This window comes from Microbulbifer agarilyticus (assembly GCF_001999945.1).
Taxonomy (GTDB): Bacteria; Pseudomonadota; Gammaproteobacteria; order Pseudomonadales; family Cellvibrionaceae; genus Microbulbifer; species Microbulbifer agarilyticus_A.
Map to the genome: position 1 here is coordinate 57,672 of NZ_CP019650.1, position 230,686 is coordinate 288,357.

The following is a 230,686-nucleotide window of genomic DNA, read 5'->3' on the forward strand; positions in this document are numbered from 1 at the left end:
TGTGAAATAACTGGTCTGAACGGCAAAACCGGCGGTCGCTACGAAGCGGTGCCGGCGGCGGTCGACACAGAGCGCACGGTCAAAGTGCAGTTTGTGGCGAGTAATAACGAAAACATGCCGTGGGAGTTTAAACCCGGCATGGTCGAAATACGTGTGCACCCCGGTGAGGCAGTGGATACCGTATTTCACGCGCGCAATCCCACCGATCGCGAAATGATCGGCCAGGCCATCCCCAGCTTGGTGCCATTCAAGGCCGCTAACTATTTTCACAAGACCGAGTGCTTCTGCTTCAACCAGCAATCACTCGCCGCCGGCGAAACCGCGGAATTGGGACTGCGCTTTATCGTCGACCCCGATCTGCCCGTCGGCGTGAACACCATTACGCTTTCCTACACGCTGTTTGATGTCACGGAAAGATTTGCCAAACAAGCGAACAACAAAAATACCGACTCCGAGCGAGAGGGATAAAAACTATGGCCACTGAAAGCAGCTACTATGTGCCCGAGCAGTCCCGGCTGCCCATCTTCGCCACCATCGGCATATTCCTGATGGCGTTTGGCGCCGCTACCTGGATCAATGGCGGCAGCTCCTATATTTTCTTTGCCGGCAGCCTGGCGATGGCCACCGTGTTGTGGTTCTGGTTTGCCGCGGTAATTAAAGAAAACATGCAGGGGCTCAACAGTGATCAGCTCAAGCGCTCTTACGTGTGGGGCATGGGTTGGTTTATTTTTTCCGAGGTCATGTTCTTTGCCGCCTTCTTTGGTGCGCTGTACTACATCCGCACCTTTTCCCTGCCGTGGCTTGGTGGCGAAGGTGATCGCGGCTCTTCGAACATGCTGTGGGAAGGCTTCCAGAATACCTGGCCATTGATGGTGACTCCGGAGCAGGCGGTGAGTGGTGAAGCCGCAAAAGTGGTTGGCCCCAAGGGCATCATCGACCCCTGGCACCTGCCATTGATTAACACCGTGCTGCTGCTCGCTTCCAGTGTCACCGTGCATATCGCGCACGTGTATCTGAAAAAGGGTAACCGCAAAGGCTTTAATTGGTGGCTTACTGCAACTGTTGCCTTGGGTGGCGCCTTTCTGTTCTTCCAGGTTGAAGAATACCTGGAAGCCTACCAGCATCTTGGTCTGACTCTGGAATCCGGAATTTACGGTACGACCTTCTTTATGCTCACCGGATTCCACGGTATGCATGTAACACTTGGCACCGTTATGCTGCTGATTATGTTATTGCGTTCGGTGATTGCGAATCACTTCAAGCCGGACGATCACTTTGGCTTTGAAGCGGCTAGCTGGTACTGGCACTTCGTAGATGTGGTTTGGGTAGGTCTGTTTATCTTCGTTTACGTACTGGGCGCCTAACGAAAAATTAGGGGTGGATACCTTTGGGTGCCCACCCCTTCACTGAATCAGTATTTGTTTGCCCAGGGTGCGGTGTTGGAAAGTATGCCGCTGTCGAAGCCATACCAGATGGCCACAAGTAGCAGAGCTGCCAGAGAAACTCGAATACCTAATGCATAGAGGGAACGTTTTGATTCTGGCGCGCCCATGTCGCGCAACAGAAAAAAGAGTGCACTGGTCAGGCTGGCCAGTACCGCGAGAAACAACAACACAATTATTGCTTTAAGCCACATAACAAACGCCACTTATTGAAGTATTTATTGGCATGATAGCTCCCAAAAAATCGCAGCACCAACGCGATCAGGCAGTACAGACTGGGAACTCCGCCCATTCCGCGCAATTGGCAAAAGGCCAGGATCATTTAGCGCGGGAGGCCAGTGTAGCATTTATCCGCAACTGGCCACTGACCGTTCTGAGTTTATGTTTTTTCCCCCTGTTGTTAGGGCTGGGTAACTGGCAGCTACAACGGGCGGCGGAAAAAGAAGGTATCCAGCAGCAGGTTGACGCACGTCTTAGTGCACAGCCCATCAAAATTTCCGATCTAAAAGTCCCCGCGACCTATACCCCGCTACGCCTGCTGGGGTTTTATACCGATGAATATTTTCTCCTGGATAACCGCACCCGCCACGGTCGTGTCGGTTATGAGGTTCTGCAGGTATTTGAAACCGGCAGCGGCAGCGCAGAAAAGTCGCGCTGGTTGATCAATCGTGGATGGGTGCCGGCAAACAGTCACCGTGACCAGTTGCCGGAAGTGTCCTATCCATTAGCGGCCAAGGTAATCACCGGCTTTCTCTACCCGAATGGCGATTCGATCGCGGACGCCGCTGCTTTGCCGGCCGTTGCTGTCCACGGCCGCATCCAGTCACTGGCACAGTTGCGCGCGCATACCAGCGGGTTGCAACAACCGGACTGGCATATTCGCCTGAGTGCAGATTCCGATACCGCTCTGCTAACCGATTGGAAATTGTTGACCACCAGTCCGGCCAAGCACACGGGTTATGCGGTGCAATGGTTCACCATGGCTTTCGCCCTGCTGGTGATGTGGCTGCTGGCTGCGACTAACCTGCGACAAATAGTGCGAGAAAAGTGGTTTAAATAAACACCAAAACAGACATAATCAACTCATAACAATAACGAGCACTCAATTGGACCTGCGTCCGGGTATGAGTGTGATAGCGAGGTACTCACGTGACTGAGCAAACCCAGATCGAATCTGAAGTACAGACTGACTCTCGGCAGGAGTCTTCATCACCTGCGCCGCGCGGAGGTTTGAGTCGCCTGGCCGGCATGAGTGTGGTCGCGTCTGTGGCTTTACCGATGCTTGCGGCCTACATCATTTTTTACACCGGTGTAGGCATGCCTACGGATACGGTGAATCAGGGCGAGCTGCTCACGCCAGCCCAGGACCTCGCTGAAATAAATCTACTGGCTGACGATGGCAATGCGGTTGATCTTGCGGCGCAGGAGCCGAAATGGCGCTACCTGATTGTGGCGGGAGAAAACTGCGCAGGTGAGTGCGAAAAGCTCCTCTATACAACGCGTCAGGTACACATCCGCCTGGGTGAGAAATCTCTCCGTGTGGAGCGCCTGCTGGTTACCGGCGCGCCACTCACGGAGCTCCGTCATAGTATTCTTGCCGATCAGCACCCGAAGCTGCGCTTTACCACCACCGACCAGAAAAAACTGGATGAGTGGTTGGCGGATAGTGACCACGCGGAATTGAAACGCCCCAGTGCGCTGCTGGTCGATCAACAGGGCTACGCCATGATGGTGTACGACAATACCCACAACGGCAATCAGCTACTTAAGGATATCAAGCGACTGCTGAAGTACTCCTACGAGAAGTAACGGGAACAGGAGAAAGCAATGGATGTGGAATCAGACATCACCGAGCTGAGAAAAAACTACAAGCAGGATTGGCGGTTTCGCCTTGCCTTAATTGGCACCGGGCTTGCGGTAGTCGTAGTGGTGCTCGGCGCATTTACCCGTCTTGCCGATGCCGGATTGGGTTGTCCGGACTGGCCGGGCTGCTACGGTCACCTGCTGTGGCCGGATAACCAGAGTGAAATCGCCGCGGCCAACGCCGCCTTCCCGGATACCCCGGTAGAGTCCGACAAGACCTGGCCGGAAATGGTGCATCGCTATTTCGCCGGTATCTTGATGTTGTTGGTGGCCGGTCTTACCTATTTGTTCTGGCGCCGTCGCGGCCATCGCGGCTTTATCCAAAGTCACATCCTGCTTGGCCTGATCACTCTGCAAGCCGCATTCGGTATGTGGACCGTGACGCTCAAGCTGTGGCCACAGGTAGTGACCCTGCACCTGCTTGGCGGTATGGCGACCCTGTCGGTGTTGTGGATGTTGTCCGAGCGTTTGCGCTATCGCAAACGACTGATTCCCGCCCACGAATTTACCGCATTGCAACGGCTGCGCCCGTTGGCGATTGCTGCTGTGGTGGTGGTTGGGTTACAGATTGCACTGGGTGGCTGGACCAGCTCCAACTATGCGGCGCTTGCTTGCCCAGACTTTCCCAAGTGCCACGACCAGTGGTGGCCCGCGGCAGACTTTGCCGAGGGGTTCAATATTGCCCAGCAAATCGGGCCCAACTACCTCGGCGGTGCAATGGAGAACGATGCGCGCACCGCTATTCACCTGACCCATCGCATTGGAGCGATTATCGTCACCCTGATCGTTAGCTTGCTGGCGGTACTCGCATGGCGCGCCGGCTCGCCGCGCTGGGGGCAGGGTTTACTGGCCGTACTGGGCTTGCAGGTGGCGCTGGGCATCGCCAATGTGGTGATGTTCCTGCCGCTCCCCATTGCCGTGGCACACAACGCCGGAGCCGCACTGCTGCTGTTGAGCCTGCTGACCTTCTGTTACCGCATTAATACGGTGCAGCCGGCGATAAAGCAGTATCCGTAGAGATTATTGGAAGAGGATTGAGAAGAGGATTAAGTAGTACCTCTCGGTTGAATTGGTTGAACGAAGGGAAGCCCCGATCGGCTTTCCCTGCCAACGGGCAAACCTTGCCCGTTGGTAACGCTTGCTCGATAGCGACCTTTGCGCTGCGCCCATACAAGCCAGACGCAAGTGGCCGCCTATAACAACGACAACGAGGTGGTAACCATGAGTACCCAGGCAGTACCCGTCCAACGCGCCAGCTGGCGCGATTACTATGAGCTCACCAAACCCCGTGTGGTGATGCTGATGATTCTCACCTCGGTGATAGGCATGTTGCTGGCGGTACCAGGCATGGTGCCTCTGGACATACTGATACTGGGTAATCTGGGTATCGCCCTGTGCGCCGGTGGCGCCGCTGCGGTAAACCACCTGGTGGACCGTCAAATTGATATCAAAATGGCGCGCACCACTAACCGGCCGGTGGCACGCGGTCGCGTCGAGCCACAGAAGGCGCTGTTGTTTGCCATGATTCTCGGTTGCGCGGGCATGGCAATTCTACTCATGTTTGTGAACGCGCTTACCGCCTGGTTAACGCTGCTGTCTCTGCTGGGTTACGCGGTGGTCTACACCATGTTTCTCAAGCGCGCGACGCCGCAAAATATTGTAATTGGTGGCCTCGCCGGCGCGGCGCCACCGTTACTGGGGTGGGTTGCCGTCACCGGTGAAGTGCATGGTCACGGCCTACTGCTTGCGCTGATTATTTTTGCCTGGACACCACCGCACTTCTGGGCGCTTGCCGTACATCGCCGCGATGATTACGCCAAGGCGGAAATTCCCATGCTGCCGATTACCCATGGGGTGCAATACACCAAAATCCATATTTTGCTGTACACGTTTATTTTGTTTGCGGTTTCGCTGCTGCCATTTGCCACAGCCATGCTCGGCTGGTTGTATCTGCTGGGCGCCGTGGTATTGGGTATTGGCTTCCTGTATTGGGCGGTGGAAATGCTACGCGACCGCAATCCCAACGCGGGCATGGAAACGTTCAAGTACTCGATCATCTATTTGATGGCTCTGTTCTGCATTATGTTGCTGGATCATTATCTGGTGGCGCTACCAACCAGTGGGGTCTGAGATGGGTGAGAATTCGCAGCACACCGCCACGCAAAAGCGGGGAATACTTTTAACCGTCGGCGTTCTGGTTCTGTTCATGGTTGCGGTGATGGCCGGCTTCCTCAATAAAATGAATCAGCCGCGGGTAATCAGCGATGCCGAGCTGCGCCTCAATGGCGCAATCAAGCTGGAGCGCCCGCGTATTCTCGACGAATTCGATTTAATTGCGGATACCGGTAATGCCTTCAAAACCACTCAGCTGGAAGGACGTTGGACGCTGGTGTTTTTCGGCTTCACCCATTGCCCCGACGTATGCCCGACCACCATGGCGACGCTGAACAACTTTTATCAGACACTGGATGAAGAAACCCAGAAAACCACGGATATTTTACTGGTTTCTGTCGATCCAACGCGGGACACACCAGAACAACTGCACGACTATGTGCGCTACTTTAATCCGGAGTTTGCCGGGGTCACCGGTGAGTTTCTGAGCCTGAAGCGCTTTGCTAACCAGTTGAATGTCCCCTTTAACAAGGTGCCCCTGGACGATGGTAATTACACTGTCGACCACGGTTCGCAAGTAGTATTAATAAATCCACGCGGTCACTATCATGGCTTTTTCAAAGCGCCACTGGATCCGGCCAAAATGAAACTGACCTACCGCTCAATGAGAGCCACGTTCACCGGCTGAGGGGACGGGGTTCACTGAAGTGATCAACCACAGGCGCTATGATGGCGCCTGTTCCCATTCGACCTATTGAAAATGGATTTTCTATGTTTTCTCTAAGTGTTCGGCGGGGAGCGCCGGAAATTGCTGCGCGTGAACCGTTCGACGGCAAATCTCTCTGGCTGCCCGCCGCTTTCCTGTGTTTTCTGATTATTCCCTTCGGCTGGATTGGTGTGTTTGCGCCGGCGATCTGGCTCGGCCTGGTGGCGATGGAGAGTGCCCAGGGTTGGAAAAAAGCCACCAGCTTTTTCATTACCGGCTTGTTGATGTTGCTGGTCAACAGTGGCTTGATTCCCGGTAACGAACATATATTGCTGATGGAACCCTACCGGGATCCCTCGGCCAACCTGATTTACCCGAGCTTCCGCCCCGCCAAGTCAGTTATTGCGCTGACCGTCGTGCTGTTTATGTTGGTGCGGCCGCAACCGCTGAAACGCAAAGATTTGCCGTGGATAGCCGTGATGGTTGCGGCACCCATTGCGCTGGGCGGTATGGTCCTGGATTTCCATCCGAAACTGACCGCTACGATTGCACTCGCCGCACTGCTCAACTTTGTTGTGGTGTGCATCGCCGAAGAGGGTTTTTTCCGTTGGGTGCTGCAGCGCGGTCTCGGCCTGTGGCTTAAGCGCTTGCCCTGGATCGCCACTGCACTGGTGACGCTATTGTTTGTCTCCCTGCATACCGGCTGGGCGGCATCGCCGACCATGCTGGCACTGGTGGGCGTGGCCGGTTTTGGTTACGCGCTGCTGTGGCAGTTGCGCGGTAGCTTCTGGGCCTGTGTGCTCGCCCACTGGGGGGTTAACCTGCTGCATATGACGCTGCTCGCCTATCCTGGGTGAGAGTCCAGGGTAAGAATCGTCGAGGTGCGCAAGCTGCGCGCTTGAACTAATCTGAAAAGACCGGTTTTTGGCGCGTAAGTCTGTGAAGCTGAACCTGAGCACTGGCACACATGCGGTTTAAATGGCCGCCCTTTGGAAGGCGCCTGCTGGGGTACCTTGGCCTTGCCATGGTAGTGCCATGGGTGATCTGGTTTATTGTCGGCCTGCTGGGGTGGGAGCCTTCGTTGATTACCACCTTCGGCGTTCCCGGCTTGCGTATTCCGGCATCCTTCGCCATTGGCGGCCTGCTTATTGCCGCGATCGGCTTCTGGCAAGACTAAACTTTTGGGGCAAACTGCTATTAGGTGCCGCAAATGTTTCGGTTGTCCGACCTGTTTATTTTTCTCGCCGTGGCGATTTCATTCGCCCTGTCCAGTTATCTCTGGTTCAACGGCTACCGCGAGCAGGGCGTGTTTACCGCCCTCTGGGTGCCGAGCATTCTCGCTTTTGGTATCTACGTAAAAGTGTCGGCGCTGCTGGCGCGCAGCGAGTAGCCATGTCTGACCAACTGATTTTTTACGTCGGCCTGGCGGTTTTTGTGTTGATGCTGATTGGTATTGGCTTGACGGTGTTTGCCTTTCACCGCGCGGGAAGTGAGCCGGTCACGCCGGCGCGCAAGGGCCAGCGGCGAGGACCGCGTTAAGGCGGCCAGTTAGATAGGACGACGAGTCGCCGCATACGACTACGCGCGCGCCGCGCGCAAATGCCCCAGCAGAAAGAACAGGCCCGCCGCGAGCACAATGGATGGCCCCGCGGGGCTGTCCCACACGATCGACATAGTCAGGCCGACCACCACCGATACGCAGCCGATTAGCGACGCGAAGCCCGCCATCTGCTCCGGCGTCGCCGACAGGCGGCGCGCGGTTGCCGCCGGAATAATCAGCAGTGCGGTGATTAGCAGCACGCCGACGACTTTCATGGCGATGGCGATCAATAGCGCCAGCATCAACATCAACGCCAGGCGGATTTTATCCACCGGGACCCCTTCCACAGCGGCGAGCTCCTCGTGCAGGGTAAACGCCAGCAGTTTTGGCCACAGGTACCACAGCAGGCCGGCAATGATGACCGCCGCCACCGCCATCAGAATCAGATCCTGTGACGAAACCGCCAGCAGGTCGCCGAGCAATAACGACAGTAAATCGACATTGATCTTCAGTAGGCTCATGGTGACGATACCCAGCGCCAGCATGCTGTGCGAAAGAATCCCGAGCAGGGTATCGACGGAAAGATGCTGGCGGCGCTGTAAGTACACCAGCAACAATGCCAGCACACAGCTGCTTGCGACCACCGCCAGCGTGGGCTGTATATGCAGCACAAACCCGAGGGTGACCCCGAGTAGGGCTGAGTGCGCCAGCGTATCGCCGAAATAGGCCATACGCCGCCATACCGCGAAGCAACCCAGTGGCCCACTGACCACTGCCACCAGCAGGCCGGCGGCCAATGCATACCAGAGGAATGTGGAGCTCAGTAGCTGCGACCAGTCCATTATTCGCGTCCCTCCGGGCCCTGCGATTGCCCGGACGTTTTTGCATTTGCGCGGGAGGGCGCAGGCGTTAATGCGTGCGGGTGGTCGTGGTCACAACACTCATCCACGATATCGCCACTCAAGTCGTGGTGATGATTGTGGTGGTGCGTATACAGGGCGAGTTTGTCGCCAAACATTTCAAGGTACACCGGATCTTTACTTACCTGCTCCGGGTGGCCGTGGCAGCAAATGTGTTGATTGAGGCATAACACCCGATCGGTCGCCGCCATCACCAGGTGCAAATCGTGCGACACAAGCAACACGCCGCACTGCAGTTCGTCGCGCAGCTGCGCGATTAACTGGTACACCTCGCTCTGCCCGCCGACATCGACCCCCTGGGTGGGCTCGTCCAGTACCAGCAGCTGCGGTTTGCGCGCCGCCGCGCGAGCCAGTAAAACGCGTTGCATTTCGCCGCCGGAAAGATCGGTGAGGCGAGCGTTCGCCAGGTGCGTGGCTGCCACACGATTGAGGGCTTCGGCGACACTGACATCGTCGATACCGAGCTGTAAAAAGCGCGAGACCGTCATCGGCATACTGGAGTCGATCTGCAGGCGCTGAGGCATATAGCCCAGTCGCAGTGCCGGGCGCCGTTCGATGGTGCCGGAGGTGGGTTTGGTCAATCCAAGCAACAGCCGCAGCAGGGTCGTCTTGCCCGCACCATTGGGGCCGATCAAGGTGACGATCTCTGCGGGTCGCAGCTCCAGCGTAATATCCCGCAACAGCTGACGGCCGCCAATATTCAGGCCGAGGTCGTGGGCGCGGATGAGCGGGGTGGATGAACTCAGGGGAGACTCCAGACTGGTTAAAGAGGGATTTTGCCTCTGCAGAATTGCGATCGTTGATAAAACGGCTGGCGAGTGTAAGCCGCGTATGATTATATCGCACCCCTTTATTCGGTGTTGGTGAGTGTTCGTCGGCAATCGCGGTTGATACCGGCCGTTGGGTATATCCTTGCCACCTGTGTTCGGTCTGTTGTTTGGTCTGTTGGTTCGTTTGCATATGTTCGAAAAGCCATTGGGTGTTGTTGTCGCGCTCGGGTTGATTTTTGCGTCACTGGTGAGTGCTGGTTGCGGCACAAAGTCCCCGGATGCCAAGCGTCCCGAAAAACTGATGGTTGTAGCGAGCATTGCGCCGCTGGCGATGCTCGCGCGCGAAGTCGCTGGGGACGCGGCCGAGGTCCATCAGTTGGTGCAGGGTAGCGATCCGCATCACTACGCGCCGTCGGTTAATGACCGCCTTACCATCGAGGCCGCACCGCTGGTGGTGTGGATGGGGCCCGCGCTGGAATCGGTACTCGCCCGGCAGATGGCGCTGGTTACTGAGGAGCGCCAGCTGGAGTTGCTTGACGATACCGGCTTGTTTGAATTCGACGGCTCGGACCCTACCGATCCTCACCTGTGGCTGCGCCCACGCAATGCCGCGGCAATCGCTGCGCAAATCGCCGAGCGACTCAGCACTCTGGATCCGCAACAGGCCCAAGGCTACCGTCAGCGCGCCCGGGATTTTTCGCGCGCCATGGCCAATCTGCAAAAAGTGCAGGACCGTGCGCTGTGGGCCTATAAAGATGTACCCATCGTCTCTACACACAAGGCTTACAGCCAGTTTTTCGGTCCCGCCGGTGTGGCGGTGGAGAGTCTCAGCGGTGGATCAAAGCAGGCCCATGGCGCGCGCACCATGTTGGATAAGATTCGTAGTGAAGAGGTTGCTGGGCCGGCGGGTTGCCTGTTTGGTGAGGTGCCCGCGAACGACCGCGATCGGCAGACTGCCAGTCATCTGAATTTGGGCTATCAGGCCCTGGACCCTCTGGGAAGTACGCTGCCGCAAGATGCGGGTTATCGTACCCTGATGGAAAAGCTGCTGGCGGATGCTCGCCGCTGCCTGAGTACTATTCCTGATCGTAGCGCCTAATCTAACCTTTGCGCCTGATCGCGGCCTTTGATTGCGGGTGTTGATGGGCGTACGCGCAAACGGGTCAGCTGGGTTCCTGCTCCGAGGTGTTTTCCTGCTCCTGTTCCAGTTGTATTTCGTTAGCGGGTGTTTCCCGGTCGGCTTCCTGCTCCGGCAATACGGCGGGGGTAAGCGATGTTTCGCGCGACCCCTCTGACGAATCGGACACCGACTGAGTGAGCGCCCCTGCGGGCGCTTGCTCAGTGGTTGCGGCGTCGGCCGCGGATGTTTCCAACTCTTCCTGCGTCGGCATTTCCTGCGGCGCCTGTTGCTGCGCCAGCTGCTCCTCCGCCGCCCGCATTAAGGCTTCAACCTGCTGTTGCTGCGTGCTGCGTACATTGTTGAGCAGGGCCTCCCGGTTTGGATCGCGCAGCATTTCCTGCCGGTACTGCTCGCGGTGCTGCTCCTGAATCAGGTATTTGTTGTCGCTCACTTCCTCTTCAGCGATCAACTGCGGTACCGGATACGCAGTCGCCTCAACGTGCTCCATGGTTTCCGCCGCGTAGGCTGAGCCGCTTGCGGTTTCTTCTACTGCGGCCGGTGCCTGATCTTGCGCGATTACCGTACCGGCCAGCCCCCAAACCACCGCTAGGTGGATCAATATGCGGGATTTCATTTTTTCGTGCCCTCTCTGCAACTTCCCTATTGCAAGCCTAGAAGCTGTTGCCTGAGTGGGGGTGACACTGCGATGACTCGCGCGGCGGCATCGACAAATGGAGTCGGTCGAGGCAACTTCCGCCGCCGCTGTACGAGCGAAAATTTCTCAAGGCAGGTATCCTGTCGCCCTGCGCAAACTGCGCCACACCGCATTCATCTATCTGTCATCGCCAACCGAATTTCTATTTGTCTATGAGCAACGATAAGACCTCTTCTGCGCCACTGATTCTGGTGGACGGCTCTTCCTACCTTTACCGCGCTTTCCACGCCCTGCCGCCGCTGGCGACCAGCACTGGCCAGCCAACCGGCGCCGTGCGCGGGGTGATCTCCATGCTGCGCAAGCACCTTAAGGAGCACCCGGACAGCCCGGTAGTGGTGGTTTTCGACGCCAAAGGCAAAACCTTCCGCGATGAAATGTTTGCGGAGTACAAAGCACAGCGCCCGCCAATGCCGGACGACCTGCGCGCGCAGATTCAGCCGATTCACGACATCATCGACGCCATGGGCCTGCCGCGGCTGGTCATCGACGGGGTTGAGGCAGACGACGTCATTGGCACCCTGGCGCTGCAGGGCGCAGAGCAGGGCATGGACGTCATCATCTCCACCGGCGACAAGGATATGGCCCAGCTGGTGCGCCCCGGCGTAACCCTGGTGAACACCATGTCCAATACCGTGATGGATGTAGAAGGGGTGAAAGCCAAGTTCGGGGTGGGCCCGGAGCTGATCATCGACTTCCTCGCATTGATGGGCGACAAGGTAGACAACATTCCCGGCGTTCCCGGTGTGGGTGCGAAAACCGCCCTCGCACTGCTGCAGGGGCTCGGTAGCCTCAAGGATATTTACGCCAATCTTGATGCCATCGCACCGCTCGGCTTCCGCGGCTCAAAAACCCTGGCCAAGAAGATGGAAGAGCACAAGGACGCGGCGGATATGTCTTATGTGCTGGCCACCATCAAGACCGACGTAGAGATGGACTACCAGCCGCAGACCCTCGCCAACAGCGAACCGGACACCGACAAACTGCGCGAACTGTTTTCCGAAATGGAGTTTCGCAGTTGGGTCGACGAACTGGGTGGCGACAGCGAGGCATCGTCCGCGGCGGCCGCCGCGATAGAGCGCAACTACAGCATCATCCTCGACGAAAAAGAGCTGGATACCTGGCTGGAAAAGCTGAAGCAGGCAGACCTGTTTGCCTTCGATACCGAAACCACCAGCCTCAATTACATGCAGGCCAAGCTGGTGGGGGTGAGCTTTGCGGTGGAGGCCGGCGAGGCCGTCTACCTCCCCCTGGCCCACGATTACATGGGCGCACCGGCACAAATCGATTTTGAGCGGGCGCTGGCCAAGCTGAAACCCATTCTCGAAAGTGACGAATACAAAAAGGTCGGCCAGAACCTCAAGTACGACAGCCATATTCTCGCCAACTACGATATCGAGCTGCGCGGTATTGCCCGCGACACCATGCTCGAATCTTACGTGCTCAACAGCACCGGCAGCCGCCACGATATGGACAGCCTCGCGCAGAAATACCTGGGCGAAACCACGATCAAGTTCGAAGATATTGCCGGCAAGGGTGCCAAGCAGCTCACCTTCAACCAGATCGAGCTGGACAAGGCCGGCCCCTATGCGGCGGAAGATGCGGACATTACCCTGCGTTTGCACCAGGAGCTGAGCGGTCGCCTGGCGCAAGAGCCGAGTCTGGAAAAGGTGCTCGACGAAATTGAAATGCCGCTGGTGCCGGTGCTGACACACATCGAGCGCAACGGTGCCTATATCGATGCGGCGATGCTGAAGCAGCAGTCTGACGAGCTGGATAAGAAAATGCGTGCGCTCGAACAGCAGGCGTACGATGAGGCGGGCGAGGAGTTCAATCTCGGTTCCACCAAGCAGCTGGGTGCCATCCTGTTTGAAAAGCTGGAAATTCCGGTGATCAAAAAGACTCCGAAAGGGGCACCGTCGACCGCTGAGCCGGTACTGCAGGAACTGGCACTTTCGCACAAGCTGCCGGCGCTGATTATGCAGTACCGCGGCATGGCCAAGCTGAAGAACACCTATACCGACAAGCTGCCACAGATGATCGACCCGGCCACTGGGCGGGTGCACACTTCTTATCATCAGGCGGTGGCGGCCACCGGGCGCCTGTCCTCCTCGGATCCCAACCTGCAGAACATCCCGATCCGCACCGAAGAGGGCCGTCGTATTCGCCAGGCGTTTGTCGCCGACCCGCGCATCAATGGTGGCAGTGCGATTGTGGCTGCGGATTACTCGCAGATTGAATTGCGCATCATGGCGCACCTGTCCGGCGACAAGGGGCTGCTGGATGCCTTCGCCCACGGAGCCGATATTCACCGCGCGACCGCCGCGGAGGTGTTCGAGGTGCCGGTGGAAGAGGTGAGCGATGAACAGCGCCGCCGTGCCAAGGCGATTAACTTTGGTTTGATCTACGGCATGAGCGCGTTTGGTTTGGCCAAGCAGCTGGATATCCCGCGCGCGGACGCCCAGACCTATATCGACCGCTATTTCGAGCGCTACCCGGGCGTGCTCGCGTATATGGAAAACACGCGCAAGCAGGCCGCCGACAAGGGCTACGTCGAGACCTTGTTCGGCCGCCGCCTGTACCTGCCGGAAATCAATTCCCGCAACGGCATGCAGCGCCAGGCTGCGGAGCGCACCGCGATCAACGCGCCCATGCAGGGTACTGCAGCAGACATTATCAAACGCGCAATGATTAGCGTGGATGCCTGGCTGCGCGACGAACAGCTGAAAACCCGGTTGATCATGCAGGTGCACGATGAACTGGTACTGGAAGTACCGGCAGATGAACGTGAGCTTGTGGTGAAGCGGATTCCGGAATTGATGCAGGCTGCAGCAGAATTGGATGTACCGCTAATTGCCGACCTCGGTGAAGGAGCCAACTGGGACGAGGCGCACTGAGCCGGCCAGCGGTTTTTTTAAATTTTTGCGATTTTTTTAATTTTCGCGGAACTACTCATTAAGGGGCCCCTCTAACTAAGCAAGATCGTTGGATTGCAACATCATCCCCAAAGCTTAGTCAGAAGCCCCTCGCCCCGAAGATACCCCCATCGGGGCTTTTTTTTGCCCGAATTTTGCTCTCTCAGGATTGAAAGGACCCGCTGAGTCACTCGGTGTGCGGCAAAAGGGCCTGTTTATTAAATAAACGGAAATAGAGTTTTTTGACGCGCGGCGAGGAATAAAGTCTCAGAAACAGAATTTTTTGCCCGCAAAACGGCAATGGGTGGGATACAGTTGCGACGTCCGAGCCGCGAAAAAAGAGTGGGGAACCTTTCACACCGAGCATAGTCTTTGGACTATAGGATTTGGTTTGAAGGCATCGCAAAGGATGCAGTGGAATTTGGGTGAGAACCCAAGGTCGCACCCGTCCCCCTGGGTGCGGCTCCCAAGTGCCCCTCCCCAAGGGCACTGACCCCTAGCCGGCAGCTGCAATCTGCCGGCTTTTTTTTTGCCCCCAAGTTCTTGAAAGCGCTTATCGGGCCAGTGAGGCCCGGGAAAACATCCTGTGAGCTGCTCAGCGTCTTTTGTTCTGTGCCTTCTGCTCAGCGTCGTTAGAGTCTTTAAGAGCCTCTAGCGCCCTGCGAATTGAACAAAAAACGAGCGGCTTACAAGTGAGTTTAGACGAAATTTGGCGGTGCAATTCACGCGTCTGCCTGCTCTGCCCCGGTGTCCTCCTGCGGTACCGCCAGCCACTGGTTCAGCTGACGCTCCAGCTTGTCCAGACCCTTGCGCTTGGGGGCGGAAAAAATCTGTACCGTAACGTTGTGGTCCAGTTCCAGCGCCTTCAATTCCTTCTCTACGGCAAAGCGCGTGTTGTTGGCGGGGCCATTCTTCAGTTTGTCGGCCTTGGTCAGCAGGATATGTGCGGGCAGGCCGGACTTGACCGCCCAGTTCAACATCTGCAAATCAAACTCTTTCAGCGGCTGGCGAATGTCCATTAACAGTACCAGCCCCTTAAGGCATTGGCGGTTCTCCAGATAAAACGCCAGATTGCGTTGCCATTCGTCCTTCATCGCGCGCGCCACCTTGGCGTAGCCATAGCCTGGCAGGTCGACCAGGCGCTGGGACTCGCTCAGTTGGAAGAAGTTGATCAGTTGGGTGCGCCCGGGCGTCTTGGAGGTCCGCGCCAACTTGTTGTTGTCGGTTAGTGCGTTGATCGCACTGGACTTGCCGGCATTGGAGCGGCCGGCGAAGGCCACTTCGGCGCCAGAATCCACCGGGCATTCCGCCAGTGTGGGTGCGCTGATCAGAAATTCAGCGTGGCGGAAATTGATTCGTTTAACATTGGCTTCAGACATGGGACTTCCCGGTACACTCAGATGGCGCGCAAGTATATAATGCCGCGGTTTTATCGTCGCTGATGGTTTTAGGGCGTTTGGGTGCCGCCAGCAGCGAAGATGGGTGCAAAACTTCAGCGCGCAACAGGACGACGTATGAACAGCATTATAAAGAAGGCCGCTCTGGCTTTGGGGATGATCGCTTTTGCCCAGATGGGACACGCTGCCGGTGACGCCAGTGCAGGGCAGGCCAAGGCCGCTGCCTGCGTAGCCTGCCACGGTGCGGACGGCAATAGCCCGGCGCCGACCTTCCCGAAAATCGCCGGCCTCGGCGACAAGTACCTGCTCAAGCAGTTGCGTGACGTGAAGAGCGGCGCGCGGTCCATTCCAGAAATGACCGGCCAGCTCGACAACATGAGCGATCAGGATCTGCAGGATATCGCCGCCTTTTACGCGTCGCAGAACATCCAGATTTCCGGCTCCACTGCCTTCTCCGTGATGCTGAACAATGGCGATAACGTGGACGGCCTGGCGCTGGGTCGCGAGATCTACCGCGCTGGCAACAGCGAAACCGGTGTCCCCGCATGCATGGGTTGTCACTCACCGACCGGTCTGGGCAACGCGCCTGCGGCTTATCCGCGCCTGTCCGGCCAGTACGCAGAATACGTGGAGAAGCAGCTGAAGGCTTTCCGCGAAGGCACCCGTGCCAACGACGGTGATACCCGCACCATGCGCACCGTGGCTCGCCAGCTGTCCGACGCCGAAATCAAGGCGGTTGCGAACTACGTAGCAGGCCTGACCGAGTAATTGGTAGGCAGTTGCGAAAAAGGCCGGTCATTGACCGGCCTTTTTGTTTCCGCCTGCCGAACCCAGCTTGCGCCGACCGTCGGGAACTTCAATAATTTCCGCGGTCTATATTCAGCCAGGAGTCAGCTGAGCCCGAGCATAATGGGGCCATGCTGATACAGGCACACAGAATAAATTTTTGGAGTAACCCTTTATGAAAGCCGTCGTCGCACTCTTTACCATGCTGCTGAGCCTGGCAGCCTGCGCCCAGGAAGCCCCGGGCAAATTCAAGGCCGGCCAGCACTACGAAGTTCTGCCGCAGGCCGTTGCCCAGGATGACGACAGCAAGATCGAAGTGACCGAGCTCTTCTGGTACGGCTGTGGCCACTGCTATCACTTTGAGTCTCCGCTGAAAAAGTGGCAGAAAACCATGCCCGCCGATGTGGCGCTGAAGAAGATTCCGGCCATCTGGCAGCCGGTAATGGAGATCCACGCGCGCATGTTCTACGTGGCGGACGCCATGGGTGTACTGGACAAGGTACATGAGCCGATTTTTAGCGCCATCGCCCAGCAGCGCAAAATGTTCGCTACCCGCGACGGTCGTGACTGGAAAGCCGATGATGCCGCCATTGAAGCGCTGTTCAACGACGCCGGTGCCGACGGCGCCAAAGCGGTGAAACTGATGAACGGCTTTGCGATCAACAGCAAGGTCAAGCAGGGCCAGGCGAAACAGCGTGCCTACAAACTGACGGGTACCCCGGAAATGGTTGTGGCCGGTAAATACCGCATCAGCACCTCGCTGCCGGGCCTCAAGGGCAAGTCCAATGGTCAGCAGATGATGCTGGACGTGGTGGACTTCCTGGTAGAAAAAGAGCGCGCCGAGAAGGGTTGATAGGACCCGCTTGCACCGCGCACAAAACCCCGCGCCTTTTTAGGTCGCGGGGTTTTTTATTGCCTGAAAGTCCCTGCGTGGCCTCACTGCTAGGCTAACAATGGGTATCGCCACCAATTTCACCAGTGTCAGAATGCGCAATTTGCCCTCGCCAGTAATGATTTTTCTGCTGATAAGCCTCTGCGGCGGCTGGCTGAAGGCCGTGGCGCAGATACCTGAAGAGCAAGCGATTGAACAGCAGCTGCCCGAACAGCAGACACCCGTGGATGTTGCGGCGCGCGCAGTGAGCCTGCTGTCGTTTGTCGCGGTGGATTATCCCGAGGCGGTCTCCGAGGGCAGTGTGCAGGACCGCGGGCTCTTTCGGCAGACCCGCGAAAATGCGGAATTGGCTAGCCAGCTGGTAGCGGGGCTACCGGACAGGCCCGGGCGTGCCCAGCTGCTCAATACGCTGGAATCGCTGCAGGCATCTATTTCCGGCAAAGAAGCCGCTGATCTGGTGCGGCGCCGCGCCAATACTGCTGCCGACCGCTTGGCGGCCCTCTATCAATTACCCCGCTCTCCGGCAGAACCGCTGCCTGCGGCGAGTGAGGCAAACACCCTGTATCGCGATCGCTGCCAGCATTGTCATGGGGAAAATGGCGTTGCCGAGCAACCGGAGCGCGCCCTGAATGATCCTGCGCGCATGGTGAACCTGAGTCTGTACGACTTTTACAACGTGCTGGAACCCACCCGCAACGATGCCCACGACGAGGCCGTGGACGGCGACCTCAGCAGTCGTCAGCGCTGGGCGCTGGCGGTCAAGGTGGCCAGCTTCAGTGCGCCACAGGTGGCGCCATCGCGCAAACTCGCCGAGCAGTACCCGGCACTGGTCGGCCTTCCCGGTATGGCGGTGTTGCGTCCGTCAGAGCTTCCCGAACCGGCGCGCGCATCGCTGATGTGGTGGCGCGCCCACCCGGAGCAGACCCGTGCACTGCAACACCCGCTGGCCCGGGCGGCGGGCCTGATCTATTTGGCGCAGATTGCCTATCGCGGTGGTGACCCGGCGGGTGCTTATCACAAACTGATGTTGGCGCTGCGCAGTGGCTACCTGCCGGCGCGCGAAGAATTGACCGAACGGGATCCGGCGCTTGCAACCCAGCTCGACCAACAGTGGCAGGCGTTGCGCGAGGCAATTCTCGCGCGCGCACCGGCCAATGAGGTGATTGAGCAGTTTCAGCGCTTACTCGCCAGTGTGGTGAAAGGCAGGGAATTACTGCAGCCCACCAGCAGCCGTGTAATCTATGTGTGGGCAGGGATTCTGTTTATTACCGCGCTGGCGCTGGGTGTGCTGTTGTGGTTTGGCCTGCGTCGCCGCAAAACATAGGTTGGAAACTCAGATACTTCCGCTTGCTGTCGGTGTAGCCTCTTAGGCTGACGTGTCGCGAAAACAAAGAAAATTGTCGCATTCGCTGCCACTGTTGAGATTTACGACTAGGCTTTTAATTAGGTTGTGCAAATAACCGCCAGTCGTTGAACCCAACAGAGAAGAGTGCCGCATGAAGTTGTTGCGTCAGTTGTCCTTCCGTCCCGTTCTCGTATCCCTGCTGCAATCCTACGCCCTGACCTTTGCAGTGTTCCTGATTCTCCCCGTATTCGCCTCCGCACAGGAGCAGACCGGCAACCAGGCTGCGGCCAAAAGTTGGGTCGGCAACTGGCTGGTGGTGGGGCAGGGGGATGAGCAGCTGGTGTGGCAGCTCCACGCCGATGGCACCGGCTTTGCGCACGGTTTCCGTGCCGACGGTCAGCTTACCCATGGCTTTGCGATTTCCTGGCGCATCAACGGCGACACGGTGCGTATCCGTACCGGCGGCACCCTGCACTGCAACAGCGGCATGGTGTACGCGCAATTTACCGGTTGGAGCGCGGTCACCCTAGACTTCAACGTGATCGACGGTCGTCATTGGCGCCAGCACAACGGCGGTATTCTCGCCTTCCAGCGTCGCCTTGCTGATTGGGAGACGCCCAACCACGGTGCCGAGTGTCCCAACCTGTACGATCGCGAGCAGAAAGAGACCCCCCAGACCGCCTCGGCCGGCAATTGAAGCCAGAGCGCTCAGCGCAGTGCTCATCAAACAAACCAGTGCGCTGGCAAAGAAGACGTCCAGCCTGCGGCCGGGGAAGGAAGCCCCCCGCCGGGGTCTTAAGGACTGGCATTTATCTCAGGGAAGAATAAAGCGCACGCGGAGTCTGGCAGTCATGCAGCAACGCTTTATTCACAAACTACTGGTCACGAGCAAACAAACGCTGATTTCGGTGGGCGTCATTTTGTTGTCGTCGACTGGGACGGTTTGGGCACAAGATTCCGCTTCTGATTCATCTTCCGCTCCTGGCCCTTCCAAAGAGCAGCAGCCCAAAGAGTCACAGCAGAGTAACAAACGCGAGCAAGCCGGCCAGTATCCTGGCTGGGAAGTGGAGTCGCGCTTGCAGGCCGAACAGTGGGTAGGCAATTGGCTGATCTCCCGCGACGGCGAAGCGCAACACGTGTGGAGCCTGAACAAAGACGGTACCGGCCGCTCCTATGCGTTCAATCGCCATGGCGATGAAATGAAGTTTGCCTATGGCTACGACATAAGCTGGTATTTCGATCCGCATACCCAGATGGCCAATATCAAAACCGAGCGCCGTATTGTGTGCCGGGGTGGCCGCATCTATCCGTACTTTCTCACGCTCAAGTCCTACGAAAGCGATTATGCAGTAAAAGGCAAATTTGCCTGGCAGACCACCTGGACCGAAGCCAGCATCGGTCGCAACTACCTGCACAAATCCCTGGTGGTTTTCGTTGCGCCGCTATCCGCTTGGCACAACCCGGAAAAAAATGCCCCCTGTCCGATTTTCCCGCGCATGGATGTGGAAAAAGATATCGACCTGGCGCTGGACCGCTGGGAACAGGAAGCGCAACAGAGCGAACACGAACAACTGGTCGATACCACTCCAGTAGAAGGGGAGCCCGAATTTACCGGTGAAGATTTTGGCCCGGCGGTGGCTGAGCCCAAGGGCGAAGTGCCAGGCCAGAAAGCATCGTCAAAAAGTAAATCCGCCAAGGCGCGGGTGAAAGACAAATCCAGGAGAGATCGCCGATGAACGCTCAGGTAAAAATCGACCAGCTGCTATTGCGGTTGACCCCGATTCTCGATCGCGAAGTACTTGGTTTGTGTGTATTGGATGAGTCCCAGCTGAAGGAACACTTGGCCCATTGTCGGTGTATTTTTCGCGAGCGCGAAGGTATCAGCGCATTGCTGCCCAGGCATATTGCCGAGCAGGAGCAGCTATCCGTCAGTGACGACTACCGACAGATAACCCTGCAATTTGTCGACGGGGTAGAAGCGCCCGGGCTCACCGCCACAATCTTGCGTGAACTCGCCGATGCTGGGATCCAGGCCAACGTGGTTTCTGCGCGCTATCACGAACATATTCTGGTGCGCGCGCGCGACGCCACTCGTGCGATGCAGATTCTCTATGGCATCAGCAACCGACTGCAGTACTCCTAGGAAGTAGAGCCCTTTTCTATTCTCGGTCCAGACTTGTAGGTCTGGGCGGGGTTCGCCGATGGCAGGGAGCGCGCCTGAGAATTCTTTAAAGAGGAGTGCGCTGCCGAACATGCATATCGCCTATCCGCCGCCACTGCCCCACGGCCCAATCCGCCAGTTACTGCCGGATTTTTTTGTGGTGCGTGGCCAGGCCCGGGTTGCGCCGGGGGTGCTGGTCAATCGCAATATGGGGATTGTGCGCAGCGGCGACGACTTGTTGCTGGTCAATCCCATACGTCTCACCCGCTTGCAGGAAGAGCGCCTGTGCGATCTCGGCAATGTGCGCCAGGCCGTGCGTCTCGGATATTTCTTTGGCTGCGATGACCTCTACTACCGCGATCGCTTCAATGTATTTTTCTGGCGGCAACACCACTCCGACTACTATCCGGTACCCGCCGCCGACGAATTCCTGGAAGAGGGTGGCAGTTGCCCGGTGCCGGATGGCCAGGTATTTGAATTCAGCCACAGCGAGATTCCCGAGGCGGCATTGTATGTCCCCAATTCCGGTGGGCTGCTGCTTACTGGGGACTCCCTGCAATACTGGAGCAGCTGGACGGCCTGCAACTGGGCCGGGCGCTGGGCGCTGCGCCTCAGCGGTATGCATCGGGGCATGCAGGTATCGCCGGCCTGGTGCCGCCGCGCCACCCCGGACGGGGAGAACAGTCAGCGCTGGCTCGCCACCGACTTTGAGCGACTGCTCGATCTGCCGTTTCAGCATATGCTCGCCGGCCATGGCGATTTCTGTGCGGACCGCGCCCACGAACTCGCCGAGCGCGCCGTAGCCGCGAGTTTTTCCGCACCTCTCAGTACAAGTCATACACGCAATACGCGGCATTGATCGCAAAACCTGTGCTGAGCAATCACCGGTGTCGCCCGCGACGTCGTGATAAGCTGTTGGCGTATCGAGTATTAGAACGAGCCCAGCATGCCCCGCTTCAGTGCCAACCCCGCGACCGCCCGAAAAGCGCCACAACCCTTCCGTCCAATATCCCGGTTTGCTCTTCTTCTGCTTGTGGGGTTACTGAGTGCCTGTGTGGGTCTCACGCAGCTAGCCGAGACCCCTCGTGCAGACATGGAGCGCATGCGCATGGATGTGGAATTTCTGGCGGACGACCGTTTACAGGGACGGCAAACCGGTTCTGCCGGTTACCAGCAGGCGGCAGATTATGTAGCTGCGCGCTTTGCAGATCTCGGGCTCGAATCCATCACCGGCGATGATTACTTCCAGCAGGTACCCCTGAGCAGGGCACTTTGGGGTGAAGGTAAGGCGACACTGGTACTGCATAGCCGCGAAGGTGACATCACTTTTGACCTGGGGGTGGATTTTCTCGCCGCCCCCTCGACCGCGCATACCGATAGCGCGACCACCGCCGGCCTCGTATTTGTCGGCTATGGTATCGACGCGCCCGCCTATGATATCGACGACTATGCCGGGCTGGACGTGCACGGAAAGATTGTCGTGTACCTTTCCGGGCGCCCGCGGTACCTGCCAAATGAGGTGGGCGCCCACTTCGCCTCCAACCGCACCAAACAGCAGACGGCCGCCCGCCGTGGTGCAGTTGGCACCATTAGCCTGAATACCCCCGTGCGCGAGTTGCGTCGCGCGTTTACCGCTTCCGCCGAGCATCTGCAGGACCCGCGCTGGGACTGGCTGCGCGCCGACGAGTCACCGGGCAATAGCATTCAGCACCTGCAACCTGGCGTAATGCTCGATATTCCGGCGGCCAAGCAGTTGTTTATGGGCGCCGCGCGCAGCCTCGACACCATCTACACCGAAATTGAAAACGGATTGGTCCCGCAGGGCTTTGCGCTGCCCTATACCGCTACTCTCACCAGTCGCGCCAAGCACCAGCGCATCTCCAGCCCCAATGTTGTCGGCTTGCTGCCGGGGCGTGACCCCAAGCTCAAACACGAGTACATCATCTTTTCCGCGCACCTGGATCACATCGGTATTGAGCCCGGCACAGGTCTTGTTAACAACGGCGCACAGGATAATGCCGCCGGCATCGCCGTGATGTTGGAAGTTGCGCGGCTGTTTACCGCATCGGAACGCGCGCCCAAGCGTTCCATCCTGTTTGTCGCGGTAACTGCGGAGGAAGAGGGCCTGCTCGGCTCCGACTATTTTGCCCAGCACCCGCCGGTCGCCCCCCAATCCATGGTGGCGAATATCAACCTCGATATGCCGATGCTGCTGTATCCGTTCCGCGATGTGATCGCGTTTGGTGCCGAGCATTCCAGCCTCGGTAAAACTGCCGCACGCGCCGCGCGCCGCACTGGTCTCAAGCTCAGTCCAGACCCCATGCCCGAACAGGTCATCTTTGTGCGCAGCGACCACTACAGTTTCGTGCGCCAGGGCATCCCGGCGATTTACCTGATCACTGGGCGCGAGGCCATCGACAGCGAAGTCGATGGTAGCCGCGCGCAGATCGAGTTCCTGCGCAACCACTACCACAGTCCCAGTGACACAGCAGATGCTGGGATTAACTACGTGGCGGCGCAGCAGTTTGCCGAAGTGAATTACGCTATCGCGCGGGATGTGGCGGATTCCGCACAAAAACCGCGCTGGAATCGCGGTGATTTTTTTGGCGAGCTATTCGCTAAAGAGTAAGAAATAAGTTCTGGTTGAAATGTGAGCAGTGCTTGCCTGTAATGACATGTAATAGCTATTTGGGACTCACTTACCAGATTTCATGATAGCCTTGCCGACCGCTGGCGGAGCATTCGTCCAGCAAATAGATAAACAACAATATTGTTAAGGCTTCATCATGCTTAAGAAAATTACTTTAGTGGCGGCAATTGCGGGTCTCGGGCTGGTATCTGGTTGTGCGAGCATCCTCAGTGACAGTAATTACCCGGTAACCATCAACAGCAACCCGGCGGGTGCCAACTTTGTTGTTGTGAATGAAGCCGGCTTCGATGTTCACACCGGCGTTACCCCGGACACCATCACCCTGTCTGCCTCCGACGGTTTCTTCTCCTCCGCGAGCTACGTGGTGAAGTTCCAGATGGCCGGCTTTGAAGAGCAGAGCTTCCAGCTACGCGCCGGCATGGACGGCTGGTACATCGGCAACATCCTGTTCGGCGGCCTGATCGGTATGCTGATTGTTGACCCGGCCACTGGCGCTATGTGGAAGCTGCCGGAATCCGCCAATGTTTCCCTGGCTCCTGTAACTGCGGCTACCGGTCTTGAGACCCTGTCCATCGCTTCCGTTCACCAGCTGACCGACGAAGCCAAAGCGCAGCTGATTCCGCTGAACTAAGTTCGTTTGGTTAATATGCCAACTAACCTAGCGGAAAAGATCGGGGAATAATCCCGGTTTTTGGTGCACGCAGTGCCATGGCTTGAGTCCTAGCCTGTGTACCAGCGCAAAGCGAGTCTCCTTGGAGGCTCGCTTTTTAGTTTTTGCTCAAAATACCATTCGTTTAATAACTCTGAACAGAATTATGTGAAGGGTCACAGTTTCATCGCATTATTTGAGAATTAAAATCCCCGTTATTTCGTATTCCATAAATATTCTTACTTCTATTGTTAAGAGTTCAGTGAAACTGATCCGGTATGCGTTGGAATTGCCACTATTACGAGTTTAGTCTGACCTCTCAGACTAAAATCCCATTGATATCATCACCAGAATATTGCGCTCGCTAGCTGTATCGCGCACATATTGATACCTCTAGGGAGAGGGAGTTTAAGATGGCTTATAAAATCACCAAAACGTTCAAGCTGGACATGGGCCACCGTACTTGGAGCCAGGATATGCGTAAGGGGAGGGGGAAAGAGTTTTACACGGACGATATGCCCTACCCGTACAACAAGTGCGCGAATCTCCACGGGCACTCATTACTGGTTAGTGTCACCTTGACCAGCGATACGGTAGACCAACAGAACTTTGTCATGGATACCGACTTATTCAAGGCGCCGTTTCAAAAAATCATCGATCAAATGGACCACTCATTTATCATCGATAAGCATGATCCGCTTTTTCCGGACATCAAGAATATTGTAGAAAAAGATAACCTTCGATTGTATGTCGTCGACTTTTCACCGAGCTTCGAAGGACTATCCAAATATTTTTTTGAGTGTATGTGTGAAATTATCGGTCGCACAGAGCACGCTGAAGACATCGAAGTAAGTGAGGTCACAGTCACCGGTGAGCATATGGCAGTGGAGGCTCGATATAACGCTGCATGATCAGAAGTAAATAGCTACTGACAAGACTCAAAGCTTCGTTCAGTATCGGTTTTAATCTGGAAAGGGTGTCTGTAAGTTTTCGTAGCCTAAATGGAAATTTTCTAATAGGTAAAATGTGGCCTGAACATAATCGGTATCGTCACCGCTGTTGTTCTGGCTATACATCCCAGCCTTACAATATTGATACTGATCATCGACGTCGTAGCCACTAGCGCTCACATTCAAAACTTGTACTACATAATCATTTTCGTCACGGATAATGGTCTCGATTAGCGTATTGATCTGCTACCTTTATTTCATAACTGAATAATTCATCGAGTGCGATTTCGTCATCAGGGGCCGCTTCGTCGTTTGCGCGGATACCAATCATTTCAAACCAGATATCCTAGCCACCTCTTATTTAAATGTGTTCGAACCTCGATTGAGACTCGATTCCTATTTTTGGATGGCGCCACACCGGTTTAGTTAGGGTAGATCACATTGATATCATTTCAATAATCCAAAATCACTGGTAACTCAATTCTTCAATAACGACCCGGCTTTCCTTCTCGACCACCAAAATAATTGATTTATCTGATCCGGGTGTGCTGCTACCCATGTCGCCAAGATTTCCTACTTTAATTAATATCTCGCCATTGTTATCAGAAATAAACTCCAGATAATACTCTTCTTTATGCCAATTTTTGCTTGCAATAAGTACTTCTTGGCCATGCTGTACGATAAATCATAATTTAATTCGCCTTCAATTGAATATGAGTTTCTTGAGTATGCGGTGCATAAAATAACTATGCTGATCAAACAGCTTATGCAAATTTTAATAATATGTTTTGGAATTTTATTTAAATTCATAATTTTTATGGCTATTCTCTAATGCGTAAAAAGTGGCCTGAACATGATCCGTATCGTCACCGCTGTTGTTCGGGTCATACACTCCAGTCTTTACTATTTTGAAGAGGGTGAGAAGTCGGAGCAGGTGCGAGCTGCCTATCTGGAACACATCGCCAAAATGTTGACGCTTACTGGTTCGGCAGCGCTGAGTCCAGCAGTCAACTGGCGCAGCTTATTTACGATCTTGAATTAACGCTCGCCGCGCAGCATATGAAAAAGGAAAAAACCCGGGACATGGTTGCGCTCTACAACCCGGGAGCCCTAGCTGAGTTGCCGGAATTAATGCCCAATTTTAACTGGCAGGGGTTTGTTGCAACTACAGGTATTACTGAGCTGGAAAATCTGGTGGTAACTCAGCTCGATTATATGCGAGAGCTAGATCCATTATCAGCGAGACCAGTATTGACGCCTGGAAGCCATATCTGAAGTGGAGTGCCGCACGCCATGCCGCACCTTATCTTGATGAGGCCATCTATGCTCAGCACATCGATTTCAACAGCCGCACTTTGTATGGTGTGGAAGAGCCGCGCCAGCTGTGGCGTCGTGGTGTGAATCTAGTGAACCAGCACTTGGATGAAGTCGTCGGTATGGTGTACGTGAAGGAGCACTTCCCACCGGAAGCCAAAGCGCGTATGCAGGAGCTGGTTGCGAATCTGATTAAAGCCTATGAGGTTAGCATCAAGGAACTCGACTGGATGGGCGAAGCGACCAAGCAGGAAGCCCTCGACAAGCTTTCCAAATTCACCCCGAAAATCGGCTATCCGGATAAATGGCGAGACTATTCTGCGCTGACCATCAGTGGCGACGATCTGTATGGCAATATGCAGCGGTCCGCACTATTCAACTACGCCGAAATGCTGGAGAAGCAAAAAGGCCCGGTCGCTAAGCATGAGTCGGCCATGACGCCTCAGACTGTAAACGCTTACTACAATCCACCTCTAAACGAAATCGTATTTCCTGCCGCAATTCTGCAGCCACCATTTTTCAATATGGAAGCCGACGATGCAGTGAACTATGGCGGTATCGGCGCAGTGATTGGCCACGAAATCGTCCATGGCTTTGATGATTCCGGTAGCACCTTCGACGGTGACGGTGTACTGCGTAACTGGTGGACGGAAGAAGATAAATCCGAATTCAAAGCCCGCACTGCACAGCTGATTGATCAGTACAGTGCTTTCGCACCCTTTGAGGATCTGCACATCAATGGCGAGTTTACCCTCGGTGAGAATATTGGTGACCTGGGTGGCCTGAGTATTGGACTTCTGGCGTATAAGATGTCCCTTGATGGAAAAGAAGCGCCGGTGCTCGATGGGTTCACCGGTGAGCAACGTGTGTTCCTGGGCTATGGGCAGATTTTCCAGGGTAAATATCGTGAGGAGGCAATGCGGAATCTGATTAATACAGATCCCCATGCGCCGTCCGAATTTCGCATCAATGGTGCAGTTCGCAACGTGCCGGAGTTTTATAGTGCGTTTGGTGTCAAGGAAGGAGATGCTCTTTACCTAAAGCCGGATCAGCGCGTGAAAATTTGGTAAATGAGCCCTTTGGGCAAGTGTCCTTATAAATACTTTCGAGCCTCAGCTGAGGCTCGATTTCTATTTTTGGATGACGTCACGCCGGTTTAGTTAGGGCAGCTCACACTGGTATCATTTCAACAATTCAAAAAATTACTGGTAGCTCAATTCTTCAACAACGATCCCGCCTTCCTTCTCAACCACCAAAATAATTGATTTACCTGCCCCAGGTGTGTTGTTACCTATATCGCCAAGATTTCCTGCTTTAATTAATATTTCGCCATTGTTATCAGAAATAAACTCCAGATAATATTCTTCTTCATGCCAATTTTTTTCTTGCAATAGGTACTCCTTGGCTATTCTGTACCATAAATCACAATTTGATTCGCTTTCAATTGAATAAGAGTTTCTTGAGCATGCGGTGCTAAAACAAATAACTATACTAATCAAACAGTTGATACAAATTTTAATAATATGTTTTGAAAGTTTATTAAAATTCATAACCTTCGTGGCTATTTTCTAATGCGTAAAAAGTGGCCTGAACATAATCGGTATCGTCGCCGCTGTTGTTTTGGTTATACACTCCAGCCTTAAAGTATTGATACTGATCATCGACGTCGTAGCCACTGCTGCTCATATCCACCACTTGTACCACATCATCTTGTCCGTCACGGATGATGGTCACAGTAAGCGTATTGCTGACTACCTGAATCTCATAACTGAATAATTCATCCAGTGCGATCCCGTCTTCGGGGTTTGCTGCGTCGTTAGCGCGGCTACCGATCATTTCGAACCAGATATCCTCGCCCCCCTTTATTTCATGGGCAATATAAATGGCGCCTTTGGTGTTTTGTGGAAGTTTGCGGTAATAAAGCCGCACCGGATCATCGTCGTTGGCATGGATCTGGCCGACGATTACGCGGCCGATCTGATAGGCCTCACCTGTGGTGGTGACATGGTTTACTGCGAGTGTCGCGCGCAATGTGCCGTCGACGCCACCTGCGGCGTTACGTGCACTCTCTGGCGCTGACCCGAATACCCAGTTGTTCTTGTTTACACCCTGGGTTTTTATGTTGGTATTGCCACGGCGTAGCATCTACCGCAGCTCTGTGCGGGTATAGGAGGTATTCGTGGAGGTTTTGAATCCGGCAACCGGGCAGCGAAACACCATGCCGCCATCGTCTCCGGTAAAGAAATAGTCGCTATTGCCGTATCCGCTAGTCAGTTCATTTTCGCTAATGGAGTCGGACTTTCCGTTGCCGTCATTATCACTGGGTACGCTGAGATACCAGTCGGCGAGATCAAAATTACTGGAAGGTGGTAAGAGGGGATCTAGATTACCGTATGGGTTGGAATCGGCACCGGAGCTGCCACCAGAGCTGCTCGAGCTACTGGAACCGCCGCTGGAACTGGAGCTTGAACTCGAGCTTGAACTCGAAGAATTAGAGTTATTGCCATCGGTATCTCCACCACCACTACAACCGGTCAATGCTAGTGTGAAGATAGACAGGCCAAGGAGTTGCTTCCAAGCAGCAAGAAGAATCCTCAACGACATTCTTTATAGGCCTCTTGGCTTCCCAAAATTAAAAAGCCCGGAGCGGCGGGGAAGTGGCGATCACCTGCTCCGGGAAGCTTCTGCTGGGCGGCCGTTCGATGCTTGGGGCTGGCCGCCCATTTCACGCGATTTAGAAAGGCTGCTTTGGATTAGTTGTGAGACTGTTCCAAAGCATAAAAGGTTGCCTGTACGTAATCGCTGCCGTTACCAGTATTGTTCTGGTTGTAAACACCGGCTTTGAAGTACTGATATTGTTCGGATACGTCGTAACCACTGTTGCTCATATCCACAACCTGTACCACATCTGCTTTGCCTTCACGGGAGACGGTGACGGTCAGGGTGTTACCGACGACCTTCACTTCGTAACTCCACTTCTCGCCCAGTGCAATACCGTCGGCAGGGTCGGAAGCGCTGCTGGAGCGGCTACCAATCATGTCGTACCAGCTGTCGCTGCCGCCGTTCGGCTCATGCGCCATATACACGGAACCTTTGCTGTTGCCAGGCAGTTTGCGGTAGTAGAGACGCAGGGGTTCGTCGTTGTTGGCATGGATCTGACCAACGATTACACGGCCAACCTGGCCGCTGTCGCCGGTCGTGGTGACATGATCAACAGACAGGGTTGCACGCAGTACGCCGTCAACACCACCAGCTGCGTTGCGGGCTGCTGACGGGGCTGAACCGAATACCCAGTTGTTACCGTTCACGCCCTGAGTAGCGATGCTGGTATCTCCGCGGCGCAACATTTCACGCAGCTCGGTGCGGGTATAAGACGTGTTGGTGGAGGTTTTGTAGCCGTCCACCGGGCAGCGGAACACCATGCCGCCATCGGCTGCAGTGTAGAAGTAGGTACCGTCGGCGTAGCCAGCGTTCAGTGCGTTTTCCTTGATATCGTCGGACTTGCCGTTGCCATCGTTGTCGGTCGGTACACTCAGGTACCAGGCGCTCAGGTCAAAGTTGCTGGATGGGGGCAAGTTCGGATCCAGGCCACCACCGGAACCGGAGCCGCCACTGGAGCTGCCGCCTGAACTGCTAGAGCTTGAGGAGCTGGAACTGGAGCTCGAAGAACCGCCGCCGGAACTACTGCTAGAGCTGCCGCCATCGGTACAACCGATCACATCCATCTCCAGAATACTGTTCCAGTTGTTGGCGGTGTTGCCGCTGCCGGTAACGCGAACGTAGCGCGCGCTGGAATCTGCCACATCGTAGCTTTCCAGGTCCGCGCTGTTGCCGCTGGATTGTCCACCGGACAGGACTACGGTCCAATTGCTGTTGTCGGTCGAGGTTTCGACTTCGAAGAAGCTCGTGCGCTGATTGCCTTTGTACCAAGCAATATCGATTTCTTTCACAGTCTGCGCAGCGCCGAGATCAAGTGTTATCCACTTGATGCCTTGTGAGGACCAACGTGTAGCAAGACTGCCGTCAATCACGTTTGCCGGGCCATTGCCATCGTTACTGCCATCGTCAGAGGCAGAAGCCACCGACAGATTGCTGCCGGAGGTACAGCTGCCACCGCCAGAGCTCGAGGAGCTACTGGACGAGCTTGACGAACTTGAAGAGCTGGAGCCAGAGCCCAGATTTTCGAGCGCGAAGTCATCGAAGCGACCTTCGCTACCGTTGTAGGCACCGAATACAGTAATGCTGCTGGCGCTACCGGAATTGAAGTCCACGGATACTTGTTGCCAATCGGAATTACTGGCGTTGCTATCGAAGGTGCTGCCGTTTACTTGTGCCCCGATGGTGCCGGAACCACGCACATAAGCCGTCAATCGGTAATTCGTGTTTGCACTGACAGGAACATCCTGTTCAACGCGACCACCACTGCCGGAAATCTTCGCGGACTTGCTGCCACTATTGGCAACGCCGGAGAGGGCAGAGGGATCGGTGTCAGCCCAGTTGTCCCAGCTACTTTCGAAGCCGGGGTTTTGAATGGATGCGTTGGCGCTGGCAATACAGGTCGACAGCACGGCGGCACAACTGAGTTTCATCGCTAAAGATGTTGGTTTCATGTGACCCTCTTTATGTATTTTTGTAGGGTTTTCTAATTTGCAGCGTAAAAACCACCGCTGCGTCGTTTACCGAGTTTTCTAACCACGACAATGGCTCCGGTTGTGTCCGGTGCTCCCTGCTGTGCGCGGAAAAATAGCGAAAAAGAGCGGTAAATCTGGTCAACGTATGCAGCCGGCGGTGTGAAACCGCCGGCTGCAAAATCACTACCGTATTTCAGTAGCTTTATCGTGTTCGTCCTAAATTAGAACTTCGCACGTACGCCCAGTACGTAACGGCGGTCGGTTTCCATAATCTGGAAAGCGGTACCGTTGGAACCGGTGTTGATGGTGGGCTCTGCAGTCAGGTTGGTGATGTTGGCGATTACAGTGATGTCACCGGTCACATCGTAGCTGGCAGAGAGATCCAGTTGCGAAAGGTCTTCGCGATAGTTGTTACCCAGGGTTGGATCGTCGGAACCAGCACCCAGAACGAGTTCGCCCAGTGGCAAGACACGCTTGGTTTGAGCTTCGTCGAGGAAACGATCGCGATAGGTATACGCTAAACGAATTCCGAGGCCTTCATACTCGTAGTAGAACTGCGTGTTGAAGGTGTTTTTGGAGATATCTTCCAGTGGCGTGCCGTTGGGATCTTCACTATCTGCATAGGTGTAGTTGGCGCTCATACCCAGGCCAGACCAGCGACCGGGCAGGAAGTCGAAGGCTTGCTGGTAACCCAGCTCCAGGCCCTGAATCTTGCCGTTTTCACCATTGGTGATGAAGTCGGTGAGAATACCCATGTCGGAAATAGGCGTGTTCTCGTTGGCGTACTGAATACCATTGGCCTGCCACAGACAGATCTTGTCGTAGTCAGAGGTATTGGTCAGCGTGCTGACAACTTCTGGCTGGTTTTCGCACTCGAACGTCTGGGTCAGGAAGGATTCAACATCCTTATAAAACAGGGTTGCTGAGACCATGTTGCTGTCCCAGTAGTGCTCGGCGGCGATGTCATACTGGGTCGCACGGTAAGGTTCCAGCTCCGGGTTACCGCGGCTGGCAGCGATGTACGCATCGCGATAGTTGTAGGCCGGGCTCAGCTCGTTAAAGTCCGCACGGCGCATTACCTTGGCGGCAGCAAAGCGCAGCTGGGTATCGTCGGTCAGGCTCCAGGTTACGTTCAGGCTGGGCAGGAAGTCGTCATAGCTTGCGCCATCGGAAACAACCTCACCCTCTTGATAGGCACTGGAACTGATATCGGTTGATACGTAGCGGCCACCGACGATCGCACGCACATCACCGAAGTCGAGGTTTGCCTGGATATAGGCCGCGGAGGTCTCCTCGTTCACTTCGGAATAGCTGCCTTCCTGATACTCGAGGTTGTCTGCGAGGCTACCGCTGATTTCCATATTGGTGCCGGCCAGCAGCTGCTGCACGATGTCAAAGGTTGCCTGCTGGTTCTGCAAAAGACCCACATCGTATGCGGTCACTTTCGCCAGGTCGTAGGCACCGCTTCTGCCGGTGTGCTCGAAAGCATCGCCACTGAAGTCGTAGTCTTTGATGACATCCGGGAATTGGGCGGCGATGTCTTCCATCCAGATGATGTCAGGATTGCCGTCAGCATCTTCCAGGTTCTTAAAGATATTGGTGATACGGAACTGATAGCGATTCTGCTCGAAATCGCGAGAAGTCACACGTACGCCACTCTTAACTGATGATACCCAATCGAGGCCAAATGGCTCGGCGTATTCCACATCAAATTTGAACGCGCTTTCTTCGTTATTGATATAGGTACGAGTATCTTCGTAACGACGGAACGCCTGATTTTGCTGATCGGTAAATACATAGCCGTCGGCAAAGTCGATTGTTGGTGCGCTGCTGTTGCTGTTCTCGAAGGTAACCGGAACCAGCCACTTGTTTTCGCCTTCTGCGCCTTGACCTTCCAGCGCGCGATCAATACCGCGGAAGCGGAATTCGGAGAAGGGGGTGTAGCTGTCGGCTTCGGCGTAGGAAAACTCACCGCTTACGGTTAGCTTATCGGTGAAGTCCCACTCACCACCGAACGCATGGCTGAACGAGTCGCTGTTGCGGAAGCTGGAACCCGCAGTTTGCAAAGGCTGCACTTCATCGTACATAAAGTTTTGCAGCTGACCGTTTCCATCTTCATAGGTTTCGCCCGGGATAACGGTCGGCGTGTCGAGGATGTGCAGCAGTGAGAAGGTTTCCTGGCTGCCAGCGCGTTCAACGGAGTTCAAGTCCAGATAGAACTGACCCTGTTCGGAGGCGGGTGCCCACTGGAAAGAAAGGTTAATTGCGGTGCGCTCGCGTTCTTCGGTACGTGGGTTGAAGGTGTGCTCGCGACCGTATACGTAGTTGCCACTGGGTGTGTTTTGTGCCGGCGCAAGGCCGTCCACTTCACCTACCTGTAACTGCAGCAGGGATTCGTCGCGGCGCAGTTCGCGGTCCTGATAGGCCAGAGACGCGATAACGCCAAAAGTACCAGCATCACCCAGGTCCCAGGTATTACCGACGCCTGAGCTCATGATGGGCGCCAGGTTATCCGCTTTATCGGCGTACTCACCCTGCACGGATATGGCGGCCAGTGGTCCATCGAGATCCAGTGGGCGTGCCATTTTAAGGCTGATGGTGCCGCCCAGTGCGCCCTCGGTCATGTCGGGGGTTGGTGACTTAATCACTTCCACTTTTTGGAGGAAGGCGGCGGGGAAATCCTGGAAGTCGACGCCGCTACGGGTGTCACCTAGTACGGAGCGGCCATTTACTTCCACACGGTTCTGGGTGAGGCCGCGGATAGAAACCTCAGAGCCCACACCAAAATCGCGGTTAATGGAAACACCAGTAACGCGCTGCAGGGCTTCGGCGATGTTGTTATCAGGGAGCTTACCGATGTCTTCGGCGACAACGGCGTCAACCACACGGGCATCGTCGCGCTTGGCATCGGCAGCGGCTTCCAGACTGTGACGGATACCGGTTGTGACAACCTCTTCCATTACAGTGGATTCGCCCGATTGGGCGAAGGTCATGGGCGCAAACGCCATCGCGGAGGCGGAGAGCATTAATACGCTGAGGTCCCGCACAGCGCTCTGCTTATCGAACTTCTTAAACTTCTTATAGTTATCCATCTAACAGTTTCCTCTCATTGTAAGAACGATTTTATTTTTATTAACTCGCAGTAGACGGAGTTAAACCAATTCAAGAAAACCTGTCAATCATATTGGTTTCCGTATTGGTAAGACAGGTTGGTAGGGATTTACCATAAGACATTGTTTTATAAATATTTTTTCTTAATAACTGGAAACTACGATAAATAATAATTATTTCTATGTTTGTGGTATGGCTCTTAAAAACGGAAAAGGGTCAAACCAATTGTCTTGATAGGTGTGCTGTGCTGCTAATGGGTGCATGCGCGCCTGAGAAACTTCGAGGCATAAAAAAAGCGGCTTAAAAGCCGCTTTTTCGAGCACGGAAACCGCAAAATATTTATGCAGGGTCCGCCTCAGTAACAGGCATTGTCGGCATCGCGCTTTGCGCGATGATCGCACCGCGATGCTGGATTACCGTGCCCGCAAGCTTGTGCCCGCAGAGGGCCGCTTCTTCGGCGTTGTTGCCGTCGAGACGGCTGGCAAGGTAGCCCGCATTAAACGAGTCGCCCGCGGCCGTAGTATCGATTGGTGTTACCTTATTGGCCGGGACCAGCTTCGGGTCGCGGTGTGGCTGAACGATCAGGCATCCTTCGGCACCCAATTTCAACACTACCTCTTTTACACCGTACTCCTGGAAACGCGCCAAAGCGGTATCGGTATCACTATCGGCGAACAACAGCTGCTCGTCTTCAAAGGTGGGTAGAGCAATGTCCGTCAAACGCAGTATCTGCTCATACGCCTTGCGCGTGAGTGTCTCACTGCCCCATAGCCGCGGCCGGTAATTTCCGTCAAAAATGACTTGCCCACCACCCTGGCGGAATTCCGCCAGGAACTCGAACAGACATTCACGTCCATATGGAGAAAGAATCGCAAGAGAAATACCGGAAAGGTATACCGCATCGAAATCCTTTAACTCCGCAAAGAGTTGCTTGGCAGCCTGTGGATTGTCCAGTAGACGCTTGGCGGGTGCGCGATCTCTCCAGTAGTGGAAAGTGCGCTCCCCACTGGCGTCAGTCTCGATCAGGTAAAGCCCGGGCGTACCGTTCGCCTCACGCTTCACCAGATCGCAGCCGATGCCTTCGGCTTGCCACTGGCGGATCATCCAATCGCTCAGGTGATCATCACCGAGCGCTGTCACATATTCGACGCTGGCGCCGAGCCTGGACATATACAAGGCTGTATTTAGCGTGTCGCCACCAAAAGCGAGTCCCGCGCTTAGGCGCGACTCACTGTGATGGCTGCGACAATCGTCGCCGAGGTTCATTTCGAGCATACACTCGCCGATGACCGCTATGCGCTTGTGCATGGTGTTCCGCCTGTTTACCGCAATACTCTATTCGACTGTTCTTCCCGCTTAGGAGAAGAACAGGCCACCGTTGATGTCGATGTTGGTACCGGTGATGAAAGAAGCTTCGTCAGACGCCAGGTAGGCAACTGCGTCGGCAACTTCCGGTGCTTTACCTTCACGCTTCAGCGGAGTGGCATTCGCAACGTTGGTACGTACGGCATCTTTGGTGAAGACGTCGTGGAAAGTCGTGCTGATCATACCCGGGCACAGAGAGTTAACGCGGATGTTCTGCGGACCCAGCTCTTTCGCCATAGCGCGGGTGAAGGTCATTACCGCACCTTTGGAAGTCGCGTAGGCAGAAGCACCGGGGCCACCGCCGTCACGGCCAGCCTGGGACGCCAGGTTTACGATAGCGCCGCCGTCCATGTGCGGAACAACCGCTTTGGTCAGCAGGAAGGTGCTGTTCAGGTTCAGGGCGATCACTTTGTTGAAGAAGTCTTCGTCCATTTCGCCGAGGGTTTTACGCTCAACCAGACCGCCAGCAACGTTTACCAGAACGTCGATGTTGGAGCCGTAAGCTTCCTGTGCTGCAGCAACCACTGCGTCAACATCCGCCTGCTTGGTCATATCGCCTTGAGCGATGATGGCTTCGCCGCCGGCCGCTTTGATTTCGGCCAGGGTTTCTTCTGCAGTCTGGCTATTGCTGAAGTAGTTCACGACTACTTTCGCGCCCTCTGCCGCCAGCTTCAAAGACACCGCCTTGCCGATGTCTCGTGCCCCACCGCTGACGATGGCTACTTTGCCTTGAAGTTTCATAGTTACTCCTAACTGTATTTTTTTCGTCCGAATATGTTTCGAAGAGTGATCAACGTTTGTCTTAGCTCGCTGCTTCAGCGAGTTGCTTCTTTTCCTGCTTGCTGCGCACCGGTGCGATACGCCCCCCAACAAACAGGACAGAAATCAACATCAGGGGCACCAGTGATGCGCCGAGAATGAAGAAGGGTGGGTAATAGGTGCCATCGTTAGTGATGATCGGAACCATCTGGATGGCGGTGATTACACTGATAACACCGACCGCGCCGCTGATACCGGCGAGGCTGGCTACGCTCTTACCAGAGAAGTAGTCGCTTGGCAGTGTCTGGATATTGTTGATCGCTGCCTGGAAGCCAAACAGGATCACTGTGATCAGCGCGAGTGCTGCCGCGGGTGTTGCTGCAACAGTTGTCGCCAGCAGTGCAGGCAACATGCAACAGCCACCTAGAACAACGGCGAACTTACGGGATTTGTTTACGCTCCAGCCGCTGCTGATCAGCTTACCGGACAGCCAGCCGCCAAAGATCGCGCCAGCCGCGGCACCGCAGTATGGAATCCATGCGGAAGCACCGATTGCCTTAACGTCAAAACCGAATTTGTCGTTCAAGTACAGTGGCAGCCAGGCCACGAACAGCCACCAGATTGGCTCAATAAAGAAACGTGCTGAAATAACGCTCCAGCTCTGACGGTGAGACAGGAGCTCGCGCAGCGTCGGCACGTACTCATCTTCGTTTTTCTCGGGTGCAATCTGGCCAGAAAGGATCAGCTGACGTTCTTCTTCGGTAATCCAAGGGTGCGCATCCGGACCACTCTTGTAAATGATCATCCAGGGCACCAGCCAGATGAAGCCGAGTAGCGCGATGACAACAAAAGTCGCCTGCCAGCCAAGGAATGCGTACAGGAAGGCAACCAGTGGGGGGGCGATAATGCTGCCCGCAGAGGCACCTGCGCCGAAAATACCCTGCGCAAGCGCACGCTCTTTGGCTGGGAACCATTCGGCGTTGGCCTTGGTTGCACCCGGCCAGTTACCCGCTTCACCGAACCCAAGCAGCGTACGGAAAATGCTGAAGGACGCCACGGAAGTCGCCAGCGCATGCATGGCAATCGCCACCGACCATACGATAATAGAAAGCATAAAACCGAGACGTGTACCGATCGCATCAAAGACGCGACCAAACACGGCCTGACCGATTGCGTAGGCAATCAGGAATACGCTCATGATGTTCGCGTAGTCGTGGCTGTCCATACCGAGGTCGTCGGCAATACCGGGCCACATAACGGAAAGCGCGGTGCGGTCGATGTAGTTAATGATGGTGGCTAGTGCCACCAGGGACACAATGGTCCAGCGTAAGTTCTTCATTATTATTATCCTGATTAGTTATTCAGAAAATCTTCCCGGTACGGGCTGAAGGTGTCGAGCAATACACCGGCTTTTTTACACACCGCACCGTGTTCCAGGTGAGGCGCGATGTAAAAACTATCTCCTGCGGAAAGCAGCTTCTTCTCGCCATCGACCTGCACCTCAAACTCACCACTTTCCACATAGCTAACCTGTGTGTGTGGGTGTTTGTGTACGTAGCCAATGCTTCCTTCCTCAAACCAAACACGGACAATCATCAGGTTGTCATCGTGGCCGAGGATCTGCCGCTTGATGCCACCACCGAGGTCTTCGACCTCGACATCCTGGGCTTGGACAAATGCGTCAGTTGCGGGCATATCGTTCTCCGCTAAATCCGTTAGTTAGTGATTTGGAAAAGTTTGGCGCGGCCGCTAAATGCGTAGCGATTACCGCGGAATTCAAATTGGTTCTTGCTCTCACTGCTGGCCGAGGCACTGCGGTTAAACGCCAGTAGTTGGGTGCTGCCGTTCTTGTTCTCGATGGCCACCAGTTCAATTTCGCCAACTTGCTTATGCGACAGCCCCTGGATGTCACTCGCTGCTCCGAGGGTAAATTCTTTGGCCGGATTGTATTCACCGTGCGGCTCAAGCACGCTCACGAACGTGTGTGTCTGAGAGTGCTCCCGGCGAGCGATAAACGATTTTTCCGAGCGCAAATTGAAGTCGGGATCGTTGGCACCGAGTTCGGTGAATAACAGCTGGGTATCGCCATCTACCAAACTCGACTGGGTGTAGAAGCGACCGTTGTCATTCAGCCAGGTTATCTGGGCCAGACCAGCACTGGGCTTGGCAGCGGCTTTCAGCCACAGGTGTTGATATCCGTTGTTCTTGCCCAGTGCCGAAATTCCATCGGTAAAGCCGCGCAGCGCGAAGTTGGTATCGACCAGTTGGCCACTGTAATGCACGGGCAAATCAATCTGATGGATCTTCCCGGATGTCACCTCAAACAAGTCAATCGCATAACTGGATTGATTTTCAGGGCTGTTCACCAGCGCCAAGGTGCGGATGAGCGTGACACCGGGATACGCGGAATCAATTTCTGCTGCGCTGATTTTTACCTGATCATCCGCGTGGAAGAACTTCAGTGTCGGGTAGTGCTGATTGGCAAACTGCAGGTTGTTGTCAAAGTGAGACGTTTCATCCAGCACAACGGTATTGTGTGCAATGGTTTGCTTTGCCCAAGTCTCATTTTCCGGTAGGTAGCGGCCGCCATTTTTCGCTTCAACATTTAGGAAGCGCGCGGCGCCGTAATCGGTGACAATTTCCGCGCCGCGGTCATAAAACTGCCAGCTCAATTTGTCGAAGTGGCCGTGGCCCAGGCCCTGCGCGGCGGGTTTGAATACCAGTGCCTGATCGCCATTAGCCTGCTGGCGCATCACCACCAGCGCACCTTCGTCACCATCCTTTCCGTCGCGGAACGCGGTGGACTTAAACTGATACGGCTCTTGTTTCCCTGCGTCGAGGGCTTGCGCCACTGCCAGGCCATCGCCGGTAAGCAAAATCTGGTTTTGCTGGGCAGCAATATCGAGCAATTGCGGGTTCGCAGATTCCCCGTGGGCGATGGTTACACCGAGGACCAATTCAGAGGTATCGATACCTTTGCTTTTAATGGCGTCGTTCAATGGGAAGAACAGCCCGTTGTAGCTCAGCTGGATGGTGGTATCAATGGCCTTCATGACGATACCGTCGCGGTATTCGAAAATACCTCGCTCCGGCTCGTTGTTTTCAATAGCTTTAGCGAAGGTCACGAATGGCATCAGCGCGTAGCGCTGGTAGTAGGGGCCCTCGTTATAGTAACCGTCGGGGGAGAACAGAGTATTCAGCTGGCGCAGGAACCCGCCCTTGCCAGATTTGTCCAGATCAAGCAGTGCCTGCTCTACCCACTCGGGTTCATCCAGTACGTAGCCCGCCATTCCCACGCCGGCGGTTAACCATGTGCCGTGGTTGTGCACCTTATTAAAGGTGGCCGGAGAGTCTACCGACAAAAATTTGACGACCGGGCGCAGCGCACCCTGTTCGATCTTTTCCGCTTCCTCATCATTGAGTGCCGGGCGGATTAAATCGTAGGCCTGGATGGTGTAGACCAGCCAGACCGCCTCGTTCAGGCTCTGCCAGAAAAGCTTGCCGGGGTTATCGGCATCGGGGCGGCGTTTCGGATGCAGAGGCAGTGTCGGGTACAAATCCGCATAGGCCAGCAACATGTCGCGTACGCGTTCCGCGTACTTTGGATCCTGTGTGATCTGAAAGAGCACCCCGGCGTTGTACATCAGCTGGTAGTTTTTCTTGTGCTGCTCGTGCGTATAGCCACCACCGGCATCTGCGGGTACCGGTACGATAAATGGTTGTTGCAACCCTGCGTCTACAGAGGATTGCGTCGACAAAAATGCGTTACGGAAGCGCCCGGGAACCTTAATCGCACCCTGCATGGCATCGACGTCGGCTGCATCGATCACCAGATTTGGGTGGGAAGCGGCAAATGCCGATAGCGGATATACGCTAAGTGCCGCCGCAGAGACACCGCCCGCCAGCGCGATGCAGGCGGCCAGGGCTTTTGGCTTTTTGAAAACGGATTGAGCAAACATGGGAATACTTTGACTCTTATCAGTTTTTAGCTTCGTTATTCGCAAGAATCGCGGTGTGCGGGCCTTCCGCGACCAGTTCCTTCACGTCCGGCAGCGGTGCCTTGAAAAACTGGTTATTGGCGATGCGTGTCACCGGTTCACCTACCGTGTGTTCGACAACAATGCCGGCACTATTTTCAATACGGTTGTCACGCACATCGGACACCTGCACGCCATGCAGCTTAAGTAGCGCCCTAGCTTTATTGCGTTTGCCTTGAGAGGACTCGGCTACCACGTTGTTGCTGAAATCGAGATGCGGACCGAAAGTACTCTCGTCGGTGCCACCGCGGTACAAATCGACCAGAGCACCCTGCACCTGAGTAAACGTATTACCAGTGACGGTCACATACTCGGCGTTGTAGATACCCAGGTCATCTTTCTCTTTATTTAGCTTGAGCAGATCACCGGTAATATTTTCGAAGTGATTGTTCACCAGGGTGATGGTGTCTGCGAAAGCGCGATGGCCGGAGTCGAAAAAGTGATACGAGTGGTTGATATCCAGGCTTTCTACGCGGCTATTGGTCATGGAAAAACGATAGTTCTTCAACATGCCCCAGGGCGCGGTGCGGATAAGGATATTGCCTGCGTTGTCCGGGCTGTTTGCGCCAGAGATTACCAGCCCATCCAGTGCCAGGCTGCCGCCGTCCTGAATCTCAAACATTACTGGGCGTTCTCCGGTGATTGTCACCTTGCCCTGTTTCTTTGCCTTGATGGTCAGTGTTTTGTTCACGGACAGGCGCTTGCGCGTATTGTAGCTACCGCTCTCCAGCACCAGGGTGTCGCCATCTTCGGCGCGCTCGATGGCATCGAACAGTGCATCTTCGCCGGGGCTAACGCGCGTGGTTTTACCACTATTGAACGGCGTAACCGGCTCTGATTTCGGGTACCAGGATACGCCAGTCAACTCTTTGGTGGTGACTGCGAGGTCCCGACTCGCGCCTTTTTCGGCAGCGGATGCGTTTTGTGGATAGAGAAGCCCATTGGCTGCGCGGCGCAGCTTGCCCACTCCGCTTTCGATACCCTGGTGAATCTTCTGGTCGACAAACCCGTTGGACACATTGTTTGCAAAAGTAATCCCGGAAATGTCATCAAATACGGAGAAGGGTGATTTTCCATTCTCGCTATAGAAAATATTTTCGGAAATCGTTGAGTCTTGCGGTGTCGCGCTGCGTTCCTGGTCAGCGCCTGCGGCCAGATGAATGTGGTCCACATTGATAAAGCTATTGTTTTCAATGTTCGCGTTGACCACACGGTGGTAACGGTTGATGGGAGAGTTGGGAACACCGTTCATTACGGTGAACCCGCTCCCAAATCGATAGCCTGTGAGACCTTCGAGATAGTTGTTGCGCACTTGCTGGTCCGCATTAATCACGCGGATACCGCCGGTGTGATCTACGCCATTGCCGAGAAACACGTTGCCTTCAATCAGATTGCCGTTGCCGTGACGCATGGTCAGGGTGCCACGTGATTCGAAAAAGGTGTTGTTGCGTAGAATATTTTTGCCGGATTTGACGGAGATGATTTCCACCTCGCCGTCACAGCGGTCAAAGTAATTGTTTTCGACCACGGTGAAAGAGTCGGTCAGAGAATAGTGGCTGGTGCCGATGCGCAGGGTTTCGCCGCCGTTGGAGCCCAGGACCGGGCGCGGGCCGAAATAATTGTGATCGATCCGGTGGTGGTTTTCCTGGCTGGCTTCGCTGTTCAGGCGCACGGCCATGGTCACACCCTTGTTGCGCTTGCCGGCAAGGTGGTTGTGATCAAAGCGATTGTTCTTACCGTAAATGCTCACCCAGTAATCCGACTCCATGCGCTCTGGCTTGCTGAAGTCTTCGATCACGATTTCGGTCACCCGGGAATTATTCGCCAGGTGTTCCTTGTTGCGACGGAATGCCACCACTTCGCTGCTTGGTGTGTAGCCGTCCTTAAATACCAGCCCCGATACCACCAGATGCTCACCGGCGAGGCGCAGGTTCGACTGGCCACTAATGAAGACCTTACCTTTTTCCTGCGCGGTCAGCGTAATTGGATTCCCTTCTTCGCCATTTCCGGTGAACAAAATTTCAAAATCGCTCCAAACACCATTCGCCAGTACTACGGTATCGCCCGCTTCGAGGTTTTTAGCCACTTTTGCGTACGCGTCTTGATCGCGCACCAAGTACTCCTCGGCAGAAGCCTGAACACAAAACAGGGATGCCTGCCCGCAAGTCAGCAGTGCGGCGGCCAGCAATGGTTTGATTCCTGAAGCTCTCATGATCACCTGAATTGTTTTTCTGGGTTTGGTTAGCCGCGATTGTTTCGCTTTCCGCACCAATAAAGGGCGTTTACTGACGTCGCGGAGTTATTATGGGGCCAGACTAAATTGGTAAAAAATAATTGTCAACCAATTGGGTTAACCAGTTGTTGTCAGAATTTTGTGCGGTTTTGGTGCGTTCCGCAGAATATTCCGATAAAGTGCACAAAAAGTGCACAGGGGTCAGTCCAAAATGTGAAGTTTTTCTGAAAATTGGTTGACTAGGGTGTAGGTGGGTGAGAATTTGTGCATGCCAGATCGCGGGCAGCCCTCCAATAAGAGGTTGTTACTGGTCGATAGGCTGATAAAAAAAACCGCGAGATGAGCGATGAAGAAGGCGCCATAACAGGGCGCCCTTGTTACTATCAACGAACGCAGACATCCTTGGGGGTAATCATGCGTGATAATAATAAAGACGCGAGAGATGTAATGGCTAACGAGAAAAATTTTAAGAAGTCGCTTCTTGTAAGCGCTATTGCCGCAGTCACCTATGTTGGTTATGCAGGTGCTGTTCACGGTCAGGAAGCAGCATCTTCTGACCAGGCTCTGGAAGAAGTAGTAGTTACCGGTTCCCGCGCTACTATCCAGTCCACCATCGACATCAAGCGCAATTCCGTAACTATCGTAGACGGCCTGTCCGCCACCGAAATCGGTGAGCTGCCGGCACTGTCTATCGGTGAAGCGCTGGAATCTGTTACTGGTGCCTCTTCCCACCGCGAAAACGGTGGTGCAACCGAAATCTCCATCCGGGGTATGGGCCCTTACCTGAGCGCTACTACCTTTAATGGTCGTGAAGCCAGTAACGGTAGCGGTGACCGCTCAGTAAACTTCTCCCAGTTCCCTTCTGAGCTGATGAGCAAAGTTGCGATTCGCAAGACTCAGGATGCCAGCCTGATTGAAGGTGGTGTAGCGGGTCTGATCGAGCTGGAAACTCTGAAGCCGCTGGAATACGGCGAGCAGCGCATCCAGATTGATGCCAAAGCGAACATTAACCCGAATCAAGCGAACATCGACGATCCGATGGCCGGCGATACTGGCTTCCGCGGTACCGCGAGCTACGTAGACCAGTTTGAATTTGATAACGGCATGGCACTCGGTGTATCTCTGGGCGTACAGAGCAGCGATATTTCCCAGCCTGAATCCGAAATGCGCTCTTCCAGCCCGACTGGCTCCTCTCGTTACGCGTGTTTGAATGATCCCAGCGTAACCAATGAAGGCTACTACCGTACTTCCAGCGGTGACTGTGAAGACCAGATCGGTGGCTCTTCTAACCAGGGCTACCAAACTGATGTAGATCCTGACACTGGCCTTGCAGAAAGCGATGGTATTCCTTACGCGTTCGCTTCCAGCTCCAACGGCTACCGTCAGAACGATACCCGCGATGAGCGTGATTCCGTTTTCGTTGCGCTGCAATTCCAGCCCAATGACAAAACCGATATCAATTTCGATCTGCAGCAGTCTGAACGTGTGCAATCTGAACAACGCCACGACCTGAACTTCGCCAACATGAAGCGTGTAACCCCGGGTGTTACCGCAGAATCCCTGGTCGTTACCGACAGCGGTACCGTACTGAACTGGGAAGGCGAAACTGCGCTCGAATCCAACAGCGAGCTGTACGAGCGCGCGGAAGATTACACCGGTTACGGCTTGAATGTGTCCTACGCGTTTACCGACAACCTGACCGTGACCGCGGACTACTCTTTCTCTGAGACTACCCGTACCGAAAACCAGATCTTGCTGCGTACCCAGTCCGACAGCCGTGATGTGTTCGGTGAATCTACCGACGGTGGCTATCGTCCGTTGGTTCAGTGGGACATGGACTCCGAGATCCGTCAGTACACCATCACTGACTTCGACGTTACTGATCACACTTTGTTCTCTGATGAATACCGTATCCGCGTGGATAACGATGTAGATCGTCGCAACACCAACGAAGCTTTCCGCGCTGATTTCGATCTGCGTCTCGACGGTGAGCTTGTGACTGCCGTACGCGGCGGTATGCGCTTCTCCGAGTTGGAGTATGTAGATCTCGGCAGCGCCCGTGACACCTACGAGATCGACCGCGGTGATGACGAGAGCGAAGCGGCTCTGTTGGCAATCAACGAAGCATGTTCAATCGCTTTCCCAGAAAGCGACTTCATGAACACTGAGAGCACCGGCAGCCTGATCACCATGCTGGACGGAAACGGCAACCAAACCGGCACGTCCAACTCCTGGGCGACTTTCGATACCCAATGTGTAGCCGACATGGTTCTGTCGCACCTGGGTGAAGATTTCGCCTATCCTGAATTGGAAGACAAGAGTGCAAGCGTTACCGACGTCACCGAGACCACGACTGCAGCCTATGTAATGGCTGATTTCAGCAGCTCTCTGGCGGGCACCCCGATCAATGGTAACGTTGGTGTACGTGTAGTTCAGACCGAAGTAGAGTCTGTTGGCTACCGTACCCCGTACACCATTATTACCAACGCCGATGGCACCTACGCCATGGAAGAGGTGGACGGTGCGGACCTCGAGCGTGTAACTGCCGGTGGCGACTACACCGAATTACTGCCAAGCCTGAACGTTGTGGCTGATGTACGCGAAGACGTCCTGGTGCGTGGTGCGATTTACCGCGGACTGTCCCGCCCGGATCCTTCTGACCTTGGCTACCGTCGTTCCTTCGACACTAATGGTTCCGATGACATCGTCGATGTGGCGGACCTGCTGGACGGTGTGAATGGCGATGGCAACCCGAACATGCAACCGCTGACCTCCTGGAACTTCGATACTGCGATCGAATGGTACCCGAACGAAGACACCATGCTGGCGTTTGGTGTTTACCACAAGCGCTTCCAGGGTGGCTTCGAGACCGCGCAAATTGTTGAAACCTTTGAAGTTGATGGTGAAACTCTGGCTGCGGACTTCAACATCACCCGTACCGACGATGACACCAGCTCTTTGACTGGTTTCGAAGTGACTGGTACTCACCGCTTCTCTTACCTGCCGGGTTACTGGAGTGGTCTTGGTGTGAAAGCCAGCTACAACTATGCCGATTCCAACTTCGAATTCGAAGACAGCAACTACGGTGATTCCGTGGTGCTGGATCAGAGCGGCAACGTTGTTTCTGAGAATATCGGCATCATCGCTCCGGGTAACATCCCAGGCTTCTCCGAGAACGTATTCTCCGGTCAGCTGTACTACCAGGTCGGTGATTTCGACACCAGCCTGATCTACAAGTACCGCAGCGAGTACTTCCAGCCTTACACCAGCAATGGCACGCGTCTGCGTTTCGTTGGTGACGTAGGTGTATGGGAAGCGAAAGCGTCTTACCAGGTTACCGACAATGTGAAGCTGAGCCTCGAAGCCATCAACCTGTTTGATGAGCCGAAGAAGCAGTACTTCTACACCCGCGATAACCTGGGTGAGCTGAATAGCTACGGACCGCGTGTATTCCTTGGCCTGAAAGCCAAGTTCTAAGCGCTATCCAAGGCATAGGAAGCCTGCAGTCTAATACCCCGGTAGAGGGCTGCAGGTTTCGGTTTGTTTGATTGGTTGTCTCTTCTCCATCCGACTAGGTGCCGCCTGTCGGAGATGATTCGCCCGCCTTGTGCGGGCTTTTTTGTGTCTGGCATTTGAGTATTTATTTTGGGTTGAGAAACTATACGCAATAAAAAAGGCCATACCGCAAAGCGGTATGGCCTTTTGAAAAGCGTTCTGTAACTGATTAGTTGGCAGACTCGCCCAGGCGATCGATGGAGAAACGCTTGCGGCGTTCAGAGACTTCGCGGCGCACTACCTCAACGGCTTTTGCTTCAGATGCATCGTGCAGTGCATTCAAGGAGCGGTTGAAGTGCAGGCGCATAGCCTTGCGTGCCGCATTGGGGTCGTGATTTTCCAGTGCCTGCAGAATCGCTTTGTGTTCTGCCAGGCGTTTTTGTCCGTCTTTTTTACACACAGACTTGTGCACGGTTTGGATTTCCGGAGAGTGCCCCTGGATATCCCAAAGCTTGTCGATAGTGCTCATTAATACCCGGTTATTGGTTGCCCGGGAAATCACTTCGTGGAATTTTCGGTCGGCGCGCTCAGATGTGAGGTTGCCTTCCTCGTTCTCGCGCACCATATCGCGGTAGGCAAGACGCAGGTCCTCCAGTTGTTCTTCGGTGATCATGGTCGCCGCAAGCGCTGCCAGTTCACCCTCAATAAGAACCCGTGCTTCGGTCAGTTCAAACGGACTGAAATCCTTTGAGTCAGAAAACGAATTAACCGGTTCGATGACGTAAACCCCGGAACCGGTGCGCACAGCGACACGGCCCATTACTTCCAGCGCAATAATCGCTTCGCGAATACTGGGGCGGCTTACTTCGAACATCTCTGACAGCTCTCGTTCGGATGGCAAGCGCACGCCGGGCGGGTACTCACCACTGTCGAGAAGAGTCAACATTTTTTCTACCACCTGCTGATAGATGCGGCGGGAATTTCCAGAAAAATCGCTTTTCATAGCACGTAAATTCTATCGTTATCTTGCTGGCCCAATAGGCCTAAATACGTCTCTGAGTCTATCACAATTGGTCTTACAGGCAATGTTTATTGGCCAGATGGGTGGGGTTGATAGCTGTGCTCCTGGCGCGTGTAGCGAAAGGCTCTTCTGCCAAATTACAGTGCATTTATTGCACCTGCTGGCAGAGCTCGAGCCAGCGCTCAATGCCGGCGCTGCGGTACTTTTGTCGGTGCAGTACAAAGTAAAATTCACGGCTGAAATCTCGCTGCGGCACGGGCAATTCCACCAGTGCGCCGCGACGAAACGCGTCGGTTAAGGAAACTCGCGAAAGGCAGCTAATACCGAGCCCTGCTTCTACCGCGCGCTTGATTGCTTCGGTGTGTTGCAGCTCCAGACGAATGTTGAGTTCCGGTAACAGCCCGGCGAGCGCGCGCTCGAAGGTCTGGCGGGTTCCGGAACCTGTTTCGCGTAGAATCCAGGTGGCCCCGCGCAAATCTTCGTCACTTAATTGTGCGCGCTGTGCCAGTGGATGGTCTGGTGCGCAGAACACCACCTGCTCGTCTTCCCGCCACGGGATCATTTCCAGGTCCGGATGATTCAGCTCGCCTTCGATCAAACCCAGGTCGAGTTCAAAGTTCACTACGCCCTGGGCAATCGCCGCGGTGTTGGCAACCTCCAGTTCTACCCGGGCCTCGGGCTGTTCTTCCATATAGCGGGCCATAATGCCTGCAGCCAGGTAGTTGCCGATGGTAAGGGTTGCCCCGATCTTAAGTCGGCCCAGGTCGCTGTGTACCATCAGGGTCGCTTCGAGTTCGCGCGCACGCTCCAGTAGCTCCTCCGCCCGCGGCCACAATTGTCGTCCCAGTTCATTTAATCGCAAACGCTTGCCGGTGCGTTCGAACAGGCGCAGGTCGAACTGTTGTTCAAACTCCTTTAGCGCAGTGGAGGCTGCAGACTGCGACATGTTCAGGCTTTCTGCGGCGCGGCTGACATTTTCGTGATGGGCACAGGCCAGAAATACTTCCAGTTGGCGCAGGGAATAGCGCATAAATGCCAGTCTCCAAGTATCGATAAATTAGATAACGAGTATCAATATATCCCATTTTGCCAATACGTTTGCCAGCATTAGAATGCACCGAGAAATTGAGGAATAAGCGGTTCTATTGTTATGTCTAATTTGAATAAAGAAACGGTGCTTGAGGTCCATCACTGGAACGACACCCTGTTCAGCTTCAAAACCAGTCGTGACCCCGGTTTCCGCTTCGAAAACGGCCACTTCACCATGATCGGCCTGGAGCAGCCCAATGGGCGCCCGCTGTTGCGCGCCTATTCCATTGCCAGTGCCAACTACGAGGACGAGCTGGAGTTCTTTAGTATCAAGGTGCCCGATGGCCCGCTGACCTCGCAGCTGCAGAAAATTAAGCCCGGTGACGAAATTTTTGTCAGCCGCAAGCCCACCGGGACCCTGGTTGCCGACCACCTGCTGCCCGGCAAGCGCCTGTGGCTGCTGTCTACCGGTACCGGTCTGGCACCATTTATGAGCATCATTAAGGATCCGGACGTATATGAGCGCTTCGACCAGGTGATCCTCACCCACGGTGTGCGCTTCAAGTCTGAGCTGGCGTATCAGGATTACATCGAGAAGGAGCTGCCGGCGCACGAGTACTTCGGTGAGATGGTGCAGAGCGGCCTCCTGTATTACCCCACGGTGACCCGCGAGCCTTACCGTAACAATGGCCGCCTCACCGACCTGATGGTGTCCGGCAAAATGTTCAGCGACCTCGGTCTGCCCACGCCAAATGTGGAAGAGGATCGCTTTATGCTGTGCGGTTCCCCGGCCATGCTCAAGGATCTGACCAATATTCTCGACGATTGGGGCTTCAGTGAAACCCGCGCCGGTATCCCGCGCGAATACGTGATCGAGCGCGCGTTCGTCGAAAAATAAACCGAAGTAAGTATTTGCTGACGGGGCAGGGCAGCGGTGTCGGTACTTAGGAGTGATTGCGTGATGGATTGCGCAAGGACAGAAAAGGTTTTCTCCACTCCCAAGTGTCGACCCCGGTGCCCTGCGGAAGAATCGGCAGCACCACACCAGTGAAAGGGTTTTACCCTGTTTGACAACCACCTTCGGGTGGTTTTTTTGTGCCTAAAACACAGTCTGGTGCCACATAACACTCCTAGTTTCGCGTCGCTTAGTCCAGCCGTGAGGAAAATTTACCCGCCAAAGTTCCCCCTGTAACCGGATGTAATTGACCGTCACAAAATTCGTGTGTACTTTTGTATACATTGCAAGTCAGGGAATGCCATGCTCAATAAAAACCAATCCATTTCGGCGCGTCTATCTGCGGAAGACTATGCCTACCTCATGTCCATTGATCGCAATGGTGCTGTTACGCAAAGCGAAAAAATTCGCGAGTTGATTGCCATGGCACGAGAGTCGGTGGGCGTAGAGAGTTATGTGCGCGCTTATCTCGCATCCGGTGAAACCATGCTGCCGGTGAAAGCAAAGTATACCGATGAGCCACAGCGCAGTTTGTTGGTTGAAGCGTTGCTGGAACTGATCACGGAAGGAGCTGCTGCCATTCAAGTGTGTGCAAACCAGGACCCCATAGCACCCGCACTAGAGCAAAAGGCATTGCCAGCGGTAGAAGCATTTCTCGAAAAAATGTTACTGGTGGCACTGGATAGTGAGCCCCGTCTGGCAAACACCGATACAGCAGCAAGAATTCAACAGCGCGTAAAAAACCTGATTGAACGCTAACCATCGAAGTGCTTGATTAACAGGAAGGAAGAAGGAAAAGACAATGAAAGAAGGACTGATTAAACGTATTTCCAGAATTATCTCTGCCTCTGCCAACGCGGTTGTGGATTCGGTGGAAAATGCGACCCCGAAACTGATACTCGAACAGGCTATTCGCGAAATTGATGAAGCGATTGTGGAGGTTCGTGACCAGCTGGGTAAGGCCGAAGCGGCAAAGTATCTCAGCAGCAAAACCCTGAATGAAGAGAACACTCGTCACACCAGCCTGGGTGAACAAATCGAGGTCGCTGTACAGCAGGGACGTGATGATCTCGCAGAGGCGGCTATTGCCAAACAGATGGACATCGAAGCACAAATCCCTGTTCTGGAAAAAACCATTGCGAACACCGATCAAGAAATTAGCGAGCTGAACTCCTACATTTCTGCCCTGCAAGGTAAAAAGCGTGAAATGCGCGAGCAATTGCGGGAGTTCGTCAAGGCCAACGAGCATGTCGCGAATGGCGCTACCGGTGAACAGCAGGGCAGCAGCCGTGCAACAGCCGATAAGGTCGAGCAGGCTACCGGTGCCTTCAACCGCATTATGGAAGGTGCCGGCGTACCCACCTCCGAGTCCAATGCCGACGCCACCAAGTTGGCAGAGCTGGAAGAACTCGCACGCAATAATCGGATCAAGGAGCGTCTGGCGAAAATCAAAACCCAGACGGAAGCCTGATGGGATTCTTCCTGCAGGACGGCAATCAGTTATTCACCGGTGCTCTGGTACTGATGCTGATGATTGCCGTGCTCGAGGGCGCAATGCTGCTGATTGGCGTCGGTATTTCCGACATGCTGGATAACCTGCTGCCGGATATGGATGTGGACCTAGATGCGCCCGATACCGAAGCGGGTGGTGTGCTCACCAAGGTCCTTGGCTGGTTGCGCTTTGGTGAGGTGCCGGCACTGATTTTATTGGTGGCATTTCTGGTCAGCTTTGGTGTTACCGGACTGCTGATCCAGATGTTTAGCGAATCGCTACTCGGACTGCTAATACCTGGTTGGCTGCTAACCATTCCAGTATTTTTACTGGCGCTTCCTCAAGTGCGTTTCGTGGGCAATTTATTGCGCAGGTTTGCGGTCGGTGACGAAACCGAAGCCGTTGGGCGTAAATCCTTTATTGGGCGCGTTGCGGTGATCACTATTGGTGAAGCAGCCTCTGGTTCACCAGCAGAAGCGCGATTTAGTGATGAATTTGGCACTACCCATTACGTAATGGTAGAGCCGGATAATGGTGAAACGTTTTCACAGGGAGAGCAGGTGCTGTTGGTGGAAGAGCGCGGGGCAAACTTTCGGGTCATCCGGCCAACCAACGAACACCTGCTGCATAACAATTAAATTGGAGAATTATCAGTGATTCAGAATCTTTCCAACATCGCCATTATGGCGGGGGCCGTGCTCGTCGGCCTGATTGTCATCGGTACCATTTTCGCGCGCCTGTATACCCGCGCGTCCAAGGAGCGCTCCTTTGTGCGCACTGGTATGGGTGGTCAAAAAGTCATCATGAATGGTGGCGCACTGGTACTGCCGGTCTTGCATGAAATCATTCCAGTAAACATGAACACCTTGCGCCTTGCCGTTTCACGCAAGGAACAGCATGCGCTGATTACCAAAGATAGAATGCGCGTAGATGTGCTTGCCGAATTCTACCTGCGAGTGAAGCCTGATACCGATGCCATTGCCAATGCGGCGCAGACACTTGGTATACGTACACTCGACCCCGAAGCATTGAAAGAAATGATTGAGGGTAAGTTCGTCGATGCTTTGCGTTCCGTGGCCGCAGAAATGGAAATGGCCGAGTTACATGAACAGCGCAGTCAGTTTGTACAAAAAGTACAGCAAGTTGTTTCCGAAGACCTGTTAAAGAATGGTTTGGAACTGGAGTCGGTATCACTCACCGGCCTGGACCAAACCCACAAGGAATTCTTCAACCAAGACAATATATTCGATGCCGAAGGACTGGCCAGTATGACTCGCTCTATTGAAGCGCGTCGTAAAGAGGTGAACGATGTAGAGCAGGAAACTCGGGTTCAAATTGAAACCAAAAACCTGGAAGCGGAACGCCAGCGTCTGGAGATTGAAAAGGAAAAGCGTTATGCCCATCTGGAGCAGCAACGCGAGCTGGAAAATCGTGAGGCTGCACAAAAAGCCGATATTGCACGCGAGACCGCGTCGCAAGAACGGGCAGCACGCCAGGCGGAAATTGAGGCGGGCCGTGAAGTTGATCAATCGCGGATTGGTGCCGAACAGGCCACTCGCCTTCTCGAAATCGAAAAGGAAAAGCGCCTGCAGGAGCAGGAAATTGAACGCGAGCGCATCCTCGATGAACAGCGTATTTCCAAGCAGAAGTCTGTGGAAATCGCTGAGCAAGAGCGCGCTATTGCGGTAGCGGAGAAGTCCAAAGAGCAGTCTGTTGCCGACCAACAGGCCAACGTGGCGCGCGCCGACGCGATTAAAGCGGAAGAGCAGGTGCGTACCGCACAAGATGTAGAAGTTGCCGAGCGTGACAAGCGCATCGAAATCATCGAAGCGCAGAAAGAAGCGGAGCGTCAGGCTACGTCGATCAAAGTCGCAGCGGAAGCGGAAAAAGCCGCCGCAGAAGACAAGGCTGAGGCCTTGCGCTTACAAGCCGCTGCAGAAGCGGAAGCGGTCCGTATCAAGGTCGAAGCCGATCGCGAGAAGTATGCGGTGGATGCTGAAGGACAGCGCTTGATGAACGAAGCTATGAACAGCCTGAGCGAAGCGCAGATAGCACTCAAGCGGGTGCTGAGTCTCCACGAAAATCTACCTGCCATTGTGCGCGAGAGCGTAAGACCCTTGGAAAAGATCGACGGTATGAAGATTATTTCAGTCGATGGCTTGAATGGTGTAGGCGGAAGCTCCGCACGCGGGGTTGTTGAAGGCGAAGGTGAGGCCCATAGCCAAAGCCTCCCCGAGGCGCTGGTGGGTAGTGCGCTTAAGCACCGTGCCATGGCGCCATTGGTCGATTCCCTATTGAAAGAGGCTGGTGTGAATGACTTGGCCAAGGTAGTCGAGCCCGAGCTTTAATTCTTTCCACAGGGGCTTCCGGGCGGCAACGCGCGGGAGCCCGCTTGGTCCCCTCCCTTCTTAGCTTCATTTCTTTTTTATTTTTCTCCACGGGATAGTTCACAGCCGTCTGCATGACCCATATGGCGCACAAATCATTATTTGATGTTAATTTTTGAAATGTCATGAATTCTTGGTAAAGTGTGACCCGCATCTCGTATTGGAGAACCTTTCAGCACCGGCGACAGGGGAAAGTGCACGGTATTAATGCTGCTGCGCTCGGGTACACCGGATTTAAATTTCTGAAAGGTAGCTACTTGGCCGGAGAGGAAGGCCAATTTAAGCAATACACCAGTTACTAGTGAATGGAATGGACTGGCACGCACTTTGCGAGTCCAAGATCACTCGTCGTTGCAATAACTAAAATGGAATTTCGGTCATTTCCTTGCGAAGTGGTCTCTCACATAGAAGCAGACAATGGAAAGTCGCGCTCCCTTAGTCCTTGCGGTAGTCATCGTTAATTACCGTACACCTGATCTCGTCGTAGATTGCCTGGAAAGCTTGGTACCACAGCTGCCGAGCCGTGCCGGCGTGGCCGTCGTTGATAATGCCTCTGGCGATCACTCTATCGAAACACTCCAGGCCTGGCTCGACGGCACTGACGCGGCTACCGCTGAAAAAGTACATTTACTTGCATCTCCCACCAATGGAGGGTTTTCGGCAGGCAATAATCTCGGGATCAAGCATCTGCGTGCGGATTTCTATTTGCTGCTAAATAGTGACACGATCGTTCGTCCTGGTGCTATTTCTCTCCTGCTGGGTCGCATTCAACGAGACGCACAAATCGCAGCAGTTGGCCCACGACTTGAGTATTTGGACGGCAGGCCGCAGGTCAGCCGCTTCCGGCGCCGTGGTGTAACCAGTGAGTTTATACGCGGTGCGCAAATTCAAGGCATTTCTCGAATTTTGCGTCGAAAAAATACGTCTATAGAGCTTGATGAACCCGAGCAAAAAATTGACTGGGTGAGCTTTGCATGTGTCCTGCTGAGAGCAGAAGTCATCAAGAAAATCGGCTTGATGGATGAGCAATTCTTCATGTATTTCGAAGACATTGAATACTGTCTACGAATACAAAAAGCAGGATATACCATCGAACAGGCGTTGGAGGCTCGCGTGGTGCATCTGCGTGGCGGTACTTCGAGTGTCAAGAAAAATAGCGATAAGAAAAAACGTATACCAGCGTATTTCTATCAATCGCGAACTCGATATTTCACCCTGTTAGGCGGAAAAACACGCCTTATTTCGGCGAACCTCGCTTGGTATTTGGGGCGTGCAATTCGTCTGTTGAAATGTCTGCGCGGCAAAACCGCTGGCTCTAGGATACCTGGAGAATGGCGTGATATCTGGAAGGATTTTCTTATAGTCCAGCCGCCTCAATTCACTTCAACAGATGAAATATCACGTAGAGCGGCAGACCTATGACATCCCAGAAAAAAGCATTACCTGATTTCGTCATCATCGGCGCTATGAAGTCGGCGACAACGACTATCTACGAGCAGCTGCGTGGGCTCGATGGTTTGTATATGCCCGAGCTGAAGGAGCCAAATTTCTTTAGCGATGATGCACAGTATGCCCGGGGTGCAGACTGGTACAAAGGATTGTTCGAGAGCGCCGAAAGCGACGATATTCTTGGTGAAGCTAGTACCCACTATACCAAGCTTCCCACTTACCCAAAGACCGTTGAAAGACTCTATGAGTCATTGCCCAACGCAAAGCTCATCTATGTAATGCGCCATCCGATTGAGCGGCTGATATCGCAATATATCCACGAATGGAGCTGTAACAATATAAAGGTCGATATTAACCAGGCAATTGAGCAACATTCGGAGCTGGTCAACTATAGCTGTTATGCAGGCCAGTTGGCCCCATTTATTGAGCGCTATGGCCGGAACAAGATACTGCCGGTATTTTTCGAGCGGTTGAGAGCACACCCACAGTCTGAACTAGAGAGAATTGCGCAATTTATCGGCTATACCGGTAAAGTGACCTGGCAAGATGACCAGTCTAAAACCAATGTTTCCTCTGAGCGACTTCGCACCAATGGTGTAACGAGATTCCTGATTGGAAATCCGATTCTAACCTTCCTACGCAGAGTTCTTGTTCCACGAGCACTCCGCAACGCAGTCAAATCACGTCTGCAGATGAAGAAACGCCCTATTTTATCTGAAGCATCGCTTCAAAATATTCAACACATATTAAATCGTGATTTGGAAGAACTAGGTTACCTACTGGGTACTGAAATTACAGTAGACAACTATAGAGAGCGCGTTTTAGAAAACACTTTGAACTGGAGCACGCAGCAAAAAGATACCGCTGTGGGGGGCGAGTATGTCTACTCATAATAATGATGCATACAAGATTAGCGAACCAACTCTTGGATTTGTCATCATCGGCAGGAATGAGGGAGACCGACTGCGCCGTTGTATAGGGTCAATACTTGAGCAGCGCCAGTCTATCAGCCCCAAAATTGATGCGCATAAAAACGACAATACTCACGATCACGACGTGGACTTGCCACCAGTTGTGTATGTTGACTCGGGTTCAACAGACGGCAGTGTCGAGTATGTGAAAAGCGTAGACTGTGACGTTGTGCGACTCGATATGACCACGCGTTTTACAGCCGCGCGCGCGCGTAATACTGGGTTAGCCTATCTGTTGGAAAAACACCCGAATATCGAATACATCCAGTTCATTGACGGCGATTGCGCCATACAACCTGGGTGGTTAGTGAAAGCGATTTCCTTTTTGTCTGTTAATCCACATGTGGCTATCACATGTGGGAGAAGAAGAGAGGTTTATCCACAAAGAACTATTTACAACGCCTTGTGTGATATGGAGTGGGATACCCCAATAGGCGATACCAAATCCTGCGGCGGCGACTTTCTTGCGAGAAAGGACGCAATAATCGCGGTAGGCGGCTTTAACCCTGAAATGATCGCGGGTGAAGAGCCTGAAATGTGCTTCCGACTGAGAAAAAAGAACTGGAAAATTTGGCGAATCGCAGAGGAAATGACTTCGCATGACGCAGCAATGACCAGCTTCCGGCAATTCTGGCTGCGAAATAAGCGCGCAGGATTTGCTTATGCTGCGCGCAGTGCGTTACACGCCACCAAGCAAAATCCGTATTGTGTTAGAGAAGTCGTAAGTATTTGTTTCTGGGCGTGTGTATTTCCAATTGTCATTGCAAGTATATACCCGTTCTCTCCACCGATCGCACTCTTTCTAATTCTTGCCTACCCAGCAATGGCGTTCCGCATATTTATACGAAAAATACGGCGTAGAAACTCGTTTCGGCGTTCTCTGGTCTACGGAGTGCTAACACAAATTGGAAAGGTCCCGCAGTTCTTTGGGGTGACGAAATTCGCCATGGGACAGTTCTCCGGGCGTAAAACTGCGATTATTGAATATAAATAGAGATTACTAATGCCTGACATTCATTCTGTCGATATTGGACTTTGCCGCATTGATACGGCGAGCATGGACAGTGCTATTGACCATATTCGTCAAATGCAGAGAAACAAGCATGCGGGATACATTGTGACCCCGAATGTTGATCATCTGGCCCGGCTCGCCAGAAAAGATGATTCGGGAAGCCTTCAGCATATCTATCGCAATGCGAGTTTGTCGCTTTGTGACAGTCGCATTCTAGAAGCTCTACTCAATCGACATGGTACCAAGATCCCACAGGTCGTGACTGGCAGTGATCTAACGCGGCGTCTATTCGAAAGCGAACTAAGCAGTAAGGACCGTATATATATTCTTGGCGGCGAGGATGAGGTCATCAACATCGTTCGAGATAGATTTCCCTATCTGGACATAACCCATCATAACCCGACGATGGGATTTATAACCAAGAGCGATGAAGTAAAAAAGGTTATCGATAAAATTCTAAGTGCACAGTCAGATTTCGTGTTCCTTGCGGTCGGCTCCCCCCAACAGGAGAAACTCGCCCTGATGCTAAAACAGCAGGCTCGATTCCACGGTATTGCGCTATGTATTGGAGCGTCGATACTTTTCCTCGCCGACAAGGAAAAAAGGGCACCGAAGTGGATGCAGCGCTCACGCCTCGAATGGCTTTATCGCTTGTTGCAGAATCCTACAAGGCTCACGAAACGCTATATTCAAAATGCGCTCGTTCTACCAAGAATTAATCGTATGCTGGCCCAGAGTGTTGCTGAACCCGCAACAAACTGAATTTAATTTATTCAAGGGAATGTTCAAGTGCAGAATAGAGATTACGTCATAATCTCGCCGTGTCGCGATGAAGTAGAATATATGCAGCGAACGCTGGACAGCGTTGTGGCGCAGACAGCACCGCCAAAGCTCTGGGTCATTGTCGATGACGGGTCCACTGATGGCTCGAGTGAAATTCTCGCTGGGTATGCGAATAAGTACTCATTCATCCGTATTTTAAAACGCGAGAACCGTGGGTATCGCAATGTCGGCCCAGGGGTTGTCGATACTTTCTATGCTGGCCTAAAAACCATTGACCGCGGGAAGTACAGCTATCTCTGTAAATTGGACCTGGATCTCGAATTACCCGCCAGATATTTCGAACGCTTGATGGAAAAAATGGAGGCGGACCCGCGAATTGGTACTTGCAGTGGCAAACCCTATAACGAGCGAGACGGCAAACTGGTCAGCGAACGCCGCGGTGACGAGATGTCAGCAGGTATGACGAAGTTCTATCGTATCCAATGCTTTGAACAGATTGGTGGGTTTGTGCGGGAGGTCATGTGGGATGCGATTGATTGTCACAAATGTAGAGAGATGGGGTGGCGTGCGTCGAGCTGGGATGAGCCAGACCTCAATTTCACGCATCTTCGTGTGATGGGTTCCAGCCAACACGGTATCCTGACAGGCCGCGCCCGTCACGGCTTTGGCCAGTATTTTATGGGGACCGGCTGGATATACATGCTCGCGACCTGTGTGTTCAGGGCTATTGAATACCCGTTCATCATCGGCGGCATCGCGATGTACTACGGCTATCTAAAGGCGTTATTTAGACAAGACAAGCAGCTTGATGATCCAGCTTTGATCAGAGAAATCCGCTGGTATCAATCCCGCTCTCTACTTATGGGAAGACATAGGGCGGTGGAGAGTCTTGAAGCTACCAATGAGTCCCGCTGGAATCCGGATGCAAATGCCGGGGGAATTGCATTGTTGCAAGCGCGGATGAATGCCGAAAGCACAAGTACTAACGATGTAGCCAAGTCCGCTACTGACAAATCCCTGCTACGAGGAGCATGAGAAGGATCCTCATGGCACAGATAGAAAATAGTGGGCGCGTTGCCTACATCGCTCCCGAAATACCTGGTAAGTCTAGTACCTTTGTCTACAACGAGATTATCGAGCTGGAAAAGCTGGGGAAAACCGTTCTCCCATTTTCACTACATTCGGTGGAGGCTGGTGGTACAGATGAACAGATTGTACGAATAGCAGAAAATTGCCACTACCTGTATGAGAAGAAACTGAACCATGTATTAGTTGAGAACCTTAAGTTCCTGGCGAAGCATCCGCTAACCTACGTTAAGAGCGTGGTACGTTGTCTAGGGGATACCCTGCTCTGCATTAAAGACCCAAAGCTTGCGTTAGGCCAGATATATCGTTTTCTGGTGGCTGGTTATCTCTCCAACAGATTGCTCATGGAGAATATTGATCATATTCATTGCCATTTTTCGCATATCGCAACCGACATTGGAATGTATACCAGCATGCTGCTGGGCACACCCTTTAGCTTTACCGCTCATGCAAATGACATTTTTCAACGTGCGTACCTGATGCGGCAGAAGGGGGAGCGCGCGAAATTCGTTGCAACAATTTCCACCTTCAACATGCAGGTGCTTAAGTCCCAGGGCATTCCTGCGGACAAAATGGTGCTGGTTCGATGTGGCGTTGACTCCGACCAATTCTCTCCTCGGGATCAATCCAAAGAGGAACGTGGCGAGATCACTCTTGGTTTTTTAGGTCGACTCGTTGAGAAGAAAGGTGTGGATATATTGGTCAATGCGTTGGCAAAACTGTCGCCACATCAACCCAATATTAAGCTCGAGATCATGGGCGATGGGCCGCTGCAGCAAAGTCTTAAAGCTCTCGTTGAAAGTCACGGACTGACAGAAAATGTCTCTTTCGGCGGTGCACTGCCTCACGATCTTGTTTCCAGTTGGTATGAAAAGATTGATTACTTCGTGTTTCCCGGAAAAGTGGACTCCAACGGCGATATGGATGGCATTCCGGTGGTATTAATGGAGGCGATGATGCGTGGAGTCCCCGTAATTGCAACTTCAGTATCGGGAATTCCTGAACTGGTAATAGATGATATTACAGGAAGCTTGTCTGAACCTGATGCAAGTGCGTTGGCCGCTTCTATCCAAAAAGTCGTAAGTGAGACGCAAGAAAACAGCGTAAGAAAAATCAATAATGCGATATCGAAGATAGAGTCCGAATTTAATCTCGCAAGTAATACGAGAATTTTACGCGACAGTTTCGATAATAATCTCCAGCTTGAACCATGCCAAATACAATAGCTTTATTGGCTGTTCTAGTATGGCCAGTTCTATCCTTACTTCTATACAGAAAATATAGTGCCCTAACGGCCACGTTCTGGACGATTTTTGGGGCATATATGTTTCTGCCTCTGAAGGTCGCATTTGTGCTACCTATCTTACCTAATATAGACAAGCAAAATGTTGCTGCGTACAGCGCACTCATCGGCTGCTTTCTTATTAAAAAGGTAAAGTTTCGCTTTCCGCCAACGCTCGGTAGCAAGCTATTACTTTTTACCGGTCTGCTAATTTCAAGTCTGACGGTACTTACAAATCTCGATCCTGTATTTACGGGAGTACGGGTGAAACCTGCACTATCACCTAAAGACCTGATCTCGATGACATTTCAGGTCGCATTTGCACTTGTCCCCTTTATCCTCGCGGCAATTCTTGTCAAAGACATAAAAGATGGCATTAAGGTCCTACGGCTGGTCGCAATTGCTGGTGTTCTCTACTCGCCATTAATGATTATCGAAGTGCTACTGAGCCCGCAGCTCCACACATGGATCTATGGCTTTTTCCCCCATGCGTTTAACCAGCAGATTCGGTTTGGGGGTTATCGGCCGGTCGTATTTATGGGGCACGGACTATTGGTTGCAAACTTTTCCGTTGTTGTCTTACTCGCAATGACCGGACTATGGAAGGCGAAACAAAAGATTTTCATCTTGCCAAATATCTTCTTTGTACTGTATGGACTATTTATCCTATTGATATGTAAGTCTGTTGGGGCGTGGCTCCTGGGTACGCTTGGCTTCCTTATGCTTGCGTTCTTGCCTTCAAGGCTATCGACATTGGCCGCGTACATACTTGCCTCCGCTGTATTTTTCTATCCAATTTTAGCCATGTTCAATTACATCCCTCATGACAAACTATTGGAGCTGGCTGCTGTTTTTGGGCCTGATAAGGTTGGCTCGCTTGGGTTCCGGTTTGAACATGAAGAAATCATGCTTGCACATGGCCAGGAGAAAATGCTGTTTGGTTGGGGGGGATGGGACCGCAACCGTATTGATGGCGTGGTCACAGACGGATATTGGATTATCAAGTTTACCCAGTTTGGCCTGCTTGGCTACCTGGTGTTCCTTGGGCTACCGATGTTAGCAGTAAAAAATGGCAAAGCGTTTTTGAGTAAGATTCGTGATCCGCAACACGCCCAGGTATGTGCGACTTTTTGTGTCATCATAGCAATGCTGATGGTTGATCAGATTCCAAATGCGTCACAGCACAACTGGGTGTTCTTTATGTATGGCGTTGCCATCGGCATGTGTGCGAATCATAAGTTTCGAAAATCGCGTCGACGTGAATCTGCGGATCGGGAACCCATAATTGGAAAGGTACCTGTGCAAGTTCCAGTCCAATAAAGTCTTCAGAGAAATTGTTAAAAGATCTTGGATATGTTTAGAAGTCTGATAAATGCCATAGGTAAACACTTAGTGCCTTTTACAAATCCACGTGTGGTGTGCCCGCCTGGGATAATCCCCAGGAGTATTGGTAAGCCAATTATAGTGGCCTCTGTTATGCGCTCTGGAACACACTTGGCGATCGACTTGCTGTTAAATAACTTCCCGGATCTGGCTAAAAAGCCTTTATATGTGGATGCTGACCAGCTATTTAGAAGCCAGGTAAATCGGGAACAATATATCAATAGTGGCTTGCAAATCGGAAGGTGTGTCGTCAAAACACATTTTCCCCAGGCTGCGCCTGAAAATATGCGAGCGACTATCGAGAAGCTTGTAACTGAGTCACATGTGATTCTATTACGTAGGCCGGTAGAGCAAACGCTTCGATCAACTCAGTCTTGGGGGCTGGTAAATGATGTTGACTTGTATAAAGAAAAGGTAGACGAATTTTTTGACTATTGGAGTGGCGTTTCGAATGATGTTTTGGAAATAAATTTTGATGAGCTGACAGATCGCGAAAAATTCCCCACCATTGTTCAAAATATATCCAGGTTGACAGGGCTTAAAGCCACAGCCAAGACACGTTATCCCGTTAATCCGAAAAAAATTGTCACTATGATAACAACGAAGTTGGCTACGCGAATGTTCGGGAAACGAGCGCCTATAATAAATACCGGAATACGTAGTGGAATGACTCAGCACTAGGCCAACGAAAAATGAAAATTAAAGTACTGTTGGTAATTGAGAGTTGTAATCCGGAGCTAAGCTCCGTTCCGCTGGTTGGATACAATTTTTATAAGGTAATAAATAAGTTCGCTGACGTTCATTTGGTAACACATTGTCGGAATAAGGACGCACTTGCTCGTGCAGGACATACGAGCGACATTACCTATTATGAGCAATCACGTACAGAGGTTGTCTACTACAAACTAATCGCATTTCTCACAACTTTTCGTGGTCGGACTGTTTGGCCACTACGCCACCTGTTGCAGTTCCCAATTTATTTTTTCTTTAACCGTTTCGTTGATCAAGCATTTTCAGAAAGTGTCGGCAACGGTGATTATGAGATCGTTCATGCGTTGACGCCGATTATGCCGCGATATCCGTATTCCATTGCGGCGGCGTGTCGTAAATCTGAGCGAAAAGCGAAATTTATTCTCGGGCCCGTAAACGGCGGGGTACCCTATCCAGAAGCCTTTCGCAACATTGGAAGACAGGAGTTTAGTTACTTCAATTGGATCCGCAGTGTCGGTACATGGCTGGTACCCAGCTATCGGTCGACATACAAGCATGCTGATGTAATTTTAACTGGCTCGTCATACACTGACTCTTGGTTAAAAAAGGTTTTCCCATCACAGTCTGCGAAAATGCATTTGATGTATGAAAATGCCGCTAACGAAATGTTCTATACATCCGATATGAAAATTGGAGAAGGGGCGGAGAGAGGTAGTTTCACCAATGGAACGTCCACCAATCCCAGCTCGACATTTAAGCTTTTGTTTCTCGGTCGACTGGAGCCGTATAAGGGTTGTGACATGGTTTTGGAGGCGCTAGCGAAACTTTCCAACAGGGATAAGGAAAATTTACAGTTTACTATCGTTGGTGAAGGTTCCCAGCGAAAACAATTAACGGATTATGTGGCAAATAACAAGTTAACGGCTCTGGTGAATTTTAAGGGCTGGATTCCGCACTCAGATGTACCGGCCGAGTGCAAAGATGCAGATCTTTTTTGCTTTCCGTCGGTACGTGAATTTGGCGGAGCAGTTGTGATGGAATCTATGGCAGCAGGGACACCATGTATCGTCGTAAACAATGGCGGAATCGGTGAATACGTGACGGAAAATAGTGGTTTTAAAATAGAGCCAATATCGCGAGAGCACGTTGTTCAGCAGTTGACTGAGAAAATCAGCTTTTTGAAAAACAACCCTAAGAGACTTTTCGAAATGGCATTGGTGGCAAGGAAGCAAGCCGAGCTATATTCATGGAAAAATAAAGGCTCGGCGCTCGAAAAAATATATATGCAAGCAATTACGTCGAGTGAGGCCGAACCTATCGAGCAGGTTACGCTGGGATGATATGTTGTGCCAGTCGGTTTGCAACACGCCGGTGGCAAAACTTTTCTTCTGCTGTGGCACGGGCATTTTCAGAGATTACTTTTATTTGCGCGCTATTTTCCAAAAGGAATAGAATAGCCCGTTTAATATCTTCAACATCTTTTTGCCGAACAAGCATGCCGTCGTGCTCGTCCGTAATCATGTCTCTTGTCCCGCCTATAATTGAGCATACGGTAGCAACACCGCATGCCATTGCCTCCATAATTGCTACAGGTGCAGCTTCCCCGAAGCCAAAACTTGTTAATACAAAAATATCTGTTGTTTTTAAAATCTTGTTAACTTCCTGCTCTTTTTTGAAGCCCAGGAATGCGACCTTGTCGGTGAGTCCAAGTTCACTTACTTCCTGTTCGAGCTTCTCTCGCATTTCACCGTCACCGACGATCTGATAAATGAAGTTCAGATTTTCTGGGAGTTGTGCTAACGCTTGAAGTGTATAAGTGTGTCCTTTGACATGCGCCAATCGACTTATGGAGGTCAAGACGATTGGCTTGGTACCGAATTCCACGTAAGTGCGAGGCAAAAATTTGCTCAGATTAACACCCATTGGTACAACATGTACTTGATCTTCAGGGTAGTTCGGAAGCGCGTCCACAATTTCACTACGCAGTGGTTCTGTCACAGTGATAATTGCAGAAGCACCTGACAACTTTTCTAGATGGTTTTGACCATACTGATTGAGATTGCCATGAATACAGACACTGTATGTAAATTTACCCGACAGTGCACCCATGGCTACTATATGTGATGCATCTGCAGATGAGTGGACATGAATATGCCCTATCTCTTTTGCTTTGCAATACAACTGAAGATTTACTGCAAGCGGAATAAACAATAGGGTGCGCAACTTCTCAGAAAAATTGGCCCGTAGCCGAAAGCAATATAATACTGAACGCATCAACCAAGGAAGATTTAGCAGTATGTGCGCAATCAGCCCTATGATTGGAATCTTCGTAAGATAGTAGGTGTCACTAACCTGTGAAAAGAATTCGTGAAAATTCTTTGCGCGAGGTTTGCGCGTGGATATGATTTCGACATGGTTACCCGCTTCGCGGAGTGCTTGAATTTCACGCCAAAAGAAAATATGTGTTTGCCCGGGGAATTCTGGGATAAGAACTGCCATTCGTCTGCAGTCACGCATCTTAACATCCTTGTTTGATAATCAATTTTTGCCTGCTATCGCATTGCGTATAAAACACGCGATAGCACTAAAACCACGATACTCCTGAGATGCGTCCTTCTCGGGAGTGGAATGAAGGTGATTTTCTATTAAGGCGATCCTTATGGGTCGGTGAAAACTAAATGTCTCGTGTAGCCCGAATCGATATAAACGTTGGATGGGATAATACCATAACGCCGAGTAGATCATTGATACCGTCGGCAGTTGATAGCGTAAGTGCGCATCATTATTGGGCATTCTCGCGGAGTGCATGTAGCTAGTTTTCGCTATGGTGTTGTCGGATGGGTTACACCGTTGTCAGCCCGCCCAAAGCAAGCATCGAATTTTAACGAGCTTGTGCGCATAGGCGTCTAAACCACGACGGATGACACATTGTCAGGTGATACGGAGGTAAACGTTTGAAATATTTTGACGGTTTGCTCGTTATGCAAGCTAGTAGTTTGTTCTTATAGAATAGAAAATGGTGTGACCGATTAGTAAATCGTTTCACAAAAAGTGTAAATCGAAGCAAATATTCTCGTCCGAATCTGGCAAAGAAAAGCGGCTAACCCATACTTTTTCTGCTTTTTGTACTGCGAGAGACGAGGTAACGAATGTCCAGGTATTCAATGTACGTTTTGATAATGCTCATTTGTACAGGGTGTGGTGGCTGGAATCCACCGGATCCGGGAGATGAAGACACCAACAGCCCGCCCGTGATTCGCCTGATTGGTGCTAACAATGTCCAGCTGCACCACGGTGAAGCGTACGATGATACGGGTGCCACTGCGAACGATAATGAAGATGGGGATCTGACCGATCAAATAGTCGTTTCCGGCTTACCAATTACTTCAAATGTACCGGGTAACTACGTCATTGGATATCGGGTTACCGACTCCGACGGTGAATCCGCATCCATCGAACGGCTCGTAAATGTCGCCGAAAACAACGTGCCTACGATCAATTTGAACGGGGCCGCCTCACTAGAGGTAGAGCAGAATACAGAATTTTCGGATCCGGGTGCGACAGCGAACGATACAGAGGACGGAAACCTTAGTGCGCAAATTGGTGTCACTGGAGAGGTTGATACCACTAAGGCAGGTACCTATGAACTGAATTACAGTGTCGTAGATTCCGCCGGTGCAACGGCAGAAACGACGCGAATGGTAACCGTTGCACAAGCCAGCTCACCTTTCTCACACATACCTATCACCATTGAAAAGGCGGGCTTTACCACAATTTTACCCGCATCTGATTCCCGGCTTATCTATGTAAGCAGCAGTACCGGAGATAATGCAAACGACGGGCTGACTCCTGAAACAGCAGTTAATAGCATTACCCGTGGGAAGGATTTGCTGAGAGACGGAAGCCCCGACTGGCTATTGCTTAAGATTGGTGACGAATGGCAAGAGGGCCTGGGCAAGTGGCTAAAAAGCGGACGCTCCGAATCTGAGCCGATGGTTGTGACTGCCTACGGGGAAGGCACAAAAAGACCGCTGCTGATGAGCGGGACCAAAGATGGCTTACGCGCATCCGGTGGAGGCGGCTCGCCGCAGATCATCGATAACCTTATTTTTAGCGGGCTTCATCTTTATTCCGAAACACGCGATCCCGACTCACCCAGCTTTACCCAGGTATCGACGAATCGCGGTATCAACTGGTATCGAGGCTGCAGCTATCTGTTGTTCGAAGATAATTATATTGAGCACTACAAAGAGGGGATTCAGATTCATGATCTGGATAATCTTGATATCAGCGGCGTGATAATTCGTAGAAATGTAATCGTTGATTCTTATGCTACCAGCGCGCACTCTCAAGGTATCTACGTATCGCAGGCTGAGGGAGTTCTTATTGAAGAGAACATCTTTGATCACAACGGCTGGCACGCGACTTATCCAGGTGCGGTTGCTACTAAATTCAACCATTCGATCTACATCCAGAGTGACAACACGGATATCGATATAAAAAATAACATTATTTCACGCAGCTCAAGCCATGGTATGCAGCTACGGCCGGGCGGGATTATCGAGGGAAATTTCCTGGTTAGGAATCCAATTTCCATATTACTGGGTCGCGCCACCAATGCACCGAGCGATGGTCAGATCATAAATAATGTGGTGATTAATGGTAATGATATCGGTCCCGGTGATCTCCGTCGGGGTTGGGGAATTGATTTCAACCCGCAGAATAATGGGCTGGTGAAGAATAATATTGTTGCGCATGTGATGAGTGATGCGAGTAATCGTTTTGCGATCAGGGAGTCGGCAAATGCGACATACGTCAACAACATTGTGTATAAATGGGAAGAGGGTACGGATGACCCTGGAAATTACATAGATCCAGAACGCACAATCGAAGAATTCGATCAGCTTATGGGCGGTGCCGGTACCTATGATTCGTTCATTGACAACATCCGCGCGCAATCGAGATTAACCTGGAATCCTGATTACTCGGTCGCGCAAATAAGACAGTTCTTTATTGATGGATTTAGTGAGCAATAGCTCATCGAGTTGGGCATAAAACGGCCGTCTGGAATACCAGATGGCCGTTTTTATATCTGATGCGAATGTTTACGGAGCGGGCGAAAACGCCTCTTTAAAGTATTGACGGATCTCTTCTACATCATAATTTGGATTAGGGGAGCGCTGCGAGTGAGCGCGGATATTATTATAAAAGGAGTCCATGGTGCCGTTCCCACCGGCATGCGTATCAAAATCACTGATTGTCAACGCGGCGTTTACGAAATCACTCGCGGGCTGCGACTGATCACCCCAGTTGTACACTGCGTTACCAGAGGTTGTAGATAAATTACTTTCGCGAATTGCGATAGGGTTCTCTGAGAGTGAGTTTTCATGAGCCACAATATTGTCGGTGATTTCCGCCGAGACAATCCCCGGCGTTAGATCGATACCCCAGCCTCTTGGTTCGTCTGCAGCGATATCACTGCCATGCAGAACAACGTTGTCTGTGATCACGCCGGGATCACCCAGGGCTTGATCTCCCCCAAGCATCAATCCAATCGCATTTTGTACCAGAATATTGCCCTCCATCAGCCCACCTGGCCTTAGCTGAATACCATGGCTAGAGCTCCGGGCGATGATATTGTCAATGATTTCAATATCACGATTAGTGGTTTGAACATAAATAGCGTGGTTGAACTTGGTCTTCTCGGCACCGGCAACCGAATCGTTCCATCCGATGTGGTCGAATACGTTGCGTTCTATGCGTACATTGTCTGTTTTATCGAGATAAATACCCTGGGCATGACTGCCGGTCACATTATATGAGTCGATAAATACATTGTTCTTGATCAGTACATTCCTGATATCGAAACCATCGGTTTCCTCGAGAGTAATGGCTTCTTTATAAAGCTCAAACATATTGTCTTCAATAAGGAGACCGTTGGTTCCGCGAAACCAGGTAATACCCCGGTTATCCGATACACCGGTAAAGTCGCTCCCGGCGTTTGGATCGCGAGAAATCGCGTAAAAGTGCAGGCCGTGGATTACCAGGAAATCCACATACTCCGGACTGCCGCCACCCCCTTGGTAGCGGAATGCGGTTTCATCACGTGTGCGTAATAGGGGGCGGCTATCGCCAATCCCGTAGCTGGTAATCACCATAGGCTCAGATGCACTGCGACCGGACTTGATCCAGCCACCGATACCAGTTTCCCATGTATCGCCACTCTTCAGCGCGAGCCAATCGGGATGGCCGTCACGTAATAGGCTGGCCCCATGCTGGATGCTTTGCACCGGTGTACTGGAGGAAAGGCCGTCATTTCCATCGTCGCCTTCCTGGCTACTTACATAGATAACCCGAGTATCATCCGATGGCAGGATCTGGGTGTAGTGTTCCACCACCTGTGTAATGGGAAGATAGTCGAGGACCAGAATATGGGCGATATCGGAGTCAGTTCCTCCGTTTTCACTGGTCACGACTAGTGTGACTTCATAACTGCCCACAGACGCAGAGCTGAGTACGGGGGTGGCACTATTAGGCTCAGAAAGTATTGCCGTAGAATCACTTGGGCCTGATGTGATCGACCAGCTATAGGTTAGCGACTCACCGGAGGGTCCGGTGCTGGCACGCCCATCAAGTGTAATATCTTCACCCTCGGGCCCGGAATAGCCGGCCCCGGCATTGGCTACAAGCGCGGAACTATCTTCCACTATGACTATACTCACGGAATCCGTATCGGAAACCGTGCCATCGTTTACGGTCAGGCGGATTTCATAGGTACCGGCGATATCCGCCGAAAAATTGGTTTCCACACTGGTCGAAGCAGAAAAGCTAGTTTCTGCTCCTGATGGTGCCTGCACAACACTCCATTGGTAGCTCAATGTATCGCCGTCTGGATCCGAGCTATCCGCACCGTTCAAGATCACTGATTGCCCCGGCATGGTGCTTTGGTTACTGCCGGCTTCCGCTACTGGTGCGCGATTCTCCACGGGGGGATTATCATTGCCGCCGTCCGATCCACTGCCACCTCCGCAACCGACGAGCAATAGACAAATCACGCAATGAATAAAAAAGTACTTCATGAAAGATAATCCCTAATTTAGATAAAAGCTCGAATACATAAATCCATATTGCATTCGATTCTCGAGAGAGAAATTTCGGTCTGGTGCGAACTGTCGAAAACTACAAACCGACGGACGAACAGTTCGTAACGGATTCACGGTGCGATGGAAGCAGTGCCGGAGCGATATGAATGGTACTACCTGAGTGCTTCAAAAAAATGTGACGAACGCGCGAAATTTAAAACCGCGATAAGAAAACATCATTGTCCTCCCATCATTTACACATACCGACCAGGGGCGATAAAATTAGCAGTGGACCACAAGGCGAAATCACGGATGAATATTACTTTCGCATTTCCGGTACCCTCACTCAGTGGTGGGTGCCGCGTCGTTGCTATCTATGCTCAGGCTCTGTCAGATGCAGGCCACAAAGTTACCATAGTCTGCCCAAAATATAAGTACGGTGGGTTCTCAAATGGCCTAAAGCGGCTTATAAAAAGGCGCTTTTTCAAGAATCGGCCTATTGAACATTCTCATTTTTCCCGGTTACGCGGTGTCAATATCATTACTTTGTCACCTGACCAGATGTCCAACTCCGATCGCTACCCATCTGCTGATGTGCTAATTGCCACCTGGTGGAAAACCGTGGAGTGGACGCAGCACTTCCCAGTTGAAAAGGGCGCCAAATGCTATTTCGTGCAGCATTATGAGGTCCATGATGAAATGCCAGTGGCAAGGGTTAAGAAAACATACGAGACTAATTTTCCAAAAATAGTCATCGCTGAGTGGTTAGCGCATGTGATGGCGACTCAATATGGTGACAACGATACATTTCTCGTGCCGAACGCCGTGGATCATGAGGAATTTTATCGTCCGGAAAATATAACGATGTCACCGTTTACTGTGTGTGGCATGTATTCAGAGTCAAAATTTAAAGGCATTGATGTCACGCTCGCGGCCTTTTCCAGGGCAAGACAGATTGTTCCGCAGGCGAGACTGGTTTTGTTTGGAGCAAGCGCTCCCAGCCCTTCAATTGAATTCCCCGACGGTGTTGAGTTTGTCCTATCCCCAGATCGAGGAGAGTTGCGGGCAATATACTCGCGTTCACGAGGCTATGTTTTCAGTAGCCGAAGCGAGGGGTTCGGGCTCCCAATATTGGAAGCCTTGGCCTGTGGGTGTCCGGTAATTGCGACCCGTAGTGGGTGCGCACCTGATTATATTCGCGATGGCATTAATGGCTATCTCAACGGTATTGACGATATTTCAGCACAGGCAGAATCAATCGTCCAGGCACTGACGTTGGATGATAGCGAATGGAATTTGATGTCCGACGCGGCCAGCCACTCAGTCAAGGAAAGCAGCTGGATGACTTCTGCCACGTTATTTGAACGGACGCTCGTGCGAATTAGTGAGTGCAAAGCGCAAGAAATCACTGCGGTGTACGTATGAGTAGCCCAGTGGCTGAAGCACCTGCTAGTACTGGACAAGGGTTTAACCGCTATGTGATTCGCAGCGCGGCATTTTGGGTATTTGGTGGCTACGCATTTAGTCAAATATTTCGTTTGGCTAGTAACCTCATCATGACGAGACTACTCGCCCCCGAGATGTTCGGGATCATGGCGCTTGCCAATGTCGTGATTGCGGGGATACAGATGGTCACTGATGTCGGCATCCAAAAAAGTATTATTCAGAGTAAGGCCGGTACACAGAGAGATTTCCTTGACACCGCGTGGATACTGCAAATATTTCGCGGAATTTCCCTGGCTGCGATTATCTTCGGAATAGCAATTGCGCTTTGGGTGGCGAGTTCATCTTTACCGGCAGAAAGCGTCTATGCTGATCCGGATTTGCCCGCAGTACTCGCGATTCTCGCATTTAGCCTTGTAGTTAGCGGCTTCCGCTCGACCAAGTCCGCCACTTCGAATCGCGAACTCCGATTGGCGAGAGTCACTTCCATTGAGCTTGCGTCACAACTTTTATCGATCATAACGATGGTCACCTGGGCTACATACTCCCCTACAATTTGGGCGTTAGTTGCGGGGACCATCGTAGCAAATATTGCCAAAGTTCTTGCCGAGTATATCTTGCTACCGGGACATAACAATCGTTGGAAATGGCAGTGGGATCATGCTCGCGAGATCTTTCATTTCGGGAAGTGGATTTTCGCCACGTCATTGCTTGGTTACTGGGTGCTCAATGGCGACAGGATAATATTGGCTTTCGACATTACTGCAGCGGAAATGGGCATATATTCCATTGCAATTTTTATCGTTGGGTCAGTCAGGGGGGCACTAAATAGCATAATGCAGAAAGTGATGTACCCGGCGCTAAGCAGAGCAGTGCGTGAAGGCGAAAACTGTTCAAATGTATATTACCGATTTCGGCTACCGTTGGACCTCATCATTTGCGGATTCTGTGGATTCCTATTTGTGAGTGGCTCCACAGTAATTGAAGTGCTATACGATGACCGGTATAGCCAGGCGGGTCCATTTCTTGCAGTGTTAGCCATAGGCCTGTTTCCGGATCGCTACCGTGGTTTGGGTCTGTATTACCAAGCAACGGGCAAACCCAAGAAGATGTTACCCATTGCATTATCGAGGGCGATTATTCTGACTGTTGGCCTACCTTTCTTCCTGTATGAATATGGCTTTTATGCTGCTGTCGTGTTCCTCGGCATATATCCATTGTTCGTTGTGCCACTTCAGCTTTACCTGAAATGGCATGCAGGCTTGATGAGCATTACACGTGAAATTATCTATACCGCATTCCTATTACCGGGTGCGATTACAGGCTACCTGTTTGTGGTATTCACAAAAAACTACATTGGATAGGACGATACATTGGAATCAGCAGTAACCGCGACGGCCAGTACAGCGCCAGTTTTTATTGTAGGGCCGCCACGGTCTGGTACCTCTTTGCTGTCTGCAATTATCGGCAGTCATAGTCGAATTGCCTGTGGTCCCGAGACGGACCTGTTCAGGGCGTTGCCGATCAAACGCGCAAGGTCGCTGGCGCAAAGTAACAACAGGATTGCGAAGACAATAGAGCAGCTTGACGAAATCCGATATCCAGATGGTCGAAGCCTTGCGAGTCATTTTGGCCTCAGCAATAAACATTTGCGTAAGCAACTCGATACGCGGACGGATTTTGTAAAGGCAGTTTACGCAGCAATACCTGAAGCTTTTGCGGAGTTGCAAAGTAAACAACGCTGGGCTGAGAAGACACCTCGCCACTTATTCTACGTCGACACCATTAGAGCTCTTTTCCCGGATGCGAAGATTATCCGTATTATTCGTGATCCGCGTGATTCAATACCATCGGTAATTAAAAATATTGGGCTATCCACGTCCTATATCGCTGAGTTTTACCGGTGGATGGGCGTGTATATGAAAAGTTCGAAGTTCTTTGCGCAAGATGCAAACAGCATAACCGTTCGCTACGAAGATCTTGTCACTGATCCGGAGAAAAAGGTCTCAGAGATCTGCCAGTTTATCGGCGAAGAATTTGAACCACAAATGCTTGAGCGAAAAGGAGCTGAGCTCGTCAGGGTGGCTTCAGAGACCTGGAAAAGCGATATTGACAAAAAAATTTCGGCTGACAACATCTACGGCTGGAAGTCTAAGATGGATCCAGATGTGGCAATAGCGGCCTCCCTGATCTGTAGCGAAGCACTGTCAGAACTAGGATACCCAAATTCTAGGTTGCCCGAGCGAGAGTTGATGGTTTATCCATTGGGTGAAAACTTCGGCGCTGCAAATGAACAGCATATCCTTGAGTGCGCGAAGCGAGGACTTCGGTATCGCCCTTACGATGACACCTACCCAGAGTCAATTAGTGAGACATTTAAAGTGATACCTGACGTTGTACTCGGAGATATACCGCTCGGAAAGAAAACTTCAGTGCGTATTCTTCATGCTCTGTCGGCAAGCGTGCAGATAGTATTCAGATTCTTGACGGCCCGCCCGGTCCGTGTAGACCCTGATGTGGATCTAGGTATCGGGTCACTTAACCGTTGTATTGGCAAGCTCGCCCTATTACTTGGAAAACAGCAAAGGCTGGCGCCGTAGGGTCATAACAGGATTTAATGAGAAAAGGCGACTGAAAATTTCAGAGATTATGCGTCGTACCTGCCGCATAGCGAACGAGGATCTTCTCCTAGGTGAGATATTGTCAATTCAGTACGTAATTTAATGCCCTTAGCATTTAGGTGGTATTCAGTGTCGAAAAAAAGGTCTATCGGTAGTAAATAGTTGCTCGGGTGGCCGGCAAAAGGCACATCGTTACTCGCATAAAAATCGAGAACAACTTTAAAAAACTGATCGAAACGCGCTGAATGATATTCGGGATCATCTAGCAGGTTAGGAGGTCCGCCAATAACACAAATATTATGTTTGCGTGCCCAGGCGAAGTATTCGGACAGGACTCGTTGCGAATGACTGGTAAGATTGCCGTCAGAAATATCTTTGGCCTTGAGAGTGGCTAACTGCCCACGGTTGGACATTTGCGGGCTGACGGACTGCTGAAGCTGATTTCCAGATTCGTCCACATTTGCCACATTATATAGTTTCGCTGATTGGCCTTGATAGCGATCGCTACCTCCTTGCAGACCTTCAACAATTCTTGATATGGGAAGGCTTGTATATCCTAGAATCCTTTCTCGTATAGGTAGCGTGCGAAAATAATGCGGATCCCGTGCGATTAAAAAATCCATAAGTTGTGGCGACGGAATTTCTGAATCTTGATACAGCGCATACTCAAGTGGCAGATAAACGATGTCGCCGCTATTTAGGGCTCGCTTGCTTCGGTCGAGTATGTAACGTAAGCCAAGCCCTGCATGTACACCAAAATTCGTTGTGGGTACACCATAGGCATTTTCTAGTGCTGGTGTATAGATTCCGAAAAGGCTATTAGATCCAGAAAGGATGAGTAGCTTTTCTGTACTATATTTCTTTGCGTGACGTTCCTTGAGTTGGTACAGATCAGCTGCCCACTTGGAACTGGATGTAGGCACCCCTTCCTGGACATGGATCATTAAGATCTGTGCCGCGGCACAAAGAAGTACGCCAGCAAAAAATGTGAATAGATATCGCATTTGTCAAAAATTAAAGTATAAAAATTCGCTACTCTGCGTGAACGCCAGCGTCTTTAAGCAGAGGGTGATCGCAATGCCCGCACATATCATCCATGCATATGCCAATATGCTGCGTCGCTCAATTACTGTGCCAGATTCTTCTGTGGGAAAACATCGGCTGCAAATCTGATTTGAATTCGGTGTAAGAAAGGCAATTGCCATTGCAATGGCAATAAGCAAGAATCCCTTCAAGTGCGGAAATACTCCCAATGCATCACCGCGATTCGATTCTGTAAAATCACTGAATAGTACTGGCGCTATATGCGTAATTTTTTCTGGCAGAAGAATTCCATTAAATCCGTAAAATCCTTGCAGGATTGAGAGGGCGCCCTGCAAAGTTTCTGCACGAAAAAATGCCCACGCCGAGCATACAGCCAAGAATGTAATTACCATGCCGGGAAGGCAGCTAAACTTTATCCATATCCGAGATGGGCGTCTTGTGGCACTCCGCTCTGTATCATTACCTGCATTGATGGAGTCGGATGAAACTGCGACACCTGCCGTCGTATGTAACTGGTATCCCTCTGCGTAACCTCGACTGGAAATGGCGTTGCGGATAAGGATCCATTGGTGGTTAATCATCAAGAATAAGCCATGCAGGCCGCCCCAAATAATAAAATTCCAGCCAGCTCCATGCCATAAACCACCGAGTAGCATCGTAGTAACCAGGTTTGCGCTGCGGGATCCCTTGCGGTTGCCTCCTAATGGAATATATAGGTAGTCACGTAAAAAATTCGAAAGCGTTATATGCCAGCGGCGCCAAAACTCAATAATACTCGTCGCCTGATATGGCGAGTTAAAATTCTTTGGCAAGTTAATGCCAAACATTTTTGCAATCCCAAGCGCCATATCGGCATAACCACTAAAATCAAAATAAAGTTGAAACGTATATGCGAGTAATCCGCCCCATGATTCCAGTAGTGTGATTTCCGAACCCTGGTCCGCTGAGGCGAACACTGGTGTAGCGTAGGGTGCGAGTTGATCTGCAATTAGCACTTTCTTGGCAAGGCCGATACTGAATAGTAGTAAACCTGCACTTATCTGGTTTAGTGGTATTCGACGGGATTCAAGAAGTTCGAATTGAGATGCGACGTCACTGTGTTTCACGATCGGCCCCGCAATTAACTGGGGAAAGAACGTGACAAAAAGTAGATAACGGTCGAACCGTTTTTCGGCGCTTCCCGTACGAAAGGTGTCAACCAGATAAGCGATTTGCTGGAAGGTAAAGAACGATATCGCGAGAGGAAGTATGATCGCTGGTAAGTCTAGAGTGGCCCCAGTGATGCTTGAAGCTATTGAAGCGAAGAAGCCAAGATATTTATATAGCGCAATAATACATAGATTAGTGCTGATTCCTAGAACTAGAAAAATATATCTTAGGTGGTGTTTTGCAAGTAATTTTCCTAGAAAAAAATTGAATAGGATGGATCCAGCAAGCAGCGGTAGATATTTTGGGTTCCACCAAGCGTAAAAAAATAGGGAGGAAATTGATAACCATAGCAAGGCAGCTCGGAACATAGTGACATTCCGAAGGATATAGTACCCAGCGATTACGAAGGGTAGGAATACCAGTATGAATTCGATTGAGTTGAATAGCACGTGTGCCTAGCCTTATGCAAGAACGTCGATATTCTCGTTATATTATTTTTTCGATGATTCTGGCGACGTTCGGCGCGTTCTCCTCATTGAGCATTGAGTGGTGTTCGCCGGGGACTTCATGTATTACCAGTTTCCTCGCATATTTTCCCCACCCAAGATCTTTTTGTGGACGTTCACCGTAAAGAAATTTGCGATCGCTCGCCTTGATGAGGGTGAGTGGCATTTCGATACTATCTAATCGCGTTGATAGAATGGCGGTTTTTCTAGTCTTGTGCCTTATACGGATATTATCTGTCTCACTATCCTTACTAGACGCACCATCTTCCCCTGAAGAGCTCTTCCTGGTTACTAGTCTTTGTTTGATCTTTCCGAGTAGATACGCAGGTCCTTCATCCGCTGTACGTCGCAAGTGTTCACCAAGCCTGAATGACAGTTTTTTATGCGCCGTGAATGTGTCGGGAACAATCGTATCCAATAGGCCGATGAGATCTACAGTTTCGCCGCTTTTGACGAGGGCACGACTCACTTCAATTGCGATAATACCGCCGAAGGATTTTCCAACCAGCAGGTAAGGTCCATTTGGTTGTACTTTCTTTATCAGAGATAGATATAGTCGGGATACACCATCAATCGAACTAGTGCTTTCGACTGCATCGGAAGTGGCTCCCTTGAGTATTAAATCAACCTCTTCCGGCAAAAACAGTGCATATATTGGGCGATTGGAACCTATTGACTTGGCTAAATGGAGGTATTCAACAACGCCATTGATTAGCAATAGCGGCGATAAACTTGGATCCCCATGTCTTAGCGGTATACAACCATCTGGCAGTAGGGGGGTAGTGGCCGCTTTACGGTCAGTATTGGATTGTTGCTGGGAAATTCGGTTTCCCATTTTTCTGACGGTGGTGTTCTCTACGATATCGGAGATTGTCAACTGGCAGCGGTACGTATCTGCCAGCCTCGCGACCGCACGGACTGCCGCGATTGAATCGCCGCCAGTTTCGAAGAAATCCGTGTGTGCATGGATGCTGTCAACCTTTAGAAGATCGTGCCAGATTGCCGCGATTCGGTGTTCAATTTCACCCGCAAGCGGTTCTCGTTGTCTTGACTGCAAGATCGTGCAAATTGCTGGATCGGGCAGGTTAATCCGGTCAATTTTGCCGTTGTGATTCGTCGGTATTTGCTCAACCGCCAGGTACATTGACGGGACCATATAGGCCGGTAGTTGTGAGGAAAGAAATGATTTGATTTCACTGACGCCTGGCGACTGATCCTGTTCCAGGATTACATAAGCGACTAGGGTTTTTGAGCTTCCCTCACTTTGCAATTGCTTCGCGGCAACAACACAATTTTTTATACCCTTTGCCCGCTTTACAGCGGCTTCGACTTCCAATAACTCAATGCGGTTGCCATTGAGCTGGATCTGGAAGTCTTCACGTCCTAGCATCTCAAAAGTGCCATCTTCGTGTGCACGCACGATATCCCCGGAAGCAAAATATCGTATACCCTCATGGCGATAGAATTTTTCGAAGTTCAGGTCTTCCCTGTGCAGGTAGCCCGTGATAACCCCCGGACTTGCTACAAATAACTCTCCAGCCTCCCCTATTGGAACCGGACGACGATTGCTATCCAGGACTTGCAGCTGAACATTTTGCTGGGGAAAACCGATTTTCGTTTTGTTTGGCTTCGGCTGCTCCACGGGCCAGTATGTAACCATGCAATTTGTTTCACTGGCGCCGTAGTTCACGTACAGATTTACTTCTGGCAAGAGGTTGCGAATCCTTGCGAGGAGATCTGGTGGCACGTTGTCACCGCCGGTGAGGATGCATTTCAAATTCGACAGCAGGCCCGCCCTATCCGGGGCGCGCTCGACGTGATCAATAATTCTTGCAAGCAGGGTTGGTACAAAATGCCAAACCTCTACCGTGCGTGCCAACTGGAAGAGGCGACTAATGTCGAGAATGTCATGGCGCCGCGCTATTACCGTGTGGCCACCGCAGGCCAGCATTGCCAGCAGCTCGAAGGTACTAATACTGAACGAAGCACCTGCGACCGATAGTATGCTCATCTCCGGTTTGAGCCCGAAGCATCGGATGGATGAGAACATTCCGTGCGCTAAATTTTGATGCGTTGAAACCGCGCCTTTGGGGCGGCCGGTTGTTCCTGAGGTGAAAAATATATGGGATTCGTCATCTAACGAAATTTCTGTAGGCCGGGAAAATTCGGGGTCGAGTCCATCATGTTCTTCAAGTTGGGTAATATCTAAAAGGCGATTGGAAAAGGTCGACCCAAATGTAGAACCTGGTGCTGAGTAATGGTTAGGATCGAAGATGATGACGGAAGGGGCGACATCCTCGAAGATCATGTCAATTCTGGTCTTCGGGAACGTCGGGTCGATCGGGACGTAGGTACAGCCGCTGAAATGAATCGCGAGCAAACCACATACCAAGGTATAACCCGGCTGCATAAGTACAGCGATTCGGTCACCAGGGGTAACACCGCGTGCTTTAAGTACTTCTCCGATTCGCGCCGCGGCCAGAACCAGTTCGCGATAACTATGTTCTTGGCCATCGAAGATAATTGCAGTTTTATTTGGAGATAGCCGCGAGTTCTCGAGTATGCGATGCGGCACGGTCATGCCGCCGTCGATCAAGGACACTTGCTCGGAGTTTGTTGCAGAACTCTGGGTGTCGAGGCTATTGCTCGCGTTTTTTGCCGTCAGTTCGGCTTCACGCTTTTCCACACGGATTTCATCCCTGGCAGGTGCCAATCATCTCCATAATGGTCTAGTCACCGCGTGACATTAAGGAACACAGATACTTACTGTATCCGGAAATTGATTAGCAGTAGTCCGTAGCTAATATTTAGCTACACAATAAGGCAGTGGGCCAGCTGTTAGGCTGGCTCAGCGGTTTCCTCACTTGTGTGCGTGGTGCTGGCCGTAGACGCACGTTGTGGAGGGAGGCTCTTACCAGGTGCCCAATTTTCTGGCATCAGAGAAAAGTCTATTAGGGTGGAGGTGTCCCCGGAATTGCGTGCATCTTCTATACGCTGATAGAAATTCTTGCCGGTATTCTGGGGAACACTGGTACTCATGCTGGCCCCTTGTTTTGGGCGCTCGACATATTCCGGGAAAGACATGAGTGCCGCGTTTTGCTCTGAATAGCCCTTTCCGAACAGTTGCTTCAGATCACCAAAACCGTCGTTACTGACTAGCTGTTGTCCACGCAGGTTTACACCTTTGGAAATGGCGTGCGTGACGAAATCTTCGAGGTTGGTCGTGTCAAAAGCGATATGCTGGACACTGTGGTCACCGTGGCATTCTGCGAATGCAGATACCTGGCTTTTTTTCTTACGGTCGATTCCTTCGACCAGTACAACACCAAAGCTTTCGAAATCGATACACCAGAGCTTCATGCTGCTGTCGGGATCATCGGGGCGAACATCGTCAACCCGTTTGGTAAGCTTGCCGCCTTCGATCTCGATATGATACCAGGCCCATTTTTCGATCATGCCTGATGCTACTGCATAGGCGATATGGTCAACTCTGTTGACTCTAGACATTCCGTGTCCCCCCAAAATGAGAAAATAGCTTCCCTGTCGCAAACCCTGCGACTAGCGCCGCCTAATATGGCAGCGCGAAAAATAATGTCAACAAATAAAGTTCCGAGAACTGGTACACAAAATTACACGCTCCCAAATTTATGTTTCGAAATTGTGCGTAATGCACGTTTTGAAAATCATTTTAGGGCAGTGCCGGCATGTATGGCGCGTATATCCTCTGAATATTTCACTTCTGTTTCATTTGCTGTGTTTTGTGCCAACTTGCGCCTTTTTTTGCTTCACGTTGATTATTACGACAAGAATAGTTGAGTTGCATCACACTTTTTTATGATAATCGCGCCCCGCAGTATCCGGCGGTATGGCGAGGCAAGACGAAAAACCATTCGTTCTTCGATTGCGAGATTTCGGCCCGGATTGTGCAGGGAAGGATTTGAGGTTGGTGTGATTGGAGATGTAACAAGCTCTCGGTAGCTTCCAACCAACCGTACTGCTGCTTTCGGCATGGTTGCTGAAAATAAGCAGGTATTACAAGGAACGTGGAGATCGATTGATCTCACCTCAGGGGGTTCTCGTGGAACAAGGATGGGTCCGCAGTCGGCAGAGTGGAATCATAGCGCTCTATCGACTTTTCGATGTATTGCTGATTCAGGGTGTGCTTTATGCGTGCCTGGCATACTTTAATGTTACGCCGGACAAAGACTGGTTGATCGCCGGGCTTCTGGCATCGGTTAGCTTCGCGTTTATTGCTGAATCGGTGGAATTGTATCGGTCTTGGCGTGGCGAAACGTACGTACGTATTCTGGGTACGGTGACTGTTGCGTGGGTAGCAGTCTGTATATTCCTTATTATCCTCGCGTATTCCTTCAACGCATTCGCGGCTGATTTTCTGCGTCCGGCGGTCGCTGCGTGGTTGGTGTTTACATTGTTCGGCCTTGCCTTCTGGCGTTTTTGCCTCCGTCAATTGCTCTTCTTTATTCGCGTTCGCGGCAGAAATACCCGCAACGCTGTCATCATTGGCTGTACTGATTCGGGCTATAAGCTCGCCAAAGACCTCTCGGCAAATCCTCAGCACGGCATCCGCGTGAGTGGGTTCTATCAGGTAACTGAAGCGCACGATCTAGCGTCGCGACGTGTAATGGACTCAGAGTTTAATGTACTGGGTAGCGTCGATGACGCCGTTGCAAAAGGCCGTGCTGGCGAATTGGATGTTGTATTTATTGCATTGCCGATGCGCGCAGAAGATCTCATCAGTGAGATCTTGGACAAATTTTCAGATACCACCGCGACCGTACATATTCTGCCAAATTTCTTTGTGGCGAAAATGCTGCATGCGCGCTGGCATCAGGTGGGCGGGAGCAGCCTGCTAAGTGTATTTGACACACCGATCCAGGGTTTTGACGGGTGGCTTAAGAGACTTGAAGATCTAGTACTCGCCACCATGATCCTTGTCGCGATCTCGCCATTAATGCTCTTGATTGCCCTCGCAGTAAAGTGCTCGTCACCCGGGCCAGTAATATTCAAACAGAGACGATATGGTCTTGATGGACGTACCATCTATGTTTGGAAGTTCCGTAGCATGACAACCATGGACGATGGTGAAAAAGTCATGCAGGCCAAAAGCGGGGATCAGAGAATTACGGCGGTTGGGCGAATCTTGCGGCGCACATCACTCGACGAATTACCGCAGTTCTTCAACGTATTGCGTGGCACTATGTCCATTGTTGGCCCCAGACCGCATGCCGTCGCACACAATGAAGAGTATCGCAACCTTGTGAATGGTTACATGCTGCGGCACAAGGTAAAGCCGGGTATTACAGGTCTCGCCCAAATTAAAGGATTCCGCGGAGAGACAGATACGCTGGATAAGATGAGCCGTCGCGTAGAGTACGATCTGGAATATATTCGTCGCTGGTCAATCATTCTCGATTTGCGGATCGTTTTTCTGACCGTATATCGCGGTTTTTATCATAAGAACGCCTATTAAGTGACTTGTCGATCGCGACATTTCACTTCCAAGGAAGGGCTCGGAATACAATGCAATCGTTACGCTTCGCCCAAATCGAGAAAAATTTATCGCGGCGGAAGATCTCTGGTGTGGCGGTATGTTTGCTCGGTTTCTGCGCACCTATTTTGACGCATGATGCGCATGGCATCACGGTGGCTCTGCCAGCGGGCATTGAGATGACCAGTAGCCTGCTCCTGGAGCGTGAATATGATGACAATGTATTCCTCACGGTAGATAACCCGCAAGATGACTGGATAACAAGAGTTTCACCCAAGGTACGATGGACTCGCGAGACTGATATCACCAGCCTCGAACTGGATGTGGTGAGTACGCACGGTGTATATCAGAGTGATACACGGCAGGAATATACAGACTACATCGCTGATCTGGGCTGGCAATGGCGTGCGGCATCTTTTCTGGGCGTGAGCGTATCTGCTGGTTATGTCGACGTAGCGCAGTCTTTGGGTCGTGCGCCGGATGCCGGTCTCGCGCCGATTTTGGTTGAAGCAGAGAGAGTAAGGCGGCCCAGTGCAGATATTGCCTTACAGCTCGGTCGGCAGAACGGATTATTGCAGACGCAGGTTACACATGGTTTCCAGGAGAGCGAATTTGAAGATTCATCGCGCGACTTTACGGATACCTATAACTTGTTGGATAGCGACTATGCGTTAACAGAGCAGTGGTCTGTTGGTGTGCAAGTCATCGATCGCGAGCTCGACTATGTCGAGGTCGATGACATCGTTTCGAGAGACAGTAAAGAGCGATCCATCATGGGTAGCATTACCTATGGACTGCCGAAAACCAGCATCCAAGTTCGCATGGGTGAGTTGCAGCGCTCTTTTGCCGCGGCCGAGCGTCCGGATTTTACCGGACCGCGCTGGGACATTACGGCGTCGTGGCGCCCACGCACTTACAGCACTCTGTCGATAACTGTTGGTCAAAACGCTCAGGAAGCAGCTGGTGTCGCCGATTTCGTCGATGTAGACAGCCGTGTGTTCTCTTGGTCACATCAGTGGTCGGGAAGTTTTAGCAGCGATATGTCCTTCAGTAAGTCTGAAGGTGAGTTTGTAGGAATAGAGCGTATGGATGTGGTTTCCCGATCACGGTTTTCTCTGCGTTATCAGCCGTTGGAGTGGCTTCAGGTACAAATGGGGCTGATTGATCTGAAAAATGAGACGGAGCAGGTTCCTGCGAGCCTGCAAAATACCCGGTATTTTGTTGGTATTGAGGCTCCACTTTGAAGGGCGGACCCATGAAGCATCGCACCACTTTTAAGTATCTATTCAGATCGTTACAAGCAACGATCGCTATTTTCCTTGGCCTTATACTCCAGGCCTCTCTGGTGTCAGCTGCTACACCCGAATATCGCATTGATGCAGGAGACAGCATTTCAATCCGTGTCTACGGTGAGAGCGACCTGAGTGTTGATGTGATGCTGGGGGAGTCGGGTGTTGTCAATTATCCGTTTTTAGGTGAGTTAAAAGTAAGCGGGCTTACCCCTGCGGAGCTTGAGAACGTGATTCTGCAAGGCCTGAAAGGGGACTACTTGATCAACCCGAGTGTGACTGTCTCGGTTACCGAGTATCGGCAGGTATTTATCTATGGCGAAGTCCAGGCGCCCGGTGGTTACAGTTATCAGCCCGGTCTAACCGTCGGCAAGGCGGCTGCGCTTGCCCAGGGTATGACGGAAAGAGGGTCTGAGAAAAGAATTTTTCTTACCCGCGAGGGTATGTCTGAAAATCAGAAAGTCCGGGCAGACATGTCGACAAAACTTCAGCCGGGTGATGTCATCACTATCGAACAGGGATTCTTTTAGATAGCTATATGGAGAAGTATACGAACAACTCGGAAGAAGGAGAGTCCTCACAGGTTGGTAATATTGACCTGGTCGCTCTGTTTTTTGCTGTATATGAGCGAAAATGGTTCATCATAGCCTTTGCTATCCTAATGACCGTAGTTGCTTACTTTTCGGTTCAGAATATTCGTGATCGCTATCAGGCAACGGCTACGCTGTTGCTCGGTGGCAATCAGGCTAATCTTGTGTCCATTCGGGATGTTTATGAGGCTGGTGCGCAGCGTCGAGAATTTCTGATGACGCAAGTGGAGATGTTACGTTCTCGTGGTATCGCTGAGCGAGTGGTGGATGACTTAGACCTAGTCAATCACGAAATTTTTAATCAAGCACCAAAGCCCTCTTTAAAATCTAACATTAAGTCTCTGATCGGGATTGAAACCTCTATCCAGAACGCTGATCCAGCGGAAAAAGCACGCATCCAGCGTGAGCGAATCATCAACATTATTGCGAAAAATATTAAAGTTTCGCCGGTTCGTAATACCAAGTTAATTAAGCTTTCCTATGAGAGCTACTCGCCATCGCTCGCGGCCGCAATTCCCAATGCAGTGGCACGAGCCTATATTGCAGAGCAACAGACGGTTCGCAGCGACGTCACTGAAAAAGCGACGAGCTGGTTGAGTGAGCGCCTTGAAAGTCTCCGTGACAGATTGGAACAATCCGAGCATGCATTGAATCAATTCCAGCAGCAAGCGGATCTCGTCGATCTGCAAGGGGTAAGAGGATTAGCCTCGCAAGAATTGAACGAGACGATGCAGCAATTGCTTGAAGCCAAGCGTGAGTTGAAAGACGTCAGGTTGTTGTATAACCAGGTGCGGCAGAAGGACGTGCCAGAAGAGACCTTTTTGAGCCAGCCTGAGGTACTGAATCACCCGCTAATTCAGGCAGCCAGTCAGTCAGTGACAAATGCTCAGCTAGGGGTCACAGAGTTGGCGCGTCGTTACGGCCCGAAACATCCGACCATGCTTGCAGCCCAAGATGAGCTGGAGAGTGCGCGTGCACAGGTAAGAACTGAAATTCGCAAGCTGGTTGCAAGTATCGAAGTGGATTATGAGCAGGCCTCGCAAAAAGTATACGCACTGGAGGCCGAACTCTCAGGTGCCAAATCGAGCTTGCAAAATGTTGCGCAAAAGGAAATCCGTTACGACGAACTGAAGCGCGAAGTAGAGGTTAACCGGCAGCTTTACAATACATTCCTAACACGATTTAAAGAGACCCGAGAGGTTTCTGACTATGAAACTGCAGCCGCTCGCGTGGCGGACCCTGCGGTAATTCCGCGTCGACCACTCGCATCGAAAAAGCAGCTGCTTATTCTATTTGCGCTTTTTGCCAGTGCGGGCCTTGGCGCAGGCATAGTAATTTTATTGGACTTATTAAAAAGCGGTATTCGCGATCCGCAGGATGTGGGCCGGAAAATTGGTCTGCCTCTTTTGGGGATGGTACCGGAGCTTTCCTTAAAGAAGGATGAGCGGCTCGATTTATACACGTACTTTGACTCCAGCCAGCCTCAGTTTTCTGAAGCTATTCGGTCTTTACGTACGGGTGTTGTTTTGTCGCGAATGGATGATAAAGCTGATGTAATTTGCGTTACCTCATCTGCACCATCAGAAGGCAAAACGACAATCTCGACCAATCTCTCCTTCTCTCTTGGTCAATTGGAAAAGGTGCTGCTCATTGATGCTGATATGCGGCGGCCCTCCGTAGGTCGAAGGTTTTCTGTCGCGCCGAGCCGTCCGGGTCTCGCGGATATTTTATCGGGTCGCTTTACCGTCAATGAATGCGTGGTGAAAGACGAAAGAAGCGGTATCGATATCATTCCTGCGGGAATTCGACCGGAAGATCCGCAGCGACTGCTTGGCTCCTCTCAGTTCCAAAAACTGATTAAGGAGCTCCGTGGAAAATATGACCGTATTATTATTGATACTCCACCGGTACAGGCCGTAAGTGATGTATTGGTTATCTCGAAAATAGTCTGTTCTGTGCTTTATGTGGTGCGGGCCGAAGACACGAGGATCGGTGTTATCCGTGCCGGTATCTCGCGTCTACTTAACCTTGGGGTTAAACCAGAAGGGGTGATCTTAAATAGCGTAGTTATGAAACGCCGCGGGGCCTATTCAGACCAATATTATGGGCATTATCCCGACTACGCACATTAGGTAGAGTCAGAGTTTTGGCTGCAGGGGCGCTATCCGACAGCGCACCTCGGTATCTCTCCTTGGCAATTCATCTTGGTAACTCTTCTCGGTAATTCGCCCTGGGTTCTGGTTCTGGTTCTGGTTCTTTTATAGGTGAGCAGTTACCTGACTATTGTTTTTACGATCTGCATGCATTAAATGCGGTAGTATTCTCGCATGATAGATCTTCATCACCATTTTCTGCCTGGCATAGATGACGGCCCTCGTACGTTCGAACACAGCATGCGTCTGGTTCGTGCCGCGGCAGCAAATGGCATCACTCATATGGTCGCAACGCCGCATATTCACCCTGGGCGTTACCCCAATACGGTGAACTCGATTGGCAATGCCTTTCGCCAGTTTCTCGACCAGCTCCCTACTGATGAAGATCTTGGCGTTAAATTCGCTCTGGCAGCAGAGATACGAGTATCAGAGGACCTGATCAATCTTGCCTCTTCTGGTCAGTTACCCGCGCTCGGTCACTGGGAAGGTGACCCCATCATCTTGTTAGAAATGCCGCATAGCCATATTCCTGCGGGTATTACGAATTTGGTCGGCTGGCTGGCTCGTCAAAATATCCGCGCTATGATCGCGCACCCGGAGCGGAACAAAGAGATTTTGCGCGATCTTGGTCGAATAAAGCCTCTCGTAGATGCGGGTTGTTTGTTTCAGGTTACTGCAGGTGCTCTGGTGGGGCAGTTTGGGGTGACGGCGCAGGTGCGCGCGAAGCAAATTCTCAAGCAAGGTTTGGTCACCGTATTGGCTACTGACGCGCACCATATAATTCGGCGCCCTCCAAATCTGGCGGAAGGCCGCAAAGTTGCTGAAGAGATTGTTGGCGAATCACTCGCCTGGCAGCTGGTCAGAGACAACCCGGAAAAAATTGTCCGTGAGCGGACTTTCCTGCCCTGAGTACACTTTGCAGTGTCCCTATTTGACTCCATCCAGCCCGGTATTCAGCTATTGTTCGCCAGAGCTTTACGGAAAATGACAGCTGTGTGCCCGGCAGGTAATTGATCTAACTTCATCCGTTGTATGGTCAATTCCACATTTAGACTAAAACCGCCCCGTTAGTCACTTATTTCTCCCCCAAACCCCCATTCTGGATCTATCAATAGATGGGCTGCGTCATCTACCTATTGACATTAGTTACACGCGTAACTAAATTCGTTGCACCTGAAACCAAGTGGACCCAGCGGCCACAAGCCGCATCCCTGGTCCTAATAACGAATCCTGAATAACGGAGGATCACATGGCCGATTTGTTTGAGAACCCCATGGGCCTGGATGGCTTTGAATTCGTCGAGTTCACAGCCCCTGAGAAAGGCATTCTGGAAACCGTGTTCGAGGCCATGGGCTTCACCAAGGTAGCCCGTCACCGCACCAAAGAGGTGGAGCTGTGGCGTCAGGGTGATATCAACTTTATTACCAACTATGAGCCGGGCAGCCACGCATACTACTATGCCCAAGAACATGGTCCATCTGCTTGTGGTCTGGCATTCCGCGTCAAAGACGCGACGCTTGCCTACAACGAAGCCCTGAAGAAGGGTGCCCAGCCGGTCAATATTGAAACCGGCCCCATGGAGCTGCGCCTGCCGGCGATCAAGGGCATCGGCGGTGCCACCCTGTACCTGATTGACCGCTATAAAGAAGGCGAGTCCATTTACGATATCGACTTCATTTGGCTCGAAGGTGTTGATCGTCATCCGGAAGGCTGCGGTTTCCACACCCTCGACCACCTGACCCACAACGTATACCGCGGCCGCATGGACTACTGGGCCAAGTACTACGAAGACCTATTCAACTTCCGTGAGATCCGCTACTTCGACATCAAGGGCGAATACACCGGTCTGCTATCCAAAGCCATGACCGCGCCGGACGGCAAGATCCGCATCCCCCTGAACGAAGAAGCCGCCGGTGGTGGTGGCCAGATCGAAGAGTTCCTGATGAAGTACAACGGCGAAGGCATCCAGCACATCGCCTTTGCCTGTGATGACCTTCTCGCTTGCTGGGACCGCCTCAAGGCCCAGGGCATGGAATTCATGACCGCGCCGCCGAATACCTACTACGACATGCTGGAAGAGCGCCTGCCGGGTCACGGTGAGCCTACCGAAGAGTTCAAGTCCCGCGGCATCCTGCTGGACGGTACCACCGAGGGCGGCCAGCCACGCCTGTTGCTGCAGATTTTCTCCGCCAACATGCTTGGCCCGGTGTTCTTCGAGTTTATCCAACGTAAAGAAGACGAAGGTTTCGGCGAGGGTAACTTCAAGGCCCTGTTCGAATCCATCGAGCGCGACCAGCTTGAGCGTGGTGTGATCGGTAACGAAGACAAGCCGGCGGCCTAAGCGCCCCGGTTCCACTCTGGATAACTTGGATAAATAGCTATGGCGATTCAACGAATCCACCACGTGGCCTATCGCTGTAAAGATGCCAAGGAGACCGTGGAGTTTTACCGCGATCTCCTGGGTATGGAATTCCAGCTCGCGATCGCCGAAGACAAGGTGCCCTCCACCGGGGCACCTGACCCTTACATGCACGTGTTCCTCGATGCAGGGCAGGGCAATGTACTGGCGTTTTTCGAACTGCCGAATTCTCCGGATATGGGCCGCGATAAAAATACCCCGCAATGGGTACAGCACATCGCGATGGAAGTGGAGAGCATGGACGAGCTGCTGTCGATGAAGCAGAAGCTCGAAGATGCCGGCATTGATGTGCTCGGCCCCACTGACCACACGATTTTTAAATCCATCTATTTCTTCGATCCAAACGGCCACCGCATCGAACTTGCTGCGAATACCGCCAAGCCCGGTATGCACAAGGAGTTAAAGCGTGTCGCCGAAGATATGCTGGAAGAGTGGTCGCAAACCAAGAAGGCACCGCGACACGCGGCCTGGATGCATGGTGAAGAAGAGTTCAAGGCTCTCGACCCCTAAATCAATCAATTATTAAGAGGACGGCACAGTGAAGTTAGCCAGCCTGAAAAGTGGCCGCGACGGCAAGCTCGTCGTAGTGAGCGATGATTTGACCCGCATGGCGGATGCCAGCGAAATCGCACCCACACTGCAAAGCGCCCTGGATGATTGGGCAACTGTTTCCACCCAGCTGGAAGCACTGCAAAGCAAACTGAACAGCGGTGAGGTCGCGGGCGAGGCCTTCGACCAGGCCATGTGTCATTCACCCCTGCCGCGCGCCTACCACTGGGCCGATGGCAGCGCCTATGTGAATCACGTAGAGCTGGTGCGCAAGGCGCGCAATGCAGAAATGCCGGACAGCTTCTGGACCGACCCACTGATGTACCAGGGCGGTTCCGATACTTTCCTCGCCCCCCGTGCGCCGGTAGTAATGCCGCAGAGCGAAGGCTTCGGCATCGACTTTGAAGCGGAGATTGCCGTCATCACCGACGACGTGCCCATGGGCGTTTCCCCCGAAGGTGCGCTCAAGCACATCAAGCTGGTGATGCTGGTAAATGACGTCTCCTTGCGTGGCCTGATCCCGAATGAACTGGGCAAAGGCTTTGGCTTCTACCAGTCCAAGCCGTCCAGTGCATTCTCCCCGGTGTGCGTAACCCCGGAACAGCTTGGCGATGCCTGGCAACAGGGCAAACTGCACCTGCCACTGGTATCCCATTTGAACGGCGGCAAGTTCGGTGAGCCGAACGCCGGTGTGGATATGACTTTCCACTTCGGTCAGTTAATCGCCCACGCGGCGAAGACTCGCCCGCTGGGCGCCGGCACCATCATCGGGTCCGGTACCGTATCCAACAAACTTGACGGCGGCCCCGGCAAGCCGGTGAAAGAGGGTGGTGTTGGTTACAGCTGTATTGCGGAAATTCGCATGATTGAAACCATCCAGGACGGCAAGCCCACCACGCCGTTTATGCAGTTCGGTGACAGCATCGCCATCGAGATGTTGGATGACAAAGGCCAGTCGATTTTTGGTCGTATTGAGCAGGTGGTAGAGCAGCAGTAAGCCGCTGTTCTTATACAAAAAGGCCACCCTTGGGTGGCCTTTTTTATGCGCAGACGTTTCTCAAGCTTGAAAGCAGCCAGAACCGGCCATCCTAATCTTGTGAACCCCAGGGAGCCGGTGGCGTAGCTACCGGTTTCTGCAAATCAAACTCCACGCGGAATTTGCGGCCGCTTGGACGGGTAAGCTCATAGGCAAATTTTTCCCCCGGGTGTATCTCCATCGCCCAGGTATTTTCAACCGATGCGGTTAATCCTTCTTTTTTGAACATCGCAATGGATTCTGCATCTACAGGAAATTCCTGGCGCGCTTCGGTACCGGCGGTTTCGCTATCACCGCCATACATGGTGACAGCATCGTCGCTGCCATCTTTATGCCGGTGATCGTGTTTCAGCCTCAACCCATTCTCGGTGCGTGTGAGTATCCAGGTACGGGAATGGTCATCACCAACATGGAAGGGAATCTTGATTTGCGTACCGGGTTGGTCACAGCCCCGCACATGCATGATCAGCTGCTTGCCTTCAAAAGGATCGGGCGTATCCGTTTTTGGCTCATTGGCGACAATCTTGCCGGCAAACGCCTTGCCGCAATAGGTAGAGATATTTTTCAGGAAAGTGTCGGCGGGAATTGTTGCGGTATTCTTTTGCTGGCAGCCTTGCAGCAGGCCGGTCAAGCCCACAAGGCATCCAGCGGTTACCATGGATAAGCGCATCATAGTTGCTCTCTATAGTTACTATCTACTTAGATCAAAATTGCGATACGACGGGTATCAAGCCGTATGTTTGTCATCAATTATGCGCTGCAGTTGCGCTTCGAAGGTTGTTACTTCCTGAGCGCCACTTAACGCGTATTGCGCATTAAACACAAATAGCGGCACACCGCGCACACCCTTGCTGGCGATTCCCTGTTCCAGCTGACGCACATCATTGGCATAGGTCTGCTGCGCCAGTACATCTCGTGCGGCGAAACTATTTAAACCTACACTTTCCGCTGCAGCAATCAATATATCGAATGCACTAACATCTCTTCGATGGCTGAAGAAGTCAGCAAAGAGCTGCAGGCTCAGGGCATGCTGCTTGCCCTCACTTACCGCCCAGTGCAATAACTGATGGGCATGGAAGGTGTTTACCATGCGCATTTCATCGAAGTAATCAAAGGGGAAGCCCACATCCGCACCCAGCTTGGTGAGGCGCTCGCGTGCGGCAATGCTTTCCTCGGGACTGGTACCGTATTTTTCAGCGATGTGTTCGCGCAGGTTTTGCCCCTCACTGGGCATATCCGGATTCAGCTCGAACGGTAACCAATTAATCGTGGGATCAATGGCCTGGTCAAAATTATCCAGGGCCTGCTGCAGTCGGTAGTACCCGATAACACACCAGGGGCAAACCACATCGGAAACGATGTCGATTCGCAGGGGAAGCTTCTGCATAACGATTTGTCTTGTGTTGTGGGTTGTGCATGGCGCCGAGGGCGATAAGCCCGCATTTGCCCAACTTGAATCTGCCCAAGAAATTGCGCGGGCGCGCATAGTGTAGTCCCGCGGGCATTGAACGGCACCTTTTTGATCCAAAACAAACCGAAACTACCATGGGGGAATTTATTGGGAGGTAAACCATGGACCTGCAATTAAACGGCCGCCTGGCATTTATCAGTGGTTCTACCAAGGGCATAGGGCGCGCTATTGCCGTTACCCTGCTACGGGAAGGTGCCCGGGTAATCGTCAACGGTCGCTCCGGCAGTGCGGATGCGGCGGCGGAACTCGCACAATTTGGGGAAGCGATTGGCATCGATGGTGACTTGGCGGACGCAGGTGATGCTGAAAGAGTTTGTGGCGAGATCGACAAGCATGGTGTGCTTGAAATTCTTGTGAACAATATGGGCATTTTTAACCCGAAACCCTTTGCGGAAATTTCCGATGAAGAGTGGCGCAACTTCCTCGATGTCAATGTGATGAGTACCGTGCGACTGTCGCGCTACTACTTCCCGAAGATGCTGGAGCAGGATTTCGGTCGTGTGATCAACATTTCCAGCGAGGCGGGTATGCGGGGCCTGGAGAGCATGGTGCACTACTCGGTTACTAAAGGGGCGCAAATTGTCATGGGGCGCGGGATGGCAAATTTGACCCGCGGTTGCGGCCGTAATATCACCGTCAATTCTGTACTGCCGGGCCCGACGCTTACCTCGGGCGTTGAAACCTGGCTCAAGGAGAGTGCGGAAGTGCAAGGCAAATCGGAAGAGGATTTTGTGCGTGACTTCTTTCAGGAGACCGAGCCGACATCACTGTTGCAGCGCTTTATCAATCCGGAAGAAATTGCCGCGGTGGTGGCTTTTGTCGCCTCACCGCTGAGTATCGCCATCAACGGCTCGAGCATCAAAGCGGAAGGCGGGTTGATCAAGAGTATTGCTTAATAAGGAACCCGTCTCGATGAATGGGTCAACTTGTATGGGGCGGCGTGACTAGACCAATGTGACTAGGCCAATGTGAATAGGCCAATGTGAATAGGCCAATGTGAATAGGACAACAAAGCGTCCGGTGGACATGGTATGTTTACGACCGACTAGGTACAGAACCGGAGAATCACATGTCGGTCATGTTTTCCCCCTCTCGCAGCCTGCCACGGTTATTGGTTGCGGTTGCACTTTTTATCTTCAGCGCCAGCGCTCTAGCTGACAACGCTGCTCAGCAGCTACAGCAAGTTATCGACGACCACTGGCAGTACTACCTTGAAGAGAACCCGACGGCGGCCAGCCGCATGGGTGACAAGCGCTATAACGACCGCTTACCCCGCGTCGCCGATGACGATCGTGCGCGTCGCTTGCAGGCAGAAAAAGCGTTTGTAGAGCGCCTGGAGAAGATTGACTCCGAGAAGCTGTCGCGGGATCAACAGGTCAACCGCGACCTGCTGCTGTGGGTGCTGAATAATTCCATCGATTCAAACGAACTCTATCTGGACCGCACCCCGATCAATACCTTCTACAGCTTCTGGAATACCGCCCTCAGCGCCAGTCGCGGCTTGAATATGCCGCAGGTATCGGACTACGAGGATTACATCAAACGTCTCGAGGATACCGGTCGCTTCTTTGATGAAAGTATTGCGAATATGCGCGCGGGCATCAAAGACGGTTTCGTGTTGCCGAAAATCGTGATTGAGGGCATTGCACCGACGGTACGTGCCCAGGTCTACCAGGATCCGACCAAGAGTAGTCTTTACGAGCCATTCAAAAAGTTTCCCGAGAGCTTTTCAGACAAAGACAAACAGCGCCTGCAGGAGCAGGGCAAGCAGGCCATTCTTGAATACGCCATGCCTGCGTTTGATCGCGTGGCTACCTTTCTCGAAGGCGATTACCTGAACGCGGCCAGCGACAGCCTCGGTGCCGAGCAGTTGCCCGGCGGCAAAGACTACTACCGCCATGCTATTCGCACCTATGTGACCCTGGATATGGACCCGGATGCCATCCACAAGATTGGACTGGCGGAAGTGAAGCGTATCCGTGGAGAAATGAATCAGCTGATTGAAGACAGCGGATTTGACGGCAGCTTTGAGGAGTTCACCGAGTTCCTGCGTACCGATCCCCAATTCTATGCGGAAACACCGCAGGAGCTACTAAAGGAAGCCGCGTACATCGCCAAGAACATCGATTACCGCCTGCCGGAATTCTTCGGCAAGTTGCCGCGCCTGCCCTACGGCGTGGTACCGGTGCCCGATGAAATCGCCCCCAATTACACCACCGCGTCCTACAATCCCGCAGCGATCGGCGGCACCCGCGGCGGCGCCTACTGGCTGAATACCTATGCACTGGACCAGCGCCCGCTCTACGAACTGGTCGCACTGACCCTGCACGAAGCAGTACCAGGGCACCACCTACAGGGCGCGCTGTCACTGGAATTGGAAGACGTCCCCGCATTCCGCAAGAACCTGTACTTGAGCGCCTTTGGCGAGGGCTGGGCACTGTATACCGAGCGACTGGGTGAAGAGATGGGGGTATACGATACCCCTTACCAGAGTTTCGGGCGCCTGAGTTATGAAATGTGGCGCGCCGCGCGTCTGGTGATCGACACCGGTATCCACTCCCAGGGCTGGAGCCGTCAGCAGGCTCTGGACTTCCTCGCCGACAATACCTCCTTATCTGAAGGCAATGTGCGCGCGGAAGTAGACCGCTACATTTCCTGGCCGGGACAGGCACTGTCTTACAAGATGGGTGAGATCAAGATTCGCGAGTTGCGTGAAAAAGCCGAACGGGAATTGGGCGATCAATTTGATCTGCGCGCATTCCACGATGCGCTGCTTGCCAACGGCGCGGTGCCCATGGAGATGCTGGAAGCGCAGATGAACCAGTTTATTGCTGACCAGCGCGCCGCAAGCTCGCGCCCAGCACAGTGAAGTAATCCGTGAAGGCAAGATTGATCCGCGTGCGCTGCGCGTCCTGTGGATACAGCCCCAATCTTGCCTCTTCCGTTGCTTTGGTGCCGGCCACCAGGAAATTGTTGGAGATGGTCGCGTCCTGCACAAAGGCTTCGAAGGCTCGCGCGCACATCTCTGCTGGTGACGCGTAGTAGACGCAGCCATTCGCTTTGTCCGCCGCTTTTGATGCGCGGAACATGTCACTGGGGTGCTCCCCACTCTCATCCAGCATAATCGCGCGGAAACAGGCAAATAGCCGGTCATTGATGGGATGGGGCACCGGTGTGGCTTCGCGCAGCCAGGCTTCCGAGGCGAACATGTTTCCCGGTGCATCGCTAAACGCTTTGCCGGCGAGGTAGTGGTCCAGCGCGTGGAACCACTCGTGGGCAATGGAGCCGGGGCCGGCGTTTTTTGCCAGGGCAAAGGTACGGGTTCCGGGTTCATAGTGGGCACAAATACCCGGGCGGCCGCCGGTACCGTACTGGAAGGCGAGGGTGCCGCGCAAGGAGATGAGCAATTCCGGCCCCTGCAGAATAGTCATCAGGTCTTCCAGCGCGCCGTAAAACAATCCCGCCGCGCGGGTTTTTTCCGCCTCGGTGACCCAGCGCCCAATAGCGATGGAGCGGAAGTCGAAGCGTTTACGCACATCGTTAAAGCCCACAGTTTCCTGTGCACCCGATTGGGGGCTGAGGTGTGGGTTGAGATGCGGGCTGCGTCGGTAAAACTTGCGATCTAAAACCATGCGTGCAGAAAATTATTCGTTCCAGAACCTTGCCAGTGCGTCGGACAGCGCCTGACCGTTGCGGCAGCTGTGTGGTTGCCAGTGTTGTGGGTAAAGGGCCCGATAAAATGGGTCGGCGAAGCGGTAGTCTGCCAGAATCACCACGCCGCGGTCGCTCTCTGTGCGTATTACCCGCCCGGCGGTTTGCAATACCCGGGTGAGTCCGGGGTAGCGATAGGCGATATCGAAGCCATTTTGCCCTTGCTGCTCCCAGGTTGCTCGCAACAGTTCCTGCTCTTCATTGACCTGCGGCAGTCCGGTGCCGACCACAATGGTACCGATCAGCTGTTCGCCCACATAGTCGATCCCCTCGCCAAAGATCCCCCCCATGATGGCAAACCCCAGAGTGCGGTTACCCGACTGAAACTGCTGCAGGAATTCTGCGCGCTGTTGGTCGGAGCTGCCCGATTCCTGTAGCAGCAGCGGGACCTCCGGGTAGGTACTGGTAAAGCGCTCGGCCACCTGCTGGAGGAAGCGATAGGAGGGGAAGAACACCAGGTAGTTACCCGGGCGGCTTTGATAGGTGCGCGCGATCAGCTCCACCAGGTGCTCGCCGGCACGGTCCCGTGCACGGTAGCGGGTATCCACGTATGGGCACAGGAAAAGTCCCAGCTGCTCGCTGCGAAATGGTGAGGGCAGGGCGAGGTAAGGCGCATCTTGTTGCCAGCCGAGCTGCTGGTAGATGTAGCCGGGTGGGCGGAGGGTGGCGGAAAACCCGATGACAGCATGGAAGGCTTGGTATGCCTGCTGTAAATACATGGCGGCATTCAGGCAAAGTAATTCGACTTCCTGCTCCCGCCAGCGACTGTCGGGGTTGGTGGCGCTTTGGGCGCGGGTAACACAGCGATGCTGTTCCGCCACCAACTGCTCGATTACCTGATAGCGAAACAGCGACCGCAGCCAGTCATTGATGTCCTCTGGGGGTAGCTGGCCTTGCTCCCACAATTGGTTCACAACCAGCAGCACTTTTTGCACCGCGGCACTGATCTTTTGCGGTGTGCCGTCCGCCAGTGAAGTTATCCACAACTCGCGATTGTTTGCTTCCTCGGTGGGAAAATTTGCCGCTGTGGATATCTCGGCAGTGTTCTCTGCCGGACATCCCGCACTGCCGCGCTGCTCCTCTACCCATTTGTCCAGTGCTCTGACCAGCGACTGGATAGCACGGTGCAGGTTCGGGTGGGAGCCTTTACTGGCGGCTGCGGCGCGGCGGCTGTCGCTGCGCTTGAGGATTGCGCTGAACATGCCACGGGCGCGATCTCCCAGATTGTGGGCTTCATCGATTAACAGTGCGCGTTGCCGGCTCGTATCCCGCAATCGATGTATTTGTACCAGCGGGTCGAACACGTAATTGAAATCGCATACCACCAAATCCACCCACGGGCGCATCTGCAGTGACAGTTCGAACGGACACAGCTGCAGGCGGTCCGCTTCTTCGGCAATGACTTCTGGGGTCAGCAACGGCTTGCCCAGGAGGTTGATACGGGCTTCCGGCAGGCGGTCGAAGAAGTCGCGGGTGCGTGGGCAAATGCCGGCGTCGTCGCGGCTGCACAGGCCCAGGCTGCACGCACAGGTTTTGTCCCGCGCCTGAATCTCCAGCATCGACAGTGTTAGTCCACGATCATGTAAGCGTGTGGCCGTTTCTCGCACTACCTGACGGCCAGAATTTTTTGCAGTCAGGTAGACCAGCTGATCGAGCGGGGTCTCTCCCATCGCCTTGATGGCAGGGAACAGCGTGCTGATGGTCTTGCCGATACCGGTGGGTGCCTCCACCACCAGCTCGCCACCGTCGCGCAGGCAGCGGTAGGCGGCCACAGCCAGTTCGCGCTGGCCGGCGCGGTAGTCTGGAAAAGGAAATGCCAGTGCGCGAGCCGACGCGCGCACGGCATGCCGGTGCGCCTGCCAGCGCCGATGCCATTCTATGTAGGTGGTGAGCGCTTCGCGGGTAAAGGCCTCAAGTTCTCCCCAGCGGAACTCGCGGGATTCGGGGTAGGTTTTCTTGTCCTTGAGGTTGTGCCAGAGCATTTTCAGGGCCACCGGTGTATCTGCCGTGAACTGGTGCTGCAGACCGTAGCAGAAGCCGTAGATTTTCAGCTGTGCCCAGTGCAGGGCGCGTGCGGATTCCCCGAGCACTTCCGGTGGTACATAGGTGGTTTTGATCTCGTCGAGTTGGACTGGGGTATGCAGGTCCACCTGGGGGTGCAGTATGTCAACGCGTCCATTGAGCGCCACTGCCTGACCGTCCTGCTCCAGTTCTACCTGCAGGCGATATTCCGCCTCGCTGCCTTTCGGGCGTTTGCGTTGCAGGCGCTGGTGCGCGCGGATGCCTTCCGCGGCTGTAGGCCCGCCGTGCCTGTGCTCGCTAATCAGGTCGCCACTGCGACAGGCAAACTCCACCAGTTCCCCTACCGAGAGTCGCAGAACATCTTCCGTTTTGGAGCGGCACTCAGCGCTGTCTAGAGGCGCGTTCGCGGTGCCAGTCACAAAGTGCCCCACTCAACATGCAATACCTGGTGCGGTATCCGGTGCTGGGCGAAATAAGCCAGCCAGCGCTGCTGGTTCTGCTGCAGGCGGTCTCCCGGCCCTTTGATTTCTACCAACTCATAGCCGCCGCCAGTGGGGAACAGAATCAGGTCCGGAAAGCCGCTGCGGTGATGGGCAATGTCATTCAGCAGCCGGCGAAACAGTGCCAGCCAGTGCCCGGTGGGAATCTGTGACAGTGCCAGTTCCAGCAGTGGCTCTGAAAGTCCGTCCCAGTGCACCAGCGGGTTGGCGATGCCGCGCTTCTCGCGATAGTGGTGCCATACCCATTTACCGAGCCCGGTTTCCTGCAGTTCCCCCAGCCTCTGGGTGAATGCCGCCTGCCGCTGTGGATAAAAATCTGCGCTGCGAAAATCGCTCGGCGCAACCTGAAACGGATTGAAGAAAGCACCGGGAATTGGCGCGAACACGATATCCCATATGGCCAGGCCCAATACGCCGTTGATCAGGGTGTTTTCCACATAAAAGCATTGATTGCCGGCAGCGGTGTCAGCGAGATATTGTGCAGCCCGGACTTCCACCCGCTCATCGGTTTGTACGAGGGTGACAGTATGCGTCGGTGCCCGATAACGCTTTGGTGCAGGCCAGTTGTCGCAGTGTGGGGTTTTCTTGGCGGTGCGGTGGCCGAAGCTCGCAGCGAATTCGCGCTCCTGCGCATTCTCCGGCTGCCCGAGTATCTGTGCACAGACAGCCAGGGCTGCGTCGGTATCCCCTTGAGTGGCGGCGATACGGGCGCGGCGCTCGCGCGCCGGCGGGCGCTGGCATTGGTGGTACAGTGTATTGGCCGCTTCCAATGCCTGCAGTCGCTCCAGTTGGCGCGCCAGTGCCAGGCGCAGGCGATCCAGTCGCCGTTGCAGCGTGGTATCACCTTGCGCATTTTCTGGCAGTTCGGCGGCGAGGGTGGTGATGGCTTGCGCATCTTCGCTGAGTACCTGCTCGGCTTGTGCAAGACACGCGTAATAGTGCAGGTAGCGCTCGACCTGGGAGCGGCTTTTAAATGGCAGTTGCGACTGCTCCAACGGATAATTTTCGTAGCGGAATAGTCCAAGGTCCCGCAGTACGTAATCAGTAAGGTCCTGATTCAGGTTACCGAAGAACAATAGCTTGAAGGTTTCGAAGTGTGCCGCCGCCTGTACCGCGAGCAGAGGTTCATCAAGGGTGAGCCGCGCGCGAAGAGCGTCGTGGTCCTGCGCGAGGAGTGCCTGCTCCAGTGCCGGGCGCTTGAGTGTCTTGGGTAGCGGTTCGGCACTGCTGGCAAGCAGTTCGGTTTTGGTGAACAGCGGCAGAATTTCTGTCAGGTCCGGTGCAGGGTTGCGCAGGAACAGGCCGGTCGTCACCAGGGTCTCCGCCGCTTGCGGCAGGTTGTTAATTTCCTGGTACGCCAGTTTGGATTGCCGAAAGAGTGCGCCAAAGGAAGAGGGCACGCCCTTGCGTGACAGCAGGCGTACATAGAGTCGCTGGCTGTCGGTATCGAGTGCACAGAAGCACTGGTGGAAACTCCGCTCTTCGTCAGACAGTAGCGCGTCGTAGCGCGTTACCACAAATTCCACAAGGGCGTGGAAATTGCTTAGGTAATAGTCTGGTGCCAGTTCGACAGGCTCGGCCATGGGAGTTTACTAGGGAAATCAATTTTGGTTGAAGGGTATGGGCGCCATCCGGGGCCTGTATGGTTATACAGCATGTCTGGAAGTGGGACAAACTTCACATCGACCGGCGAGCCATGCAAGGTTCACTGGCACTTGACCCCGGAATATCGTTACTCTCATATGCCGATCCAGGGACGCTTTGGCACTGGTTGCGCGTAGGATCTGGAAAATAAAACTAAGGAATTAAAAATGGAGCAAACCCGGCACGTATGGCGTACACACAAGGCCGGTGCGATCAGTAATCTACGGCTGCTAGAAGAGCCACTTTCGTCCCTTGCTAGTGGCCAGGTACGCGTGGCGGTGAAATCCGTCGGGCTTAATTTCGCGGATATTTTTGCACTGACCGGTTTGTACTCCGCGACACCGGAAGGGAGTTTTATTCCCGGGCTGGAATTTGCCGGGGTGGTGAGTGAAGTAGCCGCAGATACGCCAACGGATCTAAAGGTGGGCGACCGTGTGTACGGTTGTACCCGTTTTGGTGGCTATGCCTCCGTTATCGACGTACCCGTGCAGCATTGCCGCAAGATTCCCGACGCCTGGAGTTTTGCCGAGGGTGCTGCCTTTCCCGCCCAGAGCCTTACCGCTTACTATGCGCTGACCAATCTCGCGGCGGTAAAGCCGGGGCAACAGGTGTTGATTCAAAGTGCGGCGGGTGGTGTCGGCCTGCAAGCGATGCGTATGGCTGAGCAAATGGGCGCCATTCCCATTGGTACTGTGAGTTCGGAAAAGAAACGTGACTTTCTCGCCGCGCAGGGTTTTTCTGATGTGATTGTCCGCGGCGAACATTTTGCCGATCAGTTAAAACTGCAACTGGGCGGGCAGCCACTGCATGCCATTCTCGATGGGATTGGCGGCAAGCTCCAGCAGCAGTGTTTCGCGGCGCTTGCGCCGACCGGGCGTCTGGTAGTATTTGGTGCGGCGGAGTTTACTCCGGGTGATAAACCCAACTGGCTGAAAGCGGCCTGGTTGTACCTGAAGCGTCCGCGCTACGATGTGATGGATATGATCAGCACCAACAAATCCGTGCTGGCCTTTAACCTGATCTGGTTATGGCAGGAACAGGCATTGTTTGATGAATTGTTGAGTGGCTGCGCGAACCTGAATTTGCCCGCGCCCCACGTTGGTCATGAATACGACTTTGCGCGAGCCCACGATGCCATCGAGTGCCTGCGCAGCGGCAATTCCATTGGCAAGGTAGTGCTCAACATCCCCAGCTAAGTTTTGCGGTTATAGGCTTTCGCTGCATGGCGTCGCCTGCGTTACTTCCCACACCTGCGTTACGGCCCACGCCTAGTGGGAGTGGCGCCCTACAGGATGCTCGTCGAGAATCCGCACGTATTCCTCTTCGGTTTCCAGCACTGCGCCCGTATCCAGTTGGCTGACCGAATTGCGATAGATTTCCTGCCACGGGGTTTGGTTCACCAGTGGCTGCACCTGCAGTGCATTCCGGCGCTCCGCCAGCTCCGCGTCCGAGACCAGTACATCCACCCGGTGGTTGGCGATATCTACACGAATCCGGTCGCCGGTTTTCAGCAGTGCGATGCCGCCGCCAGCGGCTGCTTCCGGTGCAATATGCAAAATAGACGGGCTGCCGGAGGTGCCACTCTGGCGGCCATCACCCAGTGTCGGCAGGCAGGTGATGCCCTGCTTAACCAATCGCTTGGGCGGCAACATATTGACCACTTCGGCGGAACCCGGGTAGCCGATCGGGCCGACGTTTCGGATTGCGAGTATGCACTGCTCGTCGATATCCAGGGTGGGGTCATCGATGCGGGCTCGGTAGTCTTCCGGGCCGTCGAATACGATGGCGCGTGCGGTAAAGCACTGGGGGTGATCCGGGTGCGACAGGTATTTCTCGCGAAAAGCGTCGGTGATCACCGATTTCTTCATTAATCCGGAGTCGAAGAAGTTGCCGCGCATAATCGCGAAACCGGCTTTTTCCATCAGTGGTTTTTCGGTGGGGAAAATCACATCGCGGTTGCGAACCTGGAAGCCTTCACAGTTGTGTGCGATGGACTGGCCGGTGACGGTATTCTGGCTGCCATCAATCAGGTCATCGGCAATTAACTGTTGGAGCAGTGCCGGTACACCACCGGCGCGGTAGAACTCCTCGCCAAGGTATTTACCGGCGGGCATACAGTTCACCAGCAATGGAATATCTTCGCCATACTGCTGCCAGTCGTCCATGCTCAGCTCCACACCCTTGAGAGTGCGCGCCAGCGCCAGCAAGTGCACCAGTGCATTGGTAGAACCGCCGAGCGCACTGCACGCGACCACCGCATTGATAAACGACTGACGGGTGAGAATGTCTGACGGTTTCAGGTCCTCGAATGCCATCTCTACGATGCGGCGACCGGTGTGGTAGCCCATCTGTGAACGCTCTTTATAGGGTGCGGGAATGGCTGCACAACCGGGCAGAGACATACCCAGTACTTCCGCCAGGGAATTCATGGAAAGCGCGGTGCCCATGGTGTTGCAGTGGCCAACACTGGGTACGGATTCTGCGGATGCATCCATAAAGCCCGCGTAATCCAACTCACCCTTGGCCAGGCGCTCACGGTTTTGCCAGATCGCGGTACCGGAGCCAACACGCTCTTCGTGTTCCTGTTTTTTGGAATCCGCATCCCCTTCACAGCTTACTGGCTTCCACCCGTTCAGCATGGGGCCACCGGAATACACGATCGCAGGAAGGTCCAGTTGCAGGGCGGCCATCAGGGTGGCCGGGGTGGTCTTGTCACAGCCAGTGGTGAGCACTACCGCATCGATAGGATAACCGTGCAGGGTTTCGATCAACCCAAGTGTCGCCAGGTTGCGATCGAGCGCCGCCGTCGGCCGGCGGCCCTGCTCAAAGATCGGGTGCACCGGAAATTCCATGGGAATACCGCCGGCATCGCGGATACCGTCCTTTACGCGCTGTGCGAGATCCTTGTGGTGCCGATTACATGGGGTCAGGTCACTACCGGTCTGGGCAATACCGATGATGGGTTTCCCCGATTGCAGCTCTTCCCGGGTCAAGCCGAAGTTAAAATAGCGCTCCAGGTACAGTGCCGTGTGGTCGGCGTGTGCCTTGTCATCAAACCAGCGGGCACTGCGAAACGGACGGACGGATTTTTTGGTGGAATCGCTCATAGTTGGATCGGCTTGTTAGTTATTGCTGAGCACAAAGCGGCGTTCAAATTCATCCGGGTAGCGCACGCTGTTATTGGCCACCGGTGGGGTGGCCGGGCGTGTCGAACCTGACAAATTCCGACGCGGGTTAGCTTGCCTTGTTAATAAGACGTTTTTCGTGTCGTTTACTGAACCGGCCGGAATTTGCATTTTCATATTGGCTATCTCCGTTGGCGATAAACGCCGCTCGCAGCCCTGTTACGCAAGGGTGTAAGCGGTTTTTACAGTGGTGTAAAACTCACGCGCATAGCTACCCTGTTCGCGGGCGCCATAACTGGAACCTTTGCGACCGCCGAATGGTACATGGTAATCCACGCCGGCAGTGGGCACGTTCACCATAACCATACCCGCTTGTGAGTGACGCTTGAAGTGCGTCGAGTTTTTCAATGACTGGGTAACGATACCCGCGGAGAGGCCAAACTCGGTGTCATTAGCCAGTTCCAGTGCATGCTCATAGTCGCGTGCCTTGATCACGGTAGCCACAGGGCCAAACACTTCTTCGCGGTTAATGCGCATGTCTGAAGTGGTGTCCACGAACAGGGCCGGCTGCTGGAAGAATCCCTCGGTTTCCAGTTGCAGTTGTTCGCCGCCGAAAATCAGTTTTGCACCTTCTTCCTTGGCGATTTCCACATAGTTCAGGTTTTGCTGCAGCTGGCGCTCATCAACGACCGGGCCGATATGGGTGGCGGCATCGAGTGGGTTGCCGACTTTCAGGGTCTTCAGGCGGTCCACCATGGCTTCAACAAAATGGTCGTGGATACCTTCGGTTACGATTAGGCGGCTGGAAGCGGTACAACGCTGGCCGGTCGAGAAGAAGGCGCCGTTGATCGCGCACTCCACTGCGGTATTCAGGTCCGCATCGTCCAGTACCACGAGCGGGTTTTTGCCGCCCATTTCCAGCTGTACTTTTGCCATGCGGCCAACCGCGGCCGCGGCAATATTGCGACCGGTGGCAACGGAACCGGTAAAGCTGATGCCGTCTACCTGGGTGTTGTTGACGATAACATCGCCAACCACACGACCGGGTCCCATCACCAGGTTGAATACGCCACTGGGTACACCGGCTTCAACGATGATTTCTGCCAGTGCATGGGCAGAACCCGGCACCAGTTCGGCGGGCTTGAATACCACGCAGTTGCCATAAGCCAGCGCTGGGGCAATTTTCCACGCGGGGATCGCGATCGGGAAGTTCCAGGGAGTGATCATGCCAATCACGCCCAGTGGCTCGCGAGTGACACTGGCGTCGAGGCCGGGGCGCACGGACGGCTGCAATTCACCGCGCATTTGCAGTACTTCACCGGAGAAGTATTTGAAGATCTGGCCAGCGCGGCCCACTTCACCAACAGCTTCCGGCAGTGATTTGCCTTCTTCACGGGCCAGCAGCTCACCCAACTCCTGTTTGCGATCGAGAATTGCCTGGCCGATACGGTCGAGCAGTTCGCTGCGCTGCTGAATACCCACCTGAGACCAGGCCGGGAAAGCAGCGCGTGCTGCGTCGACTGCGGCTTTGGTTTGCTCTGCGTCTGCGGTCGCGTATTCCGCAATGATGTCACTGGTATCGGCTGGGTTGACGTTGCGTGTGGTGCTGACGCCTTCGACCCATTCGCCGGCGATGTAATTCTTTTTGATGGTCATGATGAGGTCCTGAGATTTTCGTTTGATTCAGCGCGAGCGGATTACAGCAATCCGCGTTCGCTTAAATTTTTAATCAGTGCAGAAATACCGAATTCCCACTGCGGTGCCCGATTGGTATGAGTGACGGTGTTTACCAGCGCGCCCAGTTTAGGTGTGGCAATGGTCACTGCATCGCCGAGCTTGTGGGTAAAACCCTGGCCGGGATGATCGCGATCCTGTGTCGGTGCGAAGAGGGTACCGGTAAACAGGGCGATACCGTCCGGGTACTGGTGATTTTCGTTAAAGGTCTGGCCCACCAGATCCAGTACGTCGCGGCTGATGGCAGTCATGGGGCTGACTTCATTCAATTCGAACCCATCTTCGCCGCGAATATTCAATTGAACGTCTGCCTTGCGCACATCTTCAATGGAGAAGGTGTTGTCAAACAGGCGCACCAGTGGACCAATGGCGCAGGAGGCATTGTTGTCCTTGGCTTTACCCAGCAGCAGTGCGCTGCGCCCTTCGATATCTCGCAAGTTAACGTCATTGCCAAGCGTGGCGCCAACGACCTGTGCCTGGTTGTTTACCAGCAGTACGATTTCCGGCTCCGGATTGTTCCACTCGGAAAATGGCAATATGCCCACATCGTCGCCGCTGCCCACGCTGGAAAGCACTTGTGCCTTGGTGAACACTTCGGCATAGGGGCCGATTCCCACTTCCAAATACTGCGACCAGAGATCTTCTTTTTGCAGTACGGCTTTTAATGCTTCTGCATCTTTGGAGCCGGGTTTGATATCGGAAATGCTGCCTTCAATGACAGAGGAAAGTTGTGTACGAATTTGTGCAGCACGCGCGCTGTCACCGCCGGCCCGCTCTTCGATAATCCGTTCCAGCATGCTGCACATGAATGTCACGCCACAGGCTTTAACCGCCTGCAGATCTACCGGTGCGAGCAAATGCGGCAGTGCCGGGTCACGGGATTCGCTATGGCTGTTTTCCAGCAAATCTTCGGTGCTGCATAGGTAGCGGATTTTATCGGTATCAATATTGCTGCGATTAAAGCCCGCATTAATCAGTGTGGAAAACGTGGGCGCGATCTGGCTGAGGTCGAAAACGCCATCCTCCGCCACCAGGATTGGACTGGGGCCGGCAACGTTATTTTGGCTGCGTGCGGCGGGGATCCAGGCCCGGCCAACCAGTGTGCCGGCGGTGCCATCGGCCGGAAGGATATCTTCCGCGAGAATGCGCTTTTGCATAGTTAAGTTCCGAAGCGTTAAGTTTGGGATCGTTGCGTAGACGAGTTCAAGACGGGAACTCAGCCGGAAAATATTCCCGGCGCCAGGCCGCGGACTTTAGGTTCGTAGCGAAACAGACCACCTGCCAGAGGCTGCGCCAACAGCTGTTCCTCGGTTAGCCCCTTACGTGCGGTGGTGATGTACAGTGTTTCCAGGCGATCACCGGCGAAAGTACAGCTGGTGACGTTGGAAACGGGCAGCTTCAGACGACCAACGATATTGCCCTTTGGCGATATGCGGGTGATTCCCCAGCCAAAGAAATGGCACACCCACAGGCAGCCTTCTTCATCTACCGTCATGCCATCGGGGAAACCGCTGGATTCGTCGAATTGGAAAAACACGCGCTTGTTGCCGACCCGGCCATCACCGGTTACATCAAATGCGTAAATCGTGCGGGCCAGAGTATCTGTGTGATACAGCGTGTGCCCGTCCGGGCTAAAGGTAGGGCCGTTGGTGATGATGTAATTGTCATCGATATGTTGCCAGCTGCAGTCGCCGTCGAGACGATAAAGTGAGCCGGTGGGTTTGGTTTCATCGTCGTCCATGCTGCCCGCCCAGAAGCGCCCCTTGGCATCGACCTTGCCATCGTTAAAGCGATTGCCGGCGGCTTCCTGTTCCGGCGTGCCGAGTCTTTTAATGTGTACCCGGTCGCCAAGTTGGGGAATTTCCAGCAGCGCAAAACCATCGCGCAGGGTGCCGATGAAACCGCCGTTTCGGCGCGGTGCCAGCGCGGTGAGCTGGTCGGGGATATGCCAGCTGCGACGCTGGTCGGTGACCGTGCACAGCCGGTGCAACTGATACTGTTTGATATCCACCCAGTAGATGGCCTGTTCCCGCGCCACCCAGCAGGGGCCTTCGCCGAGTGTGGCCTTGGCGTCCCATACACAGTGCACAGGGCTCTTTTCCGCGGTTGTGCGCGCGGCAGTATCAATGTTGCTCATGGTCGCTATCGAGGTTGGGTGCCCGGTGGGCCCGCTGGTTTTATGAGTTATACAGGCAGACTAATGTAAACGTTTACATTATGCAATGCTGAAGTATCGGGTACATCGCGTCGAGATAAGGGGACACCCGGCAATTGGTTTGCCGGGCGCGGGCAAGAAAGCCACCGGGGTAGGCGGCAGAGGTTAGCGGGGTGCGGTGCCGGTGGACTTACGTACGATCAGTTTGTGCGGCACGATTTCCGGTTCCGCATCTGTATCGGTGCCATCGATGGCCTGGCACAGCCGGCGCATGGTGCGCTCGCCGATTTCCTCCGCGGGCTGGGCAATCGTGGTCAGTGGTGGGTCCATGATTTCCGCGTAGCGGATATCGTCGAAGCCAATAACCGAAATATCCTGCGGAATTTTCAGGCCCGCGTTTTTGATTTCATGGATGGCGCCCAGTGCCATTTCATCATTAGCGCAGAAAATCGCGGTCGGACGCTGCTTGTGTGTCAGCAGTCGGCGCGCTGCGCGGCGCGCTCCTTCGAGTGTCTGCTCGCCCTCGACTACCCAGCCGCTATCGACGGACAGCTTGGCCTTGCGCATGGCTTTGCGGAAGCCTTTTTCCCGGTCATGGGTCAGCAGCGAGTTGCGCTTGCCGGCGATAAACCCAATGCGGTGGTGCCCCAACTGGATCAGGTAATCCGTGCCGTCCGCGGCCGCAGCCACGTTGTCCACACGCACACTCGGGAATTGATTCAGTTCAGCGGTGACACTCTCCAGCCCCAACACAATGGGAGGGTGTACCTTGTTGCTGGACTTCCTATCGGTAGGTTCTTCGAACGGGGAAATACTGGCCAGCAGCAAAATACCATCCGCCTGTTTGGAGAACACCATATCGGTGTATTCATCAAACTCATGGGAGTTGGATTGCGTGTCGCGAATCAGAATGGAATAGCCCAGTTCATCGGCAACGCGCCAGATTCCGCGCATTACATTGTCCAGGAAGGGGTCACCCACCGTCGGTAAGACCACCACAATCAGGCTGGTGCGGCCGCGGCGGAAGTTCCTCGCCAGCGTGTTGGGTGCGTAGCCGGTTTCGTCGATGGCGGCCTGAACTTTGCGGCGGGTATGTTCTTTCACCTGCTCCGGGTTATTCAGGTAGCGGGAGACGGTTGCCGTGGATACGCCAGCAAGTTGCGCGACTTTTTTAATGGACACCGGAGTACCTGTTATTGCTCTTCTGTTGCTCTCTGCGCGGGGCTGCGCAATGGTCTGAGTGGCGCGATACGCGCGCGATCAGGTAACGAACGAGCGCCGAATGGTAACGTTTACGCAAGAAAATTGGTATCGCTTGCCCGCCCTGAGATATTTCTGCCGGTCATGAATAACGCTTGCACAGCACAATGTAAACGTTTACATTAAGTTGCAGATGTGCCACATTCCAAATTGCTGTGGCGCAAGCAAGATGGAAGAAAAATAATGCATTGCGATGGTAAGTTGGCCGTAGTCACCGGTGGCTCGGCGGGTATTGGGCGTGAGATCACCCTGCAACTCGCCGCTGAAGGCTGGGATGTTGCGGTGTGCAACCTGCACGAAGATGAACACGCAATTTCACTGGTCAAGGAAGTGGAAGCGTTGGGCCGACGCTGCCTGTTCACTGCCTGTGATGTAGGTGATAAATCGCAGCTGCAAGACTTTTACCAGCAGGTGGTTACCGATTTCGACTGTGCACCGAGACTGATTGTGAATAATGCCGGTGTGCAGACCTGGGCTCCTTTGTTGGAGTTGCAGGAAGAGGATTGGGACCGCGTTATTCGCACTAACCTCAAAGGCGCCTTCCTGAATATTCAGCTCGCCGCACGCCTGATGGTCGAGCGCAAAACCCCCGGTAGCATCGTCAATATTGGCAGTGGCTGTAACAAGCTGGCATTCCCGAATCTCGTGGATTATGCGGCTTCCAAGGGTGGCATTGAGATGCTGACCAAATCTGCCGCAGTAGAGCTTGGGCAGCACGGCATCCGCGTTAACTGTGTGGCGCCGGGCGGTATCCTGATCGATCGCACCCGCGAAGAGGCGCCGGACTACGCCGACGTTTGGGGCAATATTGCTCCGCTGGGGCGCGTGGGTATGCCGGAAGATATCGCCAACGCGGTGAGCTATCTCGCGGATGAAAAGGCATCCTTCGTGACTGGCCAGACCCTGTGGGTAGATGGTGGGGTATTTACCAAGGCCAACTGGCCTTATTGAGACTTGGGTACCTGGTCTCTAGCTGGGGAGCAATCTCGGATTTCTAAATTCGGAATTTTTTGCCGGGTAACCAGCGGGCAAAAAATTTATGCAAAGCGCGCGTTTTTCTGCGCTTGAGTCAATATTTTTATGGGTGTTGTTGCGATTTATCGAATGTAAAATTTTTTCCGCCATTTGCTTGTAAACGTTTACATCTAGGCGTAGTTTTTAAATGGCCGGTAATCATTAACGCGGTGGATCTGTTTTTTTCGGCTTTGCCGAAATTGCTCTCAGGATGGTTTTTTCGTCGATTGCGGCATTCCGGGTTTTCCCGGATGCCGCTTTTTTTTGCGAACGCCGGCCAGTTCAAAACAATAATTTTTTACGGCAAGTGAGAGAAAGATGAAGACAACCCTTGCCCGGGCTCGTCGCCCGGCAGCGTGCAATTCTGTGCGCGCTGAAAAAACTTCCAGAAGAATTTTCAAAAATACGTTTAAAACTTCTCTGTATCGTTTCGTGCGCTCTACCGGCAGTAAGCTGGTGGGTGTGGCTTTACTTGGCTGCCTGCCAATGGTGGCGTGTGCCGCTTCCGGTATCCACGCTACCAGTTCTACCGAAGGTGTCATTTATTTTGATGACCAGGGTTGGAGCGGGAGCTGGAACTACGTCTGCCTGGGTACAAATTGCGTGCCGGGCTCGTTACAGGATGGCCAATGGCAGCGCCCAATTGGTGGGCTCGTCGATGGCAATACCTATGAAATCCAATTGAAGGTACAGGACAATGCCACTGGTCAATATATTTCGCCGATGGAAAGTGTACTGTTCAGCACCTCGGCCTCTTCTAGTTCAAGCAGTTCGAGCAGTTCAAGCTCCAGCTCGTCGAGTTCCAGTTCTTCCAGCTCGAGTTCCTCCAGTTCAAGTTCTGGCGGTTCATCCGGTACTGGTTCCTCCAGTTCCGGTTCCAGTTCAAGCTCCGGTGCGGGTAACCTGCCGCCCAATGTGACTCTAGCCGAGCCTGCCGGTGACCTGGTTGCCGGCGGCAGCATGACAGTTTCCGCTATGGCGGACGACGTTGATGGCAACGTCAGCTATCTCGAACTGTTCTATTCCGAACCTGGCAGCGGTAATGAAGTTTCCGCGGGCATGGTTTCCAATACGCCGTACAGCTGGACTTTGGAATCTTTGCTGGAAGGTACTTACGGCTTACGCGTGGTCGCTACCGATGACGATAATGACACCGCTGAAAACAGCCGCTTTGTTGACGTGGTCGCTGCGGACAGCGGTAGCGGCGACGATTTTGCGGTGATCGCGACGGGTGCGAACTCTGCAATCTTCTCCTTCAAGGCACAGCCAGAATGGCCCACCGGTGGCACCTTCTACAGCTGTAAAGACCTGGAAGTGGATTGTTATCCTGCTGCACTACTCGATGGCCGTTGGGATCGCGAGCATAACAACCTGAGTAACGGGCAAACTTACACTGCACAGCTGAAGGTGCCGGGTATGTCCGCGGACAATTTCCCGCGTTACACCTTTGCTTGGGACGGAAACGGAGCCGGTAACCCCGGTGACGGCGGTAATCCGGACGAACCCGGTGATCCCGATTTCGCACATCTGGACTGGACCAGCAATTCCCTGACCAATGGGCGGGTAGGCCCGGCGCCGCGCGCGAATCCCCCCGCTGCATTGCGCACGCCGATCAATGGTGCAGCGCCGACGTCGCACGGCTTTGCTTTTGATATCAATGGCAACCAGCTGAGCTGGCGTTGGGGCCCGCAAATCGTCAAAGGTGGCGGTGATTCCGGGCTGGAAATGCATTGTTCAGACGATGGCAACATGACCTTCAAGAGCGTTGCCGTAAGCGGTGGATCCGCGGCGATTCCTTGTAGTGGCGATTACAATTACTTCTTCCGCTACTTGCACCCCAGCCATTCGTTGAACAACAACCCGGCACACCAGTGGATTTGGACTGGTTTGTTCACCACCGCAGGCAGCCGTGTGGATCCGAACAACTACCCATCCTTCACCGACGGTTCGGCCAACTGGATGCGCTTCCGCCACCCGGTTTCCCACGACGGTACTACCGCTGCGATTCTGGATGCGCAACACAACAATGACCTGCTGCGAAACCTGGATCGTTACAACATCTGGGTAGACGACTCACCGGGCAATGTGCAGATCGGTTTCGATGTGGACGGCAATGTGATCCGCAACGAATCCATGCGCAACACCGCCGGTGGCCCGAACGGACAGCAGTTCTTCGCGCTGACGCAGAATCCGGGTTTCGGCAATGTGTTCAGCTATGGCCAGGTGATTCAGTTCGAGGTGTCCGCCGTGGCCGGTAATACCGGGGCGCAAACCTACAACGATTTCTCCTACTACACCGTGGGCTTGGGTTGGGGTAACTATGGCGATCCGCGTTTGAACCCAGCGGGCAAGGCCAGCACCACCATGATCCTGTCCGACAACGGCACCTACTCCCACTTGGAGTACAACGCGATCTTCACCCAGCCGGTGACCACGGTGCACTCGGAGGACATGGTCGATGATTTCCTGCTGGGCCACCACCTGTTCCACGGTATCGATCCGAACAAGCAGGGCTCTACCGACTTTGATGAGGTGAAAATTGGTGATCGCAGTTGTGGCGACTGCCACTTCCGTGACGGTCGAGGCTCTGAAATTATTCAGACTGCGAAGGGTCCACGCCTGCCACCGCCCACGTATGGTGTGAAACTGCTGGAAGTGATCGAGGGCCGCGAAGCTGGCTTTAGCTGGGATGGCTCTGCCAATACTGTTGCCGAGCAGGTACGCAATGCACTGGTACTCGACCACGGTGTTGACCCGGATGCATTGCCTGGTCGAGTGCTCGAGCTGCTGACTACCTACACCGAGGTGCTCACGGTTCCAGCGCGTAACCCAGGTAGCTATGACCTGCCGGGTGTGGCCGAGGGCGATGTGCTGTTCAATGACATTGGCTGTGCCGGCTGCCATACCCCGGTGCAGAAAACCCGCAGCGACGCACCGACCCATTTGCGTGACCTGACACTGCGTCCTTACACGGATATGAAGACCTGGGATCTCGGCGAAGGTGACTTCCGTACACCACCGCTGTGGGGCCTTGGCCACAATATCCGTATGCTGGAGAAGAACAGCCGTGCACTGCTTTATATGCACGATGGTGGCTCTACCAGCCTGGAAGATGCGATTCAGCGTCACGGTGGTGATGCCGCGGGTGTACGCAGCAACTACAACAGCCTGAGTGGTTCACAGCAGGATGCCGTGAAGGCGTTTGTCGAGACCCTCTGATGTGGCGAGACTAGTAACCGCAGTGACGATATCTGTGGTGTCGGTAGAATTCAGGGCTGCTTGATCGAGCGTCCGCAAGGCGCCACACATACGTCTGCAAAGGCCCCGGGAAGCGACTTCCCGGGGCCTTTTTGCATTGTTGCGGCAAGTTGCGAGTGGCAGTTGACGCGGGAAGCTCGGATTGGCGCGGAATATCGAGGGAAGCCGGGTGATAAAAATATACTGCGAAAAATATTTTTCCCGGTATGCAGGGCGATTTTCACAGAAAAAGCAGCAACAAATTTATGCTCTCACCGCAAACGGGTTCACACCAAGCAACAGGATACTATCGACAAAACGCGGTGTTTCCAGGCACTCAAAAATCCCAGCAAATCATGTTGTAAACGTTTACATTCTTGGATAGTCTAAATTTGACGCTCGAATACGGGCGCGTAATAAAAAAATAAAAGCGATGGCCACCTGGCCTGTGGGAGAAGACTATGCGTAACCTCGCCCTGCAGTACCTGCGAATCTCTACCAAGAACACCATGGTCGACACCCGTTTGGGGGCCTGAACGGCCAACGTCCGGCGGGCGGCCGATGTGTTCTCTAACACCCCGGCAGCAACACTCCCCCGGATCCTACCCATAAAAATGTAAACGTTTTCAATTTGGCACAGATTGCCCCCTAAATCAGGGGTGTTACTCTAAAACGATAAAGCCTATTCGGGAGGCATAATAATGATGAGAAAGACAACTTTGGGCCTGAAGCCCCTGGTAATCTCAATTGCGATGGTTAACTCCGGTGCTGTACTTGCCCAGGAAAGCACGGAAGCGCTGGAAGAAGTTACCGTAACCGGTATTCGCGGTTCACTGGAAAAAGCGGCCGACATCAAGCGCGATGCTAACGGCGTGGTAGACGCGATCTCTGCAGAAGATATCGGTAAGTTCCCAGACACCAACCTGGCGGAATCTCTGCAGCGTATCAGTGGTGTTTCTATCGACCGTAAGAACGGTGAAGGTAACCAGATCACCGTGCGTGGCTTCGGTCCGGACTTCAACCTGGTAACCCTGAACGGTCGTAACATGCCGTTCGCTGACTCTCCGAAGCAAGAAGGTGCTGGCGGTACCCAGAACCGTAGCTTCAACTTCGAGCAAATCGCTCCTGAATCTGTCGTCGGCGTTGATGTATATAAAACCGCGCGCGCTGAGCAGGCTTCCGGTGGTATTGGTGCTACCGTAAACGTTCGCACCGCTAAGCCGTTTGACTACGATGGTTTCAAATCTGCATTCAGCGTAAAGACCACCAACGACACTACCAATGTTCAGGGTGATGACTTCACCCCTGAAGTTTCTGGCATGTTCTCCAATCAGCTGTTTGATGGTCAGTTGGGTCTGTTGGTAGCTCTGTCCCACTCTGCGCGTGACAGCTCTCAAGAAATCATCGCAACCGATGGATGGTTACGTCAGACCGCAGGTAACTGTGAGCTGGGCTTTAGCACTTCTACCGATGCGTGTGGCGGTGGCGGTATCGACGACTCTGCGATTGATGCCAGCAAGAATCCAGGTGGTACTATCTGGATGCCTCAGAACTTCAACATGGACCAGAGCCATCACGAGCGCACACGTGATAATGCGCAGCTAGTTGTCCAGTACGCAGTAAATGACAGCGCGGTAGCTACTCTTGACTATTTCTATTCCAAGTATGAAGACGACATTGAGCGTTACCAGACTGCTCATTGGTTCGGTAACTGGGTAAGCGGTACTACCGATGAAAACGGCTCAATTGCACAGATTGTTAACGGTGCTGGCGGCACTGACTTTATTGGTTACATCGATGAGCTGGAAACCGAAAACGAATCTATCGGTTTTAACCTTGAATGGGATCTGAGCGATAACCTGACGGCGAAGTTTGATATTCATCACTCTACTTCCCACGCGCAGCCAAAAGGAAACCTCTCTGAGAAGTCCATCCTTCTGACTAACGCAGATTTCTACTGCGCTACTTACGAACAGTGCTATGCCGGTCAGTTCACCATTGATTACTCTCAGGGCACCGAACTGCCGATCCTGAATGACCCAGCGTCTATGGCGGCGAACGGTTTTGACGGTCGTGTGAACTATCTGTATGACGGCGGCGACAAGACAGATCAGTGGGATCTTGCCAGCATCGGCGGTAACCTGGTTATCGGTCGCGGTAACGAAGTGCTGAACACCATTGATCAAGTTAAATTCGATTTTGAATGGACCAATGCCAACGACAGCGTTCTCAAGTCTGCACAGTTTGGTATGGGCTACGTTGACTTTGACTTCGACACTACCTGGCGCATGAACATGACCACTCTGGGTCGCGCCTGGAACCCATCTGTTGACCAGTTGTCTTTGGTTGATAGTGCCGGTACCGGAAGCTCCTTCAGTGGTAACGAAGCTCTGTTCCCATATTTTGTGAAGTTCGACGTGAAGTCGATGTACAACCAAATTGGTGAGGAATACGGCTTTACCTTTAACCCTGAGGTCTATAACACCGTTTCTGAGCAAAGCACTGCGATTTATTCCCAGTTCAACTTTGAATCAGAAATCGCACAAATGCCGCTGACGGCAGTTGTTGGTCTGCGTTACGAAGCCACCGATGTGACCGGTGAAACGCGCCAGGTAACTCCATACGCTTTGCGTTACGAATCCCTGACCGAACTCCGTCCTCAGTTCGATAGTGAACTGGTATACGGTGTAACCGAGCTGGATGGCGATTACGCGTACCTGCTGCCGAACCTTGACGTTCGACTGGATATTACCGACGAAGTTGTCGCCCGCGCTTCTATCGGCCGTAGTCTGACTCGTACCGACCTGACAGCGTTGCGTCCTGCTGTGAGCATCGCTAACAGCCGTCCGAATGGTCCCTACCTCGCGTATCAGGGTAATGCCAACCTGAAGCCTTATCTGGCGGACAACCTGGACCTCTCCTTGGAGTGGTACTACGGCGAAGGTAGCTACGTAGCAATCAACCACTTCCAGAAGTTCGTAGATAACTATGTTTCTGCTGATACCACTTCTGGCCTTCTGTACAACGCTGATGGCGTTGCATATACCGATCCTAGTCAGGGCGACCTCGGTAACGGTTGTGGAGCTAACGGTGAAGATATTGCGGCCTGTGACGGTACTGTTGTTGCAAATTCACCGGACATCAACTGGCTGATTACCACTCCGGTAAACAAGGGCGACTCCCACGTAAAAGGTTTCGAATTCGCTGTACAGCACATGTTGGGTGACAGTGGCTTTGGCTTACAGGCGAACGCTACCATCGTTGATGGCGACCTGGAATACGATGTATTCGAAACCACCGAGCAGTTGGCTCTGAACGGCTTGAGCGACTCTTACAACTTGGTTGGCTTCTACGACAAGAACGGCTTCCAAGCCCGTTTGGCCTACAACTGGCGCGCAGATTTCCTGGCGTCTACCGATCAGCTGCGTGCACCAGACGAGCCGGTATTTACTGAAGAGTACGGCCAGTGGGATCTGAGTGCGAGCTACGACGTTACTGACAACATGACTGTCTTCCTCGAAGGTATCAACCTGACCGGTGAAGATTTCCGTCAGCACGGTCGTTTCACCAATCAGCTGATTAGTGCTCAAGAGTTCGGTGCGCGTTACGCACTGGGTCTGCGCGCTAGCTTCTGATCAAGGTGAATTCGGGTGCCCACATTTTGGATTCGTGGGTACTCGAATATCGTCACTTGTTAGTGCTTAAGTGTATTTCATGTTTTTAGTATTCGCGGTAACCCGGCATCGGGTTACCGCTTTTTTTTTGACGAATAAAAAATAGAGTGAGTTCGCTATGTCTCAGGCGCTGCGGTATGCCCTCATAGTTTCACTGGGCGGCTTCGTGTTTGGTTTCGACGCTTCAGTAATTTCTGGGGTAGTCGGCTTTGTTGCCATTGAATTTGGATTGGATGCGTTTGAGCAGGGGATGGTGGTCAGTGCACCCACCCTCGGTGCGATCATCGCCTCTTTCCTGGCCGGACCTATGGCGGACCGTTACGGCCGTCGCACCATTTTGCAATTGATCGCCGCACTCTACGTGGTTTCTGCGATTTGTTCTGCGTTTGCGACCAGTTACAACACGCTCGTATTTGCACGCTTTATTGGTGGCTTGGCATTTGCGTCTCTGCATATCGCGCCAATGTATATTGCCGAAGTCTCCCCCGCGAAAATTCGCGGTCGCATGGTGTCTATCAACCAGCTCAATATTATGTTGGGTTTCTCCGCTGCATATTTCGCTAATTACCTCATCCTCCAACTAAGCGGGAATGACGCGGGACTCGCTGTTGCACTTGGTATCGATGCACATACCTGGCGCTGGATGTTAGGTATGGAAGTATTGCCAGCACTGATGTTCTTACTGCTACTTTTTGCCATTCCTGAGAGCCCACGCTGGTTGCTACTCAATGGCCGTGAAACAGAAGCGCGGAGCATTTTCGCACGCATACTCCCCGCAAAAGATGTAAAGGCAGAGATTGCCTGTATCCAGGAGTCGGTCGCGCAGGGCCGAGTGTCCGTTGTAAAAGCGTTGGGCCGCTTGTTCAGCAAGCCAATGCGACTGGTCCTGGTGCTCGGTCTGATCGTCGGAATTTCGCAGCAAATCACCGGTATCAATGCGGTGTATTTCTACGCTCCAACGATTTTTGAGCAGAGCGGAGTCGGCACTGATGCTGCTTTTGCGCAGGCTATCTGGGTTGGAATCATTAATATTGTATTCACCGTGTTGGCGATGGTATTGATTGATCGTGTAGGTCGTAAGCCATTAATGCTCGCAGGACTTGCGGGCGTTGCGATTAGCATGACAATTTGCGCGGGTAGTTTTCATCAGGCCACCTATCAATTACCGAAGGACAATGAGCAGCAAGTCCAGGAGATCGTAGGGTCCGGCGCACTTGATTCTATGGCCGGTGTGTCTTACGAAAACGACGTGGCATTCAAAAATGCCTTGCAGGAATCACTGACCCACGAAGAGTTCCTCACACACCAAAGCGCGCTGATGCAAATGGCGATTGAAGTAGACGCGCGCATGGTGCTTATCGGAATTCTTGGTTTCGTTGCCTCTTTCGCCTTTTCTCTGGGGCCGGTGATGTGGGTACTTCTGTCTGAGATATTCCCAAATACCATTCGTGGCGTTGCCATTTCCTGCATCGGTGTTGCTAATAGCGCGGTCAGCTATTCAATACAACTGGTGTTCCCCTGGGAATTGGCACATCTCGGCATTGTTACCACTTTTGCAATTTATGGCGGCTTCGCCCTTGTGGGCTTCGTGCTCGTTGCCTGGTTACTTCCGGAGACCAAAGGCAAAACTTTGGAAGATTTGGAAAAACACCTGGGTGGCAAATCACAATCATTCGATGAGCCGGCGCTGCAGTTAAAGCCAACCGCATAATTACCAAATAGAGTTTAAGATTTGGAGAGATGATGAAGAGAGTACGCTGGGGCATTCTTGGGGCAGGGCGCATTGCCAACCAATTCGCCAATGACATTCGCTTTGCACCGAATGCAGAACTTACCGCGGTGGCAGCGCGCAGCGGTGAATCTGCGATAAAGTTCGCCGAAGAATACGGTATTGACCATGCCTATGCTGGTTATGATGCATTGATGGCTTCGTCCGAGATTGATGCGATTTATATTGCCACCCCCCACAACTTGCATATCGACCAGACTAAAAGGGCGATGGCTGCTGGCAAGGCAGTCTTGTGTGAAAAGCCCCTCGTGGTAAATAGCCGAGAATGTGAAGAGCTGGTAGCGTTTGCCCGTGCAGAAGGGCAGTACCTGATGGAGGCAATGTGGACCTGGTTCCTGCCAGCGTTGCGTAAAGCAAAACAGTGGGTGGATGAAGGTCGTATCGGTAAGATCCGCCATGTGAAAGCGGATTTTGGTTATCCAATTCCCTACTCCAATGACCGCCGTGAATATGACAACCGCTTAGCCGGCGGTTGCCTGCTGGAAATGGGTATCTATCCTGTCGCGATCGCGCAGTATTTTCTACAGGATGAACCACAGGATTTATCCGTTCGCGCTCACCTTGCACCCAATGGTGTAGAGGACGATGTAGTGATTACTGCTGACTACGCCCAGGGCGCAGTGGCTTCATTGGCGACTTCATTTCGCTGTAAATTACAGAATTGGGCGTACATCATCGGTGAAGAGGGCTATATCGCGATCCCCGATTTCTGGCGTGCGGACGAATGCAGTTTGTTTAAGTTGGACGAGCGTGTAGATCACTTTAAGGATGATCGACCCGGTCTCGGGTTCGAGTTTGAAATAATTGCGGCTAGTGCAGATATCCTTGCACGAAAAGCTCAATCCGATATTGTCTCTCATGAGGCCTCACTGGCCTTCCAAAGAGTGATGGAAAGAATAAAAAAGCACTTCATGTAGGTTTGCATTGATGGACCATCGTCTTGAGCGCGGCAACGACGGCGCGCTCAGACCACGCAAACCTGTATGAAAATAGAGGTTTGATAGTGATGAAAGCGCTGTTCTATGCGTTGGGTCAGGCGGTATTCAACAGTTATGACGTGTTGATGCTGGTCATATTCGTTGAATCGGTCCTGTTCTCGATTTTTTACTGGCTACACAGCCGGGTATTGATATCTTTCTACGGTGGTGTTGCCGAAGAGTCCACAGAAAAATTACAACGTCGTCGCCATAGCGCAATGCTAATGGCATTTTTCCTGCTGCTGGTGGGCCTCTCGGAGATTGTTTTTCTTCTGACCTACAATATTTTTCTGTCTGACTGGGTGCGCAATACTGTTGGGGCCTGGTTCTTCGTTGCTATTACCCTAATATTCTTTCTTCCCGGTGCGATGCTATTTCGCTATGTCAGTACCTTACTTGACCGAAATGCCGCCCAAAATCGGTTTTTCCTGACTCCGCTGGTTGTTTTTGTTACCAGTATCCTAGTTGCGTACTCTGGCCTGTGGGAAATGATACTGCAGCCGGTGTTCTGGGAGCCCTACATTTTTGTTGCCAGTGTCGCTTTTGCGTTAAACACCGTCTTTGCACTATTGACGTTACGTTTTTTGCATCGTTATCAGCAGCAGGTGCAGGACTATTTCGGCAATATAGATGCGGTAGACGTGCGTTGGCTCACGGTGGTTACTTCGGGATTCTGTGTGATCTGGAGCATGGCGTTGATCCCACCGTTTATGTCGGAAGAAAAACTTCCTATTTTGCGTGAGCTTATTATTCACTTGCCAAGCGTGTTGCAGATTGTATTGCTTACCGCTGCGGTACTGTTTGGCCTCTCACAGGGGGTGCGTATCATTCAAGTACTTCCTGAAAAATTATTTGCGCAGCAGTCAGATGCTGTCGCAGAAAGCAGTCAAGAGCCGCAAGTAAGTGAGGCCTTACTTATTCAGTTGCGCACGCTGATGGAAGGCGATTACTGGTACCGCCGTCCAGATATCACTTTGGACCAGTTCGCCAATGCGGCCGGCCAGTCGCCAAAGTTGGTTTCTCATGCGATTAATCGTCATTTTGAAAAGAATTTCTACGAGTTTGTAAACGCTTACCGCATAGAGGAAATCAAGCAGCGGCTTAAAGAAGAGGAACCCAACCAGGTTTCAATTCAGAGTATTTATGAGGCCGCAGGATTCCGCAGTAAGTCTTCTTTTAATACTTTGTTTAGAAAATGGGTCGGGATGACGCCCTCCCAATATCGGAAAAAATTTGGACGTGCGACCAATCCGCTGATTCCATTGGCGAAGTAGGTCGGATAGGTATTTTTTTCTGGGTGTTTTTGGTTTGAATAGACGAATTCAGTAGGGTTTTTTTATTCGAACCTGAAAAAAACCTTATCCGAACCTTGCCTGTCGCCGAAATACTCCTGGCCCGAAGCCCACGTGATACGTGGGTTTCCCACTATTCTCTGGGGTATGAATAACCCCATACATTGGTCGAGTCCGCACTTCTCATGTGGTTACTCGAACACAAAAATTCCCCGCCAGTATTCACTTGAATTCCAGCTTTCTAACGGCTTTCCTACAAGGCGGATTAATTAGTTTGCTTAAATCACCACGCGTTTATACGCAGACCCTTAGCAGGCCATATTGCTTAAGTTTGTGGTGACGCATAACCCAGTTGCACTGAGCGAAATAGTGTAATCCCACGATGAGAGAAGCACGTATGCGCGTGCCCTTTTATAAGATCAATAATTTCAGGGTGTATCATGAACAAATACGCACAAGTGCGGTCCCCCGAAGGGGCCCACTTAAGTCCTGTCTCGTCGGCAGGTGCGACCAGCGCACCGCCGCAGCGCCGCTCCCGCTTACGGTTGGCAATCGCACTGGCTGGCTTTGCCTCTGTTGCGGCAATGCCAGCATTTGGTGCTGAGGTTTGTACCGACGATAACAAGCTGGTTTTCAACGATGAGAACATCACCGCGAATGGTGGTGTCTGGGTTGGTGGCTACAACAATGGTTCGTGGATGTGGACCTCTGAGTTGAGCTGTACCGCTGGCCAATGTATCTCCAGCATTGATTACAGCGGTGGTTCCGTAGAGTTTCGTTTGGAAGGCCCGGGTGTTGAGGGTTACTACTCTCCTTACCCTCAGAGCAGCATGCATGCGGCGATGGTACCGGCTGCGTGTGACGGCTCTTCCGCGCCGACTCCTACGCCAACTCCTACCCCGACCCCTACACCAACTCCGACTCCTACGCCAAGCCCGACTCCGACACCAAGCGGTTCGCAGGTAGAAGCTGAGTCTGCGGCGCTGTTGGGCGATGCTGAAATTTATAGCGATGGCAGTGCTTCCGGTGGCCAGGGTGTGGCTTACATCTACACCGATGGTTCTGGTTTCCGTATTGCCAACGCGCCGGCGGCCAATGGTCTGGTGGTGCACTATGCATCGGAAAACAGCGGCACCCTGACCGTGCGTGTGAACGGCGCGGATGCGGGTGACCTTACGTTCTCCTCTACTGGTGCCTGGGTAGGTAATTACAACACCGCAAGTTTGAATGTGGTGATTGCGGCAGGCGATACCGTCGAAGTGCTGTTCGAGAATAGCGATGCGGCCATGAACGTGGACTTTGTCGAATTCGTGACTGACGCTACTCCGACTCCGACTCCGACTCCGACTCCGACTCCGACTCCGACTCCGACTCCGACTCCGACTCCGACTCCGACTCCGACTCCGACTCCGACTCCGACTCCGACTCCGACTCCGACACCGAGCTGTGACGCTCCGACCGGTGATCCCGCGGCCGAATTTGGCGAAGGTTTTGAAGCTGGTCTCACCACTTCAGGTATTGCGTATCACTCCGAGCAGCCGGGCGCGAGCCGTGGCTTCGCAATCTGGGGCCTGCAGGGCGCAGCGCCCAACCAGGCGGGCAATCAGGTGATCTTCACCGACTCCCAGGGCAACAGCTACTACCGTTATGAGACGGATCTGGGCGCGGTAGACGTGAACACGACCTACACCTTGGAAATGCGTCTGCAGGGTGGTGAATTCCCGGGCGGACAATGTATTTCCGAGATCACTGTGCGACCAGGTGAAGGTGTAACCGATGCAGTGTGTTATACCCCGGGTACTGGCGGCGGCGAGACCCCGGCACCAGAAGCGCCCAAGCCTACCGTAGGCATGGTGGTTACCGATGGTGCTACCGGGCAAGCGCGCCTGATCGGTGGTGAAGCCACTGGTAAAGCGGGCTTCGCCCTGTATACCTTCCTGAACGACGGTGACAATGTCAGCAACTGCTCCGGCGGCTGTGAAGACAACTGGCCGAAAGTGATCGTGGCCGACCCTGCTGATGTAGTGGGTGCCGGTGGTGTGACTGGTGACTTCGGCGCTATCCCGCGCACTTACGAAACCACCAACGACTGTGGCGATACGGTTGAGGTTACCGACTATCACGTGACCTATAACGGCGAGCCGCTGTACTTCTACGCAGGTGACACCAGTGCCGACGATACCAACGGTATTGCGTTCAGCACCTGGGAGCTGGCCGACGCATCGCTGATTCCCCAGCTGCCGCTGGTTAAGCACCCCGCCCCTGCATTGAAGACCGCGATCAACGGACTGGTTCCGCGCGAAATGGGTATGGCAATCGATATCGAAGGCCGCACCCTGACCTGGCGCCCGGGCTCCAACTCCAGCCTGACCGGTGGTCTGATTGCACAGTTCTCACCTTACGGTGGTGAAGGTGCACCGCGCAGCGCCAAGGACCCGAACCTGGAGCTCTGGTGTTCCAACAATCAGATCCAGTTCCACAAGGCGGACCTGCCGGGTACGTTGACTGGCCCTTACTCCGCGGAAATTCCGGGAGCCTGTTACGGTCAGTTCTACTACTTCCTGCGCTACCGCATCTTTGGCACCGTGAATAACGAGCCGGAAGATAACTGGGTGTACACCGCGCTGTTCGAGTACGACGAGAACAACCCGGATGACCGTATCGACCCACGTAACCGTCCGACCGTGACTTACACCAGCGCCAACTGGCAGCGCCATGGTCACCCGCACTCGCGTGACCGTCCAGAAGAGTTCGTATCCTTCGATGCGGCGCCGTACAACAACTCGCTGACGTCTGGTCTCGAGCGTTACACCACCACCTTTATCGACGGTGAAGGCGAGTTCGCCATTCAGCCCAACGCGAGCACTGCGCCGCTGCGGATTGAAGCCTTCGAGTGGGGTGCCGGTAACTGTCAGGGACCGCAGTACATCATCAACAGCTTCCCGCTGCCGGCGAATGCGTTCGACTATGGCCAGATTGTTAGTTGGGAAGCCACCTTCCCGACGGCCCAGAACAACTTCCCGAACGGAACCTCAATCAGTTCGCAGGTGTACAACACCATGCAGAACACCACCATTGGTCAGGGCTTTACCACCGCAACCGGTGACCCGCGCCTGAACCTGGCAGGTCCTGCTGGTGTGCGTATGGTGCACTCCAACGGTTGTAACCCGGTTGAAGATGAAGAGCGCAACGCGCGCTTCACCCAGCAGGTCACTACCGTACAAAGTGCCGAACAGGTGGATCAGTTCATCTGGGGTCACCATGCGTTCCACGGTCTTCCGCAGGTTTCTGGCGGTCGCCCGAATCAGGAAGGCTTTACCGATGCTGTTGCCATCACTGATGTGGATGGCAATGTGATCAAGGATGCCGGTCAGGGTTCTTGTGGTGACTGTCACTTCCGCGATGGCCGCTCTGACTTTGTAGTGAACACCGCGAAAGGCCCGCTGTTGGCACCGCCAACCTTTGGTATCGGCCTGCTGCAGTGGATCGAAGGTGCTGAGACTGGTCTGACCTGGGATGGCTCTGTCGCTACAGTTCGTGAACAGGCAGAAGGTGCATTGCTGGCCGATCTGGGTCTGACCCCGGCCGATATCGGTGAGACGGTCTTCAACCAGATCGTGACTTACACCGAGACCCTGCACGTGCCGGTGCGCGATTACGACACTTACGTCGATCCGCAGGTTGCCGAAGGCGAAGTGGCGTTCTTCGAAGCCGGCTGTGCTGATTGTCACCAGCCGACCCAGAAGACCCGCAGCGATGCGCCGGATTGGGCGCGCGATCTTGCGATCCGCCCATACACCGACATGAAACTGTGGGATGTAGGTACCGGTGGTGACTTCCGTACCCCGGCACTGTGGGCCATTGGCCAGAACGTTGAGCTGCTCGAGCGCAACGGCAAGGCCACCCTGTTTATGCACGACGGTCGCGCGAATTCACTCGAGGCGGCAATCGATGCACACGGCAATGGTTCCGTACCGGCGCTGACCACTGACGAAAAGGCAGACATCGTTCGCTTCCTGCGTTCGCTGTAATCCTTTTCTCCCGAGGCCCCACGTGTATCCCGCGTGGGGCCTTTTTTCCCTTCTTCGTTTGAAATTACATAAAAATAAGGAAATTGATGATGATGAAAGAAACTCAGCAACTCGCTGGCCAAAGAAAATTGTTGGCTGCGGCTGTAGCAACTGTACTGGTTGGCTGCGGTGCTACCGCACCACAGGCAAAAGCTGCTTCGGTATGTACCGATGCCGGCAAGCTGGTGTTTAACGACCCGAATATCACCGCCAACGGCACTGTGTGGGTTGCCGGCTACAACAACGGCCAGTGGATGTGGAATTCCGACAGCAGTTGTGTTGCCGGCCAATGCGCCAGTAATATGGATTACAGTGGTGGACAGGTAGAGTTCCGCCTGGAAGGCCCCGGCGTTGATGGCTATTACTCGCCAGCGCAGTACGGCGAAATGCATCCAGCGCAGACTCCGGTAGCCTGTAGCGGTGCGCCGACGCCAACTCCCACACCGACCCCGACTCCGACTCCCACCCCGACTCCGACCCCGACTCCGACCCCGACTCCAAGCCCAACTCCAAGCCCAACTCCAAGCCCAACTCCAACTCCGACGCCGACACCTTCGGTGACGAAAGTGGAAGCAGAATCGGGTGCGCTGTCTGGTGTGGCCGAGTTCTACAATGATGGTGCCGCGTCCGGTGGTGCAGGCGTGGCTTACATCTACCAGAACGGTGCGGGCTTTACCCTGAGTGACGTACCAGCATCCGACTCGCTGACCCTGCATTTTGCTTCGCAAAATAGTGGCCGCCTGTCGCTGAAAATTAATGGCAACGATGCGGGCGATATCGAATTTTCCGGTAACAGCGCCTGGACCGGCAATTACACTTCGGTAAACCACGCGGTGGACATTCCGCAGGGCGCGAGCGTGGCGCTGGTGTTTGAAAGCGGTGATGCGGCGATCAATGTCGACTATGTCGAGTTCCACGGTGCTTCCGGTTCGACGCCAACCCCAACACCTACTCCCACCCCAACGCCGACGCCGACACCCACACCGACCCCCACACCTACCCCAAGTGCCGGTAAGCCGGTGGTTCCGGCGGATGGCCAGCGCTACTTTATTGTCGGCCAGGACAAGGCCTCCATTGAAGGGTACATGGCAGAATCCGACTTGCCGCGCCCCGCGGGCTTCACCATGTACACCACACTATCCCGTGGCGAACCCTCCTACGATGGCAGCTACTGCTTTAAAGGCCTTGATGGTTTGAAAAGCGTTGGCAACTACAACTCCAACTCCGCCGATGGCTGTTTTGATAACGGCTATCGTCAGAACCGCTGGGGTTCCGGTGAGATGAACATCGAATGGTTGATCAACACCTATAACCCGCAAGTCGTTTCCATTGGCCTCTGGTGTCCGAGCAATGACCGTATGCCGTCACTGTACAACAGCGGTGCCTACGACGACCTGCTTGGCGAACTTGCGGACTTCTTCCAAGCCAACGGTGATACCCGTTTCTTCTTGCGTACCTGTTACGAATTTAACGGTGATGCGGGCGGATGGTCCGATGTGAACTTCCGGGAAACCTTCAAATATGTGCGTACCTTTATGGACGGTCGCGGTGTGGACAACGTTGCCCACGTTTGGCAGTCCGATTCCTACCACGGTACCGGTCGCACCACTGCTACCCTGGGCAATACCGAGCAGGGTTACTGGCCCGGTAAGCAGTACGTAGACTGGGTAGGGTCCTCGCAGTTTGACTCGGATGCGGGCGAAGAAGCGGCGATTGCCGAAGCGGAAGGCTTGCCGCATTTTATTGCTGAAGCTACACCGCACGGTGCGCTATTCCATCAGTACGACTTCAAACTGCCGTTCAATAGCACCGGTTCCAGCCCCGATGGCAGTGTGACCTTGCACAACGACCTGCAGTGGTTCAACAACAAGCAGGGCGAGATTCAGCGCACTTCCACCAAAGCCTGGCATTACATCAATGCGGACTGGAGCAGCCAGCCGCAGTGGGCCAATGCCCAGGATCAGGCTGGCCAGAACTACTTCAAGTACTCGGATACGCGTGTCCAACTGGACTCAACAGTAAAAGAGCACTTTAAATCACTGGTCACCGAGGAAAATGGGTTTATTCTGTCTGAATAAATGACCCAGCCCGGCCGCCCCCGAGAGGGGGCGGCCGGGTCTCCATTAAAATAAAAACAAAGGGGATTTCAGATGGCAATCACCGAATTCGATACCAGTTGGCGCAGCTGGATCCAAACCAATATTGCCCGCGGTTGTGAAATTGCCGAACTCTACCGAATCCTGGTAGCCAACCAGTTTTGTCCCAACCTTGTCGCGCGCACGCTCAACTACTGGCCGGTAAACCCACAAGTCACGCCGCCCACAAGTCGCACAGACAACCACTGGTCTCCCACTGCGGTGGAGATTGCGGCTGCCGATGCCAAGCCCAGTGGGGCAGCGTCGATTGATACCGATGACAGGTTGCAGCTCTATACGCTTGAACAATTCCTGTCTGTCGAAGAATGCCAGCAGGTTATTGAGCTGGTGCGGCCACATTTGCGCCCATCCACCACCACCAACAAAGCAGACCAGTACCGCGGTTATCGCACCAGCCGTACCTGCGATCTCGGCCTGATGGGGAGTCCGCTAGCCGCCGAACTGGACCAGCGCATCTGTGACACCATGGGTATAAACCCGAGTTACTCGGAATCCATCCAGGCGCAGTGGTATCGGGAAGGGCAGCAATTCAAACAGCATACCGACTACTTCGAGCCGGGTAGTGAAGAATACCGCCGCTTCGCTGGCGAACGCGGACAGCGCACCTGGACGTTTATGATCTACCTCAACGCGGACTGCGAAGGGGGAGAAACCCGCTTTACCGAATTGGATAAGAGCTTTGTGCCGAACACCGGTTGCGCGGTTATCTGGAATAGCTTGGATAAAAACGGCTTGCCGAACCCGGATAGTATGCACTGGGGTATGCCAGTCACCCGTGGCGAAAAAGTGATTATTACCAAGTGGTTCCGTGCACACGGGGAAGGGGAACAGTTTTTTGGCTAAAGGTTATCGCCGTTACACAATTTTCGTGACGGCTTGCATCCAGTTGTCATCCTCTCGCGTCTAAATGGTCTATCCGATCCATTCGCAGTAATTAGAGAGAAAACCGATGATGACCCGAGTTGCGCTTTTGGCCGTTCTATTCACCAGCCTGACGGGCTGTGTGTCGATTAATGTCACCGAAACCGGCCAGAGCGGCTACAGCAAGAGCTGCAAGCGCACCGCCTATCTGGTGCAGAGCGGCTCCCTGCGCAGTGCAGGTGCCCTCGAAAGCTACCGCGCGGCCTATGCCGAGCAGGTGGAAGACTTCGACGGGCAGGTCCTGACCCAACAATCACCCAGCGCAGTCTTGCATAGCAGCCAGTCTGGCGCAGAAGTTCTGATGTTGACGCGCTTCCCCTGTGAGAGCCGCGCAAAAGCCTTCTGGCGCAGTCAGGGCAATGCTGAACTCGCCGTCCTTCGCGAGCAAGCTGGCGACCTGACCGTGGCCGTCTACGAGCGCGGCCTGCACGTTAATTTCTGATCTTTCCCGTAGGCGTCGGGACAGGGATGTTCGGGCGCTGATTCCTCCTTTTCCGTCCTCAGGCATAACTGCCCTGCAGGCGCTTCTATCCTGCACAACTACACTTGAGCAAGGCCCAAAGACCACTTCTGAATAACCCCTATCCCCGTAAATTGTTGGCCATACATAACGCGTCGGGGGCATCTGACACGGAGGTCAACGCATGCAGCAAAGTGCGGAGACGTTAACCAGTACCTGCATCGACCGACGCAAGTTCCTGTCTAGTCTAGGTGCGGCGGGGTTGATGGCGACACTTCCCAGTTACCTCCTCGCCGAAGACAAACCGGCGCCAATCTTGATTCGCGGTGCATCAGTATTTGACGGGGTTTCCAACAAACTCGTCGATGCCGAAGTGCTGATCGAAGAGGGAATGATTAGTGGAATGGGGCAGGGGCTTGCCGTACCGCAGGGCGCAACGGTGATCGATGCGGAGGGGCGCACACTCATCCCCGGACTCACCGATGCCCATACGCACATTATGTGCAATGACACCTTCGAGAAGCTTATTTACAGCGCTCCCCATGAATACGCCGGCGTGATGGCGGCAGAGAGTGCGCGCCGTATGTTGCTGCGTGGCTTTACCACGATCCGCGACGTGGGTGGCCCTGCATTTGGGCTAAAGAGCGCCATAGACGCCGGTGTCATTGCCGGACCGCGTATTCTTCCGTCCGGCTATTTTCTGTCACAAACCGCCGGCCATGGTGACTTCGAACCGCGTCTGTACTACTTATCGCCGCACTTTACCGGGCAGTTGGACCCCGCCTATCTGCGTGGCTGGACGATTATTGCCGACGGCGTGCCCGAGGTACGCAAGGCGGCTCGTGAGGCGCTCCGCTATGGCGCCACACAGTTGAAAATCATGGGCAGTGGCAGCATCACCGGCGCACATGATCCGCTGGATGCCACCGAATACACCCTGGAAGAGCTGACCGCTATCGTCGAAGAGGCGCGCCATTGGGGCACCTACGCCACTATCCATGCCTACACGGATGAATCGATCCAGAACGCGATCAAGGCCGGAGTACGCTCTATTGAGCATGGGCTTTTTGCCTCGGAAAAATCCATGCAACTAATGAAAAAGAACGACATCTTTTTCTCAACCCAGTTTTTGTCTTTCACCATTGGTGCCGAGAAGGCGGGTATGACCGGGCCCGCGATTCCCAAGTATGAGGAAGCCCAGGCTGGTGCTACTGCCGGATACGAACGGGCGAAAAAAATTGGCTTAAAAATGGCGTTTGGTACCGATATTCTGGGCAGCATCGATCTGGGCCCATACCAATCCCTGGAGTTCACTGCGCGCGCAGCCTATTACACACCACTGGAAATTTTGCAGCAGGCCACGTCGCTCAATGCGGAACTGTTCGCCCGCAGCGGCAAGCGGCACCCATACACCGCCGGACCTCTCGGCGTTGTCAAACCCGGTGCCTATGCCGACCTGCTGCTGGTAAACGGCAATCCGCTAGAAGATATCTCCCTGCTGGCCAAGCCCGACGAAAACCTCGCGCTGATTATGAAGGGCGGCCGTATTTTCAAGAACACCCTGTGACGGTAAAGCGGCCAATTACCACCATGAAGTATGCGTCGCACAGCTACTGGGTATTGTTAAGCGGCCTTGCTGCGACCGCGTCCACCTATGCACAAGTAGACGACGCTGCGGATGTCCTCGCCGGGCGCGACTCAGTGCCTGTTCTGCTCGCCACCGATGATGCGGAAAAAGACGATGTACTGAATATCGATACGCAGCAGACATTTGATGATTGGAAAGAAAGTGTAAAGCAGCGCACGGGCTTGGACTTCGGTTTCGATTATACCGGCTTGGGACTGCGCGCGGACGAAAGTCTGGGCAAGGAATCCGCCGGTTCCGGCAGTATCCGATTCTTTGGTTCTTGGGCACTGATCAATACGGAGGGGCCCAACACCGGCAGCCTGGTGTTCAAGGTCGAGAACCGTCACGCCTATGGCAGTGTGACACCGCAGGATTTTGGCACCGAAGTCGGGTATGTAGGCCTGCCGGGCTCTGTGTACACCGATCAGCAGTGGCGCGGTACTCACGTCTATTGGCAGCAGGATTTTTGCAATGGCAGGGGCGTGAGTTATGTGGGTTGGCTAGATATCACCGACTATGCCGACGTTTATGCCATGGCGAGTCCATGGACCGGCTTTGCCAATATCGCGTTCGAGACCGGTTCCGGCACCTACGGTGCTTATCCCGACGGTGCCTTGGGAGTGATGGTTGGTGGCTTCTTTACTGACCATGTCTACGGGATCGCGAGTATCGTTGATGGCAACGGGGACCCAACGGATTTACTCAAGGGCTTTGACAGTTTTTTCGGCGACTTCGACACACTGAAGATTATTGAGCTCGGTTATACCTCTGGTCCCAAGCGTTTGTTCATGGACAACGCGCATATCACCTTATGGCAAATTGACGAGATAGAAAGTGCCAACAATGGCTACGGTGTTTCCGTATCGTTTTCCAAGGCCATTGCCAATGCGTGGATGCCATTCTTCAGGGCTGGTTGGGCGAGGGACGGTGGCAGTTTGTATGAAACTGCAGTGAGTACTGGTATCGGCCATACCACCGACCCCGGCAGGAACCTGCTTGGGGTGGCATTAAACTGGAATCGGCCGAGTGAGGATACGTTCGGGGTAAAACTGGATGATCAGTATCTCGTCGAAGTTTTTCAGCGCTGGCAAATCACCGAGGGTTTGCAACTAACCCCGAGCCTGCAGTTGATGCAAAAGCCTGCGTTAAATCCCGACACCGATTCTATCTGGGTGTTGGGCTTGCGTATGCGGTTTGCGCTTTAGTATGAAGAGCATGGTCAGAATCGAATAGCTCGGCACGTTACATTCAACCAAAAGGTTATGCCAGGAAGGGAACCATGGCGACTTGGAAAATTTGGATAGGCGCTGTCATCTTGTTATGCGCAGCATGCGTCTACGGGGAAGAGTATGATTTGGTGATTCTGGGTGGGCGCGTCATGGACCCGGAAACCATGCTTGATGCTAAATTGAACGTGGGGGTGAAAGACGGAATCATTGCCACGATTACCCCCGATTCTATAACCGGAACAGAAACCATCGATGCCTCCGGCCATGTGGTTGCACCGGGTTTTATCGATACTCATTTCCATGCACTGGATGGCCTGTCCATGAAAATGGCTGCGCGTGATGGAGTCACCACCGGTATGGACTTGGAAATCGGCGCCATCAATATAAATGACTGGTATGCAGCCAAAAAGAATAAATGGCCAGTCAATTATGGTGTGGGAATCAGCCAGGAAGGCGTGCGAATGTTAGTGCACGACCCAGAAGCAAAAATACAAGGTTGGCAGGACGCACCAACTATCCTCGGGCCATTGCAAAAGGCCACCACCGCTGATGGTGTCGCGGGCTGGGCCAGCAAGGTCAGCAACCGTGAGGAAATGAACCAGATCCTGCAACTGTTGGACGAGGGTTTTGCGCAGGGGGCGATTAACCTCGCATCCACAACCGCCTATATGCGCGAAGGCCTGACTGCGCAGGAAATGTATGAATCACAAAAGCTCGCTGCGGATTGGGGGCGTTTTACCGCCTCACATACGCGCTACCACGGTAGTAGCAGTGACCCGGAAGCGGAGCAGGGCGCCAATGAATTAATTGCAAATGCCTTCGTGCTGGATGCGGGCTTACTGATCCTCCACAACAACGATTACGGTTGGGCCCAAATTGAGGAAAAGCTGCAGGCGGGCCGGGCCAAGGGCCTCAATTGGTGGTCTGAATACTATCCCTACGATGCAGCGTCCACTGCCATCGGATCCGGGTTTTTCCAGCCGGAGGTATTTGTCGACAGGATGGGGGGCGATTACGAACGGGACATGTACGACCCCACTCAGGACAAATTCCTCACCAAAGAGGAATACGAAAAAATCGCCAAAAGTGATCCCGGCCGCTTAGTTGTGATATTCAGCCCTGCGCGTAAAAAATGGCTACCGCAGTGGTTGCGAATACCACATATGACGGTCGCGTCTGATGCAATTTTTTCCGGCAAAGGTGTTGATTCCTGGGACCTTGACTGGTCTGAGTACCAGGGACATCCGCGTACCGGTGGTACTCGTGCGAAGGTCATTCGACTGGGGCGGGAGCAGGGCGTGCCACTAATGTTCAGCCTTGCCCAGATGAGTTACTGGCCTGCGTATCATTTGGGAAAAGCTGGGCTCGAATCAATGAAAGTTCGTGGCCGTATGCAAGAAGGCATGGTTGCCGATATCGTAGTGTTTGACCCTTTAAAAACACGGGAAACATCCACCTACAAAGCCGGGGAACAGGGTAATCCGTCAACTGGGATACCCTATGTGATCGTCAACGGCCAGCAAGTGGTGAAGGACAACAAGTTCCTCAAGGTCTGGGCCGGGCAACCCATTCGCTACCCCTCTTCAAACGACTCAAAATTCGAACCAATTAGCGAAGAGGAGTGGCTGGATCGTCATGCTATTCGGACTCACAGCGTCCACGAAAACTTACGCAGCCTGGGTGAGCCTGATGACACCCATTAGCGCGTAAGTAGGGTTTTAGCTGGCCACCAGGCGGTCTTCAATCACTTCACTGGTAGAGAACTGGTAACGCATATTGCGGTACACGCAGATATCGGTGATGTCTTCCGGCGTACCTTGCGAGGCGCAACGGTAGTTAGTAGATACACGGTACTTGCCGGTAACCGGTAACACACGATGCCAGGTGTGGCCGTGCAGCAATACCAGGGTACCTTTGCGCGGGCGCAGCACTACCTGATCGGCAAAGTCTTCATCTACCGGGCCTACCGAAATCGTGCCGCGCTTGTGAGAGCCGGGTACCACCAGTGTCTGGCCTCCAATCTCGTCGGTGATGTCCGCGGTATAAATCAGGCGGTTTACATTGAACAGGGTGGCGTCGTCGGTGCGGCAATCCTGATGCCATGCCTGGCCTTTGGTGCCCTGGCGGGAGAACATCACCATACTGTACTGGGAGTACCAGCCAGCACCGAGAATTTCTTCGGTAATCGCTTTCAGGCGTTCGTCGTTCTCAGCGATATCGAAAACATCGCAACCTTCGCGCTGTGGAAACCAAGGAATCACCTGAGTCGCGGATTTTTCCAGAAACTCATCGTTGTGCACGAACTCCGGGTTTTCGCCGAAGTGCTCGACGATCAGCCCCTGGTACTGGTCCATGAGTTCTGCAGAGAAAAAATCCTCAAGAACCAGAAAACCCTGATCCCAAAATTGTTCCGCTAGTGCCTTGATATCCATCTTCGCTAACCTCGAATTTGTCTCTTATTGTACGAGCTCTGCTACAGCACTTACTGCGCTGTGACTTGCTGTTGTTCTAGTGCATCAGATTTTTTTGAAGGGATTGCGCATGCGCCCATCGCGTGTTGCGAATTTCCTGTAGCCAGAGATCTGTAATCACCGCATTGGTTTCGACCCGGGTATCACCCCAGAAACCGTTGTTGTAGGGAGCGCCCCACATGGGCTGCTCATCCCAGTTACAATTTATATAGGCAACTGCCCGTATCACATCTTGATTCTGATCAATGTATTCGAAGAAGGGCGCAAACCACTGTTGCCAAATATCGGCGCCAGCCACCGCAATTTTTCCTTGAGCGGGCGGGCCGTCGATCATTACGTTAATGTTGGCATTAAATTCCTGTTTCAGGTCGTAGCCCTGGGGGGCGGCTTCAGCGACGAAGACCGGTTTTTGTTTTGCGCGGGAAAACTCGAGGATTTGATCGGCCAGCTCGCGCTGGGTTGCCATTTCCTCTTTTGGGATGTCTGAGTGAATACCGGATTCGTCGATCAACAAAAACCAGGAGAGGCCAATCCAGTCCACATATTCATCGCCCGGATACCAGATGCTGATATCTGCCTCGTATTTACCTTCGATGGCGTCATCGGCCGGTGACGCGGAACCTTGCCAGATAAAGGCCACATTCTCGGGGCCTTTGTCGCCGGTGCCGCCGGCGCGGATACGGGTCACGATATGCTGCCACGCGGCCACATACTCATTGGCTTTTTCATAGCCCTGATTCCACACTCCGTCGAACTCATAGCCAATGCGCAAAAATACCGGAGACTCTACCAGGCGAATGAAATCCGCCAGCTTGTCAATTTCCGCATCAAAATCCCCCGCTGCAATACCGGCCAAACCGCCTTCGCGAAAGGACTCGTTTATATCCAGGCCGATAGCCAGAGCCGAGCCTGGAAAATCCGTTGCCAGCTTCCAGGCATTTGCCGGTCCGCCGCCCCAGTCTGCGGCACGCTCGGTGGGCTGCAGGTCGTTGTCCAGGCCCATGCCACCAAAATATTTGTCTGGATTGCGCAGTTCGTAGATCGGCACAATGTAGGCAGTTACCCCACCCGGCGCTGGAAAGAAGCCGCTGTCTACATAGCTGTCGATGGATTTGCGATCCTGACCGATAAACAACAGCTGACGTTTGTCACTGGGGACAAATGGTGCGGTGAAATCCGCAGCCTGCACTTTTTCTACATCGGTCTCTGCTGCGATGCCGGCCGACGGCTGTTCGCGGTCACAGGCGACGAGTGACAGTAGCGCACCGGCCACCAGGCCGGCACCGAGATGTCGTGCGAGGGTGAACTTGGTGATCATGACGCTGCTTCCAGATCGGCGACTGCCGATACTTGCAACTCATTCGCTTCAGGCGCCTTGGAATCCGCCGACAGTTGCTCATAGGAAAAATGGCTGAAGTCTGCGTGGCGCCCCTGTTCATTTACGTCACAGGCAAAAATACCGACCATGCTACCGGTGAACTTAAAGATCAGGTTGCCATATTCGTCCGAGAGCGGTGTGCTGTTCAGGCGCGGGCCGATGTTGGCCCAGTGGCGCCCGTCGGTGGAGTAACTGAACTGGTACCACTGGGTATCCAGTGTGACCCTGAGGTAGAGCGGGTCATCATTTTCAATAATCGCCGTCTCGCCCTTCTGGCCATCGCCACCGGGTTCGCTGTACACGCCGGCGATGGATGAACACACCTGCACAACCTTATTGTCACTATCGTCGCGGGTGATCTTGAGGAAGTAGTAGTTGCCGTTGTCGTAGTAGACAACCAGTCCCGCCATTTCCATCGGCGATTCCGGGTGATACTCAACCAGTGTCTCTGCGCGCATTTGATGGTGTTCAATGCGGCGCGCCAGCAGGCTTTGATCAAAACGCGAAGATAGATAGTGACGGCCTATCAGGCGCAGGTGACCGGGTTTTTGAGTAAGTGAGCACCACGATTCTTCTGCCGGCTCGCGCAAGGTCTGCCATTGTGAAGAAAGCTGCTTGCTATCGAAGTTGTCGACCTTGTCGGTTGTCGGCCACGGGTGTGCGGGCAGGTCGGGGGCAGGAACCTCCATTTGCGGAGCATTGCCGCCACATGCCAGCCACGGCCAGCCATCGCGCCATTCGACTTTTTGAATGGCCGTTTCACGGCCAAGAATGGAAAAGCCGGTCGCGTATTTCGGGCCAAATGCGTAGGCGTCCGGGTCGTACACCGGGCGGCCGCACAAGTGAGTGAGATACCACTCACCGTTTGGCGTATCCACAAAGAAGCCATGCCCCGAACGCTGCAATGGATTTTCTTCCTGAAAGCGTGAGCTGAGGATATATTTTTGCGGATGTACTTCGTAAGGGCCAAAAAGATCAGTGGAGCGGCAAACAGTCACCGCATGGTTCCACTCGGTACCACCTTCCGCGGTAATCAGATAGTAGTAGCCGTTTTTCTTGAGAATCTGTGGACCCTCGGTGCAGCCCAGTTCGGTGCCGGCAAAAATCGGAACGCGTTTACCTTTCAGCTTGCCCTCGGCTGCGTCGAACTCCTGCACCACAATATCGCCAAACTTGTCGTGACCTGAACGGCCATCCCAAGTCATGTTTACCACCCACTTGCGGCCGTCATCATCGTGAAATAGTGATGGATCAAAACCGCCACCGCCGATGGCGACCGGATCACTCCATGGGCCTTCGATGCTTTCTGCCGTTACCACATAGCAGGGGGTGCTCATCCAAGCTCCGCCACGACTGTTATGGGTACATGAAAAAGTTAGCCAGAATTTTCCATCGGCGTGACTGAGCGCAGGCGCATAGACACCATCGGAATTATTGAAACCGCGCATGTCGAGCTGGTCGCTTCTGGTGAGCACGTGGCCCACCAATCGCCAATTCACCAGATCTCTGGAATGGTGAATGCGAACACCAGGGAACCATTCGAAGGTCGAAGTGGCGATGTAAAAATCATCCCCCACCCGAATGACGCTTGGGTCGGGGTTGAACCCGGGCAGGATGGGGTTCTGAATAACTTGCGACACCGCTATCTCCGTAGACTTTATCGTTGTTTGCAGTATGATATTGATATGAATTACGTATATATGTAATTAAATTACCAATAAATATAAAAATATTGCTCTCGGATGATTTATCCGTTCGAGAAGCATGATAAATAGCGATCGAGAGTGAGGAAGTCTGCGATGAACAGCGCCCTCTTATACGAAAATATCGAGTTGCCCCAGGGCCGCACGGTAAAGTCTGCCTACTATCAGTTCACGCCGGAACAACGGTGTGATATTGCCCCGCACTTCCACATGATGTTTGAGGTCATGTTGTTTGTTAAGGGTGCGGGAAAAATTTTTCTAGACGGTGTCGAGTTTCCTATCGAGGACGGCACGCTGCTGTATTTACCGTCGCTGTCGGTGCACGAGATGGTGATGGAAGATGGCGAGCAGGAATTTTTTCTGCTGCAGTTCGAACCACAGGTAATGGACGAACTGTCGCTCGGTTATACCGCGCAAGATATGCCGAGTGCGGTGTGTCGTTTGCAGGAAAATATGCTGCAGCGCCTTAGCATGATGTTGCACTGGTGTTGTGAGGTGAACACCAATTCGGACCAGCTGCTGATTCGCAATCGTGTGCTGCAGCTGCTGCTGATCCAGATCGAAAAAATCGTGATTCAGGAAGATGCCGCGGATGTTTCCCGCTCTACCGGGCTCGGTCGTCTGGAGCCGGTACTCAAATATTTCCAGGACAGCAGTAAACTTTCCCTCACCCTGGATCAGGCCGCGGACCTCTGCGGTATTTCCCGCAGCCATTTTTCACGGTTGTTTCACGCCACCCTCAATACCCGCTATCAGGACTTTTTGCTGAAGCGCAAGCTGCAGCATGCGGTACAGCTGCTTTCGACGTCCAAGCTGCGCATTGCAGATATCGCATTTCAGTGTGAGTTCAGTGACAGCGCCCATTTCTGTAGCAAATTCAAACGGGTTTTTGGCGTGACGCCTCAGGCATTCCGCAAAGCCACTGTCGATAACCTGTAGTTTTACGTTGAAGAAAAATGACGTTAATCAATAGCACCGCAAAAAACGCACTGAAAATCGAATTAAAGCCAGATTCTCCGTTGATGAACCGGGAATTTATCTTTGGTGCCGCCACCGCGGCGTTTCAAATTGAGGGTGCGTGGGACCGCGACGGACGCGTACCCTGCATTTGGGATACGTTCTGTGCTGAGCCTGGGCGTGTTGCCAATGGCGATAACGGGCACGAGGCGTGTGACAGTTATACGCGCTGGGAAGAGGATCTTGCATTGGTGCAGGAACTCGGTCTCGACGCCTATCGTTTTTCCATCGCCTGGCCGCGGGTGATTACCGATATTCATGGCACTGTTAATCAGAAGGCGATTGATCATTACCGCAAGCAACTGAATTTTCTCAACGAACGTGGCATTAAGCCGTTCGTTACTCTGTATCACTGGGATCTTCCGCAGTACCTCCAGGATCGGGGCGGCTGGTTGAATCGCGAAACGGCGTACGCGTTTGCGCACTACGCCGATGTCGTCAGTCGCGCATTTGGCGATCAGATTGTTTCTTACGCCACACTCAATGAGCCATGGTGCAGTGCGTTTCTCAGCTATCTGCACGGCATTCACGCCCCTGGTGTGCAGGACCGCAAACAGGCCTATCAGGCCGCCCATCACCTGTTGCTCGCACATGGACTGGCAGAGCCGAAAATTCGTGCGAATGCGCCGTTGGCGGATGTCGGCATTGTATTGAACATTTCGCCCTCGGACCCACAGCAGGAAACATTGGCCGATCGCAATGCCTGTGTACTGGCCGACTTGGAAAACCGTGACTTCTTTTTACAGCCATTGCTGGAGGGGAGCTATCCGGAGCCGGTGCTGAATCGACATCCGACTTGTTCGCCGATGGTGTTGCCCGGTGATCTGGAGCTGATCTCTGCAGAGCTCGATTTCATTGGTTTGAATTACTACACCCGCAATCGGGTTGTGGCTGCCGATAACGAGGCGGGCTACGAGGCATTGGTTTATGCGGGGGATGATGCCACGGCAATGGGCTGGGAGATCTATCCCGAAGGGTTGACCCGCACTCTACAACATCTCGCCAGTCTGCCGCGCTGTCCGGCGCTGTATGTGACAGAAAACGGTATGGCCGCTGACGATGATCTACGTGGTGGCGCGGTCGATGATGAAATTCGAGTGGCCTATTTCCAGTCGCATTTACAGGCGGCGGAAGCGGCAATTGCTGCAGGCGTCGATTTGCGTGGCTACTTCGCCTGGAGCCTGTTGGATAACTTCGAATGGGCAGAAGGCTACAACAAGCGGTTTGGCATTGTGTACGTAGACTACGCCACGCAACAGCGCACGCCGAAGGCGAGTGCGCGCGCTCTGGGTGAATTGATGACGCAGCGGCGGCAGCTCGAGCGCGTAGAGCAAGAATCACAATAACGCAGAATAAACCTTCGCATGCAATGCGATACCACATCTAATGCGATAACAACGAAATAGCAATGAGGTGAGCGATGAGTGCAACGGCGCAAACAGCAGGACCTTTAACCATTAGGGAAAAGGTCGGTTACGGCCTGGGGGATACCGCGAGCAATATCGTGTTCCAGGTGGTCATCAATTTCATGATGATCTTCTATACCGATGTATTTGGTATCTCTGCCGCGGCCGTTGGTACCTTGATGCTGGCGGTGCGCCTGTTCGATGCGGTGACTGACCCGCTGATGGGTGGCCTTGCCGACCGCACACGCAGTCGCTGGGGTCGCTATCGCCCCTGGTTGCTGTTTGCTGCGATACCTTACGGTGCTCTCGCGGTACTTGCATTCACGACGCCCGACCTGTCAGAAAACGGCAAGCTGATTTATGCGTATGTTACCTACGCTGCATTGATGACGGTCTACACCATCATCAATATTCCATACTCCGCGCTGGGTGGGGTGATCACCGATGACCCGCGTGAACGTGCTTCGGTACAGTCTTATCGTTTCGCCATGGCGATGGTGGGTGGTGCCATTGTTACTGCATTGACCATGCCGCTGGTGCACTACTTTGCGGGCGGTGTGGATGGTGATATCGCCTGGGGCTACCAGATGACGCTGGGACTGTTGTCGGCAGTCGCAGTGATCTGTTTCATGGTGTGTTTCTGGACTACCCGCGAGCGGGTGCAGGAAGCTCCGAACACGGAGAAGAAAAGTATTGCTGCGGACCTATTTCAGCTACTCGGGAACCGCCAGTGGCTAATCATCGCCGGTGTTGCTTTCTTCCTGCTGGTGCTAGTGGCGGTACGCAGTGCGGTAACACCCTATTACGTAAAGTACTTCCTTGGCCGTGAAGACCTGGTAAGCCAGTTTATTACCGCCGGTATGCTTGCGGCCGTCGCCGGTGCACTTCTCACCAATGTGCTCACCAAATACATGTGCAAGGTGCGGTTGTTCCAGCTCGCCAATGTGGGTGTGATTGTCTTCCACCTACTGCTGTATTTTGTGCCGGCTAATCAGCTGGTACTGGCGTTTGCGGCATTTATGCTGGCGAACTTTTGCCAGATGATCGTAGTACCGCTGATGTTTTCCATGGTGCCGGATGCCGTGGATTATGGTGCACGCAATGGCGGCAAGAAAAATATGGCGATGGCGTTCTCTGCACATCTGCTGGTGATCAAGCTTGGCCTGGCGGTTGGTGGTGCAATGACTGGCTGGCTGCTGGCTTATTACGGGTATGTCGCCAATGAAGAGCAAACCGCTGAGGCACTTGCGGGCATCGTGGTGCTGGTTGCACTGATGCCGGTACTGTGTGCGGTAGCGAATGCGATCATTATGAAATTCTACCGGCTCACCAGTGCGGAGATGCGCGCTATTCATCGCGCCGCCGACGAAGCTGCAGACACAAATACACAACAGCGCACCGCAACCGTACAGGGCGATGGTGCGCCGGCGGCAAGTTAATCCACAGGGGGAACAGGGAATGGTTGGGACGAGCAAGAAACGCCGCAATTTGCTGTTTGCTACGGCGATCAGTGCCGCAGCAATGGCGATTGGTATCGGTGCCAGTGTCGGGGTGAGTTCGGGCGCCTGGGCCTTAATGGAAAAGCCAGCCGTGGCAGCGGAACAAGAACCGTATTCCCGCTATGAGCCGCTCGACGATAAAGTCTTGGTTGTGGCGGGGCAGACCCTGGCCGCAACCCGTGCTTACTACCAGCTTACGGAAAAGGAACTGGTACCGCGACCAGCAGGCTTTACCGATTACATCTCCTATCAGGTAGGCAATAAATACCCGAAGTTTGCCCCGGATTACCCGCAAAGTTATCAGGGCAATGACGGCCTGTTGAATGCGACCAACTGGGGCGGAGGCGAGCAGTGTACAGATTGCTTGTTACACGAGCCGGGCTATGAAGAAGCGGTGATCGCTATCGGTATGTACATCGGCGGCCCACTTGGCGAGAACGGTGAGGTGTGTACCGCCAAGGAACACTGTAATACTGCGCGGATTGCCAATGGTGACCTGGACCATTTGCTGCGGGATTTTGCTGGCTGGCTGAATCAGCTGGGCGAGCGCCCGGTGTTATTGCGTATTGGTTACGAGTTTGACGGTTCCTGGAATGGCTACGACCCACAGCAGTATCAGGCGGCGTTCAAACATATTCGCCGCTTCCTGGAAAAGCAGGGTGTGGATAACGTGGCATACGTGCTGCAGTCGTTCGGCTATGCCAGTTATGAAACCATGCAAAATTTCTATCCGGAGGCGGATCAAGACGGTCCGTACGTAGACTGGATTGGCTATTCCTATTTCACCAATACGAATGCCATTGTAGGAAAACAGGAGCTGCGTTTTGCACGCGAGCGGGGGCACAAAGTTTTTATCGCCGAAGTTACGCCGCATACCGGCGACTGCGCCAAACAGATCGATGTTGTCAAAGCGCCGGCACAAGCAAAGCAGTGGATAGAAACCTTCGACCAGCATGTGCGCGATAATCGCGATGTAGTCCGTGCGATTTCCTATATCAATGCGCGCTGGAATGACAGTGAGTACTCGCCAATGTGGAGCCAGCAGATGGACCATAATTGCCCGGGCTACTTCGCGAATTCCAATGCACGGTTGAACGATAATCTGGATGTGGCGGAGTTCTGGGGCGAGAAAATGGCTGCGCCGATGTACTTGAATGGCGAGGCTAACCTCTACAGTAAGCTGCGTAAGTAATCTTTACACTGGCGTGTGGCGGTTCGCATCAAGCGAATCGTCATGCCCCGGAACCTCTCCTCTTCGTTCGATATACTCCTTCCTTAAGCTCCACAAAATGTCCCTCGCGCTCCAGGTATTTCGTCTGAAAACGGGCGGAGTGTTTGCATTCCTTCTTTGCTAATTCTCAGGCAAAAAAAGGCCCGCAAATGCGGGCCAAACTAGAGTCATCTGACGTTGACGGGAAAATCAATCAAATGTACTGATTGATGAGGTTCTCATAGAGTTCTTGCTTGCCGCTGATCGGACGCGGCTCACCGTTTTCTACGGCCAGGTTGCGCAGGTCGCTGAGATTCAGTTTGCCTTCGGTAAAGGCCTTGCCATTACCCTCGTCGAAGCTGGCGTAGCGCTGTTGCTTCCAGCTCTGGTAAGGGGAATCGTTGATAATCTTGTGGGCGATTTCCAGGCCGCGGGCGAATGCATCCATCCCGCCGATATGGCCAATGAAGATATCTTCCATGTCTACGGATTCGCGGCGAACCTTGGCATCGAAATTCAGGCCGCCGGACTTGAAGCCGCCGTTTTCCAGTACCACCATCATGCCGTGTACTGCGTCGTAGATATCGGTGGGGAACTGGTCGGTGTCCCAACCATTCTGGTAGTCACCGCGGTTGGCATCGATAGAGCCCAGCATGTCCGCGTCGGCACACATCTGTAGCTCGTGTGCGAAGGTGTGGCCGGCAAGGGTCGCGTGGTTGGCTTCGATGTTGAGTTTGAAATCTTTGTCCAGGCCGTGGTGACGCAGGAAGCCGATTACGGTTTGCGCGTCAAAGTCGTACTGGTGCTTGGTCGGTTCCATGGGCTTGGGTTCGATCAGGAAGTCACCCTTGAAGCCAATGGAGCGGCCGTAGTCACGGGCCATAGTGAGGAAGCGCGCGAGGTTTTCCTGCTCACGTTTGGTGTTGGCGTTCTGCAGGCAAATATAGCCTTCACGGCCACCCCAAAATACGTAGTTTTCACCGCCCAAAGCGACGGTCGCATCCAGCGCGGCTTTAACCTGACTGCCGGCATAGGCAACAACATCGAAGTTCGGGTTGGTGGAAGCACCATTCATGTAGCGCGGGTTGGAGAACACGTTGGCGGTACCCCACAGCAGTTTCATGCCGGTCGCTTTCTGACGCTCAGCCGCCAGTTCAACAAGCTTTGCCAGGTTGCTTTCGGTCTCGAGAACGGTGCTGCCCTCCGGTGACATATCGATATCGTGGAAGCAGTAGTAGGGCACCCCGATTTTGGTGAAGAATTCAAACGCGGCGTCCATACGCTGTTGTGCAGCGGTCATTGCATCTGCAGCATCATCCCACGCAAATACCTGGGTGTTCGGACCGAATGGATCCGCACCTTTGCCACAGAAAGTGTGCCAATAGCACGCTGCGAAACGCAGGTGCTCTTCCATGGTTTTGCCACCGATTACCTTTTTGGCATCATAAAATTTGAATGCCAGTGGGTTATCGGATTCACGGCCCTCAAATTGGATCTGGCCAATTTCCGGGAAGTATTCTTTATTGCCAACAAAAAGGTTTCTGCTCATCATGTTCTCCAGAATTATTCGACTTATTGAACGCTCGGATACTGCTGGCTGAGCAGTTCCAGGTAGTTTTGGTAGTGGGTTTGATAGGCACTGGCGGAGTCTGCCTGTGGCTGACAGCCGAGGTTTTCATCCAGTGCAATGTGTTCACTAAGTTGCACGGACGAAGTGTTATCGTCACTGCAGGCCCACAGGGCTTGCAGGGCAGCACCGAAGGCAGCGCCTTCCTGTTGCGCGGGTACTTCAACGGGCAAGTTGAAAACGTCCGCGACCATCTGCCGCCAGTGCGGGCTTTTGGCACCGCCACCAGTGAGGCGAATGGCAGTAAATTCCTGTCCCGCACGGGCGAACGCATCAAGGCCGCGGCGCAGGGTGAAGGTGGCTCCTTCCATCGCGGCGCGATACAGGTTTGCCGGTGTGGCGTTGCTGGCGGTTACACCGTGCAGGCTGGCCTCGGCGTGCGGCAGGTTGGGGACTCTCTCGCCGTTGTAAAACGGCAGGCTGGTTACGCCACCGGCGCCCGCTTGCGATTGCGCCAGTAGTTCTTCGCACTCGGGGATGGATTTTCCCAACGCATTTCGCGTGATTTCGGTTGCCACGGTGCAGTTCATGGTGCACAGCAAAGGTAGCCAACCGCCAGACGAAGAACAGAATGCTGCCAGGTCGCCCTGGGGATCAATGGCGGGCTTGCCACTATAAGCGAACAGCGTGCCGGAGGTGCCAAGGCTCATGGTCAGTACACCGGGGGCAACCGAGCCGGTGCCGAATGCCGCCATCATGTTGTCGCCACCGCCGCTGGAAACCATTACATCACTTGGCAGGCCATAAGCTTGCGCTGCTTCCGCACTCAACGGTGTGGTTGCATTGGCTTCAACAAATGGCGGTAACAGGGGCAGTAGGTCGCGCTCCGGGTCCATGGCGGAGAGCATTTCGCGGTCGTATTCCTGGCGCAGAATATTCAGGTAGCCGGTACCGGAAGCATCACCGTGTTCGGTAAAGATTTCCCCGGTGAGGTGAAAGTTCAGGTAATCGTGCGGCAGCACAATATGTGCAAGCTCGGCGTAGACCTCAGGTTTGTTGTTTTTCAGCCACACGACTTTGGGCGCAGTGTAGCCGGGCAGGATCGGATTACCGACGGCGTCGATACAGCGCTCAGCGCCACCAAAGCGCGCGGTAATTTCTTCGCATTCGGCGATGGTGCTGGTGTCGCACCAGAGTTTCACCGGCGCGATGACTTCACCCTGTTGGTTTAATGGCACAAAGCCGTGCTGCTGTCCGGAAACGCCGATACCGCGTACCCGGCTTTTGATGTCTGCCGGCAGTTCGCTCATGCACTGGCGCAGGGCGTCCAGCCACCACTCGGCGAGTTGCTCGCGCGTGCCGTCCTCATCACTGATTAATTCCAGCGGCGCGGCGCAAACGTGCAGAATCTGTTTGCTGTCACCGTCGTAGGCCAGCAGTTTCAGGCTCTGGGTACCGGCGTCGATACCCAGGAAGACGTTTTTGGAGCTGGCCATTACGCGGTCTCCGCACTCTTGGCGCGGGCTTCCAGCTGGCGCTCCAGGGCGATTTGATCGACCACAAATTTGCGAATGCCCTCGCCAAGCTTTTCGTGCGCCATGGCGTCGTCATTGTGGGCAAAACGGAATTCGCTTTCGCTCATGGCCGCATCGGTTTTGCTGGCGGAGACTGGGGTCAATGCACGGGGCAGTTCGCCGCTATCGTCGGCAAGCTGGGCCAGCAGGTCGGGGCTGATGGTCAGGCTGTCGCAGCCGGCCAGTGCTTCAATCTGCCCGGTGTTGCGGAAGCTCGCACCCATTACGGTGGTGTCGTAGCCGTGCTCCTTGTAGTACTGGTAAATACGGCGCACTGACTGCACACCGGGATCTTCTTCCGGGGCATAGGCCGTGGCATCGGTATTCTGCAGGTACCAGTCGAGAATGCGGCCGACGAAGGGTGAAATCAGGGTGACACCGGCATCGGCGCAGGCGCGTGCCTGGGCGAAGCTAAACAACAGGGTCAGGTTGCAGTGCACACCTTCGCGCTCGAGGACTTCTGCTGCTTTGATGCCTTCCCAGGTGGAGGCAACCTTGATCAGCACGCGCTCAGGCGCTACACCCATCTGCGCGTACAGGTCCATCAGGCGACGTGCGCGCTCGAGGGTGGCAGCGGTGTCGAAAGACAGGCGCGCGTCCACTTCCGTGGAGATGCGGCCCGGGACAATTTGCAGAATTTCGCGGCCGATGCTGGCGGCCAGGTGATCACAACACAGTGCCTTCTGCTCGTCGCTGCTGCCACCCTGGGCACTGGCGAAGGCAATGGCCTGGTCAATCAGGGATGCGTATTCCGTCTGCTGTGCGGCCTTGAGCAGCAGCGAGGGGTTGGTGGTGGCATCCAGCGGGGTAAACTGGCGAATGGCGTTGATATCACCGGTATCGGCTACCACGGCGATCATGGCCCGCAGCTGACTGAGCTTATCCATAGTCGTTTTACTTCCCCATCATCGATCGCGCCGTCACTGGCGTCATTTATGTTGTCGTTCTAGTGTGAAACCTGAAACACATAATGTAAACGTTTACATTTGAGGCTAGTGTGCCTCAGCGGGAGAAAGAATGCCAGTGTTGTATCGTTGGGAATGTAACGGGAGTAAACGATTACATTATGGGCGGCATAATAGCCTGAATGTGGGGTAGGGGATCTGCGGTGGGGGCTGTCGGTCGGGAAGGTGCTGTTTGGGCAGGTTGGGGCCGCGCCGGGGATGGCGCGGCCTATTTAGCCCATTCAGCCCACTTGGCTTGGTACTAACGAGGGTTAGATCACACGGCCTGTAGCGCATCCAGGCGCAGGCAGGCACTCCGGTGATCGGCAGTCCCGCTGAGGCTGGGCACCTGCTCGGCACAGCCTGCGTCCGCATGGGGGCAGCGAGTGCGGAACACGCAGCCACTGGGCGGATTGATGGGGGACGGTAGCTCGCCTTCCAGCAGCTGGATGTCTTTGTCCTTCTCAATATTGGGGTCCGGAATCGGCACCGCCGACATCAGCGCCTGGGTGTACGGGTGCTGGGGATCGGCGAACAGCGCATCCGCGGTTCCCACTTCCACGGCATTACCCAAGTACATCACCACCACGCGGTCGGAGATGTGTTTTACCACCGACAGGTCGTGGGCAATAAAGATCAGCGACAGGTTCATTTCCCGCTGCAACTGCTTGAGCAGGTTGACCACCTGCGCCTGAATGGAAACATCCAGCGCGGATACCGGCTCATCACAGATGATCAGCTTCGGCTCCAGGATCAGTGCACGCGCAATACCGATACGCTGGCACTGGCCGCCGGAGAATTCGTGGGGGTAGCGGTTGACCAGGTTGGGCAGCAGGCCCACCTTCATCATCATCGCTTGTACCCGGTCACTGACTTCCTGCTTGGGAATGTCTGGGCGCAGGGTGCGCAGGGGTTCGGCAATAATGTCGCCGATGGTCATACGCGGGTTCAGGGAAGCCAGCGGATCCTGGAAGATCATCTGGATATCCGAGCGGGTCGCGCGCAGCGCCTTGTCGTCCAGCTCAGTGAGGTCCTGACCCAGCCACAGCACGTTGCCTTCGGTGGCCTTGATCAGGCCGATGATCGCCCGTGCCAGGGTGGACTTTCCACAGCCGGATTCGCCCACCACACCCAGGGTCTCACCCGCATACAGTTGCAGGTCGACTCCGTTCACCGCTTTCAGGTTGGCTGGCTTGGTCCAGGGCCAGGCATTTTCCTTCTTGATCTGGAAATGCACTTTCAGGTCCTGCACATCCAGCAGCAATTCTTTTTCTGCAACAGTCATTAGCTGGCCTCCAGAATCTGATTGGCATCTGCATGGCAGGCACGCAGGCGTTCGGCATCAAAATTGTGCAGTGCCGGCGCCTCGTGGCGGCAGCGGTCCTGCACCCGGTGGCAGCGTTCCTGGAACGGGCAGCCGGTAGGGAGGCTTAACAGGTTAGGTGGGTTGCCGGGAATGGTCGGCAGCTCTTCGCCGACGCTGTCCAGCCGTGGAATGGCTTTGAGTAGGCCTTCGCTATAGGGGTGGGTTGGGCGATAAAAAATATCGTCCGCGCTGCCGTACTCCATGGTGCGGCCGGCGTACATTACCAGCACCTTGTCACAAGCGCCGGCAACAACGCCCAGGTCATGGGTGATCATGATAATGGCGGTGTTGAAGTCGCGCTTCAGTTCGTTCAGCAGCGCCAGGATCTGTGCCTGTACGGTAACGTCCAGAGCCGTGGTCGGCTCGTCGGCAATCAGCAGTTCCGGGCTGCACAACAGCGCCATGGCAATCATCACGCGCTGGCGCATACCACCGGAAAATTCGTGCGGGTACATGTTGAGGCGCTTTTGCGCTTCAGGAATTTTTACCGCATCCAGCATGCGCACTGCTTCCGCGAGTGCTTCTTTCTTGCTCATGCCCTTGTGCTTCACCAGCACCTCGGCCAGCTGATTCCCCACTTTCATATAGGGGTTCAGAGAGGTCATCGGGTCCTGGAAAATCATCGCGATTTGTTCTGCGCGAATCTTGTTGAGTTCGCGCTCCGGCAAGCCGAGGATTTCCTGCCCCTTGAACTTGGCGCTGCCACTGACGATGCCATTCTTTGCCAGCAAACCCATCATGGAAAACACGGTCTGGGTTTTACCCGAGCCGGACTCGCCAACGATGCCCAGGGTTTCACCGGCGTTCAGCGAGAAGTTCAGGTTGTTGACGGCGGTTACCGCCCCTTCCGGCGTGGTGAATTCCACGCGCAGGTCTTTCACATTCAATAAAGTCATGGCGCAGCTCCTTAGCGATCTTTCGGGTCCAGCGCATCGCGCAGGCCGTCGCCGATAAAGTTAAAACAGAACAGGGTGGTGACCATAAATACGGCCGGCACAATCAATTGCCACAGGGCAATTTCCATGGTCTGCGCGCCTTCGTTCAACAGTGAGCCCCAGGAGGTCATCGGCTCCTGTACACCCAGGCCGAGGAAGCTGAGGAAAGATTCAAACAGGATCATCTGCGGGACCAGCAGCGTTGCATACACCGCAACAATACCGAGCACGTTAGGCACGATGTGGCGGGTGATCATCGCCCACTTGGAAACACCGTACACGGTGGCCGCCTCGACAAATTCCTTGCCCTTGATGCTCAGGGTCTGGCCGCGCACGATACGCGCCATATCCAGCCAGCTCACCGCACCAATGGCGATAAAGATCAGCAGGATATTGCGACCGAAGAATGTCACCAGCAGGATGACGAAGAACATAAACGGGAAGGAATAAAGGATTTCCAGGGTACGCATCATCACGCGGTCGGTACGGCCGCCGACAAAACCGGCAGTGGCGCCGTACAGGGTGCCGATCAATACCGCCACCAGTGCACCCATTACGCCGACCATCAGCGAGATACGCCCGCCCATGGCGGTGCGCACAAACAGGTCGCGACCGAGGGAGTCGGTACCGAAGAAATGGCCACTGGCCATTGATGGAGCCGCGTGCATTGCCCCCCAGTCAACATCGTCAAATGCGAATTGGCTGAGCATTGGCCCGGCAAAAACAAACAGAGTAACAAACCCGAGGATCACCAGGCTGGTGAGTGCGGCGCGGTTATTGAAGAAACGACGGCGGGCGTCGTCCCACAAGCTACGGCCCTTGACTTCCAGTTGCCCGGAAAAGTTTTCGACCGCTTCTTTATTGGCTGTTGTGGATAACATCTCGTAAGCCTCTTGTTATGCGTAGCGGATTTTGGGGTCGACCACCGCGTACAGGATGTCGACGATGGCATTAAAGGTAATGGTCAGGGCGCCAACCAGAATGGTCAGCCCGAGCACCATGGAGTAATCGCGGTTCAGCGCGCCGTTTACAAACAGCTGGCCGATACCGGGTAAACCGAAAATGGTTTCGATTACCACCGAGCCGGTAATAATTCCCACCAGCGCTGGGCCGAGGTAGGAAAGTACCGGCAGGATTGCCGGACGCAATGCATGGCGTACGATGATGTAGGGCATCGATAGGCCCTTGGCCTTGGCGGTGCGAATAAAGTTGGAGTTCAGCACCTCGATCATGCTGCCGCGCATAATTCGCGAGATGGAGGCGATGTAGTACAGGGACATACCGATGACAGGCAAGACCACATAAGGGGTCGCGCCGTTATGCCAGCCGCCCGCGGGTAACCAGTCGAGCCCGATGGCGAAAATCAGCACAAGTAGCGGTGCCAGTACAAAACTGGGGATCACCACCCCGGCCATGGCGCCGGTCATAATGGTGTAGTCGAGCCAGGTGTTCTGGCGCAGAGCGGCGATGGTGCCGAAGGTAACCCCGAAGGTAACCGCCACAATAAATGCCAGCAGGCCGATTTTCAGGGAAACCGGAAATGCCTGCGCCACCAGTTCATTTACCGTGAAGTCCTTGTATTTAAACGATGGCCCCAGGTCGCCCTGCAGCAGGCCGCCGAGGTAACTGAAATATTGTTCGTGCACCGGTTTGTCGAAACCGTACTTGGCTTCGATATTTGCCATCACTTCTGGGGTCATGGCGATTTCGGCGGAGAAGGGATTTCCCGGCGCAAAGCGCATCAGGAAAAAAGAGACGGTAATCAGAATAAACAGCGTGGGAATGGCTTCCAGCACGCGCTTGGCGATAAATCTCAACATAAGCGTCTTCTGTTATAGCTTTAGTTTGGAACGTACTTGTTCTGAAGCGCTTCCATACCTCTTGGGAACTTTGGGTTCCCCTGGAATTGAAAAAGCCCGGGAACCACAGCGGGTTCCCGGGCTTTTAATCAATTAGTGCTCGATGATCCACATGTCCTTGGAGTAGTAGTTATCCAGTGGGTCCGGAGCATAGCCACCCACATGGCGTTTAACCATGTGTTGGGTAACGTACTGATAGATGGGGGCGATTGGCATATCTTGGGCAAGAAGCTCCTCGGCTTGCGCGTAGTATTGCGCACGCTTGTTGACATCCAGTTCCTTGGCACTTTTCGCAAACAGCTCATCGTACTTTGGATTGCTGTACTTTGAGTAATTACTGCCGCCGTCGGTCAGCAACAGTTTCAGCATGGTGGACGGCTCGTTGTAGTCGCCGATCCAGCCCGCGCGGGCAATATCAAAGTCGGTATTGGCGCGGGTGTCCAGATAGGTTTTCCACTCCTGGTTTTCCAGAGTGACATCCACATGGCCCAGAGTCTGCTTCCACATGGCGGTGATCGCTACCGCAACCTTCTTGTGGTTGTCGTTAGTGTTATAGAGCACGCTAAACTTGAGCGGGTTTTGTTCGTTGAAGCCGGCTTCCGCCAGCAGTTCTTTGGCCTCGGCAACACGCTCGGCCTGGGATTTCTGGCTCCACGCAGTGGGCGGCGCATCAAAACCAGTTACGATACCCGGGGTCAGGTGGAATGATGGCTTTTCGCCACGGCCCATCACCTTGTTCGCCATGATCTCGCGGTCAATTGCATAGGCCAGAGCGCGGCGTACTCGAGAATCGTTGAACGGCGGTTGGGTGGTGTTGAATTCGTAGTAGTAAGTACCGATATAGGGTGCGGATCTTACCTCGTCACCGCGCTCCTTACGTAGGCGGTTAATGTGCTCGATAGGCACATCGAAAGTAAAGTCAATCTCGCCCGCCTCGTAGCGTTTCAGTTCAGCGTTCGGTGATTGGATCGGAAGGCTGCGCACTTTTTGCAGCTTTACATTGTCAGCATCCCAGTAGTGTTCATTTTTTACATATTCAATGCGTTCATTCACCACCCACTCGGTCAGCCGGAAGGCGCCGTTGCCGACAAAGTTGCCGACGCGGGTCCACTGGTCGCCATATTGCTCAACGGTACCCTTGTGAACCGGCGAGGTGGAGGCGTGCACCAGCATGGAGACGAAGTAGGGAACCGGTGCTTCTAGGGAAACCTTTAAGGTGTTTGCGTCTACCGCCTCTACACCGAGGCTTTCCGGAGGTTGCTTGCCTTCGGTAATGTCCTGGGCATTTTTCACCTTGCCTGCGGCCAGGTACCAGGCGTACTTGGATGCGGTTTTTGGATCGAGGATTCGTTGCCATGAATACACAAAATCTTCTGCGGTGACTGGGTCACCATTGGACCACTTGGCGTCTTCACGGATCTTAAAGAAGTAATGCTGGTTGTCGGTGGTCTCCCAGCTCTCAGCGACACCCGGGCGCACACCGCCATCGGCAGATGCGATTACCAGAGTCTCCATCAGGTCGCGCAAGATAGCTGACTCGGGCGTGCCGGAGATCTTGTGTGGGTCGAGGGTCTCTGGTTCAGAACCACCACCGCGTACCAGGGTCTGGTCAGCGGCAAGCTTGGTTGGGTCTAGTTTGACCGCCGCTTGCTTATTGGTTTCGGTGCCGGAATCGCTGGGCGCGCCGCAACCGCCGAGTGCAAGCAGCGCTGCCAGTAATGGCCCGGTATGCCAGAGACGACTGCGTTTCAGCTGAAGATGGGGAAGCATTGTTCTTTCCTCAACGGTTCCTGTAGGAACCTGTGCTTATTTTGTGATTTTGGTTCGTCGATTTATTAGTTGGTCAGAATTTATACATCAGACCGTCGCAAAAAGTTCCGCGTTACCCACAGAAAATACCGGTCTTGTCATTCAATTGCTAGGTATAGCAAAAGGTGGCGACTCCCGCCGAGCGTATTTCGTGGGTTGGTCGTCCTCCTTCCATGAGGCAGCCAGAAAAACGGACGAATGTGCTACTCGCCTTGTCGTAACAAGCCTTCCTATCACCGCAATTGATTCCCCGGCGCGTCAATAATCCGGTCACGACCCTCTACCCAAAACGTACTTTTCCCGTACACTCGAAGCGGGTGATCTAGTTACGTACCCAAAGCCTATAAAAATACTTTGAACACATACTCAAGGATGTTTTATGTTGCTACGTACCGCTCTCGCCGCATGTCTAGGAATCATTTCTGCATTCGCTCTGGCCGATGACAGCCAGCCCAAAGCGAGCCCCGTGCAGTCCGCGGCGATCTCCTCCGACAAGAATGTCTACTCCCACTTCTTCCGCGACGCGCTCAAGGGCGCCGACGTTGTTGCCTATTACAGCCTCAAGCCTGGTGAAAAGGCGGTAAAAGGTTCCGCCAGCATCACCTATGAATGGGGCGATGTGACCTGGCGCTTCGCCACAAGAGAAAACCGCAATCTGTTTGCCGCAGACCCTGCAAAGTACGTGCCTGCTTACGGCGGTCACTGTGCCTACGCCATGTCCAAGGGTTTTGAAGCGCCGCCGCGCCCGGACAGCTGGGTCATCATCGATGGCAAGCTGTACCTGAACAACAATGCAAAGTCGTTTGAAATCTGGGAAAGGGATACCGCAGGCAATATCAGCAAGGCCGACGAGGCCTGGATGGAAATCAACAGCGAAGAGTGAACCCAATTAAGCAAAACACGGTGCTAAAAGTTAGCGCCGTGTATTTGCGGTAAGAAGGTTTGGTTTCACTGCTAAACGATCGAGATGGCAAGGTTGCTGCGGAAGATCAGCTCCAGTGCAGCTGTACCCTGAGCGGCCCTGTATCGTCCCCGAGTCCACACATTTCTTCGTAGGGCGTGCGCTGCTCCAGCCACACTTCATCGTAGGCGCGGGGGTTCAGGTAATCCTTGATTTCCTCAAGGCAATGAAACTGCATGGGCCTTTTATTGCGGTCCTCCAGCGGATGAACACCGTTCTCATCGATGGTGTTTACCAAGTACGTCTGTCCTTCCAGCGAGATGATCTGCAGATTCATATTGCCTCCCTCGGCGACTCAATCGATATGTTGAGCTGCACTTACACAGTTAAAGCTTAATGTGGTGGTTCAGGCACAAACAGGTCGCCGCAACAGTCACTGTTCGCTGTGTGTTTATGCCTGACTTTTCGGTACTGCAACCTCCTTAAGTTTGTACGGTTACGCTTTGCCAGCGGATGACGCCTGGAAAATTCCGGCGCGCTGTTCGTTGCGGCTCAATCCTTCCTCTGCCGGTTTGCGGCAGGAGTAATAGAGCACCGCAATACCGGCAAACGCTGACAGGAAGGAGCCGAGTAACACGCCCACTTTTACATTTTCCTGATACGCGGGCGGGTACCCTTCAAAGGCCAGGGTGCCGATAAACAGACTCATGGTGAAACCGACACCACACAGCAGTGCGACGCCGTATACATGGAGCCAGTTGGCGCCGGCGGGCAGGCGGGCGAGGCCGCTCTTAACGGTCAGCCACGCGGTGGAAAAGATTCCCACCTGATTGCCGAAAAACAATCCGAGGGCGATGCCAAGGGTCACTGGGTTCAAGAGGCGCTCGAGGGAAAAACCACTCAGGGATACGCCGGCATTGGCGAAGGCAAAAACCGGCAAGATCATTAACGTCACCCACGGCAGCAAGCCGTGTTCCATACGGTGCAGTGGTACGCGCGGCTTGGCACGGTTGACCCGCAGTGGGATAAACCAAGCGGTTAAGAAGCCGGCGAGCGTTGCGTGCACCCCGGATTTCAGTACCGCAATCCAGATGATGATTCCGATTAACACATAGGGGGCCAAGTTGGTCACGCGCGCCCGGTTCAGCATAAACAGCGCCGCAAAGCCTGCGGAGGCCACGCCCAGCGACACCATGGAAAGATCGCTGCTGTAAAACAGCGCGATAATCAGGATGGCGCCGATGTCGTCAAAAATCGCCACCGATAGCAGAAACAGTTTCAGGCTCACCGGAAGGCGTTTGCCGAACAGGGTGAAGACACCGATGGCAAAGGCGATATCCGTTGCCGAGGGTACGGCCCAGCCGCGCATGGTTTCCGGGTTATCAAAATTGATTGCAGTGTAGATAAGGGCCGGGAACGCCATGCCGGCGACTGCCGCCAGGCCGGGCAGTATCACCTGGTCTCTGGAAGACAGGTGGCCCTCCAGTACTTCGCGCTTTATCTCCAATCCGACGAGCAGGAAGAACAGCGCCATCAGTCCATCGTTGACCCACAGCAGCAGCGGCTTCTGGATCGAGAAGTCCCCGAAGATCACCGCGACGGTGGTGTTCAGTCCGTCGAAGTAAAACCCTTGCAGTGCCGAGTTCGCCAGCAGCATGGCGATGAGAGCGGCGGAAACCAGCAGTATCCCGCCGAAAGATTCGTGCTCAATAAATTTTCGTACAGCAGTCATTGCTGTTTGTCCTCCATGATCGCCCCGGGCACGCAAGGCGCTCGGGGCTTAACGCATTTTTTGGAATTGCTTACGCGAACTGCGTGTGAATGTATGTGGCGATCGAGAGATAGATGGGGATGCCGATCAACACGTTGAACGGGAAGGTGATCGCCAGTGATGCGGTCAGTGGCAGGCTCAGGTTGGCTTTCGGCAGGGCGACGCCCAGTGCCGCCGGTGCCGCGATATACGAGGCGCTGGCGCCGAGCGTTGCTAGCAGCGCAACGCCACCGGTGGAGAAGTCCATGCTCACTGCGAGCAGACCACCAACGGCCGCGCCTATTAGCGGCATGACGATGGCAAAGCTGGTGAGGAAGGCGCCGTTGCGCACCACTTCCGGGAAATATCGCGCGGCCTGGCAACCCATATACAGCAGGAATAGAGCCAGCGCACCGTGGAAGGCGGTCTCGAACATCGACATGACCTTCGCGCTCCCCTCGACACCCGCCAGCCAGCCGATCAGCAGGCCGCCCAGCAGCAAGACACAGCCCTGGTTCAGCAACAGGCTGCGCCAGTTAAGTGCCGATGCCTCGGCGCCGCGGCGGCTGGCCAGATAGATGCCAAGGGCGATGGCGGGCACTTCCAGCAGCACGACAAACAGCGGGAAATACGCCTCGTAATCGACACCGCGGCTCTCCAGCAGTGCCACCGCGACGGCGAAGGTCCCAACACTTACGGAGCCGTAATGCGCCGCCGTCGCCGCCGCATCCGTGCGGTCCCACTGCCCAAACTTGCGCAAGATGGGGTAGGCAATAAAAGGTAGCGCCAGCCCCAGCAGGAGTACCACCAACGCCTGGGGTATAAGGCGCGCGCTGGCATGCTCACTCAAGGCGACGCCGCCCTTTAAACCGATCGCCAGAAGCAGGAACAGGGTCAGGCCCTGGTATAGCCCCCGCGGGAATTCAATACGGCCGCCGATCAGCGTGGCGGCCATACCGAACAGGAAGAACGCTACAACAATATCGATGCCCATTTAGCGTGCACCCTCACCGGCTGGCGCTGAACTCGCGAGATAGGGCAGGCGCGCCGGTACGGCGCGGGCCCGTTTGACCGCTGGCACAATCAGGCTCGCGACATTGAGCAGGCACAGGCCCACACCCACCGCCGCCAGCGCCCAGCCGATAATGCCGACCGTGGCGAGTACTGCGCCCAGGCCGAGAACCGTGGCGCCGCAGAAAAGACCAAACATCCGTTGCTGTTTTTGCATATTGCTTACCCTCTTAGTCGTTGTTGCACCCTGTGAGAGGTGTGACCGATGCTGAATTGGCGGTAAGTATGTGATCTGTTATGCATAAACAAAAATAGATATTATCTAAGGGTAAATTAGATAAATGTCTATATATCCAAAGACGAGGAGAGTGGCGCCGATGAGTCGATTACACGCCCGTGTGGGGACCATCCGCCAGCTGGAGATCCTGTGTGCGCTCAAGGATCACGGCAGCGTGATGGCCGCCGCCAAGGCCCTGCACCTGACCCAGCCCACGGTATCCATGCAGCTGCGCAAGCTGTCGGAAGCGGTGGGGATGCCGCTGTATTTCCAGGTGGGCCGGCAGATCCAGCTGACCGATGCGGGCCTTGCGGTGGTCGCCAGTGCGCGGGAAATTCTCTCGTGCTTTGAACGCCTGGATATGAATCTCACCAAGATGCGCGGGCTGACTGCCGGTACCCTGCGCATCGCCGTGGTCACCACCGCCAAGTACTTTATTCCGCACCTGATCGGCGATTTCTGCCAGCTGTATCCGGATATCAACGTGGAGCTGAAGGTGGGTAACCGCGAGCAGATTTCCGCGCGCATGGCCGAGGGCATCGACGATTTCTGTGTGTTCAGCCACCCACCCAAGAAAGCCGAATACCTGCTCACCGAATTCCTGCCCAATAACCTGATGGCCATCGCCCCGCATGGGCATGCCTTAAGCAAGGCCGGCCGTATCCCCCTGCAGGAATTTGCCCGCGCGCCGGTGCTGATGCGCGAACAGGGCTCCGGTACCCGCTATGCCATTGAGCGGCATATGGAAAAACACAACTGCGACCTGAATGTGCGCATGACCATCGAAAGCAACGAGGCGGTCAAGCATATGGTGATGTCGGGCATGGGGGTGTCGATCCTGTCCGAGCACGCCCTGAGCGTGGGTGACTCCTCCGGCCTGGTGGTACTCGATGTGGAAGACATGCCGATCAAAACCAACTGGTTTCTGGTGCGCTCGCGCAGCCGCCCGATTTCCCCGGTGGCCGAGGCGCTGCTGGATTATGTGAAGCAGGAAGATCGCCTTGCACAGCTGACCACAATGCTGCCGGGTGAATGACAACGTATTACGGAATTGGCCAACCCAGCTGATAGAAAGCGGCCATTGCAGCAGGGATTGGCAATGACTAAGGTGGGGGACGAATAACTATAATCAGACAGAGGTCCACTGCCGTGGAAACAACCGTGGAACGCCAGCAACCCGAGACCCAAGAATCTGCCCCCGGGTCCAAAGCCGAATCGACATCCAAGTCGGCGCCCAAGCCCAGCCGCTTGCGAATAGGCCGGCGCTATCGACCCAGTCGCCTGGAGAGCCCCTACGATGCCATCATTATTGGCTCCGGCATTGGTGGGCTGACCACCGGCACACTGCTGAGTGCGACCGGCAAAAAGGTACTTGTACTGGAACAGCATTACACCGCCGGTGGTATGACCCACGCCTATGACCGCAACGGTTACGAATGGGACGTGGGGGTGCACTACATTGGCGATGTGGGCGACCGCCCCTCCATGAGTCGCCACCTCTACGATTTTCTCTCCGCCGGTGCCCTCAAGTGGGCGCCCATGGACCCGGCCTACGACCGGATTATTCACGGCGACAAACAATCCGACCTGGTCGCCGGCCGCGAGGAGTTTATTCAGGAACTGCTCAAGCGTTTTCCCAACGAAGAAACCGCGCTGCGTGAATATCTCAAGCGCCTGGCGGAAGCCAACCGCTTTATGCCGATGCTGGTAACGGAAAAGGTGTTGCCACGCTGGTGCGGGCCAATGATGCGCGCCCTGCGCCGCTGGCGGTTACCCGATTACGTATTTAAAACCACCCGCGAAGTCTTGCTGGAACTCACCGACAACGAAGAGTTGATTGCGGTGTTAACTGGCCAGTGGGGTGACAACGGCATGCCGCCGTCGGAAAGCAGCTTTGTGATTCACGCAATGATTGCCCGCCATTACCTGCACGGTGCCTATTACCCGGTGGGCGGTTCCAGCCGAATTGCCGAAACGATTATTCCGCAAATCCAGTCCACCGGCGGCGAGGTATTTACCTACGCAGAAGTGGAAACCATTCTACTGGACGGCAACCGCGCCCGCGGCGTGCGCATGAAAGACGGTACCGAAATCGAAGCGCCCATCGTTATTTCCGGTGCCGGTGTATTCAACACCTTCGAACAACTGCTGCCGCACAGTGCCTCCGAGCGCGCCGGCTACGACCGTGATCTCAAGTCGGTTGAACCCTCGATGTCACACCTGTGCCTGTATATCGGCCTGCAGCATACCGCCGAAGAGCTGGGGCTACCCAAGACCAACTACTGGGTCTACAGCAGCGCAGAATACGATCGCGACGTAAAAGCCTTTGTGGAAGATATGGAAGCGGATTTCCCCCTCGCCTATATCTCATTCCCCTCAGCAAAAGACCCCGACTTCCTGCGCCGCTACCCCGGGCGCGCCACCATTGAAATCGTCACCCCGGCGCGCTACGAATGGTTCAAGCAATGGGAAGAGGAGACCTGGGGTAAACGCGGTGAAGAATACGAGGCGCTAAAAGAAAAATTCAGCCGACGCATGCTGGAGAAACTTTTCACCCATTTCCCACACCTGCGCGACAAGATCGACTACTACGAACTGTCCACACCGCTATCCACAAAACACTTCTGTGCGTACGGCACCGGCGAGATCTATGGCTTGCAACACGGGCCGTCGCGCTGGCAGCAGAGCTGGTTGCGACCAAAAACACGCATCAAAGGTTTGTATCTTACCGGGCAGGACATTGTTAGCTGTGGCGTTGGCGGCGCCATGTTTGGGGGTGTAATCACTGCCCAGAGTATCCTCGGCTTACGCCGTGGGTTGCCGTTGCTACGCAAGGTTTTTTCCGGGGAAAAAGTAACCTTCCCGAGCACTGCGCCGGTCGCCGCGGAAACCTCAGCGCAGTAACTGCGAGATCGCAACTGGTTCGATAGCGATACGGAGTTCTTCTGATCCTTCACAAGTAAACTGATCTGAAGAGCTCCGTATCTTCTTAGGCTTATAATCTATCTACAGGGCTGAGCACCCCTTTACCACCGCGATTGACTACGTGCGTATAGATCTCCGTTGTCGCAATATCAGAGTGCCCTAGTAACTCCTGAATTGTCCTGAGGTCATAACCAACTTCTAACAGGTGCGTGGCAAAGCTATGCCGAAACGCGTGTGCCCTAGGTGGCTTTTTGACGCCGGCTTCACGTACGGCGCGCCGTAACTGCTTTGCGAGAGCGGAAGGGTGCAAATGGTGCCGCCTGATAACACCGCTACGTGGGCATGGAGCAACCCGCGATGCCGGAAAAAGAAACTGCCACGCAGTGGTGCCAGCCGCAGCGGGGTATTTACGCTCCAACGCATCCGGCATATAAACATCACCATATCCATCTTCAATATCACCGGCATGGATAAGTTCTACATGTTGAATCTGTTTATGGAGTTGAGAGATTAAGCCCTGCGGAAGTATCGTCGTGCGGTCTTTGTTTCCTTTTCCAGCGCGCACGAAGACATTATTACTGCCAAAATCGATGTCCTTGACCCTGAGAGATAGCAATTCAGCACACCTGAGCCCGGAGCCATACATCAATTCCACCTGTAGCCGGTAAACCCCTTTCAGTCTAGAAACGATTGCTTTGATCTCTTCGCGACTATAAACCACCGGCAGGCGTCGATATTGACGCGCTGGTGTGAAGCCGATGTTGGAAGTGTCAACCCCAAGAAATCGCTTGTAGAGATAGACAAGTGCATTGAGCGCTATACGTTGGGTATTAACCGAACAATTGCAATCGACCGATAAATAACTGAGGAAAGCTTCAACTTCGCCGAGGCTAATTTCCTGCGGATGACGCAATTTGTAATAATGAATGAATCGCTTTATCCAATGGATGTATGTTTGCTCTGTGCGATAAGCGAGGCCCGACTCACGTATATGTCGGCGGACACTAGGTATAAATTTATCTGAATTTTGTGGTAAGCGTGGTCTAACGTCATCCATTAAAGCAATCCTTTGCTGTATATACATACAGTACTGAATTGTACTTTATGGCTGTCAAGGCCCGAATTAAAGAGCCGGCGCGCGCATCTAAGAGTATTTTTCTCCAAGTTATTGATTTAATTAGCGCGAAAAACTGATCAAGAGCCAGAGGCTGAAACAGCCGACTTGAGCCAATGGCTCACTTTTACTGGTTGCTATATGATCTAAAACATATAACCTACTGAAAACGACGCATTTTATAATCACAAATTTATCTTGGCTCCAGAAATAGAAGCCAAGCGGATATAGAGCCAGTGGCTCATTAATAAACTGTTATGTTTTTCGGTGGAGTCATGAAGTATTTAGTACCGCTATTCCTGCTTCTGCTTCAAGGGTGTGATCCGTGGCAAAATGACGATGAAGCAATTCTTCATTCGTATGTTGAATTGAATGGGAAATACTACGGCTATTACTCACAGCAGATGTGGGATGGAACAAATCAATTCTTGATCATCACGGAATTCGAGCCCGTTAAGTACGTTAAGCTTTCATTAGGCGAGCCAGAAATTCTTGAAGGGGTAGTTTTGGCGAGAGATTTCAGGCATGGAAGTAGTTTGAGTGAGGGTTCAGTAAGTATCGAAAATGACACGGTAGTCTTTTGTAGCGCTGGTGGATGCCAAAACATAACAAAGCCGGGCAAATAGCTATGGGCCTACGGCCCTCCGCGGGACAGCTTACCTTGTGCACCTTTTGCGCAGGTCGCTGTGCTCCTATTTTCGCGCAAAATGCGCACAAGGTAAGCTGCCCCTGCCGGCGGCGTTATGAGTAAATAAGAGATGAAGAGTTTTCTGCAAAAATTAGTACGAACTAGAAGCTTCGAAGAAGACTTTGTTCACGAGGATATTCTTGAACACTGCTGGAAAGTTGAAATTGATAATCTAGTAGCGGTAGATGGTTGTTTCGAGCAATATTTTGAGAACGCTGAATACTCAGATGTCACGATATATGTTGCAGGTAAAGAAGATGGTCCAAATGCTCTATCTCTTAAAGCAGCTGAAAGTATTCTTTTAAACTTGAGTCACTACTTAGATATTTATGATTCAGCTATTGGCTTTCATTGGAATGATGGGTGGTGGAAATTAGAATCACTTGTATTTCCCTATCAGGTTAAGGGTATATGGTACATGTATCTTTCCTCTGAATATGGTGCTGACTATTGCTATTGTTGGGTAAAAGAAGACGATGTGTTAGAGGAGTACAAGGGAATAGTCGTAGACTGCCCCGGTGATGGCTCAATTGCTCAAGTTCTCCCTACAGTTTGTGCGGTGATAAATAATCTTCGTGAATGCGCACAAGTTACAGCCAAGTTATCTGAAATAGACTTGGCTATTGAGTCAAGAAAAACTATTGGTTTAGATCTAATTAATCCTTTAATGCAAATTACTGAGCAGCACAAAAGCGATATACCAGAATATATGTATAGCCATTTAACGAAGCTCTTAGGTGGTATTAGAAAAAATGCAGAAAACTCATAACAAATATGTCAACAGGACATTTTTTGCTTCGCTCCGTTTTGCGGTGGCTTCGCCACTATACCGCAAAACTCCGCTACACAAAAAATGCCTGTTACATAGGCGTTAATGGACTCCTAAATGCTCATACGAATTACAATTTATTCTCTCGCCCTGATTTTCACTCTTTCAGGTGGTGCAAAATTATTATCATTGCCATTCGAGGTTGAAGCATTTGAGCGTTGGGGTTACTCCCTGCCTTTCATGTATACCATTGGCCTCCTTGAGGTGGCAGGCGCGGTTGGACTACTCGCTCCCCGGGTATCCGCACTTGCTTCACTATGTCTTGCTGTACTCATGCTAGGCGCCATCGCAACACATCTGATTTATGGGGAGTGGCCCATGCTAGTTGTTGCATCAGTTATAGCATTCACTTCTGGGTGGCGTGGTTGGTCTGGTCGCGCAGACATCAAGAAGCTAATAGCTCGCTTTCCTTCGTAAAATCGCATATAGCCACGTGTATCTAAATTCTGTAAGGGCAATTCCAGCCTAATCAATTACTGGACGTAGCGTGCTCGTTTCTTAGATAGGAAATATACAAACAATAGTAACTATACCGAAACAGTGATGTTGCAAATAGCTACGGTAAAAGAAATAGTGATTGGTGGTTTTTCCATTTTTGGTGCTTCTGGTTTCAGTAAAGCGTTGTGGAAATCGCGTGGTATGGAACGCACTTAACCAGCAAATAGCGTCAGAAACCGCGAGCAGTCGGCAAGACTGTCCGCGGTCAACAAAAAACAATCTTCCTTTCCAATTACACTGTTGGTTATTCAGGCGAGTTCAACTCCACCCATGGGGCGCCATTATCCAAGCGTTCCGGACTATAGATTCCAACATAATTTTCCGGCAGCGAGTTATCTAGTGGACTTTTGTTGGCCGCAATACCGTAGCGCGCACGATAGTAGTGGTGGGTCCCATCGGTATCTATCGCATAAACCAGGTTATTTTCATCATAGCCTGTGTCCACCTGCCACTCGATGTAGCCCGGCGCCGGGTGGGGACCTTCATAGGTGCCGTTATCCGGGGTGGTGGCGACAAAATTTAACGGGCTTGTAGTGCTAATAACGATGTTGTCAAAATAACTGTACTGCTGTGAACTTGGCATCCACTCGCTACTGCTGCCACCGAAGAAGGTTTCGAACAGTAGTTTATCGATGCTCACAGATTCGTCGGTGCGCAGGTTAAGGCCTGTCAGCTCCAGAGCCAGCTCGCCGTCGAGGTAGGCGGTGATCTTTCCATCGTTTCCGCCAACCGAATTGAGTTCAACATGGCTGGTAATGGTGTGCCAGCGGCCAACGCTAAAGAAGCGATAGAGGCTGGAGTAGTCACCGCAGTATTCACGCTTGCTGGGGTTGTACAAATACTGGAACACATGCCCGGACTCACGCCACATAAAGCGGCCACTGAAGCCGTCGATTTCGCTGTTCGCAAGGCAACCGGTAGGCTTCTTGATTACATAGCCGCCGAGCCCCGGCAACTTGCCACCCTTTACCCAGGTAAACTGGTCGTCAAACATGACTTGGTATTGCAACCATAAGTTACTGTGTGGCGCATCCGGTATTTGATAAGTAAATACCGAGGCGGAGCTACCACCCACGGCGTTCTCCGTATAGCTCACGCGTAATATGGCGTTATTGCTATCGTAGGGGTCGCTGACAATATTCAGCCGCCCATCGGCGACGCCGGCGGATGTATTCGGACTGAAGCCCCAGTCGCTCTCGAACATGCTTGCTGAATAGGGGCCGACTGGGTGCTTTTGAAAATCGTTGTAATAGACAAAGCCGCTACTGCCACCCGATGAGGAGGACGAGCCCGATGAGTTACTTGAGCCGGAACTGGAGCTTGAGGAGCTAGACGAAGAGCTACTGGACGAGGAGCTGGAACTGGATGACGAGCTTGAAGAGCAAGATCCCTGTAATTCCCACACAGCCGCAGTGTCTGGATTCTCACCTTGGGTCCACCACTTGGCGCGGTACAGGCTCCCGTTATGGCCCACCACGTCACCGCCGGTGTATACCTCAGCGCTATCCCAAGCTGGTTCGCAGCCACCGCCGCCGGAGGAGCTGCCAGAACTGGAAGAGCTGGACGATGATGAACTGCTTGAGCTCGAGGATGAACTAGAACTTGATGAGCTGCTCGAGCTGGAAGAACTGCTAGAGCTAGAGGAAGAACTAGAGGAGGAGCTAGACGAGCCAGAGCCCACAGCACAGCTACCCAGATCGAACCATGCGCTGCTATACGCCCAACCAACACCTGGCTCATAGGGGCCGCCGGTATTACACCAGCCGGCAACGGTGCATTCGAACGCGGCGCCGTTATGCCGGATTTGCTCGCCCGTAGCGACCGCACCGGGACTGTAGTCGGCCATCGCCGAACAATCGACAGCAGCTTGCGCTTGGCTCCCATAAAGGGCGACAAATAAAGAAATTAGCGTGGCACTATTGCGCCACAGAGAAATATGTTTGAACACGGTACGCCTCATATGTATTTGAATTTATTACATATTCTCTCTGGCGTAGGGGCTTGTTATTTATATTAGCGGGCTCTGACGGCTGCTATTGCCAAGTAATTTACCAGTTTATTCGCTTGAAAAGAATCCGCTAACGAGGAATATCGATGAAGATGTGATATCGGTATTATTCGCGTATATGCTGTGTGCCTCTAGTGAAAACTGAAATCCGAATAATTTTAATTAATTTCCGCCTCTTGGCTGCTTTGATAGATATGAAAAGGAAAGATGGAAAAACTAAAATTTTCTGAAGAAGAAAAACGGCAGATTGTCCAAAAAGTAAAGATCTACTTCACTGAGGAGCTGGATCAAGATATTGGAAATTTTGACGCGGAGTTTCTTATCGACTTCTTCGCCGAGGAGATTGGGGCATATTTCTATAATCGCGGTCTCTACGACGCGCAGGCACTGTTCTCCAAGAAGGTGGATGAGTTGGCAGATTCTGTTTATGAGCTGGAGCGGCCGACAGAATTTAGCAAGTAGTGCCTGGCTTTTCACCGAAGGACGAGAATTGTACTTCTTACCTGTGTTACGCATTCAATCGCCACAATACCGTTAAGGCATGCATCGGCGCCGGAACTACAAACTCGTCGCAAAACCTTACCGTCGCACTCGCTTCCTGCTGACACCCACCACCCGTCTCTTTCGATCTGGCCCACTCCCAAAGATCAAAAGCCCAGCTATTCGTATCAAAAATCAACAGTTTGTAAAACTGGCGCACAATTTTCCACAAAACTCCTGTTGCCGCTTGTAATGTAAATAATAATCGTTATCGTTCGCATCCTATCTCAAACCAAGGAGAAGGGTGTGAATAACCATATGAACTCTGGGGCTATACCGACTGGCGAAACGCACAGGCAGTCTGGTCTGGGGATACAGCCGTCATTGTTTAATGACGCAAATCAAGCTTCGTTAAATTCGGCAATCACGGCGGTTACGCAGTTGGTTGGCAAGACACTTGGCAGTGTTGAGCAACCATTTTCAGGAATCTCACCGGCTCAGCTCGCTAAGGAGTTTCGTGCGGTCGACTTGGAGCAGCCGCTGGACGATCTTGGTGCGGTATTGCAGGAAATTTCGCGTTTGTATCTACGCGATGCTGTGTACTTCCATCATCCAGATTACTTGGCACACCTGAACCCGCCGGTACTGATCGAATCCATCGCCGCCGAGTTACTGCAAGCCGCGTTTAACACCGCAGTGGACACTTGGGATCAGAGTGGCGGTGCAACGCTAATCGAACAAAAACTGGTGGACTGGACACTCTCACGCATCGGATTTGAGCCTGGTAAAGCTGATGGTGTATTTACCAGTGGTGGAACACAATCCAACTTGATGGGAATGCTGTTGGCCCGGGACCACTATTGTGAAGCGCACTTCTCAGGGCACCGGGTACAGACACAAGGATTGCCGCTAGAAGCTGCGAAATTCCGTATTTTCACCTCCTCGGTTAGCCACTTCAGTATCCAAAAGTCCGCTGCATTACTTGGCCTTGGCTTCGACGCGGTGATTCCTGTTGCGGTAGATACTCAGTTCCGCATGGATCCCCGCGCACTCGCCGCTGCGTTACTTGCATCAAGAGAGCGAGGTGAAATACCTATAGCGGTGGTGGCGACCATGGGCACCACAGACTTTGGCAGCATTGATCCGATTGAAGATATTTCCGCGCTATGTCGTCAATACCAGCTCTGGTTGCATGCGGATGCCGCTTATGGTTGTGGCCTATTGGTGAGCGAAAAGTACCGTTCGCGTATTGAGGGTATTGATCTCGCTGACTCTGTCACTGTGGACTATCACAAATCATTTTTGCAGCCAGTTGCATGTAGCGCATTCATTGCTCGCAATCACAGTCACCTTGATTGTATTACCTACCATGCAGATTACTTGAACCCCCTTAGTCAAAGCGAAGAGGGTACTCCCAACCTGGTGTGTAAAAGCCTACAAACGACTCGCCGCTTTGATGCGTTGAAACTTTGGTTTTCGCTACGTCGCCACGGTGCCTCCGCGATCGGTGACGCATTCACGCATGTTATTGATATGGCCGCAGCGGTATATCATCGTTTCGCCGAAGAGCAATCTATTGAGTTCGCACAGCCACCCCAGATGAGCACTCTTGTCTTCCGATATACAACGGACAATCCACAAGACATTGAGCAACAAAATCGAATCAATAGCAGCATCCGCAAAACATTGACAAATAGTGGGCGCGCCATGATTGCGTCTACGAAAATCGATGGCTGTGTATATCTCAAATTCACTTTACTGAATCCATCGACAGAGCTAGAAGCAATCAGTTCTGTACTCGAAACGATAATATCCACAGGTGATGCACTGGGGGCGGAAGAGAAGATGCTCAACGCCGTTGGTGCGACATCGCGCGCACAGAGCACGGAGGCTTATTAATATGAATGAATCAATTCCCAATTTAAATTCAGATAAATCTTATAACACACAATCTGTTTACGATTTTATCGGTATTGGTGTTGGCCCATTTAACTTGGGTTTGGCCTGCCTGACACAGGATGTTCCACATTTACGAGGCTTGTTTCTCGAACAGCGGGATTGCTTTGATTGGCATCCCGGGCTGATGCTGGATGGTGTCCACCTACAAACGCCATTTATGTCAGACTTGGTGACACTTGCCGACCCAACCCACCGACTAAGCTTTCTGAATTACATTAAGCAGCTTGGTCAAATCTATTCATTTTATATCCGTGAAGACTTTTTCCTATTACGGCAAGAGTACAATCAGTACTGTCAGTGGGCGGCTCAGCAGTGTAAAAATATTCTGTGGCAGAAGACCGTTACGGAAGTGGTGTATGACGACATCGCTGAACACTATAACGTTTACGTCGGTTCTCTCTCCGCGCCACGTCAGGAGTGCTATCGGGCGAAGAAATTAGTTCTTGGAACCGGTCCAAGCCCAACGATTCCTGAACAGTGCCAGGAAGCCTTTGCCTCCAGCGACAATGTATTACACTCCGGTGAATTCCTGAAACACAAAGCTCGGCTGCAAGATCTGGACAGTATTACTGTTATTGGTAGCGGCCAGAGCGCCGGAGAGATATTTCATGAGTTGCTCGCGCAGATGGATGACCATGCGCATAGCCTGAATTGGATAACCCGTTCACCTCGCTTTTTCCCGCTTGAGTACACCAAGCTGACGCTGGAGATGACTTCCCCGGAATACATCGATTACTTCTATGGTCTGGAATCCGAGCAGCGTGACGCGCTGGGGAAAAGCCAAAAAAATCTATACAAAGGTATTGATGGCGACTTGATTAATGGCATTTTTGAGACGCTCTATGCGCGTCGTGTCCGTCATCAAGGCACTGATGGCGGTGCGCCCGTCAATATTCTGACCAATAGTGCCCTTACCGAACTGCAGTGTTCACCACCTGACTTTCAGCTGACCTTCGAACACCATGAGCAAGCACAGCATTACTCGGTGAATACCTCTGCGGTGGTTCTCGCTACCGGTTATTCCTACCAGGAGCCAGCTTTCCTCGAAGGTATTCGTGATCGTATTGCCTACGACGCGAGTGGACGTTTTGCGGTAACCAGAGACTACGCGATCGATAAACAGGGTGGAGAGATTTATGTACAAAATGCGGAATTGCATACCCATGGGTTTGCAGCGCCGGATCTCGGTATGGCTGCTTACCGAAATTCAATTCTGATTCGGGAACTCGCAGGTAAAGAAATTTATCCGATAGAGCAGAGGATTGCATTTCAGCAATTCGGTGCTTTACAGGGCCTTGCTCAGAAGCCGCCGAAAGATCTCACTGAAGACACTATTGCAAATGCGGCCCGCGACGAATTATCGCGCCCGGTAAAAGCCGTACGAACGCGCGCGGAGGCCAGTAAATGCAGCGCCTGAAGTTTTGTCTGATCGGCCTAACGGTTGTATCGGTCATTGCCGACACCATGCTGTTGCCATTTTATCCAGAATTTTTCTCTAAAGAGTTTGGGGTTGGTGATGCTAGGCATGTGGGTATATATATTGCTGCGTGCTGCTTTACCGTCATGGTGACTTTCCCTCTCTGGGCCAAAGTCGCCACACGTATCCATGAGTTACATTTGTGGGTTTATACCCAGTTTGCCGCAGCGATCATGGGTGCGGCGTGCTTTGTTACCGAATCTCTGGTGTTGTTCTGGGTGTTCTCCCAGCTGATGCTGGTGTTCAAAGCCAGTTACCTGCTTATCTATCCGTATGTGATGCGTCTTGAAGAAAAAGATAAGCATCTTGGTGTGGCCAGCTTGTTTGCTGTGCTGATGCATTTCGGCGCTATCTTTGGGGCATTACTTGGCGGTTCGCTATTGGAGTATGTATCACCGCGAGCGGTTTTCCTGGTGATGCCAGCTTCGGACATATTGCAGATCCTGGTGTGCATTTACTTGATCCGCAGGATGCGGGTACCGCTGCGTATTACTGCCGAATCAGAATCAAAAGCCGGCGTGCCGGATGAAGAGAGTAATTCTGCTGTCACACCGGTTTCCAAAAATATTTCCGGAGTAGTATTCCGTTTTGGCGTGGTATCACTACTATTCTATTTTTCCGCCTTTCTAATTCGCCCATTTTTTGTCGAATACTGGCAATCTTTACATGAAGTGGTGAATACCTTGTTCGCCGGGCTGGTGTATTCCATACCTGCCTGGGTGGCGCTTGCGGGGATTTGGCTGAATCGGCGTTTTCCAAGACCGAATCACTATCAAGTAATTGCTTACGCATTTGGTTGGATCATCGTAGGGGCAAGCCTACAGGGTGTTGGCGAACCATTCTGGATAATTTTGGGTCGCTGTGTTTATGGTTGGGGTCTATTCCAGATTACCGTCCGCCTAGAGGTCTTACTGTTTGACGCCAGTGAGAAAAAAGATTTCGCAAGAAATTTCAGTCGTGTACATCTTTGCCAGAATCTCGGTGTACTTATCTCTTCCTTTGCGGTAGGAGAAATTGTTGCCCGTGTGAATCTCTCGACCCCATTCCTTTTATCGGTTGCTAGCTTTTTCATAACTGCAGTTGTGTTCTATCGATTCTTCGCCGTTGACATAAGGCGTGATCAAAGCGTGAAAGTAAATCAAACGGAGGCCGGCGCATGAAGACTGGAAACGCAATTTTTTCCTGCGCAAGTAATCTTGGCAGTATCGAATTTGAAGTGTTAAACCCGACACGCGATGCTGAATTTATTCATGGGTGGATCTCCAAGCCTTATGCAAAATTTTGGATGATGGGCGGCTATTCGAAAATCCAGGTCGCAGAGTTTTACAAAAAGCACTGGTCTGAGCCAGGCAATGGGGCGTACGTCGGTTGGATGCAGGGGAAGCCTGCATTCATTATAGAAGTGTATGACCCAGGACTTAATGAACTGGCCGAACACTATGAATCTGCGGCCGGTGATATTGGCATGCACATTCTTTTAGCGCCAAACGAATCACCGGTAGCCGGATTCTCCAGTGTAGCGTTCTATGCTGTGCTGAAGTTTCTGTTTGCTGATCCTAAAGTTCACCGTGTCGTCGTAGAGCCCGATGTTCGAAACGAAAAAATTCACCGTCTCAATCGGCGCTTTGGCTTCCAGCATACTGGACCGGTAGATCTGAAAGAAAAGACGGCTCTGCTGGGGGTTTGTACCCGGGAGAATTTTCAAATCGCCTGTGATAACCCATCGCGGGAACCGGTCCAGCGTATTGCTGCATCACCCATTGGGCTGCAGGCGTGGGACAAGGTCAACCGCTTACTGGTCCGAAAGTGCCTTGCTGAATTACTGCACGAACGTGTACTGAAAGCCGAAGTTGTGGCTGAGGGCGCCGATAATGTAGCGATTTTTCACTTGTCTTCGGCGGATGGCACAGTCGACTATGTATTTGCCGGCGAAACCCTGCCGCTGGATCATTATTTGATTGACCTGAATAGTATTCGGCGACGAGTGGATGGTCTGGATGCACCGCTGGACGCACTTGCCTTCACCAGTGAATTCTATCCCCAGATGGGTATACCTGAAGAAAAGCTTAGTGTGTACCTCGAAGAGATTTCAGCGACGCTATACAGTAGCCTGAATAAACACAAGCCAGGTTACCTCTCAGCAGAACAGCTATGCAGCGCAGATTTCCAAGTGCTGGAAGCTGCAATGACCGAAGGGCATCCTGCGTTTATTGCCAATAATGGTCGAATCGGTTTCGATGCGGAGGACTTTCGCAAGTTTGCTCCGGAAACTGGAGCCAGTATGCGCCTCGTATGGATTGCGGCACGCCGTAGCCGTGCAATATTCAGTGTCTCAGCTACCTCATCCTATGAGTCGCTACTGGCGTCGGAGTTTGACCCGAGCGCACTGCAGGATTTCAGGCAGCAATTACGGGCACTTGATCTGTGCATTGATGACTACTGGCTGCTTCCAGTGCATCCCTGGCAGTGGACCAACAAGTTAGTACAGATGTTTGCCGCCGATATCGCGCGTCAGGATATTGTCTATCTCGGTGAAAGTAGTGATTGTTACCAGCCTCAGCAGTCGATACGGACCTTTTTCAATCGGAGCCAACCTGCGCGTCATTATGTGAAGACCGCGCTGTCGGTTCTTAATATGGGCTTTATGCGGGGTCTGTCCGCTGCCTATATGCAGGTCACACCAGCGATTAATGACTGGCTCTACCAATTGGTGGAAAGCGATGATGCTCTGCGCCAGAGTGGTTTCCGTGTTCTACGTGAACTAGCGGCAGTGGGTTACAACAGTCCGGAATATGCACGTTTGCCTGATAACAAAAACCCCTATCGCAAACTGTTGGCAGGCCTTTGGCGTGAAAGCCCTGTAAGCCGCATCGAAGAAGGACAGCAGCTTTCGACGATGGCGGCGTTACTCCACATCGACCCGGAGGGCGATTCACTGGTGCGTTGCTGGATTGAGGCATCCGGGCTGTCGACACAAGCGTGGCTAGAGCGTTATCTCAATGCGTATCTGACCCCACTGCTCCACTGCCTCTATGCCTATCGGCTGGTTTTTATGCCTCATGGAGAAAATGTCATCCTGGTATTGGAAGACCATGTGCCTGTCAGCATTTTCATGAAGGATATTGGCGAGGAAATTTGCCTGCTTAATAGTGAACGGGAGCTTCCGGAGCAGGTCGCACGGATTTCGGTACAGGTGCCGGAGGGTCATATTCCACTATCAATATTCACTGATGTTTTCGATTGCTTTTTTCGCTATCTGAGTGGCATTTTGTATGAACACTGTGCCTTCTCGCCAGACGATTTCTGGCGCTGCGTCGCGCGCTGCATCCAGCGCTATCAGGCGCAGCATCCTGAATATTCTGCGCTCTATGCGCAGTATGATTTGTTCGCGCCGCGGTTCGCGCATTCATGCCTGAATCGTCTACAGCTGCGTGATAACCAGCAGATGATAGACCTCACTGACCCCTCCAAGTTGCTGCAATTCGCTGGAGAATTGGAAAACCCGATTTATCCGTTCCGCGAGGTAACCCGCACTGAATTGGCTAGTGAAATTGAACAAGCGGTGTAGCAAGGAAACTGACATGACACAGAGCACCATGGATGGGCAGCCACGCATTGTTGCGATTGATTTGATGCGCGGTCTCGCCGTAATGATGATGGTATGCGTCCACACATTATGGATGTATGCCGATACCGCGACGCAAAGCAGTTCTTGGCTTGGCCAGGTTGTGCACTTTATGGGTAAGGGTACGGCGGTATTCTTGCTGTGCATGGGTATTTCTATGACGTTGTCGCGCCGCTCAAGCAGTGTTGCACTGCTCAAGCGAGGGCTGCAGGTTTTGGCCCTCGGGTTTGGCATGAACGCCCTGAAGTTCGTGGTGCCAATCAGCGTGTTTGTTACCATGCCCGAAACATTCATTCAGGCCTATGGATGGGAATCTCCTGTTACCTTTGGTCAACTGCGTTATCTGGTACTTACCGGGGACATATTGCAGTTGGCGGGAATGTCTTTACTAATCATTGGGCTGAGCAAGCGGTTACTCAGTGGTATATGGGCGCCCATGCTCGCGGGTCTTATGGTGATTGTTACTTCGAAGGTGGTCGCTGGCTGGCGGCCACCATGGGAGCAGGGGCACTACGTGGCGGATCTGCTGTTCGCAGACCACTTCCATGTGTACTTCCCAGTATTTCCATGGATAAGCTTTATTTTATTCGGCATGGGACTTGGGCGTCTTCTCAACTCAGAGAGAAGCATCCGTAAGTTGACATTGAAGCGGATGCTGCCAGCAGGTGTGTTATTGACGGCTCTGGGTGCCACTTTGTGCGCATATAACTTCGAATACCACTTTGCCGATTTCTTCCATCTTGGTCCGGGTGGCGCCATATACTTGTTAGGCCTTACCTTACTGATGTTCTGGCTTGCTCACCTACTGTGCGAGAAAGTTGATCTATCCAAGGCGATGCCATTGATTCGTTTTTGTAGTCGCCATGTGACATCACTCTACATTATCCAGTGGACATTGGTGTGTTGGGGGATGGGGCTGGTTGGCTTCCAGGCTCTGGGTACTGGGGAGACTGTACTGGCGATGGCAATATTGTTGTGTTTGACATTGTTGAGTCAAAAATTGATGAATCACACAGGTATCCTATGTCGCGAATACCTGCCAAAAATTCTTGAGGTCTTGCGAGGCCGGGTAAAAAGCTCAGGCATATAGACTGAATTACTAATGCTGGCATTTCCTTAGTGTCATAACGAGATGGATGATATGGGATATCTATATTTGGCAATTGCCATTATCGCGGAAGTTGTTGCAACCACTGCGTTGAAGGCATCGGATGAATTCTCCAAGGTTACGCCTAGTATCATCGTGGTTGTTGGCTATGGCGTTGCCTTCTACTTTCTTTCGCTGGTCCTGAAGACGATCCCTGTCGGTGTGGCTTATGCGATTTGGGCTGGCCTGGGGATCGTATTGATTTCGATTGTTGGGCTGGTTGTTTTCGATCAAAAGCTGGATTGGGCGGCAATCGTAGGGATATCGTTCATTATCATCGGCGTGGTAGTGATGAATATGTTTTCAAACACTCTGCGACACTAGGGGTATCTTTGGTTCATCCCCGCTGCATATCTGTCGATATATCCGCCAATTCCGGTATCGCGTAGCTGGCTTGGTAAACCACCCATGTTTAATGAGCTTCCCGTCAGGCATGGCTTAAGCTTAATGTTATGTTGTAACATACGGTTCTTTGTGAATCCTACATTTCAATGTAACTAGCTAGATTGGAGCCTGCTGTGATGGAACGTTTACCCGTAACTGTGCTTTCAGGTTTTCTTGGTGCCGGTAAGACAACCGTGCTTAGTCACATCCTCAATAATCGGCAGGGCAAAAAAGTTGCTGTCATCGTCAACGATATGAGCGAAATCAATATCGATGCAGCGACGGTGAAGAATGAAGTGTCACTCAGTCATCAGGAAGAGAAACTGGTGGAAATGAGCAATGGATGCATCTGTTGCACCTTGCGTGAGGACCTTCTGCTCGAGATTAATAAGTTGGCGCGCGACGGTAAATTCGATTACCTCGTGATTGAATCCACAGGAATCTCCGAGCCGCTGCCGGTTGCCGAAACATTTACCTTTGCCGATGAGGACGGCGTATCGCTATCCGATGTGGCGAGCCTGGATACCATGGTTACGGTGGTAGATGCGGCAAACTTCCTCAAGGACTATGACGAGGCTAAAGACCTGCAAGAAACCGGTGAGTCTTTGGGGGAAGATGATGAGCGTAGCGTGGCGGACCTGCTGATAGATCAGGTTGAGTTTGCCGATGTGTTGTTGGTAAGCAAAACCGATTTGATTGAGCAGTCTGAACTGGAGCGTTTGACGGCGATCCTGAAGGCGTTGAATACCCGCGCCCGCGTTATTCCTATCGAAAATGGCAAGGTGGACGTGAATGATGTGCTCAACACCGGCTTGTTCAATTTCGAGCATGCACAACAGGCACCGGGCTGGCTGAAAGAAATGCGCGGTGAGCATGTGCCTGAAACCAAGGAGTACGGTATCGGGAGTTTCAGCTATCTAGCCCGCCGCCCGTTCCACCCGGAGAAGTTTTATCAACTCCTGCACAACACGGAAACCTACGGCAAACTCATTCGCTCAAAGGGCTATTTTTGGTTGGCGACCCGGCCGGAGTTTGCTGGCCAGTGGAGCCAGGCGGGTGGCATCGCACATTACGGTTACGCGGGTATGTTCTGGAAGGTGGTACCAAAAGAAAACTGGCCAACTGATGAAACCTATCTGGCGTCTATTAAAGAGAACTGGGTGGAGCCCTTTGGTGATATGCGGCAGGAGTTGGTGTTTATTGGGCAGGGTTTGGATCAGCAGGCTATGACCAAAGCGCTGGACGAGTGCTTGTTGAGCGAGGATGAGTTGCTCAGGGGCAAGGAGTATTGGAAGACGTTGAGTGATCCGTTCCCCATGTGGGGAGAGGCTTAGCTTCCTGCGGTCGCTGGTCTCCGGTGGCTTTGCCACCTCCGGCTCGAACCTGGGAATTGGGCGAAGCCCTCGGGTTTGGGACGATATATAAAAAGGCCACCCGTTGGGTGGCCTTTTTATATATGGCCCGCCCGAGAGGATTCGAACCTCTGACCTTCGCCTCCGGAGGGCGACGCTCTATCCAGCTGAGCTACGGGCGGATTGGGGTGACCTTGGTGGTCAAAACGGCGCCAAATCAAGGGTTTACCGACGTCTGGCGCGGACGCGGATTATACAGAAGGCCTATGGCAGGGCAAAGGAAATCCGGGAGATTTGCCCACTTATGGCTCACGGCCCTTCGCAGCGGGCGGCGCAATGCTTATAATGCGCGGCAATTTGGTAGAGGTTTGTGGCGATCGCGCCGGAATCTGCGGGCCGGACTTGGCCTTTAGGGGGAATGGATGAAGGTTGTATTCAATTTTGTAGCGGCCCTGGCCGTAGCGGCGGGCGCAGCAGTAGCGGTAGCTCAGACCCAGTCTGTCGACGAAGAGATTGCCGAGCGCCTGGCGCCTGCTGGCAAGACCTGCATGCAGGGCGATGAGTGTGCGGCGGCAGCACCTGCAGCCAGCGCATCTGCCGGCGGCACCCGCAGCGGCAGCGATGTGTACGGCGCGCACTGCGCAGCGTGTCACATGACCGGCGCAGCTGGTGCACCCAAGTATGAAGATGTCGCTGCCTGGGCGCCGCGCATTGCCAAGGGCATGGATACTCTCTATACCAACGCCATCAGCGGTATCGGCGCGATGCCGGCGAAAGGTCTGTGTATGACCTGCTCCGACGACGAGATCAAGGCTGCCGTTGACTACATGGTAGAAGGTAGCAAGTAAGCGACCGCTTACTTATCCCGCAAAAAGGCCGCTCACTGAGCGGCCTTTTTTGTTGCCCAGGCTATACGTAGAAGGCGCTAATGCGCTCGATGGTCCAGAACATGGCGATGCTGCCAATACTGTAGGCGGCGGCCAGCCGTGCCAGTTGTCGATGGCGCTGCGCCACCCCGAGTGCCAGATAACCAAGGCATACCACCCCGGCCACGAACAGCAGCTGGCCCACCTCCACTCCGGCATTGAACGACAGCAGCGCGAGCGGGATATCCGTCGCCGGCAATCCGATTTCCGTTAGCGCGCCGGCAAAGCCAAACCCGTGCAGCAGGCCAAAGCCAAATGCCACAAGCCATGGACTGCGATGGGTCTGACCGGGCCGTCCGAATTGGGCGCGTACGATTTCTGCGGCCAGCAACAGGATGCTGAGGGCGATCACCGCCTCAACCGGCGCCTGTGGTACCTGGACCAAACCCAGCGACGCTGCGCTGAGGGTGATGCTGTGGGCCACGGTGAATGCGGTGATGGTGGCCAGCAGCCGGCGCCGGCCAATCACGATCAGCAATAGCGCGAACACGAACAGCAGGTGGTCGATGCCGAACAATATGTGTTCGACGCCAAGGGTGAAATAGCTCCACGCAATCGCCCCGGTAGCGGGTGCGGCATCCACGATGGTGCTGTTTTGTCGGGGTGTCAGCCTGACGGTCTGGATGGGCCGGTCTATTCCGGCAATCCGCACCAGGGCATCGGTCATCGAGTGCTGCAGGCCGGCGATGACAATGGGCTGCCCGTCGATACCATCGTCACAGGTCAGTCGCCAGCGATACACCCGTGCGCCGGTGACTTCAAAGCTAACCCGCTCACCCTGTTCGCGGCAGTTTGCCGGCAAGGTGGGTTCCATCGGCGCGGGGATGCCACCCTTGATGGGCATTTTCCACAGCACCTCCCAGACATCGCTCCTGACTTCTTTGAGCTCCAGATACGCGGGCTTTATCTCGTGGGCATGGCTGGGCGTGCTGGTCACAAGCGTGAGCGGCAGTAGGATTCCCAATCCCAGTAGCAGCAATACCTGTCTCATTCGGCCGCGACCTCAACTTTCACCTCAACCGGCGCTAGCAAGTGATGCGCAGCCTCCGGTACCAATACCTGATATTGCGCACGCAGTGATTGGTAGAGTGCCGCTTGTGCCTGCTTGCGCTCTGCCTGTCGCCAGGCCCCTTCCACTGCATCGCGTACCTCGGCCAGCTTGGCATTGCGGCTTGGCTGGTGGCTGGAGATCCGCACCAGGTGCATGCCGTAGCTGGACTGGATGGGACCGTGCCACTGGCCGGTGGGTGCATTGGCCAGTGCAGCGGCAAAGCCCTCGCCAAAGGTGCGGTCGATTGTCTGGCTGTCGGTATCCTCGAGCCGGGCCGGCAGCATGATTGGGTCACTGAACTGGCGGTGATCCACGGCTGCTGCCGCGCGCAATTGCCCAAGTAGTTCCAGTACATTTGCATTGCTGTAGCGGCGAGCGGGATCCAGGTAGACCTGATCGAAGTGGTAGCGCGCTTGCGCGGTAAACGTGGTGGGGTTGCTGTCCAGATAGGTTTGCAGCTCTTCGTCGCTGGGCCGGCGCATTTGTGCGATATCGGCAGAAATGAATTCCATTTTTTGCGCGAGCCGGCGTCGCACTAGTGCGTCATCACGATCCAGCCCGAGTGCCAGCGCCTCCCGGTAGAAGATCTCTTCGCGAATATCATTTTCCAACAGCGCGGAGAGTTCGTTGGCGGTGGGAAGCCGCTGCCATTTGCGCTCGAACAGTGCCACATGCCGCTCAATGTCCTGCGCGGAGACAGCGATCTGCTTTTCCCCAATGACTGTATCGCCCGGTGCCAGCGCATAGAGCGCGAACACCAGCCCGCCGATAACAGCGAAATGCAGCAGTGGCTCTTTGATTATTTTTCTGATCATGGGATGCCCCTGGGATAAATTTTTTTGGGCCGCTAACTCGGGTTGTACCAGATGGGCGAGGTATAGGCGCGTTCCTGCGAAGACAGGCGTGTGCCCTTGGGCATTTTCAGGCCGTAATGTTTTGCATCGTGGGCAAGCCAGGTGGGTGTGGGAATTTCCAGTACGCGAATGTAATAAAATGCTTTTTCTTCCGGATTAAAATCCGGGTCTTTCCAGTGGGCCTGTAAAAAGGGCGCACCGATGGTGTTGGTAAAACTCGCGTCCGCTTCGTTTACGGTATTGCCTACCGCAGTTCTGCAGCGCCCGCTGCTGTCAATTTTCCGGTCACCCGAGACGGCGACGTCGTATATGCGCTCGTGGGTTTTGCCATCCTTGTCGAGCCAACCTTTTACCACCTGAATACGATCCAGGTTGCCGCCCTCGACTTCGCGCATGGCGCGAACCAGGAAGGACGGTGCCTTGCCGTTGGGCGCACTCTGCAAATCACCACCCATGGGTACGCCCTTGTCGTAACCGATTTTTGCAAACTCCGAACTGGCCAAATCGTCTTCGGAAAAATCCCAGCCGCCAAATACCCGTACCTGCAGGCGGGTGCCGCTGGTGCCGTAAGCCTCTTTGCGCTCCATGGCATCAAACAGGGCGGGGCGGGTGTTCTCGTTGGCCCAGACTGCAACCAAGCCGGAGGCCTGCAGGTCCACCGCAGAAATATTCAGGTTCGGATCAACCAGGGATTTGATCAATACATCCTTGTAGCGCTCCGGGCTTGGCTCAACAAAATGCGCCTTGCCGAACCAGTTGTTTTCCGCGGAGGTGGCGAGGCCGGTGTGATTATCCGTGCTGCCAATCAAACCGAATTTAAACGGGTTGGTGCCGTAGGTTTCCTGCAGGGCCAGGCCATCTTTTAATGCTTCCCGCGCGTACTCGTTTGCCAACATGTCGTTGGTTTTGGGTGCGGAGCCCTGCAAGTTGGTTTTATCCAGCAAACCAAAATCGGCAAATTCATCCTTGGGCGAGAGATACGGATGGGCCTCGCCGGTGCCCTTGGCCTGGGTGATTTCTACCAATGGTTCGCGCTTGGCCCGTGCCTCTACATAGTTGCGATCCCATTTGGAACCATCGAATTTCTTCTTCTCAAAGAAGCGGCCGTTGCTGAGGTTGCCGTTGTGGGGGATGGCCAACATGCGCCCGCCAGTCGATTGCTCATAGCGGTCCATATATTTCCACAGCTCTTCCGGTGCTTCCGAGTCATAGGCGGAAAACGGCACTACTTGTTTGGCCTTGTCGCCGTCGTCGCGGAAGATCACCACCCGGTGTAGGTTGTTACCGTCCGGGTGTGAGGTCCATTCGAAACCGATAAATGCGGTAAAGGCGCCCGGCTGATTGTGTTTCTCCGCGGCATCTACGATTTCGCCCCAGGCAGACTTGGTCATCTCCGGGCTGTCGAACGGTTTCTCGGAGCCGAAATTCAGCCACTCGATAAAGGCGTCATAGCCTTTGCCCGCTTTGACCATGTCGTGCCACTTTTTGCCCAGCGGATCATTCAATACGGATGGGTCTGACTTGCGGATAAACGGGGCCAAGCCGAGGAGCTCGGCGTGATCGGCGACGACCAGGAAATCCAGAGGCGCACGCAGTCTCGCCTTCTGCCCGGTCTGCGACTCCACCACCGCACCCTTGGCAAACCGATAGGCTTCTTCTGGGCCGACCTTTTCCTGTCCGGCCATGCCGGCATCGGTGGAGTAGCTGGTGTGCAGATGGGTGTCACCAAAGTAGACCCGGCGCGGAAAGTTCTCCGCAGGGTAGGGTGAATAAATGCGGTCTTTCGGCGCCGGCTCGAATTTAGCGCCCTGCGCGAGCGTTATTGGGCTGGCAAGGACAGCAAGCAGAAGGACACTAAGTGAAGCGGGCAGGGTGAACTGGAGGCGCATGGGCAGGGTGCTCCGATTGGATCAACTGCCCAAATATAGAAGATGGCGAGGCTGTGCTTTGGCGAACACTTAGTTAGGGCGGATTTATCGTCGCGCGTGCTGGTAGCGCCGTAGTGCACGTGAAGCTATAAGATGCTTATCGCGCCATGGGTGCGATCACTTCGTGACACGTGTCTCATTTTCCTTTAGCGTGTTTTTCCTCTTTGTGAGCCAAATTTCAGAAATTTCTGTTTCAGTATTTCAGTTGAAAATAATATCAAAGGAGATTCGAGTGTCTTACGAGTGGAGAAATAACCTGGCCTGTTTGGCTACCTACAAGATCTTGTCCGGCCAGAACAAGATGGACCAGTTTGATTCAGAAGACTATCCGCTTGCGCAGGCTGGTGATCTCAAGCTTAAGAACCTGCGCTTTCGCATCACCAGCACCAGCAATTTTGATGGCTATGAAGCAAAGCCTACCGCGCTGATGTTTTTTCGCGCGCTGCGAGACGATTACAGCCCCAAGAAAGAGCAGCGGGAAATGACCAGTGAGCAATTCTTGGGGGAGTTAATCGAATTGTTTGCCAGTGATGAAAAAACCTTGACCGACCTGGCGTCTACGGTGGATCGCTTCTGCAAGTTTGAGGATGAATTCTGATGCCCATTAGCAAAATACGTTGGGCCCTGGGCTCACTCGCCGCATTAATTCTCACTTTTCCGGCCCACGCAGATGGGCAGGAAGAAAAAAGGTTGGTTTCTCCCATAGTGGTCACTGGTGATTCTGGGGCTGCAGTATTGGGGCTTGCCTATGAATTCAAGCGCAAGTCGTCGCGTGATTTTTCCAATCCCGCCGCTGATGGTGGTGATGATTGGGAGGAAATCGATACCGATAAGCTGGAGTGGGGCTATACCCTGAAAGGTACCATTACGGGTGACCCGGAAAACAATCCGGAGAACTTTATGGAGTTCGACCTTTTCCTGAATTACGTGAAGCTTGCGGACCTTAAGTCAATTAGTGACTGCCAGAGTATGACTTGCGATCCCTGGCAGCACCAATTCGGCGGCGTTTACAAATACGAGGCGGACCAGTCTTTAGATGATAAGCAAACGGTGTTGGGGCTGCGCTACCTGTCCCATTATGGTTTCCGTGTGCCGGGTACCTATAAAACGAGTAGCGACTTGTATCTAAGCGTGGCTTTTGGGGAAGTCACTCCGATAGCGGACGGCGAGCGCCAGCAAATACTCGGTGATGCATTGGAGTCATTTAATCGCTGGGATCTTCAGGTCCTTTACAAGGTTCGGGTGGATCAATTACTTGGGGATTATGCCGAAGACCTGGAGTTGAGTTACCGTTACTTTTCCGAGGTGGACGCACCTCAGGTTATCGAGCAGGCGGAGCTGGACCGGTTTGGTCATGCCAAAGCGGTCCTCAATCTGAAAAACAATATGTTTATTGCTTATACCGATGGCGAGTTGCCATTGGATCGGGCTGCGGATAGTACCTTCAAGCTGGGCTGGAACTGGGACCTGGCGGCACTGGGGTTGTAAGTTCGGTGCCGAGGTGACGGCGGTGCTATCTATGGATAGCACCCTATGTATAGCGCCGCCTGTTTCCACCTAGTCAAACATACTCAGCAACGATCCGAGCGTCTCGTTACCCTTGGCCTGATTCTGCTCCGGCGACGCCTTGCCAAAGCCCTCGAAGATACAGTCCTCTTCGGGTAGCTCCTCGAGGAAGCGGCTCGGCGTAGTGTCCTGATTTTCCCCAAACATTTTGCGCTTGCCGGCCAGGGTCATGGTCAGGGTTTTCTGCGCGCGGGTGATGCCCACGTAGGTGAGGCGGCGCTCTTCCTCGATATTATCGTCTTCGATGCTATTGCGATGCGGCAACAGGTTTTCTTCCATACCGATCATAAATACGTGCGGGTATTCCAGACCTTTGGAGGCGTGCAGGGTCATCAGGCTGACCTTGTCGGTGGCTTCTTCCTCTTCCTGGCGGTCCAGCATGTCGCGCAGGATCAGCTTGGAGATCGCCTGCTCAAGGCGCACATCCTGTTCCAGCTCGTCATCGGTGCCCTCCATGGTTTTCATCAGCGAGTCGAGCAGCCAGTACACATTCTCCATGCGTTTCTCGGCTACCTTCTCGCTACTGGCATTTTGTGACAGCCAGCCGGCGTAATCGATATCGTCGAGCATCTCGCGCAGTGCCGATTCCGCGCTGTTGTTGGCGCAGTTGCGGGACACGCCCTCCAACCACAGAGCGAAGCGATTCAGGCGCTCGTAACCGGCCTCGGAGATGTGCTCTTTAAAGCCGATTTCGGTACAGGCGCTCAGCATGGAAATCTCGCGCCCTTTGGCATAGTTGCCCAGGGCTTCCAGGCTGCTGGTGCCGATCTGGCGGCGCGGGGTGTTGATGATGCGCAGGAAGGCGTTGTCGTCGTCCGGGTTAACCAGCAGGCGCAGGTAGGACATCACGTCCTTGATTTCGGCGCGGGCAAAAAAGCTGGTGCCGCCGGAGAGTTGGTAGGGAATCTGGTTTTCCTGCAGCTTCATTTCGATCAGGCGCGCCTGGTGGTTGCCGCGGTAGAGCACGGCAAAGTCCATGAACTTGCAGCCGCGGCGGGCCTTTTGCAGGAAGATCTCGTTGGCTACGCGCTCGGCTTCCTCGTTTTCGTTGGCCACCTTGAGCACGCGGATTTCGTCACCGAGGCCGCGGTCGGACCACAGTGCCTTGTCGAATTCGTGCGGGTTGTGCGCGATCAGGTGGTTGGCCACCTTGAGGATGCGGCTGGTGGAGCGGTAGTTCTGCTCCAGCTTGATCAGGCGCAGGTTGGGATAGTCCTGCTTGAGCTGGCTCATGTTTTCCGGGCGCGCACCGCGCCACGCGTAGATGGACTGGTCGTCGTCACCAACCACGGTGAGGCCACCGCCGCTGCCCACCAGCATTTTCACCAGCAGGTACTGGGAGCTGTTGGTGTCCTGATATTCGTCCACCAGCAGGTAGCGGATCTTGCGGCGCCAGCGCTGCAGCAGCTCCGGGTCGGTGTCGAACAGTTCCACCGGGATCATGATCAGGTCGTCAAAGTCCACGGAGTTGTAGGCTTTGAGGGCGTCGCAGTAGCGCCCGTAGGCCACCGCCATGGCCTGCTCACCGGCGCTCTGCGCCATTTCCAGCGCCTTGCGCGGGGTGAGCATGTCGTTCTTCCAGTTGGAAATCTGGTTCTGTACCCGGTCCAGCAGGTCGGTATCCAGGTCGCCGTCGCGCAGCATCAGCTCTTTGATCAGGGCGCGGGCGTCCTCGGCGTCGAAGATGGAGAAGCCCGGCTTGAAGCCGGCGGCGCGGTATTCCTTGCGCAGGATGTTCAGGCCCAGGTTGTGGAAGGTGGACACGGTCAGGCCGTGGGAGGCCTTGGATTTCTTGCCATCGGGGCCGGTAATCAGCTTGCCGACCCGCTCCTTCATCTCCCGCGCGGCCTTGTTGGTAAAGGTCAGCGCAGCGATGTTTCGTGCCTGATAGCCGCATTCTTCGATCAGGTAGGCGATTTTTCGCGTAATTACACTGGTCTTGCCGGAGCCGGCACCGGCCAGTACCAGACAGGGGCCGTCGATGTATTTGACGGCTTCCGCCTGGCGTGGATTGAGCTTGGTCATAAGCGAAACAGGATCGAGATACAGCTTGGTTGGGCGACAGAATCTGGCGATTTTACCAGTGCAAGGGCGGCTTGGCTGTGCCTGTGGCGAGGTTTTATTGTGACCAGCAGGCCGCCGCTTTTACCTGCAACAGGATTTTGTCTATAAAGGGCGCCCAAACGAGATGGGGTTGAGCAGCAAGAGGAAGCGCAATGCAACAGCCGATCACCGGCTATCATCGCGATAACGAGGACCACTGGGTGGCGCAGCTGGCCTGTGGCCACAACCAGCATGTACGTCACGACCCGCCGTGGCAAAATCGGCCGTGGGTCACCACCCCGGAGGGGCGAGCCGAGATGCTGGGGTTCAAGCTCCAGTGCAAAAAGTGCGACGAGGGTGCCCCCCTGGATGAACAGCCGCCCTCACAATCGAGAGAGTCCAATTAATGCCGAAGATCTGGGTGGACGCCGATGCCTGTCCCACCGTTATTAAAGAAATCCTGTTTCGCGCCGCCGAGCGCACTGAGACCGAGCTGACGCTGGTGGCCAACCAGTATGTGCGCGTGCCGCCCTCCCAATACATCCGCGCGGTACAGGTAACCTCGGGCTTTGACGTAGCCGATAACGAAATCGTGCAGCGCTGTGCGGAGGGCGACCTGATTATTACGGCGGATATCCCGCTGGCGTCGGAAGTGATCGACAAGGGGGCCACCGCGCTGAACCCGCGCGGTGAAAAATATTCCAAAGCCAATATCCGCGCGCGCCTGAACATGCGCGACTTTATGGAGACCTTGCGCTCCAGCGGTGTGCATACCGGCGGGCCGCCGCCGCTCGGGCAACAGGAGCGCAAGGCGTTTGCCGATCAGCTGGATCGCTGGTTGGTGCAAAGGAGAAAAACCTAGTGCCGTTACGCGAAGCCATACAGGCCGAGCTGGTCTCGTTTACCGCTGATCACATACCGGAATTGATGTCTTGGATTGATAGCGAACAGGCGTGTCGGCAGTGGGCTGGCACCTGGTTTGAGTACCCGTTTGACCAGCACAGTTTTTCGCGCGACTGCCGCTGGCAGGACCTGCCCACCTTCGTGCTGCAAGGGGCGAAGGGTGAAATTCTGGCGTTCGGCCAGTATTACAACCGTCTGGATTGTTGCCATCTGGCGCGCCTGATCGTGTCGCCGATGGTGCGCGGTGCAGGATTGGGCAGGCAGCTGGTAACCCAGCTGGTAGCTCATGGCAGTAAAGAACTACAACTGGAGCGCGCTTCCCTGTTTGTGCTGAAAGACAATCCCCGGGCTCTGGCGCTGTACCAAAAGTTGGGATTTCAGCAGTGCGAGTATCCAGAACCGGAACAGGGACTGGAGATCTGTTATTACATGGTGGCCACGGTTAAAAGTGAAATTGGGGAGAGCGACGATGCAGGATAGTTCCGACCAGATAAAAACGCCGCGCCTGTGTTTGCGCCAGTGGCGCGATAGCGACCGGGCACCATTTGCCGCAATGAACGCTGACCCTGTGGTGATGGAATATTTCCCCAAACTGTTGAGTCATGAAGAGAGTGATGCCGGCGTCGACCGCCAGATTGCGCATATCGAAAAACACGGTTGGGGTTTCTGGGCGGTAGAGACTCTGGCGGAAAAGCAATTTATAGGCTTTGTCGGTATCAAACATGTCACCGACGATATGCCGTTTGCACCGGCGGTGGAAATTGGCTGGCGCCTGGCCCCCGCAGCCTGGGGCAAGGGTTATGCTACCGAAGCCGCGCGTGCGAGTCTCGAGTACGGGTTTACCCGGTTAGGGCTTGAGGAAATTGTCTCGTTTGCCGTAGTTGGCAACCTGCGTTCGCGCGCGGTGATGGAAAAGCTGGGCATGGTGCGGGAAGATAACTTTTTGCATCCGGGATTACCCGCCGGGCACCCGATGCAGGAGCATGTGTTGTACCGGCTATCGCGATCTGCGTGATCGCTGTGCGTGCTTAATTTTGTGCTAATTACCTAACCATAATTTGCGATACAGCTTGTCCGGATCGTAATTTTCCGCCTGCCGCCCGATATTAAATCGCCGGTCGCGCGGGTCGTTGCCTACACCACTGTTGTACATCCAGTTGCCATAGTTACTGTGCACGTCATAGTCGATGAGCTGGCTTTCAAACCAGGCGGCGCCGGCGCGCCAGTCCTGCTGTAACTCCTTTGCCCAGTAGCTCGCCACATTCTGCCGCCCGCGGTTACTCATCCAGCCGGTAGCGGCGAATTCGCGCATATTGGCGTTGACGAAATCGTAGGGTGTGCGGCCATCAATCCATGCAGCGAGTTTTTCCGGATCCAGCTGCCATTGATATTCCCGCGCGCGAATACCACCCAGGGCGAACAGGCGATCGCCGTGCTTGAGTGATATGTATTTGAAGTAGTCGCGCCACAGCAGTTCAAAATGCAGCCAGTAGGTATCCTCGTTGGCCCGTATCTCCCGTTCGAAACGTTTTAGTTCGGCATAGACCTCTCGCGCGGACAGGCTGCCATTAGCCAGCCAGGCGGAGAGCTTGCTGCTGTACTCGGTGCCGATTAATCCGTTGCGGGTGTGTTTGTAGCGGGTAATGTTTTCGCTGCGCCAGAAGTAGTCTTCTATACGTTGCTTGCCCGCGGAACTACCACCTAAAAAGGGGAAAGCACTGCGAGGGTCCGCTGCCGGCTGTTCCAGCCCAAGCGCTTCAAGTGTCGGCAATGGCGAGCTGCCACCCGCCGCGGTGAGATTTCTTGCGAGTCGCGCTTTGGGGGTGGGCAGTGGCGAGCGTATGGGTAATTGTTGCTCAACCACCTGGCGGAACTGGGTAAACACTTCCGGTAACTCTGTGACTTCCGCAAACGGCAGGTCGTCGGGATGGATGAGAAATTGGTCGTAATCGGTGTGGAAGTGCACCGCGTCCATGGCCGGTGCCGCGCGCAGGGACGCCAGCGCAGCGCGTTCATCTCGCGTCCACTCACGTTGCAAAAACAGCTCGGTTACGCCGTGCTCGGCGACAAGCTCTGGAATAATCTGCGCAGGTGCACCCACGCGTATCAGTAGCGGAATATTGAGGTCGGTTAGTTGCTGTTGTAAATCTTCCAGACTCTCCAGGAGAAACTGCGCGCGGAATTTTCCAGTGCGTGGGAATCCGAACGGATCACTGCTGAAAAATTGCGGATCAAAACAGTAGAGGGCGATAACTGGCTCATCACCATGTTCTGCAGCACAGGCTCGAGTCAGTGCCTGATTGTCATGGCTGCGAAGATTATTGAGAAACCAGACCAGCTTCATTTAGCCTCCGCTTCTGCTTTTCGTCGATAGTTTTCGTCTCGCTTCTGCGACGTTGTCGCCGGCAGCGTTCGCTGCAGTAACGCACTTCATGCCAGCAGCGCTTCCATTTCCGGCGCCAGGTGAAGGGGCGCCCGCATACCGGGCAGGTTTTTTCAGGTAGCGCGTTTTTCCGAGTCACTTTCTACTCTAGCGTGAAATAGATGGGATCCTCAGGCGGGGATAACGGTTTTGCGATCAAGGTTGCGGTAGGCTAGAGCCTCGGCGATGTGCGCAGTGCCGACATGCTCCTGCTCACTCAGGTCCGCAAGGGTGCGTGCCACCCTCAGTACACGGTGGTAACTGCGTGCAGACAGCCCGAGTTTTTCTACCGAGGCGCGCAACAGTGCACTCTCAGCTTTCCCCAGGCGACAATGTTCATCCAGTTCGCTGCCCTGTAGCTCGCCGTTAATCTTCCCCTGTCGCTGTATCTGCTGCTTGCGTGCGTTACGCACCCGTTCCCGGACCACTGCCGACGATTCCCCTGCGGGAGAATCCTGCAGCTGGGCCGCGCTCATGCTGGCGACTTCTACCTGCATATCGATGCGGTCCAGTAGTGGGCCGGAGAGCTTGTTGCGATAGCGGTCGATCTGATCTGGGGTGCAGCGGCAGCGGGACTCCCCCAGATAGCCACAGGGGCAAGGGTTCATTGCCGCGACCAGCTGAAATTGAGCGGGGAAGGTGACTTGGGCGCGGGCGCGGGAAATGCGTACCTCGCCGTTCTCCAGCGGCTCGCGCAAAATTTCCAGTGCCGCACGGGGAAATTCCGGCATCTCGTCGAGAAACAGTACGCCGCGGTGGGCGAGGCTGATTTCCCCCGGGCGCGGGTTGCTACCACCGCCCACCAGTGCGGTGGGTGAGGCGGAATGATGTGGTGCACGGAAGGGTCTTTGGCTCTCCCGTGCGAGTCCTGCACTGGAATAGAGCGCGGCGACCTCGATGCGCTCGCGCTCGGTCAATGGCGGCAGTATTCCCGGCAGACGGCTGGCGAGCATGGTTTTACCGGTACCCGGCGGTCCATAAAACAGCAGGTTGTGCGACCCTGCGGCGGCCACCTCGAGAGCGCGCCGCGCTTTTAGCTGTCCGCGCACGTCGGCGAGGTCTGCATACAGTGCTTCTTCTATGGATTCATCGCCGACGGCATCGGGCAAGGGCTCGCGCCCGTGCAATTGTGCACAGACCTGCAGCAGGCTGTTAGCGGATTTGACCGGGGTCTTGATCAGCGCCGCTTCTGGGGCCGACTCGGCCGAAATGACCAGGGTGCGGCCGCTGTCGCCGCAAGCCATGGCCGCCGGCAGCCCCCCGGGTACCGGGCGCAGGCCGCCGGATAGAGCCAGCTCCCCGATAAATTCAAATTGCTCCAGGGTTTCCCCGGGTATCTGGCCGGAGGCGGCCAGTACGCCCAGGGCAATCGCCAGGTCGTAGCGCCCGCCGGCCTTGGGCAGATCCGCGGGCGCCAGATTCACGGTGATGCGCCGCTGGGGGAACTCGAAATGGCTGTTGATAATGGCGCTGCGCACGCGATCGCGGCTTTCGCGCACGGCGGCTTCCGGCAGACCGACAATATTGAATGCGGGCAAACCGTTGGCGAGATGGGTTTCTACGGTGACCAGTGGCGCCGCGACCCCCAGTTGGGCACGGGCATAGGTAATGGATAGGCTCACTTTTCGTCCTGAAAAATTGTCTTCCGTGAAATATTTTGCTCATTGCGAGCGGCTGCGAGCCAATTTAGCCCGCAGCTTTGCGGTGTAACTGGGTATGGCAGTTACTGCGGATCTTGCAGCTGTTGTTCCGCCTGTTGTTCCAAGGCGCTGATCTGCGTTTCCAATTGCGCAAGCTTCTCCTCTGCCCGCGCCAGTTTGGCGGCCTGAATATCGAACTCCTGCTGACTCACCAGCGGGAGTTTGCCTAGCGCAACCGCCAGCGCATCCTTCAGGTCGCTGCTGATGACTGCCCCTTGTTGTTGCAGTTCATTGAGTAACTGTTGCAATTTTTCCGCGGCCAAGCGCAATTCTCCACTACAAAACTCGATATTCGTAGCTGCAAATAGTACCGCAGCCCGGATTTCCTACCAAGGCAATCTCGCGCTGCTCCTATTTAGGTCACGCGCCGGTAAGTCAGCGAAGATTTGCGCCCAATTTAGGTGCAGGGTCCATTTTGGTGCGCACTATTTTTGCGCAGTGGTGTGAGGCGGTCGTGGCGATTTCTGTGAAAAATGTCCAGATATGAATCTAACTTATTGATTTATATAAGCTTTTAAAAGTTGGCACTAACTCTGCAAGTAGTCTCAGCGAATCGCCCTGGTAACGAAGGCAGGGAACAGGTCTTCTTGTGAAGCACCCGGGCGAGAGCGGTAAGTGTCGTCTCCCCGACGTTGTCAGTGCCGCTACATAAAAAATACAAAACAAATATTTCACACAGAGATCTAGGAGAACCTAAAAGTGGGATTCAATAAAAAAGTTGCAGCAATCGTATCCGGTAGCGTTCTGGCGATGGCTATTTCCAGCGCCGCTACTGCCGAAGAATCTGGCCCCAGCTTCAGCGCCAATGTTGGTGTTGTTACCGACTACCGTTTCCGCGGTATCTCTCAGACCGACAGCAACCCTGCTGTTCAGGCTGGTGTAGATCTGGACCTGGGCAACGGTTTTTACGCAGGTACCTGGGCTTCCCAGGTTGACTTCGCTTACGGCGCTGACGAAACCGATTTCGAGCAGGACTTCTACGGCGGTTACGCTGGTGAAACTGCCGGCGGTGTTGGCTACGACGTTGGCTACATCTACTACGCCTACCACGGTAGCGATCAGGACGAAGATTATCAGGAAGTTTACGGTAGCCTGAGCTTCGGCGACGCTTCTGTTGGTTTCGCTTACTCCGACGACTACTGGCTGCAGAGCGGTGCGTTCTACTACCTGAACGCTGGCTACTCTTTCAGCCTGGCCAACGATATTTCCCTGGATCTGAGCGCTGGCCTGAACCTGTTTGACGAAGAAATCTTCCTGAACGGTTCCGATTCTTACATCGACTACTCCGTATCTGTAGGTAAAGAGTTCGGCGGCCTGGCCCTGAGCGCTTCCCTGGTTGGTACCGACGTAAGCGACGAAGAGTGCTTCCTGACCGATTGGTGTGAACCGACCGTTCTGGCTGGTGCTTCTTACAGCTGGTAACAGCAACAAAAATGAGCCCGCTCTTTGAGTGGGCTTAATTATTTAGGGGGGAGACCATGAAACTGGTAACCGCAATTATTAAACCTTTCAAGCTCGACGCAGTGCGCGATTCCCTGGCAGAAGCCGGCGTAAGTGGCATTACCGTGAGTGAAGTAAAAGGTTTTGGGCGGCAGAAAGGACATACCGAGCTCTATCGTGGAGCGGAGTACGTAGTGGATTTTCTGCCCAAAACCATGCTGCAAATTGCCGTTGAAGACAGCCAGGTGGATGCTGTGCTGGAAGCGATTGGTAAAGCAGCGCAAAGCGGCAAGATCGGCGACGGCAAGATCTTTGTTGCAAACCTCGAGCAGGCAATCCGCATTCGTACCGGCGAGTCCGGTGCAGAAGCGATCTAATTAATAGAACAGATTGCCAAAACGATTCTTTGATCAATAGACAACAACTGCCGGGGTAACCCGGACTAGTTTGGGTTAAACGGAGCGAAAAATGGAAAATCAAATTTTTCAGTTGCAGTACGCAATTGATACATTTTATTTCCTCGTGTGTGGTGCACTGGTTATGTGGATGGCAGCGGGCTTTGCCATGCTGGAAGCAGGCCTGGTGCGTTCTAAGAACACCACCGAGATTCTTACTAAAAACGTAGCGTTGTTCGCGATTGCGTGCACCATGTACCTGATCAGCGGTTACGCGATCATGTACGGCGGCGGCTGGCTGCTGAGCGGCATCGAGGCCTTCAGCCTTACCGATGTTCTGACTGCATCTGCTGAGAACGGTTTCGAAGGCGATTCCGTGTACTCCGGTGCTTCCGACTTCTTCTTCCAGGTTGTGTTCGTTGCTACTGCAATGTCCATCGTATCTGGTGCGGTTGCCGAGCGCATGAAGCTGTGGAGCTTCCTGATCTTCGCAGTTGCTCTGACTGGTTTCATCTACCCGCTGGAAGGTAACTGGACCTGGGGCGGTGGCGATGTATTCGGCCTGTACAACCTGGGCGACCTGGGCTTCTCCGACTTCGCCGGTTCCGGCATCGTACACATGGCTGGTGCCGCTGCTGCTCTGGCTGGCGTACTGCTGCTGGGTGCACGTAAAGGCAAATACGGCAAGAACGGCGAAATCTACGCGATTCCTGGCGCCAACCTGCCGCTGGCTACCCTGGGTACCTTCATCCTGTGGATGGGCTGGTTCGGTTTCAACGGCGGTTCCGTACTGAAGCTGGGTGATGCTGCAAGCGCGCACTCTGTTGCATTGGTATTCCTGAACACCAACGCCGCTGCTGCGGGTGGTGCTGTTGCCGCTCTGATTACTGGCCGCATCCTGTTCGGTAAAGCCGACCTGACCATGCTGCTGAACGGCGCACTGGCTGGCCTGGTAGCGATCACCGCTGAACCTTCTACCCCGACTCCTCTGCAGGCGACTCTGTTCGGTGCTCTGGGTGGCATCCTGGTAGTCTTCTCCATCATCACTCTGGACAAGCTGCGCATCGACGATCCTGTTGGCGCCATCTCCGTGCACGGTGTTGTTGGTCTGCTGGGTCTGCTGCTGGTACCGGTTACCAACGATGGCTCTTCCTTCAGCGGTCAGCTGATCGGCGCTGCCACCATCTTTGGCTGGGTATTCTCTGCCTCCTTCGTAGTCTGGTACGCCCTGAAGCTCATCACCGGTATCCGTGTTACCGAAGAAGAAGAGCAACAAGGTGTTGACTTGGCCGAGTGCGGAATGGAAGCTTATCCGGAATTTACTAGCAAGTAATTGCTCTTAAAGAAGGCCGTCGATACTTGGACTTCAAATATCGACGGCAGTAAGGAATCTTCCGGTACCGGTTTTTGGGCCGGTACCCGCAAGAAACATAATTAGGGGATAAGTCATGAAATTGATTACGGCTGTTGTAAAGCCATTCAAACTGGACGACGTGCGCACCGCGCTGTCTGAAGTGGGCGTGCAGGGCATGACCGTGACCGAGGTGAAGGGCTTTGGCCGTCAGAAAGGTCACACCGAGCTCTACCGTGGCGCTGAATACGTCGTAGATTTCCTGCCCAAGGTTAAGCTGGAACTCGCGGTTGGCGACGACATGGTAGATAGCGCTGTAGAAGCCATCACCAAAGCGGCGCAAACCGGCAAGATCGGTGACGGCAAAATCTTTATCACTGCGCTCGAAGAAGTAATCCGTATTCGTACCGGCGAAACCGGCAGCGAAGCGGTCTGATCAAAGAATCGGACACAGTGTTTTATGAGCCCCGCATTGCGGGGCTTTTTTGTGCGTGAAAGAAAAGTTGGGTAGGCGTGTGTTGCCTGGCGGATTAAACGTTTTGCCGCCGTCGGTGACGTCGTAATTGTGGCGTCGAAAAAAGCATAACCAACAGCAATAAATCGGGCAAAAAACGCACAAAAAAACTCTACCGGAAAAGGGAACCTTTTCTGGCAGGCTGCTTGGACACTGCCTATAAATATTTCGCCGCAGGTAATCTTCTGCTTGGCGAGTTTTATTTGCTGTTTTTCCCGCGTGAGTTTTTTACTGGCGGGAGAAAAGGCAAAGTTGCCGCCAAACGATGACGCATGTCGGAGGTGTGCTGTGGCAGCAGGGGTATTCCCTCTGTAACAGGGGTATCAAGTTACAGGGTAATTGACATGAAAGACGACCAGTCCAGCGCTCGAACGAAAGACAATGAGGATTTCGCCGAAGAGCGCACGCTTTCCTCCCGCCAGCGGGCCCGCAGTCAACTGAGTGCCGAAGTCGAGGCATTCCTCGCCAGAGGCGGCGCCATCGATGAGGTGGAGCCGGATGTAACTGCAGACCCACCGCGCAAGCCGCAGCCGAAGTACGGTAGTCGGCCGATCTAAGCGCGCTGGAACAGGAAATACTGGGTGCCGGTTCGGCCGGCAAGACGACAGATTGAAGGGGCTTTCCCACCGATTGAATGCGTCACCCCGGCCCGTGCCGGGGTCCAGTTCTTCACCGAACTCGCCTCTCTCACTTCTCCCCGCGCATATCTCCTCAGTTCACTCGCTTCCCTTCAAATACTTGTTGCGCAGGCCTACAGGCAGCCCTGCGGTTGCGTGGCGTGCGGGTGGCCAAGTGGTTGAAGCTAGGGTTGAAGCTATGAGGGGCTAGCGGGATTAGCTGCGCGCCAGCAGGTCAGGCAGCAGACGCTCGAGAACTTCACCGATATACGACAGGAACAGGGTGCCCAAGCTGGAGCGGTAGTGATTGGGGTCGCTGGAGCCCACGGCGAGGATTCCCAGTTGGCCCGCCAGTGGTACCACCGCCGCCGACGCCACCTTGTCAGACTCATCGCCGAACAGGTAGGCGGTTTCAGAGGGGCGCAGGGTGCCGCACACGGTGCGACCATTGCGCAGAATGGAGCCGATGGAATTTTCCGCACTGACGCGACTGCTGGTGCGTACCTGACCGAGGTGTTTACCGGAACCGGGCAGGGGGCCAAATACGGTTAGTGAGGTGGTTTCTACTTTGAAGTCATCGGCGAAGCTGCGTAGCAGTGCGTCGCCCGCTTCGCCCACGGTGCGCGCTTCCAGCAGTGCCAGCACCAGTTGGCGGCTGTGCATAAACAGCTGGTCATTGTCCCGTGCGGCCTGCAGCAGCTGGTCTAGGCGCTGGCGCATTTCGATATTGCGCTCGCGCAGCAGGTTGGTCTGGTGTGTCATCAGCGACACGGTCTTGCCGGACTCTTTCGGCAGCTGGATGGTCTCCAGCAATTCCATATTCTCGGCAAAAAAGGTGGGGTTCTGGATCAGGTAGCGGGCCACCTGCCGCGACAGCAGCTTTTTGTTGCGCTGGTTTTCGCTGTCGGCCGCTTCCTGTTTGTCCAGGTTGGCTTCGACTTCGCTATCGAGCAGTGGGGCGTCGCTGTGATCGGTCATGTTCGGGTTCGTTATGTTTGCTCGTTGTCGCAGTCACTGCGCCCTAACCGTATGCCGGCTCAGAGAATGATCTGGCCGTGGTACACGGATGCAGTAGGTCCGGTCATGGTAACCGGCTCGCCGGGCCCCGGCCAGTGAATCGTCAGGGTGCCGCCGGGCAGGGTGATCTGTACCTCGTCGTCCACCAGCCCGCGCAGTCGTGCTGACACCATCGCGGCGCAGGCGCCGGTGCCGCACGCGCGGGTCTCGCCGACACCGCGCTCAAACACGCGCAGACGCGCTTTGCCGCGCTCCTCGATCTGCAAAAAGCCTACGTTAACGCGGGCCGGGAAGCGGGGGTGGCTTTCAATGGCAGCCCCGAGGCTGTCGACCGGTGCCTTGGTGACGTCGTCCACCAGCAGCACCGCGTGCGGGTTGCCCATGGAAACGGCGCCGACGTTATAGGTTTCACCATCGACTTCCAGCGGGTACGACTCTGCCTGAATATCCGCCTGAAACGGTACGTCGGAGGGCTCCAGCACCGGCGCGCCCATGTCGACGCTCACCTGGTCCTTTTCCTGCACCTTGAGTTCGAGGATGCCCGCGGCGGTTTCTACCAGGATGTGTTCTTTGCTGGTGAGGCGACGGTCGCGCACGAAACGGGCAAAGCAGCGCGCTCCGTTACCACAGTTTTCCACTTCGCTGCCGTCGGCGTTGTAAATGCGATAGCGGAAATCCACATCCGGATTGCGCGGAGCTTCCACCAGCAACAGCTGATCGCAGCCGATACCGGTGTGCCGGTCAGCGATCTGGCGGACTTTTTCCGGCGACAATTTCACCCGCTGGGTGATGCCGTCGACCATGACAAAGTCATTGCCGAGTCCGTGCATTTTGGTGAATTTGAGCCGCATCTACTGTGTTTCCTGTCCGTCTATTCCGTCTGCTCTAGTTGTTCGCTTACTGGTCGTCTTTGGCCGGCACGGTGGATTCCCCGCGCACCAGGTCCGCCAGAGTTTCGCGCGCGCGCACCAGATAGGTCTTGTCGCCGTCTACCAGTACTTCCGCGGCACGGGTACGCGAGTTGTAGTTGGAGCTCATGGTAAAGCCGTACGCGCCCGCCGACAGCATGGCCAGCAACTGGCCCTCTTCGAGCGCCAGTGGGCGGTGCTTGCCGAGGAAGTCGCCGGTTTCACACACCGGACCAACGATATCCCAGCTCTCGGTGTCGCCGTTGGACGGGGTTACCGCAACGATATCCTGCCACGCCTGGTAAAGCGCCGGGCGCAGGTTGTCGTTCATGGCGGCATCGACGATAGCAAAATTATGCTCTTCGGTGCGCTTAAGGAACTCCACTTTGGTCAGCAGTGCGCCGCCGTTGGCAGCAATGGAGCGCCCGGGTTCCAGTACCAGTTCCAGGTCGCGGCCAGCGAGGCGCTCTTTTACCGCACCGAGGTAATCGCTCACTTGTGGCGGCTCTTCACCACGGTAGCGTACGCCCAGGCCACCGCCCAGGTCCAAATGCTTCAGCTTGGTACCGTCTTCGGCGAGCTCATCGATCAGTACCAGCAGGCGGTCGAGGGCGTCGAGGAAGGGAGCAAGCTCGGTCAGCTGGGAGCCGATATGGCAGTCCACACCCACTGCATTGAGACTTTGTGAATCCGCAATGCGCGCGTAAACCGCGCGTGCGCGCTCGATGGCGATGCCGAATTTGTTTTCTTTCAGGCCGGTGGAAATGTAGGGGTGGGTATTCGCATCCACGTCCGGGTTCACCCGCAGGGAGACCGGCGCCGTCACGCCCATTTCGGCGGCGACTGCTTCCAGGCGGTCCAGCTCGGATTCCGACTCGACGTTAAAGCAGTGCACACCGACCGACAGCGCGCGGCGCATTTCGTCGGCGGTCTTGCCTACTCCGGAGAAAACGACTTTGGCCGGATCGCCGCCGGCCATCAGGACGCGCTCCAGCTCACCGGCAGACACGATGTCAAAACCGGCCCCCAGTTGCGCCAGTACCGACAGAATACCCAGGTTACTGTTGGCCTTGATGGCGTAGCAGATCAGCCCCGGGTGATCACCCAGTGCATCGGCGTAGGCCTGGTACTGGCGCTCGTAGTGCGCGCGGCTGTACACATAGGTGGGAGTGCCAAACTGTTCGGCAATCTGCTCGAGGCTGACGCCCTCGGCCCACAGGCTTCCCTGCTGATAGTGAAAATCGCTCATTTGGATACTGCTTCCGCTTCCGTGTGTTGCTGATGGTTGTCTTGTTCTTGTTGTGCGGAATCGGTTTTGCTCCGCTTCTCCTCACTACTGCTCGCGGGCTGCCCGTGACTATGACCGCCGGTGGTCATCCCGGACGCTCTGGGTGCGCCGGTTGCGCCGGGTGCAGCCGGATCTTGCGGCAGGTAGAGCGGGCCCTTCTGGCCGCAGGCGCCAAGTGTCGCGGAAAGCGCGACGATGGCGGTCAGTGAAATCAGCTGTGTGCGCATTGGGTATACCTGCCGCCGTGACGCGGGACGAGAAGACCAGAAAAGCCTGCTAGTATAGCGACCCTCGCTCTAATGCAACACAGTAACAAAAGTAACCGAATTATGACCCAGGCCGCCTCCCAAGCCAGCTACAACGCCGCCATCGAAGAAACCCTGATTGCGATCGAAGATGCGCTGGATAACTGCGATGTGGATATGGATTACGAGCGCGCGGATGCGGTGCTCACCATTGTGCTCGAAGACAACGGCACCCAGGTGATTCTGTCGCGCCAGAGTGCGGTGCAGGAGTTGTGGGTGGCGGCGCGCTCCGGTGGCTACCACCTGAGTTTCGAAAATCCCGGCTGGAAGTGCACCACCACCGGTGAAGACCTGCCGGCCTTGCTGGACCGGGTATTGACCGAGCAGCAGGGGAGTGCGGTCGCCCTCGGCCTTTGAAGGGCGACACTCTATTTTTAGTGCTGTTTCAGTGTTGTGAAGTGAACTTGGTTTTCGCGTAAGGCCCGATTACCTCAATCTTCTCGACCCACAGCGCACCGCGATAATCCGCGGACAGAAAGTCCAGTTCCTGCGGTTTATAGATTCCATGCATGGCGCGCCCGCGTCCGGCAAAGTCTAATGCCATCACCAGCGCGCCGGCGTCGTCCATACGCTGCATAAAGCGGTTCGGCCAACCCCACAGTGCCCACTCCCAGGTATTCGGAACCACGATGGCACCGTTGCGGCAGGCCGCGGGAATATGCCCGCTCCAGCCGAGCAGTAAATAGCGGTAGCTGCAGGTCTGCACACTCTCGCGACTAAATCCCCAGGCGTCGGGCCGCAGTGCGCGCACTTTTTGCATCACCCTTTCACTACCGTAAACCAGCAGCGGGCCTTTGGGTGGTAACTGGCGTTCGCGCAAATACTTGTCCAGCAATATGACTTCCTGCGGCTGGTTGCTTTTGATGTTCACCAGAAACCGCTTGTCAGGAAATGTGCGATAGACCTCTTCGAGTGTTGGTATCAGGCCCACCCCCTTGCCGCGAAACGGAAATGTTTTGCCACCGTCGGCGGTGTAGCCGTAGCCAATATCCAGCGTTTTCAGGTAGCTCATCGGGTAGTCGCGGGTAGTCCCTTTGCCTTCGGTGCGGCAATCGATGGTCCAGTCGTGGAACACCGCGAACTCACCATCGGTGGTGGGGTGTACATCGATCTCGACAATATTCGCACCGGCTTCGAACGCCGCGCGCATGGAGCGGATGGTGTTTTCCAGGTAATCATGCTCGGGTTCAAACACCCGAATCGCGGTGCAATCGTCGCGGCCCAAATTTTCCTTGCTGTAGGTTTGGTAGACGCCGCGGTGGGAAATCAGTGTGGGATCTCTCGGTGGCGCCTGCGCGAGCCAGGAGGCATTGGTCAGGTAAATGGCGATGGCAAATGCGGCCACGCCAAGCAACAGGATTTTGCGCATAGAAGGACTCTCCTTGTTATTGGAGAGAGTCTAGCTGGTCACGGAAATTGCAAAGTGGCGCAGGGAGGGATGAATTGTGGCAAATGATGGCAGCGGGCCGGGCGGCCCACTGCCAGGCGGGTTAGCGCGTTGCGATCAGTGCGCGGGCGCGTTCACAGGCCGCGCGCACCTGATTCGGCGCGGTACCGCCGATATGATCGCGGGCGGCGACGGAGCCTTCCAGAGTCAGCACGTCGAATACGTCGTCGCCAATCACATCGGAGAACTTCTGCAGTTCGGCGAGGCTGAGATCGGCGAGGTCGCAGTCTTTGTCGATGGCGAAAGCTACGGACTGGCCGACAATTTCGTGGGCATCGCGGAAGGCCACGCCTTTGCGCACCAGGTAATCGGCGAGGTCGGTGGCGGTGGAGAAGCCCTTGCCGGCTGCGGCCAGCATGTTTTGTTTCTTCGGTTTCAGCGCCGGCGCCATATCGGCAAAAGCACGCAGGCAGTCGAGCGCGGTGTCGGCAGCGTCGAACAGCGGCTCTTTGTCTTCCTGGTTGTCCTTGTTGTAGGCCAGCGGCTGGCTTTTCATCAGGGTCAGCAGGGCAATCAGGTGACCGTTTACACGGCCGGTCTTGCCGCGCACCAGCTCCGGCACATCCGGGTTTTTCTTCTGCGGCATGATCGAGGAGCCGGTGCAGAAACGGTCCGGGAGGTCGATAAAGTCGAACTGGCTGGAAGTCCACAGTACCAGCTCTTCACTGGCGCGGGACAGGTGGGTCAGCAGCAGCGCAGAGAAGGCGCAGAATTCGATGGCGAAATCGCGGTCGCTCACGGAATCCAGCGAATTTTCGGTGGGTGCATCAAAGCCCAGCAGCTCGGCGGTGCGCGCGCGGTTAATCGGGTAGCTGGTACCGGCGAGCGCGGCTGCACCCAGCGGTGAGCGGTTCACGCGCTTGCGGCAGTCCATCAGGCGCTCGAAGTCGCGAGTCAGCATTTCGTTCCAGGCCAGCAGGTGGTGGCCAAAGGTTACCGGCTGTGCGGACTGCAAGTGGGTGAAGCCCGGCATAATGGTGTCGGCTTCCTGCTCGGCCAGGTTCACCAGGCCGGTCTGCAGTCGGGTCAGTTCGGCGGCGATCTGGTCGATACGGTTGCGCAGCCACAGGCGGATATCGGTGGCCACCTGGTCGTTGCGCGAGCGGCCGGTGTGCAGCTTCTTGCCGGTGGCACCGATGCGGTCGGTCAGGCGGGCTTCGATGTTCATGTGCACATCTTCCAGCTCCACCGACCAGGGGAAGTCACCGGATTCGATCTCCTCGGCGATATCCTTGAGGCCGCCGGCGATCTGCTGGAATTCATCGGCGGTGAGTACACCTACTTCCGACAGCATCTGCGCATGCGCCAGAGAGCCCTGAATGTCTTCCAGAGCCATACGCTGATCGAACATGACCGAGGCAGTGAAGCGCTCCACGAAAGCATCGGTGGCTTCACTGAAGCGGCCGCCCCAGAGCTTGGCTGCGGGATTGTTGGTGGATGCGTTGTCGTTACTCATGCTGCCTCTGGTCGAATGTGCGTTGGTGTATGGAAGTCGATCCGGGATGGCGGTATCTTCACCACTATAGAGCGAGTCCAGAATAAAGATAACGTGGTATGAAATCTTCCCGGCCCGCGCAAGCGGCGGGCATTATAGCGCAGCAAATTCGTAAAATTGCCCCCAAAGGCAAAGATTCTGCGTGTCTGGATCCTGGCAATTCGGATGCTCCCCAATATCCTCATTTCCTCCCCGACCTGTGCAGTGTGACCGGTGTAACTGCTCTGGTTCTGATGGGCGAGCTGTTGGCTTTGGTGCTGGTGCTCGCCACCGATGGTGTCCACCCGTTTAACTGGCAGCGCCTGGGGCTGGTGTCGCTTACGGTGCAGTGGGTGATCCTGCCTGCCGCCGCCATTCTGTGCCGCCTGCGTCCGTTCCTGGCACAACTTACTCACAAGCTCGCCGCTGCGCTCAGTTACTGCGCGGTGCTTGCGGTGCTGTTGCTGGTGCTGCTTGGCCAGCACTGGTGGGCGGCGGACATGGCGAGTACCTCTATCGATTGGCTGTCGCTACTGGCGAATTTCCTGGTGGGCGCTATCTGCGCGGGAGTGGTGTTGCGCTACGCCTATGTGCAACAGCAGTTGCACAACCAGCAGCAGGCCGAACTCGGCGCGCGTATCGAGGCGTTGCAGTCGCGCATTCGCCCGCACTTCCTGTTTAACAGTATGAACAGCCTCGCCAGCCTGATTGCGGTGGACGCAGAGCGTGCAGAAAAGCTGGTGGAGGATTTGTCCGCGCTGTTTCGCGCATCACTGGCGGACTCGAAAATGGTACCGCTGGAGCAGGAAATTGCGCTGGCAAAACGCTATCTGGAAATTGAGTCCCTGCGCCTCGGGGATCGCCTGCAACAGGAGTGGCAGGTCGATGTTGTGAGTGATGGCCTACAGGTGCCGTCGATGTTGTTGCAGCCGTTACTGGAGAACGCTGTGCTGCACGGTGTAGCGCGCTTGCGCGGTGGCGGTGCGATAAAAATCTCTGTGTGCGAGCAGCAAGGTGCTCGTCAAAATGTCATTGGCAGTGAGGTACGCGAACTGCTATTGTCGATTCATAATCCAGTTGCAGAAGCTAACACTGAGAGTGCACGCAACCGCAATGCCCATCTTGATCCACACGATGGCAACGGTATGGCGATGGAAAATATTCGCCAGCGTCTCAGCGCGTTTTACGGCAATCGCTTCCGCTTTAGCGCGGAGCAGAAAGGTGGCGTCTACCAAGTAGAACTACACCTGCCGATGAACGCGGAAGTGGAAACCAGATCAACTCAGCCAGTGCATGCACCGGCCCGGAGCGAGCGACCTCAAGCTAGCGCTCGAGACGAGGTGGCGTTGTGAATGTCGCCGAACGCCCTCTGGGAGTGCTGATCGTCGATGACGAGCCACTGGCGCGGGCCAGACTGGCCCGACAGTTGCAGAGTATTGATGGTTGCCAACTGCTGGGAGAAGCTGCCGATGGGGAAAGCGCGTTACAACAGCTGGATTCACTCGACCCGGACCTGCTGTTACTGGATATCGAAATGCCCGGAGAAAACGGGCTTCAACTCGCCAACCAAATCTCCAACCGTCCCAATCCACCCGCGATCATATTCTGCACCGCCCACGACGAATTTGCGCTCCCTGCCTTTGCGGTTGCTGCATCGGGTTACCTGCTCAAGCCCGTCAATGTGGAGCAACTTGCACAGGCGATTGCCCAGGCGCGAAGACTGAGCAAGCCGCAACTGCTGGAGCGCACCGCGGAACCCGCGCAAGCAACGGGTGGCCGTCGCCAGATCAAGGCGGTGAGTCGCCGCGGTGTACAGCTGCTCAATATCGAAGACATCCGCTGTTTTGTCGCGGAAGATAAATACGTGATTGCCCACCACAGTGCCGGCGAGACATTGCTGGATGAATCGCTAAAGGAACTGGAAGCGGAATTTGGCCAGCGCTTTGTGCGGGTACACCGCAATACCATTGTCGCCAAGATGCATATCACTGGTCTGCACAAAGAGGGCGACGGCTACCGGGTAACCCTGACGGGCTGTGCCCACCGCCCGGTAGTTTCGCGCCGCTTGCTCGCCAGTATCAAGGCGCTGCTTACGGAAATGGCCTGAATCTGAGATGGTTTGAATGTGAGATGTCTGGAAAGGCTTAGCGCCTGCCGGCAATCCAGGTCTCCAGTACCCGAATATCCCGCCAGTTTTGCGCCGGCGTCTGCAGTGGATTTTTATCCACAATCGCCAGGTCCGCATACTTACCGACTTCCAGCGAACCGATCTCTCGTTCCATCCCCAGTTGCCAAGCGCCGTTGATGGTCATGGACTGCAATGCCTGTAGCGGGGTAATTGCTTCATGGCTACCAATTGGGGTGCCGGCGCGGGACATGCGGGTGATGGCAGTCTGCATCAGGCTAAACGGTTCGGCCGGGAACATCGGGCTGTCCGCGTGCAGGGTTGGGTACATGCCGAAATCAAACGCGGTTTTTACCGGCAGAATTTGTTCGGTGCGCGCGGGGCCCAGCAAACTCTCTTTTAACGCATCGCCGTAATAGTAGAGATGGTTGATATGGAAGCTGGGGGTGATTCCCAGCTTGGCCATTGGTGCGAGCGTTGCGCGGTCGACTAAAAGACCGTGCTCCAGCCGGTGGCGTCTGCCAATAAATGCTGCGCGTTCGCGCGCGTCCAGCGCGTCGAATTCCCGCTGCAGCAGTTGGACAAATTCTTGCGCGGCGCGGTCGCCCTGCACATGGGTGGCGGTTTGCCAGCCGCGGGCATTTTTATCGCGCAGCTGTGTGCGGAAGGACTCTTCGGTAATCACCGCCTCACCGTGACTGCCGTGGCCAATGCCTAACTGCTCGCTCAGCGCGCTATTGCGATAGGGCTGCTCCACCATCATGGTGCCGCTGTAGGGTGAGCCGTCGTACCAGAATTTGGCGCCGAGTACGCGGAAGAAATCGCTGTCGAAATCCGGTTTTCCGTCCAGCTTGGACAGGTTCTCACCGCGATAGTAAAAGAACTGGCGAATACGCGGCGCGAAGTTTTCGCTGGCGGCCCAGCGTGCCAACCATGCCGGAACATTGAAGCCGAGGGAAGCCACGCTGGTGAAACCCGCAGCCCGCAGGTCATCCAGGCGCGCCTGGTATGCCGCCGCGACTCTGAGTGGTTTTTTGTGCACTGCGGTAAACGGCTCCATGGCTTCCTTTTCCACCAGCATGCCATTCAAGCGCCCGTCTTCGTCCCGCCCGAAATAGGAGCCTTCACCGGGCGGCGGTGTGCTTTCATCGATTCCGGCGGCGGTCAGCGCGGCAGAATTTACCCAGGCGGTGTGCAGGTTTGCCGCGAGAATAAATACCGGGTTGTGGGGTGCCAGCGCGTCCAGCTGTGCGCGGTCGGGTGTTTGCAGGTCCGCAAGCAGAATCGGATCCAGCCCCATGGCATAGACCCACTCGCCGCGCGGAGTGTTGGCGACCTCATTCTCGAGAGCTTGCCAGGCTTCTGCTGCCGAGGCATGGGTAAAGCCGCTCATGTCGAGAAAGTTGCGGAACACGGCGCTGATGGCGGGGTGCTCGTGGGCGGCAACAAAGCCGGGAAGTAGTGTTTTGCCTGCGAGGTCGACGGTTTCGGTATCGGTGCTGGCCAGCGCCTGGATTTCTTGGGTGCTGCCGACAGCGAGGATTCGGCCTTCGCTGACCGCAATTGCCTCGGCGATGGTGTTGTTCTCGTCCAGCGTGATCACGGTGCCGTTGACGAAAATGCGGTCGGCTTTATCGGAACTTGAACAGGCACAAATCAATGCGCCGAACATAATAAGCAGAAAGCGTAGAAGATTCGTGTAGTGCATTTTTATTCTTATTGTTACTGCTGTCGTTTAACTCAGTTACCGCGTGCGGCCATCCAGATGCCACTGCCGATTAATGTGGCGCCACCGATATAATTAAATAGCCGGCTTTCAGCGCGGTTTTTCAATATCGCCTGTGCGCGCACCGTGGCCCACGCGTAGGTCAACATAACACCGCCTACCGCCAGGGTAACAACGACGAAAATGATAATGGTGTCTATCACGGTAATTTCCTTGATGGGCAGGAACGCGGGGAAAAAACTCAGGTAAAACAGGATCGCCTTGGGGTTACCCAGCGTCGTCGTCAGGCCCAGCAACCAGCTGGAGGCGAGCGAACTTTGCTTTGGCGTTGCGTTTACTTCCGCCGTGCCGCGTGCGCGCAACAGGCTGAGGCCAAGCCAGATCAGATACGCAGCGCCTACATATTTCAGGATCACAAAGGCATTGCCCATCACATCAGCAATATAGGCAAGGCCGGACAGGCACAGGGCGATAAAGACATAATCGCCGAATACAATACCAATTGTGGTGACCAAGCCATGCAGCATGCCGCCACTGGCCGAACGCGCCATTACCGCAAAGGTACCCGGACCGGGAATCGCCGCCAGCACGATCATGGCGCCGAACAGGGCGAGGGTGTTAACGAATGTCATAAATACTGTTCCTGTTTAGCAGCCGCCGGTCACGTCAACAAAGGTACCGGTGCTATAGGCCGCCTGTTCGCTGAGTAGCCAGGCGATGGCTGCGGCCACTTCTGTATCTTTGCCGCCGCGCCCGAGGGGAATCTGCGGCGCAAGGCGCGCAATACGCTCCGGCTCCCCACCGTCCGCATGCATTTCGGTGTGGATAAAACCCGGACGCACGCCGTTTACCCGAATGCCCTCTTTGGCCACCTCTTTGCTTAGGCCAATGGTGAGAGTGTCCACGGCACCTTTGCTGGCTGCGTAATCGATATATTCATTGGGTGAGCCGCTGCGCGCGGCACCGGAGGAAACATTGACGATGGCGCCGCCGGTGCCGCCGCGCAGTGTGGACATACGGCGCACCGCCTCGCGGCAGCAAAGCAGGGTGCCGATTACATTGGTTTGCAGTATCTGATTGATGCGCGTTGCGGTCATATCTTCCAGTCGCGACTGGGTCAGCAGCATGCCAGCATTGTTTACCAGTGCGCTCAGTCGGCCCAGTTGCTGGTCCACTTCCCGGAACAGCCGTTCAACGTCGGCCTCTAAAGAGATATCGGCCTGAACGGCAATCGCATTTGCACCCAGTGCCCGGCATTTTTCCACGATACGATGCGCGTCCGCTTCACGGATGCGGTAGCTGATGCAGAGGTCGTAGCCCTGCCCGGCAAGTAAAGTGGCGGTGGCTGCACCGATACCGCGGCTGCCACCGGTAACCAGGGCGATGGGTCTCACGAGAGCATCATTCAGTTCCTGGAATTTCACTGTGAACTTCTCGTGAGGTGGAGGAGGGGCGGGAGCCTATTGGATGGCTCCCGCCGGGCATTGAATCAATACAGCTGCGGGCCGCTGTTGTTGTCGTTGTCGCCGGCCAGGCTCAGTTCGTCGGCGGCGCTGTTGAGGTACTCGGCGTCGGACTCCGACTTGAGCTTGATCATCAGGCGCAGGTCGTTCGCGGAGTCGGCGTGAGCGAGGGCGTCTTCGTAGGTGATTTCGCCGCGGTCATACAGTTCGTACAGGGCCTGGTCGAAAGTCTGCATACCCTGTTCGATGGAGCGTTTCATCAGCTCTTTCATTTTGTGTACTTCGCCTTTGCGGATCAGGTCCGACATCAGCGGGGTGTTGATCATGATTTCGAGACAGGCGCGACGACCGTCGCCGTCCGGCGTCGGTACCAGCTGCTGCGCGACCATGGCCTGCAGGTTGAGCGACAGGTCCATCCACAGCTGTTCGTGGCGGTCCGCCGGGAAGAAGTGAATGATCCGGTCCAGCGCCTGGTTGGCGTTGTTGGCGTGCAGGGTACACAGACACAGGTGGCCGGTTTCGGCGAAGGCGATGGCGTGGTCCATGGTTTCCCGCGAACGCACCTCACCAATGAGGATGACGTCGGGGGCCTGACGCAGGGTGTTCTTCAGGGCGGTCTCGAAGGATTCGGTGTCGAGGCCCACTTCGCGCTGGGTAACGATACAGCCACGGTGCTGGTGGATAAATTCGATGGGGTCTTCGATGGAGATGATGTGACCCTTCGAGTTCTCGTTACGGTGGCCGATCATGGAGGCCAGTGAGGTGGATTTACCGGTACCGGTTGCGCCCACAAAGATAATCAGGCCGCGCTTGGTCATGGCGAGCTCTTTGAGCTGCTCGGGCAGGCCGAGTCCGTCGATGGTGGGAATCTTGGTTTCGATTCGACGCAGTACCATGCCGACGAGGTTGCGCTGGAAGAAGGCGGATACCCGGAAGCGGCCGACGTTGCGCAGGGAGATGGCGAAGTTGAGTTCTTTGTTTTCGATGAACTCTTTTTTCTGCCGGTCGTTCATGATGCCGATAACCATTTCCCGGGCTTTTTCCGGAGACAGCGGTGAGGTGGTGACGGGAACGATTTTGCCGTGCAGTTTGATGGAGGCGGGTACGCCGGCGGTGATGAACAGGTCGGATGCGCCTTTTTCGCTCACCAGTTGTAGGAGTCGTTCGATTTCCATTTTTATTTACCGCTTGGGGTGTTCGTTCTTAACTTTATTCGGTGGCGGCGAGGCACCGGGCAGGGATTTTCAGGACCGCTGTAAACCCATCCCTGGGCGCTGCGGCGCAAACATCCTGTCTGCGACGCTCCTGAAAATCCCTACCCGGCACCTCGCCTTCAATTCTTATTTCAGTGCTTCGTAAGCGCTCGTTTAATCAGTAACGCAAGCGCTATTTAGAAATTCTCCGGCATCTTCGCTTTTTCACGCGCGACTTCGCGAGTGATGATGCGTTTCTCAAGCAGGTCCTGCAGGCACTGGTCCATGGTCTGCATGCCTACGTTGGCACCGGTCTGGATGGCGGAGTACATCTGCGCGATCTTGTCTTCGCGGATCAGGTTCCGGATCGCCGGGGTGCCGCGCATGATTTCGTGGGCCGCCACTCGGCCGCCGCCGTTGCGCTTGAGCAGGGTCTGGGAGATTACTGCCTGCAACGATTCCGAGAGCATGGAGCGCACCATGGCCTTTTCTTCCGCGGGGAATACATCGACGACACGGTCGATGGTCTTGGCGGCGGAGGTGGTGTGCAGGGTGCCGAATACCAGGTGACCGGTTTCCGCGGCGGTCAGTGCCAGGCGGATGGTTTCCAGGTCTCGCATCTCACCAACCAGAATGATGTCCGGGTCTTCACGCAGTGCGGAGCGCAGTGCTTCGGAGAAGCCGTGGGTATCGCGGTGCACTTCCCGCTGGTTGACCAGGCACTTCTTGGATTCGTGTACGAATTCGATCGGGTCCTCTACGGTGAGGATGTGCTCGTATTTGTTGTCGTTGATGTAGTCGATCATCGCCGCCAGCGAGGTGGACTTACCGGAACCGGTAGGGCCGGTCACCAGTACCAGGCCGCGCGGGGTGTCGGAGATCTGCTTGAACACTTGGCCCATCCCCAGGTCTTCCATGGTGAGTACCTTGGAGGGAATGGTCCGGAATACGGCGCCGGCACCGCGGTTGTGGTTGAACGCGTTCACACGGAAGCGGGCCACACCGGGGACTTCGAAGGAGAAGTCGGTTTCCAGGAACTCTTCGAAGTCCTTGCGCTGCTTGTCGTTCATGATCTCGTAGATCAGACCGTGGACCTGTTTGTGCTCCATAGGCGGCAGGTTGATGCGCCTAACATCGCCATCTACCCGGATCATGGGGGGCAGGCCGGCGGAGAGGTGCAAATCCGAGGCGTTCTGCTTGGCGCTGAAGGCGAGGAGTTCTGTAATGTCCATACTGCTACCTTTATTCTTCTATTACATTCACTGGTCGATATGACGCGGGGGCCGCAAGCACATAGAATGCCCGCCGAGCAAAAGTTGGGTCCCAGTATATGCGCAAAGGGTCGATCCCCGAAAACCTGAATTCCGTGGCTGAGCGAATCGTCACAGCTTGTCGTAGTTGTGACCGGCGAGCCGAGGATGTCACGCTGCTGGCGGTGTCCAAAACCCGCCCGGCGGCGGACCTGCGGGAGGCCTATGGGGCAGGCCAGCGCCATTTTGGCGAGAACTACCTGCAGGAGGCGCTGGATAAACAGGCCGAGCTGGCCGATTGCGCCATCACCTGGCACTTCATTGGCCCGCTGCAGTCGAACAAAACCCGCGATGTGGCGGGGCATTTTCACTGGATGCACACGGTTGAGCGGTTAAAAATTGCGCGCCGCCTGTCGGAACAGCGCCCGGCGGATATGCCGCCGTTGAATGTGTGCCTGCAGGTCAATATCGATGGAGAGGATAGCAAGTCCGGGGTGAGTCCGGAGGATCTGCCGGAATTGGCCGCGGCGGTGGCGGCGCTGCCCAACCTGCAGTTGCGTGGCCTGATGGCGATCCCGGCACCACGCGGGGCATCGGAAGACCAGCGCACGCCGTTTATTCAGCTGGCGACATTGCTGGATGCGCTCAAGTCCCAGCTGCCGGATCAGCCGCTGGATACGCTGTCGATGGGGATGTCGGGGGATATGGAGGCGGCGATATTCAGCGGCGCGACCATCGTGCGCATCGGCACGGATATCTTCGGCCGCCGGGATTAGCCTGGGCGCATGCCGCGACCAGGCTAATCAGGGGCTAGGGTGCGAGAGTTGAGTACGAGAGTTTAGTGCGAAAAAGGGAGCGGGATTAACGCTCGGCCCGCATCTCTTCGCTGGTCTCAGTCTGCCAGCTGGACACCGGCTTCTCGAGCAAGTGCTCTGAGAAGAACATTGCGGTCACCTGTGAGTAGATATCGCGGTTTTCCTTCTTGCGGTAGCCGTGCCCCTCGTTCAGGGCGTTCATGTACCACACCGGCTTGCCGCCTTCGCGCAGCGCCGCCACAATCTGTTCCGCCTCGGTTACTGGCACCCGCGGGTCGTTTTCACCCTGTACCACGAACATCGGTACCTGAATCTTTTCCACATTGTTGCTCGGGCTGATGCGTTCCAGGAAGGCGCGCATATCCGGGTTGCGCTCATCACCGTATTCCACCCGGCGCAGGTCGCGGCGGTAGTCGCGGGTATTGGTCAGGAAGGTGACGAAGTTGGAGATGCCTACGATATCCACCGCGGCGCGCAGTCGGTCGCTGTAGTGCATGGCGCTGGCCAGGACCATATAGCCGCCGTAGCTGCCACCGAATACCGCAACGCGGTCCGCATCGAGATCGGGCTGGGTTTCGATCCAGTCCAGCAGGGCGCCGATATCGCGTACCGAATCTTCGCGCTTGAAGCCGTTATCCAGTGCCACGTAGGTTTTGCCGTAGCCGGCGGAACCGCGCACATTTGGTGCAATCACCGCCGCCCCCAGCTTTTCCAGCCACAACTGGTAAGTACTGCTGAAGTAGGGGCGGTACTGGGCCTCCGGGCCGCCGTGGATGGAGATGATTACCGGCGCCGGGCCTCCTGTGTTGCGCGGGCGGTATACAAACGCGGGGATCTTGCGCGGCTCGCCATTCACCTCGTCAAAGGTTGGGTAGTGCACCAGCTCTGGCTCGACGAACTTGTCGGTATCCAGGCCGCCCACTTCGCTGAAGGTCCAGCGCTGCAGCCCGGCGGAGCGCAATGGGTTGCTGCGCAGGTTCAGGACAAAAGTATCGGTAGGGGTTTTGGGGGTGTTGATGGACAGGGCGAGCTGATCGCCGTCGTCATTAAAGGCCAGGCCGCCAATGACCCCGATCGGCATATCCTCGACCTTGCGGTAGCGCATGGAGCGCGGGTCCATGAGGTACAGCTGGTCCATACCGTTTTCATTCACGGTGAAGGCAGCGCGGCGACGGTCCTCGCTGAACGCCACCGAGGCGACGTCCCAGGCAATATCGTCGGTGATTACGCGCTCTTCCCCGTTGCTGAGGTCGTGGAATACCAACTCGGCAAATTCGCCGCGGCGGTCGGATACAAAGAAGAGGCCGTTGCCGTTGGCGGTGAAGTCCGCCGCGTAGTTGCGCGATTGCTTGTCTTTGTTGCCGGCGATCAAGCGCAAATCACCGCTTTCCAGATCCAGTACATGCACCAGCGAATTGGTGGAGGAGATGTACTGCTGCACCAGCAAACGGCGGTTGTCAGCGCTGAAGGATACCGGCCCCCACCAGCTGCCATCGGGTGATTCGAGGGCGAGGGTGCTGGTCTCGCCATTTTCTTCAATGCGGGTTATCCACAAGTCGTTGGCGCGGCCGTCGCGGCGGGTGCTCTGGTAGGCGAGCAAGGAGCCATCCGGGCTCCAGGCGATGGCGCTATTGCGGGATTCGCCATCGGAGAGCATGCGGCTCTCGCCAGTGGCCGCGTCGAACAGGAAGATCTGCGCATCCTCGCTGCCGCCGGCGTCCATGGTAAATGCCAGTTCATTGGATCCCGGGCGCGGTTCCACCTGCCCAACCGGCTCCTTGAAGAAGGTCAGCTGTTGGCGTGCGCCGCCGGGCTGATTTATCCGGTGGATCTGGTTTACGTCGCCGAAGCGGGTGGAAACATAGAGGGATTCGCCTTCCTCGGTCCAGCCCAGTACCGCAGCGGAGCGCACATTCTGGTAGCGATTCAGGTCTGCAGCGACCTTCTCGGGAAGGGCGGGAATATCTTCAAGAACGAGATTGCCGTTATTGAGGGTGCGGGTTTCCACGGCTGCGGAGACAACCGCAGACCAGGCAATCCCCGACGCGAGCAATAGCGATGCAAACATACGGTGTTTGTTCATGGGCTTTCCTTATTGCTTGTATCTTTATTATTTGAATCTTTGGTTTGTACTGTCTCCGCCATGGTATCCAACTCACTATTGGATACCACCGCTAGCGAGCGTATTTGCGGTGAGCCGACGCAGGCTGGCGAGGATTTCAATTGACGGGCTGAGTGTCCATAATTCGCGGCAGGAAAAGTAGCCAACAACGCTGGCTAGCAAAAGCCGCTGCAGGTGGTCATAGCAGGTGGCCATAGGCAGCAGCCAGCAAAGAGGAGCAAAAGGTGTCAGGACAGCAGCATTCAGCGATGGTGTTTATCGGCGGTGCCGGCAATATGGCGGGCGCGGTAATTGGTGGCATGGTGGCCAACGGTTACCCGGCGGATAAGATCGTTGCTACCGGGCGTGACGAGCAGAAACTCAAGGCATTTTGTGATCGTACCGGTGTGCACGGGCGTACCGATAATCTGGCGGCGGTGAAAGAGGCCGATGTGGTGGTGCTTTCGGTGAAGCCGCAGGTCATGCAGGCACTGTGCGAAACCATTGCCCCGGAAGTAAGTGCCAACAAACCTCTGGTGATTACGCTCGCTGCCGGTATTCCCCTGTCGGCTTACCAGCGCTGGCTCGGTGCCGGTGTGCCCATTGTGCGCGCGATGCCTAACACTCCGGCACTGGTGGGTACTGGAGTCACCGGTCTTTATGCGGGCGAAGGTGTCACCGATGAGCACAAATCCGTAGCCACGCAGATGGCGCAGGCGGTGGGGATTGCGCAGTGGGTGGCGGAGGAATCCGGCATAGATGAAATCATCGCGGTATCCGGTTCCGGCCCCGCGTACTACTTTCAATTTATGGAATCCATGATCGACGCAGCCGAGAAGGCGGGCATGGATCGCGCGGACGCAGAGCGCCTCACCTTGCAAACCGCTCTGGGCGCGGCGAAACTTGCGGTGGCCGCGGATGTGGATGTGGCGCAACTGAAGCGCAATGTGATGTCGCCCAATGGCACTACCGAAAGGGCGATCAAGCGCTTTCAGGAAGGCGGCCTGCCGCAACTGGTAGAGCAGGCGATGACAGACTGCGCTGCGCGCGCGGCGGAAATGGCGCAAGAACTGGATAAGTAAAAAGGAAGCTTAATGGCCAACACCTTTAGCAATATTGGCGTATTCATTCTCGCCACCGTCGGGATTCTGTTTCTGTTTGCGGTGCTGTTGCGCTTTATGCTGCAGCTGGCGCGGGCGGATTTCTACAACCCGATCTCGCAGGGCATCGTCAAGGTGACCAACCCGCTGTTGCGTCCGCTGCGTAAAATTGTGCCCGGCGTGTTCGGTATCGATATGGCTTCCCTGGTGCTCGCACTACTGGTGGGCTGGGTGATGATCATGGGCGCAGGGTTTCTCGCCGGCGCCGGCATGCTCAACCCGCTGAGCGCACTGTTGTGGTCATTCTTGGGTGTGCTGATGACGCTGATCGCCATCCTGTTTGTAGGCATGCTGATCTCTATTGTGGTCAGCTGGATAGCACCGCAAAGCTCACACCCGGCGCTGATGCTGCTTCGTCAGCTGCTGGAGCCGGTATATGCGCCGGTGCGCAAGATCATTCCACCGCTGGGGGTGATCGATATCAGCCCGATTTTCGTGTTCATCCTGCTGACGGTGGCGGACAAGCTGCTGGTGGGTTTTGCCCAGAGCGCCAGCATGCCGCAGCTGGTATACAACCTGTTCTGGCATATCCCTTTCTGAGGGTCGTTAGAAAGCTTCTGCGCGGGGCTGTCGACGCCCCGCTCGCTGTGTTTTAAGCGCCCCTCCCGGTCTATTAGAGCTGTCATAACTGTCAGCTCTCGTTTTCTCCCTCCGCATTTCACTTTCCTTACGCTATCCAGTTCGCGAAATCCCGGTGCCAGGGTTTAACTCCGGGCGCGCATGCTGGAGAATGCCCGGTGAAATTGTAAATTCGTCCAAGTAGTAAGATTAAGAACTCCCAAACATGGAAGATGTGACCTTGCGCCAGCACATAGCCGACTACGATCTCTGGAAGAAGGGGTTGGATACGCAGTTCGATCAGTTTAGTCAGTGGTTGGAAGAGCACTTCCCCAACTCTGCCGGTGCCCGTCAGGTGGTGCAGCAGGCGCGCCAGCTGTTGGTGGATGACCAGTTCACCGTCGCGCTTGTAGGCGAGTTCTCCCGCGGTAAGACCGAGCTGATCAACGCGCTGCTGTCACACACCTATGGCAAGCGGTTGCTGCCCTCGCGCCCCGGCCGCACCACCATGTGCCCTACCGAAATTTACAGCGATGGCACCGAACAGGCGTCTGTTCGCCTGCTGCCAATCGAGACCCTGGCCACCAATACCAGCCTGGAAAGCTTCCGTCGCATCCCGCAGAAGTGGGTCAATTTCGACTTTGACCCGGACGATGCCGCTGCCACTCGCGAAGCGTTGATGAAAGTCGCTGCCACCAAAGCGGTGACGCCGGAAGAGGCCGCGCGCTACGGCTTCGATCGCCGCCATCTGGATGGCACTGGCAACCTGGTGCAGATCCCGGCGTGGCGCTACGCGCTGATCTCCCTGCCGCACCCGCTGCTGGCCCAGGGCCTGCGCATTATCGACACCCCCGGGTTGAATGCCCTGGGTAACGAACCGGAATTGACCCTGTCCACCCTGCCGAGTGCGCAGGCGGTGGCGTTCCTGCTCTCCGCCGATGCCGGCGTCAGCGGCACCGACCTGAATATGTGGGAAACCCACCTGGTGCCGCTCAAGGAGCATCGCGGTACTGCGGTGATGGCACTGCTGAACAAGATTGACGTGCTGTGGGACGACCCGGACGAAGATCCGGACCAGATGCTGCGCAAGATGCGCGGTGAGGTAAGCAAGCTGCTGTCGCTGCCGCAGGAAAACGTGGTTGGCGTCTCCGCGAAAAAAGCCCTGCTGGCACGTGCCGAGCGCGACCCGATGCTGCTGCAGCAAAGTTGCTTTGGCGATTTTGAAAAGCTGCTGGTGCAGCGATTGATGGAACACCGTGACAAGGTGGCCAACCACCGCTCACTGCATCAGGCGCTGACCCTGATGGCGGACACCCGCGACCTGCTCAAGAACCGTCTAAATAGTGGCCGTGCGACGCTGGACCACCTGAAGCGCCGCGGCTCCGCCAGCCCGGAACAGTTTGAGGAACTGAAGCAGCTGCACGCTACCGCCAAGGAGCAGCACAAGTACTGTCACCAGGAACTGCTGACGCTGAAATCCAGCCAGCGCATGCTTGCCCGCCAGCGTGCCTCCCTGCTGGCACCGGTGTCCAGCCAGCAGCTACAGCAGTTGATCGACGAAACCCGCAAGGCATTGAACGAGCGCTGGTCGCCGCTGGGACTGGCGCGCGCCATCGATGGCTTTATGGGCGGTGTGGAATATCAGCTGTCCAATCTCGAGCGGGAAGTGGACCAGACCAACCGTCTCGTGGACGCCATTTACGATCGCTCCACGTTGAACAACATTATTTCTACCGAGCAGCACTTTGATATCGGCGGTTTCCGTGCAGCGCTGCGCGGCCTGCACCGCCAGGCGGCACAATTGCGCCGTTCACCGCAGCTACTGCTGGCGCGACGCAATCGCCTGACCGAGCGCTTTGTGGCAACCCTCGCCAACGAGGTGGGCCGCATGTACAGCCAGATGATCTCCTCCGTGGATGGCTGGCTGGAGCAGGTACTCGAGCCGCTGAAGCAGCATGTGCAGTACCAGAAGCACCTGTTGAATCGCCACATGATCAAGCTCACCGAACTGAAGCAGAAAACCCAGAGTAAGCGCACCGACCTGCGCGCTTTGGAAGAAGAACTGGTGCGCAATCACAGCGCGTTGGGTGGGTTGGAAGATCTGCTCAAGTACACCAAGGCGGCGCCACAGCCAATTGCACCGGCACCGGTTGCGGACAATGTTACGCCACTGAAGGCGCCCGCGACTTCCTAGCTTGTAGGCAAGTTTCGCGGCTAGCTGTGCCCCCAGGGGCACAGCGGCGAGTTGCCACAACAAGCTAACCGGTGTACTCCAGTCCCCAGCTTTCGTAAACTTGGCGCCCCGCCCAGTAAGTAAATGCGAAAAATTTTGACCACGGAAGCGCAATCTCACCAATCAGGAAAACCGGCAGGGCTGCCCGCCAACTCCGTCGGTATTGTCGAGCCAAAAAGCCACACATTTCCCGGCCCATTCAAGTTGGCCTGTGGCCGCGTGCTGGACGAATACACTCTGGTCTACGAAACCTACGGGCAACTGAACGCCGATAAAAGCAACGGCGTGCTTATCTGCCATGCGCTTTCCGGCCATCACCACGCCGCCGGCTACCACAGTGCCAGCGATAAACGCCCGGGCTGGTGGGACCACTATATCGGCCCCGGCAAACCCATCGACACCAACAAGTTTTTCGTGGTTGCCCTGAACAACCTCGGCGGTTGCCACGGCTCCACCGGGCCAACCTCCATCAATCCGGAAACCGGCAAGCCTTGGGGTGCAGACTTCCCGCCGCTACGCGCGCGCGACTGGGTGCACAGCCAGGCCCAGCTGGCCGACCTGCTGGGTATCCAGCAGTGGGCGGCGGTGGTTGGCGGCAGTCTCGGTGGTATGCAGGCCATGCGCTGGTCGCTGGAATACCCGGAGCGTTTGCGCCACTGCGTGGTGATCGCCTCGGCAATGAAGCTGTCTGCGCAAAATATCGCGTTTAATGAGACTGCCCGCCAGGCCATTACCTCGGACCCGGATTTCCGCGATGGCCGTTATCTCGAAGAAGATACGTTGCCGCGCCATGGCCTCGCCGTTGCGCGCATGATCGGGCATATCACCTATTTGTCGGATGATGGGCTGGGCAAGAAATTCGGCCGCGAACTGCGTTCCGGCACCTTTGAGCAAGGTGTGGAAGAGTTGGTGGAGTTCCAGGTGCAAAGCTATCTGCGCTACCAGGGCGATTCCTTCTCCGGCAGTTTTGACCCGAATACCTATATCCTGATGACCCGCGCTCTGGATTATTTCGATCTGGCGCGGGAGTACGGTGACGACCCGGTGACGGCATTCTCCCATGCGCGCAGTAAATTCCTGTTGGTGTCGTTTACCTCCGACTGGCGCTTTGCCCCGGAGCGCTCCCGCGAAATCGCCGATGCCTTGATGCATGCCAATGTCCCGGTCACCTACGCGGAAGTGGAATCGCCCATGGGGCACGATGCCTTCCTGTTGCCGAATGCGCGCTACGAAAATATTTTCGCCGCATACATGAATAATGTTGCCCGCGAACTGGCGGACAGCGTGCGCAGCGAGGTGGCCCAATGATGCGTAAGGATCTCGATATCATCCACAACTGGGTGCCGGCGCAATCGCGGGTGCTCGACCTGGGTTGTGGTGACGGGGCGCTGCTTGAGCGACTGGCCAGTGAGAAGCAGGTCAGTGGTTACGGCGTTGAAATCGATCCGGAAGAAATTCAGAAATGCGTCGAGCGCGGTGTCAACGTGGTGGAGCAGAACCTGGATAACGGCCTGAAAAACTTCGCCGACCAAAGTTTCGATACCGTTCTAATGACTCAGGCCCTGCAAACCTTGCGCTTTCCGCACCTGGTGGTAGAGGAAATGCTGCGGGTCGGGCGCGAATGCATTATTACCTTCCCTAATTTCGGGCAGTGGAAAGCGCGCTGGCACCTGGCCTTTTCCGGCCGAATGCCGGTATCGGATTTATTACCGTACGAATGGTACGACACGCCCAATATTCACTTTTGTACTTTCAAAGACTTTGAGGTGCTGTGCCGGGAGCACAACTGGAAGATTCTGCACCGCCAGGCGGTATCGGAGTCCCCGGTTTCCGGCGTGTTGAAGGACTTTTTGCCGAATTTATTCGGCGAGACAGCGATTTACCATCTGACTCGCTAATATTATCTGTAGTGGGTCGTTTTATCCGCCATGCGGACAGGCCGCGACAAGCCTGATTTCGCACGGAAACCTGACAGGAGGACGCCGTGAAACGTTATTTTGCTGCTTTTATTTCTGTGGCCTTGCTGCTGTGGGCCGCAGCGGCCGCGGCGCAACAAGCCAAAATCATCGAGAACCATCAGGATTTCGGCGATTATCGTGTGAGTTATTCGGTATTTAACAGCGACTTTATTACTCCGGAAATCGCGCGCGAATACAATCTCGTGCGTGCCCGTGACCGCGCCTTTGTAAATATTTCCGTAGGTAAAAAAGACGGCACCAAAGGCGAGAGCGCCGATGTTTCCGGCAATGCGATGAACCTGATTCAACAGTCGCGCCCCCTAGTATTTCAGGAAGTGCGCGATGGCGATGCGGTGTACTACCTGGCGCCGTTCCGCTTCGAGAACGAAGAAAGCCTGACCTTCAAAATCGATTTGGTAATGCCCGACGGCAGCAAGCAGCAGCTGACCTTCCGTCGCCAGTTGCACAAGAACTGAATCGTATCCCGCCACCCTTTAACTATCTGACTAACAGCGAACGCACCGCGTTCGCTGTTTTTCGTTGAACGGAAGTCGCCTCCCATGGAAAAAATCGTCCTCGCTAGCGGCAACGCGGGCAAACTGAAAGAGTTTTCCCAGCTGTTTTCCGGCTGGCAGATTGCGGTGTTGCCACAGTCCGAATTTTTGCAGGATGAGGCGGAAGAAACCGGCCTCAGTTTTATCGAGAACGCACTGATCAAGGCACGGCATGCAAGCCGCGCCAGCGGCTTGCCCGCACTGGCGGATGACTCGGGATTGGCGGTGGATGCGCTCGGCGGTGCACCGGGAATCTATTCTGCGCGTTACGCCGGTGCCGGCGCGAGCGATGCAGAGAACAATCAGAAGCTGCTGCAAGCTCTTAAAGACGTGCCTGCAGAAAAACGCGGTGCCAGCTTTCACTGTGCGCTGGCCTTTGTGCGCACCGCGGACGACCCCGTCCCTTTGGTATGCACCGCGCGCTGGAGTGGGGTGATTCTCGCTGCTCCCGCCGGTGACCAGGGTTTCGGCTACGACCCGTTGTTTTATGTTCCCTCCGAACAGCTCACTTCGGCGCAGTTGCCACGAGAAGTGAAAAATCGTCTCAGCCACCGGGCGCATGCGGTGAAGAAATTCGAACAGCTGTGGCATGAGGAAATGGTGATGCCGGAGCAGCAGGCCCACAGCGCAACCGGCACGAAGTTTTTCTAGATGACAGTTCAGGTTACCGGCCGCTCGCTGTTGGCGTTGCCGCCGCTCAGTCTTTACGTACATATCCCCTGGTGTGTGCGCAAGTGCCCGTATTGCGATTTCAACTCCCATGAATTTGTCGCCGGCACGCTGGAGCATGCGCAAGGCAGCCCGGCCGGTGAACGCCACCTGCCGGAAGCGGACTATGTGGATCAGTTGGAGCGGGACCTGCGCAGCCAGTTGCCGTGGGTCCAGGGGCGCAAGTTTGGGTCCATTTTCTTTGGCGGTGGTACGCCCAGCCTGTTTTCGCCGCTGGCCATTGGCCGCATTCTCGACCTTGCCGAGTCACTGGTGGGCTTTGCCGATGACATCGAGATCACCCTGGAGGCGAACCCAGGTACGTTTGAACAGGCGAAGTTTGCCGGCTATCGCCACGCCGGCGTCAATCGCCTGTCGATCGGCGTGCAGAGCTTTGACCCACTGCAACTGCAGAACCTCGGCCGTATCCACTCGGGTCCCGAGGCGCTCACCGCGGCGACCCAGGCACGCACGGCGGGTTTCGACAACATCAATATTGACCTGATGCACGGCCTGCCTGGTCAGGGTGAGGTCGAAGCGCTGCAGGATCTGGCGCAGGCGGTTGATCTGGGTGCTGAACATATCTCCTGGTACCAGCTCACCATCGAGCCCAATACCGCCTTTTATTCCGCCCCTCCGGTTACCCCCGGCTCCGAGCAAATCGCCGCGATCCAAAAGGCCGGCCGGGCGTATTTGGCAGAGCAAGGCTATGACCGGTATGAGGTGTCGGCCTATAGCCGCGCCGGGCTCGCTTCCCGGCACAACCTCAATTACTGGTCCTTTGCCGATTATCTGGGGATTGGTGCCGGTGCCCATGGCAAGGTGACCCTGCCGCAAACCAGGAGAATTCTGCGCACCCAGCGTACTCGCGCGCCGAAACACTATCTGGCGCTGGGGTGTGAAACCGGCGCGGGTGGCGTGGAGTTTCCGCAGCCCAAGCTACAAGAAGTAGTTCAAGATGAGCGTCCTCTGGAGTTCCTGATGAATGCCTTGCGGCTCGAAGCCGGGGTGCCCGCGGAGAGTTTTGAACAATACACGGGCCTGCCGCTCGATACCTTGCGCCGGGAATGGCGGCGCCTCGAGGCGATGGAGCTGGTACGCCCGTTAGGCCCCACCGTTGGCACCACCCGGTTTGGGTATGACTATATAGACGAGATATTGCAGCGTTATCTGGCGGAAAGCTGAACTGCTGCGGCCATTCCACAGGTTCGCCCTTGAAAACGCCAAATCGGGCCGCATATAGGGCAAAACGCCATGAATGGTGAAAGCAATTGCCTTGCGGGGGCTGCAGACCCTACTTATTATGTCTGCCAGTCCGAGCAGCGGCCTGACGAAACAGAACCACAGGAAAGCACTATGAGCGCGAACATCGTAAACGTAACCGATGCAGAGTTTGAAGCCGAAGTACTGAAGGCCGAAGGCCCGGTATTGGTAGACTTCTGGGCACAGTGGTGTGGCCCCTGCAAGATGATCGCTCCGGTTCTGGAAGATCTTTCCGGTCACTACGGCGAGAAGCTGAAAATCGTCAAAGTGGACGTAGATGCGAACAAAGAGGCTGCGGCCAAGTACAACGTGCGCGGCATCCCGACTCTGCTGCTGTTCAAAGGCGGCAACGTAGAAGGCACCAAGGTTGGCGCCCTGTCCCGAGCTCAGCTGACCGAGTTTATCGACAGCCAGATTTGATTGATCTCGCAGGGCGCCATTGGCGCCCTGCGTCGTTTTGGGGCATTGTCCCCCGTTCGCGGCAGGATAAAAGAGGGTTGCAGCCCCCGGGTAATGGCGCCCCAAGCTTGCGAAATAGGCCTTGCAGGATGCCGAACTGCGGTTATACTGGCTAGTAATCAAATTAACTGTTCAGTCCAAACCTGAGCCAAGTCGCCAACCCCGCTGCTGACGCGGCCTCTCCGGCGCAAACTCCTCAAGTTGAACATCTCCTACTGGCACCTCCGCCGCAGCCATATTGGCAATCTGGTAATCGTGCCGTGGTAAGTAGGTATTCGTTTTGTCTGAGCCGTTGTTATCGATTAGGGCTCGAGATCGAATGTGAATAACTTGAATGAGCGTTGCTTCGGTCAGTAATCCAGCCAGCATGTCGAACCAGGCATTATCACCATCGAAACTTCAACTCCCTCCGCAGAAACGTCCAGCGCGTCCGCGCGAACCGACAGAAGAAACCGTAATAAAGCAATTGGTATGAACCTTTCTGAATTAAAAACCAAACCCATTGAAGAGCTGATTGAAATTGCCAAGGGCATGGGGCTCGAAAACCTCGCCCGTTCGCGTAAACAGGACATTATTTTCAATATCCTGAAGCGCCACGCCAAAAGCGGTGAAGACATCTACGGCGAAGGTGTATTGGAAATCCTTCAGGATGGATTTGGCTTCCTGCGCTCCGCAGACTCTTCATACCTCGCAGGCCCGGACGACATTTATGTTTCCCCGAGCCAGATTCGCCGCTTCAATCTGCGCACCGGCGACTCCATCTCCGGCAAAATTCGTCCCCCCAAAGAAGGTGAACGCTACTTCGCCCTGCTGAAAGTCAGCGACATCAACTTCGACAAGCCGGAAAACGCGCGCAACAAGATTCTGTTCGAGAACCTCACGCCGCTGTTCCCGAATGATCGGCTGGGGCTGGAATGTGGTAATGGCTCCTCTGAAGATCTGATCGGCCGTATCATCGACCTGGTAGCCCCAATCGGTAAAGGTCAGCGTGGCCTGATCGTGGCACCGCCCAAGGCCGGTAAAACCATCATGTTGCAGAACATGGCCCAGGCGATTACCCGCAACAATCCGGAATGCCACCTGATTGTTCTGCTGATCGACGAACGGCCGGAAGAAGTAACTGAAATGCAGCGCTCGGTGCGCGGTGAAGTGGTTGCCTCTACCTTCGACGAGCCGCCTGCGCGTCACGTACAGGTTGCTGAGATGGTGATTGAGAAAGCCAAACGCCTGGTAGAGCACAAAAAAGATGTGGTGATCCTGCTGGACTCCATCACGCGTTTGGCACGTGCGTACAACACCACTGTGCCGAGCTCCGGTAAGGTTCTCACCGGTGGTGTGGATGCGCACGCACTGGAGCGCCCGAAGCGCTTCTTTGGTGCGGCGCGTAACATCGAAGAGGGCGGTAGCCTGTCGATTATCGCCACCGCACTTGTGGATACCGGCTCCAAAATGGACGAAGTGATCTTTGAGGAATTCAAAGGTACCGGCAACATGGAACTGCAGCTGGATCGCAAGATCGCTGAAAAACGCGTATATCCCGCAATTAACGTGCGCCGCTCCGGTACTCGCCGCGAAGAACTGCTAATGCCGGAAGGCGAGCTGCAGCGGGTTTGGATTCTGCGCAAGTTGCTTCACGATATGGAAGATTTGGCCGCCACCGAATTCCTTATCGATAAGCTCAAAGACTTTAAAACGAATGACGAATTCTTCCTTTCCATGAAACGGAAATAATTCTCTTTTAGTATGAAGGCCGGCATTAAATGCCGGCCTTTTTCGTGTAATGCAGATGAAATTTGCAATACGTTGAATGAGGCGTGAAATTACGTCGAATTAAGTTGAAAACCCTCGGTGTTAGGCATATAAAGGCTTCCACCAATGTGTTGTGCGGTTTTTCAACACTTACCGAATTGGTTCCAGATAACTGGGAAGTTGTCTGACTCCGGACCAAACTCAAGTGGATAACGTGGTGGTGCTGGTTATCCGTTTGTGAATGCACGACAGCCCACTTACTCATGTGAGACTTTTTTGTGAATATCTATATTGGAAATCTGGCCTACGGCGTAACCTCTGACGAACTGCACGAAGCTTTTGGTGCATTCGGTGAAATCTCCCGGGCTACTGTAATCACTGACCGGGAAACTGGCCGTTCTAAAGGTTTTGGTTTCGTAGAAATGCCGAACGACGACGAAGCGCGTAAGGCAATCGAAGAAATGAATGATCAGCCGCTGTCTGGCCGTAACATCCGTGTTAACGAAGCCAAGCCGCGCGAAGACCGTCCGCGTCGTCCCCGCTTCTAAGATCTCTTAGAAGTTCGGCAGCCCGCAGTCCTGTACTGCGGGTTGTTCTCCCCTCTCAAAATCCCCCCCAACTCTGTCGAATTGGCAGCGTTCATTCCCTATTTTGTGCTGACTGTTTTACACTGGCCGGTGAATTTCCCGTCGACCAATAAAGCATGAAATACAAAGATCTGCGCGACTTTATCAAGCTGCTGGAAAAGCGCGGCCTGCTGAAGCGTATTACCCACCCGGTAAGTCCCTATCTGGAAATGACAGAAATCGCCGACCGCGTCCTGCGCGCCGGTGGCCCGGCGTTGCTGTTTGAAAACCCCACCGGCTACGATACCCCGGTGCTCGCCAATCTATTTGGTACGCCCGAGCGTGTCGCCCTCGGTATGGGTAAAGAGTCCATCTCCGAGCTGCGCCAGGTCGGTGAGCTACTGGCCTTCCTCAAGGAACCGCAGCCGCCAGAGGGTTTCAAGGACGCCTGGCAGAAGCTCCCCATATTCAAGCAAGTCATGAATATGGGGCCCAAGGTCGTGAGTAAGGCCGACTCCCAGCAGATCGAAATCGAAACTGGCGACATCGACCTCACCAAATTGCCGATTCAGACCTGCTGGCCCGGCGACGCCGCACCGCTGGTCACCTGGCCGCTGGTGATTACCCGCGGACCGGAGAAGAAGCGCCAGAATCTGGGCATCTACCGCATGCAGCTGATCGGCAAGAACCGCCTGATCATGCGCTGGCTGTCTCATCGCGGCGGTGCCCTGGACTTCCGCGAGTGGCAGCAGGAATTCCCCGGTGAGCCCTTTCCTGTGGCCGTCGCGCTCGGCGCCGACCCCGCCACCATCCTCGGCGCCGTCACCCCCGTACCAGATACCCTGTCGGAATACGCGTTCGCCGGCCTGTTGCGCGGCAGCAAGACCGAAGTGGCCGAGGCCAAGCTCAGCAACCTGCAAGTCCCGGCGAGCGCCGAGTACGTGCTCGAGGGGTATATCTACCCCGAAGACATGGCAGACGAGGGTCCCTATGGAGACCACACCGGCTACTACAACGAGGTCGATAGCTTCCCGGTCTTCACCGTCGAGAAAATTACCCACCGTAAAGATCCCATTTACCACAGCACCTACACCGGCCGCCCACCGGATGAGCCAGCGGTACTCGGCGAGGCGCTGAACGAAGTCTTCGTGCCCATACTGCGGAAGCAGTTCCCGGAAATCGTCGACTTCTACCTGCCCCCGGAAGGCTGTTCCTACCGCCTGGCCGTGGTCACCATGAAGAAGCAGTACCCCGGCCACGCCAAGCGCGTGATGATGGGTGTCTGGTCCTTCCTGCGGCAGTTTATGTATACCAAGTTCGTTATCGTCGCCGACGACGATGTGAACGCCCGCGATTGGAAGGATGTGATCTGGGCCATGACCACCCGGATGGACCCCGCACGGGACACCGTTATGGTCGAAAACACACCTATCGATTACCTGGACTTCGCCTCACCGGTATCGGGCCTCGGGTCCAAAATCGGGTTTGACGCTACCAACAAGTGGGAGGGTGAAACCACCCGCGAATGGGGGCGTCCAATTGTGAAAGATCCCGAAGTAACACAGAGAGTCGACGAGATCTGGGAAGAACTCGGACTGTAAATAAGCCACCGCAACGCCAGGGAGGGCGTATGGAAATCATAAAAACCATCAGGCCAGGCCACGACGGCAGTAAGCGCTACCAAGAAAAATACGGCGAGCAACTTTGCGCCGTGCGATACCGCCGCTCGCCGTGCAAAAAAACCGTTTATACCACGGTGGAAATTGTTGTCGCGCAAAGAGAGGCCTATGTACAAAAAAGGCCCCAGCCAACTCCTCAGCCGATTAATGAAAACGACTGGGTGGCAATAAAAATCGCCTTTGAAGAAATCGAGCTGCGCAACGAAGTACGAAGGATGGGGGGCCGCTGGAGCCGCGTTGCCAAAGCTTGGGTAGCCAAACGCTCAGTTGCAAAACGCATGGATATTGAGTATCGCATAGTTGAAGGCTTGATCGATCAGTGCCTAGATGTAGACATATAAGCGCTGATCGCCACATGGCTACATTTAGCAATAATTCCTAGATATAGCCATGTCATGCCCAGATATGGCAATTATGTCTATATCTGGGGCTTATGAATAAAACTGTTATGCCCTAAGGGAAGATCGTGAATAGTTTCAATAGTCGGGAAGTACTCAGAACTATTATGAAGGGAGATTTAATCTCTCTTGAGGAATACTTTGCTAAAGGTTTGAGTTCTGACCAACAGACAGAAAATGAGAGATGGAATCTACTTCATCAAGCCACGGTGCTTATCGGCAAGCCTGCAAATGTAAAATCAGTAGAGTTTTTGCTTTCTAAAGGCGTATCTCCAAACAATAAAGATATGTACGGTAATTTGCCAATTCACTATTCCGTAAGAAATAATGATATTGCTACAGTAAAGATACTTATCGGCTTTGGCAGCGAGATCAATGTCCTAAACAATGAAGCTATTAGTCCATTGCATCAGGCAGTGCTCAATTCAAACATTAGTATCGAGCTAGTGCAGTTACTACTATCAAACGGTGCCAACACACAAATGGGCACCGTAAATGACTTTGTAAATTCTATTAATAACAGCACTATAACAGAGATGTTTTCTCAACATGGCAGCTAGGCATAACAAGGCCAGGCAATCGGACAGTCAAACCTGTCACTTGTTGTGCAAAAACCGCACAACAACCGCCAGCTTCGCCTGCCGCTGCTGGCGGCGTTAGGCGGAATGAAATGTTTGAGCTTCTTCGCAATATTTTTAAGCCCAAGAAAAGAAGAACGATAGAGCATCCAGTCCTTGGCGAACTTCAGCTTGAACAAGGTTCGAAAGGTACGTTCTGGCTACGTGAAGCATATTTCGATGGCGAGTTAACTATTTGTGTCGACACCGTTGGTGAGGCTTTGCCGTCTGATGCTCAGGTGAAATTTTACCAATGGGTAATGAGTAGTATTGAATCTATCTATAAAACGGTCGCTGTAGAATTAGAGTCACTGCACCACAATATGCAGAGTAAGGCAGTAGATGCTGAGTGGAAAAAGAGCTTCCGACTAGCAGGCTTCGATGTACCTCTTGAAGGAAATAGAAACCTTTCGTGGGAGCTTACATTTGAATGCCTTACGGATAACTCCGGACACCTCTATACGTGCCATTTCGAGAATGGAACGCTAGCCGATGTTTCTATTGACACATAGGTATTTCGGGACTCGAGCGTCACGCCTAACAAGGCCGGGCAATTTGCTCCGGGCCTGTGGCCCTCCGCGGGACAGCTTACCTTGTGCACCTTTTGCGCAGGTCGCTATGCTCCCAGTTTTGCGCAAAATGCGCACAAGGTAAGCTGCCCCTGCCGGCGGCGTTAGATTTGGTCGGGGGCGGAGTACTTGGCCTTTTAATGATAAAGTATTTTTCGAGCTGTATGTAAATACAGTATGGAAATAATAACTAAACATATACAGTGGTATTTATTCTAAAAGGAAGATGACGATCAAAAATTTTTCGTGTTACCGTGAAGCGCTGCTTCCGCACGCAAGCACGAGTGGTTGCGGACGTAAGCCTCTCTTCACGGCAAGGAATTTTGTCGCATCTACTATCCCTTTCAGTAGAAACTCCACTTTCATACCGTTCGTTAAGTTCTGCTTAAGCAGAGGCAAGTAGGGCCGGAGATGACGATAAACGAATACAGTTCGCTCCGGCTAAAATCTAACAAGTCGCCGAACGATACCCTGCGAAAAGCGCAGGGATCGTTGGCTGATCTTTAGGGCTACGCTCTGATCGAGGGATAATTGGATTTAGAGTATGAAAAAAATTATAAAACTGAGTTTAACTGGCTTGCTGTTATCGGCTGCGCAAGCGTTCGCGGGAACGTGTGATAATGCACCGAAGTCTTCCGTTACCGAAATCACGGGAGCCCCTATAGAGCAATGGGCAAAAGTTGAATGTTCAAAATATGGTCACATTATTACTTTTACGGAAAACTATGGGTTCGTCCTCATCCCGGAACGCAGGCCAATAATTTATCCAGCCCAATTAGTCTCTAACGAGAAGCCGAGTTTGGGGCCAGATGAATACTATTTCACCTCTATATCAGTTGATGAGCTTAGTGGAAGTGCAAATGAATTCCTGCACGGCTTGCACCAGAAAAATATATTCGGATCTATTGGGCAGGATGTCCCAAAGGCTAAGCCTAAAATTTGGGAGCTTTCAGCTACTACAAATGAAAATAAGGAGTTGGCACTCTATTTTTATGAGTATCCGGATATTGTGGTTGGTACTTCATGCTGGGAAAGTTGTGCACCTACAAAAGGCTTTGTCGTGGCAAGGAAACCAAAGTAGCCCTAACAAGCAGCGGCAGAGCGACAGCCAACGCTACGCACCTTTTGTGTTGCTCGCTGCCGCTCAAACATTAACACAAAATGCGCCCAGCGCTGGCTGCGCCTGCGCTGGGCGTTAAGTGAATAAAGGAATACCAATGAAGTCATTTTTGTTCAATCTGGTGGGCCTTTTAGGTTCTTGGCACTTTATAGAACTGTCCTCTAGCTATTCATTCAATTCAGTCTTTGCACCAATCATCTTTACTGGCTTTCTCATATCTAGCATTCTCTGGTTTATTGTGAAATTTGGTGTCAATCAACGTACCAGTAGCGGCGGGTATTTCGGGGGCGATGGCGGTTATGGTGGTGGAGGTGACGGCGGGGGTGGGGGCGATGGCGGATGCTAGTCCCCACTTAACAAGCACGGGCAATGAAGCTCCGGCCCTTCGGGCCTCCGCGGGACGGCTTACCTTATGCACGTTTTGCGCTGTCGCTTTGCTCCCATTTTCGCGCAAAACGCGCATAAGGTAATCCGCCCCTGCCGTGGGCGTTAAGTGTCAGTACCATGAAATCACTTGGAACAATAATAAACGTAGCTCTGCTTGTTTTTTCAGCCACTACGCTCGCTCAAGGTAATTGTATATCTGAAGCTTCTGCGCACCGTTCAGTTGAAGTAAAAATTGAAAGTAGCGGTTCTTGCACAAAATTGAATTGCACCAATGTGAAAGCAAAAAATATCCAGGCAGCACTATCCATCTGCCACCAAACAGAAAAAGACTTCAATTTCTGTGGTTGGCATGAAAAACGTAGGATTCAACACGTAGAAATGTTTCAGCCTAAAGATGGTGTGTATGAGCTGAGCATTGAGAAATGCCACACTTAACAATCACGGGCAGTGAAGCTCCGGCCCTTCGGGCCTCCGCGGGACGGCTTACCTTATGCACGTTTTGCGCGGTTCGCTTCGCTCTCATTTTCGCGCAAATCGTGCATAATGTAAGCCGCCCCTGCCGTGGGCGTTATACGCTAGCGAGGAATCATGAGAATCATAATTAGAATATTGGCTTTTGTTGCACTATGTATCTCATGTGCCTGGCTTTACTTTGAACGTAGCTTTGAACCAGCCCTGACTACAGTTGTATCACTATCTGCATTGATATCGACTTTTTTCTTCGATAAAAAGTCAGAAGAAGCTTCAGGTCAGTCTCAGCGCATAGGTAAACATGCTACAGGTATACAAGCCGGTGGTGACGTGAGCATAAATATCGGATCAACGGATAAAAAGGATAATTCGTGATAGGTGACAAACAAAATCAAAAGGTAGAAGCTGAAGGCACTGCCATTCAGGCGGGAGGTAATGTTACGGTTACCCAAAATATGGGGCTATCCGTTGCAGAAGTGAAGGAATTATGCCTGCTGTTTTTACGCGATAATTTTCCATCCTTGAGAGATGAGGCTATTCGAGCAGCAGAAGGGAATGTACAACAATTCGCTGCTTCGTTAGAGCAAAAAATAGTAGAAAAATCAGGGGAAATTGTTCTTGAGAAATTCACCGATCCTGATGTACAGGCAGCTATAAATGATGCTGTACAAGCTAGTGCTCGCAAAGGTGAAAAGGCCAATCCGTCGGTATTGGTCGATTTAATAGCAGAGCGAGCCTCCGCCTCCGCTAATGACTTTAAAGATATAGTCATATCTGAAGCTGTTACAGTGGTTCCGAAAATAACCAAGGCACAAATTGCCTACTTGTCATTTATCCACTATATGACTCACGTTGGCGTCCAAGGTCTTCCACATTTATCGCATTTGGAACCATATTCGCAGAGAGCGTTGGCAGCTGTATCAATGGGGTTTAATTTGTCAGATTCTCAAAAAAGACATATTCAATATGCGGGTACTTGTTCAATTGCTTCGATGATGAGCGTCGATATTTATAATGGCTGGATGACGCAACTCTATAAATATTTTGGATACACCGATCTAGAAAAATTTAAAACAGATCTCGCAGCATTCTCTCCATCATCAAAAATCCTTTTGGATACCTTTGACAAAGACGCTAAAGGTGGTCAAGTTACTCTAACAAGTGTTGGGCAAGCTATAGCTATCGCCAACCTTTCCACAACCTTAGGAAAGTTGGACTACTCCATATGGTTAAAGTAAAAGCGTATAACAAGTTGCTGCACGCGGAAAAATTACCCGCTGCGCTCCCAATTTTCCGGTGAGCAAAGCGTTATAGGAATTAAAGAGTAGTGGGATTTAAGGACAATAAAAAACTAATTCTACTAGTGTTTCTTGAGTGTATTTTTATCTTGATTCACATCTTCCTAGAAAATGGGAGTGGCTCAGAAAGGGTTGTCACTTGGCATTTCCTCCTTCCACTGGTATTGGGGCTAGGTATTATTGGGTATGCTTTGTCGATACGATGTAATGCGTGCGGTGCCGGTCAAGTAATTAGAGGGGTTAGCGCTTTCGACATACGGCTTCGAGGTAAAAGATGCTGGAAGTGTGGAGTAGAATTTGAGCACTGATCCCTATAACAAGCACAGGCAATAAAGCTCCGGCCCTTCGGGCCTCCGCGGGACGTCTTACCTTGTGCACCTTTTGCGCAGGTCGCTAAGCTCCCAGTTTTGCGCAAAATGCGCACAAGGTAATCCGCCCCTGCTGTGGGCGTTAGCCTGATTTAGCTATGAACATAGATAAGCTCGCAAAAATAAAAAATCTGAATACCAGAGAGCAAAATGAGATCAGTAAATTCAACATAGCAAAAACTGCCAAGCTATTTCTTGATACTGAGATTTTCCCTGATGCAATTCGCTGCTGGCTAAAATCGAATAATTTTTCAAAAGAGAATTCTATACTTGTCGAGTTTGGCCAAGGCCCTATTTGTTGTGATTCGACTTTCAGCGGAACCTTACTGAGCATGGAGTTGGAGTTTTGGGAGTTCGAAATAGAGATCGATGCAAAGAGTGGTAATATTGTTGAAGTTTATGATTGGAGAAATATCACTAAAGAAATTTCGGTCACTGAGCATGCGAAAGGCGTCGGAAAGTCTTGGGGTTTCTTATGTATTCAAGTGCTTCGGGAGCACCTCCAATCAGGCTAACAAGGTGCTGCAGGGGACGTCTTACTTTGTGCACCTTTTGCGCAGTCGCTTCGCTCCCATTTTCGCGCAAAACGCGCACAAAATAAGCCGTCCCTGAGCACGGCGTTATGCGTCTTAGAGAGTATGAAAAGAATAGTTTTTATTGTTTTAATTTTTGCGGCTAGCTACGCCAATGCAATTGAAGTTGCGTTATGGAGTAGTGACGCAGAAGTTGCGAAAGTTCCAACTGACTCTATGGAAGAGCTTGTGAAAATGGGATATGAGCCTCATCCGTGTGGTTGGGTAAGATATACGCAAGTTGACGCTCTTCCACCGCCAGACACTTCCGAATTCCTAAAATCATCTGAACGCGTATATGAGTATGATTCGGCTGGGAAAATAATCAATCAATGGGCTATGCCTGTAGATGCCTATCTTTTTGCTATATCTGGATCGGACATATTTGTACGTCTTGGAACCGGCGCGTTGAAAATCAACAGGGCTGGTAAAATTTCAGAGTCAGAACAGAAGTATATAGAGCCTTCTGAAAGTACGTGTCCATCGTCCGTAAAAGCGCTCTTTGGTGGTTCTGATTATATTTGGTGTGAGAAGCGTACAGACCTGGCTTCGGGTACAGAGCGCTTTCTTGCCTATGAGGGTGTCTGCACGTAGCGCATAACAAGGCGAGGCATTTCGTTCCGGCCCTGCGGGCCTCCACCGGACATCTTACTTTGTGCACTTTATGCGCAGGTCGCTTCGCTCCCATTATTGCGCAAAAAGCGCCCAAAGCAAGCTGCCCCTGTTGGCGGCGTTAGTCATCTATGAAAATCTGTCTTAGACCCGTAAATAACAATGATGTCAGTTTTCTCCTGGATTTGAGAAGGAAAACGATGCACAAGTACTCTCTAGAAATTTCTGAGGAGAATGATTCATCGGATTTGAGCCGGGTTAAGTACTCTTTTGATGATATACAGATTGTTCGTTATCGGGAGAAAGATGTGGGGATGATAAAAATGTCTAAGGACTATTCAGAAAATCATTGGTACATCTATCAGTTTCAGGTTGATCCAGAGTTTCAAGGGATCGGGATTGGTAAAGCAATATTGAATGACATATGCAAATCTGCTGTATCTGTAAACGCCACTATCGGCTTGAGTGTTTTCAAAAATAATCCAGCGATTTCTCTGTATAGAGGACTCGGTTTTAAAGATGTTGCTAGTAGCAAATATGAGTTTGAAATGGAGTTCAATGCCTAACAAGCGTTGCGGCACGATATCCAAAGCAGAGCGTATTTTGTAGTCGCTACGTTTTTACCACAAAAGCCACCCAACTTTGGCCGCGACTTAGCACGGCGTTAAATAGCTCTATGCCGTTCGTTCAAAATTCAAGATATATCCTTTGAATGTTCCGTCTAAATAGCCAGTATCGGTAGGTTTGAAATGCGATGAGGTATACCCGAAACCTTCCATCTTTTTCGTGAGTTTATTTTTTCGCCCCCGGCCTGGGTCTACGATTACAACTTCACATTCTTGCCTGGCATGCTTGTTTATAAAATTTCCAACGAGTTCCACGTGTTCATCTTCATAAAGCAGGTCACTACCTATGATGAGGTCGAACAACCCAAGCTCTGTATCTTCTCCGGACCAATCAGCCCTTACAAAGGAGATTTTACCGTCATGATTAAGGTCGGTATTTCTATCTAAAAATTTTCCTGCTTCTGGGTGATGATCCGTCGCTGTAATATCATCTTGTCGCTTGTTTAGTAGCAGACTCGTTAAGGCAGTTCCGCACCCAATTTCCAATATGCGCTTTGAGCGTGTATCAAACTGACATATATAGTTGGCGAGTACTATGCCGGAAGGCCATAGAACGCCGAATATTGGCCAAGTAGAGGAGCTAATCCCTAGGCGCTCTGCCTCGCCGTCTGGATCGTAAAATTCTTGTCTGTTTCGTAGAGTGCAAAGGTGAATGTCAACTTTACCAAACTCAATAGTTTGGTAGCATAAGCGTATGTTTGTCATTGGCTGCCTCAAGGAGTGAGCGCTAAGCCAGATATCAGTGATAGATGACAAAACGAAGGAGTGCCATCAAGCATATAGCACTTGGGTAAAAACGCAACGTGTTTAACAACCCGGTCAGGGCTGACGGCTATTCCGTCGCATGTTTATGTGGCAATAGCTACGCTGCCACAACATAATCAACTACATAGCCGCAGCATTCCGTGGCGTTAGTCAAAAAACTATTAAATCTAAGAGTCATAAAAATTAAGGCGAGACGTAACAAATACTAGATGATAAGGGCGATAGATTGCCTTTACCTGTGTGCATTATCGAGTCGGGAAATAACTAATCATTAGGGGTGAGAATGAAAAAATTTGAAGAAATATTTGAACGTAATTTATTTGCTAGTCGTTGGCTTTTGGTGCCGTTTTTTGTTGGATTGATCGCTGCAGTTTCTGTGTTGTTGTTGAAATTCATAAAAGAGATAGTACATATCATTCTGCACATAAATGAACTTAGTGGATCAGAAGTTATTCTGCATATTTTAACGCTCATCGATATTTCTCTTATTGCCAGCTTAATTTTTATAATCGTATTTAGCGGCTATGAAAGCTTTGTTTCAAAGATTGAGGTGGAGGATGACGGAGACCGTCCCGGTTGGATGGGGAAGGTTGGGTTTGCAGGCCTAAAGATTAAAGTAATTGGCTCTATCGTAGCTATATCATCAATAGAATTGTTAAAAGTATTTTTGACCATGACCGAAGACAGTGACCAGAGTCTCGTGATGTGGCGTGTTATTATTCATATGACATTCGTAGTCTCTGGCACGTTGATGGCCTTGCAAGAGAAGCTTAATTCCAGTCATTAATCTTAAATTAGTAGTCAATGTGGACTGAACCAAAAGACGCTTCTTATAGCCGCGTCAAACTGCGGTTAGATGATGCTGGAGGCAGCAATGTGAATACAGGTATTTGTGGGTCGGTGCGACTATCAATCCCCGCAGGGATAGGCAGCTTGGTTTTGACCTCCATCGAATATGATCTTGCTGTGATATCTTCGGGTAGGTGGGTTTTTGCATAGCGCATATACTGAGTGTTTAGACGAATTAAATTGAGGCAAATGATGATCTACAAAGGCAGCTGCCACTGTAAAGCCATTACATTTGAAGTGGATGCACCAGAAAATATTGAGGCCGATCATTGTAACTGCTCAGTTTGTGCGAAGTCTGGATTCCTTCACCTGATTGTACCTCTCAGTAAATTCAGGTTGCTGTCCGGGGGCGATTCGATTTCTACCTACACTTTCGGTTCCGGCGTTGCAAAGCATACCTTCTGTAAAGTGTGCGGAATCAAGCCGTTTTATACTCCCAGGTCAAATCCAGACGGTATCGATATTAATGTGAATTGCCTGGATACATTGCCAGCTTCGGTAAATGTCACTGAATTTGACGGCCAGAATTGGGAGCAGTATGCGCATAAACTGGCCCACAAGAGCAAGTGAAGATATGCCGGCTACGGTGATCAGTATTCTATTTTTCTAAAGTCCCTTATGGGTCGTGTCTAATGGGTGGGTTTTCACCACTTGGGCGGTCAATTTTTTATCACGAGTAAAATTTAGGTTTAAAGGAAGTAGTCATGGGGCTAAATATCTATCTATCCGGTGAGATCCACACAGACTGGCGGAAGCAAATTATCGATGGGTGTGCTGGGAGTGATTTTGTATTTTCATCTGCAGTCACAGATCACGATGCCAGTGATGCCGCAGGTGATGTGCTTGGTGCTGAGGAATCTGGATTTTGGCGCGATCACAAGTCGGCGAAGGTAAACGCAATACGCACAAAAACACTAATCGAAAGATGTGACGTTGCGATCATCCGGTTTGGTGATAAGTACAAGCAATGGAATGCTGCCTTTGATGCTGGTTATTGCGCCGCTCTTGGGAAGCCATATATTACCTTGCATGGCGAAGATATCGTTCACCCCCTAAAAGAAGTGGATGCTTCGGCATATGCGTGGGCAACTACCCCGCAGCAGATCGTCGATATATTGAATTACTTGGTTAGTAGTCAATAGATAGTGATTGCTGGTTTGGTTGGGATGGGTAATAGCTTCTCTCTGTTAGAGGCTATGTAAGCGAATATCGACCGTGATTGAATGCGACCACATGGTGATTTATGAGGCGTAGAGGTAAAGGAGGGCTGTTGTTGTTTCAGTTCTTTATTGCTACTGCATTTCTAGGCGGTTTGATTTTTGCGATTTCAATTAATCGGTATCCGCTTGAGATGCTCTATCTCATTGGTACTCTCTCAATTTTTACAATGTTGGTTTATGGCTGGGATAAGTTGGCTGCGCTCACGGCGCGCCGGCGTACTAGCGAAAATACCCTGCATCTGTTGTCATTCATTGGTGGTTGGCCCGGAGCCCTGTTAGGACAGGCTCTATTCAACCATAAGACATCGAAACAACCTTTCCGCCAAATATTCTGGGTTTGTGTATTTTCCAACTTGGCGTTTATTGCGTGGACTTTCACTAGTAATGGTGGATATTTTCTGTATAGCCGGATTTGGGATATAAAACAGGCTTTGCGTGAAGTTTCCGTAATCGTCCAGTAAGACAGATTTAGACGTTGATGGTAAATAGAGTGGGTTGATGAGCAATGGACAAGCAGCGACTAGACAACGCTTGTGACTAACGTGTTGGGCTATCGGGGACCAGCTGTGGTAAAGGCATTGCTGAGTGATGGGTTTGCAGACATCGCGCAGGATAGTACCTTCGCAGAGGGTGCAAAGTCTGAAACTTATAGGTGCGACCACCCAGGTGTAACAACAGTTGACCTGACTGATCCCGTAGGCAGTAATTTTATCCGTGAAATTGTTCCTGCGGGGCGACTGGGCGAAGCGGAAGAGCTCGGCGAATTATTTAGTTACCTGGCAAACATGCGGATCCGTCCCACACCGGCACGATCATCAGGCTCGCAGACGGCTGCTGGCCCGCAGCACCCACATGCCCTGTTTGATGTAGATATAGTTATAGTGCTGCGGAGGCACATCTGTTGTTACTCGTAGCTAGGTTCTCTACCTATTTCAGATTGCCCAATAAATAGTCCAGAAATGCACGGATTTTCGGGGAAACGCCTTTTCGACTTGGAAAAATTCCGTAGACACTTACGGATTTTCCACTCCAACCGGGCAGTACCTGT

202 protein-coding genes, 1 tRNA gene and 2 pseudogenes (2 of these 205 only partly in view) are annotated in these 230,686 nt (G+C 53.8%); 131 read left to right on the forward strand and 74 right to left on the reverse strand.

The annotated features are described in order from the left end of the window. Both Mag101_RS00235 and Mag101_RS00240 read left to right on the forward strand, forming a co-directional pair. On the forward strand, positions 1-468 hold the 3' portion of the coding sequence (locus Mag101_RS00235; RefSeq protein WP_077399149.1) for a cytochrome c oxidase assembly protein. Its footprint begins 105 nt before the window's first position; 468 of the gene's 573 nt are visible here — the last part of the coding sequence; the start codon falls outside the window, past its left edge; its stop codon occupies positions 466-468. A gap of 5 nt (positions 469-473) precedes the next feature. Continuing rightward, complete coding sequence (locus Mag101_RS00240; RefSeq protein ID WP_077399152.1) at positions 474-1,364, forward strand: cytochrome c oxidase subunit 3; 891 nt, start codon at positions 474-476, stop codon at positions 1,362-1,364. A gap of 47 nt (positions 1,365-1,411) precedes the next feature. Here the strand turns inward: Mag101_RS00240 and Mag101_RS00245 are convergent, their stop codons facing one another. Further along, the gene (locus Mag101_RS00245) at positions 1,412-1,636 is read right to left on the reverse strand and encodes a DUF2909 domain-containing protein (protein WP_077399154.1); all 225 of its coding nucleotides are present in this window, start codon (positions 1,634-1,636) and stop codon (positions 1,412-1,414) included. A gap of 32 nt (positions 1,637-1,668) precedes the next feature. Between Mag101_RS00245 and Mag101_RS00250 the strand changes: the two genes are divergently transcribed. The 9 genes from Mag101_RS00250 (at position 1,669) to Mag101_RS17715 (ending at position 7,662) form a co-directional block, all read left to right on the forward strand. Continuing rightward, positions 1,669-2,502, forward strand: a complete 834-nt coding sequence (locus tag Mag101_RS00250; protein WP_077399157.1) for an SURF1 family protein — start codon at positions 1,669-1,671, stop codon at positions 2,500-2,502. An 89-nt stretch (positions 2,503-2,591) separates the two neighbouring features. Continuing rightward, positions 2,592-3,251, forward strand: coding sequence for a hypothetical protein (locus Mag101_RS00255; RefSeq protein ID WP_077399160.1), 660 nt, complete (start codon positions 2,592-2,594; stop codon positions 3,249-3,251). A gap of 18 nt (positions 3,252-3,269) precedes the next feature. Further along, positions 3,270-4,322, forward strand: coding sequence for a COX15/CtaA family protein (locus Mag101_RS00260; protein ID WP_077399163.1), 1,053 nt, complete (start codon positions 3,270-3,272; stop codon positions 4,320-4,322). 204 nt (positions 4,323-4,526) lie between these two features. Further along, a complete protein-coding gene (cyoE, locus tag Mag101_RS00265) occupies positions 4,527-5,435 on the forward strand; it encodes a heme o synthase (protein ID WP_077407945.1) in 909 nt (302 codons plus the stop codon). A 1-nt stretch (position 5,436) separates the two neighbouring features. Continuing rightward, on the forward strand, positions 5,437-6,105 hold the full coding sequence (locus Mag101_RS00270) for an SCO family protein (RefSeq protein WP_077399166.1): 669 nt from the start codon (positions 5,437-5,439) through the stop codon (positions 6,103-6,105). Between the two features lie 83 nt (positions 6,106-6,188). Further along, on the forward strand, positions 6,189-6,980 hold the full coding sequence (locus Mag101_RS00275; protein WP_198040032.1) for a CPBP family intramembrane glutamic endopeptidase: 792 nt from the start codon (positions 6,189-6,191) through the stop codon (positions 6,978-6,980). A gap of 110 nt (positions 6,981-7,090) precedes the next feature. Beyond that, the gene (locus Mag101_RS17710) at positions 7,091-7,300 is read left to right on the forward strand and encodes a hypothetical protein (RefSeq protein WP_157520038.1); all 210 of its coding nucleotides are present in this window, start codon (positions 7,091-7,093) and stop codon (positions 7,298-7,300) included. 33 nt (positions 7,301-7,333) lie between these two features. Then, positions 7,334-7,513, forward strand: coding sequence for a hypothetical protein (locus tag Mag101_RS00280; protein WP_029249779.1), 180 nt, complete (start codon positions 7,334-7,336; stop codon positions 7,511-7,513). Positions 7,514-7,515: 2 nt separating this feature from the next. Then, the gene (locus Mag101_RS17715) at positions 7,516-7,662 is read left to right on the forward strand and encodes a hypothetical protein (protein ID WP_157520041.1); all 147 of its coding nucleotides are present in this window, start codon (positions 7,516-7,518) and stop codon (positions 7,660-7,662) included. A gap of 39 nt (positions 7,663-7,701) precedes the next feature. Here the strand turns inward: Mag101_RS17715 and znuB are convergent, their stop codons facing one another. Then, positions 7,702-8,505: a zinc ABC transporter permease subunit ZnuB gene (gene znuB, locus Mag101_RS00285; protein ID WP_077399172.1), complete on the reverse strand. Its 804-nt coding sequence runs from the start codon at positions 8,503-8,505 to the stop codon at positions 7,702-7,704. Continuing rightward, positions 8,505-9,329: a zinc ABC transporter ATP-binding protein ZnuC gene (gene znuC, locus Mag101_RS00290; protein WP_157520492.1), complete on the reverse strand. Its 825-nt coding sequence runs from the start codon at positions 9,327-9,329 to the stop codon at positions 8,505-8,507. Before znuC ends, znuB begins: the two co-directional genes overlap by 1 nt. Before the next feature lie 175 nt (positions 9,330-9,504). On the opposite strand from znuC, the gene Mag101_RS00295 reads away from it, so the two are divergent. Further along, complete coding sequence (locus tag Mag101_RS00295; RefSeq protein ID WP_232325229.1) at positions 9,505-10,452, forward strand: metal ABC transporter solute-binding protein, Zn/Mn family; 948 nt, start codon at positions 9,505-9,507, stop codon at positions 10,450-10,452. 64 nt (positions 10,453-10,516) lie between these two features. On the opposite strand, the gene Mag101_RS00300 is transcribed toward Mag101_RS00295, so the two are convergent. Further along, complete coding sequence (locus tag Mag101_RS00300; protein ID WP_077399175.1) at positions 10,517-11,107, reverse strand: hypothetical protein; 591 nt, start codon at positions 11,105-11,107, stop codon at positions 10,517-10,519. Between the two features lie 233 nt (positions 11,108-11,340). Here Mag101_RS00300 and polA point away from each other — a divergent pair, with 233 nt between their 5' ends. Beyond that, positions 11,341-14,082: a DNA polymerase I gene (gene polA, locus Mag101_RS00305; protein ID WP_077399178.1), complete on the forward strand. Its 2,742-nt coding sequence runs from the start codon at positions 11,341-11,343 to the stop codon at positions 14,080-14,082. A gap of 740 nt (positions 14,083-14,822) precedes the next feature. On the opposite strand, the gene yihA is transcribed toward polA, so the two are convergent. Next, positions 14,823-15,479 (reverse strand): ribosome biogenesis GTP-binding protein YihA/YsxC, encoded by a 657-nt coding sequence (gene yihA, locus Mag101_RS00310; protein WP_077399181.1) that lies wholly within the window; start codon positions 15,477-15,479, stop codon positions 14,823-14,825. Positions 15,480-15,614: 135 nt separating this feature from the next. On the opposite strand from yihA, the gene Mag101_RS00315 reads away from it, so the two are divergent. The 13 genes and pseudogenes from Mag101_RS00315 to Mag101_RS18060 all read left to right on the forward strand — a co-directional run bounded on the left by Mag101_RS00315 (position 15,615) and on the right by Mag101_RS18060 (position 27,314). Continuing rightward, positions 15,615-16,265 carry a c-type cytochrome gene (locus Mag101_RS00315; RefSeq protein ID WP_077399184.1) on the forward strand — a complete coding sequence of 217 codons (651 nt, stop codon included), beginning with the start codon at positions 15,615-15,617 and terminating at the stop codon, positions 16,263-16,265. A gap of 193 nt (positions 16,266-16,458) precedes the next feature. After that, positions 16,459-17,136, forward strand: coding sequence for a thiol:disulfide interchange protein DsbA/DsbL (locus Mag101_RS00320; protein WP_077399188.1), 678 nt, complete (start codon positions 16,459-16,461; stop codon positions 17,134-17,136). A gap of 133 nt (positions 17,137-17,269) precedes the next feature. Beyond that, positions 17,270-18,499 (forward strand): hypothetical protein, encoded by a 1,230-nt coding sequence (locus tag Mag101_RS00325; protein ID WP_157520044.1) that lies wholly within the window; start codon positions 17,270-17,272, stop codon positions 18,497-18,499. A 172-nt stretch (positions 18,500-18,671) separates the two neighbouring features. After that, positions 18,672-19,217, forward strand: coding sequence for a hypothetical protein (locus Mag101_RS00330; RefSeq protein ID WP_077399194.1), 546 nt, complete (start codon positions 18,672-18,674; stop codon positions 19,215-19,217). 154 nt (positions 19,218-19,371) lie between these two features. Further along, entirely contained in the window at positions 19,372-20,256 is an 885-nt protein-coding gene (locus Mag101_RS00335) for a hypothetical protein (protein ID WP_077399197.1), read from the forward strand. Further along, a complete protein-coding gene (locus Mag101_RS00340) occupies positions 20,253-20,663 on the forward strand; it encodes an ACT domain-containing protein (protein ID WP_077399200.1) in 411 nt (136 codons plus the stop codon). Before Mag101_RS00335 ends, Mag101_RS00340 begins: the two co-directional genes overlap by 4 nt. A gap of 109 nt (positions 20,664-20,772) precedes the next feature. Continuing rightward, on the forward strand, positions 20,773-21,540 hold the full coding sequence (locus tag Mag101_RS00345; RefSeq protein WP_077399202.1) for a hypothetical protein: 768 nt from the start codon (positions 20,773-20,775) through the stop codon (positions 21,538-21,540). Positions 21,541-21,627: 87 nt separating this feature from the next. Next, positions 21,628-23,310: a M28 family metallopeptidase gene (locus tag Mag101_RS00350; protein WP_232325080.1), complete on the forward strand. Its 1,683-nt coding sequence runs from the start codon at positions 21,628-21,630 to the stop codon at positions 23,308-23,310. Between the two features lie 157 nt (positions 23,311-23,467). Next, positions 23,468-23,962 carry a hypothetical protein gene (locus Mag101_RS00355; protein ID WP_077399208.1) on the forward strand — a complete coding sequence of 165 codons (495 nt, stop codon included), beginning with the start codon at positions 23,468-23,470 and terminating at the stop codon, positions 23,960-23,962. Between the two features lie 431 nt (positions 23,963-24,393). Next, the gene (locus Mag101_RS00360) at positions 24,394-24,891 is read left to right on the forward strand and encodes a 6-pyruvoyl trahydropterin synthase family protein (RefSeq protein WP_077399211.1); all 498 of its coding nucleotides are present in this window, start codon (positions 24,394-24,396) and stop codon (positions 24,889-24,891) included. Positions 24,892-25,783: 892 nt separating this feature from the next. Next, a complete protein-coding gene (locus Mag101_RS17935) occupies positions 25,784-25,972 on the forward strand; it encodes a hypothetical protein (RefSeq protein WP_198040033.1) in 189 nt (62 codons plus the stop codon). Beyond that, positions 25,954-26,483, forward strand: a pseudogene (locus Mag101_RS18055) (peptidase M13); the annotation flags it as partial. The gene Mag101_RS17935 and the pseudogene Mag101_RS18055, both read left to right, overlap by 19 nt. A gap of 195 nt (positions 26,484-26,678) precedes the next feature. Next, positions 26,679-27,314 carry a M13-type metalloendopeptidase gene (locus Mag101_RS18060; RefSeq protein ID WP_232325230.1) on the forward strand — a complete coding sequence of 212 codons (636 nt, stop codon included), beginning with the start codon at positions 26,679-26,681 and terminating at the stop codon, positions 27,312-27,314. Positions 27,315-27,446: 132 nt separating this feature from the next. Here Mag101_RS18060 and Mag101_RS00370 read toward each other — a convergent pair whose 3' ends face one another. The 10 genes and pseudogenes from Mag101_RS00370 to Mag101_RS00415 form a co-directional block, all read right to left on the reverse strand. Continuing rightward, the gene (locus Mag101_RS00370) at positions 27,447-27,635 is read right to left on the reverse strand and encodes a hypothetical protein (RefSeq protein WP_077399214.1); all 189 of its coding nucleotides are present in this window, start codon (positions 27,633-27,635) and stop codon (positions 27,447-27,449) included. A 148-nt stretch (positions 27,636-27,783) separates the two neighbouring features. Beyond that, positions 27,784-28,848, reverse strand: a pseudogene (locus Mag101_RS00375) (polysaccharide lyase family 7 protein). 149 nt (positions 28,849-28,997) lie between these two features. After that, positions 28,998-30,854: a polysaccharide lyase family 7 protein gene (locus Mag101_RS00380; RefSeq protein WP_232325081.1), complete on the reverse strand. Its 1,857-nt coding sequence runs from the start codon at positions 30,852-30,854 to the stop codon at positions 28,998-29,000. Between the two features lie 242 nt (positions 30,855-31,096). Next, positions 31,097-33,967: a TonB-dependent receptor gene (locus tag Mag101_RS00385; RefSeq protein ID WP_077399220.1), complete on the reverse strand. Its 2,871-nt coding sequence runs from the start codon at positions 33,965-33,967 to the stop codon at positions 31,097-31,099. A 358-nt stretch (positions 33,968-34,325) separates the two neighbouring features. Then, complete coding sequence (locus tag Mag101_RS00390; RefSeq protein ID WP_077399223.1) at positions 34,326-35,294, reverse strand: sugar kinase; 969 nt, start codon at positions 35,292-35,294, stop codon at positions 34,326-34,328. Between the two features lie 48 nt (positions 35,295-35,342). Next, positions 35,343-36,092, reverse strand: coding sequence for an SDR family NAD(P)-dependent oxidoreductase (locus Mag101_RS00395; protein WP_077399226.1), 750 nt, complete (start codon positions 36,090-36,092; stop codon positions 35,343-35,345). A 61-nt stretch (positions 36,093-36,153) separates the two neighbouring features. Further along, the gene (locus Mag101_RS00400) at positions 36,154-37,449 is read right to left on the reverse strand and encodes an MFS transporter (protein WP_077399229.1); all 1,296 of its coding nucleotides are present in this window, start codon (positions 37,447-37,449) and stop codon (positions 36,154-36,156) included. Between the two features lie 14 nt (positions 37,450-37,463). Further along, positions 37,464-37,805, reverse strand: coding sequence for a cupin domain-containing protein (locus Mag101_RS00405; RefSeq protein ID WP_077399232.1), 342 nt, complete (start codon positions 37,803-37,805; stop codon positions 37,464-37,466). A 20-nt stretch (positions 37,806-37,825) separates the two neighbouring features. After that, entirely contained in the window at positions 37,826-40,069 is a 2,244-nt protein-coding gene (locus tag Mag101_RS00410) for a heparinase II/III domain-containing protein (RefSeq protein WP_157520047.1), read from the reverse strand. A gap of 19 nt (positions 40,070-40,088) precedes the next feature. Further along, positions 40,089-42,359 carry a polysaccharide lyase 6 family protein gene (locus Mag101_RS00415; protein WP_077399235.1) on the reverse strand — a complete coding sequence of 757 codons (2,271 nt, stop codon included), beginning with the start codon at positions 42,357-42,359 and terminating at the stop codon, positions 40,089-40,091. Between the two features lie 435 nt (positions 42,360-42,794). Between Mag101_RS00415 and Mag101_RS00420 the strand changes: the two genes are divergently transcribed. Beyond that, positions 42,795-45,857 (forward strand): TonB-dependent receptor, encoded by a 3,063-nt coding sequence (locus Mag101_RS00420; RefSeq protein WP_232325082.1) that lies wholly within the window; start codon positions 42,795-42,797, stop codon positions 45,855-45,857. Between the two features lie 247 nt (positions 45,858-46,104). On the opposite strand, the gene Mag101_RS00425 is transcribed toward Mag101_RS00420, so the two are convergent. Continuing rightward, positions 46,105-46,878 carry a FadR/GntR family transcriptional regulator gene (locus Mag101_RS00425; protein ID WP_077399241.1) on the reverse strand — a complete coding sequence of 258 codons (774 nt, stop codon included), beginning with the start codon at positions 46,876-46,878 and terminating at the stop codon, positions 46,105-46,107. Between the two features lie 166 nt (positions 46,879-47,044). Beyond that, complete coding sequence (locus Mag101_RS00430; RefSeq protein WP_077399244.1) at positions 47,045-47,926, reverse strand: LysR family transcriptional regulator; 882 nt, start codon at positions 47,924-47,926, stop codon at positions 47,045-47,047. A 120-nt stretch (positions 47,927-48,046) separates the two neighbouring features. On the opposite strand from Mag101_RS00430, the gene Mag101_RS00435 reads away from it, so the two are divergent. From Mag101_RS00435 to Mag101_RS00500, 14 genes are all read left to right on the forward strand, one after another. Next, complete coding sequence (locus Mag101_RS00435; RefSeq protein ID WP_077399247.1) at positions 48,047-48,823, forward strand: ferredoxin--NADP reductase; 777 nt, start codon at positions 48,047-48,049, stop codon at positions 48,821-48,823. A 360-nt stretch (positions 48,824-49,183) separates the two neighbouring features. Further along, positions 49,184-49,639 (forward strand): hypothetical protein, encoded by a 456-nt coding sequence (locus Mag101_RS00440; protein WP_077399250.1) that lies wholly within the window; start codon positions 49,184-49,186, stop codon positions 49,637-49,639. 43 nt (positions 49,640-49,682) lie between these two features. Next, positions 49,683-50,351, forward strand: coding sequence for a PspA/IM30 family protein (locus Mag101_RS00445; RefSeq protein WP_077399253.1), 669 nt, complete (start codon positions 49,683-49,685; stop codon positions 50,349-50,351). Beyond that, positions 50,351-51,010, forward strand: a complete 660-nt coding sequence (locus Mag101_RS00450; RefSeq protein ID WP_077399255.1) for a YqiJ family protein — start codon at positions 50,351-50,353, stop codon at positions 51,008-51,010. The genes Mag101_RS00445 and Mag101_RS00450 overlap by 1 nt, the downstream gene beginning before the upstream one ends. Positions 51,011-51,025: 15 nt before the next feature. Next, the gene (locus tag Mag101_RS00455) at positions 51,026-52,720 is read left to right on the forward strand and encodes a flotillin family protein (protein WP_077399258.1); all 1,695 of its coding nucleotides are present in this window, start codon (positions 51,026-51,028) and stop codon (positions 52,718-52,720) included. Between the two features lie 456 nt (positions 52,721-53,176). Further along, the gene (locus tag Mag101_RS00460; RefSeq protein ID WP_077399261.1) at positions 53,177-54,181 is read left to right on the forward strand and encodes a glycosyltransferase family 2 protein; all 1,005 of its coding nucleotides are present in this window, start codon (positions 53,177-53,179) and stop codon (positions 54,179-54,181) included. Then, positions 54,178-55,101: a sulfotransferase family protein gene (locus Mag101_RS00465; RefSeq protein WP_077399265.1), complete on the forward strand. Its 924-nt coding sequence runs from the start codon at positions 54,178-54,180 to the stop codon at positions 55,099-55,101. The genes Mag101_RS00460 and Mag101_RS00465 overlap by 4 nt, the downstream gene beginning before the upstream one ends. Further along, on the forward strand, positions 55,088-56,173 hold the full coding sequence (locus Mag101_RS00470; protein WP_077399269.1) for a glycosyltransferase family 2 protein: 1,086 nt from the start codon (positions 55,088-55,090) through the stop codon (positions 56,171-56,173). Before Mag101_RS00465 ends, Mag101_RS00470 begins: the two co-directional genes overlap by 14 nt. 9 nt (positions 56,174-56,182) lie before the next feature. After that, positions 56,183-56,953: a WecB/TagA/CpsF family glycosyltransferase gene (locus Mag101_RS00475; protein WP_077399272.1), complete on the forward strand. Its 771-nt coding sequence runs from the start codon at positions 56,183-56,185 to the stop codon at positions 56,951-56,953. 81 nt (positions 56,954-57,034) lie between these two features. Further along, positions 57,035-58,009: a glycosyltransferase family 2 protein gene (locus Mag101_RS00480; RefSeq protein ID WP_077407951.1), complete on the forward strand. Its 975-nt coding sequence runs from the start codon at positions 57,035-57,037 to the stop codon at positions 58,007-58,009. Positions 58,010-58,020: 11 nt separating this feature from the next. Continuing rightward, entirely contained in the window at positions 58,021-59,286 is a 1,266-nt protein-coding gene (locus tag Mag101_RS00485; RefSeq protein WP_198040034.1) for a glycosyltransferase, read from the forward strand. Between the two features lie 98 nt (positions 59,287-59,384). Continuing rightward, a complete protein-coding gene (locus Mag101_RS00490) occupies positions 59,385-60,662 on the forward strand; it encodes a hypothetical protein (protein WP_077399278.1) in 1,278 nt (425 codons plus the stop codon). 174 nt (positions 60,663-60,836) lie between these two features. Next, positions 60,837-61,406, forward strand: a complete 570-nt coding sequence (locus Mag101_RS00495; protein WP_157520050.1) for a hypothetical protein — start codon at positions 60,837-60,839, stop codon at positions 61,404-61,406. Positions 61,407-61,417: 11 nt separating this feature from the next. After that, positions 61,418-62,776, forward strand: a complete 1,359-nt coding sequence (locus tag Mag101_RS00500; RefSeq protein WP_077399284.1) for a glycosyltransferase family 4 protein — start codon at positions 61,418-61,420, stop codon at positions 62,774-62,776. Here Mag101_RS00500 and Mag101_RS00505 read toward each other — a convergent pair. Continuing rightward, positions 62,763-63,935 carry a glycosyltransferase family 4 protein gene (locus Mag101_RS00505; protein ID WP_198040035.1) on the reverse strand — a complete coding sequence of 391 codons (1,173 nt, stop codon included), beginning with the start codon at positions 63,933-63,935 and terminating at the stop codon, positions 62,763-62,765. The genes Mag101_RS00500 and Mag101_RS00505 overlap by 14 nt on opposite strands. 665 nt (positions 63,936-64,600) lie before the next feature. Between Mag101_RS00505 and Mag101_RS00510 the strand changes: the two genes are divergently transcribed. Then, the gene (locus Mag101_RS00510; protein ID WP_198040036.1) at positions 64,601-66,472 is read left to right on the forward strand and encodes an immunoglobulin-like domain-containing protein; all 1,872 of its coding nucleotides are present in this window, start codon (positions 64,601-64,603) and stop codon (positions 66,470-66,472) included. 69 nt (positions 66,473-66,541) lie between these two features. On the opposite strand, the gene Mag101_RS00515 is transcribed toward Mag101_RS00510, so the two are convergent. Beyond that, positions 66,542-68,515: a PKD domain-containing protein gene (locus Mag101_RS00515; RefSeq protein WP_077399293.1), complete on the reverse strand. Its 1,974-nt coding sequence runs from the start codon at positions 68,513-68,515 to the stop codon at positions 66,542-66,544. A 144-nt stretch (positions 68,516-68,659) separates the two neighbouring features. Between Mag101_RS00515 and Mag101_RS00520 the strand changes: the two genes are divergently transcribed. The 3 genes from Mag101_RS00520 to Mag101_RS00530 are packed head-to-tail and all read left to right on the forward strand — an operon-like array spanning position 68,660 to position 72,561. Further along, positions 68,660-69,943: a glycosyltransferase family 4 protein gene (locus tag Mag101_RS00520; RefSeq protein WP_077399296.1), complete on the forward strand. Its 1,284-nt coding sequence runs from the start codon at positions 68,660-68,662 to the stop codon at positions 69,941-69,943. An 8-nt stretch (positions 69,944-69,951) separates the two neighbouring features. Then, complete coding sequence (locus Mag101_RS00525; RefSeq protein WP_198040037.1) at positions 69,952-71,325, forward strand: oligosaccharide flippase family protein; 1,374 nt, start codon at positions 69,952-69,954, stop codon at positions 71,323-71,325. Between the two features lie 9 nt (positions 71,326-71,334). Continuing rightward, positions 71,335-72,561 (forward strand): sulfotransferase family protein, encoded by a 1,227-nt coding sequence (locus tag Mag101_RS00530; protein WP_077399301.1) that lies wholly within the window; start codon positions 71,335-71,337, stop codon positions 72,559-72,561. Positions 72,562-72,608: 47 nt separating this feature from the next. On the opposite strand, the gene Mag101_RS00535 is transcribed toward Mag101_RS00530, so the two are convergent. The 4 genes from Mag101_RS00535 to Mag101_RS00550 form a co-directional block, all read right to left on the reverse strand. Then, positions 72,609-73,526 carry a hypothetical protein gene (locus Mag101_RS00535; RefSeq protein ID WP_157520053.1) on the reverse strand — a complete coding sequence of 306 codons (918 nt, stop codon included), beginning with the start codon at positions 73,524-73,526 and terminating at the stop codon, positions 72,609-72,611. A gap of 63 nt (positions 73,527-73,589) precedes the next feature. Then, complete coding sequence (locus tag Mag101_RS00540; protein ID WP_157520056.1) at positions 73,590-75,143, reverse strand: MBOAT family O-acyltransferase; 1,554 nt, start codon at positions 75,141-75,143, stop codon at positions 73,590-73,592. Between the two features lie 118 nt (positions 75,144-75,261). Next, a complete protein-coding gene (locus Mag101_RS00545) occupies positions 75,262-77,967 on the reverse strand; it encodes an AMP-binding protein (protein WP_157520059.1) in 2,706 nt (901 codons plus the stop codon). Positions 77,968-78,119: 152 nt separating this feature from the next. Beyond that, entirely contained in the window at positions 78,120-78,788 is a 669-nt protein-coding gene (locus tag Mag101_RS00550) for a hypothetical protein (RefSeq protein ID WP_157520062.1), read from the reverse strand. Between the two features lie 571 nt (positions 78,789-79,359). On the opposite strand from Mag101_RS00550, the gene Mag101_RS00555 reads away from it, so the two are divergent. The 8 genes from Mag101_RS00555 (at position 79,360) to Mag101_RS00590 (ending at position 88,787) form a co-directional block, all read left to right on the forward strand. Further along, positions 79,360-80,772 (forward strand): undecaprenyl-phosphate glucose phosphotransferase, encoded by a 1,413-nt coding sequence (locus Mag101_RS00555; RefSeq protein WP_077399314.1) that lies wholly within the window; start codon positions 79,360-79,362, stop codon positions 80,770-80,772. 50 nt (positions 80,773-80,822) lie between these two features. Beyond that, complete coding sequence (locus Mag101_RS00560; RefSeq protein WP_077399316.1) at positions 80,823-82,034, forward strand: outer membrane beta-barrel protein; 1,212 nt, start codon at positions 80,823-80,825, stop codon at positions 82,032-82,034. An 11-nt stretch (positions 82,035-82,045) separates the two neighbouring features. Then, entirely contained in the window at positions 82,046-82,609 is a 564-nt protein-coding gene (locus Mag101_RS00565; protein WP_077399319.1) for a polysaccharide biosynthesis/export family protein, read from the forward strand. 8 nt (positions 82,610-82,617) lie between these two features. Then, complete coding sequence (locus Mag101_RS00570) at positions 82,618-84,801, forward strand: GumC family protein (protein ID WP_077399322.1); 2,184 nt, start codon at positions 82,618-82,620, stop codon at positions 84,799-84,801. A 195-nt stretch (positions 84,802-84,996) separates the two neighbouring features. Further along, positions 84,997-85,731, forward strand: coding sequence for a tyrosine-protein phosphatase (locus tag Mag101_RS00575; RefSeq protein WP_077399325.1), 735 nt, complete (start codon positions 84,997-84,999; stop codon positions 85,729-85,731). 340 nt (positions 85,732-86,071) lie between these two features. Further along, a complete protein-coding gene (hppD, locus tag Mag101_RS00580; protein WP_077399328.1) occupies positions 86,072-87,163 on the forward strand; it encodes a 4-hydroxyphenylpyruvate dioxygenase in 1,092 nt (363 codons plus the stop codon). 39 nt (positions 87,164-87,202) lie between these two features. Next, entirely contained in the window at positions 87,203-87,751 is a 549-nt protein-coding gene (locus tag Mag101_RS00585; RefSeq protein WP_077399330.1) for a VOC family protein, read from the forward strand. Between the two features lie 28 nt (positions 87,752-87,779). After that, a complete protein-coding gene (locus tag Mag101_RS00590) occupies positions 87,780-88,787 on the forward strand; it encodes a fumarylacetoacetate hydrolase family protein (protein WP_077399333.1) in 1,008 nt (335 codons plus the stop codon). Between the two features lie 91 nt (positions 88,788-88,878). On the opposite strand, the gene Mag101_RS00595 is transcribed toward Mag101_RS00590, so the two are convergent. Both Mag101_RS00595 and Mag101_RS00600 read right to left on the reverse strand, forming a co-directional pair. Beyond that, positions 88,879-89,499, reverse strand: coding sequence for a hypothetical protein (locus tag Mag101_RS00595; RefSeq protein WP_232325083.1), 621 nt, complete (start codon positions 89,497-89,499; stop codon positions 88,879-88,881). Between the two features lie 54 nt (positions 89,500-89,553). After that, positions 89,554-90,213, reverse strand: coding sequence for a DsbA family oxidoreductase (locus Mag101_RS00600; protein WP_077399336.1), 660 nt, complete (start codon positions 90,211-90,213; stop codon positions 89,554-89,556). A 185-nt stretch (positions 90,214-90,398) separates the two neighbouring features. Between Mag101_RS00600 and Mag101_RS00605 the strand changes: the two genes are divergently transcribed. Next, positions 90,399-91,193, forward strand: a complete 795-nt coding sequence (locus Mag101_RS00605; RefSeq protein ID WP_077399339.1) for an SDR family NAD(P)-dependent oxidoreductase — start codon at positions 90,399-90,401, stop codon at positions 91,191-91,193. Positions 91,194-91,366: 173 nt separating this feature from the next. Then, complete coding sequence (locus tag Mag101_RS00610) at positions 91,367-93,166, forward strand: DUF885 domain-containing protein (RefSeq protein WP_077399342.1); 1,800 nt, start codon at positions 91,367-91,369, stop codon at positions 93,164-93,166. Here the strand turns inward: Mag101_RS00610 and Mag101_RS00615 are convergent. Genes Mag101_RS00615 through Mag101_RS00625 form a run of 3 tightly spaced genes read right to left on the reverse strand, consistent with a single transcriptional unit; the run spans position 93,123 to position 98,113 of the window. Beyond that, entirely contained in the window at positions 93,123-93,929 is an 807-nt protein-coding gene (locus tag Mag101_RS00615; protein ID WP_010131278.1) for a CLCA_X family protein, read from the reverse strand. The genes Mag101_RS00610 and Mag101_RS00615 overlap by 44 nt on opposite strands. 12 nt (positions 93,930-93,941) lie before the next feature. Continuing rightward, entirely contained in the window at positions 93,942-96,449 is a 2,508-nt protein-coding gene (locus Mag101_RS00620; protein ID WP_077407954.1) for an ATP-dependent DNA helicase, read from the reverse strand. Next, entirely contained in the window at positions 96,446-98,113 is a 1,668-nt protein-coding gene (locus Mag101_RS00625) for a VRR-NUC domain-containing protein (RefSeq protein WP_077399345.1), read from the reverse strand. The genes Mag101_RS00620 and Mag101_RS00625 overlap by 4 nt, the downstream gene beginning before the upstream one ends. A 228-nt stretch (positions 98,114-98,341) precedes the next feature. Here Mag101_RS00625 and Mag101_RS00630 point away from each other — a divergent pair, with 228 nt between their 5' ends. Beyond that, positions 98,342-99,370 carry a zinc-binding dehydrogenase gene (locus Mag101_RS00630; protein WP_077399348.1) on the forward strand — a complete coding sequence of 343 codons (1,029 nt, stop codon included), beginning with the start codon at positions 98,342-98,344 and terminating at the stop codon, positions 99,368-99,370. Between the two features lie 72 nt (positions 99,371-99,442). On the opposite strand, the gene Mag101_RS00635 is transcribed toward Mag101_RS00630, so the two are convergent. The 6 genes from Mag101_RS00635 to Mag101_RS00655 form a co-directional block, all read right to left on the reverse strand. Next, positions 99,443-101,281, reverse strand: coding sequence for an IlvD/Edd family dehydratase (locus Mag101_RS00635; protein ID WP_077399351.1), 1,839 nt, complete (start codon positions 101,279-101,281; stop codon positions 99,443-99,445). A gap of 15 nt (positions 101,282-101,296) precedes the next feature. Further along, entirely contained in the window at positions 101,297-101,476 is a 180-nt protein-coding gene (locus Mag101_RS17720) for a hypothetical protein (RefSeq protein WP_157520065.1), read from the reverse strand. A gap of 42 nt (positions 101,477-101,518) precedes the next feature. After that, positions 101,519-102,955: an aldehyde dehydrogenase family protein gene (locus Mag101_RS00640; protein WP_077399354.1), complete on the reverse strand. Its 1,437-nt coding sequence runs from the start codon at positions 102,953-102,955 to the stop codon at positions 101,519-101,521. A 41-nt stretch (positions 102,956-102,996) separates the two neighbouring features. After that, positions 102,997-104,190, reverse strand: coding sequence for a fumarylacetoacetate hydrolase family protein (locus Mag101_RS00645; protein ID WP_077399357.1), 1,194 nt, complete (start codon positions 104,188-104,190; stop codon positions 102,997-102,999). 59 nt (positions 104,191-104,249) lie between these two features. Then, a complete protein-coding gene (locus Mag101_RS00650) occupies positions 104,250-105,170 on the reverse strand; it encodes an SMP-30/gluconolactonase/LRE family protein (protein WP_077399359.1) in 921 nt (306 codons plus the stop codon). 183 nt (positions 105,171-105,353) lie between these two features. Then, complete coding sequence (locus tag Mag101_RS00655; RefSeq protein WP_077399361.1) at positions 105,354-106,370, reverse strand: LacI family DNA-binding transcriptional regulator; 1,017 nt, start codon at positions 106,368-106,370, stop codon at positions 105,354-105,356. 213 nt (positions 106,371-106,583) lie between these two features. Between Mag101_RS00655 and Mag101_RS00660 the strand changes: the two genes are divergently transcribed. From Mag101_RS00660 to Mag101_RS00725, 13 genes are all read left to right on the forward strand, one after another. After that, on the forward strand, positions 106,584-107,399 hold the full coding sequence (locus tag Mag101_RS00660) for an SDR family NAD(P)-dependent oxidoreductase (protein WP_198040038.1): 816 nt from the start codon (positions 106,584-106,586) through the stop codon (positions 107,397-107,399). A gap of 381 nt (positions 107,400-107,780) precedes the next feature. Further along, positions 107,781-110,681 (forward strand): di-heme oxidoredictase family protein, encoded by a 2,901-nt coding sequence (locus tag Mag101_RS18240; RefSeq protein ID WP_077399366.1) that lies wholly within the window; start codon positions 107,781-107,783, stop codon positions 110,679-110,681. Positions 110,682-111,400: 719 nt separating this feature from the next. Beyond that, positions 111,401-114,334, forward strand: coding sequence for a TonB-dependent receptor (locus Mag101_RS00670; RefSeq protein ID WP_077399369.1), 2,934 nt, complete (start codon positions 111,401-111,403; stop codon positions 114,332-114,334). Positions 114,335-114,491: 157 nt separating this feature from the next. After that, positions 114,492-116,084, forward strand: coding sequence for a sugar porter family MFS transporter (locus Mag101_RS00675; RefSeq protein ID WP_077399372.1), 1,593 nt, complete (start codon positions 114,492-114,494; stop codon positions 116,082-116,084). 32 nt (positions 116,085-116,116) lie between these two features. Further along, a complete protein-coding gene (locus tag Mag101_RS00680) occupies positions 116,117-117,079 on the forward strand; it encodes a Gfo/Idh/MocA family protein (protein WP_077399375.1) in 963 nt (320 codons plus the stop codon). Between the two features lie 89 nt (positions 117,080-117,168). Then, positions 117,169-118,413: a helix-turn-helix domain-containing protein gene (locus Mag101_RS00685; protein ID WP_077399378.1), complete on the forward strand. Its 1,245-nt coding sequence runs from the start codon at positions 117,169-117,171 to the stop codon at positions 118,411-118,413. Between the two features lie 458 nt (positions 118,414-118,871). Next, a complete protein-coding gene (locus Mag101_RS00690; RefSeq protein ID WP_157520068.1) occupies positions 118,872-122,462 on the forward strand; it encodes a di-heme oxidoredictase family protein in 3,591 nt (1,196 codons plus the stop codon). 89 nt (positions 122,463-122,551) lie between these two features. Continuing rightward, positions 122,552-124,579, forward strand: coding sequence for a hypothetical protein (locus tag Mag101_RS00700; RefSeq protein WP_157520071.1), 2,028 nt, complete (start codon positions 122,552-122,554; stop codon positions 124,577-124,579). A gap of 72 nt (positions 124,580-124,651) precedes the next feature. Beyond that, positions 124,652-125,500: a prolyl hydroxylase family protein gene (locus Mag101_RS00705; RefSeq protein WP_077399387.1), complete on the forward strand. Its 849-nt coding sequence runs from the start codon at positions 124,652-124,654 to the stop codon at positions 125,498-125,500. 106 nt (positions 125,501-125,606) lie between these two features. After that, positions 125,607-126,020, forward strand: coding sequence for a DUF1330 domain-containing protein (locus Mag101_RS00710; RefSeq protein WP_077399391.1), 414 nt, complete (start codon positions 125,607-125,609; stop codon positions 126,018-126,020). A gap of 202 nt (positions 126,021-126,222) precedes the next feature. Then, positions 126,223-127,605 (forward strand): metal-dependent hydrolase family protein, encoded by a 1,383-nt coding sequence (locus Mag101_RS00715; RefSeq protein ID WP_077399394.1) that lies wholly within the window; start codon positions 126,223-126,225, stop codon positions 127,603-127,605. Continuing rightward, entirely contained in the window at positions 127,602-128,870 is a 1,269-nt protein-coding gene (locus Mag101_RS00720; protein ID WP_077399397.1) for a carbohydrate porin, read from the forward strand. Before Mag101_RS00715 ends, Mag101_RS00720 begins: the two co-directional genes overlap by 4 nt. Positions 128,871-128,944: 74 nt before the next feature. After that, positions 128,945-130,597, forward strand: a complete 1,653-nt coding sequence (locus tag Mag101_RS00725; RefSeq protein ID WP_077399400.1) for an aminoacylase — start codon at positions 128,945-128,947, stop codon at positions 130,595-130,597. Between the two features lie 15 nt (positions 130,598-130,612). On the opposite strand, the gene Mag101_RS00730 is transcribed toward Mag101_RS00725, so the two are convergent. From Mag101_RS00730 to Mag101_RS00740, 3 genes are all read right to left on the reverse strand, one after another. Then, positions 130,613-131,326 carry a phytanoyl-CoA dioxygenase family protein gene (locus tag Mag101_RS00730; RefSeq protein ID WP_077399403.1) on the reverse strand — a complete coding sequence of 238 codons (714 nt, stop codon included), beginning with the start codon at positions 131,324-131,326 and terminating at the stop codon, positions 130,613-130,615. Positions 131,327-131,402: 76 nt separating this feature from the next. After that, a complete protein-coding gene (locus Mag101_RS00735; protein ID WP_077399406.1) occupies positions 131,403-132,683 on the reverse strand; it encodes a glycoside hydrolase family 26 protein in 1,281 nt (426 codons plus the stop codon). Beyond that, on the reverse strand, positions 132,680-134,383 hold the full coding sequence (locus tag Mag101_RS00740; protein WP_077399409.1) for a glycoside hydrolase family 43 protein: 1,704 nt from the start codon (positions 134,381-134,383) through the stop codon (positions 132,680-132,682). Before Mag101_RS00740 ends, Mag101_RS00735 begins: the two co-directional genes overlap by 4 nt. A 159-nt stretch (positions 134,384-134,542) precedes the next feature. Between Mag101_RS00740 and Mag101_RS00745 the strand changes: the two genes are divergently transcribed. From Mag101_RS00745 to Mag101_RS00760, 4 genes are all read left to right on the forward strand, one after another. Next, entirely contained in the window at positions 134,543-135,385 is an 843-nt protein-coding gene (locus tag Mag101_RS00745; RefSeq protein ID WP_077399412.1) for a helix-turn-helix transcriptional regulator, read from the forward strand. A 17-nt stretch (positions 135,386-135,402) separates the two neighbouring features. Beyond that, the gene (locus Mag101_RS00750) at positions 135,403-136,809 is read left to right on the forward strand and encodes a GH1 family beta-glucosidase (RefSeq protein ID WP_077399415.1); all 1,407 of its coding nucleotides are present in this window, start codon (positions 135,403-135,405) and stop codon (positions 136,807-136,809) included. 74 nt (positions 136,810-136,883) lie between these two features. Continuing rightward, positions 136,884-138,308, forward strand: coding sequence for a glycoside-pentoside-hexuronide (GPH):cation symporter (locus tag Mag101_RS00755; RefSeq protein WP_077399419.1), 1,425 nt, complete (start codon positions 136,884-136,886; stop codon positions 138,306-138,308). A gap of 19 nt (positions 138,309-138,327) precedes the next feature. Next, positions 138,328-139,560, forward strand: coding sequence for a hypothetical protein (locus tag Mag101_RS00760; RefSeq protein ID WP_077399422.1), 1,233 nt, complete (start codon positions 138,328-138,330; stop codon positions 139,558-139,560). Between the two features lie 232 nt (positions 139,561-139,792). On the opposite strand, the gene xylA is transcribed toward Mag101_RS00760, so the two are convergent. The 8 genes from xylA to Mag101_RS00800 form a co-directional block, all read right to left on the reverse strand. Next, on the reverse strand, positions 139,793-141,127 hold the full coding sequence (xylA, locus tag Mag101_RS00765; RefSeq protein ID WP_077399425.1) for a xylose isomerase: 1,335 nt from the start codon (positions 141,125-141,127) through the stop codon (positions 139,793-139,795). 23 nt (positions 141,128-141,150) lie between these two features. Then, positions 141,151-142,641 (reverse strand): xylulokinase, encoded by a 1,491-nt coding sequence (gene xylB, locus Mag101_RS00770; protein WP_077399428.1) that lies wholly within the window; start codon positions 142,639-142,641, stop codon positions 141,151-141,153. After that, a complete protein-coding gene (gene tal / locus Mag101_RS00775; RefSeq protein WP_077399431.1) occupies positions 142,641-143,606 on the reverse strand; it encodes a transaldolase in 966 nt (321 codons plus the stop codon). The genes xylB and tal overlap by 1 nt, the downstream gene beginning before the upstream one ends. 334 nt (positions 143,607-143,940) lie before the next feature. Further along, positions 143,941-144,948, reverse strand: coding sequence for a murein tripeptide/oligopeptide ABC transporter ATP binding protein OppF (gene oppF / locus Mag101_RS00780; RefSeq protein WP_077399434.1), 1,008 nt, complete (start codon positions 144,946-144,948; stop codon positions 143,941-143,943). Next, positions 144,948-145,925 carry an oligopeptide ABC transporter ATP-binding protein OppD gene (gene oppD / locus Mag101_RS00785; protein ID WP_077399437.1) on the reverse strand — a complete coding sequence of 326 codons (978 nt, stop codon included), beginning with the start codon at positions 145,923-145,925 and terminating at the stop codon, positions 144,948-144,950. Before oppD ends, oppF begins: the two co-directional genes overlap by 1 nt. Positions 145,926-145,936: 11 nt before the next feature. After that, on the reverse strand, positions 145,937-146,845 hold the full coding sequence (oppC, locus tag Mag101_RS00790; protein WP_077399440.1) for an oligopeptide ABC transporter permease OppC: 909 nt from the start codon (positions 146,843-146,845) through the stop codon (positions 145,937-145,939). A 15-nt stretch (positions 146,846-146,860) separates the two neighbouring features. Continuing rightward, on the reverse strand, positions 146,861-147,784 hold the full coding sequence (gene oppB, locus Mag101_RS00795) for an oligopeptide ABC transporter permease OppB (protein ID WP_077399442.1): 924 nt from the start codon (positions 147,782-147,784) through the stop codon (positions 146,861-146,863). A 132-nt stretch (positions 147,785-147,916) separates the two neighbouring features. Then, positions 147,917-149,593: a peptide ABC transporter substrate-binding protein gene (locus tag Mag101_RS00800; protein ID WP_077399445.1), complete on the reverse strand. Its 1,677-nt coding sequence runs from the start codon at positions 149,591-149,593 to the stop codon at positions 147,917-147,919. A gap of 418 nt (positions 149,594-150,011) precedes the next feature. Between Mag101_RS00800 and Mag101_RS00805 the strand changes: the two genes are divergently transcribed. Next, the gene (locus Mag101_RS00805; protein WP_077399447.1) at positions 150,012-150,515 is read left to right on the forward strand and encodes a YHS domain-containing (seleno)protein; all 504 of its coding nucleotides are present in this window, start codon (positions 150,012-150,014) and stop codon (positions 150,513-150,515) included. A 106-nt stretch (positions 150,516-150,621) separates the two neighbouring features. On the opposite strand, the gene Mag101_RS00810 is transcribed toward Mag101_RS00805, so the two are convergent. The 4 genes from Mag101_RS00810 to Mag101_RS00825 all read right to left on the reverse strand — a co-directional run bounded on the left by Mag101_RS00810 (position 150,622) and on the right by Mag101_RS00825 (position 153,511). Continuing rightward, a complete protein-coding gene (locus Mag101_RS00810; RefSeq protein ID WP_077399450.1) occupies positions 150,622-150,870 on the reverse strand; it encodes a DUF6482 family protein in 249 nt (82 codons plus the stop codon). A 159-nt stretch (positions 150,871-151,029) separates the two neighbouring features. Then, positions 151,030-152,265: a Na+/H+ antiporter NhaA gene (gene nhaA / locus Mag101_RS00815; RefSeq protein ID WP_077399453.1), complete on the reverse strand. Its 1,236-nt coding sequence runs from the start codon at positions 152,263-152,265 to the stop codon at positions 151,030-151,032. 70 nt (positions 152,266-152,335) lie between these two features. Beyond that, complete coding sequence (locus tag Mag101_RS00820; RefSeq protein ID WP_077399456.1) at positions 152,336-153,277, reverse strand: sodium-dependent bicarbonate transport family permease; 942 nt, start codon at positions 153,275-153,277, stop codon at positions 152,336-152,338. Further along, a complete protein-coding gene (locus tag Mag101_RS00825; RefSeq protein ID WP_077399459.1) occupies positions 153,278-153,511 on the reverse strand; it encodes a hypothetical protein in 234 nt (77 codons plus the stop codon). 160 nt (positions 153,512-153,671) lie between these two features. Here Mag101_RS00825 and Mag101_RS00830 point away from each other — a divergent pair, with 160 nt between their 5' ends. Both Mag101_RS00830 and Mag101_RS00835 read left to right on the forward strand, forming a co-directional pair. Then, positions 153,672-154,607, forward strand: a complete 936-nt coding sequence (locus Mag101_RS00830) for a LysR family transcriptional regulator (protein WP_077399462.1) — start codon at positions 153,672-153,674, stop codon at positions 154,605-154,607. Between the two features lie 125 nt (positions 154,608-154,732). Beyond that, the gene (locus tag Mag101_RS00835; RefSeq protein ID WP_077399465.1) at positions 154,733-156,475 is read left to right on the forward strand and encodes a phytoene desaturase family protein; all 1,743 of its coding nucleotides are present in this window, start codon (positions 154,733-154,735) and stop codon (positions 156,473-156,475) included. 91 nt (positions 156,476-156,566) lie between these two features. Here the strand turns inward: Mag101_RS00835 and Mag101_RS00840 are convergent, their stop codons facing one another. After that, complete coding sequence (locus Mag101_RS00840; RefSeq protein WP_077399468.1) at positions 156,567-157,553, reverse strand: integron integrase; 987 nt, start codon at positions 157,551-157,553, stop codon at positions 156,567-156,569. Positions 157,554-157,885: 332 nt separating this feature from the next. Between Mag101_RS00840 and Mag101_RS00845 the strand changes: the two genes are divergently transcribed. The 3 genes from Mag101_RS00845 (at position 157,886) to Mag101_RS00855 (ending at position 159,544) form a co-directional block, all read left to right on the forward strand. Further along, complete coding sequence (locus Mag101_RS00845) at positions 157,886-158,236, forward strand: hypothetical protein (protein ID WP_157520074.1); 351 nt, start codon at positions 157,886-157,888, stop codon at positions 158,234-158,236. A gap of 132 nt (positions 158,237-158,368) precedes the next feature. Next, positions 158,369-159,067 carry a hypothetical protein gene (locus Mag101_RS00850; protein ID WP_077399475.1) on the forward strand — a complete coding sequence of 233 codons (699 nt, stop codon included), beginning with the start codon at positions 158,369-158,371 and terminating at the stop codon, positions 159,065-159,067. A 117-nt stretch (positions 159,068-159,184) separates the two neighbouring features. Next, positions 159,185-159,544, forward strand: coding sequence for a DoxX family protein (locus tag Mag101_RS00855; RefSeq protein ID WP_077399478.1), 360 nt, complete (start codon positions 159,185-159,187; stop codon positions 159,542-159,544). Between the two features lie 325 nt (positions 159,545-159,869). On the opposite strand, the gene Mag101_RS18075 is transcribed toward Mag101_RS00855, so the two are convergent. Next, positions 159,870-160,829: a polysaccharide lyase gene (locus Mag101_RS18075; protein WP_232325234.1), complete on the reverse strand. Its 960-nt coding sequence runs from the start codon at positions 160,827-160,829 to the stop codon at positions 159,870-159,872. A gap of 283 nt (positions 160,830-161,112) precedes the next feature. On the opposite strand from Mag101_RS18075, the gene Mag101_RS18085 reads away from it, so the two are divergent. The 9 genes from Mag101_RS18085 (at position 161,113) to zigA (ending at position 172,039) form a co-directional block, all read left to right on the forward strand. After that, positions 161,113-161,367: a hypothetical protein gene (locus Mag101_RS18085; RefSeq protein ID WP_232325235.1), complete on the forward strand. Its 255-nt coding sequence runs from the start codon at positions 161,113-161,115 to the stop codon at positions 161,365-161,367. 473 nt (positions 161,368-161,840) lie between these two features. Continuing rightward, on the forward strand, positions 161,841-162,095 hold the full coding sequence (locus tag Mag101_RS00865) for a DUF2164 domain-containing protein (protein ID WP_077399484.1): 255 nt from the start codon (positions 161,841-161,843) through the stop codon (positions 162,093-162,095). A gap of 324 nt (positions 162,096-162,419) precedes the next feature. Next, positions 162,420-164,012: a pyridoxal phosphate-dependent decarboxylase family protein gene (locus tag Mag101_RS00875; RefSeq protein ID WP_157520077.1), complete on the forward strand. Its 1,593-nt coding sequence runs from the start codon at positions 162,420-162,422 to the stop codon at positions 164,010-164,012. A gap of 1 nt (position 164,013) precedes the next feature. Further along, positions 164,014-165,489 carry a lysine N(6)-hydroxylase/L-ornithine N(5)-oxygenase family protein gene (locus tag Mag101_RS00880; protein WP_077399493.1) on the forward strand — a complete coding sequence of 492 codons (1,476 nt, stop codon included), beginning with the start codon at positions 164,014-164,016 and terminating at the stop codon, positions 165,487-165,489. After that, a complete protein-coding gene (locus tag Mag101_RS00885; protein ID WP_077399496.1) occupies positions 165,477-166,709 on the forward strand; it encodes an MFS transporter in 1,233 nt (410 codons plus the stop codon). Before Mag101_RS00880 ends, Mag101_RS00885 begins: the two co-directional genes overlap by 13 nt. Further along, on the forward strand, positions 166,706-169,117 hold the full coding sequence (locus Mag101_RS00890) for a GNAT family N-acetyltransferase (RefSeq protein WP_077399498.1): 2,412 nt from the start codon (positions 166,706-166,708) through the stop codon (positions 169,115-169,117). Before Mag101_RS00885 ends, Mag101_RS00890 begins: the two co-directional genes overlap by 4 nt. 13 nt (positions 169,118-169,130) lie before the next feature. Next, positions 169,131-170,264, forward strand: a complete 1,134-nt coding sequence (locus Mag101_RS00895; RefSeq protein ID WP_077399501.1) for a heparan-alpha-glucosaminide N-acetyltransferase domain-containing protein — start codon at positions 169,131-169,133, stop codon at positions 170,262-170,264. Positions 170,265-170,315: 51 nt separating this feature from the next. After that, on the forward strand, positions 170,316-170,645 hold the full coding sequence (locus tag Mag101_RS00900; protein ID WP_077407956.1) for a DMT family transporter: 330 nt from the start codon (positions 170,316-170,318) through the stop codon (positions 170,643-170,645). 194 nt (positions 170,646-170,839) lie between these two features. Continuing rightward, positions 170,840-172,039, forward strand: a complete 1,200-nt coding sequence (gene zigA / locus Mag101_RS00905) for a zinc metallochaperone GTPase ZigA (protein ID WP_269466561.1) — start codon at positions 170,840-170,842, stop codon at positions 172,037-172,039. A 123-nt stretch (positions 172,040-172,162) separates the two neighbouring features. Here the strand turns inward: zigA and Mag101_RS00910 are convergent. Next, a tRNA-Arg gene (locus Mag101_RS00910) sits at positions 172,163-172,239 on the reverse strand. A gap of 240 nt (positions 172,240-172,479) precedes the next feature. Here Mag101_RS00910 and Mag101_RS00915 point away from each other — a divergent pair. Continuing rightward, the gene (locus Mag101_RS00915) at positions 172,480-172,905 is read left to right on the forward strand and encodes a c-type cytochrome (protein ID WP_077399507.1); all 426 of its coding nucleotides are present in this window, start codon (positions 172,480-172,482) and stop codon (positions 172,903-172,905) included. A 61-nt stretch (positions 172,906-172,966) separates the two neighbouring features. Here the strand turns inward: Mag101_RS00915 and Mag101_RS00920 are convergent, their stop codons facing one another. From Mag101_RS00920 to Mag101_RS00930, 3 genes are read right to left on the reverse strand one after another with little or no spacing between them, the layout of a single operon-like run. Next, a complete protein-coding gene (locus Mag101_RS00920; protein WP_077399509.1) occupies positions 172,967-173,974 on the reverse strand; it encodes a HupE/UreJ family protein in 1,008 nt (335 codons plus the stop codon). Continuing rightward, positions 173,971-174,849: a peptidyl-prolyl cis-trans isomerase gene (locus Mag101_RS00925; RefSeq protein WP_077399511.1), complete on the reverse strand. Its 879-nt coding sequence runs from the start codon at positions 174,847-174,849 to the stop codon at positions 173,971-173,973. The genes Mag101_RS00920 and Mag101_RS00925 overlap by 4 nt, the downstream gene beginning before the upstream one ends. Before the next feature lie 32 nt (positions 174,850-174,881). Further along, a complete protein-coding gene (locus Mag101_RS00930) occupies positions 174,882-176,777 on the reverse strand; it encodes a DUF3604 domain-containing protein (RefSeq protein WP_077399514.1) in 1,896 nt (631 codons plus the stop codon). 271 nt (positions 176,778-177,048) lie between these two features. Here Mag101_RS00930 and Mag101_RS00935 point away from each other — a divergent pair, with 271 nt between their 5' ends. Continuing rightward, a complete protein-coding gene (locus Mag101_RS00935; protein WP_077399516.1) occupies positions 177,049-177,414 on the forward strand; it encodes a hypothetical protein in 366 nt (121 codons plus the stop codon). Beyond that, positions 177,414-178,304 carry a hypothetical protein gene (locus Mag101_RS00940; RefSeq protein WP_077399519.1) on the forward strand — a complete coding sequence of 297 codons (891 nt, stop codon included), beginning with the start codon at positions 177,414-177,416 and terminating at the stop codon, positions 178,302-178,304. The genes Mag101_RS00935 and Mag101_RS00940 overlap by 1 nt, the downstream gene beginning before the upstream one ends. A 69-nt stretch (positions 178,305-178,373) precedes the next feature. Here the strand turns inward: Mag101_RS00940 and rep are convergent, their stop codons facing one another. Further along, positions 178,374-180,407, reverse strand: a complete 2,034-nt coding sequence (rep, locus tag Mag101_RS00945; protein WP_077399522.1) for a DNA helicase Rep — start codon at positions 180,405-180,407, stop codon at positions 178,374-178,376. Between the two features lie 191 nt (positions 180,408-180,598). Here rep and Mag101_RS00950 point away from each other — a divergent pair, with 191 nt between their 5' ends. Genes Mag101_RS00950 through Mag101_RS00965 form a run of 4 tightly spaced genes read left to right on the forward strand, consistent with a single transcriptional unit; the run spans position 180,599 to position 182,343 of the window. After that, entirely contained in the window at positions 180,599-180,832 is a 234-nt protein-coding gene (locus tag Mag101_RS00950; protein WP_077399525.1) for a DUF3565 domain-containing protein, read from the forward strand. Continuing rightward, entirely contained in the window at positions 180,832-181,287 is a 456-nt protein-coding gene (locus Mag101_RS00955) for a YaiI/YqxD family protein (protein WP_077399528.1), read from the forward strand. Before Mag101_RS00950 ends, Mag101_RS00955 begins: the two co-directional genes overlap by 1 nt. Then, entirely contained in the window at positions 181,287-181,808 is a 522-nt protein-coding gene (locus Mag101_RS00960; RefSeq protein WP_077399532.1) for a GNAT family N-acetyltransferase, read from the forward strand. The genes Mag101_RS00955 and Mag101_RS00960 overlap by 1 nt, the downstream gene beginning before the upstream one ends. After that, positions 181,798-182,343, forward strand: coding sequence for a GNAT family N-acetyltransferase (locus tag Mag101_RS00965; protein WP_077399535.1), 546 nt, complete (start codon positions 181,798-181,800; stop codon positions 182,341-182,343). Before Mag101_RS00960 ends, Mag101_RS00965 begins: the two co-directional genes overlap by 11 nt. 24 nt (positions 182,344-182,367) lie before the next feature. On the opposite strand, the gene Mag101_RS00970 is transcribed toward Mag101_RS00965, so the two are convergent. The 4 genes from Mag101_RS00970 to Mag101_RS00985 form a co-directional block, all read right to left on the reverse strand. Beyond that, entirely contained in the window at positions 182,368-183,672 is a 1,305-nt protein-coding gene (locus tag Mag101_RS00970) for a DASH family cryptochrome (RefSeq protein WP_077399539.1), read from the reverse strand. After that, complete coding sequence (locus Mag101_RS00975; protein ID WP_077399542.1) at positions 183,647-183,850, reverse strand: DUF2256 domain-containing protein; 204 nt, start codon at positions 183,848-183,850, stop codon at positions 183,647-183,649. Before Mag101_RS00975 ends, Mag101_RS00970 begins: the two co-directional genes overlap by 26 nt. Positions 183,851-183,881: 31 nt before the next feature. Continuing rightward, the gene (locus tag Mag101_RS00980; RefSeq protein ID WP_077399545.1) at positions 183,882-185,372 is read right to left on the reverse strand and encodes a YifB family Mg chelatase-like AAA ATPase; all 1,491 of its coding nucleotides are present in this window, start codon (positions 185,370-185,372) and stop codon (positions 183,882-183,884) included. A gap of 101 nt (positions 185,373-185,473) precedes the next feature. Beyond that, entirely contained in the window at positions 185,474-185,713 is a 240-nt protein-coding gene (locus Mag101_RS00985) for an accessory factor UbiK family protein (RefSeq protein WP_077399548.1), read from the reverse strand. Positions 185,714-186,149: 436 nt separating this feature from the next. Between Mag101_RS00985 and Mag101_RS00990 the strand changes: the two genes are divergently transcribed. The 5 genes from Mag101_RS00990 to Mag101_RS01010 all read left to right on the forward strand — a co-directional run bounded on the left by Mag101_RS00990 (position 186,150) and on the right by Mag101_RS01010 (position 189,707). After that, positions 186,150-186,872 carry a TorF family putative porin gene (locus Mag101_RS00990; protein ID WP_077399551.1) on the forward strand — a complete coding sequence of 241 codons (723 nt, stop codon included), beginning with the start codon at positions 186,150-186,152 and terminating at the stop codon, positions 186,870-186,872. Between the two features lie 56 nt (positions 186,873-186,928). Continuing rightward, positions 186,929-187,267 (forward strand): P-II family nitrogen regulator, encoded by a 339-nt coding sequence (locus Mag101_RS00995; RefSeq protein WP_010133725.1) that lies wholly within the window; start codon positions 186,929-186,931, stop codon positions 187,265-187,267. 91 nt (positions 187,268-187,358) lie between these two features. Next, the gene (locus Mag101_RS01000) at positions 187,359-188,618 is read left to right on the forward strand and encodes an ammonium transporter (protein WP_077399553.1); all 1,260 of its coding nucleotides are present in this window, start codon (positions 187,359-187,361) and stop codon (positions 188,616-188,618) included. A 115-nt stretch (positions 188,619-188,733) separates the two neighbouring features. After that, entirely contained in the window at positions 188,734-189,072 is a 339-nt protein-coding gene (locus Mag101_RS01005) for a P-II family nitrogen regulator (protein ID WP_010133727.1), read from the forward strand. Positions 189,073-189,494: 422 nt separating this feature from the next. Further along, positions 189,495-189,707: a hypothetical protein gene (locus Mag101_RS01010; RefSeq protein WP_077399556.1), complete on the forward strand. Its 213-nt coding sequence runs from the start codon at positions 189,495-189,497 to the stop codon at positions 189,705-189,707. 276 nt (positions 189,708-189,983) lie between these two features. Here Mag101_RS01010 and Mag101_RS01015 read toward each other — a convergent pair whose 3' ends face one another. Genes Mag101_RS01015 through lptM form a run of 4 tightly spaced genes read right to left on the reverse strand, consistent with a single transcriptional unit; the run spans position 189,984 to position 193,207 of the window. After that, entirely contained in the window at positions 189,984-190,745 is a 762-nt protein-coding gene (locus tag Mag101_RS01015; protein ID WP_198040041.1) for a DUF484 family protein, read from the reverse strand. Positions 190,746-190,804: 59 nt separating this feature from the next. Then, the gene (dapF, locus tag Mag101_RS01020) at positions 190,805-191,635 is read right to left on the reverse strand and encodes a diaminopimelate epimerase (protein WP_077399559.1); all 831 of its coding nucleotides are present in this window, start codon (positions 191,633-191,635) and stop codon (positions 190,805-190,807) included. Between the two features lie 46 nt (positions 191,636-191,681). Continuing rightward, positions 191,682-192,941 carry a diaminopimelate decarboxylase gene (gene lysA, locus Mag101_RS01025; RefSeq protein WP_077399562.1) on the reverse strand — a complete coding sequence of 420 codons (1,260 nt, stop codon included), beginning with the start codon at positions 192,939-192,941 and terminating at the stop codon, positions 191,682-191,684. Beyond that, positions 192,938-193,207 carry an LPS translocon maturation chaperone LptM gene (gene lptM / locus Mag101_RS01030; RefSeq protein WP_077399564.1) on the reverse strand — a complete coding sequence of 90 codons (270 nt, stop codon included), beginning with the start codon at positions 193,205-193,207 and terminating at the stop codon, positions 192,938-192,940. The genes lysA and lptM overlap by 4 nt, the downstream gene beginning before the upstream one ends. 102 nt (positions 193,208-193,309) lie before the next feature. Between lptM and cyaY the strand changes: the two genes are divergently transcribed. Beyond that, entirely contained in the window at positions 193,310-193,642 is a 333-nt protein-coding gene (gene cyaY / locus Mag101_RS01035) for an iron donor protein CyaY (RefSeq protein ID WP_077407960.1), read from the forward strand. A 28-nt stretch (positions 193,643-193,670) separates the two neighbouring features. On the opposite strand, the gene Mag101_RS01040 is transcribed toward cyaY, so the two are convergent. Further along, a complete protein-coding gene (locus tag Mag101_RS01040) occupies positions 193,671-194,654 on the reverse strand; it encodes a glycerophosphodiester phosphodiesterase family protein (RefSeq protein WP_077399567.1) in 984 nt (327 codons plus the stop codon). 121 nt (positions 194,655-194,775) lie between these two features. Next, positions 194,776-196,188 carry an argininosuccinate lyase gene (gene argH / locus Mag101_RS01045; protein ID WP_077399569.1) on the reverse strand — a complete coding sequence of 471 codons (1,413 nt, stop codon included), beginning with the start codon at positions 196,186-196,188 and terminating at the stop codon, positions 194,776-194,778. Between the two features lie 98 nt (positions 196,189-196,286). Between argH and Mag101_RS01050 the strand changes: the two genes are divergently transcribed. Both Mag101_RS01050 and Mag101_RS01055 read left to right on the forward strand, forming a co-directional pair. After that, a complete protein-coding gene (locus Mag101_RS01050; protein WP_077399572.1) occupies positions 196,287-197,558 on the forward strand; it encodes a sensor histidine kinase in 1,272 nt (423 codons plus the stop codon). Further along, a complete protein-coding gene (locus tag Mag101_RS01055) occupies positions 197,555-198,313 on the forward strand; it encodes a LytR/AlgR family response regulator transcription factor (RefSeq protein ID WP_157520080.1) in 759 nt (252 codons plus the stop codon). The genes Mag101_RS01050 and Mag101_RS01055 overlap by 4 nt, the downstream gene beginning before the upstream one ends. A gap of 37 nt (positions 198,314-198,350) precedes the next feature. Here Mag101_RS01055 and Mag101_RS01060 read toward each other — a convergent pair whose 3' ends face one another. The 5 genes from Mag101_RS01060 to Mag101_RS01080 form a co-directional block, all read right to left on the reverse strand. Next, entirely contained in the window at positions 198,351-200,039 is a 1,689-nt protein-coding gene (locus Mag101_RS01060) for an amidohydrolase (protein ID WP_077399574.1), read from the reverse strand. A gap of 32 nt (positions 200,040-200,071) precedes the next feature. Next, positions 200,072-200,689 (reverse strand): LysE family translocator, encoded by a 618-nt coding sequence (locus tag Mag101_RS01065; RefSeq protein ID WP_077399577.1) that lies wholly within the window; start codon positions 200,687-200,689, stop codon positions 200,072-200,074. 15 nt (positions 200,690-200,704) lie between these two features. Continuing rightward, positions 200,705-201,451, reverse strand: a complete 747-nt coding sequence (locus Mag101_RS01070; protein WP_077407963.1) for an SDR family oxidoreductase — start codon at positions 201,449-201,451, stop codon at positions 200,705-200,707. A gap of 95 nt (positions 201,452-201,546) precedes the next feature. Next, a complete protein-coding gene (locus tag Mag101_RS01075; RefSeq protein ID WP_077399580.1) occupies positions 201,547-202,695 on the reverse strand; it encodes a PilT/PilU family type 4a pilus ATPase in 1,149 nt (382 codons plus the stop codon). A gap of 215 nt (positions 202,696-202,910) precedes the next feature. Beyond that, positions 202,911-203,945, reverse strand: a complete 1,035-nt coding sequence (locus Mag101_RS01080) for a type IV pilus twitching motility protein PilT (RefSeq protein ID WP_077399583.1) — start codon at positions 203,943-203,945, stop codon at positions 202,911-202,913. 98 nt (positions 203,946-204,043) lie between these two features. Here Mag101_RS01080 and Mag101_RS01085 point away from each other — a divergent pair, with 98 nt between their 5' ends. Beyond that, entirely contained in the window at positions 204,044-204,739 is a 696-nt protein-coding gene (locus Mag101_RS01085; RefSeq protein WP_077399586.1) for a YggS family pyridoxal phosphate-dependent enzyme, read from the forward strand. Positions 204,740-204,824: 85 nt separating this feature from the next. Here the strand turns inward: Mag101_RS01085 and Mag101_RS01090 are convergent, their stop codons facing one another. Continuing rightward, complete coding sequence (locus Mag101_RS01090) at positions 204,825-206,861, reverse strand: alpha/beta hydrolase family protein (protein WP_077399589.1); 2,037 nt, start codon at positions 206,859-206,861, stop codon at positions 204,825-204,827. A gap of 263 nt (positions 206,862-207,124) precedes the next feature. Between Mag101_RS01090 and proC the strand changes: the two genes are divergently transcribed. From proC to Mag101_RS01200, 23 genes are all read left to right on the forward strand, one after another. After that, complete coding sequence (gene proC, locus Mag101_RS01095) at positions 207,125-207,961, forward strand: pyrroline-5-carboxylate reductase (protein ID WP_232325085.1); 837 nt, start codon at positions 207,125-207,127, stop codon at positions 207,959-207,961. Positions 207,962-207,973: 12 nt separating this feature from the next. Beyond that, positions 207,974-208,579, forward strand: coding sequence for a YggT family protein (locus Mag101_RS01100; RefSeq protein ID WP_077399596.1), 606 nt, complete (start codon positions 207,974-207,976; stop codon positions 208,577-208,579). A gap of 244 nt (positions 208,580-208,823) precedes the next feature. Continuing rightward, complete coding sequence (locus Mag101_RS01105; RefSeq protein WP_077399599.1) at positions 208,824-210,791, forward strand: dynamin family protein; 1,968 nt, start codon at positions 208,824-208,826, stop codon at positions 210,789-210,791. A gap of 123 nt (positions 210,792-210,914) precedes the next feature. Beyond that, positions 210,915-212,138: a homoserine O-succinyltransferase MetX gene (metX, locus tag Mag101_RS01110; RefSeq protein WP_077399602.1), complete on the forward strand. Its 1,224-nt coding sequence runs from the start codon at positions 210,915-210,917 to the stop codon at positions 212,136-212,138. Beyond that, on the forward strand, positions 212,138-212,728 hold the full coding sequence (gene metW, locus Mag101_RS01115; RefSeq protein ID WP_077407965.1) for a methionine biosynthesis protein MetW: 591 nt from the start codon (positions 212,138-212,140) through the stop codon (positions 212,726-212,728). Before metX ends, metW begins: the two co-directional genes overlap by 1 nt. An 86-nt stretch (positions 212,729-212,814) precedes the next feature. Continuing rightward, positions 212,815-213,264, forward strand: coding sequence for a DUF4426 domain-containing protein (locus Mag101_RS01120; RefSeq protein ID WP_077399605.1), 450 nt, complete (start codon positions 212,815-212,817; stop codon positions 213,262-213,264). Positions 213,265-213,348: 84 nt separating this feature from the next. Then, positions 213,349-213,993 (forward strand): RdgB/HAM1 family non-canonical purine NTP pyrophosphatase, encoded by a 645-nt coding sequence (rdgB, locus tag Mag101_RS01125; protein WP_077399608.1) that lies wholly within the window; start codon positions 213,349-213,351, stop codon positions 213,991-213,993. Further along, entirely contained in the window at positions 213,994-215,235 is a 1,242-nt protein-coding gene (gene hemW / locus Mag101_RS01130) for a radical SAM family heme chaperone HemW (protein WP_077399611.1), read from the forward strand. It abuts the gene before it with no gap. A 171-nt stretch (positions 215,236-215,406) separates the two neighbouring features. Continuing rightward, positions 215,407-215,733, forward strand: coding sequence for a thioredoxin TrxA (gene trxA, locus Mag101_RS01135; protein ID WP_077399614.1), 327 nt, complete (start codon positions 215,407-215,409; stop codon positions 215,731-215,733). Between the two features lie 510 nt (positions 215,734-216,243). After that, a complete protein-coding gene (rho, locus tag Mag101_RS01145) occupies positions 216,244-217,503 on the forward strand; it encodes a transcription termination factor Rho (RefSeq protein ID WP_010133763.1) in 1,260 nt (419 codons plus the stop codon). A gap of 296 nt (positions 217,504-217,799) precedes the next feature. Beyond that, positions 217,800-218,069: an RNA recognition motif domain-containing protein gene (locus Mag101_RS01150; RefSeq protein WP_010133764.1), complete on the forward strand. Its 270-nt coding sequence runs from the start codon at positions 217,800-217,802 to the stop codon at positions 218,067-218,069. A gap of 155 nt (positions 218,070-218,224) precedes the next feature. Next, a complete protein-coding gene (ubiD, locus tag Mag101_RS01155; RefSeq protein ID WP_077399621.1) occupies positions 218,225-219,688 on the forward strand; it encodes a 4-hydroxy-3-polyprenylbenzoate decarboxylase in 1,464 nt (487 codons plus the stop codon). Between the two features lie 29 nt (positions 219,689-219,717). Further along, positions 219,718-220,107 carry a hypothetical protein gene (locus tag Mag101_RS01160; protein ID WP_077399624.1) on the forward strand — a complete coding sequence of 130 codons (390 nt, stop codon included), beginning with the start codon at positions 219,718-219,720 and terminating at the stop codon, positions 220,105-220,107. A 125-nt stretch (positions 220,108-220,232) separates the two neighbouring features. Beyond that, entirely contained in the window at positions 220,233-220,724 is a 492-nt protein-coding gene (locus tag Mag101_RS01165; RefSeq protein ID WP_157520083.1) for an ankyrin repeat domain-containing protein, read from the forward strand. 110 nt (positions 220,725-220,834) lie between these two features. Then, positions 220,835-221,293, forward strand: a complete 459-nt coding sequence (locus Mag101_RS01170; protein WP_077399630.1) for a hypothetical protein — start codon at positions 220,835-220,837, stop codon at positions 221,291-221,293. A gap of 601 nt (positions 221,294-221,894) precedes the next feature. Further along, positions 221,895-222,431: a hypothetical protein gene (locus tag Mag101_RS01175; protein ID WP_077399632.1), complete on the forward strand. Its 537-nt coding sequence runs from the start codon at positions 221,895-221,897 to the stop codon at positions 222,429-222,431. Positions 222,432-222,567: 136 nt separating this feature from the next. Beyond that, a complete protein-coding gene (locus Mag101_RS01180; protein ID WP_077399635.1) occupies positions 222,568-222,816 on the forward strand; it encodes a hypothetical protein in 249 nt (82 codons plus the stop codon). 158 nt (positions 222,817-222,974) lie between these two features. Next, positions 222,975-223,292, forward strand: a complete 318-nt coding sequence (locus Mag101_RS17730) for a hypothetical protein (RefSeq protein ID WP_157520086.1) — start codon at positions 222,975-222,977, stop codon at positions 223,290-223,292. Positions 223,293-223,445: 153 nt separating this feature from the next. Beyond that, complete coding sequence (locus tag Mag101_RS17735) at positions 223,446-223,703, forward strand: hypothetical protein (RefSeq protein WP_157520088.1); 258 nt, start codon at positions 223,446-223,448, stop codon at positions 223,701-223,703. Beyond that, positions 223,700-224,566, forward strand: coding sequence for an LPO_1073/Vpar_1526 family protein (locus Mag101_RS01185; protein WP_077399638.1), 867 nt, complete (start codon positions 223,700-223,702; stop codon positions 224,564-224,566). Before Mag101_RS17735 ends, Mag101_RS01185 begins: the two co-directional genes overlap by 4 nt. 526 nt (positions 224,567-225,092) lie before the next feature. Continuing rightward, complete coding sequence (locus tag Mag101_RS01190; protein ID WP_077399641.1) at positions 225,093-225,509, forward strand: hypothetical protein; 417 nt, start codon at positions 225,093-225,095, stop codon at positions 225,507-225,509. 123 nt (positions 225,510-225,632) lie between these two features. Further along, positions 225,633-226,160: a hypothetical protein gene (locus Mag101_RS01195; RefSeq protein WP_077399644.1), complete on the forward strand. Its 528-nt coding sequence runs from the start codon at positions 225,633-225,635 to the stop codon at positions 226,158-226,160. A 218-nt stretch (positions 226,161-226,378) separates the two neighbouring features. Further along, positions 226,379-226,744 carry a GNAT family N-acetyltransferase gene (locus Mag101_RS01200; protein ID WP_198040042.1) on the forward strand — a complete coding sequence of 122 codons (366 nt, stop codon included), beginning with the start codon at positions 226,379-226,381 and terminating at the stop codon, positions 226,742-226,744. A gap of 108 nt (positions 226,745-226,852) precedes the next feature. Here Mag101_RS01200 and Mag101_RS01205 read toward each other — a convergent pair whose 3' ends face one another. Continuing rightward, a complete protein-coding gene (locus tag Mag101_RS01205) occupies positions 226,853-227,509 on the reverse strand; it encodes a class I SAM-dependent methyltransferase (RefSeq protein WP_077399649.1) in 657 nt (218 codons plus the stop codon). A gap of 343 nt (positions 227,510-227,852) precedes the next feature. Here Mag101_RS01205 and Mag101_RS01210 point away from each other — a divergent pair, with 343 nt between their 5' ends. The 4 genes from Mag101_RS01210 (at position 227,853) to Mag101_RS01225 (ending at position 230,099) form a co-directional block, all read left to right on the forward strand. After that, on the forward strand, positions 227,853-228,356 hold the full coding sequence (locus Mag101_RS01210; protein ID WP_232325086.1) for a TIGR00645 family protein: 504 nt from the start codon (positions 227,853-227,855) through the stop codon (positions 228,354-228,356). A 251-nt stretch (positions 228,357-228,607) separates the two neighbouring features. Further along, positions 228,608-228,988 (forward strand): GFA family protein, encoded by a 381-nt coding sequence (locus tag Mag101_RS01215; RefSeq protein ID WP_232325087.1) that lies wholly within the window; start codon positions 228,608-228,610, stop codon positions 228,986-228,988. Positions 228,989-229,122: 134 nt separating this feature from the next. Then, positions 229,123-229,560 (forward strand): YtoQ family protein, encoded by a 438-nt coding sequence (locus Mag101_RS01220; RefSeq protein WP_077399658.1) that lies wholly within the window; start codon positions 229,123-229,125, stop codon positions 229,558-229,560. A 128-nt stretch (positions 229,561-229,688) separates the two neighbouring features. Continuing rightward, positions 229,689-230,099: a DUF1294 domain-containing protein gene (locus Mag101_RS01225; protein WP_198040043.1), complete on the forward strand. Its 411-nt coding sequence runs from the start codon at positions 229,689-229,691 to the stop codon at positions 230,097-230,099. 466 nt (positions 230,100-230,565) lie between these two features. On the opposite strand, the gene Mag101_RS01230 is transcribed toward Mag101_RS01225, so the two are convergent. Beyond that, positions 230,566-230,686, reverse strand: partial view of a LysR family transcriptional regulator gene (locus Mag101_RS01230; protein ID WP_077399664.1) — the 3' end only. The gene runs 767 nt beyond the window's last position; only the last 121 of its 888 coding nucleotides appear in the window; its start codon lies off the right edge, out of view — the gene reads right to left on this strand; the stop codon is at positions 230,566-230,568.

What these genes read in the sequence shown, in the direction of transcription:
- Mag101_RS00390 (WP_077399223.1), bottom strand. Translation starts at nt 35,294, where the DNA reads ATGCACAAGCGCATAGCGGTCATCGGCGAGTGTATGCTCGAAATGAAC.
- Mag101_RS00485 (WP_198040034.1), top strand. Translation starts at nt 58,021, where the DNA reads ATGGCACAGATAGAAAATAGTGGGCGCGTTGCCTACATCGCTCCCGAA.
- Mag101_RS01105 (WP_077399599.1), top strand. Translation starts at nt 208,824, where the DNA reads ATGGAAGATGTGACCTTGCGCCAGCACATAGCCGACTACGATCTCTGG.
- Mag101_RS00320 (WP_077399188.1), top strand. Translation starts at nt 16,459, where the DNA reads ATGAAAGCCGTCGTCGCACTCTTTACCATGCTGCTGAGCCTGGCAGCC.
- Mag101_RS00315 (WP_077399184.1), top strand. Translation starts at nt 15,615, where the DNA reads ATGAACAGCATTATAAAGAAGGCCGCTCTGGCTTTGGGGATGATCGCT.
- Mag101_RS00465 (WP_077399265.1), top strand. Translation starts at nt 54,178, where the DNA reads ATGACATCCCAGAAAAAAGCATTACCTGATTTCGTCATCATCGGCGCT.
- Mag101_RS00550 (WP_157520062.1), bottom strand. Translation starts at nt 78,788, where the DNA reads ATGTCTAGAGTCAACAGAGTTGACCATATCGCCTATGCAGTAGCATCA.
- Mag101_RS00260 (WP_077399163.1), top strand. Translation starts at nt 3,270, where the DNA reads ATGGATGTGGAATCAGACATCACCGAGCTGAGAAAAAACTACAAGCAG.
- Mag101_RS00710 (WP_077399391.1), top strand. Translation starts at nt 125,607, where the DNA reads ATGATGACCCGAGTTGCGCTTTTGGCCGTTCTATTCACCAGCCTGACG.
- Mag101_RS00410 (WP_157520047.1), bottom strand. Translation starts at nt 40,069, where the DNA reads ATGTTTGCTCAATCCGTTTTCAAAAAGCCAAAAGCCCTGGCCGCCTGC.
- Mag101_RS00840 (WP_077399468.1), bottom strand. Translation starts at nt 157,553, where the DNA reads ATGGATGACGTTAGACCACGCTTACCACAAAATTCAGATAAATTTATA.
- Mag101_RS01170 (WP_077399630.1), top strand. Translation starts at nt 220,835, where the DNA reads ATGTTTGAGCTTCTTCGCAATATTTTTAAGCCCAAGAAAAGAAGAACG.
- Mag101_RS00705 (WP_077399387.1), top strand. Translation starts at nt 124,652, where the DNA reads ATGGCAATCACCGAATTCGATACCAGTTGGCGCAGCTGGATCCAAACC.
- Mag101_RS00800 (WP_077399445.1), bottom strand. Translation starts at nt 149,593, where the DNA reads ATGCTTCCCCATCTTCAGCTGAAACGCAGTCGTCTCTGGCATACCGGG.
- oppB (WP_077399442.1), bottom strand. Translation starts at nt 147,784, where the DNA reads ATGTTGAGATTTATCGCCAAGCGCGTGCTGGAAGCCATTCCCACGCTG.
- Mag101_RS00335 (WP_077399197.1), top strand. Translation starts at nt 19,372, where the DNA reads ATGCAGCAACGCTTTATTCACAAACTACTGGTCACGAGCAAACAAACG.
- Mag101_RS00680 (WP_077399375.1), top strand. Translation starts at nt 116,117, where the DNA reads ATGAAGAGAGTACGCTGGGGCATTCTTGGGGCAGGGCGCATTGCCAAC.
- oppD (WP_077399437.1), bottom strand. Translation starts at nt 145,925, where the DNA reads ATGACTTTATTGAATGTGAAAGACCTGCGCGTGGAATTCACCACGCCG.
- Mag101_RS01215 (WP_232325087.1), top strand. Translation starts at nt 228,608, where the DNA reads ATGATGATCTACAAAGGCAGCTGCCACTGTAAAGCCATTACATTTGAA.
- Mag101_RS17735 (WP_157520088.1), top strand. Translation starts at nt 223,446, where the DNA reads ATGAGAATCATAATTAGAATATTGGCTTTTGTTGCACTATGTATCTCA.
- oppC (WP_077399440.1), bottom strand. Translation starts at nt 146,845, where the DNA reads ATGTTATCCACAACAGCCAATAAAGAAGCGGTCGAAAACTTTTCCGGG.
- Mag101_RS00950 (WP_077399525.1), top strand. Translation starts at nt 180,599, where the DNA reads ATGCAACAGCCGATCACCGGCTATCATCGCGATAACGAGGACCACTGG.
- hppD (WP_077399328.1), top strand. Translation starts at nt 86,072, where the DNA reads ATGGCCGATTTGTTTGAGAACCCCATGGGCCTGGATGGCTTTGAATTC.
- Mag101_RS00240 (WP_077399152.1), top strand. Translation starts at nt 474, where the DNA reads ATGGCCACTGAAAGCAGCTACTATGTGCCCGAGCAGTCCCGGCTGCCC.
- Mag101_RS00920 (WP_077399509.1), bottom strand. Translation starts at nt 173,974, where the DNA reads ATGAGACAGGTATTGCTGCTACTGGGATTGGGAATCCTACTGCCGCTC.
- metW (WP_077407965.1), top strand. Translation starts at nt 212,138, where the DNA reads ATGCGTAAGGATCTCGATATCATCCACAACTGGGTGCCGGCGCAATCG.
- Mag101_RS00380 (WP_232325081.1), bottom strand. Translation starts at nt 30,854, where the DNA reads ATGAAACCAACATCTTTAGCGATGAAACTCAGTTGTGCCGCCGTGCTG.
- Mag101_RS00250 (WP_077399157.1), top strand. Translation starts at nt 1,669, where the DNA reads ATGATAGCTCCCAAAAAATCGCAGCACCAACGCGATCAGGCAGTACAG.
- Mag101_RS00340 (WP_077399200.1), top strand. Translation starts at nt 20,253, where the DNA reads ATGAACGCTCAGGTAAAAATCGACCAGCTGCTATTGCGGTTGACCCCG.
- trxA (WP_077399614.1), top strand. Translation starts at nt 215,407, where the DNA reads ATGAGCGCGAACATCGTAAACGTAACCGATGCAGAGTTTGAAGCCGAA.
- Mag101_RS00300 (WP_077399175.1), bottom strand. Translation starts at nt 11,107, where the DNA reads ATGAAATCCCGCATATTGATCCACCTAGCGGTGGTTTGGGGGCTGGCC.
- Mag101_RS00585 (WP_077399330.1), top strand. Translation starts at nt 87,203, where the DNA reads ATGGCGATTCAACGAATCCACCACGTGGCCTATCGCTGTAAAGATGCC.
- Mag101_RS00520 (WP_077399296.1), top strand. Translation starts at nt 68,660, where the DNA reads ATGGAAGCAGTGCCGGAGCGATATGAATGGTACTACCTGAGTGCTTCA.
- Mag101_RS00275 (WP_198040032.1), top strand. Translation starts at nt 6,189, where the DNA reads ATGTTTTCTCTAAGTGTTCGGCGGGGAGCGCCGGAAATTGCTGCGCGT.
- Mag101_RS17935 (WP_198040033.1), top strand. Translation starts at nt 25,784, where the DNA reads ATGATCCGTATCGTCACCGCTGTTGTTCGGGTCATACACTCCAGTCTT.
- Mag101_RS00480 (WP_077407951.1), top strand. Translation starts at nt 57,035, where the DNA reads ATGCAGCGAACGCTGGACAGCGTTGTGGCGCAGACAGCACCGCCAAAG.
- Mag101_RS00895 (WP_077399501.1), top strand. Translation starts at nt 169,131, where the DNA reads ATGACACAGAGCACCATGGATGGGCAGCCACGCATTGTTGCGATTGAT.
- Mag101_RS00735 (WP_077399406.1), bottom strand. Translation starts at nt 132,683, where the DNA reads ATGATCACCAAGTTCACCCTCGCACGACATCTCGGTGCCGGCCTGGTG.
- Mag101_RS00440 (WP_077399250.1), top strand. Translation starts at nt 49,184, where the DNA reads ATGCTCAATAAAAACCAATCCATTTCGGCGCGTCTATCTGCGGAAGAC.
- Mag101_RS00915 (WP_077399507.1), top strand. Translation starts at nt 172,480, where the DNA reads ATGAAGGTTGTATTCAATTTTGTAGCGGCCCTGGCCGTAGCGGCGGGC.
- Mag101_RS00805 (WP_077399447.1), top strand. Translation starts at nt 150,012, where the DNA reads ATGTTGCTACGTACCGCTCTCGCCGCATGTCTAGGAATCATTTCTGCA.
- Mag101_RS00955 (WP_077399528.1), top strand. Translation starts at nt 180,832, where the DNA reads ATGCCGAAGATCTGGGTGGACGCCGATGCCTGTCCCACCGTTATTAAA.
- Mag101_RS01160 (WP_077399624.1), top strand. Translation starts at nt 219,718, where the DNA reads ATGGAAATCATAAAAACCATCAGGCCAGGCCACGACGGCAGTAAGCGC.
- xylB (WP_077399428.1), bottom strand. Translation starts at nt 142,641, where the DNA reads ATGGCCAGCTCCAAAAACGTCTTCCTGGGTATCGACGCCGGTACCCAG.
- cyoE (WP_077407945.1), top strand. Translation starts at nt 4,527, where the DNA reads ATGAGTACCCAGGCAGTACCCGTCCAACGCGCCAGCTGGCGCGATTAC.
- Mag101_RS00330 (WP_077399194.1), top strand. Translation starts at nt 18,672, where the DNA reads ATGAAGTTGTTGCGTCAGTTGTCCTTCCGTCCCGTTCTCGTATCCCTG.
- polA (WP_077399178.1), top strand. Translation starts at nt 11,341, where the DNA reads ATGAGCAACGATAAGACCTCTTCTGCGCCACTGATTCTGGTGGACGGC.
- Mag101_RS00575 (WP_077399325.1), top strand. Translation starts at nt 84,997, where the DNA reads ATGATAGATCTTCATCACCATTTTCTGCCTGGCATAGATGACGGCCCT.
- ubiD (WP_077399621.1), top strand. Translation starts at nt 218,225, where the DNA reads ATGAAATACAAAGATCTGCGCGACTTTATCAAGCTGCTGGAAAAGCGC.
- metX (WP_077399602.1), top strand. Translation starts at nt 210,915, where the DNA reads ATGCGAAAAATTTTGACCACGGAAGCGCAATCTCACCAATCAGGAAAA.
- Mag101_RS01175 (WP_077399632.1), top strand. Translation starts at nt 221,895, where the DNA reads ATGAAAAAAATTATAAAACTGAGTTTAACTGGCTTGCTGTTATCGGCT.
- Mag101_RS01065 (WP_077399577.1), bottom strand. Translation starts at nt 200,689, where the DNA reads ATGACATTCGTTAACACCCTCGCCCTGTTCGGCGCCATGATCGTGCTG.
- oppF (WP_077399434.1), bottom strand. Translation starts at nt 144,948, where the DNA reads ATGACTGTTGCAGAAAAAGAATTGCTGCTGGATGTGCAGGACCTGAAA.
- rho (WP_010133763.1), top strand. Translation starts at nt 216,244, where the DNA reads ATGAACCTTTCTGAATTAAAAACCAAACCCATTGAAGAGCTGATTGAA.
- Mag101_RS00500 (WP_077399284.1), top strand. Translation starts at nt 61,418, where the DNA reads ATGAAAATTAAAGTACTGTTGGTAATTGAGAGTTGTAATCCGGAGCTA.
- Mag101_RS00450 (WP_077399255.1), top strand. Translation starts at nt 50,351, where the DNA reads ATGGGATTCTTCCTGCAGGACGGCAATCAGTTATTCACCGGTGCTCTG.
- Mag101_RS00475 (WP_077399272.1), top strand. Translation starts at nt 56,183, where the DNA reads ATGCCTGACATTCATTCTGTCGATATTGGACTTTGCCGCATTGATACG.
- Mag101_RS00730 (WP_077399403.1), bottom strand. Translation starts at nt 131,326, where the DNA reads ATGGATATCAAGGCACTAGCGGAACAATTTTGGGATCAGGGTTTTCTG.
- lptM (WP_077399564.1), bottom strand. Translation starts at nt 193,207, where the DNA reads ATGCGCACACAGCTGATTTCACTGACCGCCATCGTCGCGCTTTCCGCG.
- Mag101_RS00700 (WP_157520071.1), top strand. Translation starts at nt 122,552, where the DNA reads ATGATGAAAGAAACTCAGCAACTCGCTGGCCAAAGAAAATTGTTGGCT.
- Mag101_RS00755 (WP_077399419.1), top strand. Translation starts at nt 136,884, where the DNA reads ATGAGTGCAACGGCGCAAACAGCAGGACCTTTAACCATTAGGGAAAAG.
- znuB (WP_077399172.1), bottom strand. Translation starts at nt 8,505, where the DNA reads ATGGACTGGTCGCAGCTACTGAGCTCCACATTCCTCTGGTATGCATTG.
- Mag101_RS00685 (WP_077399378.1), top strand. Translation starts at nt 117,169, where the DNA reads ATGAAAGCGCTGTTCTATGCGTTGGGTCAGGCGGTATTCAACAGTTAT.
- Mag101_RS00855 (WP_077399478.1), top strand. Translation starts at nt 159,185, where the DNA reads ATGCTCATACGAATTACAATTTATTCTCTCGCCCTGATTTTCACTCTT.
- Mag101_RS00925 (WP_077399511.1), bottom strand. Translation starts at nt 174,849, where the DNA reads ATGATCAGAAAAATAATCAAAGAGCCACTGCTGCATTTCGCTGTTATC.
- Mag101_RS00245 (WP_077399154.1), bottom strand. Translation starts at nt 1,636, where the DNA reads ATGTGGCTTAAAGCAATAATTGTGTTGTTGTTTCTCGCGGTACTGGCC.
- Mag101_RS01000 (WP_077399553.1), top strand. Translation starts at nt 187,359, where the DNA reads ATGGAAAATCAAATTTTTCAGTTGCAGTACGCAATTGATACATTTTAT.
- Mag101_RS00890 (WP_077399498.1), top strand. Translation starts at nt 166,706, where the DNA reads ATGAAGACTGGAAACGCAATTTTTTCCTGCGCAAGTAATCTTGGCAGT.
- Mag101_RS01040 (WP_077399567.1), bottom strand. Translation starts at nt 194,654, where the DNA reads ATGCGCAAAATCCTGTTGCTTGGCGTGGCCGCATTTGCCATCGCCATT.
- dapF (WP_077399559.1), bottom strand. Translation starts at nt 191,635, where the DNA reads ATGCGGCTCAAATTCACCAAAATGCACGGACTCGGCAATGACTTTGTC.
- Mag101_RS00510 (WP_198040036.1), top strand. Translation starts at nt 64,601, where the DNA reads ATGTACGTTTTGATAATGCTCATTTGTACAGGGTGTGGTGGCTGGAAT.
- Mag101_RS00845 (WP_157520074.1), top strand. Translation starts at nt 157,886, where the DNA reads ATGAAGTATTTAGTACCGCTATTCCTGCTTCTGCTTCAAGGGTGTGAT.
- xylA (WP_077399425.1), bottom strand. Translation starts at nt 141,127, where the DNA reads ATGAGCAGAAACCTTTTTGTTGGCAATAAAGAATACTTCCCGGAAATT.
- Mag101_RS00435 (WP_077399247.1), top strand. Translation starts at nt 48,047, where the DNA reads ATGTCTAATTTGAATAAAGAAACGGTGCTTGAGGTCCATCACTGGAAC.
- Mag101_RS00270 (WP_077399166.1), top strand. Translation starts at nt 5,437, where the DNA reads ATGGGTGAGAATTCGCAGCACACCGCCACGCAAAAGCGGGGAATACTT.
- Mag101_RS00415 (WP_077399235.1), bottom strand. Translation starts at nt 42,359, where the DNA reads ATGAGAGCTTCAGGAATCAAACCATTGCTGGCCGCCGCACTGCTGACT.
- Mag101_RS00345 (WP_077399202.1), top strand. Translation starts at nt 20,773, where the DNA reads ATGCATATCGCCTATCCGCCGCCACTGCCCCACGGCCCAATCCGCCAG.
- Mag101_RS01010 (WP_077399556.1), top strand. Translation starts at nt 189,495, where the DNA reads ATGAAAGACGACCAGTCCAGCGCTCGAACGAAAGACAATGAGGATTTC.
- Mag101_RS00565 (WP_077399319.1), top strand. Translation starts at nt 82,046, where the DNA reads ATGAAGCATCGCACCACTTTTAAGTATCTATTCAGATCGTTACAAGCA.
- Mag101_RS01220 (WP_077399658.1), top strand. Translation starts at nt 229,123, where the DNA reads ATGGGGCTAAATATCTATCTATCCGGTGAGATCCACACAGACTGGCGG.
- Mag101_RS00940 (WP_077399519.1), top strand. Translation starts at nt 177,414, where the DNA reads ATGCCCATTAGCAAAATACGTTGGGCCCTGGGCTCACTCGCCGCATTA.
- rep (WP_077399522.1), bottom strand. Translation starts at nt 180,407, where the DNA reads ATGACCAAGCTCAATCCACGCCAGGCGGAAGCCGTCAAATACATCGAC.
- Mag101_RS00675 (WP_077399372.1), top strand. Translation starts at nt 114,492, where the DNA reads ATGTCTCAGGCGCTGCGGTATGCCCTCATAGTTTCACTGGGCGGCTTC.
- Mag101_RS00355 (WP_077399208.1), top strand. Translation starts at nt 23,468, where the DNA reads ATGCTTAAGAAAATTACTTTAGTGGCGGCAATTGCGGGTCTCGGGCTG.
- Mag101_RS00810 (WP_077399450.1), bottom strand. Translation starts at nt 150,870, where the DNA reads ATGAATCTGCAGATCATCTCGCTGGAAGGACAGACGTACTTGGTAAAC.
- Mag101_RS01180 (WP_077399635.1), top strand. Translation starts at nt 222,568, where the DNA reads ATGAAGTCATTTTTGTTCAATCTGGTGGGCCTTTTAGGTTCTTGGCAC.
- Mag101_RS18075 (WP_232325234.1), bottom strand. Translation starts at nt 160,829, where the DNA reads ATGTTCGAGAGCGACTGGGGCTTCAGTCCGAATACATCCGCCGGCGTC.
- Mag101_RS17715 (WP_157520041.1), top strand. Translation starts at nt 7,516, where the DNA reads ATGTCTGACCAACTGATTTTTTACGTCGGCCTGGCGGTTTTTGTGTTG.
- Mag101_RS00460 (WP_077399261.1), top strand. Translation starts at nt 53,177, where the DNA reads ATGGAAAGTCGCGCTCCCTTAGTCCTTGCGGTAGTCATCGTTAATTAC.
- Mag101_RS00535 (WP_157520053.1), bottom strand. Translation starts at nt 73,526, where the DNA reads ATGATCCATGTCCAGGAAGGGGTGCCTACATCCAGTTCCAAGTGGGCA.
- Mag101_RS00930 (WP_077399514.1), bottom strand. Translation starts at nt 176,777, where the DNA reads ATGCGCCTCCAGTTCACCCTGCCCGCTTCACTTAGTGTCCTTCTGCTT.
- Mag101_RS00610 (WP_077399342.1), top strand. Translation starts at nt 91,367, where the DNA reads ATGTCGGTCATGTTTTCCCCCTCTCGCAGCCTGCCACGGTTATTGGTT.
- Mag101_RS18240 (WP_077399366.1), top strand. Translation starts at nt 107,781, where the DNA reads ATGAAGACAACCCTTGCCCGGGCTCGTCGCCCGGCAGCGTGCAATTCT.
- Mag101_RS00280 (WP_029249779.1), top strand. Translation starts at nt 7,334, where the DNA reads ATGTTTCGGTTGTCCGACCTGTTTATTTTTCTCGCCGTGGCGATTTCA.
- Mag101_RS17710 (WP_157520038.1), top strand. Translation starts at nt 7,091, where the DNA reads ATGCGGTTTAAATGGCCGCCCTTTGGAAGGCGCCTGCTGGGGTACCTT.
- Mag101_RS01075 (WP_077399580.1), bottom strand. Translation starts at nt 202,695, where the DNA reads ATGGAAATCGAACGACTCCTACAACTGGTGAGCGAAAAAGGCGCATCC.
- Mag101_RS00750 (WP_077399415.1), top strand. Translation starts at nt 135,403, where the DNA reads ATGACGTTAATCAATAGCACCGCAAAAAACGCACTGAAAATCGAATTA.
- Mag101_RS00630 (WP_077399348.1), top strand. Translation starts at nt 98,342, where the DNA reads ATGGAGCAAACCCGGCACGTATGGCGTACACACAAGGCCGGTGCGATC.
- Mag101_RS00885 (WP_077399496.1), top strand. Translation starts at nt 165,477, where the DNA reads ATGCAGCGCCTGAAGTTTTGTCTGATCGGCCTAACGGTTGTATCGGTC.
- lysA (WP_077399562.1), bottom strand. Translation starts at nt 192,941, where the DNA reads ATGAGCGATTTTCACTATCAGCAGGGAAGCCTGTGGGCCGAGGGCGTC.
- Mag101_RS00400 (WP_077399229.1), bottom strand. Translation starts at nt 37,449, where the DNA reads ATGAAGAACTTACGCTGGACCATTGTGTCCCTGGTGGCACTAGCCACC.
- Mag101_RS17720 (WP_157520065.1), bottom strand. Translation starts at nt 101,476, where the DNA reads ATGAAAATGCAAATTCCGGCCGGTTCAGTAAACGACACGAAAAACGTC.
- Mag101_RS00615 (WP_010131278.1), bottom strand. Translation starts at nt 93,929, where the DNA reads ATGGTTTTAGATCGCAAGTTTTACCGACGCAGCCCGCATCTCAACCCA.
- Mag101_RS01090 (WP_077399589.1), bottom strand. Translation starts at nt 206,861, where the DNA reads ATGAACAAACACCGTATGTTTGCATCGCTATTGCTCGCGTCGGGGATT.
- Mag101_RS00715 (WP_077399394.1), top strand. Translation starts at nt 126,223, where the DNA reads ATGCAGCAAAGTGCGGAGACGTTAACCAGTACCTGCATCGACCGACGC.
- Mag101_RS00490 (WP_077399278.1), top strand. Translation starts at nt 59,385, where the DNA reads ATGTTTCTGCCTCTGAAGGTCGCATTTGTGCTACCTATCTTACCTAAT.
- Mag101_RS00560 (WP_077399316.1), top strand. Translation starts at nt 80,823, where the DNA reads ATGCAATCGTTACGCTTCGCCCAAATCGAGAAAAATTTATCGCGGCGG.
- Mag101_RS00350 (WP_232325080.1), top strand. Translation starts at nt 21,628, where the DNA reads ATGCCCCGCTTCAGTGCCAACCCCGCGACCGCCCGAAAAGCGCCACAA.
- Mag101_RS00995 (WP_010133725.1), top strand. Translation starts at nt 186,929, where the DNA reads ATGAAACTGGTAACCGCAATTATTAAACCTTTCAAGCTCGACGCAGTG.
- rdgB (WP_077399608.1), top strand. Translation starts at nt 213,349, where the DNA reads ATGGAAAAAATCGTCCTCGCTAGCGGCAACGCGGGCAAACTGAAAGAG.
- Mag101_RS00405 (WP_077399232.1), bottom strand. Translation starts at nt 37,805, where the DNA reads ATGCCCGCAACTGACGCATTTGTCCAAGCCCAGGATGTCGAGGTCGAA.
- Mag101_RS00725 (WP_077399400.1), top strand. Translation starts at nt 128,945, where the DNA reads ATGGCGACTTGGAAAATTTGGATAGGCGCTGTCATCTTGTTATGCGCA.
- Mag101_RS01200 (WP_198040042.1), top strand. Translation starts at nt 226,379, where the DNA reads ATGCACAAGTACTCTCTAGAAATTTCTGAGGAGAATGATTCATCGGAT.
- Mag101_RS00600 (WP_077399336.1), bottom strand. Translation starts at nt 90,213, where the DNA reads ATGCAGAAGCTTCCCCTGCGAATCGACATCGTTTCCGATGTGGTTTGC.
- Mag101_RS00605 (WP_077399339.1), top strand. Translation starts at nt 90,399, where the DNA reads ATGGACCTGCAATTAAACGGCCGCCTGGCATTTATCAGTGGTTCTACC.
- Mag101_RS00395 (WP_077399226.1), bottom strand. Translation starts at nt 36,092, where the DNA reads ATGAAACTTCAAGGCAAAGTAGCCATCGTCAGCGGTGGGGCACGAGAC.
- Mag101_RS00670 (WP_077399369.1), top strand. Translation starts at nt 111,401, where the DNA reads ATGATGAGAAAGACAACTTTGGGCCTGAAGCCCCTGGTAATCTCAATT.
- Mag101_RS00470 (WP_077399269.1), top strand. Translation starts at nt 55,088, where the DNA reads ATGTCTACTCATAATAATGATGCATACAAGATTAGCGAACCAACTCTT.
- Mag101_RS00850 (WP_077399475.1), top strand. Translation starts at nt 158,369, where the DNA reads ATGAAGAGTTTTCTGCAAAAATTAGTACGAACTAGAAGCTTCGAAGAA.
- Mag101_RS00325 (WP_157520044.1), top strand. Translation starts at nt 17,270, where the DNA reads ATGCGCAATTTGCCCTCGCCAGTAATGATTTTTCTGCTGATAAGCCTC.
- cyaY (WP_077407960.1), top strand. Translation starts at nt 193,310, where the DNA reads ATGACCCAGGCCGCCTCCCAAGCCAGCTACAACGCCGCCATCGAAGAA.
- Mag101_RS00900 (WP_077407956.1), top strand. Translation starts at nt 170,316, where the DNA reads ATGGGATATCTATATTTGGCAATTGCCATTATCGCGGAAGTTGTTGCA.
- Mag101_RS00425 (WP_077399241.1), bottom strand. Translation starts at nt 46,878, where the DNA reads ATGAAAAGCGATTTTTCTGGAAATTCCCGCCGCATCTATCAGCAGGTG.
- Mag101_RS01050 (WP_077399572.1), top strand. Translation starts at nt 196,287, where the DNA reads ATGAAATCTTCCCGGCCCGCGCAAGCGGCGGGCATTATAGCGCAGCAA.
- Mag101_RS00635 (WP_077399351.1), bottom strand. Translation starts at nt 101,281, where the DNA reads ATGAGCGATTCCACCAAAAAATCCGTCCGTCCGTTTCGCAGTGCCCGC.
- Mag101_RS00880 (WP_077399493.1), top strand. Translation starts at nt 164,014, where the DNA reads ATGAATGAATCAATTCCCAATTTAAATTCAGATAAATCTTATAACACA.
- Mag101_RS00970 (WP_077399539.1), bottom strand. Translation starts at nt 183,672, where the DNA reads ATGAAGCTGGTCTGGTTTCTCAATAATCTTCGCAGCCATGACAATCAG.
- Mag101_RS01195 (WP_077399644.1), top strand. Translation starts at nt 225,633, where the DNA reads ATGAAAAGAATAGTTTTTATTGTTTTAATTTTTGCGGCTAGCTACGCC.
- Mag101_RS00420 (WP_232325082.1), top strand. Translation starts at nt 42,795, where the DNA reads ATGCGTGATAATAATAAAGACGCGAGAGATGTAATGGCTAACGAGAAA.
- Mag101_RS01085 (WP_077399586.1), top strand. Translation starts at nt 204,044, where the DNA reads ATGCGCAAAGGGTCGATCCCCGAAAACCTGAATTCCGTGGCTGAGCGA.
- Mag101_RS00360 (WP_077399211.1), top strand. Translation starts at nt 24,394, where the DNA reads ATGGCTTATAAAATCACCAAAACGTTCAAGCTGGACATGGGCCACCGT.
- nhaA (WP_077399453.1), bottom strand. Translation starts at nt 152,265, where the DNA reads ATGACTGCTGTACGAAAATTTATTGAGCACGAATCTTTCGGCGGGATA.
- Mag101_RS01100 (WP_077399596.1), top strand. Translation starts at nt 207,974, where the DNA reads ATGGCCAACACCTTTAGCAATATTGGCGTATTCATTCTCGCCACCGTC.
- Mag101_RS01080 (WP_077399583.1), bottom strand. Translation starts at nt 203,945, where the DNA reads ATGGACATTACAGAACTCCTCGCCTTCAGCGCCAAGCAGAACGCCTCG.
- Mag101_RS01190 (WP_077399641.1), top strand. Translation starts at nt 225,093, where the DNA reads ATGAACATAGATAAGCTCGCAAAAATAAAAAATCTGAATACCAGAGAG.
- Mag101_RS00650 (WP_077399359.1), bottom strand. Translation starts at nt 105,170, where the DNA reads ATGAGCAACATTGATACTGCCGCGCGCACAACCGCGGAAAAGAGCCCT.
- Mag101_RS17730 (WP_157520086.1), top strand. Translation starts at nt 222,975, where the DNA reads ATGAAATCACTTGGAACAATAATAAACGTAGCTCTGCTTGTTTTTTCA.
- Mag101_RS00830 (WP_077399462.1), top strand. Translation starts at nt 153,672, where the DNA reads ATGAGTCGATTACACGCCCGTGTGGGGACCATCCGCCAGCTGGAGATC.
- Mag101_RS00540 (WP_157520056.1), bottom strand. Translation starts at nt 75,143, where the DNA reads ATGTTCCGAGCTGCCTTGCTATGGTTATCAATTTCCTCCCTATTTTTT.
- Mag101_RS00445 (WP_077399253.1), top strand. Translation starts at nt 49,683, where the DNA reads ATGAAAGAAGGACTGATTAAACGTATTTCCAGAATTATCTCTGCCTCT.
- Mag101_RS00625 (WP_077399345.1), bottom strand. Translation starts at nt 98,113, where the DNA reads ATGGCCGAGCCTGTCGAACTGGCACCAGACTATTACCTAAGCAATTTC.
- Mag101_RS00690 (WP_157520068.1), top strand. Translation starts at nt 118,872, where the DNA reads ATGAACAAATACGCACAAGTGCGGTCCCCCGAAGGGGCCCACTTAAGT.
- hemW (WP_077399611.1), top strand. Translation starts at nt 213,994, where the DNA reads ATGACAGTTCAGGTTACCGGCCGCTCGCTGTTGGCGTTGCCGCCGCTC.
- argH (WP_077399569.1), bottom strand. Translation starts at nt 196,188, where the DNA reads ATGAGTAACGACAACGCATCCACCAACAATCCCGCAGCCAAGCTCTGG.
- Mag101_RS00645 (WP_077399357.1), bottom strand. Translation starts at nt 104,190, where the DNA reads ATGCAAAAGCGCATTCTCGCGGAAGATATCCTTCCGGCCGATGGCACC.
- Mag101_RS00820 (WP_077399456.1), bottom strand. Translation starts at nt 153,277, where the DNA reads ATGGGCATCGATATTGTTGTAGCGTTCTTCCTGTTCGGTATGGCCGCC.
- Mag101_RS00570 (WP_077399322.1), top strand. Translation starts at nt 82,618, where the DNA reads ATGGAGAAGTATACGAACAACTCGGAAGAAGGAGAGTCCTCACAGGTT.
- Mag101_RS00515 (WP_077399293.1), bottom strand. Translation starts at nt 68,515, where the DNA reads ATGAAGTACTTTTTTATTCATTGCGTGATTTGTCTATTGCTCGTCGGT.
- Mag101_RS00505 (WP_198040035.1), bottom strand. Translation starts at nt 63,935, where the DNA reads ATGGCAGTTCTTATCCCAGAATTCCCCGGGCAAACACATATTTTCTTT.
- Mag101_RS00760 (WP_077399422.1), top strand. Translation starts at nt 138,328, where the DNA reads ATGGTTGGGACGAGCAAGAAACGCCGCAATTTGCTGTTTGCTACGGCG.
- Mag101_RS00430 (WP_077399244.1), bottom strand. Translation starts at nt 47,926, where the DNA reads ATGCGCTATTCCCTGCGCCAACTGGAAGTATTTCTGGCCTGTGCCCAT.
- Mag101_RS00640 (WP_077399354.1), bottom strand. Translation starts at nt 102,955, where the DNA reads ATGACCATCAAAAAGAATTACATCGCCGGCGAATGGGTCGAAGGCGTC.
- Mag101_RS01210 (WP_232325086.1), top strand. Translation starts at nt 227,853, where the DNA reads ATGAAAAAATTTGAAGAAATATTTGAACGTAATTTATTTGCTAGTCGT.
- Mag101_RS00595 (WP_232325083.1), bottom strand. Translation starts at nt 89,499, where the DNA reads ATGATGCGCTTATCCATGGTAACCGCTGGATGCCTTGTGGGCTTGACC.
- Mag101_RS01060 (WP_077399574.1), bottom strand. Translation starts at nt 200,039, where the DNA reads ATGCACTACACGAATCTTCTACGCTTTCTGCTTATTATGTTCGGCGCA.
- Mag101_RS01205 (WP_077399649.1), bottom strand. Translation starts at nt 227,509, where the DNA reads ATGACAAACATACGCTTATGCTACCAAACTATTGAGTTTGGTAAAGTT.
- Mag101_RS00965 (WP_077399535.1), top strand. Translation starts at nt 181,798, where the DNA reads ATGCAGGATAGTTCCGACCAGATAAAAACGCCGCGCCTGTGTTTGCGC.
- Mag101_RS00385 (WP_077399220.1), bottom strand. Translation starts at nt 33,967, where the DNA reads ATGGATAACTATAAGAAGTTTAAGAAGTTCGATAAGCAGAGCGCTGTG.
- Mag101_RS00745 (WP_077399412.1), top strand. Translation starts at nt 134,543, where the DNA reads ATGAACAGCGCCCTCTTATACGAAAATATCGAGTTGCCCCAGGGCCGC.
- Mag101_RS01005 (WP_010133727.1), top strand. Translation starts at nt 188,734, where the DNA reads ATGAAATTGATTACGGCTGTTGTAAAGCCATTCAAACTGGACGACGTG.
- tal (WP_077399431.1), bottom strand. Translation starts at nt 143,606, where the DNA reads ATGGATAAGCTCAGTCAGCTGCGGGCCATGATCGCCGTGGTAGCCGAT.
- Mag101_RS18060 (WP_232325230.1), top strand. Translation starts at nt 26,679, where the DNA reads ATGACGCCTCAGACTGTAAACGCTTACTACAATCCACCTCTAAACGAA.
- Mag101_RS01015 (WP_198040041.1), bottom strand. Translation starts at nt 190,745, where the DNA reads ATGACCGATCACAGCGACGCCCCACTGCTCGATAGCGAAGTCGAAGCC.
- Mag101_RS00825 (WP_077399459.1), bottom strand. Translation starts at nt 153,511, where the DNA reads ATGCAAAAACAGCAACGGATGTTTGGTCTTTTCTGCGGCGCCACGGTT.
- yihA (WP_077399181.1), bottom strand. Translation starts at nt 15,479, where the DNA reads ATGTCTGAAGCCAATGTTAAACGAATCAATTTCCGCCACGCTGAATTT.
- Mag101_RS00865 (WP_077399484.1), top strand. Translation starts at nt 161,841, where the DNA reads ATGGAAAAACTAAAATTTTCTGAAGAAGAAAAACGGCAGATTGTCCAA.